The sequence below is a fragment of the Sphingomonas sp. SORGH_AS_0879 genome, from assembly GCF_030819175.1.
In the GTDB taxonomy this organism is placed as follows: Bacteria; Pseudomonadota; Alphaproteobacteria; order Sphingomonadales; family Sphingomonadaceae; genus Sphingomonas.
On record NZ_JAUTBJ010000002.1, the window covers coordinates 2,512,403 to 2,743,088 of the forward strand.

At 66.3% G+C, this 230,686-nt stretch carries 172 protein-coding genes, 1 tRNA gene, 12 pseudogenes and 1 riboswitch (2 of these 186 cut by a window edge); of the genes and pseudogenes, 71 read left to right on the forward strand and 114 right to left on the reverse strand.

All coding sequences use genetic code 11. The annotated features are described in order from the left end of the window. The 3 genes in view from QE379_RS12500 to QE379_RS12510 are tightly spaced (at most 31 nt apart) and all read right to left on the reverse strand, a layout consistent with a single transcriptional unit that may run on beyond the window. A protein-coding gene (locus tag QE379_RS12500; RefSeq protein WP_307000924.1) for a D-alanyl-D-alanine carboxypeptidase family protein crosses the window boundary here: on the reverse strand, window positions 1–554 show its beginning. 619 nt of this gene lie to the left of the window's left edge; 554 of the gene's 1,173 nt are visible here — the first part of the coding sequence; its start codon is at window positions 552–554; its stop codon lies off the left edge, out of view. 31 nt (window positions 555–585) lie between these two features. Beyond that, complete coding sequence (locus QE379_RS12505; protein ID WP_307000925.1) at window positions 586–1,269, reverse strand: septal ring lytic transglycosylase RlpA family protein; 684 nt, start codon at window positions 1,267–1,269, stop codon at window positions 586–588. Continuing rightward, window positions 1,253–2,305, reverse strand: coding sequence for a lytic transglycosylase domain-containing protein (locus tag QE379_RS12510; RefSeq protein WP_307000926.1), 1,053 nt, complete (start codon window positions 2,303–2,305; stop codon window positions 1,253–1,255). The genes QE379_RS12505 and QE379_RS12510 overlap by 17 nt, the downstream gene beginning before the upstream one ends. A 175-nt stretch (window positions 2,306–2,480) precedes the next feature. Here QE379_RS12510 and QE379_RS12515 point away from each other — a divergent pair. Continuing rightward, window positions 2,481–2,570: transfer RNA gene (locus tag QE379_RS12515), tRNA-Ser, on the forward strand. A 57-nt stretch (window positions 2,571–2,627) separates the two neighbouring features. Here QE379_RS12515 and QE379_RS12520 read toward each other — a convergent pair. Continuing rightward, window positions 2,628–4,029, reverse strand: a pseudogene (locus tag QE379_RS12520) (L,D-transpeptidase family protein). Between the two features lie 275 nt (window positions 4,030–4,304). On the opposite strand from QE379_RS12520, the gene QE379_RS12530 reads away from it, so the two are divergent. The 3 genes from QE379_RS12530 (at window position 4,305) to QE379_RS12540 (ending at window position 5,983) form a co-directional block, all read left to right on the forward strand. Continuing rightward, window positions 4,305–4,793: a DUF882 domain-containing protein gene (locus QE379_RS12530; protein WP_307003205.1), complete on the forward strand. Its 489-nt coding sequence runs from the start codon at window positions 4,305–4,307 to the stop codon at window positions 4,791–4,793. Window positions 4,794–4,870: 77 nt separating this feature from the next. After that, complete coding sequence (locus tag QE379_RS12535) at window positions 4,871–5,659, forward strand: DUF1206 domain-containing protein (protein WP_307000930.1); 789 nt, start codon at window positions 4,871–4,873, stop codon at window positions 5,657–5,659. A 54-nt stretch (window positions 5,660–5,713) separates the two neighbouring features. After that, a complete protein-coding gene (locus QE379_RS12540) occupies window positions 5,714–5,983 on the forward strand; it encodes a hypothetical protein (protein WP_267433221.1) in 270 nt (89 codons plus the stop codon). Between the two features lie 33 nt (window positions 5,984–6,016). Here the strand turns inward: QE379_RS12540 and QE379_RS12545 are convergent, their stop codons facing one another. Then, window positions 6,017–8,482 carry a TonB-dependent siderophore receptor gene (locus QE379_RS12545; RefSeq protein WP_307000931.1) on the reverse strand — a complete coding sequence of 822 codons (2,466 nt, stop codon included), beginning with the start codon at window positions 8,480–8,482 and terminating at the stop codon, window positions 6,017–6,019. Between the two features lie 226 nt (window positions 8,483–8,708). Then, window positions 8,709–10,940: a catalase/peroxidase HPI gene (gene katG / locus QE379_RS12550; protein WP_307000932.1), complete on the reverse strand. Its 2,232-nt coding sequence runs from the start codon at window positions 10,938–10,940 to the stop codon at window positions 8,709–8,711. A gap of 212 nt (window positions 10,941–11,152) precedes the next feature. Here katG and QE379_RS12555 point away from each other — a divergent pair, with 212 nt between their 5' ends. Together QE379_RS12555 and QE379_RS12560 are read left to right on the forward strand one after the other, a co-directional pair. Beyond that, window positions 11,153–11,398, forward strand: coding sequence for a hypothetical protein (locus QE379_RS12555; RefSeq protein ID WP_307000933.1), 246 nt, complete (start codon window positions 11,153–11,155; stop codon window positions 11,396–11,398). A 68-nt stretch (window positions 11,399–11,466) separates the two neighbouring features. Then, entirely contained in the window at window positions 11,467–13,869 is a 2,403-nt protein-coding gene (locus QE379_RS12560) for a prolyl oligopeptidase family serine peptidase (protein WP_307000934.1), read from the forward strand. Between the two features lie 24 nt (window positions 13,870–13,893). On the opposite strand, the gene QE379_RS12565 is transcribed toward QE379_RS12560, so the two are convergent. Continuing rightward, the gene (locus QE379_RS12565) at window positions 13,894–14,487 is read right to left on the reverse strand and encodes an exopolysaccharide biosynthesis protein (protein WP_307000935.1); all 594 of its coding nucleotides are present in this window, start codon (window positions 14,485–14,487) and stop codon (window positions 13,894–13,896) included. 144 nt (window positions 14,488–14,631) lie between these two features. Here QE379_RS12565 and QE379_RS12570 point away from each other — a divergent pair, with 144 nt between their 5' ends. Both QE379_RS12570 and QE379_RS12575 read left to right on the forward strand, forming a co-directional pair. Beyond that, window positions 14,632–15,066: a pyridoxamine 5'-phosphate oxidase family protein gene (locus QE379_RS12570; RefSeq protein ID WP_307000936.1), complete on the forward strand. Its 435-nt coding sequence runs from the start codon at window positions 14,632–14,634 to the stop codon at window positions 15,064–15,066. A 29-nt stretch (window positions 15,067–15,095) separates the two neighbouring features. Next, window positions 15,096–16,097 carry an SDR family oxidoreductase gene (locus QE379_RS12575; RefSeq protein WP_307000937.1) on the forward strand — a complete coding sequence of 334 codons (1,002 nt, stop codon included), beginning with the start codon at window positions 15,096–15,098 and terminating at the stop codon, window positions 16,095–16,097. 18 nt (window positions 16,098–16,115) lie between these two features. Here the strand turns inward: QE379_RS12575 and QE379_RS12580 are convergent, their stop codons facing one another. The 4 genes from QE379_RS12580 to QE379_RS12595 are packed head-to-tail and all read right to left on the reverse strand — an operon-like array spanning window position 16,116 to window position 19,236. After that, a complete protein-coding gene (locus QE379_RS12580; RefSeq protein WP_307000938.1) occupies window positions 16,116–17,102 on the reverse strand; it encodes a DUF2891 domain-containing protein in 987 nt (328 codons plus the stop codon). After that, window positions 17,099–18,049: a DUF979 domain-containing protein gene (locus QE379_RS12585; RefSeq protein WP_307000939.1), complete on the reverse strand. Its 951-nt coding sequence runs from the start codon at window positions 18,047–18,049 to the stop codon at window positions 17,099–17,101. Before QE379_RS12585 ends, QE379_RS12580 begins: the two co-directional genes overlap by 4 nt. After that, the gene (locus tag QE379_RS12590; RefSeq protein WP_307000941.1) at window positions 18,046–18,714 is read right to left on the reverse strand and encodes a DUF969 domain-containing protein; all 669 of its coding nucleotides are present in this window, start codon (window positions 18,712–18,714) and stop codon (window positions 18,046–18,048) included. Before QE379_RS12590 ends, QE379_RS12585 begins: the two co-directional genes overlap by 4 nt. A gap of 12 nt (window positions 18,715–18,726) precedes the next feature. Beyond that, entirely contained in the window at window positions 18,727–19,236 is a 510-nt protein-coding gene (locus QE379_RS12595; RefSeq protein WP_307000942.1) for a winged helix DNA-binding protein, read from the reverse strand. A gap of 95 nt (window positions 19,237–19,331) precedes the next feature. Here QE379_RS12595 and QE379_RS12600 point away from each other — a divergent pair, with 95 nt between their 5' ends. Beyond that, window positions 19,332–22,877 (forward strand): hydantoinase B/oxoprolinase family protein, encoded by a 3,546-nt coding sequence (locus QE379_RS12600; protein ID WP_307000943.1) that lies wholly within the window; start codon window positions 19,332–19,334, stop codon window positions 22,875–22,877. Here the strand turns inward: QE379_RS12600 and QE379_RS12605 are convergent. Further along, the gene (locus QE379_RS12605; RefSeq protein ID WP_307000944.1) at window positions 22,874–25,300 is read right to left on the reverse strand and encodes an ABC transporter permease; all 2,427 of its coding nucleotides are present in this window, start codon (window positions 25,298–25,300) and stop codon (window positions 22,874–22,876) included. The genes QE379_RS12600 and QE379_RS12605 overlap by 4 nt on opposite strands. A gap of 337 nt (window positions 25,301–25,637) precedes the next feature. Between QE379_RS12605 and QE379_RS12610 the strand changes: the two genes are divergently transcribed. Further along, a complete protein-coding gene (locus QE379_RS12610) occupies window positions 25,638–26,879 on the forward strand; it encodes a sigma-54 dependent transcriptional regulator (RefSeq protein ID WP_307000945.1) in 1,242 nt (413 codons plus the stop codon). Beyond that, complete coding sequence (locus QE379_RS12615) at window positions 26,869–28,050, forward strand: PAS domain-containing sensor histidine kinase (protein WP_307000946.1); 1,182 nt, start codon at window positions 26,869–26,871, stop codon at window positions 28,048–28,050. The genes QE379_RS12610 and QE379_RS12615 overlap by 11 nt, the downstream gene beginning before the upstream one ends. On the opposite strand, the gene QE379_RS12620 is transcribed toward QE379_RS12615, so the two are convergent. Continuing rightward, window positions 28,021–28,638 carry a TetR/AcrR family transcriptional regulator gene (locus QE379_RS12620; protein WP_307000948.1) on the reverse strand — a complete coding sequence of 206 codons (618 nt, stop codon included), beginning with the start codon at window positions 28,636–28,638 and terminating at the stop codon, window positions 28,021–28,023. The two genes, QE379_RS12615 and QE379_RS12620, sit on opposite strands and share 30 nt — an antisense overlap. A gap of 113 nt (window positions 28,639–28,751) precedes the next feature. On the opposite strand from QE379_RS12620, the gene QE379_RS12625 reads away from it, so the two are divergent. Genes QE379_RS12625 through QE379_RS12635 form a run of 3 tightly spaced genes read left to right on the forward strand, consistent with a single transcriptional unit; the run spans window position 28,752 to window position 33,330 of the window. Continuing rightward, window positions 28,752–31,124 (forward strand): TonB-dependent receptor, encoded by a 2,373-nt coding sequence (locus tag QE379_RS12625; protein WP_307000950.1) that lies wholly within the window; start codon window positions 28,752–28,754, stop codon window positions 31,122–31,124. 59 nt (window positions 31,125–31,183) lie between these two features. Continuing rightward, entirely contained in the window at window positions 31,184–32,062 is an 879-nt protein-coding gene (locus tag QE379_RS12630; protein WP_307000951.1) for an alpha/beta fold hydrolase, read from the forward strand. Continuing rightward, a complete protein-coding gene (locus QE379_RS12635; RefSeq protein WP_307000952.1) occupies window positions 32,059–33,330 on the forward strand; it encodes an MFS transporter in 1,272 nt (423 codons plus the stop codon). The genes QE379_RS12630 and QE379_RS12635 overlap by 4 nt, the downstream gene beginning before the upstream one ends. A gap of 6 nt (window positions 33,331–33,336) precedes the next feature. Here the strand turns inward: QE379_RS12635 and QE379_RS12640 are convergent, their stop codons facing one another. From QE379_RS12640 to QE379_RS12660, 5 genes and pseudogenes are all read right to left on the reverse strand, one after another. After that, window positions 33,337–34,761, reverse strand: a complete 1,425-nt coding sequence (locus tag QE379_RS12640; protein ID WP_307000953.1) for an efflux transporter outer membrane subunit — start codon at window positions 34,759–34,761, stop codon at window positions 33,337–33,339. After that, a pseudogene (locus tag QE379_RS12645) lies at window positions 34,758–35,649 on the reverse strand (efflux RND transporter periplasmic adaptor subunit). The gene QE379_RS12640 and the pseudogene QE379_RS12645 overlap by 4 nt, the downstream one beginning before the upstream one ends. A 7-nt stretch (window positions 35,650–35,656) precedes the next feature. Further along, the gene (locus tag QE379_RS12650) at window positions 35,657–35,884 is read right to left on the reverse strand and encodes a DUF1656 domain-containing protein (RefSeq protein WP_307000954.1); all 228 of its coding nucleotides are present in this window, start codon (window positions 35,882–35,884) and stop codon (window positions 35,657–35,659) included. Then, window positions 35,881–37,821 carry an FUSC family protein gene (locus QE379_RS12655; RefSeq protein WP_307000955.1) on the reverse strand — a complete coding sequence of 647 codons (1,941 nt, stop codon included), beginning with the start codon at window positions 37,819–37,821 and terminating at the stop codon, window positions 35,881–35,883. Before QE379_RS12655 ends, QE379_RS12650 begins: the two co-directional genes overlap by 4 nt. Beyond that, the gene (locus QE379_RS12660; RefSeq protein ID WP_307000956.1) at window positions 37,818–38,264 is read right to left on the reverse strand and encodes a MarR family winged helix-turn-helix transcriptional regulator; all 447 of its coding nucleotides are present in this window, start codon (window positions 38,262–38,264) and stop codon (window positions 37,818–37,820) included. The genes QE379_RS12655 and QE379_RS12660 overlap by 4 nt, the downstream gene beginning before the upstream one ends. A gap of 217 nt (window positions 38,265–38,481) precedes the next feature. Here QE379_RS12660 and QE379_RS12665 point away from each other — a divergent pair, with 217 nt between their 5' ends. Next, window positions 38,482–41,013, forward strand: coding sequence for an ATP-binding protein (locus QE379_RS12665; protein ID WP_307000957.1), 2,532 nt, complete (start codon window positions 38,482–38,484; stop codon window positions 41,011–41,013). On the opposite strand, the gene pnuC is transcribed toward QE379_RS12665, so the two are convergent. From pnuC to QE379_RS12705, 8 genes are all read right to left on the reverse strand, one after another. After that, the gene (gene pnuC, locus QE379_RS12670) at window positions 41,008–41,580 is read right to left on the reverse strand and encodes a nicotinamide riboside transporter PnuC (protein WP_307000958.1); all 573 of its coding nucleotides are present in this window, start codon (window positions 41,578–41,580) and stop codon (window positions 41,008–41,010) included. The two genes, QE379_RS12665 and pnuC, sit on opposite strands and share 6 nt — an antisense overlap. Next, window positions 41,577–42,731 (reverse strand): phosphotransferase enzyme family protein, encoded by a 1,155-nt coding sequence (locus QE379_RS12675; protein ID WP_307000959.1) that lies wholly within the window; start codon window positions 42,729–42,731, stop codon window positions 41,577–41,579. Before QE379_RS12675 ends, pnuC begins: the two co-directional genes overlap by 4 nt. Window positions 42,732–42,733: 2 nt before the next feature. Beyond that, window positions 42,734–45,013 carry a TonB-dependent receptor gene (locus QE379_RS12680; protein WP_373461781.1) on the reverse strand — a complete coding sequence of 760 codons (2,280 nt, stop codon included), beginning with the start codon at window positions 45,011–45,013 and terminating at the stop codon, window positions 42,734–42,736. A gap of 63 nt (window positions 45,014–45,076) precedes the next feature. Then, window positions 45,077–45,186: riboswitch (TPP riboswitch) on the reverse strand. Between the two features lie 71 nt (window positions 45,187–45,257). After that, complete coding sequence (locus QE379_RS12685) at window positions 45,258–45,851, reverse strand: class I SAM-dependent methyltransferase (protein WP_307000960.1); 594 nt, start codon at window positions 45,849–45,851, stop codon at window positions 45,258–45,260. Next, window positions 45,848–46,501 (reverse strand): PIG-L deacetylase family protein, encoded by a 654-nt coding sequence (locus QE379_RS12690; RefSeq protein ID WP_307000961.1) that lies wholly within the window; start codon window positions 46,499–46,501, stop codon window positions 45,848–45,850. Before QE379_RS12690 ends, QE379_RS12685 begins: the two co-directional genes overlap by 4 nt. Further along, window positions 46,498–47,481 (reverse strand): acyl-CoA dehydrogenase, encoded by a 984-nt coding sequence (locus QE379_RS12695; RefSeq protein ID WP_307000962.1) that lies wholly within the window; start codon window positions 47,479–47,481, stop codon window positions 46,498–46,500. Before QE379_RS12695 ends, QE379_RS12690 begins: the two co-directional genes overlap by 4 nt. Before the next feature lie 5 nt (window positions 47,482–47,486). Next, window positions 47,487–48,497, reverse strand: a complete 1,011-nt coding sequence (locus QE379_RS12700; protein WP_307000963.1) for a glycosyltransferase family 2 protein — start codon at window positions 48,495–48,497, stop codon at window positions 47,487–47,489. A gap of 220 nt (window positions 48,498–48,717) precedes the next feature. After that, window positions 48,718–49,299, reverse strand: a complete 582-nt coding sequence (locus tag QE379_RS12705) for a cysteine hydrolase family protein (RefSeq protein ID WP_307000964.1) — start codon at window positions 49,297–49,299, stop codon at window positions 48,718–48,720. Window positions 49,300–49,377: 78 nt separating this feature from the next. Here QE379_RS12705 and QE379_RS12710 point away from each other — a divergent pair, with 78 nt between their 5' ends. Then, window positions 49,378–50,076: an NUDIX domain-containing protein gene (locus QE379_RS12710; RefSeq protein ID WP_307000965.1), complete on the forward strand. Its 699-nt coding sequence runs from the start codon at window positions 49,378–49,380 to the stop codon at window positions 50,074–50,076. A 180-nt stretch (window positions 50,077–50,256) separates the two neighbouring features. After that, window positions 50,257–51,495, forward strand: a pseudogene (locus QE379_RS12715) (MFS transporter); the annotation flags it as partial. A gap of 53 nt (window positions 51,496–51,548) precedes the next feature. Here QE379_RS12715 and QE379_RS12720 read toward each other — a convergent pair. Genes QE379_RS12720 through QE379_RS12730 form a run of 3 tightly spaced genes read right to left on the reverse strand, consistent with a single transcriptional unit; the run spans window position 51,549 to window position 56,235 of the window. Further along, a complete protein-coding gene (locus QE379_RS12720) occupies window positions 51,549–52,526 on the reverse strand; it encodes a nuclease (protein WP_307000966.1) in 978 nt (325 codons plus the stop codon). An 11-nt stretch (window positions 52,527–52,537) separates the two neighbouring features. Next, the gene (locus QE379_RS12725) at window positions 52,538–53,686 is read right to left on the reverse strand and encodes a YdcF family protein (protein ID WP_307000967.1); all 1,149 of its coding nucleotides are present in this window, start codon (window positions 53,684–53,686) and stop codon (window positions 52,538–52,540) included. An 8-nt stretch (window positions 53,687–53,694) separates the two neighbouring features. Beyond that, a complete protein-coding gene (locus QE379_RS12730; RefSeq protein ID WP_307000968.1) occupies window positions 53,695–56,235 on the reverse strand; it encodes a TonB-dependent receptor in 2,541 nt (846 codons plus the stop codon). 123 nt (window positions 56,236–56,358) lie between these two features. Here QE379_RS12730 and QE379_RS12735 point away from each other — a divergent pair, with 123 nt between their 5' ends. From QE379_RS12735 to QE379_RS12765, 7 genes are all read left to right on the forward strand, one after another. Then, the gene (locus QE379_RS12735; RefSeq protein WP_307000969.1) at window positions 56,359–57,492 is read left to right on the forward strand and encodes an ROK family transcriptional regulator; all 1,134 of its coding nucleotides are present in this window, start codon (window positions 56,359–56,361) and stop codon (window positions 57,490–57,492) included. 142 nt (window positions 57,493–57,634) lie between these two features. Continuing rightward, the gene (locus tag QE379_RS12740; protein ID WP_307000970.1) at window positions 57,635–57,973 is read left to right on the forward strand and encodes a hypothetical protein; all 339 of its coding nucleotides are present in this window, start codon (window positions 57,635–57,637) and stop codon (window positions 57,971–57,973) included. Window positions 57,974–58,030: 57 nt separating this feature from the next. Beyond that, entirely contained in the window at window positions 58,031–59,290 is a 1,260-nt protein-coding gene (locus QE379_RS12745) for a TolC family protein (protein WP_307000971.1), read from the forward strand. Continuing rightward, on the forward strand, window positions 59,287–60,447 hold the full coding sequence (locus QE379_RS12750) for an efflux RND transporter periplasmic adaptor subunit (protein ID WP_307000973.1): 1,161 nt from the start codon (window positions 59,287–59,289) through the stop codon (window positions 60,445–60,447). The genes QE379_RS12745 and QE379_RS12750 overlap by 4 nt, the downstream gene beginning before the upstream one ends. Continuing rightward, window positions 60,444–63,668: an efflux RND transporter permease subunit gene (locus tag QE379_RS12755; protein WP_307000975.1), complete on the forward strand. Its 3,225-nt coding sequence runs from the start codon at window positions 60,444–60,446 to the stop codon at window positions 63,666–63,668. Before QE379_RS12750 ends, QE379_RS12755 begins: the two co-directional genes overlap by 4 nt. Before the next feature lie 253 nt (window positions 63,669–63,921). After that, entirely contained in the window at window positions 63,922–64,221 is a 300-nt protein-coding gene (locus tag QE379_RS12760) for a hypothetical protein (protein WP_307000977.1), read from the forward strand. Continuing rightward, the gene (locus QE379_RS12765; protein WP_307000978.1) at window positions 64,221–64,490 is read left to right on the forward strand and encodes an FAD-dependent oxidoreductase; all 270 of its coding nucleotides are present in this window, start codon (window positions 64,221–64,223) and stop codon (window positions 64,488–64,490) included. The genes QE379_RS12760 and QE379_RS12765 overlap by 1 nt, the downstream gene beginning before the upstream one ends. Window positions 64,491–64,658: 168 nt before the next feature. Here QE379_RS12765 and QE379_RS12770 read toward each other — a convergent pair whose 3' ends face one another. The 3 genes from QE379_RS12770 to QE379_RS12780 all read right to left on the reverse strand — a co-directional run bounded on the left by QE379_RS12770 (window position 64,659) and on the right by QE379_RS12780 (window position 66,388). Next, complete coding sequence (locus QE379_RS12770) at window positions 64,659–65,654, reverse strand: IS5 family transposase (RefSeq protein WP_307000981.1); 996 nt, start codon at window positions 65,652–65,654, stop codon at window positions 64,659–64,661. An 83-nt stretch (window positions 65,655–65,737) separates the two neighbouring features. Next, window positions 65,738–65,959, reverse strand: a complete 222-nt coding sequence (locus QE379_RS12775) for a hypothetical protein (RefSeq protein WP_307000983.1) — start codon at window positions 65,957–65,959, stop codon at window positions 65,738–65,740. Window positions 65,960–66,067: 108 nt separating this feature from the next. Then, window positions 66,068–66,388: a hypothetical protein gene (locus tag QE379_RS12780; protein ID WP_307000985.1), complete on the reverse strand. Its 321-nt coding sequence runs from the start codon at window positions 66,386–66,388 to the stop codon at window positions 66,068–66,070. Between the two features lie 118 nt (window positions 66,389–66,506). Between QE379_RS12780 and QE379_RS12785 the strand changes: the two genes are divergently transcribed. Both QE379_RS12785 and QE379_RS12790 read left to right on the forward strand, forming a co-directional pair. Then, the gene (locus QE379_RS12785; RefSeq protein ID WP_307000986.1) at window positions 66,507–66,905 is read left to right on the forward strand and encodes a VOC family protein; all 399 of its coding nucleotides are present in this window, start codon (window positions 66,507–66,509) and stop codon (window positions 66,903–66,905) included. Between the two features lie 128 nt (window positions 66,906–67,033). Next, window positions 67,034–67,246, forward strand: a complete 213-nt coding sequence (locus QE379_RS12790) for a hypothetical protein (RefSeq protein WP_307000987.1) — start codon at window positions 67,034–67,036, stop codon at window positions 67,244–67,246. On the opposite strand, the gene QE379_RS12795 is transcribed toward QE379_RS12790, so the two are convergent. Continuing rightward, window positions 67,247–67,558 carry a helix-turn-helix transcriptional regulator gene (locus QE379_RS12795; protein WP_307000988.1) on the reverse strand — a complete coding sequence of 104 codons (312 nt, stop codon included), beginning with the start codon at window positions 67,556–67,558 and terminating at the stop codon, window positions 67,247–67,249. It lies immediately after the preceding gene. Window positions 67,559–67,688: 130 nt separating this feature from the next. On the opposite strand from QE379_RS12795, the gene QE379_RS12800 reads away from it, so the two are divergent. The 4 genes and pseudogenes from QE379_RS12800 to QE379_RS12810 all read left to right on the forward strand — a co-directional run bounded on the left by QE379_RS12800 (window position 67,689) and on the right by QE379_RS12810 (window position 70,479). After that, the gene (locus tag QE379_RS12800) at window positions 67,689–68,423 is read left to right on the forward strand and encodes a 3-oxoacyl-ACP reductase family protein (protein ID WP_307003209.1); all 735 of its coding nucleotides are present in this window, start codon (window positions 67,689–67,691) and stop codon (window positions 68,421–68,423) included. 312 nt (window positions 68,424–68,735) lie between these two features. Next, window positions 68,736–69,863, forward strand: coding sequence for a metallophosphoesterase (locus QE379_RS12805; RefSeq protein WP_307000989.1), 1,128 nt, complete (start codon window positions 68,736–68,738; stop codon window positions 69,861–69,863). Window positions 69,864–69,964: 101 nt separating this feature from the next. Continuing rightward, window positions 69,965–70,231 carry a hypothetical protein gene (locus QE379_RS19610; protein ID WP_373461782.1) on the forward strand — a complete coding sequence of 89 codons (267 nt, stop codon included), beginning with the start codon at window positions 69,965–69,967 and terminating at the stop codon, window positions 70,229–70,231. Next, window positions 70,150–70,479, forward strand: a pseudogene (locus QE379_RS12810) (winged helix-turn-helix transcriptional regulator). Before QE379_RS19610 ends, QE379_RS12810 begins: the two are co-directional and overlap by 82 nt. A 258-nt stretch (window positions 70,480–70,737) precedes the next feature. Here QE379_RS12810 and QE379_RS12815 read toward each other — a convergent pair. Genes QE379_RS12815 through QE379_RS12825 form a run of 3 tightly spaced genes read right to left on the reverse strand, consistent with a single transcriptional unit; the run spans window position 70,738 to window position 74,158 of the window. Beyond that, the gene (locus QE379_RS12815; RefSeq protein ID WP_307000990.1) at window positions 70,738–71,979 is read right to left on the reverse strand and encodes a DUF3526 domain-containing protein; all 1,242 of its coding nucleotides are present in this window, start codon (window positions 71,977–71,979) and stop codon (window positions 70,738–70,740) included. Next, a complete protein-coding gene (locus QE379_RS12820) occupies window positions 71,979–73,415 on the reverse strand; it encodes a DUF3526 domain-containing protein (RefSeq protein ID WP_307000991.1) in 1,437 nt (478 codons plus the stop codon). Before QE379_RS12820 ends, QE379_RS12815 begins: the two co-directional genes overlap by 1 nt. Continuing rightward, window positions 73,412–74,158 carry an ABC transporter ATP-binding protein gene (locus QE379_RS12825; protein WP_307000992.1) on the reverse strand — a complete coding sequence of 249 codons (747 nt, stop codon included), beginning with the start codon at window positions 74,156–74,158 and terminating at the stop codon, window positions 73,412–73,414. Before QE379_RS12825 ends, QE379_RS12820 begins: the two co-directional genes overlap by 4 nt. A 122-nt stretch (window positions 74,159–74,280) precedes the next feature. Between QE379_RS12825 and QE379_RS12830 the strand changes: the two genes are divergently transcribed. Together QE379_RS12830 and QE379_RS12835 are read left to right on the forward strand one after the other, a co-directional pair. Next, entirely contained in the window at window positions 74,281–76,386 is a 2,106-nt protein-coding gene (locus tag QE379_RS12830) for a TonB-dependent siderophore receptor (protein WP_307000993.1), read from the forward strand. A 5-nt stretch (window positions 76,387–76,391) separates the two neighbouring features. Next, on the forward strand, window positions 76,392–78,299 hold the full coding sequence (locus tag QE379_RS12835; RefSeq protein WP_307000994.1) for a TonB-dependent receptor domain-containing protein: 1,908 nt from the start codon (window positions 76,392–76,394) through the stop codon (window positions 78,297–78,299). Window positions 78,300–78,363: 64 nt separating this feature from the next. Here the strand turns inward: QE379_RS12835 and QE379_RS12840 are convergent, their stop codons facing one another. The 7 genes and pseudogenes from QE379_RS12840 to QE379_RS12870 form a co-directional block, all read right to left on the reverse strand. Further along, the gene (locus QE379_RS12840; RefSeq protein WP_307000995.1) at window positions 78,364–79,092 is read right to left on the reverse strand and encodes a GntR family transcriptional regulator; all 729 of its coding nucleotides are present in this window, start codon (window positions 79,090–79,092) and stop codon (window positions 78,364–78,366) included. Between the two features lie 2 nt (window positions 79,093–79,094). Beyond that, window positions 79,095–79,988 carry an N-acetylmuramic acid 6-phosphate etherase gene (locus QE379_RS12845; RefSeq protein WP_307003211.1) on the reverse strand — a complete coding sequence of 298 codons (894 nt, stop codon included), beginning with the start codon at window positions 79,986–79,988 and terminating at the stop codon, window positions 79,095–79,097. After that, on the reverse strand, window positions 79,988–81,544 hold the full coding sequence (locus tag QE379_RS12850; RefSeq protein ID WP_307000996.1) for a sodium:solute symporter: 1,557 nt from the start codon (window positions 81,542–81,544) through the stop codon (window positions 79,988–79,990). Before QE379_RS12850 ends, QE379_RS12845 begins: the two co-directional genes overlap by 1 nt. Before the next feature lie 117 nt (window positions 81,545–81,661). Then, the gene (locus QE379_RS12855; RefSeq protein ID WP_307000997.1) at window positions 81,662–82,543 is read right to left on the reverse strand and encodes a TonB-dependent receptor; all 882 of its coding nucleotides are present in this window, start codon (window positions 82,541–82,543) and stop codon (window positions 81,662–81,664) included. A 1,411-nt stretch (window positions 82,544–83,954) separates the two neighbouring features. Next, a pseudogene (locus QE379_RS12860) lies at window positions 83,955–84,413 on the reverse strand (TonB-dependent receptor plug domain-containing protein); the annotation flags it as partial. A 121-nt stretch (window positions 84,414–84,534) separates the two neighbouring features. Continuing rightward, window positions 84,535–85,632, reverse strand: coding sequence for an anhydro-N-acetylmuramic acid kinase (locus tag QE379_RS12865; RefSeq protein WP_307000998.1), 1,098 nt, complete (start codon window positions 85,630–85,632; stop codon window positions 84,535–84,537). Further along, on the reverse strand, window positions 85,632–86,489 hold the full coding sequence (locus QE379_RS12870) for a protein phosphatase 2C domain-containing protein (protein WP_307000999.1): 858 nt from the start codon (window positions 86,487–86,489) through the stop codon (window positions 85,632–85,634). Before QE379_RS12870 ends, QE379_RS12865 begins: the two co-directional genes overlap by 1 nt. A gap of 136 nt (window positions 86,490–86,625) precedes the next feature. Here QE379_RS12870 and dld point away from each other — a divergent pair. From dld to QE379_RS12895, 5 genes and pseudogenes are all read left to right on the forward strand, one after another. Further along, a pseudogene (gene dld / locus QE379_RS12875) lies at window positions 86,626–88,336 on the forward strand (D-lactate dehydrogenase). Between the two features lie 100 nt (window positions 88,337–88,436). Then, entirely contained in the window at window positions 88,437–89,753 is a 1,317-nt protein-coding gene (locus QE379_RS12880; protein ID WP_307001000.1) for a serine hydrolase, read from the forward strand. Continuing rightward, a complete protein-coding gene (locus tag QE379_RS12885; RefSeq protein WP_307001001.1) occupies window positions 89,744–90,808 on the forward strand; it encodes a beta-N-acetylglucosaminidase domain-containing protein in 1,065 nt (354 codons plus the stop codon). Before QE379_RS12880 ends, QE379_RS12885 begins: the two co-directional genes overlap by 10 nt. 15 nt (window positions 90,809–90,823) lie before the next feature. After that, window positions 90,824–91,708: a BadF/BadG/BcrA/BcrD ATPase family protein gene (locus QE379_RS12890; RefSeq protein WP_307001002.1), complete on the forward strand. Its 885-nt coding sequence runs from the start codon at window positions 90,824–90,826 to the stop codon at window positions 91,706–91,708. Next, window positions 91,705–91,848, forward strand: coding sequence for a hypothetical protein (locus tag QE379_RS12895; protein WP_307001003.1), 144 nt, complete (start codon window positions 91,705–91,707; stop codon window positions 91,846–91,848). The genes QE379_RS12890 and QE379_RS12895 overlap by 4 nt, the downstream gene beginning before the upstream one ends. An 11-nt stretch (window positions 91,849–91,859) precedes the next feature. On the opposite strand, the gene dacB is transcribed toward QE379_RS12895, so the two are convergent. The 9 genes from dacB to QE379_RS12940 form a co-directional block, all read right to left on the reverse strand. After that, window positions 91,860–93,284 (reverse strand): D-alanyl-D-alanine carboxypeptidase/D-alanyl-D-alanine-endopeptidase, encoded by a 1,425-nt coding sequence (dacB, locus tag QE379_RS12900; protein ID WP_307001004.1) that lies wholly within the window; start codon window positions 93,282–93,284, stop codon window positions 91,860–91,862. Continuing rightward, complete coding sequence (locus QE379_RS12905; RefSeq protein WP_307001005.1) at window positions 93,281–94,165, reverse strand: LysR family transcriptional regulator; 885 nt, start codon at window positions 94,163–94,165, stop codon at window positions 93,281–93,283. Before QE379_RS12905 ends, dacB begins: the two co-directional genes overlap by 4 nt. 24 nt (window positions 94,166–94,189) lie before the next feature. Next, window positions 94,190–95,104, reverse strand: coding sequence for a dicarboxylate/amino acid:cation symporter (locus tag QE379_RS12910; protein WP_307001006.1), 915 nt, complete (start codon window positions 95,102–95,104; stop codon window positions 94,190–94,192). 84 nt (window positions 95,105–95,188) lie between these two features. Beyond that, on the reverse strand, window positions 95,189–96,493 hold the full coding sequence (locus QE379_RS12915) for an IS701 family transposase (protein ID WP_307000416.1): 1,305 nt from the start codon (window positions 96,491–96,493) through the stop codon (window positions 95,189–95,191). Then, window positions 96,477–96,875 (reverse strand): cation:dicarboxylate symporter family transporter, encoded by a 399-nt coding sequence (locus QE379_RS12920; RefSeq protein WP_307001007.1) that lies wholly within the window; start codon window positions 96,873–96,875, stop codon window positions 96,477–96,479. The genes QE379_RS12915 and QE379_RS12920 overlap by 17 nt, the downstream gene beginning before the upstream one ends. After that, window positions 96,866–97,864, reverse strand: a complete 999-nt coding sequence (dgcA, locus tag QE379_RS12925) for an N-acetyl-D-Glu racemase DgcA (protein WP_307001008.1) — start codon at window positions 97,862–97,864, stop codon at window positions 96,866–96,868. The genes QE379_RS12920 and dgcA overlap by 10 nt, the downstream gene beginning before the upstream one ends. Next, window positions 97,822–98,868 carry an N-acetyltransferase DgcN gene (gene dgcN / locus QE379_RS12930; RefSeq protein ID WP_307001009.1) on the reverse strand — a complete coding sequence of 349 codons (1,047 nt, stop codon included), beginning with the start codon at window positions 98,866–98,868 and terminating at the stop codon, window positions 97,822–97,824. Before dgcN ends, dgcA begins: the two co-directional genes overlap by 43 nt. A 71-nt stretch (window positions 98,869–98,939) precedes the next feature. Further along, the gene (locus QE379_RS12935; protein WP_307001011.1) at window positions 98,940–100,526 is read right to left on the reverse strand and encodes an amidohydrolase family protein; all 1,587 of its coding nucleotides are present in this window, start codon (window positions 100,524–100,526) and stop codon (window positions 98,940–98,942) included. Continuing rightward, complete coding sequence (locus QE379_RS12940) at window positions 100,523–102,859, reverse strand: penicillin acylase family protein (protein WP_307001012.1); 2,337 nt, start codon at window positions 102,857–102,859, stop codon at window positions 100,523–100,525. The genes QE379_RS12935 and QE379_RS12940 overlap by 4 nt, the downstream gene beginning before the upstream one ends. Window positions 102,860–103,134: 275 nt before the next feature. Between QE379_RS12940 and QE379_RS12945 the strand changes: the two genes are divergently transcribed. The 3 genes from QE379_RS12945 to QE379_RS12955 all read left to right on the forward strand — a co-directional run bounded on the left by QE379_RS12945 (window position 103,135) and on the right by QE379_RS12955 (window position 109,630). Beyond that, a complete protein-coding gene (locus tag QE379_RS12945; RefSeq protein WP_307001013.1) occupies window positions 103,135–106,086 on the forward strand; it encodes a TonB-dependent siderophore receptor in 2,952 nt (983 codons plus the stop codon). Between the two features lie 92 nt (window positions 106,087–106,178). Further along, entirely contained in the window at window positions 106,179–108,443 is a 2,265-nt protein-coding gene (locus QE379_RS12950; RefSeq protein ID WP_307001014.1) for a penicillin acylase family protein, read from the forward strand. Next, on the forward strand, window positions 108,440–109,630 hold the full coding sequence (locus tag QE379_RS12955; protein ID WP_307001015.1) for a serine hydrolase: 1,191 nt from the start codon (window positions 108,440–108,442) through the stop codon (window positions 109,628–109,630). Before QE379_RS12950 ends, QE379_RS12955 begins: the two co-directional genes overlap by 4 nt. Before the next feature lie 726 nt (window positions 109,631–110,356). Here QE379_RS12955 and ligD read toward each other — a convergent pair. Then, window positions 110,357–112,819: a DNA ligase D gene (gene ligD, locus QE379_RS12960; RefSeq protein ID WP_373461784.1), complete on the reverse strand. Its 2,463-nt coding sequence runs from the start codon at window positions 112,817–112,819 to the stop codon at window positions 110,357–110,359. Next, entirely contained in the window at window positions 112,797–113,687 is an 891-nt protein-coding gene (locus QE379_RS12965; protein WP_307001018.1) for a Ku protein, read from the reverse strand. The genes ligD and QE379_RS12965 overlap by 23 nt, the downstream gene beginning before the upstream one ends. Window positions 113,688–113,755: 68 nt before the next feature. Here QE379_RS12965 and QE379_RS12970 point away from each other — a divergent pair, with 68 nt between their 5' ends. Next, entirely contained in the window at window positions 113,756–114,292 is a 537-nt protein-coding gene (locus QE379_RS12970) for a hypothetical protein (RefSeq protein ID WP_307001019.1), read from the forward strand. Window positions 114,293–114,305: 13 nt separating this feature from the next. Continuing rightward, window positions 114,306–114,787: pseudogene (locus QE379_RS12975) on the forward strand (integrase core domain-containing protein); the annotation flags it as partial. Here the strand turns inward: QE379_RS12975 and QE379_RS12980 are convergent. Then, window positions 114,765–116,069 (reverse strand): IS701 family transposase, encoded by a 1,305-nt coding sequence (locus QE379_RS12980; protein ID WP_307000416.1) that lies wholly within the window; start codon window positions 116,067–116,069, stop codon window positions 114,765–114,767. The pseudogene QE379_RS12975 and the gene QE379_RS12980 sit on opposite strands and share 23 nt — an antisense overlap. A gap of 593 nt (window positions 116,070–116,662) precedes the next feature. Between QE379_RS12980 and QE379_RS12985 the strand changes: the two genes are divergently transcribed. From QE379_RS12985 to QE379_RS12995, 3 genes are all read left to right on the forward strand, one after another. Then, complete coding sequence (locus QE379_RS12985; RefSeq protein WP_307001020.1) at window positions 116,663–119,503, forward strand: TonB-dependent receptor; 2,841 nt, start codon at window positions 116,663–116,665, stop codon at window positions 119,501–119,503. Window positions 119,504–119,574: 71 nt separating this feature from the next. After that, on the forward strand, window positions 119,575–120,291 hold the full coding sequence (locus tag QE379_RS12990) for a DUF6445 family protein (protein ID WP_307001022.1): 717 nt from the start codon (window positions 119,575–119,577) through the stop codon (window positions 120,289–120,291). Beyond that, a complete protein-coding gene (locus QE379_RS12995) occupies window positions 120,288–121,796 on the forward strand; it encodes a tryptophan halogenase family protein (RefSeq protein WP_307001023.1) in 1,509 nt (502 codons plus the stop codon). The genes QE379_RS12990 and QE379_RS12995 overlap by 4 nt, the downstream gene beginning before the upstream one ends. 45 nt (window positions 121,797–121,841) lie before the next feature. Here the strand turns inward: QE379_RS12995 and QE379_RS13000 are convergent, their stop codons facing one another. From QE379_RS13000 to ptsP, 4 genes are read right to left on the reverse strand one after another with little or no spacing between them, the layout of a single operon-like run. Further along, entirely contained in the window at window positions 121,842–123,245 is a 1,404-nt protein-coding gene (locus QE379_RS13000; protein ID WP_307001024.1) for a carbohydrate porin, read from the reverse strand. 50 nt (window positions 123,246–123,295) lie between these two features. Next, window positions 123,296–124,969: a fructose-specific PTS transporter subunit EIIC gene (locus QE379_RS13005; RefSeq protein ID WP_307001027.1), complete on the reverse strand. Its 1,674-nt coding sequence runs from the start codon at window positions 124,967–124,969 to the stop codon at window positions 123,296–123,298. Beyond that, window positions 124,966–125,934, reverse strand: coding sequence for a 1-phosphofructokinase (gene pfkB, locus QE379_RS13010; RefSeq protein ID WP_307001029.1), 969 nt, complete (start codon window positions 125,932–125,934; stop codon window positions 124,966–124,968). Before pfkB ends, QE379_RS13005 begins: the two co-directional genes overlap by 4 nt. Then, window positions 125,934–128,480, reverse strand: a complete 2,547-nt coding sequence (ptsP, locus tag QE379_RS13015) for a phosphoenolpyruvate--protein phosphotransferase (RefSeq protein ID WP_307001031.1) — start codon at window positions 128,478–128,480, stop codon at window positions 125,934–125,936. Before ptsP ends, pfkB begins: the two co-directional genes overlap by 1 nt. Window positions 128,481–128,641: 161 nt before the next feature. On the opposite strand from ptsP, the gene QE379_RS13020 reads away from it, so the two are divergent. Continuing rightward, entirely contained in the window at window positions 128,642–129,658 is a 1,017-nt protein-coding gene (locus tag QE379_RS13020; protein ID WP_307001033.1) for a LacI family DNA-binding transcriptional regulator, read from the forward strand. Window positions 129,659–129,663: 5 nt separating this feature from the next. Then, window positions 129,664–130,662 (forward strand): class 1 fructose-bisphosphatase, encoded by a 999-nt coding sequence (locus QE379_RS13025; protein WP_307003212.1) that lies wholly within the window; start codon window positions 129,664–129,666, stop codon window positions 130,660–130,662. A 124-nt stretch (window positions 130,663–130,786) separates the two neighbouring features. Here QE379_RS13025 and QE379_RS13030 read toward each other — a convergent pair whose 3' ends face one another. From QE379_RS13030 to QE379_RS13060, 7 genes are all read right to left on the reverse strand, one after another. Next, entirely contained in the window at window positions 130,787–131,428 is a 642-nt protein-coding gene (locus tag QE379_RS13030; protein ID WP_307001035.1) for a TonB-dependent receptor, read from the reverse strand. A gap of 493 nt (window positions 131,429–131,921) precedes the next feature. Continuing rightward, window positions 131,922–133,379: an amidohydrolase gene (locus tag QE379_RS13035; protein WP_373461785.1), complete on the reverse strand. Its 1,458-nt coding sequence runs from the start codon at window positions 133,377–133,379 to the stop codon at window positions 131,922–131,924. 27 nt (window positions 133,380–133,406) lie between these two features. Next, a complete protein-coding gene (locus QE379_RS13040) occupies window positions 133,407–136,433 on the reverse strand; it encodes a TonB-dependent receptor domain-containing protein (protein WP_307001037.1) in 3,027 nt (1,008 codons plus the stop codon). 167 nt (window positions 136,434–136,600) lie between these two features. Beyond that, entirely contained in the window at window positions 136,601–139,390 is a 2,790-nt protein-coding gene (locus QE379_RS13045) for a M14 metallopeptidase family protein (protein WP_307001038.1), read from the reverse strand. 92 nt (window positions 139,391–139,482) lie between these two features. Next, the gene (locus tag QE379_RS13050) at window positions 139,483–140,856 is read right to left on the reverse strand and encodes a putative 2OG-Fe(II) oxygenase (protein ID WP_307001040.1); all 1,374 of its coding nucleotides are present in this window, start codon (window positions 140,854–140,856) and stop codon (window positions 139,483–139,485) included. Next, window positions 140,853–142,181: an amidohydrolase gene (locus QE379_RS13055; protein WP_307001043.1), complete on the reverse strand. Its 1,329-nt coding sequence runs from the start codon at window positions 142,179–142,181 to the stop codon at window positions 140,853–140,855. The genes QE379_RS13050 and QE379_RS13055 overlap by 4 nt, the downstream gene beginning before the upstream one ends. Window positions 142,182–142,275: 94 nt before the next feature. After that, window positions 142,276–144,729: a TonB-dependent receptor gene (locus QE379_RS13060; protein WP_307001045.1), complete on the reverse strand. Its 2,454-nt coding sequence runs from the start codon at window positions 144,727–144,729 to the stop codon at window positions 142,276–142,278. A 259-nt stretch (window positions 144,730–144,988) separates the two neighbouring features. On the opposite strand from QE379_RS13060, the gene QE379_RS13065 reads away from it, so the two are divergent. Next, window positions 144,989–145,504 (forward strand): RNA polymerase sigma factor, encoded by a 516-nt coding sequence (locus QE379_RS13065; protein WP_307001047.1) that lies wholly within the window; start codon window positions 144,989–144,991, stop codon window positions 145,502–145,504. Beyond that, window positions 145,504–146,490, forward strand: a complete 987-nt coding sequence (locus tag QE379_RS13070) for a FecR domain-containing protein (protein ID WP_307001049.1) — start codon at window positions 145,504–145,506, stop codon at window positions 146,488–146,490. Before QE379_RS13065 ends, QE379_RS13070 begins: the two co-directional genes overlap by 1 nt. A gap of 226 nt (window positions 146,491–146,716) precedes the next feature. Here the strand turns inward: QE379_RS13070 and QE379_RS13075 are convergent, their stop codons facing one another. Continuing rightward, complete coding sequence (locus QE379_RS13075; protein ID WP_307001053.1) at window positions 146,717–147,754, reverse strand: sigma-54-dependent Fis family transcriptional regulator; 1,038 nt, start codon at window positions 147,752–147,754, stop codon at window positions 146,717–146,719. Window positions 147,755–147,941: 187 nt separating this feature from the next. Between QE379_RS13075 and adh the strand changes: the two genes are divergently transcribed. Together adh and QE379_RS13085 are read left to right on the forward strand one after the other, a co-directional pair. Beyond that, window positions 147,942–149,453, forward strand: coding sequence for an aldehyde dehydrogenase (gene adh / locus QE379_RS13080; protein WP_307001055.1), 1,512 nt, complete (start codon window positions 147,942–147,944; stop codon window positions 149,451–149,453). Window positions 149,454–149,523: 70 nt separating this feature from the next. Beyond that, window positions 149,524–150,558, forward strand: coding sequence for a zinc-dependent alcohol dehydrogenase (locus QE379_RS13085; RefSeq protein ID WP_307001057.1), 1,035 nt, complete (start codon window positions 149,524–149,526; stop codon window positions 150,556–150,558). 231 nt (window positions 150,559–150,789) lie between these two features. Here QE379_RS13085 and QE379_RS13090 read toward each other — a convergent pair. Beyond that, a pseudogene (locus tag QE379_RS13090) lies at window positions 150,790–151,996 on the reverse strand (IS3 family transposase). Between the two features lie 271 nt (window positions 151,997–152,267). Here QE379_RS13090 and QE379_RS13095 point away from each other — a divergent pair. After that, window positions 152,268–153,572: an IS701 family transposase gene (locus QE379_RS13095; protein WP_307000416.1), complete on the forward strand. Its 1,305-nt coding sequence runs from the start codon at window positions 152,268–152,270 to the stop codon at window positions 153,570–153,572. A gap of 62 nt (window positions 153,573–153,634) precedes the next feature. On the opposite strand, the gene QE379_RS13100 is transcribed toward QE379_RS13095, so the two are convergent. Together QE379_RS13100 and QE379_RS13105 are read right to left on the reverse strand one after the other, a co-directional pair. Further along, window positions 153,635–154,048 carry an IS5 family transposase gene (locus tag QE379_RS13100; RefSeq protein WP_307001060.1) on the reverse strand — a complete coding sequence of 138 codons (414 nt, stop codon included), beginning with the start codon at window positions 154,046–154,048 and terminating at the stop codon, window positions 153,635–153,637. Beyond that, window positions 154,045–155,242: pseudogene (locus QE379_RS13105) on the reverse strand (IS3 family transposase). Before QE379_RS13105 ends, QE379_RS13100 begins: the two are co-directional and overlap by 4 nt. Window positions 155,243–155,436: 194 nt before the next feature. Here QE379_RS13105 and QE379_RS13110 point away from each other — a divergent pair. Further along, window positions 155,437–156,102 carry a PEP-CTERM sorting domain-containing protein gene (locus QE379_RS13110; protein WP_307001061.1) on the forward strand — a complete coding sequence of 222 codons (666 nt, stop codon included), beginning with the start codon at window positions 155,437–155,439 and terminating at the stop codon, window positions 156,100–156,102. A 460-nt stretch (window positions 156,103–156,562) separates the two neighbouring features. Here QE379_RS13110 and QE379_RS13115 read toward each other — a convergent pair whose 3' ends face one another. Next, window positions 156,563–157,003, reverse strand: coding sequence for a helix-turn-helix domain-containing protein (locus QE379_RS13115; protein WP_307001063.1), 441 nt, complete (start codon window positions 157,001–157,003; stop codon window positions 156,563–156,565). Between the two features lie 70 nt (window positions 157,004–157,073). Here QE379_RS13115 and QE379_RS13120 point away from each other — a divergent pair, with 70 nt between their 5' ends. The 3 genes from QE379_RS13120 (at window position 157,074) to QE379_RS13130 (ending at window position 159,576) form a co-directional block, all read left to right on the forward strand. After that, entirely contained in the window at window positions 157,074–158,030 is a 957-nt protein-coding gene (locus QE379_RS13120) for an aromatic alcohol reductase (RefSeq protein ID WP_307001065.1), read from the forward strand. 110 nt (window positions 158,031–158,140) lie between these two features. Continuing rightward, window positions 158,141–158,989, forward strand: a complete 849-nt coding sequence (locus tag QE379_RS13125) for an aldo/keto reductase (protein WP_307001068.1) — start codon at window positions 158,141–158,143, stop codon at window positions 158,987–158,989. A gap of 26 nt (window positions 158,990–159,015) precedes the next feature. Further along, complete coding sequence (locus QE379_RS13130; protein ID WP_307001070.1) at window positions 159,016–159,576, forward strand: NADPH-dependent FMN reductase; 561 nt, start codon at window positions 159,016–159,018, stop codon at window positions 159,574–159,576. Between the two features lie 136 nt (window positions 159,577–159,712). Here QE379_RS13130 and QE379_RS13135 read toward each other — a convergent pair whose 3' ends face one another. Then, complete coding sequence (locus QE379_RS13135; protein WP_307001073.1) at window positions 159,713–160,171, reverse strand: glycosyl hydrolase family 28 protein; 459 nt, start codon at window positions 160,169–160,171, stop codon at window positions 159,713–159,715. Window positions 160,172–160,639: 468 nt separating this feature from the next. Here QE379_RS13135 and QE379_RS13140 point away from each other — a divergent pair. After that, window positions 160,640–161,805, forward strand: a protein-coding gene (locus QE379_RS13140) for an IS3 family transposase (RefSeq protein ID WP_373461696.1) whose coding sequence is annotated in 2 segments (ribosomal slippage) — window positions 160,640–160,901 and window positions 160,901–161,805 — 1,167 coding nt in all. Because the reading frame shifts where the segments join, the coding sequence is not laid out codon by codon here. A 100-nt stretch (window positions 161,806–161,905) separates the two neighbouring features. Here the strand turns inward: QE379_RS13140 and QE379_RS13145 are convergent. The 11 genes from QE379_RS13145 to QE379_RS13195 form a co-directional block, all read right to left on the reverse strand. Beyond that, entirely contained in the window at window positions 161,906–162,709 is an 804-nt protein-coding gene (locus QE379_RS13145) for an AAA family ATPase (protein ID WP_307001074.1), read from the reverse strand. Beyond that, on the reverse strand, window positions 162,699–163,673 hold the full coding sequence (locus QE379_RS13150; protein WP_307001076.1) for a D-glycerate dehydrogenase: 975 nt from the start codon (window positions 163,671–163,673) through the stop codon (window positions 162,699–162,701). Before QE379_RS13150 ends, QE379_RS13145 begins: the two co-directional genes overlap by 11 nt. Next, the gene (locus QE379_RS13155) at window positions 163,670–164,725 is read right to left on the reverse strand and encodes an aldo/keto reductase (RefSeq protein WP_307001078.1); all 1,056 of its coding nucleotides are present in this window, start codon (window positions 164,723–164,725) and stop codon (window positions 163,670–163,672) included. The genes QE379_RS13150 and QE379_RS13155 overlap by 4 nt, the downstream gene beginning before the upstream one ends. Window positions 164,726–164,787: 62 nt before the next feature. After that, window positions 164,788–165,645 carry a fumarylacetoacetate hydrolase family protein gene (locus tag QE379_RS13160; protein ID WP_307001079.1) on the reverse strand — a complete coding sequence of 286 codons (858 nt, stop codon included), beginning with the start codon at window positions 165,643–165,645 and terminating at the stop codon, window positions 164,788–164,790. A 15-nt stretch (window positions 165,646–165,660) separates the two neighbouring features. Next, window positions 165,661–166,815, reverse strand: a complete 1,155-nt coding sequence (lldD, locus tag QE379_RS13165) for an FMN-dependent L-lactate dehydrogenase LldD (protein ID WP_307001080.1) — start codon at window positions 166,813–166,815, stop codon at window positions 165,661–165,663. 4 nt (window positions 166,816–166,819) lie between these two features. Next, a complete protein-coding gene (locus tag QE379_RS13170) occupies window positions 166,820–167,551 on the reverse strand; it encodes an SDR family oxidoreductase (RefSeq protein ID WP_307001081.1) in 732 nt (243 codons plus the stop codon). Next, window positions 167,548–167,934: an L-rhamnose mutarotase gene (locus QE379_RS13175; protein ID WP_307001083.1), complete on the reverse strand. Its 387-nt coding sequence runs from the start codon at window positions 167,932–167,934 to the stop codon at window positions 167,548–167,550. The genes QE379_RS13170 and QE379_RS13175 overlap by 4 nt, the downstream gene beginning before the upstream one ends. Then, window positions 167,931–170,018 (reverse strand): right-handed parallel beta-helix repeat-containing protein, encoded by a 2,088-nt coding sequence (locus tag QE379_RS13180; RefSeq protein ID WP_307001084.1) that lies wholly within the window; start codon window positions 170,016–170,018, stop codon window positions 167,931–167,933. Before QE379_RS13180 ends, QE379_RS13175 begins: the two co-directional genes overlap by 4 nt. 177 nt (window positions 170,019–170,195) lie before the next feature. Beyond that, the gene (locus QE379_RS13185; protein ID WP_307001086.1) at window positions 170,196–170,903 is read right to left on the reverse strand and encodes a GntR family transcriptional regulator; all 708 of its coding nucleotides are present in this window, start codon (window positions 170,901–170,903) and stop codon (window positions 170,196–170,198) included. Between the two features lie 75 nt (window positions 170,904–170,978). Then, window positions 170,979–172,256 carry an MFS transporter gene (locus tag QE379_RS13190; RefSeq protein ID WP_307001088.1) on the reverse strand — a complete coding sequence of 426 codons (1,278 nt, stop codon included), beginning with the start codon at window positions 172,254–172,256 and terminating at the stop codon, window positions 170,979–170,981. After that, window positions 172,253–173,374, reverse strand: coding sequence for a mandelate racemase/muconate lactonizing enzyme family protein (locus QE379_RS13195; protein WP_307001090.1), 1,122 nt, complete (start codon window positions 173,372–173,374; stop codon window positions 172,253–172,255). Before QE379_RS13195 ends, QE379_RS13190 begins: the two co-directional genes overlap by 4 nt. A gap of 299 nt (window positions 173,375–173,673) precedes the next feature. Here QE379_RS13195 and QE379_RS13200 point away from each other — a divergent pair, with 299 nt between their 5' ends. The 3 genes from QE379_RS13200 to QE379_RS13210 all read left to right on the forward strand — a co-directional run bounded on the left by QE379_RS13200 (window position 173,674) and on the right by QE379_RS13210 (window position 179,123). Continuing rightward, a complete protein-coding gene (locus QE379_RS13200; protein WP_307001092.1) occupies window positions 173,674–176,340 on the forward strand; it encodes a TonB-dependent receptor in 2,667 nt (888 codons plus the stop codon). Window positions 176,341–176,498: 158 nt separating this feature from the next. Further along, window positions 176,499–177,596: a hypothetical protein gene (locus tag QE379_RS13205; protein ID WP_307001093.1), complete on the forward strand. Its 1,098-nt coding sequence runs from the start codon at window positions 176,499–176,501 to the stop codon at window positions 177,594–177,596. A gap of 12 nt (window positions 177,597–177,608) precedes the next feature. Further along, a complete protein-coding gene (locus tag QE379_RS13210) occupies window positions 177,609–179,123 on the forward strand; it encodes a TIM-barrel domain-containing protein (protein ID WP_307003216.1) in 1,515 nt (504 codons plus the stop codon). A gap of 96 nt (window positions 179,124–179,219) precedes the next feature. Here the strand turns inward: QE379_RS13210 and QE379_RS13215 are convergent, their stop codons facing one another. The 10 genes and pseudogenes from QE379_RS13215 to QE379_RS13260 all read right to left on the reverse strand — a co-directional run bounded on the left by QE379_RS13215 (window position 179,220) and on the right by QE379_RS13260 (window position 191,655). Continuing rightward, on the reverse strand, window positions 179,220–180,191 hold the full coding sequence (locus tag QE379_RS13215) for a DUF4880 domain-containing protein (protein ID WP_307001095.1): 972 nt from the start codon (window positions 180,189–180,191) through the stop codon (window positions 179,220–179,222). Beyond that, window positions 180,181–180,690 carry a sigma-70 family RNA polymerase sigma factor gene (locus QE379_RS13220; protein ID WP_307001097.1) on the reverse strand — a complete coding sequence of 170 codons (510 nt, stop codon included), beginning with the start codon at window positions 180,688–180,690 and terminating at the stop codon, window positions 180,181–180,183. Before QE379_RS13220 ends, QE379_RS13215 begins: the two co-directional genes overlap by 11 nt. 160 nt (window positions 180,691–180,850) lie before the next feature. Beyond that, window positions 180,851–181,531 (reverse strand): energy transducer TonB, encoded by a 681-nt coding sequence (locus QE379_RS13225; RefSeq protein ID WP_307001099.1) that lies wholly within the window; start codon window positions 181,529–181,531, stop codon window positions 180,851–180,853. A gap of 50 nt (window positions 181,532–181,581) precedes the next feature. Continuing rightward, the gene (locus QE379_RS13230) at window positions 181,582–181,989 is read right to left on the reverse strand and encodes a biopolymer transporter ExbD (protein ID WP_307001101.1); all 408 of its coding nucleotides are present in this window, start codon (window positions 181,987–181,989) and stop codon (window positions 181,582–181,584) included. A 3-nt stretch (window positions 181,990–181,992) separates the two neighbouring features. Next, entirely contained in the window at window positions 181,993–182,802 is an 810-nt protein-coding gene (locus tag QE379_RS13235; RefSeq protein ID WP_307001103.1) for a MotA/TolQ/ExbB proton channel family protein, read from the reverse strand. After that, entirely contained in the window at window positions 182,799–184,601 is a 1,803-nt protein-coding gene (locus QE379_RS13240; RefSeq protein WP_307001105.1) for an ABC transporter ATP-binding protein/permease, read from the reverse strand. The genes QE379_RS13235 and QE379_RS13240 overlap by 4 nt, the downstream gene beginning before the upstream one ends. A gap of 26 nt (window positions 184,602–184,627) precedes the next feature. Continuing rightward, window positions 184,628–187,372 carry a pitrilysin family protein gene (locus tag QE379_RS13245; protein ID WP_307001107.1) on the reverse strand — a complete coding sequence of 915 codons (2,745 nt, stop codon included), beginning with the start codon at window positions 187,370–187,372 and terminating at the stop codon, window positions 184,628–184,630. A 2-nt stretch (window positions 187,373–187,374) separates the two neighbouring features. Then, entirely contained in the window at window positions 187,375–188,160 is a 786-nt protein-coding gene (locus tag QE379_RS13250) for a TonB-dependent receptor domain-containing protein (RefSeq protein WP_307001108.1), read from the reverse strand. Further along, on the reverse strand, window positions 188,111–189,934 hold the full coding sequence (locus QE379_RS13255) for a TonB-dependent receptor (RefSeq protein WP_307001110.1): 1,824 nt from the start codon (window positions 189,932–189,934) through the stop codon (window positions 188,111–188,113). Before QE379_RS13255 ends, QE379_RS13250 begins: the two co-directional genes overlap by 50 nt. Before the next feature lie 593 nt (window positions 189,935–190,527). Continuing rightward, window positions 190,528–191,655 (reverse strand): annotated as a pseudogene (locus QE379_RS13260) (IS3 family transposase). 137 nt (window positions 191,656–191,792) lie between these two features. Between QE379_RS13260 and QE379_RS13265 the strand changes: the two are divergent. After that, a protein-coding gene (locus QE379_RS13265) for an IS3 family transposase (protein ID WP_307000024.1) occupies window positions 191,793–193,000 on the forward strand; the annotation gives its coding sequence in 2 pieces (ribosomal slippage) (window positions 191,793–192,117 and window positions 192,117–193,000; 1,209 coding nt in all). Window positions 193,001–193,377: 377 nt separating this feature from the next. Here QE379_RS13265 and QE379_RS13270 read toward each other — a convergent pair. From QE379_RS13270 to QE379_RS13345, 16 genes are all read right to left on the reverse strand, one after another. Beyond that, complete coding sequence (locus tag QE379_RS13270; protein WP_307001112.1) at window positions 193,378–194,250, reverse strand: glycosyltransferase family 2 protein; 873 nt, start codon at window positions 194,248–194,250, stop codon at window positions 193,378–193,380. A 4-nt stretch (window positions 194,251–194,254) separates the two neighbouring features. Continuing rightward, window positions 194,255–195,493, reverse strand: a complete 1,239-nt coding sequence (locus QE379_RS13275) for a lipopolysaccharide biosynthesis protein (protein ID WP_307001115.1) — start codon at window positions 195,491–195,493, stop codon at window positions 194,255–194,257. After that, window positions 195,490–195,861: a hypothetical protein gene (locus QE379_RS13280; protein ID WP_307001117.1), complete on the reverse strand. Its 372-nt coding sequence runs from the start codon at window positions 195,859–195,861 to the stop codon at window positions 195,490–195,492. Before QE379_RS13280 ends, QE379_RS13275 begins: the two co-directional genes overlap by 4 nt. After that, window positions 195,858–197,453: a heparinase II/III family protein gene (locus QE379_RS13285; RefSeq protein WP_307001120.1), complete on the reverse strand. Its 1,596-nt coding sequence runs from the start codon at window positions 197,451–197,453 to the stop codon at window positions 195,858–195,860. Before QE379_RS13285 ends, QE379_RS13280 begins: the two co-directional genes overlap by 4 nt. A 188-nt stretch (window positions 197,454–197,641) precedes the next feature. Next, on the reverse strand, window positions 197,642–199,009 hold the full coding sequence (locus QE379_RS13290; RefSeq protein WP_307001122.1) for an O-antigen ligase: 1,368 nt from the start codon (window positions 199,007–199,009) through the stop codon (window positions 197,642–197,644). Continuing rightward, a complete protein-coding gene (locus tag QE379_RS13295) occupies window positions 199,006–200,130 on the reverse strand; it encodes a hypothetical protein (RefSeq protein WP_307001124.1) in 1,125 nt (374 codons plus the stop codon). The genes QE379_RS13290 and QE379_RS13295 overlap by 4 nt, the downstream gene beginning before the upstream one ends. Next, entirely contained in the window at window positions 200,127–202,286 is a 2,160-nt protein-coding gene (locus QE379_RS13300) for a polysaccharide biosynthesis tyrosine autokinase (protein ID WP_307001126.1), read from the reverse strand. Before QE379_RS13300 ends, QE379_RS13295 begins: the two co-directional genes overlap by 4 nt. A gap of 108 nt (window positions 202,287–202,394) precedes the next feature. After that, window positions 202,395–203,045 (reverse strand): polysaccharide biosynthesis/export family protein, encoded by a 651-nt coding sequence (locus tag QE379_RS13305; RefSeq protein WP_307001128.1) that lies wholly within the window; start codon window positions 203,043–203,045, stop codon window positions 202,395–202,397. Between the two features lie 79 nt (window positions 203,046–203,124). Then, complete coding sequence (locus QE379_RS13310) at window positions 203,125–204,204, reverse strand: acyltransferase (RefSeq protein ID WP_307001130.1); 1,080 nt, start codon at window positions 204,202–204,204, stop codon at window positions 203,125–203,127. Continuing rightward, window positions 204,201–205,520 carry a hypothetical protein gene (locus tag QE379_RS13315; RefSeq protein WP_307001133.1) on the reverse strand — a complete coding sequence of 440 codons (1,320 nt, stop codon included), beginning with the start codon at window positions 205,518–205,520 and terminating at the stop codon, window positions 204,201–204,203. The genes QE379_RS13310 and QE379_RS13315 overlap by 4 nt, the downstream gene beginning before the upstream one ends. After that, window positions 205,520–206,836: a glycosyltransferase gene (locus tag QE379_RS13320; protein ID WP_307001135.1), complete on the reverse strand. Its 1,317-nt coding sequence runs from the start codon at window positions 206,834–206,836 to the stop codon at window positions 205,520–205,522. Before QE379_RS13320 ends, QE379_RS13315 begins: the two co-directional genes overlap by 1 nt. A gap of 23 nt (window positions 206,837–206,859) precedes the next feature. Then, window positions 206,860–208,125, reverse strand: coding sequence for a nucleotide sugar dehydrogenase (locus tag QE379_RS13325; RefSeq protein ID WP_307001138.1), 1,266 nt, complete (start codon window positions 208,123–208,125; stop codon window positions 206,860–206,862). A gap of 73 nt (window positions 208,126–208,198) precedes the next feature. After that, window positions 208,199–209,536, reverse strand: a complete 1,338-nt coding sequence (locus tag QE379_RS13330) for a sugar transferase (RefSeq protein ID WP_307001140.1) — start codon at window positions 209,534–209,536, stop codon at window positions 208,199–208,201. A gap of 160 nt (window positions 209,537–209,696) precedes the next feature. Then, on the reverse strand, window positions 209,697–209,984 hold the full coding sequence (locus QE379_RS13335; RefSeq protein ID WP_307001141.1) for a hypothetical protein: 288 nt from the start codon (window positions 209,982–209,984) through the stop codon (window positions 209,697–209,699). 73 nt (window positions 209,985–210,057) lie between these two features. Then, window positions 210,058–210,228, reverse strand: coding sequence for a hypothetical protein (locus QE379_RS13340; RefSeq protein WP_307001143.1), 171 nt, complete (start codon window positions 210,226–210,228; stop codon window positions 210,058–210,060). Between the two features lie 100 nt (window positions 210,229–210,328). Then, entirely contained in the window at window positions 210,329–211,651 is a 1,323-nt protein-coding gene (locus QE379_RS13345) for an EAL domain-containing protein (RefSeq protein ID WP_307001145.1), read from the reverse strand. A gap of 153 nt (window positions 211,652–211,804) precedes the next feature. Between QE379_RS13345 and QE379_RS13350 the strand changes: the two genes are divergently transcribed. The 3 genes from QE379_RS13350 to QE379_RS13360 all read left to right on the forward strand — a co-directional run bounded on the left by QE379_RS13350 (window position 211,805) and on the right by QE379_RS13360 (window position 215,065). Further along, the gene (locus QE379_RS13350) at window positions 211,805–212,680 is read left to right on the forward strand and encodes a site-specific integrase (protein ID WP_307001148.1); all 876 of its coding nucleotides are present in this window, start codon (window positions 211,805–211,807) and stop codon (window positions 212,678–212,680) included. Between the two features lie 417 nt (window positions 212,681–213,097). Next, window positions 213,098–214,263, forward strand: a protein-coding gene (locus QE379_RS13355) for an IS3 family transposase (protein WP_373461696.1) whose coding sequence is annotated in 2 segments (ribosomal slippage) — window positions 213,098–213,359 and window positions 213,359–214,263 — 1,167 coding nt in all. Because the reading frame shifts where the segments join, the coding sequence is not laid out codon by codon here. Window positions 214,264–214,333: 70 nt separating this feature from the next. Continuing rightward, entirely contained in the window at window positions 214,334–215,065 is a 732-nt protein-coding gene (locus QE379_RS13360) for a metallophosphoesterase (protein WP_307001151.1), read from the forward strand. Between the two features lie 376 nt (window positions 215,066–215,441). On the opposite strand, the pseudogene QE379_RS13365 reads toward QE379_RS13360, so the two are convergent. Further along, a pseudogene (locus QE379_RS13365) lies at window positions 215,442–215,708 on the reverse strand (transposase); the annotation flags it as partial. A 47-nt stretch (window positions 215,709–215,755) separates the two neighbouring features. Between QE379_RS13365 and QE379_RS13370 the strand changes: the two are divergent. Further along, the gene (locus tag QE379_RS13370; RefSeq protein WP_307001154.1) at window positions 215,756–217,399 is read left to right on the forward strand and encodes an inorganic phosphate transporter; all 1,644 of its coding nucleotides are present in this window, start codon (window positions 215,756–215,758) and stop codon (window positions 217,397–217,399) included. Window positions 217,400–217,893: 494 nt separating this feature from the next. Here QE379_RS13370 and QE379_RS13375 read toward each other — a convergent pair whose 3' ends face one another. Then, window positions 217,894–219,468: an alkaline phosphatase gene (locus tag QE379_RS13375; RefSeq protein WP_307001156.1), complete on the reverse strand. Its 1,575-nt coding sequence runs from the start codon at window positions 219,466–219,468 to the stop codon at window positions 217,894–217,896. 270 nt (window positions 219,469–219,738) lie between these two features. Between QE379_RS13375 and QE379_RS13380 the strand changes: the two genes are divergently transcribed. The 3 genes and pseudogenes from QE379_RS13380 (at window position 219,739) to QE379_RS13390 (ending at window position 223,871) form a co-directional block, all read left to right on the forward strand. Further along, entirely contained in the window at window positions 219,739–222,141 is a 2,403-nt protein-coding gene (locus tag QE379_RS13380) for a TonB-dependent receptor (RefSeq protein ID WP_307001158.1), read from the forward strand. A 6-nt stretch (window positions 222,142–222,147) separates the two neighbouring features. After that, window positions 222,148–222,573, forward strand: a pseudogene (locus QE379_RS13385) (recombinase family protein); the annotation flags it as partial. Next, window positions 222,573–223,871, forward strand: coding sequence for a glycosyltransferase (locus QE379_RS13390; protein WP_307001160.1), 1,299 nt, complete (start codon window positions 222,573–222,575; stop codon window positions 223,869–223,871). The pseudogene QE379_RS13385 and the gene QE379_RS13390, both read left to right, overlap by 1 nt. 126 nt (window positions 223,872–223,997) lie before the next feature. On the opposite strand, the gene QE379_RS13395 is transcribed toward QE379_RS13390, so the two are convergent. After that, the gene (locus QE379_RS13395) at window positions 223,998–224,453 is read right to left on the reverse strand and encodes a phosphatase PAP2 family protein (RefSeq protein WP_307001161.1); all 456 of its coding nucleotides are present in this window, start codon (window positions 224,451–224,453) and stop codon (window positions 223,998–224,000) included. A gap of 43 nt (window positions 224,454–224,496) precedes the next feature. Continuing rightward, window positions 224,497–227,178, reverse strand: coding sequence for a TonB-dependent receptor (locus QE379_RS13400; protein WP_307001164.1), 2,682 nt, complete (start codon window positions 227,176–227,178; stop codon window positions 224,497–224,499). 124 nt (window positions 227,179–227,302) lie between these two features. Between QE379_RS13400 and QE379_RS13405 the strand changes: the two genes are divergently transcribed. The 3 genes from QE379_RS13405 to QE379_RS13415 are packed head-to-tail and all read left to right on the forward strand — an operon-like array spanning window position 227,303 to window position 230,513. Continuing rightward, window positions 227,303–228,169 (forward strand): DUF6528 family protein, encoded by an 867-nt coding sequence (locus tag QE379_RS13405; protein ID WP_307001166.1) that lies wholly within the window; start codon window positions 227,303–227,305, stop codon window positions 228,167–228,169. Then, window positions 228,166–229,335 (forward strand): hypothetical protein, encoded by a 1,170-nt coding sequence (locus QE379_RS13410; RefSeq protein ID WP_307001168.1) that lies wholly within the window; start codon window positions 228,166–228,168, stop codon window positions 229,333–229,335. Before QE379_RS13405 ends, QE379_RS13410 begins: the two co-directional genes overlap by 4 nt. Beyond that, window positions 229,332–230,513, forward strand: a complete 1,182-nt coding sequence (locus QE379_RS13415) for an ROK family transcriptional regulator (RefSeq protein ID WP_307001170.1) — start codon at window positions 229,332–229,334, stop codon at window positions 230,511–230,513. Before QE379_RS13410 ends, QE379_RS13415 begins: the two co-directional genes overlap by 4 nt. Before the next feature lie 167 nt (window positions 230,514–230,680). Here QE379_RS13415 and QE379_RS13420 read toward each other — a convergent pair whose 3' ends face one another. Further along, a protein-coding gene (locus QE379_RS13420; RefSeq protein WP_307001173.1) for a hypothetical protein crosses the window boundary here: on the reverse strand, window positions 230,681–230,686 show its final stretch. It continues 1,113 nt past the right edge of the window; the window shows 6 of its 1,119 coding nt (coding positions 1,114–1,119); its start codon lies off the right edge, out of view — the gene reads right to left on this strand; it ends in the stop codon at window positions 230,681–230,683.

Genomic DNA, 230,686 nt, shown 5'->3' on the forward strand with positions numbered 1-230,686 from the left:
TCGGCCAGATCGGCCAGATCACGCGCGGTGACATAGGTCACGCCGCCGTCCGGCCAGCCATTGGCGGTGCCGAAATGGCTGTTGTTCAGGCCGATCTGCCTGGCGGTGCGGTTCATCCGCTCGACGAAATTCTGCTCGGTGCCCGCGATATGCTCGGCCAGCACGACGCAGGCGTCGTTGCCCGACAGGGTGACGATACCGTAGAGCAGGTTGGCGACGCTGACCTGCTCGTTCGGCGACAGGAACATGGTCGACCCCGCCTGCGGGCCGTGCCACTTGGCCCAGGTTTCCGGCTGCACCGTGACCATGTCGTTCAGCTTCAACTGGCCCTTCTTGACCAGATCAAAGGCGACATAGACCGTCATCATCTTCGCCATCGACGCCGGGGGCATGCGACGGTCGGCGTCGCGCTGAAACAGGACCGCGCCCGAGGACAGGTCCTTCATGAAGGCGACCGGCGCGGTCGTCTGAAACTCCGGCGCGGCGGCGACCGAGGGATTGGCGAGCGCGACCAGGGCGAGCGGAGCGGCAAAAGATGCGTACAGGGTCTTCATGGGTGTTCCGTGACCAAAGGGAGCCGAGAGGTCAATCCTGATGGATCAGGATGCGGGCGTCGTCATAACCGGCTTGCGCCGCCGCGTCACGCAACGCTTTGGCGGAATCGGCCGTCATCCCTGTCTGTTCGACGCGCCAGAGACGTCCGACATGGCTGACCCTCGCGGCAAAGCGATGCGCCATGGCGTCCGCCCGCTGGCGGCTGGAAAAACTGCCGAGTTGAACGCGGTAGCGGCTATGGCCGTCGAGCAGGATGGGCCGGGCGACGGCGGGTGCGGCGTTGGCGCCCGCCAGCACCAGCCCCGGACCATCGTCGCCCGACACCAGTGCACGCAGGCGGATGGTGGCGACCGCCCGACGGCTGGTGCCCAACAGGCGCGCCGCGCCCAGCGACAGGTCCGCCAGGCGATCGCGCCGCCCCGGCCCCCGGTCCCCGACCCGCGCGACGATCGTTCGCCCGGTATCGACATCGGTCACCTCGACCATCGAATTGAGCGGCAGGCTGCGATGCGCGATCATCACCTCGTCCGGGTCCAAGCGCCGCCCGGTCGCGGTCCGTCGACCGGCCAGTTCCTGTCCATACCAACTCGCGCGCCCCGTCGCCTGATAGGGGCCATAGCGCGGGGCCGCCCCATCCTCGGCATGCGCCATGGCGGAGGTCATGGCGACCAGCGCCATGCCGATCAGCGCGATCGCGTCAGCCCGCGATCGCATCGGCCAGCAATCCCACCGAGAGCGCGTAGAAATTGGAGCAGTTATAATCCAGGATGACCCGGTAATTGCCGGTCAGCAGATAAGCGGTCTGCCCCGGCCCGTCGGGCTCCATCAGCGTCGCCAGCACCTGATCGCCCGGCCAGGCCACGCCCTGCGGAACGATGCCCAGCGCGCGCCATTCGGCCATGGTCCGCCATCCGCTGTGCCGCTCGAACACGCGCGGGCAGCGCGGGCTGACCAACCGGTTGCGGACCATCGATTGGTCGAACCCGGCGGGCACCGTCACCGCGAAGCCCCAGGGCTGTCCGGCGCGCCATCCGGCGTTGACGAAGTAATTGCCGATCGAGGCCAGCGTATCGGCCTCACTGTTCCAGATATCGGCGCGTCCGTCGCCATCGCCGTCGCGAGCCAGCCGCAGATAGATGGAGGGCAGGAATTGCGGATTGCCCGTCGCTCCGGCCCAACTGCCCTTGAGCTGATCACGGGTCACGCCCCGGTCCATCATCTTCAGGGCGGCAATGAACTCACCCTCGAACAGCGGACGGCGACGCCCTTCATAGGCCAGGCTGGCCAATGATCGGATCAGGTCGAAATTGCCGGTATAAGAGCCGTAATTGGTCTCATGCCCCCAAATGGCGACCATGATCGATTCGGGGACCCCCGTCTCGCGTTCGATCCGCGACAGGCGCGGGCGCTGCGCCAGATATTTGGTCCGCCCCCGACCGATCCGGGCGGCATCGACATGCGCCGCCTTATAAGGCGCGAAGGGGCTGAACCCGCTATTGGCGGGGCCGCCCGGCTGCCGCCGGTCCAACTCGATCACCCGCGAATTGAGCGTCAGGGTCGGCAGAACCGAATCCAGCGTCGCGCGGCTGACGCCCTGGTTCAGCGCCGTACCGCGAAACTGTTGAAGATAGCTTTGAAATCCGGCCTCATCCTGCGCCTGCGCCTGCGCCTGCGCCTGCGCCGCACCGCCGCTCAGCGACAGCAGCGCCAGACCCGAGAAAAAGCCGAGGCGCTTCACACGCCGGATCATCGTCCCCCACATGCCCTCTGTTTGCCATAGCGCGGGCTCCGCCGGAACCTCGCGTCACCGCAACGACGGCACGCTCAACCGCGCCCGACATGGGCAGCACGTGCGAAAATGATCGCGCAATCCATAGTGGATTTGCCCGCTCGCTTGGGGTAAACGCACCTCCCGCGCCGATCCCGGAAGAGTGGCCGAGCGGTTTAAGGCACCGGTCTTGAAAACCGGCGATGGTGCAAGCCATCCGTGGGTTCGAATCCCACCTCTTCCGCCATCCATGCCAAGCCGCGACGCGGTGAACGTCGCGGCCGATCAGACCGCCCTCGACGCCTTACGGTCCGACATCCGCCGCGCCGGTCTGGACGCGCAACGCCTTGCCCGCCTTGAAGCCCAGTGCCGAGCCGATGCGATCGTCCCAGCCATAGGGGTCGTTGCGGACGATCGGCTCACCGTCGTCGTCGAACAGCACGGTCTGGTAGAGCAGCCGGACCGGAATCTGGCGCGGCAGTTTGACGAAGCTCTCCTTGCCCGTCTGCCGCGCCTGGTGCCACTGATCGAGCACGTCCTCGTCCCTGGCGAGCATCTCCGCGAATCCCAGTGCGTCGTCGACGCGAACGCAGCCATGGCTGCGCTGGCGCTGAACCATGCCGAACATCACCTTGGCGGGGGTGTCGTGCAGATAGATGGCGTGGTCGTTCTGCATGTCGAACTTGACCAGGCCCAGCGAGTTCTTGGGGCCGGGCTGCTGGACGATCCAGCCGTCCTTCCAGACCATGTTGTTCGCCTTGAGATACCCCGCGCCCTTCTTGGCGATCTCCTTCTCCTGGATGGAACGGGGCACCGTCCAGGTCGGGTTGGCGACGAGGCGGAAGATGGGCGAGCTAAGCTGCGGCGTCTCGGTGTCGGGTTCGCCGACCACCACCTTGCGGCTGTCGACGATCTTGCCGTCGCGCCAATAGGTCAGCCGCGCCGCCGCGATGTTGACGTCGATCCGGGTCGCGGGCGGCGTGCGTTCCAGCCAGCGGAGCCGCTCCATCGCGATCGCCACCGCGCGCGCGCGGTCGGCGTCCGACATGTTGAGGATCGCCAGCGCCTCGTCACCGATGACGCCGTCGGGCTTCATGCCGTAATCCGCCTGCATCTGCCGAACGGCGGCAACCATCTGGGGGGTGTAGGTGGCGCCCGGCGCGATATTGCGGGGCAGATAGTCCAGAATGACCAGTTCGCGCGCGATGGCGGGAAGTCGGGGATCCGTGGCACCGGGCTTGATCGCCTCGCCGCTGTCGACGATCGGGGTCGCGCTATCCTGTGGCTGGGGCTGGGCGCACCAGCTTGAGATAGGCGGCGGAGAGCTTCTTGTAATTGGCGTCCTGCGGTGCAAGGCCGTTCAGCCAACCGGTCAGGTCCCCGGCCTTGAGCGCCGCCGCCAGACCCGCCTTCAGGTCGGGCGACGGGCGGGGGACCGTATAGACGTCATAGAGCTTGGTCGGATCGGTCGCTCCGCGCGCCAGCGCCGCCGCATAGCGCAGCGCCTGGGTGGTCAGGGCGGCGTCATGGCTGACATCGGCATCGAAGGGCATATGGTCGAGCCCGTGCGCGGCGCGCGCATCGATCGCCTCGCGCAGCTGCGATCTGGTCTTGTCGCTCCATTGGGCGGGTCCGGCCTGCTCCTTGGCGGGGGCGGTCACATTCCGATCCGCGGTGCCCTGCCCGCTACATCCTGCCAGCATCATGGCCAGCACCAACGACGTCCCCATCCGCTTCTGCACAGGTCACTCCCTTATCCGGAAAGCAGCAACGCACCGAAACGGCGTCGGCTCCCGATCAACCGAAGCGGCCCCAATCGGGCGAGCGGTGGGCATGGTGCGACGAGAGGGCGGAACGGGATCAAGTGTCGTCAACCATCCTGTTGTAATAAGGGGCTTCCCTCCTCGACCGGAAAACGCATTTGTCTCAATCCCCTTATTCCCGCCGCGACCTGATTGGCGGTGGCGCGGCCGCGCTGGTGATGGCGGCGCTGTCGGAACGCGTGTCGGCACGCACGCCCGAACGCCGTCTCGCCTTCGTCAACGCCAACACTCGCGAGCGATGCGACGTGTGCTTCTTCGCCGATGGCCGCTACCGCGCCGATGGCCTCGCCGAGTTGAACCATGCGATGCGCGACTGGCGCACCGGCGCGACGCGGACGATGGACCCGAAGCTGCTCGACCTGCTGGTCCGCCTGCGTGATCGTCTGGACATCGCGCCGACCAAGCCGTTGCGGCTGGTGTCGGCCTATCGCAGCCCGAAGACCAACGGCGCGATGCACGCCCGCTCGCACGGGGTCGCCAGCAAGAGCCAGCATATGCTGGGCAAGGCGACCGACATCGCCATTCCGGGCGTACCACTGAACCGGCTGCGCGACGCGGCACTGTCGCTGCGTGCCGGGGGTGTCGGCTATTATCCGCATGACGGCTTCGTCCATGTCGATACGGGTCCGGTTCGCCACTGGAGCTGAGCCCCGCATCCGGTCCGTTTCCCGGGCGGAACGGACCGCCCCTCCCTCTGTTGTCTCCTGCAAATCAAGGAGATGCCATGAACGCGAGCGCACGCCTGACCAACCTGACGCGGATCGGCTTCGCCACGCGGGGGCTGCTCTACATCGTCATCGCCGTGCTGATCCTGCGCACGGGACGCGCGGAGGACCCTAGCGGCGCGTTGGAGTATCTGGGCAAGGGCGGCGGCCAGTTCCTGCTGGGCGTCATGGCGGCGGGGCTGGTCGCCTATGGCATCTGGCGGCTGGCGGACGCGGCGCTCGACATCGAGCGGCATGGATCGGATCGCAAGGGGATCGCCGAACGCGCAGGGGCCGGGGTCAGCGGGATCGTCCATCTGTTCCTGGCCTGGCAGGCCGTTCAGCTGATGCGCGGAGCCGCGCTTTCGGGTGACGGGACTCGGCAAGGGACCGAAACCGCCCTGGAGCTTCCCGGCGGCTGGGCGCTGGTGCTGGTCGGCGCGGCGGTGCTGGCCCTGCTTGGGGTCATTCAGTTGGTGAAGGCGGCGAAGGGCTCCTTCCTCCGCTATCTGGAGCCGGACATGGCCCGCCGGGCCTGGGTGATGTGGAGCGGTCGCGCGGGTTATGCGGCGCGGGGCCTCGTCTTCCTCATCAGCGGCTTCCTGCTGGTGAAGGCGGGCCTGGAGGAACAGGCGCGCGAAGCCGGGGGCATGGCGCATGTCCTGTCCTGGCTGACCAACCCCTTCGACCTGATCGTCGGGGCCGGACTGCTGGGCTTCGGCCTGTTCAGCCTGGTCGAGGCGCGGTACCGGGTGCTGCACGATGTGCCGGTCGACGCCATGGTCCGCCGCGCGACCAGCTTTCGTTGAGCGTCGCCGCATCGGGCCCCTTGGGAGCGGGCCTAGCTTCGGCTATCAGGCGGCATGGATTTCGATCAGTTGCTCGTCCGCTTCTTCGGCACCGAAGAGATTGCCGACCTCACGCCCGAACAGCTTACCGCCGGTATCGAGCGGTTGCGGCTGCAATTCGGGCTGGAGCGCGATAGCGGGCGTCGCTTCGCCCTGTGGTGCCTCGCCTATATGCTGGGCGCCGCGCCCGATCTGGAAGACGCGTTCGAGGACGAGGCCGACCGCGAGGCCGCACGCGACTTCATGGATGAGATCGACCGTGAGATGGAGGAAGGGGACGACTGACGGGTCGCCCCCCTTCCCCGGCTCAGGCCCGCCTTACCAGTTCAGGCCGGCCCGCGCATAGACGTAGCGCCCGCTGAACCCGAAGGGCGAGAAATAGGGAAAGCCCAGCACGCCGGTCGAGTTGTTCGCGATCGGCGTCGCACGCGGATAGACGTCGAACAGGTTGCTGACGCCCAGCCCGATCTGCGCGCCCTTCCGCGCGGTATAGCGCAGTTCCAGGTCGGTGATCGCGCGATTGCCGGTCAGCACGTCGGCGGCGGGCGTCGTGCCCGGCTGGTTGACGTTGCCATAATAGGTCACGCGGGCCAGCGCGCCCAGCTGGTCCAGCGACCAGTCGATCGTGCCGGTGACCTTCTCGCCCGGCGTTCCTTCCTCCAGCGTCAGGATGCGGCTGCGCGCGAACAGCGTCGGCGCGGGGTTCAGCGTCGCGGTCGAGGTGGGCACGCGCGTCACCTCGATCGTGTTGACGTTACCCGCCAGCGTGAAGTCGAAGCTCCCTACGCTTTCGGTGCGGAGGCGATAATGCGCGACCACGTCGATGCCCTTGGTGGTGCTGGCCAGACCATTGATGAAGAAGCGCGCCGCCGTCGCGCCGGTGTTGGTCTGGGCCAGCAGGCGCGCGATCTCGGCATTGACCGCCGCCGACTGGCTGTTCGACGTCGTGATATTCTCCGACAGGCCGATCTGGTTGCGGATATGGATACGATAGGCATCGATCGTCAGGTCGAAGCCCCCCGCCCGGATCACCGTGCCCACCGACAGGTTGGTCGACTTTTCCGGCTCCAGCGGCAGGCCGCCCAGCGCCGTGCCGACCACGCTGACCGAAGGGAAAGTGCCGGTCAGGATCGGCACGCCATTGGTCACGACCGAGGCGATCTGGGTGAAATATTGCTGTTGCAGCGACGGCGCGCGGAAGCCGGTCGAGGCGGTGCCGCGTAGCGCGAACCAGTCGGCCACGTCATAGCGCGCCGAGACCTTGCCCGTCGCGGTCGATCCGAAGTCCGAATAATCCTCGCCTCGCCCAGCCAGGCCGATCAGCAGCTTGTCGGTGACCTGCGCCTCGACATCCAGATAGATGCTGCCGCTGTGACGGTCGCGCTTGGTGGCGTTGGCCGGGCTGAACCCGCCAAAGCCCTGCGCGCCCGGCGATGCGCCCGCCACCGCGCCGGTTGTCGGATAACCGTAGGAGGCCTGCTCGCCCGGCGAGATCTTGTACCCCTCGCGCCGTCCTTCGACGCCGAAGGCGACGTTGAGCGACTGGAACACGTCGAACTTGCGCGTGACGTCCAGTCCGGCGACATATTGGTCATAGGCGACCTGGCCGTCATAGAAATTTGTCGGAGTCGCCGCGCCATAGGCATAATTGGCCGAATTGAGCGTGCGGAAGTCCACTGTGTTGCGGCCATAGCTGAACGACAGATCGACATTATAGCCGCCGAAATCACCCCGCAGCCCGACCGCGGAATTGATATCCTTGGTCTTGGTGTTGATGATCGGCAGGAAGCCGTCGGGATAGCCCGCCAGCGTGGTCGAGGCATTGGCGTTGCGCGGGAAGGCCGCGCCGCGCGTGTCGCGGTCCTGATAGCCGCCAAAGGCATAGAGGCTGAGATTGTCGGTCAGCGAGGTGCCCGCATTGACGAAGCCGGTGAACTGCTCGACCTCGGGATCGCCATAGCGGCCGGTGACGCGGTTGGGGGTGACGCGGCGATCGATATCGGCGCGGTTGGTCGGCTGGCGCTTGGTATATTCGCCCGAGACGGTGATGAAGCCGTCGCTACCGAAACCGATGCCCTGCCAGGCCGATGCGGTGACGACCGGCTCGCCATTGACGTGACGGCTGTTGGCGGCGGTATCCACCTGGGTGTTGTAGAAGCCATAGGTCACCGACGCGCCGCCGCCCGAGCGGGCTTCGCGCAGACGCAGGTTGACGACACCCGCGATCGCGTCCGACCCATATTGCGCCGAAGCGCCGTCGCGCAGCACCTCGATCCGGTCGAGCGCGACGGTGGGCACGGTGTTGAGATCGACCGCCGCCGAACCGCGCCCGACCGTGCCGTTGGTGTTGAGATTGGCCGAGCTGTGGCCGCGAATGCCGTTGATCAGGACCAGCGTCTGGTCGGGTGACAAGCCACGCAGCGTCGCGGGGCGGATCGCGTCGGTCGCGTCGTTCGCCGAAGGGCGCGGGAAGTCGATCGAGGGAGCGACCGCCGCCAGCGCGGAGGCGAGTTCGGTGGTCCCCTGTCGCTGAAGGCTGGCACCGCTCAGCACGTCGACCGGCGACACGCTGTCCAGCCGGGTGCGGCCTTCCGTGCGCGTGCCGGTGACGATGATGTCGTTGCCCTCGTCACCCGTCGTCGCGGCCCCGGCAGTCGGCGCGGTCTGATCCTCCGCCTGGCCCTGCTGCGTGGGCGAAGAGGTGGCGGTCTGCGCATAGGCGGTCTGCGCGACCAGCGAGAGGAGCGAAACCCCGAGAAGGGCGATGGTGCGGCCCTGTATCATTCCCTGAAATCCTTGTTCTGACCCGCTTATTGCCGAGCAGCGGGCTTGTCCGGCCTTAACGCGCGATCGGTCGCCTTCGGACCAACAATTTCTATCTGCCCGATAGGGATTTGGTTTTAACCGTTTAGGAACAAGGTCTTGGGCATAGCGTCTCGGCAAGAGGGCATGAAAAAGGGGCCGTACCATGTCGGCACGCCCCCCTCTTCCGTCACGCAGGTAGGATGGATCAGATGTCCATGCGACCGGCGTTCATCACCTTGTCCCACGCCTTCACGAAATCGCGCACGAACGGTCCGTTCGAGTCGGAGCAGGCATAGGCCTCGGCCAGTGCGCGCAGTTCCGAATGCGATCCGAAGATCAGGTCGACGCGGGTCGCCGACTTGGTGTGCTCCTTGGTCCGACGGTCGCGTCCCGCGAAGCGATTGTCGTTGTCGGTCGGCTCCCACTCGGTGTTCATGTCGAGCAGGTTGACGAAGAAGTCGTTCGACAAGGTGCCCACCCGATCAGTGAAGACGCCATCCGCCACGCCGACCGCATTGGCGCCCAGCACGCGCAAGCCACCGACCAGCACCGTCATCTCGGGCCCGCTGAGTCCCAGAAGCTGGGCACGATCGACCAGCGCTTCCTCCGGCACCATGAATTGCGGCCCCTGGCGATAGTTGCGGAAGCCGTCCGCCAACGGCTCCAGCACCGCGAAGGACTCGACATCCGTCTGCTCCTCACGCGCGTCCATCCGGCCCGGCGTGAAGGGCACGGTCACCTCGACCCCGCCATCCTTCGCCGCCTTCTCGACCGCCGCGCAACCGCCCAGCACGATCAGGTCGGCCATCGACACCTTCTTGCCGCCGGTCGCCGAGGCGTTGAACTCACCCTGGATCGCTTCCAGTTTCGCCAGCACCTCCGCCAGCTGAGCCGGGTTGTTGACCTCCCAGTCCTTCTGGGGAGCAAGCCGCACGCGGCCACCGTTCGAGCCACCGCGCTTGTCCGACCGGCGATAGGTCGAGGCCGAAGCCCAGGCCGCACCGACCAGCGCGGGAACCGACAGGCCCGAATCCAGGATCTTCGCCTTCAGCGACGCGATATCGGCCTCATCGACCACCGGATGATCCAGCGGGTCGACGCGGTCCTGCCAAAGCAACGGCTCCTGCGGCACGAGCGGCCCGAGATAGCCCTCGACCGGACCCATGTCGCGGTGCGTCAGCTTGAACCAGGCGCGCGCGAAGGTCTCGGCGAAATAGTCCGGGTCCTTGTAGAAGCGCTCGGAAATCTTGCGATATTCCGGGTCCTTGATCATCGCGAGGTCGGAGGTCAGCATGCGCGGATGCTGCTTCTTCGACGGGTCGTGCGGATGCGGTACGTCGGCGGGGGCGGACTTGGCCTCCCACTGCCAGGCGCCCGCCGGGCTCTTCACCAGCTCGAACTGGTCCTCATATTCGAACAGGTTGCGGAAATAGTTGTTCGACCAGCGCGTCGGCGTCTGGCTCCACGTCACTTCCAGGCCCGAGGTGATGGCGTCGCCGCCCGAACCGCTGGCATGTTTGGACCGCCAGCCCAGGCCCTGATCCTCGATCACCGCGCCTTCCGGCTCGGGACCGATGAAGGACGGATCGCCCGCGCCATGCGTCTTGCCGAAGGTGTGACCACCGGCGTTGAGCGCGACCGTCTCCTCATCGTTCATCGCCATCCGCGCGAAGGTCATGCGGATGTCGTGCGCCGAGGCCACCGGATCGGGATTGCTGTTCGGCCCCTCCGGATTGACATAGATGAGGCCCATCTGGACCGCACCCAGCGCCGGGTGAAGCTGACGCTCGCCCGAATAGCGCTCGTCGCCCAGCCAGCTTCCCTCGGGGCCCCAATAGAGTTCTTCCGGCTCCCAGGTGTCGGCGCGGCCGCCCGCGAAACCGAAGGTCTTGAGGCCCATGGATTCCAGCGCGACATTGCCGGTCAGGACGTAAAGGTCCGCCCAACTGATCCTTGCGCCATATTTCTGCTTGATCGGCCACAACAGCCGCCGCGCCTTGTCGAGATTGGCGTTATCCGGCCAGCTATTGAGCGGGGCGAAACGCTGCTGCCCGCCGCCGGCCCCACCGCGCCCGTCGGTGGTGCGATAGGTGCCGGCCGAGTGCCACGCCATGCGGATGAACAGGCCGCCATAATGGCCGAAGTCCGCTGGCCACCAATCCTGGCTGTCGGTCATCAGCGCGTGCAGATCGGCGATCAGCGCGTCGAGGTCGAGCTTCGCGAATTCCTCGGCATAGTTGAAATTCTCGCCCAGCGGGTTGGAGCGCGGGTTATGCTGGTTCAGCCCCTCCAGACGGAGCCGTTCCGGCCACCAGTCCTTGTTGCCATGGCCGCCGCGACCACCGCGCTTACCGGCCCCGCCGCCGCCACCGCCGCCATGTGCGACCGGGCATTCCCCGGCGTTCGGGCCTTGCCGTTCTTCGATCTCGGAAGCCATTCGTTCCACTCCTTGAATTCGGTCCAGGCAGCGACATTCGCCGTCAGCCGCCCGGTACCCGCGCATAAGGCCGGATAAGGCCCGACCTGTAAAGCCGACTATCTTCGTCAGACTTATCGAGCCGACCGAACAGACGAGCCGTGCCCACCAGGCGTTCCCGATTTTGCGACGATCGCGCCGCCCAAGGCGTTGAAGGGCTTTGGAGAATGGATATGACCGAACCAAGCTCGACCGGGATCGGCATTCGCCGCGCAGCCGAAATGGCCGCCGTCTTCATGATCGGCGACGGGATGCTGGGCCTCTTGCAGCCGACGCGGCATGTCGACCTCTGGCGCTCTGACGTCGGGGCGGTGGACGCGCTGGTCCGCCCCTTTTCCGGTCACCCCTTGCGCCGACGCGCCTATGGGCTGTTGCAACTGACGGCAGGGCTGACGCTGGCGGCGGCCTTGCGGCGATAGGGCCTGACGTGCCACACCCCTTCGCATAGTAAAACAAGGGGTTCCCAATGCGCGTCGGAGTTTGTCTGGTGGCCGTCCTTCTGGCCACCACCGCCCATGCCCAGACGCCGGGCACGGGCTATCACCGCGCGCCGGATGCGATCGCGAAGGCGCTGGAAACGCCCCCTACCCCCGCCGTCGCGGTCAGCCCCGATCACCGCACGCTGGCGATATTGGGGCGCGAGAGCCTGCCCTCCATCGCCAATCTGTCCAAGCCCATCCTGCGCCTCGCCGGCTATCGCATCGATCCCGCGACCAACGGCCTGGCCGAGGTCCGCGTCCAATGGCTGAACGCGCTGAGCTTCAAGGACGTGGGCACCGGGCGAACGGTGGAGGTCAAGTTGCCCGCAGGCACCCGCTTCGCCGCGCCGGACTGGTCGCCGGACGGAAGTCGTCTGGCTTTCTACGCGCAAGCGCCCGATGGTCTGTCGCTCTGGATCGCCGAACGCGACGGTCGCGCCCGCGCCATCGCCACGGGGCTCAACGGCACGTTCGGCACGCCCTTTGTCTGGACGCCGGACAGCCGGTCGCTGATCGCCTATACCGTGGTCGCGAACCGGGGCGCGCCGCCGGTCGCCGGTACCACGCCGACCGGCCCGATCGTGCAGGAGAGCAGCGGTCGCCGCTCCGCCGCGCGGACCTACGAGGATCTGCTGGGCAATGCGCATGACGAGGCGCTGTTCGACTATTACTTCACCGGCCAGCTCGTCCGGATCGATCTGGACGGCACCGCCCGCCCGATCGGCACGCCCGGCCTGATCACCGACTTCAGCGTGTCGCCCGATGGCCGCTATCTGCTGACCGAGCGGCTCAAGCGACCCTATTCCTATCTGCTGCCCGCGCGCTTCTTCCCGACCGAGATCGCGGTATCCACCATCGACGGACAGGCGGTGAAGACGCTGGTCGACCGGCCGCTCGCCGATGACCTGCCGGTCGATTTCGACGCGACGGTCAAGGGTCCGCGCGAGGCCGAATGGCGCGCCGACGCGCCTGCGACCCTAGTTTGGGCGGAGGCGCTGGACGGTGGCAATCCCCGCGTCAAGATCGCCTATCACGACCGGCTGATGATGCAGGCCGCGCCCTTCACCGCCGAGCCGGTCGAACTGGCGCGGACGCCCGCCCGCTATGCCGCGACCTGGTGGGGCGATGACGGCTTCGCCCTGGTGGTCGACCGCGAATGGCGCTCACGCACCGAGCATCGGCTGGCGATCGCGCCGGGCCGACCGGGCGAGGCGCGCCTCGTGCTGACCCGCAATTATCAGGACCGATATGGCGATCCGGGCCGCCCGATGCTGGAGGAGAATGGGGCGGGCAAGCGGGTGATGCGCTTCACCCCGAAGCATGACGGCGTCTATGTCACCGGCGAAGGCGCGACCAAAGCGGGCGCCTTCCCCTTCCTTGCCACCCTGCCCTTGATCGGCGGCGAACAGACGCGGCTGTGGAGCGCCAAACCGCCCTATTACGAAAACGTGGTCGCGCTGCTCGACGACAAAGCGGGCCGCATCCTGACCCGCCGGGAAAGCGCCAAGCTGCCCCCCAATTACATGATCCGCAGCATCAAGGGCGGCGGCGCCAAGCCGGTCACGAATTTCGCCGATCCCGCCCCGGTGTTCGCAGGCGTGACGCAGCGGACCATCACCTATAACCGCGCCGATGGCCTGCCGTTGTCGGGATCGCTTTATCTGCCTGCGGGCTATGATGCGAAGCGGGACGGGCCGCTGCCGACGCTGCTCTGGGCCTATCCGGCGGAATATACCGACGCGAAGGTCGCGGGCCAGACGGTGGATCAGGGCAACCGCTTCGTCCGTCCGCGCGGGATCAGCCATTTGTTCCTGCTGACCCAGGGCTATGCCGTGCTCGACGACCCGGCGATGCCGATCATCGGCGAAGGCGGGGCGGAGGCGAACGACACCTATGTCAAACAGCTTCAGGAGGATGCGCAGGCCGCCGTCGACGCGGTGGTCAAGCTGGGCGTCGCCGACCGGAGCCGCATCGCGGTGGGCGGTCATAGTTACGGCGCGTTCACGACCGCCAATCTGCTGGCGCATACCGACCTGTTCCGGGCGGGGATCGCGCGGTCGGGGGCCTATAACCGCACCCTTACCCCCTTCGGCTTCCAGGCGGAGCAGCGCACCTATTGGCAGGCGACCGACACCTATACGAAGATGAGCCCCTTCACCTATGCCGACCGGATCAAGGCGCCCATTCTGCTGATCCATGGCGGGGCCGACGACAATAGCGGCACCTTCCCCATCCAGTCGGAGCGCATGTATGCCGCGTTGAAGGGCAATGGCGCGACGGTGCGCTATGTCGTCCTGCCCAACGAACCGCACGGCTATCGCGCGCTGGAATCGACCGAAGAGACGTTGTGGCAGATGACCGACTGGCTCGACCGGTATGTCAAGCCAAAGCAGGTCGCTCCGTCCCCGTGATCGCCTGATCCCGTGAAGGGCCGCCTATAATTTGCTGACGGCCAACCCGATCCCGACCGCCACCGCGCCGACCGCCAGGGCAAGCGCGACGATCATCACCAGTCCGTCGCGCACCATCAACGCCAGGCCGAAGGTCGCAATCGCCGCCATCGGCGCGGTGGTAGCGAGCGGCAGCAGCTCCAGCGGCGGCACGGTCAGCGCCAGGATGATGCAGGCGACCGCCGCGATGCGCGGGAACGGCCCATGGGTCAGCGCCGGAAGCCGACCGTGAAACCAGCGGTCGGCCCAGGCGACGGGCTTGTGCGCCTTCTTCACCGCCTTGCGCACCTTGTCGCTGGCGACGGAGCGCCGCTTCAGGAACTCGGGCAACCACAAATGCCGCCGCCCGAACGCCAGTTGCACCGCGACCAGGATGATGACGACCGCCAATAGGGACGGCAAACCGGGGATCGAACCGACCGGCGAGATGTCGATCAGTGCGGGCAGCAACAGGAACGGCCCGAACGATCGGTTCCCGAACGCTTCTATGACATCGCCGAGCGAGACGCGGTCATGATCGTCCGCCAGATCGTCCAGCGTGGACAGGATATCACTGATGCTACTTGGCCCATCCATCATGACGGGCAAACGGCATGACAGTCGCGCGGTTCCTCCGACCGATCGCAAATGAACTATCGCCGCATCCGCCCGTTGCAGTTCCATCGGAGATTCATGGGGTTGGCACTTCGCCATGCTCGACATCACCGACAGGAGAACAAGCGTATGGCGCAATGGACGCTATCGGACCTGTCCAAGAAGATGGCGAAGCTCGACTTCGCGATGCTCGGCACCCACTCCGCGACCGGCGGGATCACGGCCCGCCCCATGAGCAACAATGGCGATGTCGACTTTGACGGCGACAGCTATTTCTTCGCCTATGAACAGTCGCGCAAGATCGCCGAGATCCGGGCACATCCCGAAGTGATGCTCAGCTATACCGGCGCGGTCGGGATGCTGGGCGGCCCGCCGCTGTTCATCGCGATCGAGGGGCGCGCCGCGCTGATCCAGGACCGGGCGCGGTTCGAGGAGCATTGGACCAAGGACCTGGACCGCTACTTTCCCGACGGGATCGATACGCCGGGCGTGATGATGATCCAGGTCCATGCCGAGCGCATCCGCTATTGGGATGGCGGCGAAGAGGGCGAAGTCGCCGCCTGACCTCCATTTTTCCGAACAGGGGACATGACATGAGCGACCTCGATACCTCCCGCCGCAGCGTGCTCGGCGGTGCCGCCCTCGGGCTTGCCGCAGCCGCCAGCCCAGGCACCGCGATCGCGCAAGCCGGTGGCGCGGCCCAAGGGACCGCCCCCAGCCTTCGCGATCCCCGCAACGCCTATAGCCGCACGCCTTTCCCCGAACAGCGCCAGCCCTGGCCCGCCCTGGTCAGCAAGATGACGCCCCGGCCCGACCATGGCGAAACCAGCTATCGCGGATCGGGCAAGCTGACCGGTCGCAAGGCGCTGCTGACCGGCGGCGACAGCGGCATCGGCCGCGCCGCCGCCATCGCCTTCGCCCGCGAAGGCGCGGACGTCGCGATCAACTACCACCCCAGCGAAGAGCCCGACGCGCGCGAGGTCGCAGACCTGATCCGTCAGGCGGGGCGCAAGGCGGTGCTGCTGCCCGCCGACATCCGGACGCAGAAGGCGTGTGAAGACACGGTGCGCAAGGCGATCTCGCAGCTCGGCGGGCTCGACCTGCTGGTCAACAATGCCGCCTATCAACAGTCCAAGGCGGATATCCTGGAGATCAGCGACGAGCAGTTCGTCCGCACCTACGAAACCAACGTGTTCCATGTGTTCCGCTTTTCCAAGGCGGCGATCCCGTCGATGCCGCCGGGGTCGGTCATCATCAACACCATCTCGCAGAATTCCTATGATCCGGGCGAGGATCTGATCGACTATGCCTCGACCAAGGCGGCGATCCAGAACCTGACGCGCGGCATGGCCAAGCAACTCGCGAAGAAGGGCATAAGGGTGAACGCCGTCTCCCCCGGCCCGATCTGGACCCCGCTTCAGGTCGCGGGCGGGCAGCTTCCCGGCAAGATGCACGAATTCGGGCAGGACACCCCGCTAGGCCGTGCCGGACAGCCCGCCGAACTGGCCGCATTGTTCGTCACGCTGGCATCGGGCGAAACCACCTATTCGACCGGCACCGCCGTCGGCGCGCATGGCGGCGCGGGGTTCCCATAAGGGTCGACCGCTACGTCGTCAGTCCAATCCGGTCATCGCGAGCGTGGCGAAGCTCGCCAGCCAATGCTCGCCCATATAATCCCCCGCCACCGCATCCAGCGCGGCGTCGATATGGCGGGCGGCGCCATCTTCGAGCAGCGTCGCGACAGGCCCCGATAGGGCAGGCCCAAGGGTCCGCATCGCCCAGGCGCGGCTGAGGTTCAGGCCGTCGAGATGGGCGATCTGCCCGTCGCTCCGGTCGCTGACCCGCGCGGGGGTGAACAGCGTTTCGGGTTGTCCATCGGTCAGACCGGGCAGGAAATCGGCGAACCAGGTGGCGAAGTCCTCCGGCGGCAACAAGCGCTGCATCGCCATCGCCTCGATCAGGACCGGGGAAAGAAAGTCCTGCCCGCTCGGCTCCCAGGCCTGGGCGGCGCGGTCTTCCCCAAACCAGGTCTTGGCGCGCGCGGTCATCAGGCTTCGCAGGCCCTCATCCCCCATCACCCGAGCATAGCGGTCGATCAGCACCAGCGCGAAGGCGGTATTGGCATGGGTGCCGACCCGCACCGGATAGGTCAGCACCGGCAGATAGTCGCGCCACCGCGCGGCGAAGGCCTCCGCCAAGGGGCGAAGCGTCGCCGCATGGGGGCTGTCCGCCACGGCCAGTTCGCTGGCCAGCATCAGCAGCCAGGCCCAGCCATAGGGCCGCTCGAACCCCCGTGAGTCCGGTCGATCCAGATAGGCGCGTTCGGCCTCGACCTTCTCCGGCGTCAGGGCATCGGCGAACAGCGCGTCGATCGCACCGACTTCGGCGATATCGGGATAGAGGCGGCGTATCCGCGTGAGCAGCCAATAGCCATGGACACAGCTATGCCAGTCATAGCTGCCATAGAAGATCGGATGGACGCGACGCGGGCTATAGAGATCGTCGTCGCCGACATAGACATGGTCCGCCTTGTGCGGATATTCGCGCGTCACATGGCCCAGCGCGATGCGCGCGAAACGGGCGGCGAGTTCGGGGGTCATGATATCCTTCCGGAAAAGCCGCAGGCGGCCAGCACCGCGATGTTGAAGACGAGGAGCAGCAGGGCAGTCGGCCATTGCACGCGGATCACCCCGAACCGGTCGCGAAGCTCCAGGATCGCGGCTGGCACGATGTTGAAATTCGCCGCCATCGGCGTCATCAGCGTTCCGCAAAATCCCGATAACATGCCGAGCGCCGCGACGGCGGCGGGGTCGCCCCCGAAACGGTGGATGACGATCGGCAAACCGATCCCCGCCGTCATGATCGGGAATGCGGCGAAGGCATTGCCCATCACCATGGTGAACAGCGCCATGCCGACGCAATAGGCGATGGTCGCGGTCAACGGCGTGTCGAGCGCGATGACGCTGGTCACGCCATCCGCGACCACCTTGCCGACCCCCGCCATCGCGAACACCCCGCCCAGCGCCGCCAGCATCTGGGGCAGGATCATCGCCCAGCCCACCGCATCCGACAGCCGCCGGGACTCCGCCGCGGGGGCGGTCGCGGGCGGCCTGGTCAACCGGACGGCGAGCAGCAGGGCGATCAATGCCCCGAGCGCCAACGCGACCAAAGACACCTGCTTGGGATCGATCAGCGCCACCCCGGCGATCCGGCCATCCGGCACCAGCAACGTCCCCGCCAGCGTCACGGCGGGCAAGGCGAGCGCGGGTACGAAAAGCCATGGACCTCCGCGAACGGACGAAGGTCGATCGCTGCTCACCACCGGCGACGGGCGCAGGCCCCATGTCGCCAGTCCGACCATTGCCAGCACCAGACACCCGTTCAACAGATCGGGCAGCCAGGGCCCCGCGCCGAGCAGGATCGCGAACACGCCCCAGAAGCCGACATTACGCCACCGCGTCGCCTCTCTGCGATCCAGCGCATGATGGATCGCCACCGTCGCGGGCAGCGCCGCCGCTGCGATCCCCAGCGCGTCGAGCCCGATCACCCGCGACGCGCCTTCAGCCGCCGGTCGAGCATCAGCAAGCGCGCGCCATGGATCAGCAGCGCGGCCATCGCGGTCGGGATCGCCCAGAGCGCGACATGCAGGGGCGCGACGATGATCCCCTCCTGCTCCAATATGGCGCGGATCAGCAGGATCGATCCGATCGCGATGAACACATCCTCACCGAAGAACACCCCGATATTGTCGACGGCGGCGGCATGAGCGCGGATATGGTCGCGCGTCTCTGGGTCGAGGGGAGTCGCCTCATCCCGCTCCTCCGCGCCTTCGGCCATCGGGGCTATGATCGGGCGGACCATCTGGACATGCCCGCCCAGCGAGGTCAGCCCCAGCGCGGCGGTGATCTGACGCAGCATCATATAGCCCAGCAACACCCGCCCCGTCGTCGCCCCGCGCAGACGCCGCACGACATCGCGCGCCCGCTCCCGCAACCCGGCCCGCTCCAGCAGTCCGATCGTCGGCAGCGCGAGCCAGGCGACCGCCATGAACCGGCTCGATACGAAGGCCTTGCCGATCATCGCGATCACCTCGACCGGCCCGAAGCCCGCCGCCGCCGCACTGGCGAAGGCCGCGACCGTCACGACCAGCAAGGGGTTCACCCCCAGCGCGAAGCCGATGATGATGATCGCGATGCCCGACAGGACCAGCATGGCCGCCCCGCCCTACAGCGTCGCGGCGGCACGCGCCGCCTGGTTATACTGGCCCGACAGGCGGCGCAGCAGGTCGGCGGCCTCCGACAAAGCGGCCGCGTCGGGCCCGTCGGCCTCGACCGCCCTGGACAGGATACGCTCGCGAATGTCGCGATAGCCCGCGCAGAAATCACGCCCCGCCTCGGTCGCGACGAGCAGCTTTTCCTTGCCCTCGCGCCGGGTCGCGATCAGCCCGGCCTTTTCCAGCTTGCGCACGGCATAGGTGACGAGGTGCGTGTCCTCGATATCCAGGACCAGCGCGATATCGGCGATCCGCTTGGGCCGGTCGCGGTGGCGGACGGTGTGGAGGATCAACACCTCGATCGGCGTCAGCGACAGTCCGGTCGCGGCGGCACAGCGGGTCATCCAGCGCTGATAGGCCGCCGCCGCGAGGGTCAGGCTGAACTCCAGCTCCGACAAAGCGGGCGCAGAGCCATCGGCCAGATGCGCCGAGGAAACGATTGCCCGCCTGCCAGTCGTCATACAGCCTCCCACATGCGGCGAGGATCGCTCTGGCCAATCACGCTGTCAACATGATAGCGACGATTCATCGATAATTTACAGGCAAGGTGTTGGCGATGGCGCGCTGGTCATTCTGGGTCGATCGTGGCGGGACCTTTACCGACATCGTCGCGCGAGCCCCGGACGGCACGCTGGCCACCACCAAATTGCTGAGCGAAAACCCGGAACGCTATGCCGATGCGGCGGTGGCGGGCATCCGCCAATTGCTGGGCCTGTCCGACGGCGACCTACTACCGAGCGACGTCATCGCCGAGGTCAAGATGGGCACCACCGTCGCAACTAACGCCCTGCTGGAGCGCAAGGGCACCCGCACGCTGCTGGTGGTCGATCGCGGCTTTGCCGACCTGCTCACCATCGGCAACCAGGCGCGTCCCCGTCTCTTCGACCTCGCCATCCGCCTGCCCGAACCGCTCCATGACGGCGTGGTCGAGATCGATGGCCGGATCGACCGGGACGGTGGCGAGGTGACGCCGCTGAACGAGGCGGAGGTCGCCGCGATGTTCGCGGCCAAGCGCGCGGAGGGCTATGAGGCGGTCGCCATCGCGCTCACCCATGCCTGGGCGCATCCCGCCGTCGAAGAGCGTGTCGCCGCCCTCGCACGGGCCGCCGGCTTCGTACAGGTTTCGGCCAGCCATGCGGTCAGCCCGCTGATCGGACTGGTCGCGCGCGGGCGGACGAGCGTGGTCGATGCCTATCTGTCCCCCGTCCTGCGTCGCTATGTCGATCGCGTCGCCGGCGCGCTGGACGGCGTACCGCTCCATTTCATGCAGTCGAACGGCGGGCTGGCGGAGGCCTCGGTCTTTCAAGGCAAGGACGCGATCCTGTCCGGCCCGGCGGGGGGCGTCGTGGCGGCGGCGCGGACGGCGGAGGCGGCGGGGATCGGCCGGGTGATCGGCTTCGACATGGGCGGCACCTCGACCGACGTCGCCCTCTATGCCGGACGGTTCGAGCGGGTACTGGACGCCGAGATCGCCGGGGTCGAGATGCGCGTGCCGATGATGGCGATCGACACGGTCGCGGCGGGCGGCGGATCGATCCTGCACTATGACGGCGCGCGCTTCCGGGTCGGGCCGGACAGCGCCGGGGCCAATCCCGGCCCCGCTTGCTATCGACGCGGCGGCCCCCTGACCGTGACCGATGCCAATGTCCTGGTCGGCAAGATCCAGCCCGCCCATTTCCCCGCCGTGTTCGGTCCGAATGGCGATCAGCCGCTGGACGCCGAGGCTTCGGCGCGCGGGTTCGCCGAACTGGCCGCGACGACCGGCATGGACGATCCCCGCCGGGTCGCCGAAGGCTTTCTGGAGGTCGCGGTCGCGCATATGGCGGCGGCGATCAAGCGCGTCGCGCTGGAGCGGGGTGAGGATGTCACTGACTTCGCGCTTCAGTGTTTCGGCGGCGCGGGCGGCCAGCATGCCTGCCGCATCGCCGAGATGCTGGGGATGAGCCGGGTGCTGATCCATCCGCTGGCGGGCGTGCTGTCGGCTTATGGCATGGGGCTGGCGGATCGGGTCGCGATCCGGCAACGCTCGGTCGAGCAGCCATTGGGCGCGCCGCTCGATGACTTGGCGGCGGAACTGGGCGATGCGGCGGCGGCGGAGGTCGGCGGGGACGCCAGCCGGGTCGTGACCGTCAATCTGCGCTATGCGGGTACCGATACGGCATTGGGCGTCACGCTGGCCGATGCCGCGACGATGCGCGCCGCGTTCGAGCAGGCCCATCGCGCCCGCTTCGGCTTCGTCAGTCCCGAGCGAGACATCGTGATCGAAACGCTGGTCGTGGAGGCGATCCTGTCCGGCGAGCCGGTGGCTCCCCCGCCCCTGCCCCCGCGTGACGGCCCGTTGCCGCCGCCGCTGGCCACCGTCGCCGTCTGGACCGGCGGCGCGGAGCACCGGACGCCGATCCATGACCGCGATCATCTGCGCCCCGGCGACCGCATCACCGGGCCCGCCCTGATCCGCGAGGCGATCGCGACGACCATGGTCGAGCCCGGCTGGACGCTGGAGGTCGGCCAGGGCGGCGAATTGCTGCTGACCCATGACGGCGCGATCCGGCGCGCCGCGCCCGATCCGGCGGTGGTCGATCCCGTCCGGCTGGAGCTGTTCAACACCCAGTTCATGGGCATCGCCGAGCGGATGGGCGTAGTGCTGCGCAACACCTCGGTCAGCATCAACATGAAGGAGCGGCTGGACTTTTCCTGCGCGCTGTTCGACGCATCGGGGCATCTGATCGCCAATGCGCCGCACGTGCCCGTGCATCTTGGCGCAATGGGAGAGAGCGTGCGCGCGGTGCTGTCGAGCCGGGGCGGGAGCATGAAGCCCGGCGATGTCGTGGCACTCAACAATCCCTTCAACGGCGGCACCCACCTGCCCGATGTCACGGTCATTGCGCCGGTCTTCGGCGAGGACGGAGCCATTCGCTTCTTCGTCGCCAATCGCGGCCATCATGCCGATATCGGCGGGCTGACGCCGGGATCGACGCCACCCAACTCCCGGACGCTGGAGGACGAAGGCGTCGTGATCGACGATTTCCTGCTGGTCGACGGCGGCGAATTTCGCGAGGAAGCGTTCCGCCGTCTGCTGGGCGAGGCCCGCCATCCGGCACGCAGTCCGGACACCAATGTCGCCGATATCAGGGCGCAGCTCGCCGCCAATGCGACCGGCATCGCCGAACTGAATGAGATGGTCGCGGCCCAGGGCTGGCCGATGGTCAGCGCCTATATGGGCCATGTCATGGCACATGCGGAGGAAAGCATCCGCCGCGTGCTCAGCGACCTGTCGGACGGCGGGTTCGACTATGAGATGGACGACGGCACGCCGTTGAAGGTCGAGGTCACGATCGACCGGGCCGCGCGGGCCGCGACGATCGACTTCACCGGCACCGGCCCGGCCAGCGCAGGCAATTTCAACGCGCCCCCCGCCGTCACACGCGCGGTGGTGCTCTATGCCTTTCGCTGTCTGGTGGGCGAAGACCTGCCGCTCAACGAGGGCTGCCTGGCCCCCCTTACCATCGTCATTCCGGAGGGGTCGTTCCTCTCTCCCCCACCCGGCAGCGCGGTGGTGGCCGGGAATACCGAGGTCAGCCAGGCGGTGTGCAACGCCTTGCTGGGGGCACTGGGTGCGTCCGCCGCCGCGCAGGGCACGATGAACAACTTCCTGTTCGGCAATTCCCGGCATCAATATTACGAGACGATCTGCGGCGGCGCGGGTGCCGGGCCCGGTTTCGACGGCGCCTCGGCGGTGCACACCCATATGACGAACACCCGGATCACCGATCCCGAGATATTGGAACGCCGCTACCCCGTCCGCCTCGACCGCTTCGCCATCCGCCGGGGCTCGGGCGGCGAAGGACGGTATCGCGGTGGTGACGGCGCGATCCGGGCGATCACCGCGCTGGAGCCGATGACCGCCACGCTGGTCGCCTCACGCCGGACCATCGCCCCCTTCGGCCTGGCGGGCGGCGGGGACGGCATGGCGGGCGCTCAGCATGTCGAGCGCGCCGATGGCCGGATCGAGGCGATGCGCGGCACCGACCAGGTCGAACTGAAACCCGGCGACCGGATCGTGATTAAGACGCCGGGCGGTGGCGGCTACGGTCGGCCCTAGTCCTGGCGAAGCGCCGATGCCGGGGTCGCCCGGCTGGCGGTCAGGGCCTGGCCCAGGACGGTCAGCACCGCGATGCCGATGGCCAGCAGGCTCGCTCCTGCGAAATAGAATGGCGACAGTGCGATGCGATCGTCGAAGCCGGACAGCCATGTCCGCATCGCGACGAATGCCAACGGCCAGGCGATCACGTTCGCGATCAGCACGGGGCGCAGGAACTGCCCGACCAGCAGCCGCACGATATCGGCGGACGATGCGCCCAGCGTCTTGCGAATGCCGATCTCGCGCACGCGCCGCGCCGTGTTGAACGACGCCAGCCCCCACAACCCGACACAGCCGATCAGCACCGCCAACCCCGCCCCGATCCCGAACAGACGGGTGGCATGATCGTCGGCCTTATAGAATTCCGACAGGCGCTGGTCCGCCGTCTCCACGACCAGCGGCACTTGCGGCGACAGGCGTCGCCATACCGTCCGAATCCGGCCCAGCATCGCAGCCGAACTACCCGTGTACCGGATCGCGGCGACGGCGGGGTACGGAACGTCGCGGACATATTGGTAGAATGTCGCCGTCTCCGCGGTGCGCGGCGAAGCGAAGCGGAGTTGGTCGATCACGCCGATGATGGTTCGGGGCGCGAGGCGGCCGACGGTCTTGCCGATCGCATCCTGGGGCGTTCGGAAGCCGAGTTGCTCGACCGCCTTCCGGTTGATGACGACGTTGCGCCCGCTCTTCCATTTGGTCCAATCGCTGGCATCGTCGGCACCGTGCGCATCATCGAACACGCGCCCTGCCAGCAGCCTGGGGCCGTAGGTGCGAAAGAAGTCGGGTCCCACGATGACGTTGCCGATCGTCAGGGGCGGACGACCCGGCAGGTCGATCGAGTCCACGCCATAATTGACCATCCCCGGCGCCGATCCGCTGGTTCCTACCGCTAAGACCCCGGGCACGCGACGGAGCGCCGCCACGATCGGGCGGGCCTGATCCGGGAAGATGCGTTTGTCGGCCAGCGACGCCACGATCATCAGGCCGTCGCGCCTGAAACCCAGATCCGACCGCCGGACATGCGCCGTCTGCGCGACCAGCACGACGGTGCCGATCAGGAAGGCGATGGCGAGGCTGAACTGGATCACGACCAGCGCCTCGCGAGCGCGGGTGCCACGACGCCCGCCGCCCGGCGCCTGCGCCGACGCAAGGACAGCGGCGGCGGAGAAGCGCGACAGCCGCACCGCCGGATAGGCTCCCGCCGCCAGGGCAATGATCAGCACCAACGCCACCAGCAGGGGCAGCGCCAGGGTATAGGGAAAGCGGAGCGACAGGCCGCCGGCGGCATTGATGACGGGCAGGCTCACTTCGGTCAGGATCATGCCGAGCAGGCTGGCCATCGCGGCCGTTGCAGCCGCTTCCCCCAGAAACTGGCGGATCAGGGCCGCCCTGCTGGCCCCCAGTACCTTGCGCACCGCCACCTCTCTCGCGCGCAGGCCGGATTGCGCCGTCGCCAGGTTCACATAGTTGATGATCGCGATCAGCAGCGTCAGCACGCCGACCATCCCCAGCGTCGCCACGGTCAGCCTACGTCCATTGCTCTCCGCCCCGCCCGGCGGCTCCAGGTGCAGTCGAGCGATCGGCAGCAGCGAAAGCGAGATGATCCTGGTGGGATCGGGCCCTAGATCCTGTCCGGCGTGCCGACGGATGAAGGCGGGCATCTTGGCGGCGAACGCCCGTGCCGCGGCCGCATTGGGGAAGCGAAGATAGGTGGCCCCGTCGACCATGCCCCATCGGTACCACGACCACTGCACCGCGGGCGGCGGCGTGCGCGGCATCGGGATCAGGATCGAGGCCTGAAGCTCGGTCGTCTTCGGCAGATCCTCGAAGATTCCGGCGATACGATAGACCTGCGGCGCGTCGACCGCGATGGTGATGGTTTGCCCCATGGGGTCCGCATCGCCGAACAATCGCTGAGCCTCGCTTCGGCTCACCAACGCCCCCGACGGCTCGGAGAGCGCGCGGCGCCCGTCTCCGCGCACCATCGGAATGTCGAACACGTCGAAGAAGGACGGATCGACCTGGACGACGTCGGCCGCGATCGCATCATCCTCGCGGATCACACTGCCCCCCAGCTTGCCGCCGCGAAGGCGCGTGCCGACCAGGCCGGGAAACTCCTGCCGCATCTGCTCGAACAGCCCGGCCATGGTCACCGGATAGGCGCCGTTGAACGGGCTGCCCGGCAGATGGAGTTCGGTCCGCACGACATGGATTTCGTCATGATGCGGCAGCCATCGCTCGAAACTCGTCTCGAACCGGACATAGAGGCCGAGGATCAGGAACACCGCGATCCCCACCGCCAGTCCGCCGATGTTGAGCGCCGCGTAAAGCTTGTGGCGGGTAAGCGAGCGGTAGAGCGAGGTGAGCGCGAAGCCGTTCATCATGACATCCCCCCGGATCGGATCACGCGCATCGCACTGGCGACGATACGCCCATCGAGCATGTCGATGCGACACCTGGCAATATCGGCATGGCTGGGTGAGTGGGCGACCATCACGATCGTCGCCCCCTCGGCATTCGTCTCGACCTCGTCCGACTGAACGCCCGGATCAAGACGAGCGAAAAGCCATGCTTGTCGCCATGTCGAGCGCCCCTTGCGCGTATTGGCTGTTCGGTCATCATGGCGACACTGTCACTGTCCAGCACCGGAAACGCCAAATCGCTATGAACAAAGACTTATCTTCGACAATGGCTTTCGGCGATCCGACAGGATGGGACAAGATGTCCGCGCACGGACAGTCGCCGGACCTGTCAAGCGCCTGGCGGATATTGTTGGTCGAGGACGATCCGGTCGTGGCGCGGACGACCGACATCCTGTTCCGCCTGGCCGGACACAAGGTCGAAGTCGCCACCGATCCGCATTCCGCCTATTCGATGCTGTCCGGGCGCCGCTACGACCTGATCCTGCTCGACATGAATTTCGGGGCGGGGCGTAGCAGCGGAGAAGAAGGGCTGGCCTGTATCGCCCGGATCATGGCGGACGATCCGGCCGCGCGGATCATCGTCATCACCGCGCATAGCGGCATCCGCATCGCCGTCGCCGCGATGCAGGCGGGCGCGCGGGATTTTCTGATGAAGCCGTGGCGCAAGGACGATCTGCTCGCCAAATGCGCCGCCGTGATCGGGCAGCGGGAGGGCGGCGCGGCCCCCGCCCCGCGCCCGGTCGGCGGTGGCGCGATGTTGCTGGGCGATTCCCCCGCCATGGCCGAGATGCGGGCGATGATCCAGCGGGTCGGACCGACCGTCGCCAATATCTGCGTCACCGGGCGATCGGGATCGGGGCGGACCCTGACCGCGATGGCGGTTCATGCCGCATCGGGCGACGCCGCGACGCCGCCGCCCCGGATCGACCTGCGCGATACCGATCAGTGGCGGTCGCTCGACGAGGCACGGGGGACCGTAGTGTTGCGCTATCCCGACCAGCTGGATGCGGTGGCGCAGGCGCGGCTGCTCGACCGGCTGTTGCCGGGGCTGCGGTGCATCAGCGTGGCGGACGGGGTCGCGGCGCTGTCGCCCGCTTTGTACCGCCGCCTCTGCACGCTGGAGATCGCGGTCCCGCCTCTGTCGGCACGGCGCGAGGATGGGGTGATCCTGGCCCGGCATTTCGCGCGGGTCGCCGGGGAAAGCTATGGCCATGCCGCCGCCCGGCTGACTCCCGCTGCCGAGGCGATCGTGACCGCGACCGACTGGCCCGATGAAGTGCGCGGACTGGCGGCGGCGGTGGAGCGGGCGGTGCTGCTGTCCGACGACGGCGTGGTGGATGCCGCTGCGATCCGCCCGGCCATGACCGCATCGGTCGTGCCCGAACAGGATACCAGCACGCCCTTTCGTCTCGACGATGCCGAAAAGCTGATGATCGTCGCCGCGCTGAAGGAACACCGGCACAATATCTCACGCGCCGCGAGCGCGCTGGGGATCAGCCGAGGGACATTGTACCGACGCATGGCGCAGCATGGCCTCTAGCGTCCAGCGGTCCGCGATCACCATCGGCCTGTCGCTCGCTGCCGCCGGGGGCGTGGTCGGCGTGGCCGCGACGCATGGCCTGTGGCTGGCGATGACGGGTGGCGTCCTGGCCATCGGATGGCTGCTGCTGCTCAACCTGCTGGCGGCGCGGCGTCCGGCCGTGCTTCCCCCCGCGCCGGTGGTGGCCGAGGAGCGCGAGACGATCCTGCACCGGATGCTGCTCGACGCTTCCCCCACCCCCTTGTTGTCGGTCGACGGCGCGGCGGTGCGGGCGCTCAACCGCGCCGCGCGCCAAATGTTCGACACCGACGATCGCGTCCTGCCCGCGCCGCCGCCGTTGCTGGACAGCCGGAGTTCGCATGTCCGCCATGCCGGTCGTAACTGGCGTGCCGACCGAGTCGATGTGGGCGCGCGCTCGGTCGTAGCGCTGATCGATGTGGAGAGCGAGGAACGCACCGCCGAGGCGCGCGCCAGTGCCGAGATGATCCAAGTGCTGGGCCATGAGATGCTCAACGGCCTGGTCCCCATCGTCTCGCTCGCCGAGTGCGGGATCGCGGCCATCGAAACGCAGGACGACGACCCCACGCTGTTGCCCGAAATCCTGACGACGCTGGCCCGCCGCGCCGAGGGATTGCAGCGTTTCACCCAGGCCTATCGCTCGCTCGCTCGTCTGCCTCCGCCGATGAAGCAGCCCGTCCACCTGGCCGAATTGATCGACGATCTGGCACGCCTCTTCGCGAGCCGCTGGCCGGAGGCGGTGCTGACCGTGACGGTGCCGCCGGCCCTCCGCGCGGCCATCGACCGCGACCAGCTCAATCAGGCGATCTGGGCCCTGCTGCAAAACGGCGTGGAGGCGGCAGGCGGGACGAAACCGGAGATCGCTCTGGTGGTCGGCTGCCGCGAAGGGGCGCTGACCATCGATATCAGCGACAACGGCCCCGGCATTCCGGCGGAACAGGCGACCGCGATCTTCCGCCCCTTCGCGACCACCAAAGCGACCGGGACCGGCATCGGCCTGACCCTCGCCCGCCAGATCGCGCGAGGACATGGCGGCACGCTCGACCTGCTGGTGGCGGTCCCTGCGACCTTCCGGTTGCGCCTGCCCGGTGGAGAAAGGTCCGGGGCGACGGGTCACACGGGCCTAGCCCTTCGCCCCGATACCCTGGCGTAGCAGCGCATTGGCGACTTCCGCGATCGACTCGACCGATCGCTCCTCGTTCCAGATGCTGTACCGCAGCCCCAGGAACACGTTCATGCCCATGATCGCCCAGGCATGTTCCTCACCCAGCCCTTCGCGAAAGACGCCGCTGTCCATACCCCGTTTCAGGCGGTCCAGGATTCGCGCGGCGGTGGTTTCGTAATGGCGGCGATGGCTGGCGGGATCGACGAACTCCGCCTCATCAATGATGCGATAGACCTCCTTATGCTCGCGCGCGAACCCCAGAAAGGCGGCGAGCGCGCGTCGTTCGGTCTCGAAGGGCGGCGTCTCCTCCGCCTGGGCACGCCCCGCCGTCACCCGTACCCGGTCGCTCAAATCCTGGACCAGCGCGCGGAAGATCGCGTCCTTCGAGTCGAAATAGGTATAGAAGGTGCCGAGCGCGGTCCCGGCGCGGGCGGTGATGCCGGTGATCGAGGCGTCGTGAAACCCCTTCTGCCCGAATTCGATCTCCGCCGCGTCGAGCAGACGACGAAGCGTCCGGCGCCCTCGCTCGGTACGCGGGGTCTTGTCCGTCTCGGGATGCGGATCGGTTCCGGTCATGGGCATCGCTCTCGCTATCCTGTCGGGCGGCACCATGCAAATGGGAAGTTGAAAGTCGGTTCAACTATCAATATGCTCCCCCTCATAACATAAAAGTCAGGGAGGGATGGAAGATGGGCAAGGCTCGTTTGCTGGGCGGCGTGGCGTGCGTGATGCTGGGCGTAGCGGGGCTTTCCGCCCCCGGTGCGGCACAGGACGCAACGCGAACCACCACTACCGATGCACACGCGGAAACGGACAGCGGCACCAATGACGGCGACGTCGTCGTCACCGCCCGCCGCCGCGAGGAACGGCTGGTCGATGTGCCGATCGCCGTCACCAGCTTCAGCGGCGCGCAACTGGCCCAGGCGGGCGCCATCGACATCACCGATATCGGCGCGACCACCCCCAACATCACGGTCGAGGTGTCGCGCGGGACCAACTCCACCCTTTCCGCCTTCATTCGCGGCGTCGGACAACAGGACCCGGTGTCGGGGTTCGAGCAGGGCGTCGGCATCTATCTGGACGATGTCTATCTCAACCGGCCGCAGGGCGCGGTCCTCGACATTTATGATGTCGACCGGATCGAGGTGCTGCGCGGGCCGCAAGGGACGCTCTATGGCCGCAACACCATCGGCGGCGCGGTGAAGTATGTCACCAAGTCGCTGCCCCAGGAATTCTCGCTGAAGGTGCGCGGCACCTATGGCAGCTATGATCAGGCGGATGGGGTCATCACCGTGTCGACGCCCATCACCGACATCGTGCGGGTCGGGGCGTCGGCGGCGCGGCTGTCGCGCGGCGGGTTCGGGACTAACCTGACCACGGGGCAGGACAATTACAACAAGGACATATGGGCGGGCCGCGCGACGCTGGAGATGGGCGGTTATGGACAGCCGGTGCTGATCCGCATCTCGGGCGACTATACCAAGGACGACAGCAACCCGCGCGGTGGCCATCGCCTGATCCCCGGCCAGGTGTCGGGTGCGCCGGTGCTGTCGGACGTGTTCGACACGCGCGGCGGCCTCAACGACCCGCGCCAGTTCGTCGAAGCCTATGGCCTCGCCGCCAATGCCACAGCGGAACTGGGCGGCGGGTTCAGCGTCCGCTCGATCACCGGCTGGCGGCGCGACGATAGCGCCTCGCCGATCGACTTCGATGCGCTGCCCTCGGTCGATGTCGACGTGCCCGCCTATTACCGCAACCAGCAGTTCAGCCAGGAATTCCAGCTGCTCTACGACAATGAAGGGCCGCTGACCGGCTTGCTGGGCGGCTATTATCTCGGGGCCAAGGCGGACACGCAGTTCGACGTGCGGCTGTTCACGACCCTCAGCGGCCTGACCGCCTTCACCCAGGCCAATGTCGATACCGACACCTTCGCGGTGTTCGGCGACTTCACCTACAAGCTGTCCGAACAGTTCAGCGTATCGGTCGGCGGGCGCTATACCTGGGACAAGCGGACGGCGAGCATCCTGCGGCAGAATTATCTGGGCGGCGGCTCGCCCGTGTTCGGCGGTGCGGGCGTCGCATCGGGGGCGCCCAGCACCAATTTCCGGGGATCGCGCGACTTCAACAAATTCACCCCGCGCATCTCGGTCAGCTACCAGCCCAATCGCGACCACAATCTCTACGCAAGCTTCTCGCAGGGCTTCAAGGGCGGCGGCTTCGATCCGCGCGGCGTAGGCGTCAACGCGCCCGCCGCCATTCCCGGTCGTCCGACCGATACCGAGGTGGCCAACTATCTGAGCTTCCGTCCCGAGACGGTCGACAGCTACGAGATCGGGCACAAGGCCAATTGGATGGGCGGCGCGCTTTATACCGCGCTGGCGCTGTTCCGGATGGATTATCGCGACGTGCAGATTCCGGGCTCGGCGGGCTGCGTCGTGGGCGGTATCCCGACCTTTTGCGGGATCATCACCAATGCGGGCAAGGCGCGCTTCCAAGGTGTCGAGCTGGAAGCCAATGCCAGGTTGGGCCGCGATCTGGCGGCGGCGGGGGACCGGGTGAACCTGTCGGGCTCGCTGGGCTATATCGATGCCAAGTACCGCGAATATATCACCCAGATCGCCGGACGCGGGCCGGTGGACGTGGCGCAATATCGCAAGGTCCAGAATACCCCCGCCTGGACCGCCAGCGGCACGCTCGCCTATCATCTGCCGGTCGGCGAGGGCGAGGTGGATGCCAGCACCACCGCCTCCTATCGCAGCCGGACCTATCAGTTCGAGATCCCCAACCCCTATATCGACCAGGCGGGCTATACGCTGCTCGACGCCAATCTGGTCTATACCGCGCCGGGCGGGCGCTGGACGCTGGGGCTGCACGGCAAGAACCTGACCAACAAGCTCTACAAGACTTCGGGCTATACCTTCATCCAGGCCGATGCGGTGACGGGGGCGCTGATCCCCAATGCCAACGGCACGCTGCGCCCGACGCTGGGCCGCGAGGGGACGTTGACCGCTTTTTACGGCAACCCGCGACAGGTGTTCGTGACCGCCTCGTTCAAATATTGAACGCCCGGTCCTGACCGGGCCGGGTGACCGGCCCGGTTTTTCCCGTAAAGGAGCATGGGATGAACGCATCCACTACCGCCCCCCTGCCCTATCGCTATCGCAGCGCGGACGATGCGATCGATCTGTTCGCGCATATCCATCCCGCCGATGGGCCGCCCCTGTTGTTGATGCACGGGCTGACGCGCAATGGCGACGATTTCGACCCACTGGTGCCGCGTCTGGCCGGGCGATACCGGCTGATCGTGCCCGACCAGCGTGGGCGCGGACGATCGGGTCACGATCCCGATCCGAGCCGCTACCGCCCGGACGTCTATGCCGCCGACATGTTTCGCTTGCTCGACAATCTGGGGATCGATCGGGTCGCGCTGATCGGCACCTCGATGGGTGGGCTGATGGCGATGCTGATGGCGTTCCAGGCACCCGAGCGGGTGGCGGCGATCGTGCTGAACGATATCGGTCCCGAACTCGATCCGGTCGGGCTGCGCCGTATCCAGGGCTATGTCGGACCGGCGAAGAGTTTCGCGGATTGGGATGAGGCGGCGGACGCTTGCGCCGCGATCAACGCGACCGCCTTTCCCGACTTCGGTCCCGCCGACTGGCTGGCCTTTGCCAGGCGGACGTGCCGGATGGAGAGGGACGGCCGCATCGCCTTCGCCTATGATCCCGCCATTGCCGACAGCATCGGCGGCGACACGCCCGGCACGGTGCCGCCCGATCTCTGGCCGCTATGGGATGCCTTGTCGGCGACGCCGACGCTGGTCGTGCGCGGTGCCCTGTCGGACCTGCTTTCCCCTGCAACCGTGGCCGAGATGGCGCGCCGTCACGACGGGCCTTTCGTCGCGCAGGACGTGCCCCGGCGCGGCCACGCCCCGCTGCTCGACGAGCCGGAGGCACTGGCGGCGATCACCCCCTTCCTGTCCCGCTGGTGGCCCGCATGAGCGCCACGGAGCAGGGCGACCGCCGCGCCGGGCTGGTCCTGGCGATGCTGTTGCTCGTCTATATCTTCAACTTCGTCGACCGACAGATATTGGCGATCCTCGCCGCGCCCATCCAGCAGGAACTCCACCTCAGCGACCGGCAGCTCGGACTGCTGGGCGGTATCGCCTTCGCGCTCCTCTACTCGACGCTGGGCGTGCCGCTGGCCTGGCTGGCCGATCGGACCAGCCGAAGCTGGGTCATCACGGGGTCGCTGGTCTTGTGGAGCGGCTTCACCTCGCTTTGCGGGCTGGCCGGTGGGTTCTGGCATATCTTCCTCGCGCGGCTGGGCGTGGGCATCGGCGAGGCGGGCGGCGTCGCGCCCTCCTATGCGATCATCAGCGAATATTTCCCGCCGCGCAGGCGCGCCTTCGCGCTGTCCGTCTATTCGCTGGGCATTCCGCTCGGGTCTGCGGCGGGAGTGCTGGCCGGGGGCTATATCGCCGCGCGGGTCGATTGGCGCGCGGCGTTCGTCGCGGTCGGGCTGGCGGGCGTCCTGATCGCACCGCTGGTCCGTCGCGTCGTCCGCGACCGTCCGCGTGTCGCACCGGCGGACCGGGCGATGACGGACAGGGCGGACGAGGCCCCCCGCTTTGCCGACGTCGCCCGTACCCTGGCCGCCAAGCCGTCCTTCTGGCTGCTCTCCTTCGGTGCGGCGAGCAGTTCGATGCTGGGCTATGGCCTCGCCTTCTGGTTGCCCAGCCTGTTGCGGCGCAGCTTCGGGCTGAACCTGATCGGCACGTCGCATTTCCTGGCGGCGATCCTGCTGATCGGCGGGACCAGCGGGATATTGGGCGGCGGCTGGCTGGCCGACAAGCTGGGTGCCCGGGACCGGGCGTGGTTCGGCTATGTCCCCGCCATCGCCTATATGGTCAGCATCCCGTTCTTCGCGGGCGGGATCTATAGTGGCGACGTGCGGGTCGCCTTCGCGCTGTTCCTGCTGCCCCAGGCGCTCGCCTATGTCTGGCTGGGGCCGGTGCTGTCGGCGGTGCAGAATCTCGTCCCGGCGAATGCGCGGGCGACGGCGGCGGCACTATTCCTGCTGATCAACAACCTGATCGGACTGGGCGGCGGCATCTATGCGATGGGGGCGCTGTCGGATGCGTTGACGCCGATCTATGGCACCGATGCGCTGCGCTATTCGATGCTCTATGCGCTGGTCCTCTACGCGCTCGCCGCGCTGCTGATCGGGCTGGCCGGGCCCCGTCTGCGCCGCGACTGGGTGGGGTGAGCGCCCTTAGCCCTGCCACCCGCCGCCGAGCGCCAGGAACAGCCTGACCTGATCGGTCGACAACCGCGTCTCGGCGGCGGCGAGCGTCTGTTCGGCGGCGATCGCGGTGCGCTGGGCATCGAGGACCGAGAGGAAGCCGGTACGCCCTGCGCGGAACAGCGTCTCCGCGTCGCGCGCCGCCTTGGCCGCCTGGGCGTTCGCATCGCGCAGCGCGGCGGTGCGGTCCAGGTCGCGGGCATAGACGGTCAGCGCACTCTCCGTCTCTCGCAGAGCGCCCAGCACCGTGCCGTCGAAGTGGGCAAAGGCCGCATCGCGTTCCGCCTCGGTCGCGGCGATGCGCGCCCGGACTCGCCCGCGATTGGGGAATTGCCAACTGATCAGCGGCCCCAGCGAGAATTTATAGGTGTCGCTCGACAGCGCCCGCTCGGCCAGACCGACCGAGCCGACCGACGCCCCCAGCGAAACCTGCGGATAGAGCGCGGCGGTGGCCACGCCGATCCGTGCGGTGGCGGCGCGCAGTTCCAACTCGGCCCGGCGCACATCGGGCCGTCGCCGGAGCAGCGCGGCCCCGTCGCCGATCGGGATCGGCTGGCTCAATCGCGGCTCGGCGCTGCACATGGCGACATCGCGGTCGAACTCCGCCGGAGGACGCCCGGTCAGGGTCGCCAGCCGATAGAGCGCCAGACGCCGCGCCGCCTGCAACCCCGGCATGGTCGCGCGCACCTGCGCCTCCTGCGCCGAGGATCGCGTGGCATCCAGCGAGATACCCCGTCCGCCCCGCACCAGCCGCCGGGTCAAGGCCGTGGTCCGCGATTGCAGCGCCAGCGCCCGCTCCGCCACGCCGATCTCGCGCCCCGCCGAACAGGCGTCGAGATAAGCCTGGGTCGTGTCGGCGACCACCGTGACCCGCACCGCATCATAGGCGGCATGGGTCGCGGCCAGATCGGCATTGGCCGCCTCGACCGCGCGCCGGACCTGCCCGACCAGATCGACCTGATAGGAAATGCCCGCCGTCGCCGAATAGACGAAGTTGCTGGGCAAGGCCGCACCCGGCAGCAATTCCTCCTCCGCCGATCGCTGGGCATAGCCGGGGGCGGCCTGGAGGCTCGCCTGGGGGCGGCGATCCTGCTCGACCAGATCGACCGAAGCCTGCGCCCGCGCGATGTTCGCGGCGGCGACGCGAAGGTCGGTGTTCGCGGCCAGCGCCTGTTGCACCAGACGGTCGAGCGTCGGGTCCCGATAAAGCTGCCACCAACGATCGGGCACGGGCTGGAGCGCGGCGAAGGCCGCCTCGTTCCCACCAACGAAGGGCGCGGCGGCGCTGGGTTTGTCGATCACCGCCGACGTTGGACGATGATAATCGGGACCGACCGTCGAACATGCGGAAAGCAGCGTACCGGTCAGAAGCGCGGCGGTGCGACGCAGCGTCATGCGGCGGCCCCCGCCTTGCGCGGCAGGACCTCGACGGTCGCTGTTCGCCCGACCACCAGCGTCTCGCCCGCAGGCAGGCGATCGATCGCGACGCGCACCGGAATGCGCTGCGCCAGGCGAACCCAGCTGAAGGTCGGATTGACATTGGCGAGCAGGTCCGCGCCCGCGCTGCGGTCCCGGTCCTCGATCCCCCCGGCGATGCTCTGGACATGCCCCATGATGTCGTGATCGTCGCCCATCAGGCGGACGCGGACGGGATCGCCGACATGGACGCGCGGCAGTTTGGTTTCCTCGAAATAGCCGATGATGTGCAGCGAGCCGCGATCGATGATCGCGAATTCGGGATGCCCCGCGCTGCGCATAGTCGCCCGGTCGCAGATCGAGATTGCTGACCGTTCCGGCGACGCTGGCCTTCACTTCAGTCCGCGCCAGATTGAGACGCGCGGTGGCCAGCGCGACGCGCGCCTGGTCGAGCGCGGCGGCGAGTTGCACGACCCTGGCATTGCCCTGTTCGCGCACCTCGCCCGCGACCAGGTCGCCCAGCGTCCGATTGCGCTGCGCCTCGCGTCGGGCCTGCGCCAGTTGCGCCGCCTGGGACGCGACGGCGGCTTCGGCCTGCGACACCGCCAGCCGGTAGCGGGGCGTGTCGACGCGGAACAGGGGCGTGCCGACGACCACCTGCTGATTGTCCCGCACCAGCACGTCGGTGACCAGGCCCGAGACGTCGGGGGCGACCTGCACGATATCGGCGCGCACCCGGCCGTCGCGGGTCCAGGGCTCGGTCTCGTAATGCGCCCAGAGGCGGCGCCCTGCCAGCAGCGCCAGCGCCACCACGATCAGGGTCACGACGATGCGCGCCGCGACGCGCAGGGAGGGATGGAATGTCATAGCGTGTTCAACCGAAAAATGCCGAAGCGGGCGTGCCGCCGGTGATGAGGCCGGCGATCCCGGCCCAGAGGATGATGGTGAGCGCCACATCGAACAGGCCGCGATGCCAGACGAAGCGGTAGAGCCGCACCTTCGCTAGCGCCCAGCCGATGATCTCGGCCGCGATGAAGGCCAGGATGGCGGCGATCAGCAGCGGGTGGACGAACACGCCCGCCAGATCCAGGTCGCCCGTCATGCCGCCAGCCTTTCCTCAGTCCAGCCCGGCGCGGCGGGAAAGACGTTGCGGCGCAGGCCGACCAGCGCCGCCAGCCGATCCGGCTCCGGGCTTTGGGCGATCGCCCCGTCGATCGCATCGAGCAGATCGGGCGGCGGCGCGGGGTCGCGCCCGTCGACCAGTTGCCGGAACCAGCCCGCCAGCGACGCGCGCAGCGCCTGATGTTCGGGACCGGGCGAGAGCTGGACCAGATTATAGCCGATCCGCAATTCGCGCAGAGCGGCGACGGCATCGTCGCGGTCCTCGTCCTCCACCTCGCCGACACGCCCGGCGAGCAGGCCGACCCGGTCGAGCATCCGGCTGCGCCAGACGGGCAGCAGCGCCGGACGCTCGGCCAGGGCGGCCAGGTCCCGCCAGCCCGCATGGCGGAGGCGGCGGATCGCCGTGCCCGCGCCGATGCTCCGCACCAACCGGGTCATGGTCATCGCAGCGACGATCCCGACGACCTGGGCGATGTTGCCGTTGAAGAAGCCCGCCGCATCGACGCTGTACATATTGGTCAGCGCCAGCCCGCCCGCGAAGCTGATCAGCATGGGCATCATCCGTCCGTACCAGGACGGAACCGCCATCGCCGCCCCCATGGCGAGCAGCGAAGGGGCGAGCGCAAGGCAGAGCATGACGAACCCGTCGATCGCCGGGAGAATGGCAAAGAGATAGACGGCGATCAGCGGCACCGACACCAGCGTCCAGATCAGAAAGCCGCGCTGTGCCGGTACAGGGTCGTCCAGCGTGGCGAAGAAGCAGCAGACCACCGCCGCGATCATCGCCGCCACCGCGCCCTCGGGCCAGGCGGTGACGATCCAGACCGCGCAGCAGCCGATGATGGTCAGGAAGGTCGCCGTCGCGGACAACAGGGCAAGCCCATAATCGCGGTGTAGCGGCCTGCCCCCGCCCTCGGCGACCACCGGGCGCGGCGCCTCCGGATCGGCCACCGCCGCGACCAGCACGCGGGTCGTGCCGAGCGCCTCGACCAGTTCGGCCAGGCGCATGGTGAGGTTGAGCGTCACCAGCCCGCGCCAGTCCGACGCGGCCGGGGGCGGTGGAATGACGGGCGTGTCGAGCGTCGGATCGAGAACCCAGTCGCGTACCCCGGCCACCCACTCCGCCACGCCTGCGGGCAGCGGACCTTCGGCGGTCAGGCTGCGCAACCGGTCCTCCAGCGCGGACACCAGCGGGATCAACTGCACCAGCCTGTCCTGCAAGCCGGTCAGCAAGGCGCGGGTCGGGCGAATGCGTGCGGTGTCGAAGGGGATATGGGTCGCGGTGACGTGAAGGTCGGTCACGTCGGCGGCCAGCCGTCGCCGCTCAGGCGAAGTCCGCGCGCTCGCCTCGACCGCCAGGATATCGGCGATCCAGCTTTCGGCATGGGCGAGGACGGCCCTGGCCCGCGCGCCGTAAACCCCCGCGACGCTGCGCGGCCACACGACCGAATGGACGATCGCCGCGCACAGCACGCCGATACCGATCTCCTGCACGCGCAACACGGCGGTGTCGAAGATCGCCTCGGGATGCAGGACCGAGGGGAAGCCGATCAGCGCGGCGGTATAGCCCGCCAGCATGAAGACATAGGCTCGCGGTGTCCGGTCGAGCAGGGACACGAACTGACACCCCGCAACCCACAGCGCGAGCGCCAGGCTGAGCAGCACCGGCGCGTTGACCAGCGTCGGCACCAGCAACACGGTCACCAGCCCCCCGATCACCGTCCCGATCAGCCGGAACACCGCCTTCGACCGGACCGCGCCGCTCAGCGGCTGGCTGGTGATATAGACGGTCATCATCGCCCAGAAGGGCCGATCCAGCCCCAGCGAGAAGGACAGGAACAGGGCCAGCATCGCCGCCGCGAAGCAATTCAGCGAGAAGACCGTCTCGCGCAGGCCGATCCGGGGCATCGCGATCATTCCCGGTCGTCGCCGAATGCGGCATAAAGCTGGTCGAGCACGCGGCTGGCCGCCTTGAGGTCCACGTCATCGACATCGGCGAACAGCTCGGAGCGGATCTGTGCGGTCCGTTCTTCGACCTCGGCGGCGGCGGTCCGTCCCTCGTTCGTCAGGTGCAGCAGCCTTGCGCGCTTGTCCGTCGCATCGACCCGACGCTCCACCAAGCCGCTCCGCTCCAACTGGTCGATCAGGGGCACCACCGATGGCGCCTCCATCCCCAGCTGGTCCGCAAGGGCCCCCTGCCGCATCCCCTCCTCCGTCCGGCCGATCAGCATCACCGCCAGCGCCGCCGTGTGTGACAGCGACAGGCCGGCCAGCCCGCGATCGAGATAGCGCCGATACGCCCGCGCCATCGGCACGAGCCGCGCGGAGAAGTGGCGGCGAAGGGAAATGGAATCGGTCACATTTAATTAGATAGATGCCTATCTAATTAAATGCAATATAGTCTTTCCAGTGTTACAGATCGGCCCCCCACCGAAGCCGCGTGGAATCCGACTTACGTAATTGCACGGCATGGAGTAGTTGCGCACCATGGCAACCGTTCGCCCATCCGAAGCCATCGCGCCGTGCGGGCCTGCCGACCCTGATACCGGGAATGCATCGCCATCGACGTCGCGCTCGATGCCGCCCTTTCTGCGGGGTGGCGGATGTTGCGCGGCGTTGATCGATCGGCAGGACTGGTCGGCGACCGGCCTTGGGCCGATCGAAACATGGCCCGGCTGCCTGCGAACCACGCTCGCCATGCTGCTTCGCTCGCCCATCGCTATGACGATGCTGTGGGGTGCGGACCGCGTCCTGTTCTACAATGATGCCTATGCGACGATCGCGGGCGACTGGCACCCGCGACTTCTGGGGTCGCGGATGCGGGACGGCTGGCCCAACGACATATTGTTCGACGACCATGTCGTGGCCGAATGCCTGGCCGGGGGTACCGTTCGATATCGCGATCGCGAAGTGATGCTGAACCGCAACGGGCGCGCCGAGCCTGCCTGGTTCCATCTCGATTATTCGGCACTGATCGACGACACCGGCACCCCCGCCGGGGTGATCGGCGTCCTGACCGAGACCACGGAGGGGGTCATCGCCGCCAGGCGATCCTCCTTCCTGCTCAGGCTGGCCGACGACCTGCGCACGCTGGAAACCCCGACCGCGATCATGGAGGTCGCCGCCGAACGGCTCGGGCAGCAGATGGCGGCCAGCCGTGTCTTCTATGCCGAGATCACAACGCGCGGCTGGATGACGGTCGAGCGCGATTATGCGCGCGGCGTGTCCTCCATCGTCGGTCGGCATTCGCTGGAGAGTTTCGGTCCCGACCTGCTTGCCGCCTATCGTGACGGAGCGCCGGTCGTCGTCCGCGACGTCGGCGGCGACCCGAGGCTCAGCGATGGCGCGCGGACCGGGCTGCAGGCGCGCGAGGTCGGCGCGTTCATCGACGTGGTGCTGTTCCAGGAGGACGAATGGGTCGGCCTGCTCGCCGTCCAGAACGCCACCCCGCGCATATGGAGCGCCGCCGAGGAGGATCTGGTCCAGGAGGTCGGCGAGCGGGTGAAGGCCGCCGTCGAGCGTACCCGCGCCGAGGCCGCCCTGCGCGCCCTGAGGGGCACGCTGGAGCAGCAGGTGATCGAGCGGACCGCCGATCTTCGCCGCTATCATGACATTGTCGAGGCGACGTCCTCGCCCATCTGTGCCTTCGACACCGACTATCGCCTGATCGCCTTCAATCGCGCGCACCAGAGCGAGTTCCGGCGCGTCAACGGCTTTGAGACGCGGATCGGCGATGTCTTTCCCGATCAGTTCGAGGATGCACAGCGCGCGACCATGCGGGAATTGATGCACCGCGCGCTGACCGGCGAGAGCTTCACCGTGACCGAAGCCTTTGGTCGCGCCGAGTTCGGGACGCCGTCCTGGGAAATCTCCTACACGCCGCTACGGGACGATGCCGGGCATGTGATCGGCGCTTTCCATCAGGCCAACGACGTGTCGGTGGCGATGGCGGCGCGCGCCGAACTGGAGGTGGCGCAGGAAGCCTTGCGGCAGAGCCAGAAGGTCGAGGCGATGGGCAGCCTGACCGGCGGTGTCGCGCATGACTTCAACAATCTGCTGACCCCGATCATCGGTTCGCTCGACATGCTGATGCGCAAAGGGATCGGGACCGAGCGCGAACGCCGCCTGATCGATGGCGCGCTGCAATCGGCGGAGCGTGCCAAGACGCTGGTCCAGCGCCTGCTCGCCTTCGCCCGTCGCCAGCCGCTTCAGGCCATCGCGGTCGACATGGCAGAGTTGATCCACGGCATGACGGACCTGATCGAGTCGACCATCGGGCCGACCATCGCGGTGCGGATCGACCTGGAACCCGACCTGCCCCCTGCCCTGGCCGACGCCAACCAGCTGGAAATGGCGTTGCTCAACCTGGCGGTCAACGCGCGCGACGCGATGCCGGAGGGTGGCGAGCTGAACATCTCGGTCAAGACCTGCATGGTCGGGACGATGGAGGCCAGGGACATCGCCCCCGGCCGCTATGTCTGTCTGGGCGTCGCCGACACCGGGGTCGGCATGGACGAGGAGACGTTGCAGCACGCGATCGAGCCCTTCTTCTCGACCAAGGGCGTCGGCAAGGGCACCGGCCTGGGGCTGTCGATGGTGCATGGTCTGGCCGCGCAGCTTGGCGGCGGCCTGACCATCGAAAGTGCGGCCGGTGTCGGCACGCATATCGTCCTGTGGCTGCCGCCCAGCAACCTCAAGGTCGCCGCCGCTAATCCCGACGCAGGTGAGGCGCCGGGGGTGCAGAGCGGGGGCATTGTCCTGCTGGTGGACGATGAGGAACTGGTGCGGCTCAGCACCGCCGATATGCTCGCCGATCTGGGCTATGAGGTGGTCGAGGCCAGCTCCGCCGCAGAGGCGCTCGACCTTGTCCGCGCCGGGCTGCACCCCGATTTTCTGGTGACCGACCATTTGATGCCGGGGATCAGCGGCGCGCAGCTGGTCCGTGAACTGACCGACCGGGTTCCGGGCATGAAGGCGCTGATCGTATCGGGCTATGCCGAGACGCACGGGATCGACCCGAGCATGGCGCGGCTCAACAAGCCGTTCCGTAACGAGGAACTCGCCGCCAGCCTCTCCGCGCTCGACCTGCGGATGCAGACGAACCTATGACGACCGGGCGGCGACGCCTTGCGCCCGCCGCCAGTCCCGATAGCCGATGACCGCCAGACCGATCATCACCGCGTATAGTCCGGCGGTCAGCATCAGGTCCTTGAAGACGAACATCCCCACATAGACGACATCCACCGCGATCCAGAGCAACCAGCTCTCGCGGTGCCGACGCGCCGTCCAATATTGCGCGACCAGACTGAAGCTGCTGAGCGTCGCATCCAGCCAGGGCAATGTCGCATCGGTATGGTGACTGGTGAACCATCCGATTCCCAGCGCACCCAGCGCGCCGACCGCCAGACCGGCCAATGCCCCGAACCGGGGCAGCGGTACGACCGTAACCACCGCCGCATCGCGCCGGTCGCGGCTCCAGACGATCCAGCCATAGAGGATGCCGATACCGAACACGGCCTGAAGCACCATGTCCGCATAGAGGCGCACGTCGAGGAACAGCTTGAAGTACAAGGCGCAGGCAACGAGGTTCAGCGGCCAGCACAACATGTTGCGCCGCGCCGTCAGCCAGATCGCCAGAAAGCTGATCGCCACCGCCGCGATTTCGAGCGGCGTCATCGGGTTCTTCCGCCGTTGCGCAAAGCGGCGAGAAAGTCCCGTCCGGTCGCCGACATGAACCATTCCGCATGGCCGAGAAGATACCCGTCCCAAGCAAGCGATGCCGCCGCCGGGTCGCCGACAATCCCGGCAAAATAATCGATTTCGGACAGTGCGAATTCGATGTGGACGAGCGGCAGCAGCCGGAGGATCGCCTCCCTTCCCTCATCCCCCAACGGGGTTATCGTCTCATATCCCGCGATCAGGGATAGCGCCGCCGACGGATCGGCGATGGCGTCGTCCTTACCCGTGCCCAATTCCAGCCATGCAAAGGCAGTTCGCTCGATCGCGATCGCCAGATCATAGGCCGCGCAGGTCCGGTCGGCCAAGCCGAAGTCGAACACGGTCTCGACCGTGCCTTGCGCCGTCCAGAGGAGATTGGAGGGATGCCAGTCATTGTGCGTCCATAACGGCCTCTGCCCCGCAACTAGCGGCGCCAGTCCTTCGCCGAACGCCGCGAACAGCGCCGACAACCGGCTCCGCCATCGCCGTCTCGCCAGGAACGCGGCGAGCGCCGGGCGCGCTTTGACATAGGCCTCGGTCGCAGCCATCGGGTCGGTGGCGGACAGGATATGGAAGCTGGCGACCAGGGGCTGCACGATCCGCGCCGGTGCGTCGAACCCTTGCGACGCACCGTGCAGCCGCGCGAGCGCAACACCGGCGGCATGGGCATGCTGGGCGGATCGGAACGGCGTCCACGACTGCCGATCGCGATAAAGATCGTCCCCCGCCGCCCGCCGATGGAGTTCGTACGTCCAATCCCCCAGCGCAACCGCGCTCGCTCCATCCCGGATGAGCATGACCTCGGGCACCGGCATCCCCGCGCCCGACAGATGGGCGATGAAGGCATGCTCCTCCGCCAGTCCCGCGACCGTGCGCATCCGGCGATCATGCCGCTTCAACAGGAGCGTGTCGCCCGTCGTCTCGATCAGCGTCGCCGCCGAGAAGGGGCGCGGCGAATGCCAGCGCAACGCCTCGATCGGCGCGGCTCCCGGATAGCGGGCCAATACCTCCGTCGCCTCATGGGACGTGATGGCGGGCCAGACTGGCGCTTCCAGGGCCAGCCCCATGCCATGCACGAGATGATCGGTGGTCGAGGCGGCGGCGGTCATGGTCAGAAGGCGCGGGACAGGGTCGCCGTGACCGCCGCACCGCCGCCGATATAATAAGCGGGTGCCTGGCCGGCGATGACGGTGCCACCACGCCCTACCGCATCGCGGGCGTTGGTGCTGACCGACTGCACGCCCGCCAGGACATGGGGGTCGGTGACGTTGATCGCGTTGAGCCGCAGATCGGTCCGCTTGCCGTCGATCCAGTCCGCCAGATGGACGCCGATTGCCAGGTCGAGCGTCGCATAGCCCCCGATGCTCTCGTCGTTCATGAACGTCGCATATTGGCGTCCGACATATTTGCCAGCGATGCTGCCGAACAAATGCCCGTCGTCATAGGTGCCGCCCGCGCCGAACTGGAGCGTCGGGCTCGACACCGCGCGCTTGCCCCGGGTCGGCAGAAAGTCGTCGCCGACCGGCAGATCATCGTCGATCCGCGCCCGCAGATACTCGCCCGAGATATAGACGCTGACGCCCTTGACGGGGCGATAGTCGATCTCGGCATCGACGCCGTAGGATGTCTGCCCCCCGGCGTTCAGCGTGGAATTGACCAGGGCACCGCCATTGTCGACCACCGTCGCGAGCTGGCGGTTGCGGAACTTGTAATGGAAGCCCGTCACAGAGGCCGACAGGTTCGGGCCGATATAGCGATAGCCCAGCTCCTGCGACACCGAATATTCGTTCTTCACCGCATCGGTGCCGCGCGTCGAGACCAGGCCGCCATCGTAGCTGTTGTAGAGCGTGAACTCGTTGGGCGTGCGGAAGTTGGTCGTGACATTGGCGAACAACTGCTGCCGATCGTCGATCGCGTAATGGACGGCCGCGCGGGGCAAGGCGACGAAGCTGTCTCGGCGCACGCGGCTTTGCGGCCCGGGCAGATAGTTGTGGCCGTTGCGCAGCAGGTTGACGCCCTTGAACCCGATATCGACCGTCAGCCGCGGGGCGAGCGCGATGCTGTCCGCCAGGAAAAAGCTCTTCGTCACCGTCACCGTGCGCTGGTTTTCATAGGCGAGCAGACGGCCATCGGCGGTGCGGATCGCACGGCTGGGAAAGCCCCAGGGGTCGGCCGGAGAGCCATCCGCCCCGACCGCGCCATAGGTCTGGGTGACGCGGTCGGTGCCATAGTCGAACCACAGCCCCGCCGTCAGCCGGTGCATGCCCGCCTGGATGATCAGCTTGGCGACCTCCCCCGTCCGCATCTGATCGCCCGTATAATTGCCGAGCACCGTCGCGACGCCGTCCACCGCGCCGGGCAGCGCGATCGGCTCGGCCAGCGCCTCGTTGCCGAGGAAATTGCCGGTGGTCGCAAGCTGCGTGCCATAGGGCGAATTGCCATAGCCGAACTGGAGATAGGTGGTGCTGTCCAGCGTCAGGCGATCGTTCAGGACCAGATGCACCGGCGCCGAGGCGTAGAGGTTGCGGAACGGTGCCCGGTACAGCCGCCAGTAATCGGTGGTCCCCGGCCCATAGCGCGCGGCATAGTTGAACCCACGCCCCCGCGCCTGCCAGTCCGCCAGCGTCGGGCTGGGATAGCTGGAGGAATTGGCGTCGTTGTACGACAGCGCCAGGCTGGCACGGTTGCCGCCGCCCCATTCGCCGAGCAGCTTGGCATCGACATGCTGGCGCGTGTCATAGCCCGGCCCCCGCCAATTGTCGGCGCGAGTATTGGAATAGGAGACGAACGCCTTCAGGCCGCTGCCCCCGATCGTACCCGTATCGACGCGGACAAAGACCCGGCGCAGATCATAGGACCCCAGCGACAGATCGGCGAGTACCCCGCGCGTCGCCTTGGGATCGTCGAGCGTCAGCGACAACAGGCCGCCCGCCCCTCCGACCGTGGGGGAGTCGAGATCCACCGAACCTTGCGCCACCACCACCCGCCGAACATTCCCCGGATCGGCGAATTGCGACGGATAGGCGTAGTAATAGCCGATGTCGTTCTGCGGCGCCCCCTCCATCAGCACGCCGATCTGATCCTGGCCCAGCCCCCGCAGCGTCAGGCTGGAGCTGGTCGACAGGCCATAGGGATCGCTGGAGGCGACATTCGCGCCCGGCAGCAGGTTGACGAGCTGAAACGCGTTGAGCGTCGGCGCCTGTTTGACGATGAAGTCGCTCGAAATCTCGCTGACCGCCTTGGGCTCGGTCTGATCGGGCAGCAGGCCTTCGGGATCGCGGTGGCCGATCACGCGGATATCGCTCAGGGCGTCGCCCGCCTGTTGCGCCGATGCCACCATGGGCAGGGCCAGCCAGGCCGCCGACAGCAGCAGGGCGCCACGGCGGATCATCGGCTGATCGCGGGAAGTCACAACCGGCATCGTCTTTCGCGTCCACTTCACACGGAGGGACGACCGATAAGCCGCGCCCCTCCCTACGCCGGTATGACCCGGATCAGGTTCAGCGGGTCATGGGCTGCTGCCCACCTCTCAACCGCGCATCAGCGGCCCCCCGGGGATGGCGTCGTCTAGGCGCTTCTGGCGCACATGCAAATGCCTATCGCGGCGCGACCGCCACTTTACGGCCCTGGCGCGATCATTTGCCGCACGGGCCGTCACCTCGTCTCGCGACGACGACATGCCAGCGGGCGGTGCGCCGCACGGTCGCGACCCGCCACGAAACACCGGTCATGCGAAGGAAACGCAGCTGAATATCGGCGGCATGCTGGGCGAAATCATAATAGTCGATCCGGTGATGTGCCAGCACCAGCCGTCCGCCGGGACGGAGCGCTTGGGCGACATCAATCGCGACCTGTCGCATCGCGCGCGGCGACAGATAATAGAGAATCTCCGCGATCACGACCGCGTCATAGGCCGAGCGCGGCAAGCGTGCCGGCAAGGCCAGGGTGATTGCCCGACCGCGCGGCCAGGGCGCGAGGGCGCGCGCCGTCAGACGTGTACCCTCCGCCGTTCCCTCGGTCGCATCCAGGCGGAGCGTGCGCGGCGCGATCGCCCGGCTGTTCGACCCGTTGCCGCTGCCCAGCTCTAAGACCCGGCCCAGCGGCCCCTCCCCCAGCGCATGCAGTATCGCGGCGCGCTTCACCGCCTCATCCCGGTTCGAGAAGGTGCGCCAGGGGTCGTCGTCCGTCGCGAACTTCTCGGAAAAGCCGCCGAGATCGATCGCCTTCATCGCCGCTCCTCCACGAAGCGCTCGACCGGATGGGCGAAGACCGCCAGTTCATGCCGGGCGATCGCGAAGCCATGCGGGTCGTCGGCAATCGCACCGAGTTGGGTACGATGCGCCCTGATCAGCGACCGCTTCGCCGCTGCGCCACCGGGCAGAGACACGGTCCGGCAGCGGGCCACCGTCCGGCGCTGGGGCGGCCAGACCTGATAGGTCAGACGCCGTCCGCCGAACCGGAACTGCGCAAGCGCCAGCGCGACTGCCCGGTGATCGGTATGCGCGTCGGTCGCGGCGGGCCCGACCAGCACATCCGGCTTCCGATGCTTGCGAAGCGCCTGGTGCAGCGCCTCGCGGCACCGATCGCCATGCGTCGACAGACCGCCATCGGGCAGCCGGAGGAATGTCACGGCGTCGCGCCCTACTTTCAGTCGACGAAGGGCGTGCAGGCTCTCCTTCTCTCGCGCGGCGATCAGGCGATGGGCGGGCCATGTCGGGCTGTTCGGATGCGAGGCCGCGCCGTCGCTGACCACGATGACCGACACGTTCGCACCGCGTCGCCGCAACGCCTGGATGAGACCGGCCGCGCCAATCAGCTCGTCATCGGGATGCGGCGCGACGATGACCGCCCGGCGAACGCCTACAAGGCCGAGCTTCACAAGGAAGGCGCCAGCAAACCCCGTTGCACCGCCCGCCCGACCCTAAGGCGTTGGACATCGGGTACGGGCTGGCGCAGATAGACCGCCAGATCGCTGAGCAGGGCAGAAAGCGGATGCGACAGGAATTGTCCGGCGAGGCCGACCGCCTCCCGAGCGATCACGATCGCCCGCTCGGCCGCATCGGTGACGACCAGACGCGCGGAGGCGACCCGCGCCAGCCGCGCCTCATCCTCCGCTTCCTCGAACCAAAGCGTGGCCGTCCGCCGCACGATCGCCGCCGCCGTCCCCGCCAGCCCGAACAACTCGGCCAGCCGCGCGGACTGGAAGGGGTCGTCGGAGCGCCCCGTTTGCACCAGATGGTCGCGGGTCCGGTCGCATATTCCGGCGACACCCCCGGCATGGACCGCCACGAACCGCAATGCCCCGCCGCCGAAAAACGGTTCGCGCGCGTAGAGATCGGGCGCACCGATCCGATCCTCGTCCTCGATCACCGCGTCGTGCCAGCGGACCTGATGCGTCTCGGACCGCTGCATGCCGGTCACCCGCCACCAGTCGCGATCGATCACCGGGACAATTCGTGACAGGTCGAGCAGAAGGAGTTGCGGGCCGCCGGGCGTATCCGCCGTGACCAGCGCATGGCTCAACACGCCGGCCCCCGACGCATAGCTCTTCCCGCCCCTCAGTCGATCGCCCTCCAGCCGCAGGGGTTCGCCCGCGAGAGCGGCGTTCCATACCCCCAGCATCCCCCCCTGCCCGACCAGATGCCTCAACCGTTCCACCTGGCGAGCCGATCCGTAGCGCTGCACGATCTGACCCGCATCGACATGCCCTTCGAGCAATCGGGCGAGCGGCAGATCGCGACGACCGGATTCGTACAGACCTGTCAACAACGCGACATATCCTTCGGGCATCTGCGGATCGACGGGCGGCGTATCCGCCCAACCATGCGCCGCGATCGCCTTTTGTAACGCCTCGGCCATGGCGTTCATGCCGCCATCTCGCGCCATTCGGTTTCCAGTCCCGTCAGGATATCCTCCGCCTCGCATAACGATATCATGGCCTTGTGATCGGGCGACGCGGGAACGACGCGCATCGCGAACGCCTCGTCATTGGGGCAGTCCCGTGCGACACCCAAAATGTGATCCGCCGTCAGGCCCAATCGCTCGCCCAGGGTCAGTCGCACATCGACCCGGTCGATCATGGCGAAGCCCCGCCGAGCCTCCGCCTGGGCCCGCCACTGCCAGGCAGCGGCGCGTGGATCGGCCATGCGGGGCGGCTCGCCCCGATCCAGCGCGAGCAACAGTCCCGCGAGTCCGCCCGCAATCCGCCCCTCGCGGCGGGAAGATGTCTCCACCACCATCGCACCATCCCGGCGGACACGAAGCCCCGCGCGCGCCGCATCGTCGAGCAATCGCGCATCCTCTCCCGACGGAAGGGGCAGGAAACCACCCATCATCCGATAGGCCGAGGCCCGGATCGCGATATTGGCGCCGCCGCTGAAATGATGGGTATCGCGCGCCTCCCACGCCACCGGGTCGATGCTCCGGCGGTATCGATGCAGGCGATCATAATAATGTTCGATCCTGGAGGCTTGGGGATCGTTCCCACCATGGGTTCGGACGATGCGGCCAGCGGCGACCTCGGCCTCGATCAGGGCCTTGCGCCCCGCCATGATCCAGTCGCGACGCGGCTGACTGTCGGCATCCGTCGTGAATACCAGGCCTTCGCCGTCGACCAGAAGCGCCAGCCCCATCGCCACCGCCGCGCGTCTGGCGGCCCCCGCATTGGGCGGCCCGTCGCGGCCCCCCTGCGCCACGGTCAAACGAAATGGCAAGGTCGGCGCAAGTTGATCCAGCAGAGCCGCACTGCCGTCCCGACAATCATCGAGATGGATACAGACGTCCAACGCGCCCAGGTCGCCGGACAATTGGGCGATCGCCGCCAGCAGACCGGGCAACATCGCCGCCTCGTTCCGAGCAGGGACGCAGATGGCCACGGGTGCGTCGTCGAGCAGATATGTTCTCCCTCTACCGACCGCCGGGATCGCCGCGACAGCAAGTTGTCGAAATCATAGGGCTGATCCCGATCAATAGCACATGTAGGCGCGAGCGCGGGATTCCGCCTTGATGAATATCAAGCTGTTAGCGTTCGATCCGCGCGTCTGGCGATACGAGCCGAAGATGCCCAGATCCATGGCCGCTCGCGGCGTGCGATCGTCATGCAATCGCGAGGTTGCGGCCCGTCCATTCCTCCAGCGCGACCATATCGATCTGCCGGACGATGCCTCGTGTCAGCCCCACCGGAACAGTGACGCGGAAGCCCCGCGCCAGCAGCCCCTCGACCGCCCAGCGCACGCAATAATCCGCCGCGACGCCGACCACCTCGACATGCTCCACGCCTTGGGCCTGCAACCCGTTGAAGAATGCCTCCCGGTCGGTCGTGTCCGCCGTACCGATCCGCTCCACCACCAGGCCGGGCTCCGCCCACATGTCGAACACCCCCTTTTCCAGCCGGTAGGTGGGGATGGCCGCATCCACGACATTCGGATCGACCACCAGCGCCCAGCCCGGCGTTCCCACCTCGCAATGCGGCGGAAACTGCTTAGCCTCTTCCGACAGGGCGTAGACCTCGGGGACATGGGTGTCGGCGGTGAACAGCACTCCGGCTACCTCCGCAGGCTGGAGCGACGCCAGCCAGGCGTTCATCGGGGCGACCATCTCTTCCGCGCCCGCCACCAGCAAGGCGCCGTCCGAGGCGACGAAATCCCGCTGCATGTCCACGACGACCACGAAACGCATCCGACGTCTCCTCTCATCCATTGACATAGGCGTACGTTACGCATAGGTAAAGTGCATAATGCATATAAGGTCCGGTTGATGGACGAATCTCCGTTCCTCGACCGCTATGATCCGGGGACGTTCGAGCGGCCCTCGGTCGCCGTCGATCTGATCCTGACCAGCGTTGTGGATGGCGCTCCCGCGGTATTGCTTCACCGGCGCACCGCGCATCCCCATAAGGGAGCATGGGCCCTGCCTGGCGGGTTCGTCGGCATCCGAGAAAGCCTGGACGATGCGGCGCGGCGGGTGCTGGGTGCCAAGGCGCAGATGGACCAAGCCTATCTCGAACAGCTCTATAGCTTCGGCGCGGTGGACCGCGACCCGCGCATGCGGATCATCAGCGTCGCCTATTTTGCGCTGCTTCCCGCCGAACGCTTCACCGCAGCACCGGGCCTGACGCTCGCCCGTGTCTCCGCGTCCGAGGATGGTCCCATAACGGCATCGGTCGATGGTGCGGCGGTCCCCTTGGCCTTCGACCATGACGCGATGATCGACCTTGCGATCCGGCGGCTGCGGGGCAAGCTCGACTGGTCGCCGGTCGCCTTCGCGCTGCTGCCCGAACGCTTCACGCTCCGCGCGCTTCAGGACGTGCATGAGGCGATACTGGGTCGTCCGCTCAACAAACCCGCCTTCCGCCGCCGCCTGATCGACAGCGGCCGGATCGCCGCGACCGGCGAGCGCGAGACCGGCGCATCCTTCCGCCCCGCCGAACTCTATCGCTACACCGGAAAGCCGTGATGGCCCCTATCCTGCCGGGCCACCATCCTCCAGCGCGTCCATCGACGTCACCGATCACTGTCGCCGGGATGACATGATCGCGGAATAACGCTCGGCGGCGGACGCGACAACAGGATGTAATTTCCCATTTTCCTCGCCAGAACGACATCGCCGACCACGACCATCGGCAGCGAAATACGGATGATCGCCTATTCGTCCGGCAACTTCGGCAAGGCGCTGGTGTTCGGTGGCGCCGACCTGACGATCCTCTATCTCCTGACGGACGTGCTCGGGCTGGGCGGCGCGCGGGCGGCGGGGATGCTGTTGATCGCGGCGGTGGGCGATCTGGTGTTCGACCTGCTCGCGGCGCGGCTGGTTCTCCGCTGTCGCGCGGCGGGGCGAGGCTATCGCTGGACCATCGCCATGGCGGCGCTGCCATGCGGGGCCGCGTTCGCGCTGATCTATGCCATGCCGGGACTGGGCGTGCACCGGATCTGGGTGGTGGCGGCCACGATCCTCATCTTCCGCAGCGCCTATGCAGTCGTCGATGTGCCGCACAATGCCCTGATGGCGCAGGTCAGCCGCGACAGCCGCGCGCGTGGGCGAGTTTCGGGATACCGGCTGTTCTTCAGCACCGCCAGCGCGCTGGTCATCGCGACCGTCTTGACGCCGATGGTGCAGCAGGCCGGTCGGACGCGGCATTTCACCGCCCTGGCGGGCACGGGGATCGCGGTCGGCCTCGCCTTCGCGCTGACTATGGCGCTGTGCGTGTGGGCGTCGGGCGGGCGTGACGGGCCCACCGCGACGAAGGATTTGAAGGGCGACGGGATCAGGGTGCCGCTGCGCGATTCCATGGTGCTGGGCATGGCGGCACTGGCGCTGGTCACCGGGTTCGCGATGCCGTGCTTCGGCCGGATGCTGATCTATGTCGGCAGCTATGTCGTCGCGCGGCCGGGCGCCGTCTCCCTGCTGTTGACGGCGATGACAGCGGGGCAATTTTGCGGCGTACTCGCCTGGACCGCGCTGGCGCATCGCTTCGGCAAGGCGCGGCTGCTCGCTGCGGGCCATGCGGCGAGCGCGCTCGGGCTGATCCTGTTCGGGTTTTGCATGACATGGCCAATGGGACAGGTCGCGTGCGCGGCAGTGATCGGCTTCGGTTTCGCCAGCGTCTTCATGCTGCCCTGGGGCCTGTTGGCCGATGCGGTCGACGTCGTCGAGTGGCGGCACGGGCGGCGGTTCGAGACGGGGCTGTTCGCCTTCTATCTGGTGCTGGTGAAGGCCAGTGGCGCGGCCTCGACCGCGATGATCGGCGGGGCGCTGAACCTGCTCGGCTATGTGCCCGGCGCGGTCCAGCCCGAGGCGGTGCGGCTGGGCATGGTCGCGCTCGGGCTGGGGGTGCCGCTGGTCGGTGCGGTGCTGGCGATGTTGTTGCTGCGGCGCTTCACACTGGATCATGCGCGCCATGCCAGCCTCATGCGCGCGCTGGGGCGGCGTCAGGGCACGGCGGAGCCCGTCTCCGGGTTGAAGCGGGGATTGTCGAAGTCCAGCGGCGACGGCGACACCTTGGCCGGGGGCATCGCGCTTTCCGCCCAGGCGCGGCAGAGCATATCGCGCAGCATCGCCGCACCCGCCGCCGTCCGCTCATAGATCAGCGCGCGCACGTCCTTGTCGGCGGGGTTGCGGAATCCTTCGCGCTTTTCCAGCCGATAGACCGTCTCCATCCGGTCGCCCGACTGGTCGAGGAAGCGCAACACGGCCTCGAACATGTCGCCCTCCCGATGGCCCGGTGCCCCGATCCGGGGCAGAATGTCCCCCGCCTTGAGGCCGATGGCATCGACGAAGCTGCTCTCGAACCGCCCATGGATGCTGCGGTCGCGGGTATAGCCGTTCGGATTGGGACCCCGCCAGCCATCGGAGTTGACCGAGTCGTGCAGCGGCTGAGAGCCGTCGCCGATATAATGGCCCAGCCGGATCGCCTGGAACGCGCAATGCTGTTCCGGCACCGAGGCATCGCCGCCACTGGCCCGCGCCGCCCGGATGGCACGCATGCAAACGATCAGCCGATCATAGGCCTCCATGGCGGCATAGGGCAGCGTCCCGGTCCACCGGACATTGGTGCGCGCAGCAGTCGCGGGATCGCGGTCCTTGATGACCTGGTAGCGTTTGTAGAGCGCGAGGACGAATTCGTATCGCGAGCGGGGGATCGGCTTCAGAAAGGCGAATTGCTCGCGGAACCAGCCATGGTTCGGGTCCTCCTCGATCTTGGAGAAGCCCTCCGCATCGCCGCGCCAGCTGTCCGGCAGGGCGGCGGAGGCGGCGATGTAATCGACATGGCGGCGCAGGAAGACCGGGCCATCGTCCGGGATGGCCTCGATCGCCGCACGGTCGATCACGGCATGGGCCGTCCCGCCCCAGGCCTGGGCGGCGGCGGGGCACAGGATCAGGGCGGCGGCCAGGGCTAGGCGTCTCATGCCGATTCCTTTCAGGGGTCGAGGGGGTCGCGCGGATCGACACGCTGGGACAGGCGCGACGGGCGGAAGACCAGTTCGGTCGGCGAGACACGGCGGACGACCCGGCCGGGTTGATAGCCCAGTTCCGCCATGTTGCGCTCGGCGAACTTGGCGCTTTCGATATAGCCGCTCTGCGCCGGGTTGCAGACGATCAGCGTCTCTGCATCGGCGGGCATACCCAACCGCGCGAGCATGCGGCTGGCGTTGCGCAGATTGGTGGTGGTGTGGCGGGCATAGGGCTCGCTGATGATCGCCTCGGGCGGAATGCCGTAGCGTTCGATCAGCGCCCGGCGCATTTCGTCGGCCTCGGTGAAGGGCGTCGCGCGCGGATGGGCGCGACCGCCGCTGACCAGGATGAAGGCGACATCCCCTTGCGCGAACCGCCGCGCGGCCAGGCGGAGATGATATTTGCCGAACGGGCTGAGCGGCTCACCCTCGATCTCCGGTCCGACGCCCGTCACGATCATCGCGCCATAGCGATAGCGCCGCCAGTCCAGTCCCCTGGCACGCGCCGCCGCCGCCGCATTGGCGCCGTCCAGCAGCGGCTCATGGCCGATCGCGTCGGTCCGGTCGCTGACATCAAGCAGCGCCAGCGCATAGTCGATGCTGGGATCGAGGCTTTGTGCCGATCCGGCGCGGAGCGTATCCGATAGCCAGTCGGCCGCCTGGAGCCGGGACTGCCGATCCTGCGGCGACACCGTGCCGGGCCCGTCGATCGCGGTGGTGGGTACGGCCCCCAGCGCATAGCTGCGGACGATCATGTTGACGCCCGCGATCTCGCGATCCGCCTGCGCTCCCACGCCGTCATCGGCGGCGGGCAAAGTTTTTTCCCCCGCCACGGCGCGACGAAGCGCATCGGCATCCTGCGGACTCCAGAGCATCGCTTGCGCCCGACAGGTCAGATCGCTCCCGCAACCCGCGCGGCGATCGCGACGGGCCGTCAGGACGCGCTTCATCTCGGGCGTGCCGACGATCCGCCCAAGCGCAGCCGGATCCCGTCCGGCGGCGTCGAGCATCGGAAAGAGGCGCGCGGACAGGGCCGAGAGGACGCGGTCGCCCACCTCCTGCCCCTGCGCCGGGGCGGCGAGCGCCGTCAGGGCGAGCATGGCGGCGCTGGCCATGGTCCGCATCACCAGCTCCGGCTGACGATGAGGCGGAAGTTCCGCCCGAACAGCGGGCGACCATAGATCGCCGTCGACGAACCCTGGCCCGCAAACTGGTCGGTCCGGGTATTGCCCTCCGTCAGGCCATGGGCGTTGAACAGATTGTCGCCGACCACCTGAACGCGCCACGTCCCCCAGTCGAGCGAGGCACCCGCGCCAACCGTCTGGTATCCCGGCATCGCGGTACGGTTGAACAGATCGACATAGCGGCGGCCGACCCATTCGAACCGACCGAACACCGACAGCCGCTGCTCGCCCAGGTCGAAATCGACGCTGGGGCGAAGATTGCCGAAGAACTTGGCCTCGCGGATGATCTGGTTGCCGTTCACTGCGCTCGGGTCCGCTCCCGAGGTGTTCTGGAGATTGGCATATTCCGGATTCTGCCAGGTGACCGATCCGTCGAGCGAGAACCAGCGGACCGGCGCGACACGACCGTCGACCTCGACACCCTTCACCGATGCCTCGCCGATAAAGGGCAGCGTCTGGTCATTGCGACCGGTCACCGGGTTGAACGCGGCGAAGGAGGCGTTGAACGGGTTGAACTTGGTATAGAAACCGGTCGCATAGAGATAGTTGGGGCCGAAGCTCGCCTTCAGGCCGACTTCATATTGGCGCGCCTTGGTCTTCACAATCGCCGGATTGATGCTGGTCACCACCCCGAGTTGCGGCGGCACTTCGAGGTTCGAGATGCGGCCATAAGCGCCGAAATGGCGGGTGAGGTCGTAATTGATGCCGACCGTCCAGTTGGTCGCATTGGGCTTCAGCCGCTGGTCGAGCACCTGCCCGGTGAAGGCGCGGGTGGTGTCGTCGGCCAGCGTGGTCGCGTCGCCCAGATTGACCTGCGTCGTCGGCGAGGCGAAACCCTTGTAGCTATAGCGTTCTGTGCGGATACCCGCGTCGACGCGAAGCCCGCGCGTGATGTCCCAGGTATCGTTGGCGTAGAAGGCGATCATCTGCGCATCGCCCGCGCCCTGATTGAGCGTGGTGGTGTAGCGCAGCACACCGTTCTGGGTGACCGAGCCCAGCACCTGCCCGGTCGCCGAATAGGCGACGAGGTCGAGCGTGCGCGGCTGGCTGCGCACCTCGATCAACATGTCCTGATAGGCCTGGAGCAGGGTGTTGCCGTAGAAGGAGCTATACACGCCGACGCGCACGTCATGCTCGCCCAGGCCGGTCGCGAACTGGCGGGTAACGCTGAGGTCGCCCTGCACCGAGTAGAAGTCCGATTCCGACGCGCGATACTGCCCCGACATGACCAGTCCCGACGCGGCCGAGGGATCATAGACCGACGCGCCGTTCGTCCCCGCAAACGCATAGCCGAGCCGCGCGACATTGGCACCGAAGGCGGTGCGCGCCGCGTTCAGATAGCTGGCGGCGAAGCTGTTGGCGTCGGCGGGATTGGTGGTGGAGTAGAAGGCGTCGAAGCTCGACTTGCCCTTGGTCCCGCCCAGCTTGGCGGAGACCTTCCAGCCGTCGAAGTCCGCCTCATAGTCCAGTGCGGCGTTGAAGAACCGCATATGGCGGCCGTTGGACAGGTCGCGGTTCATGCTCTGCAAGGCGCCCGCCCCGTCGCGATATTTGATGTTGACGTTGCGCAGCGACGGCGAGTTCAACGTGCCCGTGAAATAGTCGATATAGGGATTGAGCGAGACGGTCGGATTGCGCGGATCATTGGTCGGGATCGGCAGGTAGAAGACATTGTGGTCGTTCACATATTCGGCCGAAAGCTTGACGAAACCGTTGCTCAGGTCGTGCTTCAGGTTGGCGCGGATCTGGCCGCCCTTGTCGCTGGGGAAACCGCCATAGCGATAGCCGTCATGCTGCCGCAGGAAGCCGCCGATCGCGAAATAGGTGTCGTCGCTGATCGGGCCGGACTGCATCGCGTCGAGCCGGTACAGGCCGGTGTCGCCCAGCGTCAGTTGCGCCTTGCCCCGCGCCACCGGGCCGCCCGATACGGTGATGTTGTTGGCGATAGCCGCCGCGCTGCTGGCATAGATCGGCGCCGGGCCGCCGCGCACGACCTCGACCCGCTCGGTCATCAGGTCGTAGCGGTTCATGCCTTCCCCGGAATTGAAGAAGACGCCGTCGATCTCGTGGTAAAGCGGCAGGCCGTCCTGCTGGAAGATCAGATAGCCGCGATCGGTGGGAATGCCGCGCACGCGGGTGACGTTCTGCACCTCGCCGCCGGTCGCCTCGACCTGGATGCCGGGAACCGTGCCGAGCAGATCGGCGAAGCTCTTCGGCGCGATCTTCTGCACATCGGCCTGCGACAGCGAGTTGACCGCATAGGAGACGTCGAAGCGACGCTGCGCGCGGGCCGATCCGGTGACGATGATGTCGCCATGCGCGCCGTTATCGACCTGCGCCGGATCGGCAGCGGTCGTCTCGGACGCGACCTGGTCCATCGCCTCGGTCGGGGTCGGGCTGGCCGTCTGCGCATGGACCGGAGCAGCCATCACGCACAGTGCGGCCATAGCGGAGCTGGCGAAGAGATTGTGGCGTTTCATCAGAATGTTCCCCCGAAATGCGGTGCGATTGAGCGCGCCGATGGGCGGTGCGTGTGACGGATTTATTTATTTCCGCGAAAATTAATCGCCTCCCCAACTTCAGGCGGTTATCAAGTCCAGGCCATGAGATACCCCTCACTCACTCTTCTGGACGAGGAAAAACGCCTGCTCTGGCAGTTGCGGACCCACGGCGCGCAGTCCCGCTCCACCCTCGCCGCGACGCTCCAGATCAGCAACAGTGCCGTGACCCGGTTGACCAAGGCGCTTGCCGCGCAAGGCCTGCTCGAGGAGATGCCGTCAGAGGCCTTGCCCGCACGCGGCCGCCCCACGGTGCCGCTTCGGATTTCCGCGGCAGGCGGTTATGCCTTCGGGCTCGCGCTCTATGCGGGGATATTGGAGATCGCGGTCGTGGACTATGCGGGCGGGGTCATCGCCCTGACGTCGGAGGCGATCGAGCTGACCGATCCGGCGGGCTTCGCGCGGCATGTCGATCGTCGCATCCACGAACTCACCCTCGAACATCGCCTGCTGGGGCGGCGGCTCTACGGCGTGGGCTTCAGCGCGCCCGGACCGGCCCTTTCGCGCGACGGAAATCGCTGGAGCATCGTCCGCAACCTGCCCGGATGGAAGGACGCGCCTCTGCGGGACATCTTCGCGGAGACGCTGCAACTGCCGATCTGGATCGAGAATGATGCGACCGCCGCCGCACTGGCGGAATATTATCTCGGCGGACTGATCGGACGCTGCACCACGGCCATCGTGATCCTGCTGGGGCACGGCGTCGGCGCCGGGATCATCCACGAAGGGCGATTGATGCGCGGCGAAGCGGGTGGTGCCGGGGAGATCGGAATGTTCTATCCGGGCGACCGGCCCCGCCCGACCACGCTCGACCTCATCGCGACGTTGCAGGCGGCGGGATGCGGCGTGGATTCGCTCGCCAACTTCGCCGACGCAATTCCGGGATATGAAGCCGTCATCGACCGCTGGCTGGAACGCGCCGCCGATCAACTGCTGCAAACCGTCAACTCGGCGATAGCCTGGCTCGAACCGGGTGCCATCCGTCTGATGAGCCCCCTGCCCACCCCCATCATGCAGGGCCTTGTCGAACGCCTGAACCGCCGCGACATCATCTGGGGCGACCATAGTGTCGAGAGCGATATCGGGCGATATACGGTCGAAATGTCCCTGCTCGGCGGCGCGGGCGCCGCGCTGGGCGCGGCCCTGTTGCCGATCCATGCAACAATTACGCGAAACTGACGATCGATGACCGGCTCTCTGAGCGAAACGCGCCGGCCAACGATATGATCTGCCGAACGACCAGCCCGCCACGACCGCTTCTGCGCGCCCGATGGCGGTCACGGGCTTGCCTCGGGGAGCGCTTGCCGCCATTCTTGCCGTCATGGCGACCCGTTACGCCCGATCCGCGTTTCTGAGCGCTACCTTGGCCCTGCTGGCGGTGTTGGGGCTGATCGGCTTGTCGGGCTGGCATGACGCCATGGTCCATGACGACGATCCCGTTCACGCCGTATCGGTCCTGCACAGCCACGCGGCATCGCAAAGCGATCCCGATGCGCCCATTCATGTCCTTGCCCATACGGTCAGCCAATGGGTCGTCTATGCGGGCGTGACGGCGCCCGCGCCCCTGATCGGCATGTCCGTCACCCGCTGGACGATCGCCATCGACGACCTGCCCGGCGGCATCACTCCCGCCGCCCTGCTGAGACCCCCTCGCCGCTGAGCCCGGTCCGGCGCTTCGGCGTCAACAGGCTCCCCATGTGGCAGGAACAGCAACGATATGAACGGTTTCATTCGCCGGGCGCGCGGTATGGCGCGGGCCGGTACGCTGGCGGCGCTATGCACCGCCGGTGCGGGCTTGGCGCAAACCGCGCCCCCCTTCTCGCAACTGCTGCGTCAAGCGCGCGATGCGCCGCGCGTCACCGCGCTCGACGCCGATGTGGCGCAGGCGCGCGGTCAGGCCGAACAGGCACGTGCCCGACCCAACCCTTCCATCAACCTGCTGGCCGAGAATTTCGCGGGCGACCTTCGCACCAATGCCCGCGACCAGCAGCAGACGACGCTCCAGATCGACCAGCCGATCGAACTGGGCGGCAAGCGCGCCGCCCGGATCGCCGCCAGAGAGGCCGGGGTCGCCCTGGCCGAGATACGCGGGATCGAGGGGCGCATCGCCTTCGCGACCGACCTCGCCCGCGCCTATGCCGGAGCCGAGGCCGCCGACCGCCGCATCGCGCTGGCCGAGGACGAGGTGGAGGAAGCGACCGACGTGCTCAAGGTCGCCCGCGCGCTGGTCGCGGCGGGCAAGGAGGCACGGCTACGCCAGATCCAGGCCGAGACCGAACTGCACACGATGGAGTCGGACCTGGAGGTCGCCCGTGCCCAGCGGGTCGGCGCGCTCGCCCGGCTGGCGGCGCTGGCCGGATCGCCGACACCCTATAGCGGCATCGCCGAATCGCTGATCGACCGGATGAACGCGCGTCCGGCGAGCGGCCCGGTCGACCCGATGCAGAGCGCGACGGTGAAGCTCGCCCATGCCGAGCGTGACGCCGCCGCCCGCGCGGTCACCGTGCAGCAACGCCGCGCCACGCCCGACATCACCGCGCAATTGGGTGTGCGACAGCTGCGCGTCGCGAACGGCCCGGCGGTCGTCGCGGGCGTCTCCGTCCCCCTGCCGGTCTTCGACCGCAACCGGGGCAATATCGCCGCCGCCCAGGCCGAGTTGCAGGGCATGGAAGCGCGCGCCGCCGCCGCGCTGTTAGAGGCCGAGGCGGGCACCCGCGCCGCCGTCGCGCTGATCGCCGCTGCCGACAAGCGGGGCGAGGCGGCGAGGCGGATGCTCGCCACCGCCGAGGAAGCCTATCGGCTGGCGCGCCTCGCCTATGAGGCGGGCAAGGCGCCGCTGATCGAGCTTCTGAGCGCGCGCCACAATCTGGGCGCCGCGCGCGGCGTCATCCTGGACGCCGACATCGCCCGTTTCGAGGCGCGCGCCACCCTGGCCCGCCTGGCGGGCCTCAGCATCACCGGAGAACCGGTCCAATGATCGCCAAACATCGTCTCTATGCGGGCGCCGCGCTGGGCCTTGTCGCCGCCGCTGCTTTGGGCTTCGGTGCGGCCCGGCTGACCCAGCCGACCGCATCCCCCGCCCCCACCACCCAGCCCGCTGCCGAAGAGGGACCACGCGACACGCTGGTCCTATCGCCGCAAGCCATCGCCGCGTCGCAGATCGCCGTCGCGGCGGCGGGTACGGGCGAACTGGACCGGGCGGTCATCGCCGCCGCAACCGTCCAGGCGACGCCCGATGCCGACGCCGTGCTGACCGCCCGCGCGCCCGGCACCGTCACCCGCATCCTCGTCCGCCTGGGCGATGCGGTGCGGGCCGGGCAGACGCTGGCGCTGATCGAAAGCCGTGACGCCTCGCAGATCACCGCCGACCGCGCCGCCGCCGCCGCGCGGGTCGGGCTGGCTCGGCGACAACTGGAGCGTGAGCGCGGGCTGTTGGCGCAGGGGGTTTCGCCGCGCGCCGACTATGATGCGGCCCAGGCCAATTTGGTAGTGGCGCAGGCCGATGCGCTCCGTGCGGGCGCGGCGGCAGGGGCCGCGCGCGTCACCGGCGACGGGCGCTCGGTGGCCGTCACCAGTCCCATCGCCGGGCGCGTGACCATGACCGAGGCGAAGCTGGGGCAATATGTCGCGGCAGAAACCGACCTGTTCCACGTCGCCGATCCCCGCCGCCTGGAAATCGCCGCCGCCGTTCCCCCGACCGAGGCCGCGCGCATCCGGGCTGGCGACCGGGTGGACCTCATCACCCGCGAGGGACAGATCCTAGCGGGCCGGGTCCGCGCCGCGACCGGCGTCGTCGATCCGCAGTCGCGCACCGCGACGGTTATCGTCACGCCGCTGGCCGCCGCCGCCACGCTCGCGCCGGGCCAGCTGGTCCAGGCGCGCATCTTCGCCAGCGGCGGCGCGGCGCATGACGGTATCTTGATCCCGCAGGACGCGGTCCAGACGCTGGGCGGGCGCGACATGGTGTTCGTCCGCACCCCGCGAGGCTTTCGCGCCCGGCCAGTGACGATCGCGGGCCGCTCCAACGGCATGGTCGCCATCGCGGGCGGCATCGCGGTGGGTACGAGGATCGCGACGACCAACGCCTTCCTGATCAAGGCCGAACTCGAAAAGGATATGGGGGGCGAAGAATGATCGCCGCCATCCTGTCCGGCTCGGTCCGGCTGCGCTGGCTGGTCGCGGTGCTGACGCTGGCCGTCGTCGCGTTCGGCGTGTGGCAGATCACGCTGCTGCCCATCGACGCGGTGCCCGACGTGACCAACCGTCAGGTGCAGGTCAGCAGCTTCGTCCCCGCGCTGGGGCCGGTCGATGTCGAGAAGCAGGTGACCTTCCCCATCGAGACCGCGCTGGCGGGCATTCCGGGGCTGGAGATGACCCGCTCGCTGTCGCGCAACGGCTTCAGCCAGGTGACGGCGGTGTTCACCGATGCGACCAGCATCTATTTCGCGCGCCAGCAGATCGCCGAGCGGCTGGCCCAGGCCAAGGACAGCCTGCCCGCCGGAGTCCAGCCCAGTCTCTCGCCGCTGAGCACCGGGCTGGGCGAGATCTTCTTCTATTCCATCGCCTTTCGCCATCCCGACGGGCGCGGCGCGCGCCGCATCGATGGCAAGCCCGGCTGGCAGAGCGACGGCAGCTACCTGACCCCCGAGGGCGAGCGACTGACCACCGAACTCGCCAAGGCGGCTTACTTACGCACAGTCCAGGACTGGATCATCCGGCCGCAGATGCGCACCGTTAAGGGTGTGGCGGGCGTCGATTCCAACGGCGGTTACGTCAAACAATATCTGATCGAGCCCAATTTGTCGGCGCTAGCCTCCTACGGCATATCGATGACCGAGCTGGCCGATGCGGTCGAGCGCGCCAATGTGTCGGCGGGGGCCAATTATGTCCGACGCGCAGGCGAAAGCTTCCTGGTGCGCGCGGATGCGCGGCTGAAGTCGATCGAGGATATCCAGGACGCGGTCGTCGCCACCCGCAACGCCGTGCCCGTCCGGGTCCGCGACGTCGGCCAGGTGACGATCGGCGGCGCGGTCCGCACCGGCTCGGGCAGCCGCATGGGATCGGAGGCGGTCATCTCCACCGTGCTGATGCTGGTCGGCGAGAACAGCCGCATCGTCTCGACCGCGGTCGCCGACAGACTGGTCCAGATCAACCGCACCCTGCCCCCGGACGTCTTTGCCGAGCCGGTCTATAACCGGTCGAAGCTGGTCAACGCGACCATCGCTACGGTCCGGAAGAACCTGGTCGAGGGCGCGCTGCTGGTCATCGTGGTGCTGTTCCTGCTGCTCGGCAATGTCCGCGCCGCCCTCATCACCGCCGCCGTCATTCCGATCACCATGGTGATGACCGCGACCGGCATGAACATGCTGGGCGTATCGGGCAATTTGATGAGCTTGGGCGCGCTCGACTTCGGGCTGATCGTCGACGGGGCGGTCATCATCGTCGAGAACGCCCTGCGCCACCTCGCCGAGCGGCAGCAGGTCGAGGGGCGGCTGCTGACCCGCGCGGAACGGCTGGAGACCACCGCCGCTTCGGCGCGCGAGATGATCCGGCCGACCGTCTATGGCCAGGCGATCATATTCCTGGCCTTCACGCCGCTCCTCACCTTCCAGGGGGTGGAGGGCAAGACCTTCGCGCCGATGGCGATCACGCTGATGATCGCGCTGGCCTGCGCCTTCCTCCTGTCGCTGACCTTCGTACCCGCGATGATCGCGATCCTGATCAAGGGCCGCGTCGAGGAGACCGAGGTGCGACCGATCCGCTGGTTCAAGGCGCGCTACGCCCCCGTGCTCGCCCGCGCCATCGCCCGGCCGCGCCCTTTCGTGATGGGCGGGGCGGCGGTGTTCGCGGCCGCGCTGCTGGGCTTCGGCCTGCTGGGCGAGGAATTCATGCCGCAGCTCGACGAGAAGGACATCACCGTCACCAACTTCCGCGTCCCCTCCGCCTCGATCGACCAGTCGACGCAGATGCAGATGCGGATCGAGAACGCGCTGAAGACGCTGCCCGAGGTGGCGCTGGTCTTTTCCAAGAACGGCAATGCCGATCTGGGCACCGACCCGATGCCGCCCAATGCGTCGGACACCTATATCATCCCCAAGCCCGAGAGCGAATGGCCCGCCGAGGTGCGGACCAAGGCCGACATCATCCGCCGCATCGAGGAACGGATGAAACAGGTGATCGGCAACCGCACCGAGATCCAGCAGCCGATCCAGATGCGCTTTAACGAACTGATCGCGGGTGTGCGCGCCGATGTCGCGATCAAGCTGTACGGCGACGATCTCGACGCGATGGGGGCCGAGGCGCAGAAGATCGCGGGGGCCGTGCGCACCATTCCGGGCGCGGCGGATGTCAGCGTCGAGCAGACCGACGGCGCGCCGACCTTCGACGTGCGGATCGACCGCCAGGCGGCGGGTCGCCTGGGCCTGTCGGTCGACGAGATCGCAGCGACGGTCGCGGCGGCGCTGGGCGGGCGCGAGGCGGGGCTGGTGTTCGAAGGGGATCGCCGCTTCGCCGTGGTCGTCCGCCTGCCCGACGTGCAGCGCGACGATATCGACACGCTGGGCGCGATCCCGGTGATGCTCCCCGCCGCCGAGGGGCAAACGGCGCGCTCGGTGCCCTTACGCGAGGTGGCGAGCTTCCATTATACCCAGGGGCTGAACCAGATCAGCCGCGAGAATGGCAAGCGGATGATCACCGTCCAGGCCAATGTCCGGGGCCGCGACCTGGGCGGCTTCGTCGAGGCGGCGGAGGCGCGGATCGCGCGCCTGTCGCTGCCGCCGGGCATGTATACCGACTGGGGCGGCACCTTCCAGAGCCTGCAATCGGCGCGGCTTCGCCTGATACTGGTAGTGCCGATCTGTTTCCTGGCCATCTATGCGCTGCTGTTCATGGCGCTGGGCGGCTTTGTCCCTGCGCTGATCGTGTTCTCGGCGGTGCCGATGGCACTGGCGGGAGGCGTCTTCGCGCTGCTGTTGCGCGGCATCCCCTTCTCGATCACCGCAGCGGTCGGCTTCATCGCGCTGTCGGGCGTGGCGGTGCTCAACGGCCTCGTCATGATGAGCGCCATCGCCCGGCACCGCGCGATGGGCGAGCAGGATGACCGGGCCATTGCCGAGGGCGCGATGGAGCGGGTCCGGCCCGTGCTGATGACCGCGCTGGTCGCCTCGCTGGGCTTCGTGCCGATGGCGCTGGCGACCGGCACGGGGGCGGAGGTGCAGCGGCCGCTGGCGACGGTGGTGATCGGCGGGCTGATCACCTCCACCGCGCTGACGCTGGTCGTGCTGCCCGCGATCACCGCCTGGGCGGCGCGCTGGGCGAAGGCCCGGAGGCGCATCGGGCCGCCGGTCGCGGCTTGAGCGCCTGCCCGCCCCCTGCCGTCGCCGGGGGCGGGCCCGAGCTTCACTACCGCTATCTGTTCGAAATCGACGCCGTTGCGCTGCTGGCACGACTGCATTCTGACGCTCGGGGAGGAGTCCTTCATTATGGCGAGCATCATGACGATAGGCATGGTCACGGCCCCATCCCCTGCCAAGGCACCCGGCACCACGGTTCGGGCGGGCACGGCTGGTCAGCACCGACGCGTGGGGTCCGGACATCTTCCCGGCGGCGATGCACAGCGATCATATCTCGATGACCCGGCGCGGCGATGGCGGCTATACCCTGTCAATCAGCAGCAGCGGCAAGGTCGATCCCGCGCCGCAGTTCCTGCACTTCTCGACCCAGTTCGTGCCGATGTTCCCGCGCCGCTGTCGCAAGCTGTCTCCCGGCGGGCTGGAGGGGGTGCGATCGGGATATGAGCGGATCGCCCGCTGGCGGCTCGACCGGCCGACCCCGATGGATCGGATGCGCATCCGATCCCACGCCCGATGCGGCGACCGTCAAGCGCACCCATGCCCGCGCTGGAGTTGATGCCGCGTCGGTCGGAACAGGCCGTGATCGGCGCCTGGGCGGGTTCTGCCGACAGCACCTCGGATGGCGTGTCCGGCATCGGCGAGGTGGACCAACTGCCCGGCTTGGTGCTGGCCGCAGGGTTCAGCGGGCACGGCTTCGGCATCGGGCCGGGCGCAGAGCATCTGATCGCCGACATTGTCAGCAGCGCGACGCCGATCGTCGATCCCCAACCCTATCACCCCAGCCGCTTCGCCAGTTCCGCCTGGGGCAAAATCGCGGAATTCTAGAGCGGGATGACATGGAGTCGACCCGAGCCGAGCCCCTCCCTTTCAGGATTCCTCTGCGAAACGGCTCATTTGTGACAGAGGATCTGGGCGAGGCTTTCGCTGCAGGGATCCGGTACGGGCCTTGGTCAGCTTTGGCTGGCCGGTTTGGAGGGGCAGGATCGCCCCGGCTCAGCCAGCGGCAAGGATGGCGGCGCGTCTGAGATTGTAGATGGTGGCAAAGGCGAGGAAGTCTGCGGCGTTCCGCTCGATCGACAGGCATCTGGTGCGCGCCTTGCCGTAGAGGCGCTTCATGGCGCTGAAGACCGCCTCGACAGGGGCGCGCCGTCTGGCGATGAGGTGGTTGCGCCGGGCCTGCCAGCGCGGCAGCTTTGGCATGTAGCGGTGCCGGCGATGCATGATGCGATCCTTGATCCCGGCCGCCTTCAGGGCCTTGCGACGCGCCTGGCCCTCATAGGCCCGGTCGGCATAGACCGCGCCTTCGTCGCCGCAGACCAGCGCGTCGGCCCGTTCGACATCCTGGACCCTGGCCGAGGTGAAGGCCAGCTTGCGGATCAGGCCCGAGCCCTCGTCCATGCCGATAGGGAAGCGGTAGCCGAACACCGGCTTGCCGTCCTTGCGCGTCCAGTCGGCACCCGGCTCCTGGGGGTGCGGATCACCCGGCGCGATCCCGTCCCCGCGTGGGGGCTTGCGGGTCGCCTTGACCACCGAGGCATCAAGGATCGTCCCCCGCCGCAGCACCAGCCCCTGCGCATCCAGCTGCCGGTTGATCTCGGCAAAGCAGCGCTCCAGCACGTCCCCCGCCGCCGCCGCCGCGCGAAACCGGCACAGCGTCGTCTCGTCCGGCGTGCCGCCATCCAGCGCAAAGCCGCAGAACCGCCGGAACGACAGCCGGTCGAGCAGCGCCTCCTCCAGCCCGGGGTCCGACGGATCATACAACGCCTGCAGATACAGCGCCTTGACCATCGCCAGCGGCGCATAGGGCGGTCGACCCGTCCGACCCTGCCGCAGCGGCGACACCAGCGGCTCCAGCCGGCTCCAGTCGATCAGCCGCTCGATCCCCGACAGCTTCGCATTCGATCCCAAGCGCGGATCCATCAACGCTTCCACCAGCGATCGCTGCTCGACCATCACCATGCCCTCCTGCCCGCACAGTGAATCACTCAACCATCCTCATTGCCAGCCGTTTCGCAGAGGAATCCCTTCAGGGGAGGGATGGATCAACCCGCTGTCATCCCGCACCAGCTGGCCTATAAGCCGGCTTGGTCGATCATTTGTGCGATCTCACTCGGCAAGGCCGTTTCCGACTTTGGCAACAGCCGATGAAGCGCCGTCTGGACGCGTTTGCGGGCCACCTGATACGCCTTGTGGCGGATGACCCGCATCGCGTTCGTTCGCCAGGACGGGCTCTCACCGAGCCGTACCTCCCACTTGGCCTCCTCCGCCTCGAGGATCGACAGCGCCAGGCGCAATCCATCGCGTCGTCCGCGTGCATATTCGTCGGAAACCGGGGAAGTCTTCATCTTCGGACGAGATTGGCCCGCCCTGCCGGCTGTGACAAGGCAAATCCCCGGTGCGGCTCAATTGCCCTCGGCGTCGACCATGACGACCACCGGCCTGCCACGCGACATCGGCTCCCACCCGGCCGATATCGCCGAGCGCACGCAGCGCGCCATCGTCGCATCGTCAAGCTGAAGCCGACCGCGCGGCAATCCCTTCAACAGCCGCTTGGGCGGCGGAAATTCGACCAGGGCTTCGCGCTTGGCATCCTGCTGAAGGAGCGAGATCGTCATGCCCTTCCACCCCTCGTCATCCGACTCATGGGGTTCGCTGTGCAGATGCCAATCATAGGCCACGCCATCGACAGTGACGGTTCCGGCGTTCGTTCGGGATTTCGACATGGCCGGGTCCCTAGCATAGCAAATCGGCGAAGGCACAAATTCGGGTATCGCTCGTAACCATGTGGCCCGGATGCGGTTCGGGCTCGTTTGGAAAATATCCTGACCAAGAGAGAATGGCATGCTGTTTCACACGATGGTCGGATCGAACGACATTGAGCGATCTAAGCGCTTTTACGACACGGTGCTGGGCACCCTGGGCGTGGGCGAAGCAACACGGAACATCGCCGACAGCGGCCATACCCGGCTCATCTACAATCATGGCAATGGGACCAACTTCATCGTCAGCCAGCCGATCAATGACGAACCGGCAACCGTCGCGAACGGCGGCGCCGTCGCCGTCGCATGCAACTCGCCGGAGCAGGTGAAGCAATTTCACGATGTCGCGGTCGCCAATGGCGGCACCTCGATCGAAGCACCGCCCGGACCGCGCCACACGGCGTCCATGGGCACGGTCGAACTCGCTTATTTCCGCGATCCCGACGGCAATAAGCTATGCGGGATCCACTTTCCCCGATAATCCAGCGAACCTGTGCTGCCTGTCCCTTTCGGGGATGGGCAGCGCTTGGTCGATCCGGTGCGACGAGGATCGCGCCTGAGGGTCGGCGAATATTGGCCCGATGCGCGGCGTGGGACGTTGACCGCCGCATGAAGACGATCCGCTTTCCCGACGGCACGACCGTCCCCGCGCTGGGCCAAGGCACGTGGATGATGGCGGAAGATCATGCCCGCCGATCGGACGAGATCGCCGCCCGCCGCCGCGACATCGACCAGCAGGCCCTCTGCGCCCAATGCAGCATTTTGTCGGTGGCTTACCTGCCCAAAGACGCCGTGGCCGAACTCGACGCGATCGGTCGGTAATCAGGCAGGCCGGTTGGCGAGCACCGCGTCGAGCAGACCGGGAAAGCGCTGGTCGAATTCGGAGCGGCGCAGTGTGTTGATCATCTCGCGCCCGGCCTGCGTCGTCTCGATCAGCCCCGCCGCGCGCAGCAGCTTCAGATGATTGGACAGCGTACTCTTCGGGATGGACTCGCACGGCGCGGCGTCGGTGCAGCGCAGCCGCTCGGTCGCGGCGAGCCGCGCCACCATGGCCAGCCGATTGGGATCGGCGAGCGCGTGAAGCGCCAGATCGAGCGGAACGTCCTCCAGCCGGGGATGGGTGAAGCGGGGCATGCCATCAGATATAGGGCAACGCAGTGAATTTAATAGTTCGGTATTATTGAACTATTAAGGCGTCACCCCATCTTCGGCCTGCCGACAGCGCACGATGCCGTGATCGCGGGCCAGATTTTGGAGAATGCACATGTCCATCCAGGGAAAGACAGCGCTCGTCACCGGCGGATCGCGCGGCATCGGCTCGGCCATCGCCAAGCGACTGGCCGCCGAGGGCGCGGCGGTGGCGATCACCTATGCCGGGAACAAGTCGGCAGCGTATGCCACCGTGGCGGCGATCGAGAGCGCGGGCGGCACCGCCTTCGCCTTCCAGGCCAATGCCGCCGATCCGGCCTCGCAGCGAGCGGGCGTCGAACAGGCCGCCGCTGCACTGGGCGGGATCGACATCCTGGTCCACAATGCCGGAGTGGCCGAATTCTCGACCGTCACCGAGGATACCGACGAAACCTATGACCGCCAGTTCGGCGTCAATGTGAAGGGCCTGCATGTCGGCACCCGTGCCGCCCTGCCGCATCTTCGCGACGGCGGGCGGATCATCCTGATCGGCAGCATCTCGGGCGAAATGGCTTTCCCCGCGACCACGGTCTACAGCGCGACGAAGGCGGCCGTCGCCGCGCTCGCGCGCGGCTGGGCCAAGGACCTCGCGCCGCGCAACATCTTGGTCAACACCGTGCAGCCGGGACCGATCGACACCGACATGAACCCCGCCGACAGCGACTTCGCGGGACAGCTGCTGCAAGCCATCCCGCTCGGCCGCTACGGCAAGGTCGAGGAGATCGCGGGTGCAGTGGCGTTCCTCGCCGGGCCGGATGCAAGCTACATCACCGGCACCACACTCAACATCGACGGCGGTGCGACGGCGTAAGGCAAGTGATCGCCTCCCTTTCCCTAGGACCCATCGACATTCACGTTACTCCCTCTTCCCTCTCCCTTGGATAGGGGAGAGAAAAGCAGGGCATATCTGAATGGCGATCCGGCTTGGTGGAAGGGGCCGACGAAGCTTGGGCGAGTATGACGCGGACCTCTGCCCCCGATACTCGTCCATCCGCCGCACTTGTCGGTTGCCAAGCCCCTGAAACAGGACGGGTGCCGTTGCCGTCACCACGGCACCCGTGCCTATGGTGGACACGTAGGGCGAGCGCTTCGTTCAGAACCGACATCGCATGCAACAGCCGGAGTGGGTTCGATCTTCAATCTCGTCTTTGCCGTACCGGCGCTGATCGTCCTGGCACGCTGGCTGTGGCCGTTGCCGCTGCCGCTTTGGGCCAAGATACCCGCCGGGTTCCTGATGATCGCGGCCTCGCAGTTCCACCTGTGGAGTCGCCTCTCCTCAGGCTCGGTATTCGCGCCCGAATTCCCGCGGCTGGTCGTCATCCTGTTCAACTGGGCATTCGGCGCGCTGCTCCTGCTGGCCGTGTTCCAACTGTTCCTCGACCTGGGAGCACTGCTGACCATGCTCGTTCGCCGGGAGGTGATCCGAGAGCCAGCCCTTCTCCGATATGCCATCGCCGGGGTGGCAGCGATGCTGGCCGGGATCGGGGTCGCCAACGCGCTGCGCGTTCCGCCTATCAAGGACGTGACGGTGGCGATCCGCGACCTGCCGCCGTCCTTCGACGGCTACCGGATCGTTCAGCTTACCGACCTGCATATCAGCCGCCTCTTCACTGCCCAATGGGCGCAGTCGGTCGTCGAGCGCGTCAACGCGTCCGGTGCCGACCTGATCGTCGTGACCGGCGACTTCATCGACGGGTCGGTCGAGATGCGGCGTGATGACGTGGCGCCATTGCGGCAGTTGCGTGCGCCCGACGGGGTTTATGCCATTCCGGGCAACCACGAATATTTCTTCGATTACGGCGCGTGGATACGGCGCCTGTCGAGCATGGGCTTCCGCATGCTGACCAATGCGCATGCCGTGATCCGACGCGGCGGCGACGGACTGGTTATCGCGGGAGTCACCGACCTGTCGGCGCCCAGCGTCGGCGAGGCGGGACCCGACCTCACCCTTGCGCTCCGAGGGGCACCCGCCGACGCGCCGATCATCCTGCTCGACCATCAACCCCGCAAGGCACGCGATGCCGCCGCGCGCGGGGTGGCGCTTCAACTGTCCGGGCACACCCATGGCGGCATGATCCGCGGGCTCGATCGGCTCGTCGCGCGAGGCAATGCCGGGTTCGTGTCGGGACGATACGCGGTCGGTGGCATGACGCTCTATGTCAGCAACGGCACCGGCTTGTGGCCGGGCTTCGCGCTGCGGCTGGGCGTGCCGTCCGAGATCACGCGGTTCACATTACGGCCGGTACCATAGGGCCGATATCACGATAGGGTAAGGCAGGGGTCCCAACCTGCTTTTATCGGCGGCTGATGGAACGATGAGGCGCAAAAAATGGGAGCACCCTCGTCGTCGGCTTGGGCGCGGGTTTCGGTCGGGCCCTGACCGATAGCGGCGCGTCCGCCGCGATCGTCGCGCTTGCCGGGCAGTGGCATGTTCCCATACTCCTCCTGGCATGGTTCATCGCCGCGCTGATCCGCACCGTGACGATGGTGCCCTTCATATTGACGTCGAAATATCCACCTTTTGGTAAGTGCTCAGAATGTCTGAAACGCCGCAAGCCGACGATCCCGTCACGACGCCGATCGCGCCCGCCTTTACCTGCGGGCTCGACGCTACGCTGAAGATCATCTCCGGCAAGTGGAAGCCCCTGATCCTCACCTTCCTGCTGCGCGGCCCGACCCGCTATGGGGAACTAAAGCGCGCCATTCGCGATGTCAGCGACAAGGTGCTGATCCAGCAACTCAAGGAGTTGGAGGCGGACGGCGTCCTGCGCCGGAACGACTAAAAGGAGGTTCCGCCACGGGTCGACTATACGCTGACCCCACTCGGCCAGAGCCTCGCCCAAGCGCTGGAACCTTTATGCCAATAAGGCACCGCGAACATGGCCGTGATGCAGAAACTTTTCGCCGAGCGCGATGGCTGGGGACGCGAGCGTCGTTGACCAGCCTCTGGCTGCCGCAGGGGGTATGTTGCTGACAGGTTCGAGGTGCCGGGGCCCCTGCTCACGCGCATCGAGGAAGAAGCCCGTGCGCAGCGGCTGGCGCCCCCGCTCACGATCCGGCACGCCTGGGCATCAATGACGAAGGCGACGTAGCATCATCGCCTATCGCATCCCCTTAGCTCGCGTTCAGTATCGCGGTGCTCTGGCGAAGTCCGCCTTGCCGAAGGGCCGGTCGTGGAACATGTAGTCGTAATAGAATGCGCGCAACCGCCGGTGAAAGGCGCGGATGCGGTCTTGATAGGCGAGTTGGGCGCTCAGATCGGTATGGGCGAGCCGCGTCAGCAACGCCTGGACTCCGACCGACGGGAGCAGCCAGCCCAGCGCATCGGCGGTCGCGGCACGGCGTTCCAGCCCTTGGCGATAGGCTTTCACTCGATCGGCGACGCTCTCGTCGCCATTCTGGTGGAAGGCGAAATACCATTTGTAGTGGAAAGCGTCGGGCAGCGGCGGCGAGTCCGCCCATTGGGGGTGGCTGGCGTAGAAGCGCCGCATCGTTTCCTCACGCGGGATTTCCCAGGCGTGGTGGACATTTTCACGTTGTGCCAAGGCGATCTTGGCGCCTTCGTCAACGGGAATGGCGCGGTTGATGATCACGTTGGCGAGCGTCGGGATCACAAGGACGAGCACCAGCCACGATCCGGCCAGCGTCGCGGCATTGGCGGTCGATCCATGACCCAGACGCGACACCAGCCCGGCCAGCCCGATCCAGAACAACAGATAGGCGCCCGCCACCGCCACCACGAGCAGAACGGTCCAGGCGGCGACCCCCGACAGGATCGCGCCGATCACGAACGGCACCGACAGGGCCGTCAACAGCAGCCCGAAACGGACCAGCCCGCGCCGCAGCCATAGTCGCCCCGCGCCCGGCAACGCGCCCAGCATTCGCGCCCGCCCGGCCTCGCGCTCGCCGGACTTCAGATCGTGAAACAGCGCGATGGCGAAGAGCGGCGCAAGGAAGACCAGCACGAAGGCGAAATCGAACCGCCCCGGCAGGGCCAGTTCGGGATTGAAGGTGTCGCCGTCATAGATCTGCGCCTCCAGACCCAGCGCCCGGACCCGCAGGATATAGGGCGCGACGTCGCGCATTCCGATCGCGGCGAAGGCGAGCGGTGCGGGCGCGTCCCAGGTCGGGTGGAAACTATAATAGGCGGCGCTTCCCGCATCCTTTTCCCGATCAATATAGGTGGCGATCGCCCCGATATCCTCCGCCTGTGCGGGCGCAATCGCATCGATGGCGGCGCGCTGCCGCGCCATTTCGGCCATGCCGGCGGCGACGGCGGCGATGCTGAGCATGGCCAGCAGGACCAGCGCGATGCTCGCCATGCGCGACCGCCATAGCAGCCGCAATTCATGCATCCAGATCGCCATCACTTCGCTCCCAGCCGACGGGTGGCGAGGGCCAGTGCGCCCCCGGCCACCAACAGCCACCCCAGCATGATCGCCAGCCCTGGCAGGCTCGCCCGCACCAGGGTCCGGGCATCGGGCTGGACGAAGGTGAATTCGGGGATACGGCGCCAGTTGTCCGCCCCGATCCGCTTGCGCCGGTCCGCCCCGGCGTCCTTGGCGGTATCGTCGGCATAGCGGACCGCCTCCGCCTGCAAGCGGTTCAGCCGCTGGACCAGGGCGTAGCGATAGGCCTCCGCCTGTTCGAGGAAGCGGCGGTGGCCGGCGAAGTCGGTGCCCGCCGCCGCCATCGACGCCTGGCGCAACGCGATGGTCGGGCTGAGCACGCCGACGCCGGTGACCAGCGCATTCTGCCGCGTCTGCGCCGCGAAACTGTCGGCGGCATAACGATCGAACAGCCTGCTGGTCATCGCCTCGCCTTCCAGCGCGAGCAGGCCCTTATAGTTGACCGGCAGATCCTCGACGCGGGTCACGCCATAGCGTTTCAGCACGTCCGCCTTGAACTTCGCGAAATGTGGGTCGTCGGGATTATGGCTGTCGCCCATCCGCCGCAGGTCGCGGGCGATGGCGACATCGGTCTGTAGTCGGTTGGCGAGCGGATAGGCCGCACTCGCCATATCAGGGGCGACGCGCGGCAACAGCACGACGGTCACCGCCCAGGCCGCCAGCAAGGCGAGCAGCGCATCGCGGCGACGACGGACCAGCATCGACACGAGGATGATCGCCACCACCCACAGCGCGAGATAGGCGGCATAGGCGAGCGCGATCGCCAGCATCGGCCCCGCAAACGCCCCCGGCTGGCTGGAGATCAGGACGAAACCGATCATCGCGGGAAGCCCGACCAGCAGCGCGACCCCGCCCAGCGCGGCGAGCTTGCCCAGCACGATCGCCCGTGCCGACGCCCCTTGCAGCATCAGCGGGCGCAGCGTTCCCCCCTCCGTCTCGCGCGCGACGGCCCCATAGCCCAGGAAGATCAGCAGCAGCGGCGCCACGGCCTGAAGGACGAAGGCGGGGGTCAGCTGTCCGAAGCGGACCAGCGCCGAGCTTTGCCGCACATCGCCGAAATTGCTCGTATTCTGCCGATGTCCTTCGAGGAACATGGTGTTGCCGGTAAAGGCGTCGACGCCCGGATCGAAGGCGGCGAGCGGGCCGAGCGGGCGGAAGATGAAATGGCCGTAATGGACGACGCGGTGCGGGTGGCGGTCGGGCTGCGCCTCGAACGCATGGTTCGCCTCCGCCTGGTTGCGCGCGCGGCTATCGGCGATGCCCTGTTGATGCGTCCAGGAGGTGACGACCGCGACCAGCGTCAGGAGCAGCAGCAGCAGGACGGCCGTCACCGCGACGCGGTTGCGCCGCATCAGCCGCCATTCGTCGCGCGCGATCAGCGAGATCGCGTTCATGCGCCCGCGACCCCGGCGAACCGGTCGTGCAGGGCGCGTACGTCGAACCGGGCCTCACCCTCCGCCGCGACCTCGGCCACGATGCGTCCGCCTTCGAGGAAGCCGATGCGGTCGGCGACATCGGCGGCGCCGAGCAGGTCGTGCGTCACCATCAGCACGGCGGTGCCCCGCGCACGGACCGCGTGGAGCAGCGCGTTGAAATCGGCTGTCGCGCGCGGATCAAGGCCGGAGGTCGGCTCGTCGAGCAGCAGCACCGGCACCTCGCGGAGCAGCGCCACCGCGATGGCGACCTTTTGCCGCATTCCCTTGGAGAAGCCGCCCAGCCGCTGATCGAACGCCCGCTCCTGCAACCCCGCCGCCGCCAGGGCCCCGGCAATCGCCGCCCGGTCGCGCGGCGTACCCGACAGCGCCAGCAGATAATCCGCATTCTCGACCGCGCTGAGATGTTCGTACAGCGCAACATTTTCCGGCAGATAGGCGATGCGCCGTCGCGCCGCGTCGGGGTCGGTCGCGGGGTCGATCCCACTGACCCGGACGCTGCCTTCATCGACCCGGACGAAGCCCAGCAATGTCGACAAGGTCGTCGACTTGCCCGCGCCGTTCCCGCCGAGCAGCGCATAGATTTCGCCTGCCGCGACCGACAGCGTCAGGCAGTCGAGTACCTGATGGGCGCCATAAGAGAGAGTGGCATCCGCTATGGCGATTTCGGACGAGGCAGCGGGGGTTGAAGGCGTGGTCGACATGTCCTGATCACTGCCCTCTCGGCCACACCACCGTCAACAGTCACGATGTATCATTTCATTGACAGGCGACAGACGATCGGTTTGTAGGCGCGTAACTGCGTATCATTTGCATCGAGGATTCCATGACGATCTGCCTGCGCCGGCTCGCCCCGGCCCTGATTCTCGTGCCGCTACTGACCGCTACCGGTGTTCGCGCCGAGGGATCGGGCGAGCGCGTGCCGACGGAGGAGGAAACGACCGACGAGGTCGTCGTCACCGGATCGCGTAAGGCCAATGCCAGCATCAACGGGCTCGACATCGACCCGCATCTGCTGCCCCAGAATGTCCGCCTGCTCGACGATATGCTGATCGACCGAGCGGGCTTTACCGACCTGTCGCAGCTGTTCGATCTTGCCGGGGGCATGTCGCGGCAGAACAGCTTCGGCGGGGCATGGGATGCCTATGCGATCCGGGGCTTTTCCGGCGACATCAACCAGGGGCCGGATCTGCTGGTCAATCGCTTCAGCGCCAATCGAGGCTTCAATGCGCGCCGCGATGTGGCGACGGTCGAAAGTTTCCAGGTGCTGAAGGGTCCCGCCTCGGCACTGTCGGGCAAGGGCGAGCCGGGCGGCTCGATCAACATCGTGACGAAGGCGCCGCTCGACCATTTTCATGCGAGCGGCGAGCTGGGCTATGCCAGTTTCGATACGTGGCGCGGCAGCTTCGACATTGGCGGGCCGGTCGAGGGTGGCCTGTCGACGCGGGTGATCGGCGTCTATCAGGACGGCGGCAGCTTCCGCGATTTCGTCCGCAACGACCGGTTGCTGTTCGCGCCGTCGATCGGCTGGCGGGTCAGCGACCGGGTGCGGCTGCTCTACCAGCTCGAATACAACCTCGTCCATTTCACCCATGATCGCGGCCTGGTCGCGGTGAACGGCAATGGCCGGGCGCTGCCGCGCAGCCGCTTCCTCGGCGAGCCCAATGACGGGCGGATGACCCAGCGCACGTCGCAGCATCAGGCGACGGCCTATGTCGACCTGGCCCCCGGCATCACGCTGGAGGGGGGTGTCCAGTATCGCGATGGCGCGTTGCTGGGCCAGTCGACGCACAATGCCACGCTGGTCGGCACGCGGTTGCGACGGCAATTGCGCATCCACGATTACAAGTGGCAGGATCTGTCGGGTCGGATCGAGATCAGCGCCAACCGGACGCTGCTCGGCATCGGCAACCAGTTGCGGGTCGGCGCGGACGCCTTCGACTTCGACCAGCGGCGCATCTTCTACCGTTTCAGCCCGACGGCGGCGCAGCCCTATGACATCGACATCTTCAACCCCGTCTATGGCCAGCCCAAGCCGGTCGCGCCGCTCAACCAGAATCTGCTCGAACGGCTGAGCGGACAGAGCGTCTATGCGCAGGATCTGCTGACGCTCGACGATCGCTTCTCGCTGCTGCTCGGCATCCGCCACGACTGGATACGGCAGGACAATGTGAACTATCGGAGCGGTCGCACCGATCGCCAGCGCCCGCAGGCGACCAGCCCCCGCGCCGCCTTCACCTTCGCGCCGAGCGAGCATGTCTCCACTTATGTCAGTTGGGGCCGGTCGTTCCGGTTCAATCAGGGCGTCGATGCCGCCGCCAGCCCCTTCGTGCCCGAACGCGGCGAGGCGTGGGAAGCCGGGGTGAAGGTCGCGGCGCTGGCCAAGCGCCTGACCGGCACCGTCTCGCTGTTCCAGATCACCAAGCGCAACATCCTGGTCAACGATCCCGCCAATGCCGGTTTCTCGATCGCGACCGGCGAAGCGCGCAGCCGTGGCGTGGAAGCGGACGTCAATTATCGTGCCGGGGACCGGCTGACCCTGACCGGCGTCTATGCCTATACCGATGCGAAGGTGACGCGCGACACGCGGCCCGGCCTGACCGGCAGCGGCCTGTCGAACATCCCGCATCACAGCGGCGCGGCCTATGCCTTCTGGCAGTCGCGGGGGACCGAGCCCGGATCGGTCGGCATCGGTGCCGGAGTGACCTATGTCGGCGAGCGGCCGGGCGACGATGTCGTCAGCGGCTTCCGCCTGCCGGGCTATGCCACCGCGCGCCTCAACCTGTCCTATCAGGTCGCCCAGGGACTGTCCGCACATCTCGACGGCGAGAATCTGTTCGACGCTTATTATCTGGAAAGCAGCTATTCGAACGTGTGGATCACACCCGGCGCGCCGCGCACGATCCGCGCCCGGATCGCCGTCGCGCTGTGAGGCGGATGGCATGGGGGCTGGCGCTGGTCGCCGGGGGCTGGGTCATGCCCGCCGCCGGGCAGCGCACGGCCGAGAATACGGTGCGCGAGGCGGAGGACGGCTTCGGCAAGAGCGTCGGCAGCGAGTCCATCGGCATCTATGCCAGCGGCGAGGTGCGCGGCTTCAGCGCGACCGAGGCAGGGAACAACCGGATCGAGGGCGTCTACTGGGACCGTGCCGCCATATTGAGCAGCGTCATCACGCGGGAAACGACGACCCACGTCGGCCTCAGTGCCTTTGGCTATCCCCTGCCCGCACCGACCGGGATCATCGACCATGAGATGCGGCGCGCGGGAACGAAGCCGGTGGTCAGCGTGCAGGTGAACAGCGGCGACTATCTGGGGACCGACCTGGTCGTCGATGCGGCCATCCCGATCGGCGACCGGATCGGCATCAACCTGGATGCGGCGCTGTACGACGATGAGTATGTCAGCGGCGCCGGGGGCTGGTTTGTCAGCTATGGCGGGATTGCGCGGGTGCGGCCCGCCGACGGCGTCGAGTTGACCGGCTTCTATGGCGGCTACAGCTTTGGCGACGAGGAACAGGCACCGACGATCTTCACCGCCGATGGTCGCGTTCCGGGACGCATTCCCCGCCGCCGCTTCTTCGGGCAGGACTGGGCCGACTGGGCGGGGCAGGCCTTCAACTATGGCGGGCTGGCCAAGGCGACGCTCGGCAAATGGCAGGTCATGGCAGGTGCCTTTCGCAGCCGTTTCGCCCGCGACGAATATCACACCGCCTTTTATCGCGGGGTCGATGCGAACGGGGTGGGACGGTCCTTCGTCCTGGCGGGCGAGGATCAGACGACCGCCTCCACCTCGGGCGAGCTGCGGGTCAGCCGCCTGATCGAGGACGGTCCGCGTCGCCACCGGCTGCTCGTGTCGGTACGCGCTCGCGACGTGGCGGCGCGTTATGGCGGGCTGGCCACCGCCGATTTCGGGCTGGCGACGATCGGCGTTCCCGATCCAAAGCCCCAACCGCGGCTGGTTCCCGGCGAGCGGACGCGCGACGATGTGCAGCAGACGAGCTATGCCATCGGTTATGAACTGCGCTGGGCGCGGCTGCTCGAACTCAATCTGGGCCTGACACGCACCGATTACCGCAAGACGGTCGCGGTGCCGGGAGCGCCGGCCGTGCTCCAACACGACCGGCCATGGTTGTGGAACGCCGCGCTGGCGCTGCTGCCGACCGAGCGACTGACGCTCTACGCCGCGACGACGCGCGGGCTGGAGGAAAGCGGGATCGCGCCGGGCAATGCGAGCAACCCCGGCGCGGCGCTGCCCGCGCTGCGCACCCGGCAATATGAGGCGGGCGCGCGCTATGCCTTTTCCGGCGGCTGGCGGGCGACGGCGGCGGTGTTCGACATCGCCAAGCCCTATTTCGATCTCGACCGGCGCGACGGCATGTTTCGCCAGCTGGGCACCGTCACCCATCGCGGAGCGGAGGCGTCGCTGTCGGGCAGTCCGCTGGAGGGCCTGAGCATGGTCGCCGGCATGGTCTGGCTACGGCCCCGCGTGACCGGCCAGGCGGTCGACGACGGGCGGATCGGCGCGCGCCCCATCGGCCGCACGCCGCTATTCATCGATGCCAGCGCCGATTATCGGATTCCGGGCCTTGCCGGTGTCTCGGTCGACGCCCATGCGACCTTCGAGGCGCGGCGGACCGCCAATGCCGCGAACACCGCCGCGCTCCCGGCCCGCGCGATCCTCGACCTCGGTGCCCGCTATCGCAGTCGCATCGGCCGCGTGCCGACGCTGCTGCGGCTACAGGTCCGAAACGTCGCCGACACATTCGGTTGGCGGGTGTCCGGCGGTGGCGGCTATACCCTGTTGCCGGGCCGCCGGGTGACGGCGAGCCTGACGGCGGATTTCTAGCACTGGGCCTTATCCCATGGCGTTCGCCGGAGAATCCGCGACCCGGCCGTAAAGTGGCATTGCGTCAGACGACATTCAGATCCGTCACGAACTCGTAGCGGTCTCCGCGATAGACCGAGCGGGTGAATTCGACGATCCGCCCATCGGGAATTCGGGTGCAGCGTTCGATCCGCAACACCTCGGAATTCTGTCGTACGTTGAGGATCCCGGCTTCGGTTTGCGTGGCGAGCGAGGCGCGGACGCGCTGCGTGCCCGATGTGGGTCGAAAGCCATGGACCTCAAGCGCCTGATAGAGCGAATCGCCCAGCGCATCGAGGTCGGGCATGAAGATCGCCGGAATCACCGCATGCTCGATCGCCAGCGGTTCATCGCCCGCCAGGCGGACACGGCCGAGCCGGGCGACGCGGGTATCGGGAGCCACTCCCACCGCCGCGGCTTCCTCTTCGGTCGCCAGGGCGTAGGATTTGTAGATCCATACCACGCCGGGGTCCTGCCCGCGCGACCGGGTGTCGTCGGTAAAGCTGTTCAGCTTCGCCCCCGGCGCTTCGATCCGTCGCGCGACGAAGGTCCCCGAACCCTGCCTGCTGATCAGCACGCCTTCGTCGATCAACTGCTTGATGCCCTTGCGGACGGTGACGCGCGACAGGCCCACCATTTCGCTGAGTTCCCGTTCGGAGGGCAGCGCACTTCCCGGATCGATCCCCCCGCCGTCGATATGCTCGCGCAGGCTCTGGGCGAGTTGCAGGTACAAGGGCGTCGCTTCGTCGCTCCGCGTCCAGGCGATATCGCGCATCGTCACGCCTCCCGCGCGTCCAGCGTTTGCAGGGCGTCGCGCAGGCTGCCTTGGTGCGCGTCGAGCAGCGCCCTCGCCTCGTCCAGGGGCAAGCCCATGGCGACCAGCACGCCACACCTTATGTCGTTCTCCGCAACGTCGAGCGCATGGATCGCCACCTCGGCATCCACGTCGGCCAGTTCCTGGACCATGCGGCGAGCGCGTCGAAGGAGCTTGGCATTGGATACGCGCATGGCCACCATCCGTCCGCGATAGACGAACCCCAGGCGCAGCATGAGGGCGGTGGACAACAGGTTCAGCACCGCCTTTTGCGCGGTTCCCGCCTTCATGCGGGTCGATCCCGCCAGAACTTCGCTGCCCGTATCGGCCAGCACATGATGCTCCGCCTGTTCGATCAGGGCCGTCCCCGGATTGTTGGCGATCCCGATCGTCAGCGCACCGAGCGCCCTGGCGTGCCGAACCGCGGCCACGGTGTAAGGCGTCTGTCCGCTCGCCGCGACACCGATGACGACATCGGACGGCGTGATCGCGCAGGCGTCGATATCGGCCCGCGCCGCCTCGACATTGTCCTCCGCCCCTTCATACGCCTCCGTCAGCGCGCCGAAGCCGCCCGCCATCAGGAAGACCAGGCGCTTCATCGGCCAGCAGAATGTGGGGTTCAGCTCGGTACCGTCCTGCACGGCGAGCCGCCCCGATGTGCCCGCGCCGACATAGATCAGGCGTCCGTCCTGGCCCAGCCGCGCCGCCGCCGCTTCGGCAGCCCGCGCGATCGCGGCCGTCTGCGACTGGATGGCGGCGATGGCGGCCATCTGCCCTTCCAGCATCGCTTCGACCGCCGATTCCGTCGGCCATTGGTCAAGGTCCAGATACCGGGCGTCGAGCGTTTCGGTATTCATCATAGCGTTGATCCCACTGGGAGCGTCGATGCAGAGCGGCCCGCTGGCGCGGCGCAGACCAGGAACGCCAAGGCCGTTCCTATGCAAAGCTGGAAAGGAAAGGATAGCCCGGTGAGCGCGAGCGGCAGGTCGATGGCCCGGGCAATCGCCGGTTGCAGCAGGATGATCGTCACGAAGCCGATCAACAGCGCCGCGATGGCCGAGCCGGTCGTGCCGCGCGTGGTGAACAACGCCGTGAAATACACGCCGAGCAGACCCGCATAGCTGAACACCATCACCTGCAACGCGAATTCGAGGAGGCCCATCGAACTGTGGCGCTGCCAGTAGAAGGAAAGGACGGCCATCAGGAACATCGCAAAGCCGATGATGCCCATGCCCGCACGCCCGGCCTGAACGAAATGATGCTCATCCACGGGCCCACGCCGGTCGCGCCAGGGGCGATAGAAGTCCTGCACCAGGACCGACGACATCGCGTTGAGCGCCGAATTGGTGGTCGCCACCGCCGCCGCGCAGATGCCGATCGTCACCAGGCCGCGCAGGCCGCCGGGCAATTGGGTCAGGATATAGTGCATGAAGATGCTGATCTTCTGCCCCTCGAACCTGCTGGCCGCGACGGCGCCCGAACCGCCCATAAGGTCGGGACGGTCATAGAAGACGTACAGCAACAGGCCGATGACCATGAACATGCCGACGGTCGGCACGGTCGCCAGTACGGACAAATAAAGGCTGCGCGCCCCCGTCCTCGCGTCCCGGCACGACAGCAGGCGCTGCGTGGTGTCCTGATCCATGCCCGCATTGGCGATGTACAGCAGCGCGAGGCCCGTGACGATCGCCAGCACCGAAAAGGGCCGCGACAGGTCGAGCGAGAAGTCGAACAGCCGCAGCTTGTCCACGCCCTGCGGCGTATGCGCCAGCGCCTCCAGTATCTGGCCATTCGAGGCCGGGATCGACAGGCGCAGGAACACCAGCACCGCGATCGCCGAGCCGACATAGACGACGAACTGGATCAGGTCGTTCCACAATACCGACTTCAGACCGCCAACGAAGGTGAACGCCACGCTCGCCACGACCAGCGCGGCGGCGGCGAAGATGATGCCCTGCACACCCACGCCCCCCGTGACGACCATCGCCAGCGCGATGGCGGCGAGATACACGCGCGCACCACCGGCAAAGACCCGTCCCACCAGGAACATTCCCCCCGCCCAGCGGGTCGCCCGCTCGCTGAAACGCAAGGTCAGCAACTCATAGGCGGTGGTGGCGCGGATCGCGTAGAAACGCGGGATCAGGACATGCGCCACGAAGATCGCGCCGATCAGGCCCCCGCAAATATTGCCGCTGAGATAGGTGAGGTTGCCGTGATAACCATAGTCCGGCCCTCCCAGGAAGGTCGCGGCCGACTGCGTCGCGGACAGCACCGAAAGCGCGGCGAGCCACGCCGGCACGGTGCCGCCCGCCAGGAAATATTCGCGCGCCGACGTGGTCTGGCGCGGCGTCAATATCCATCCGCCCACGACCAGCACCAGCAGATAGCCCGCGATCACCAGCCAGTCGGCCATGGAAAAGGGCAACGTCATCGAAGCATACTCCGATCGCCCGGAACCGAACGTCCACGGGCATGGGGCGAATGCGCCCGGCCCGCGGATCGGGCCGGACGCCATGGCAAGGCTATCCGATCACAGATGCGCGGTCAGCGAGAAGCCGATCGTCCGCCCCAATATGTCGTAGGTGTCGGGGAAGGTGTTGAAGACACCGCCGGTCGACACGCGCGGCGGGGTCTTGTCGAACAGGTTGTAGACGCCCGCGCTCATCGTGACGACATCGGTGAAATCGTACGATGCCGACAGGTCGAAGATATCCTGCGCCGGAAGCGTCTCGGTCGACCCGACCGTGCTCGACCGGACCTTGCCGATACGCTGCCAGTCGAACTGGATCACGCCCTTGTCGAGCAGCCAGCCGAGCCCGGCAGTGTGGCGATAATCCGGCTGGACCAAGGTCGTACCGTCGCTCGAACAGGTCGCACCGAACGTGCCCTTGCACTGCACCGCCGACACGGTCGGGTTCGCCTGGATCAGATAGGAGGTGACGATGTTGCCCTGATAGCTCGCACGCACCCCCTTGCCCGGCAGCCAGTCCGCCCGCAGCGTATAGGCCGCCGAGATGTCGAAGCCGCGTTGCAGCAGACGGCCCAGATTCTGGTTGTTGACGAACGCATCGGCGAAGGTGCCGTTCGCGTTGCGCGTGACCAGCGCGCACAGCGGATTGCTCGCGCTCGGATTGGTGATGTAGCAGCTCGTGATCGCCGCGATCGGCTGGATCACGCCGACCGCCCCGCGCAGGTCGAGGTTATAATAGTCGACCGTCACGTTCAGGCCCGGCAGGAAGGTCGGCGTGAACACCGCACCCGCCGTCGTCGTATAGCCCGTCTCCGGCTTGATGTCGGGATTGCCGCCATAATAATAGTTGCCGGTCAGATAGCCGGGGGCGGTGGAATTGGCCGAGCCGACCGCCGGAGCACCGAACCGCGCGCATTGCGCCGCATTGCCGGTACCGATCACGCAAGGATCGCCGCCATAGCGCGGCTTCAGGCGATCGACCGTGACCAGACTGTTGAGCGGCAGCGAGGAAGTTGCTGGCGGCGAACTCCCCGAAATTGGGCGTCCGCAACACCCGTTGATAGGTGCCGCGCAGCCGCAGGTTGCGGTCGACTTCCCAATTGCCTTCGACCTTCCACGTGCCGTGCGTGCCGAACAGGTTATAGTCCGACAGGCGATAGGCGCCCCCCACGTCCAACTTGCGGATCAGCGGCGTGTCGTGGATCAGCGGGACGAGGACTTCGCCATAGAGTTCGATGACGTCGAACGCCCCGCGATAGGCGGCCTGCACGCCCTGGCGATAGGTGTTGCCGGACAGCAGCGCGCTGTCCTGATTGATGCTCGCCGTTTCGCGCCGATACTCGACGCCGCCTGCAAAACCGATGGGACCTGCGGGCAGGGAAAACAGATCGGCCAGCGTGCCGCTCAGCGTCCCCGCCGTGACGAACTGGTCGCGCTTGCGAATGAAGCCGTCGATCGTGCTGCCCAGCGCGGCGGCGAGGCCGGGCCGGTTGGGGCCGAAGATGTTCACCGAATTGACGATCGACGCGAAATTGTTGGCGCCGGCCGCGTTGGCGACGAGGCCGTCGCCCGAGATCAGGGACGATTCGGTCGAACGGCCATATTGCGCATAGACGTTCCACCGCACCGCATCGGTCAACGGCCCACGCAGCCCCGACTGGACCTGCAAGGTGTTGCGCTCGGTCGCATAGGTGATCAGGCCCAGCTCGGCGAGAGAACGCGACACGTTCACCTGCGCGGTGCCGTTCACGAAGGTCAACTGGTTGCGGATCGCGTCGGTCAGAAACGGATTGGTCGCGCTGATCGCGACATTACGGTTGACCGAGGCGGGCGCCGCACCGGGAGTGCCCGTCTCCTCGGTCCGGGCATTGGTATACATGGCCCGGCCATAGAGCTCGACCTGCGGCGTAATCTCATACTTGTAGAGCGCCGCCACATTGATGCGCTTGAGCGGTGAGATCAGCGGATAGCTGGCCGAGATGTTCGATGTGGGCGAAGGACTGGTCGTGAACGCGCCATCGTCGGTGAAGCCGAAGCGGCGACCGCTCGCGACATCGGTAAAGACGCCGCCGATGCTCGGGATGGTCTGGTTGGGCGTCGCGGCCCAGTCGCGCTGTCCGGCGCGCACCCCGTCCCGCTGCGTATAGTCCGCCGCGATCACCAGGTTGCCACGATCACCGATGCCGGTGCCCAGCATCAGCGAGCCGCCATATTGCGCGCCGCCCTGGACCGACAACCGGCTGGTTGCGGTGCCGCGAATGCCCTCATACTCGTCGTTGAGGATGAAGTTCACGACGCCCGCCACGGCATCCGCGCCGTAAACCGCCGCCGCGCCGCCGGTCAGCACGTCGACACGCTTGATGAGCGAGGCGGGAATCGCATTGACGTCGACCGAGTTGCGGAAGCTGAACGGCGCCGCACGCGTGCCGTCGATCAGCACCAGCGAGCGGCTTTGGCCGAAATTGCGCAGTTCGAGGACCTGGGCGCCGAACGCATCGCTGCCCTGCGAGCCCTGACGCACGCCGCCCGACAATTGCGGAATGGCGGTGGAGAAATCCTCGATCGTCAGGGCGGAGCGAAGCTTGATCTGCTCCTCGCTGGTCGAGGCGACCGGGCTGCTGGAGGTCAGGCCGGGAACGGGAATGCGCGTGCCCGTCACCACGACCTCGTCACCGGTCGTCGAAGCGTCCTGGGGCGCGGGGGTAGCCGACGTCGCCGGACCGGTCTGCGCCAGCGCGACGCCGGGTGCCTGGATCAGGGCGACGGCCAGTGCGGCTGCGGCTACGCTCTGTCGGTATGACGTCATGATCATCAAAGTCCCTCCCTGATATGCCCCAACCTGGTCCGCCGATCATGGAACATGTCGCACGACGGGCCCGGAAACCCGCTCCGATCATGCATACCAGTCACCAACATGTAAAGATATGGTATCATCATTTGGTATTACTCACGGGATACCATAGCTGCCCGCCCGTCAGCGGCGCGGCAACGCCGGTCGTGCCCGGGAAGGTCAGCGGCAGGCCCTGCAGGCTGCGCGCGGCGAGGAACGCCATCGCCTCGGCCTCGATGAAATCGCTGCGCAAGCCGATGTCGTCCGCCGTCCGGCAGGTCCCGAGTCGATCGCGCAGCGCCGCCATCAGCGCCGGATTATGGCTGCCCCCGCCGCATATGATCCAGCATTCTGGCGGGGCGGGCAGCATGCGGGCCGTCAGGGCGACAGCCTCGGCCGTGAAAGCGGTGAGCGTCGCGGCGGCGTCTTCCAGCGAACAGGCCGCCGCCCAGTCGATCGGAAAGTCGTAGCGATCGAGCGATTTCGCCCCCTCCCCACGGAAATAGTCGTGTGCCAGAAGGCGGGCCAGAACCTCCGTATCGACGCTGCCCGCCGCCGCGAACCGGCCACCATCGTCGTAACGGCCCGCGCCATGTGCCTGGACGACCTGATCGATCAGGCCGTTGCCCGGCCCCGTATCGAACGCGACCAGCGTGCCGTCCGCACCGATCCAGGTCAGGTTCGCCACACCACCGACGTTGAGGAACGCGACCGGTCGCGTCAGCCCGAGATAGTCGGCGAGCGCGGCGTGATAGACCGGCACCAGCGGGGCCCCCTGCCCGCCCGCGCGCAAATCGTCCTGCCGCATCTGCGCCACCACCGGCAAGCCCAGGGCATCCGCCAGCATCCGGGGATCGCCGATCTGGACGGACAAGCCCCGCTCTGGCCGATGAAGCAACGTCTGGCCGTGAAAGCCGATCAATGCCGGGCGGCACCCGGCCTCGGCAATGACCCGTTCACCAACCTCGACATGCAGCCGCACGATGAGGTCGGATGCGGGATCGAACGACGACGGCACCGCGCCATAGCCGTTCCACGCCAGAGCATCGCGGGTCGCCTGCTCGATGATCGTGCGTTCGGCACTCGTAAACGGGATGATCGCCGTGGGGCCGAACGCCTTGACCCGCTCACCATCGGTTTCGATCATCGCGACATCGACACCGTCGAGCGACGTCCCGCTCATATAGCCCATCACCAGCATCAGCGCGACGGGTCCCAGGTGCAGACGATCAGGCTGGCATCGTCGTGCCGCTTCACACGGACATGACGCAGCAGCGAATCCGGCTCGCTCTCGATATCGCGCAATCGTGCAAGCCAGGCGGCCCCATCCTCCGACGTGGCGATCGCCAGCAGATCGGCAGGCGTCGCCGTCCCGAACAGCTCGACAAGCCGCAGGAACCCGTCACTGGCGATGGCGAAGCGCTGACCGGGACGGAGCGGCACCGTCGCCTGCCAGACATGGTCCGCCGCGGCGGGCTCGGTGCCGAGCACCCAATAGCCGCCCTCACGATTTTTGAGACGGCGATTGTCGCTCAGGCCCGGCAACAGGCGAAGCTTCAAGGCATCATTATCGATCGAGGGATCTTCCTCGCGGATCGCCTTGACCGCAGCAAGGGTCCGCGCCTCGACAGCATCGAGCGCATAGGTGCCGAACAATCGCGCAGTCCCCGCATCGTCCACCGTCACCACGCGACAGTCGGCGAGCGCCGTGATCTCGGCAACGTCGCCCTGCCGGCGGATCATGGCAAAGGCCGCCGAGGGTAGCTCATGCGTGCCGTCGGCGGCGCGGCGCTGGGCATCCGCGAGCGCGGCAGCACAGCGCGTCATGACCAGGCGCAACATCTCGATCGTGGATCGATCCGGATCTTCCGCCAGCGCTTCGGCGATCAGCCGGCTGGCGGTATGCGCGAACCAGGCCGCGTCACTCGGGGCGTCCAGCAGAGATGGACCGACGCCCGTAGCCCCGTCGATCACCCAGGCCGCGTCGCCATGATGGCCGACCGCATCCTCGTTCACCATGCTCCCGCCATCGGAGAGTGCGACATCGATCCTCAGCATTCCATGCTCCCGATCCGCTCTTCATGCGATGGGACATGCTACGCCGATGCTCGCAGACATGCAAACCAATAGCATGCCACTTGCGTCATTCGGCATAGTGGTATTTATTCGGGTTATGACGTTCCCTCGGCGCACCATGACCGACACCGCAACGTTGCTCGCCCGGCTGCGTGCCGCCGTCGGCCGCCGCCACGTCCTGACCACGGCGCGTGCCACCGCCCGTTTCCGCAAAGGCTATCGCACCGGCGGGGGACCGGCGATCGCTGTGGTACGACCGGGCAGTCTGGTCGAGATGTGGCGCGTCGCACAGGCCTGCGTCGCCGCCGATGTCTCGATCCTCCTGCAAGCGTCGAACACCGGGCTGACCGGCGGCTCCACGCCAGACGGCGATGATTATCCAGGCGGCCTCGTCATCATCAGCACCACGCGATTGTCGCGGCTGACCGTGATTCGAGAGGGCGAGCAGGTGGTGTGCCTGCCCGGCGCGACCCTGTACGAGCTCGAACAGGCCTTGCGACCTTATGGACGAGAGCCGCATTCGGTGATCGGGTCATCCTGTTTCGGGGCGTCGGTCGTCGGCGGCATCTGCAACAATTCGGGCGGTTCGCTGATCCGGCGCGGGCCCGCCTTATACCCAGTTGGCCCTGTTCGCCGCCGTCGAGCCCGATGGCACCCTGACCCTGGTCAATCATCTGGGCATCGCGCTGGGCGACGATCCGGAGACGATCCTGTCCCGCCTCGATCGCGGCGATTTCAGCGACGCCGATATTGAGGACGCGGGCGATCGATGGGCGCACGATCACCGCTATGCCGAACATGTCCGGGCGATCGACAGCCATGTCCCCGCCCGCTTCAATGCCGACCCGCGCTGTCTGTTCGAGGCGGCGGGAAGTGCGGGCAAGCTGATCGTCTTCGCGGTCCGCCTCGACACCTTCGCGCGCGAAGAGGGCACCGCCACCTTCTATATCGGCACCAATGAACCCGACCGCCTGACCGACCTGCGGCGGACGATGCTGCGCGATTTCGACAGTCTGCCGATCGCGGGCGAATATATGCACCGCACCGCCTTCGACGTGGCGGATCGCTATGGCCGCGACACCTTCTTCGCGATCGAGCGGCTCGGCACCGACCGGCTGCCTGCGCTTTTCGCCGCCAAGGCCTGCTTCGATGCCGTGGCCGATCATATGTCCCGGGGGTTGAGCGACCGCCTGCTGCAAACAGCGGGTCGGTTCATACCGGATCACCTGCCCGCCTGGATGCGGAGCTATCGCGATCGGTTCGCGCATCACCTGATGCTGAAGGTGTCGGGCGACCAGATCGACCAGACCCGCGCCCTGCTCACCCGGCTGTTTCCCGGCGACGACGCGGGCGACCATGTCGAATGCAGCGCAGCGGATAGCGCCAAGGCGTTCCTCCACCGGTTCGTCGCGGCGGGTGCCGCGGTCCGCTACCGCGCGGTCCATGCCGACGCCGTCGCCGATATCGTCGCGCTCGACGTCGCGCTGCCCCGCAATGCCGCGACATGGACCGAGACATTGCCGCCCGCGCTCGACGCCCAGGTCATTCATGCGCTCTATTACGGGCATTTCTTCTGCCACGTCTTTCATCAGGACTATATCGTCCGAAAAGGCAACGACCCCGTGGCGTTCGAGCATGCGCTATGGGCATTGCTCGACGCGCGCGGGGCGCAATATCCGGCCGAGCACAATGTCGGCCATCTCTATGTCGCACCACCCGCGCTGGCTGAATTCTACCGCCGGATCGATCCACGAAACCAGCTCAACCCCGGCATTGGCCAGACGCCCCGTGCGCGCCACTGGAGCAACGCATCGGACGGTCCGGCTTGAGCGTCCGTCGCCCCCGGGGCCATGGCCAGCCGTTATGGCCGTCCGCCATGGTGGAATGGGTGGCCATCCGTCGACATGCTATGGCGGAGCGATGGAGCGCATGAAGTTTCGAGCCGCGCGAACCCGCCGCGCCCGCATCGCCCCACTTCTCGCGTGGCTCGCCATCTGCGCCGCGCCTGCGTCCGCCGCGCCTGCCGCCTGCCCGATCCTGAGCGCCCCATCGACCCGCGCCAGCGATACGCGCTTCGCCCGGATCGACGCGGCGGTCCGCGGCGGCGTCGGTACGCTCTATCCGGGCGCGGTGCTGCTCGTGACCGATCGCGGGCGGATCGTCCATCGCGCGGCCTTCGGCCATGCCCAGACGCTGACCACGGCACCGGACGGCACGCCGCACCCACTCGCAACGCCGCGAGCAATGAGCGTCGATACGCTCTTCGACATGGCCTCCGTCACCAAGATCGAGGCGACGACCGCCGCAATCCTGCATCTCATGGGCACCCGCCGCCTGTCCCTCGACGACCGGCTGGGCGCGCTGCTGCCGGAGTTCCAAGGGACAGACAAGGCGGACATCACCGTCCGCCAGTTGCTGACCCACCGCGCAGGGCTATGGGAATGGCAGCCGACCTGGCTCCACCGCGACGCCTCGGGCGAGATACTGCCCTATCTGGCGGCCCTGCCGCTCCGCTATCCGGTGGGCTCGCGCTTCGCCTATTCCGATCTTGGCTTCATGCTGCTCGGAGCCATTGTCGAGCGGGTCGCGGGCATGAAGCTGGACCGCTATGTCCGCGAAGAGCTCTATCGCCCGCTTGGCATGACCGATACCGGCTTCGTGCCGTCATCGACCTTGCGCAGACGTGCCGCCGCGACATCGCAGGGTGACGCGTATCAGCGGCGCATGGCGGAGACCGGCAAGCCCTATCCCGCCGCGCCCTTCCCGCCCGCCCAGCCCTTTGCCGGTTATCGAAACCATATGCTGGTCGGCGAGGCGAACGATGCCAATGCGGCGCTTGGCTGGCGCGGGGTGGCGGGGCATGCTGGGCTGTTCTCGACCGCGACCGACCTTGCCCGCTATGCGCAGGCGCTGCTGAACGGCGGCTGCCATGGCCGCTGGCGGCTCGCACCCGCCTCGACGATCGCCGCATTCGAGCAGACGCCGTTCGACGCCGATCAGGCCCTGGGCTTCCACAAGACGCAGCTCCCCGGGATCGCCGCCCCCTTTTACGGCCATTCGGGCTTTACCGGCACCTGGTTCGCCTTCTCCCCACAACTGGACATGACCGTCGTGCTGCTCACCAACCGGGTCCACCGTCCGGACGGCGAGCCCTATCCCGCGCTCGACACCCTGCGCGAGACGGTGCTGCTGGATGCGGTGGCGACGGTGCTCGATAATCGCAATAAGGAGAAGACATGGCGCTGAACCTGGGCGTGATCGAGGGCTTTTTCGGCAAGCCTTGGAGCTGGGCGGACCGTACCACGGTGCTGCGCACGCTGGCGGGGGCGGGCTATCGTTTCTATCATTACGGGCCCAAGGCCGACCCGTTCCTGCGCCGCCGCTGGCGCGAGCCGCATCCGCCGGAACAATTCGCTCCGCTGGCCGCCTTCGCCGCCGAGTGCAGGAGGTTGGGCGTGCGCTTCGGCGTGGCGTTGACCCCGGCGGGCAGCACGCATCCTTTCAACGAGGAATCCCGTGCGGCGCTGACGCGGAAGCTGCGGCAACTCGACGCGCTGGGCATCGACGACCTCGCCATCCTGTTCGACGACCTGCCCGCCGACCTGCCCGATCTGGCGCGGAGTCAGGCCGAACTGGTCGACTTCTGCGCGAACAACAGCCGCGCGACCCAGGTCTTCTTCTGCCCGAGCTTCTATTCGGACGATCCGATCCTGGAACGCGCCTGGGGCAAGCGGCCGCCGGACTATCTGCAACGGTTGGGCCGCCATCTCGATCGCAAGGTGCGGGTCTATTGGACCGGCGAGGAAGTGGTCTCGCGTGAGATCGGCGTCGCCCATCTGGAGCGGGTGCAGCACGAACTCGGGCGCAAGGTGTGCCTGTGGGACAATTACCCCGTCAATGACGGCGTGCGCATGTCGCAGTATCTCCACCTGCGCGCCTTTACCGGCCGTCCCGCGGCGATCCGCCATCATGTCACCGGTCATGCGATCAACCCCGCGTCGCAACCGCTCCTGTCCTGCATCCCCGCGCTGACGCTCGCCGCCAGCTACCGCGAAGGGGAACGCTACGCCTATGGCCAGGCCTTTCTGACGGCGGCGACCAAGGTGCTGGGCGCCGATTTCGGGACCATGTTGCACCGCGACATCCTGCCGCTTCAGGATACCGGCCTCGACAATCTCGGCCCTCGTTTCGCCGAGTTGCGCGAGCGCTATGGGGCGATCGATCATCCGGCGGCGCGAGAAATCACCGACTGGCTGGACGGTCGCTTCCGCACGACGCTGGAAGAGGTGCAGACGCAGTAGAGGCAAGGATCGGACATGACGCAGTTCTTTCTCGGCGTGGACGCGGGTGGCAGCCATTGCCGTTGCCGCCTGGTCGACGGCACCGGTCAGGTGCTGGCCACCGCCCAGGCGGGCCCGGCCAATGCCGGACTGGGGCTGGACGCGCTCTATGCGACCCTGCGCCGGGTGACCGAGGACGCGGTCCGCGCGGCGGGGCTGGACGCGGCGCAGGTCGCGGGGGTCCGGGCGGCGATGGGTATCGCGGGCATCTCGCGGCCCGGCGTGCGGGCGGCGCTGGAGGGCTTCGCCTTTCCCTTCGCCTCGACGGTGTTCGACACCGATGCCGTCATCGCCAATCTGGGGGCCCATGGTGGCGGCGACGGGGCGATATTGATCATCGGCACCGGCAGCATCGCACAGGTGCGCGTGGGGGGGCAGAGCTTCCGGATCGGCGGCTATGGCTTTCCGATTTCGGACGAGGGCAGCGGCGCGGCCCTGGGCCTCAGCGCGATGCGCCATGCGCTGCGGGCGCTGGACGGGCGGACCCGCGCGACGCCGCTCAGCACCGCCGTCACCGAGCGGTTCGGCCATGATACGGCCCGCGCCATCGCCTGGATGGATCAGGCGACCCCGCGCGACTATGGCAGCTTCGCGCCGCTGGTGATGGACTATGCCGAGGCGGACGATGCGATCGCCCGCTCGATCGTCGAGGATGCCGCAGGCCATATCGAACGGTTCATCGAGACGATCTATGAACGCGGCGCGCCCCGCTGCGCGCTGCTCGGAGGCCTGTCGGCGAAGATGCGCCCCTGGTTGCGCGCACGAACCGTCGCCCGGCTCAGCGAACCGCTGGGCGATGCGTTGAGCGGAGCGCTGTATCTTGCGGGCCTGCCCACCCGGACGACGGAGATTTTGCCATGATCGCGCGCCGACGCTTCCTCGCCGCCACCGGGCTGGCCGCGCTCGGCCCGGTCGCCGCACCGTTGCTCAAGGCGTTGCCCGCCCCGCCGCCCGCCCCGGCCCTGCTCGCGTCCAACGCGCTCGCGCTGTTGCGGGGCTGACCGACCGCCGCTCAGTTCGCGGCGGCGATCGCCACCAGCGCCGCGTCGATCGCCGCCGTAGCGCTCGCGTCGTCGGCCATGTCGTTGGCATAGGCGGCGAAGGTCAGCATCCGCCCGCTCGCCGCGATCATCGTCCCCGCCAGCGCATTGGCGGCGTTGAGCGTGCCGGTCTTCGCCATCAACCGCCCCGCCAGCGGGGTGCCGACGAACCGCCGCGCGAGCGTGCCGTCGGTGGCGGCAACGGGAAACGTCGCCAGCCATGCCGCACCCCAGGGCTGGGTCTCCGCCCAGCGCAACAGCGCCACCGTCGCGCGCGGGGTGACGCGGTTATAGTTGGACATGCCCGCCCCATCGGCAAAGTCATAGGTCGCGCGGGGCACGCCAGCACGGGCCAGCACCGTGTCGACGACGGCATGCCCATCGGCGACCGACCCGCTCGGCCCCAGTCGGCGCAGCAGCAGTTCGGCGTGGAGATTCTGGCTCGTCTTGTTGGTCTCGCGCAGATCCTCGGCGAGCGGCGGTGGCGTCAGGCTCGCCAGCACCGGCACGGGCGCAACCACCGCAACGGGGCGGCCCCCGCGTCGCACGGGATCGTCGGCGTCCGTCAAGGACCGGTGCCGCACGGTGATCCGCCCCGTCACTGTCACGCCCGCCGCCCGCAGAAGTTGCGCGAACCGCCAGGCCGCCCGGTGCGCCGGATCATCGACTCCCAATCTCAGGACGACCGGCGCTGTCGCCAAGGCGAGACTGCCGGTCACACGCACAAGGTCGCTGCCCGGCATACGCTCGACCGAGAGCGTCCGCGCCCCGCCCGCCGCGCCCGTCGTCGCGGCATTGTCGATCCGGTAATAGCCGTCACCTACGACCCGTGGCGGCGCACCCGGCGCGGTGGGTGTCACGGTCAGCGTCGCGACATTGTCGTCCAGCGTCAGCGCCGAGATGCCGGTGCCATAGGCACCGCTCATGTTGTTCCAGCTCATGCCCTTTGGCCAGCGTTCGTCGGGGAATGCCGTGTCGTCGCCGACCACATCGCCCACCGCCCGCGTCCGGCGGGCGACCGCCGTCGCCAGTTCCGCCAGGCAATCGACCCGGCAATCGGGCGCGGAGGACAGGCGGGCATCGCCATGCCCCGCCAGGATCACCGTCGGCGTGCCCTGCCCCTCCAGCCGAACCGTCGCCCCACCCGACACATCGGGCGTCGCCACGTTCAGCGTCGCAAAGGCGGCGGCGGTAGTGAACAGCTTGGTGTTCGACGCGGGCACGAAGCGCTCGTCGGGGCGCAGCGCGACGATCTCGCCCCCCTCGGGATCGACGACCACCAGCCCGATGCGCGTGCCCGGCGGCGCCTTCGCCAGCGCCTCCATTGCGGCGGGCGGCAGCGGCGCCTCGACCGGCGCGCCCGCCAGCAACAGCGGCAGCAACAGGCTTCCCATCATCGGCGCTCAATCTCTTCGCTCAACAGGGTCAGGAACTCGGCCGCCAGCATCGAGGGCGGGCGATCGAGCAGATGGATGGCATGGACGTCGAAGGTGATGGACGGGCGAAGCGGCCGCATCGCGAGCCCCGGCGTCATCGATGCCGCCGCGGTGAAATTGTCGACGATCGCCAGCCCCACGCCTGCACGCACCAAAGCGGCGGCGATGTAGAAGGTCCGCGCCACCACGATCTCATCCAGCACCAGATCGTGCCGGTCGATCTCCTCAGACAGCAGCTTGCCGATCGGGCCGCTGCCCTTGAGCGAGATCAGCGGCCGCCCGACCAGTTGCGACAATTCCAGCCGGGGCGGCGCATCGGGCATGTCGCGTTCGCGGTAAAGAACGACCATCTCGCCCTCGCCCAGCCAGTCATGGGTGAGCGCCACGCCGCGCGGCGGCTCGCTGGCGATGGCGATGTCGCTTTCGCGTTCATAGAGTTTACGGAGCAGGTCGTCGTGATGGACCGTCTGCAAGTCGAAGCGGACATCGGGCCGCCGGGCAAGAAACCGCGACACCGCATCGGGCAGCACCCCCAGGCCCAGACTGGGCAGCGCGGAGATGCGCAATGTCGTCCCCGCGCCCATGCGCAGGTTGCGCCCCGCCTCGCGCAACGCGCGCACCCGCTCCTGGATATCGGCGACGTCGGCGAACAGCGCATGGGCGTCCTCGGTCGGCAACAGCCGCCCGTTCGAGCGCTGGAACAACTCGAACCCCAGCAGGCTCTCGGCATGGCGGAGCGTCTTGGACACCGAGGGTTGCGACACGTTGAGGGCACGGGCGGCGGCGGAGACCGAGCCGTTGACGTACACCGCGTGGAAAATCTCGATATGGCGAAGGTTCATCGATGCAGCCTAGCGCCCCCGCCCCTATTCCACCACCGACCCGCGAAAGCGCGCCGTATCCAGCTCGCCCTCGCCTCGCGCGACCAGCGTGGCGACCGCTAGATTGGCCGAGGCGGAGGGCACGGTGCGCGTCATGTCGAGCAATCGATCGAACGGCAGGACCAGCCCCACGACCAGCGCGGTCTGCTCCGCGCCCACACCGACCGCCGACAGCATCGCCGCCAGCATGAACAGCGAGGCGGAGGGGACCGGCGCCGTGCCGAACGCCGCCAGCGCGCCGGTCAGCAACATGGTGACGAGCATGGTCGCATCGGGCGCGATGCCCAGCGCCTGCAACGCGAACTGGCCGAGCAGTCCGACATACATGGCGGTGCCGTCCTTGCCGATCGACGCGCCCAGCGGCAACACGGTCGAGGCGACGCCGCGCGACACGCCCAGATTGTCCTGCGCCACCCGCAACGCGACCGGTAGCGTCGCCGAGGACGAGGCGGTCGAAAAGGCGACGACCAGCGCATCGACGATCCCCCGGAAGAAGCGCACCACCGGCAGTCGCGCGATCAACCCGACCAGCCCGGCATGCACCACCAGCATCTGCACCAGCGACCCGAGCACGACCGCCAGCGCCAGCCAGCCGACATGCACGAACACCGCCGCGCCGTTGACCGCCACCGCCTGGGCGATCAGCGCGCAAACGCCGAACGGCGTCACCTCCATCACGGCGCGCACGATATGCAGCAGGACCGAGGACAGACCCTGGAGCAGCGCGACGACCGGCCGCCCCGCCTCGCCCGCCATCACGCTGCCCGTGCCGAGCAGCACGGCGACGAAGATGATCGCCAGCATGTCGCCGCGCGCCAGCGCCTCGACGATGTTGGTCGGCACGATTGACAGCAGCTGGTCGGCGGGCGTCACCGGGGGGCCGAGCGGATGGGGTACCACGCCCCCCAGCGGCATCGCCACGCCGGGCCTCAGCACTAGCACTACTTTGGCAGAGTAGGTTTGTCGGCGGTTATCAGCTGCTTATTACAGTGCGGGCAGTGCATTGACGGTGGTCGTGCCAGCCAGTCGAGGATCGCCTGCCGGATGGCAGGCAGGGTTGGTTGCGGGGGCGGTCCTCCGACTCTTTTTTTTCCGTCCCGCAGCTTTGAGGCGGCGGGATTGCAGGAAGGCGTAGGCGAGCATCGTCATCAAGGCATGTCGATGCAACCCCGGCCATGATCGCCCTTCGAAATGGTCGAGCCCCAGTTCCTCCTTGAGCTGCTGGTGGGCCTGTTCGCAGACCCACCGCGCCTTGATGGCAGCGGCAAGCTGCCGCAGCGGCGTATCGGGCGGGAGATTGGATACGTAGTATTTGCGCTCGCCGCTCGACCGTCGTTCGCCAACCAGCCAGACTTCCTCACCGGGCATGGCCTGGACACGGTTGTCAGCCATGCGGTGCCGATGGCCCTCGGCGATCCGGACGCGTCGGGCAGCGAACAGGCAGGTGAGCCGCCCCTTCGTGCCGCGGCGCCAGGCGACCTTGCGCCACGGCTCGTCGGCAAGCATGTCGGCCACCGATACCGGCGCCCGGTCAGGAATATGATATTTGCGCGGACGTCCGCCTTGAGCCTGCGGAAAGGTCAGTTCAACATCGGGTGCATAGACGGTCTGCCGGGATGACAGGCCCACCGCCCATGACAATCCCCGCTCGCTCAGCGCCTGGCGGAACGCCGTTCCCGAGCCGTATCCCGCATCGGCCAGCACGCATCCGAACCGAACGCCCGCGGCCATCACCCGGTCGATCTCGGCGATGGCGATCTCGGGCTTGCTCATCGCGGCCTGTCGTCCGGCCGGCACCCGTGCACGCTTCATACGTGCCGGATCGCTCGTCCAGTTCTCCGGCAGGAACAGGCGCAGCCCCACCATCACCGGCACCTCGCGCGATGCCAGCGTCACTGACACCAGCGACTGGCAGTTCGCGGTCTTGCCCTGCGACGACGCATATTGCGGCGCCACGCCGACCGAGGCGCGTCCCTTCTTCGGCAGCGCGGTGTCATCGATGACGAGAAAGCCCTTCGCATCGCCGACCAGCAGGTCCGCCTCCGCCAGCAGCCGGCGCTCGAGCGGCGCTGCGTCCCATGTCCCGCTGGCGATGAAATGGTGCAGCTGGTCGTAGCCGGCATCCTCCGTTCGCGCCGCCAGCGGCTGGATGCTCTTGCGGTCGCCCGGGCCGATCAGGCCGGCGATGTAGGTCGGACACATCCGCCGCTGCGCCGGGTGCGTCAGCTCGGCGAGAAACGGCGCCAGCCACGTCTCCAGATCTTGCCGCCAGCTATCCCTCGCAACCATCACGCATCGTCCCGGTCAGCATCTTCATGCCACCGGAATCAACGACGATTCCACCAGTTCCCCTACTCTGCCAAAGTAGTGCTAGGCCCATCGCCATGCCGATCGACACCGCCACCAGCGTGGTCACGGCGAACAGCCCCACGGTGCGCAGGCCGATCGACCCCAGCCGTCGCGGATCGCCCAAGGTCGCGATTCCGCCTGCGATGGTGACCAGCACCACCGGCACCACCAGCATCTTGATCAGACGGACGAACAGCTCGCCCACCAGCCGGATCGCCCCGGCCGCCTCGGGCCGGAACAGCCCCAGCGCGATGCCCAGCAGCAACCCGCCGACCACCCGCTGCCACAGCGGAATGGCGAACCAGCCCCGGATCAGGCGCAAGCGGGCGTTCCCCAGAAGCCGGGTTGGGGCGGGCTCAGAATGCCGCCGTCATCGCGCACGCCGCCGGGGCGATCGGTCGCCAGCCAGAGCGGGCCGTCGAGATCGACGAAGTCCGCGCCCCCCGCGACCAGCATCGCGGGCGCGATGCCCAGCGACGAACACACCATGCACCCCACCATCACGCCGAACCCCCGCGCCCTCGCCTCCGTGGCCAGCGCCCATGCTTCGGTCAAGCCGCCGGTCTTGTCGAGCTTGACGTTGACATGGCTATAGCGCCCGGCCAGCCGATCGAGGTCGGCGCGGGTGTGCAACGCCTCGTCGGCGCAGATCGGGATCGCGCCCGCCAGGTCGGCCAGCCCCTCATCCTCACCGGCAGGCACCGGCTGTTCGAGCAGGTCGACACGCTGGGCCAGCAGCATCGGCAAGCGGTCGGCGATGTCCCCGACCCGCCAGCTTTCATTGGGATCGACGATCAGTCGCGGCGTCGGCGCGACGGCCCGTACCGCCGCGATTTGATCGGCCGCCCCCTCGCGATCGACCTTGATCTTGAGCAGCGGCACCCGCGCCACGCCACGCGCGACCTCGGCCATCGCCTGCGGCGTATCGATCCCGATGGTGATCGCCGACGCCAGCGCGGCCACGGGCGGGATACCCGCCAGCGTGGCGACACTCGTCCCGGCCAGCCGCGCCTCCAGGTCCCATAGGGCGCAATCCACCGCGTTGCGCGCGGCCCCCGCTGGCATCGCCCCGGCGATGTCCGCTCGGGTCGCGCCGTCCTCGATCAGCGCGCGCACGCCCTCGATGGCCGCGATCGCGCCGTCGATCGTCTCGCCATAGCGGGGATAGGGCACGCCCTCGCCCCATCCCTGCGCGTCGCCCTGGCGGATCGTTACCGTCACCACATCGGCGGCCGTCTTCACGCCGCGCGCGATGCGGAACGGCGCCCTTAGCGGGAAAGCGTCGTGACGAACGGTGAGGATGCGTCGCATGACGTCTCCAGCAAGAGGTCGATGATCGGCTCGGCACCGAAGCGATAGGGATCGGTACAGGGCAGGCCCAGCGCATCCTCGGTCTCGGCGCAGAGACGCCGGGCGGCGGTCTCGTCGAGCTTGGCGGTGTTCAGCGCCACCCCGACGGCGCGGACGTCGGGGCTGGTCAGCCGGGCGACCCGCAGATTGGCCTCCAGGCAATCGGCCAGCCCCGGCATCGGGAAATGCGGCAGGCCGCGCATATGCGGGCGCAGCGGATCGTGGCACATCACCAATGCAGTCGGCTGTGCCCCGTGGAGCAGGCCGGTCGAAACGCCTGCAAAGGCCGGGTGGAACAACGAACCCTGCCCCTCGACCAAGTCCCAGCCCTCATCCGTGCGGGCCGGGGCCAGCGTCTCGATCGCCCCTGCGATGAAGTCGGCCACCACCGCATCGAGCGGCACGCCCTCTCCTGCTATCAGGATGCCCGTCTGGCCGGTCGCCCGGAAGTCGGCGACGACACCCCGCGCGCGCATGGCATCCCGAAGGCAGAGCGTGGCGTACATCTTGCCGACCGAACAATCGGTGCCGACGGTCAGCAGCCGGTTGCCCGTGCGCCTGCGACCGTTGCCGACCGGCAGCGTCTCTGGCGCGTCACGCACGTCGAACAAGGTGACGCCGGCCTCCTTCGCCGCCGCGACCAGCACGGGCACGTCGCGCAGCCGCTGATGCAGCCCACAGGCGATGTTGAGCCCGGCACGGATCGCGGCCAGGGCGTCGCCGATCATCCAGTCGGGGAAACGCCCGCCCGGATTGGCGATGCCCAGCACCAGCGTCCGTGCGCCTGCCGTACGCCCGGCGGCGGCATCCATCCGGGGCAGGCCGAGCGTGAACGGACAATCGTCGTGCCGCCACTCGCCCACGCAATCGTCGCGGCGAAAGGCGGCCAGACCGCGCGATGTCTTGAGACCGATCTCGTCATCGGAATGGCCGAGATAGAGGAGGTAGGGAGCGGGAATGGTCATGATGCGAACATGATAGAAGCAACTCCCTATACGCCGCCAATCGCGCTCGCATCGCCGCCTATAACGTCCGGCTATTGGCCGCAGCCGCCGGGCCGGGGCCGCAGCAGCGCCCGGCCCGCTGCAACGCCCGTCGCCGCCCCATCGGACAGCGCCCGTCGCCCGTTGACGAACAGCGCGCTCACCCCGACGCTGGGCACCCGCGGATGCATATAGTCGGCGCGCGGCGCATATGTCTGGGGATCGAGCACCACGACGTCGGCATAATAGCCGGGCCGGAGATATCCGCGCTGCGCGATGCGGTACATGTCCGCCGTGGCGCCGGTCGACCGGCGGATAAATTGCGACAAGGTGATCACCTTCCGCTCTACGACATAGGTGCGATAGAGTTGCGGGAAGGTCGCATATTGGCGCGGATGGCCGTCCGATCCGTCCGACGAGGTCACCACCCAGGGCTGTTTCATGATGAGGTCGACGTCGCGATCCACCATGTTGAAGCTGGCCACGTCGCTGCCCGCCGGGCCGGTGCGCGCCGCATTGGGCACGCGCAGGTTACGGATCGCCGCATCGATCGGCGAGAGCCCCCACTGTGCCGCCATCGCGGCAAGCGTCTTGCCGCTCCAGGGCTGGCCCTGCGCGGTGAGCAGCAGCGAGTCCGCCCCGCCACGCCGACGCAGATTCTCCGCCATCTCGGTCTTCAGCCGCGCGAGTGCGGCCGGATCGTCGAACCGCGCGAGCAACCTGGCATAGCCGCCGTCCATCGCCCAACCCGGCACCAGCGCGGCATCGACGCTCGATCCCGAGGCGAGCCAGGGATATTGGTCGGCGGTCACGACCTGACCGGTGCGGCGGGCCGCCTCGATCGTGGCGATCAGCGCGGGCGCCTGGCCCTGCACATCGACGCCCAGCGCCTTCAGATGGGCGAAATGGACCGGCGTGCCCGCGATGCGCCCGATCTCGATCGCTTCCCGTGTCGAGGCGAGGAGGCCGATCGAATAATGGGCCTCGTCGCGCTGGTGCGTGTCGTACAGGCCGCCGCGCTTGCCCGCCTCGCTGGCGACCGCCGCCACCTCGTCCGTTTTGGCGAAGCTTTGCGGCGGATAGAACAGGCCGGTGGACAGGCCATAGGCGCCCTCGCACATCGCGCGGGCCGCAAGCCGCTTTTCCTCCGCCAGTTCGGCGGGCGTGGGCGCGCGGGCATCCTGGCCCAGCACATGCTCGCGGATCGCGCCGAAGCCGACGAACGGCACCACGTTGGTGCCGATCCCGCTCGCCTCCAGCGCCTTCGAGTCCTTCGCCACCTCGAACGTGCCATAGCCATCGACACCGATCACCACGGTCGAGACGCCCTGCGCCAGCCAGGGGAGATTGAGCCGCGCCTTCGGATCGACCGAGCGGATATAGCTGTCCGGATGGGTATGCGCGTCGATCAGGCCCGGCGCGACGATCTTCCCCCGCGCGTCGACCACCGTGCCAGCCCGCGTGCCCCGCGTGCGCCCGACATAGACGATGCGATCGCCCGACAGTTCGACATCGCCGATGAAGGGCGGCGTCTCCGCTCCCGTATAAATGGTGCCGCCCCGGATCACGACATCGACGCGCGGTGCGGTCGACGCCGTGGCGGCGCACCAGACCAGGGCCATCAGGGTGAGGCGCTTCATGAAATGCTCCTTTCGGGTTGCAGGCGAGTGATGGTGGTCGCGACGGCATCGACCGCCGATCGGCTGAACGGCATGGGCTGCATCGTGCCGACGCTCCAGGCCCCGACCTGATCCTGCCGGTGCGGCGAGCGCGGATCGTTCGACTGACCCGGCAGGTTGAGCATCAGCGACCGGTCCCAGTCGCCGACGTCGATCACCTCCAGATAGCTCGCCCCGCCGCCGACCCGCCAGTCCGGCCCGTCGCCCAGCCAGCGCGCCATCACCGTAAAGCCGTCGCCGCCCGAGCCCCCTGCATCGATCGCGGGAAAGGCTGCCGCGATCGCCGGAATCCGCGCAAGCGGATGGGTGATGCGGACACGGTGCAGCGCTTCCCACCGCCAACCTGTCGGATCGGGCCCCAGCAGCCTGGCGGCTTCCGTCCAGCCCATGGCGAGCGACTGGTCGATCAGGTCGGGCCGATCGGCGGCGACGCGCAACAGCTCGGGGGGCTCGATCGCGGGGATCAGGTCGCGCGCGCTTTCCGGGACGAGCGCGGCGACCATCCGCGCGTTCAGCTCGCGCAACACCACCTCGTACAGTGCCGCCGCACCGCTCGCCCCGTCGATCCGCGCATCCCAGCGCGACAGCATCGCGACCGCCGCCCTGGCTTCGGGTGAGGGCTGGCGCGGCAGCATCGCCTGGAAACGCCGGGCGAGCGACGACAGCGTATCGTGCTGGAGCGCCACGCTGTCGGCCAGGCTGTGCCGCGTCTGTTTCGAGAGTGTCTCGGCGATGCGGTCATAGCGGGCGGGATCGCGGAACGAGAAGGCCGGGCTCCGTTCGACCGGCCAGCCGGGCGGCAGGTTGTTCTGGTTGGCGGAGGCGAACCAGCCCTTGGCGGGATCGAACTCGCCGGGCAAGGCGCGGAAATCACGCATACCCACCCAGTCATAGCGGCCATCGCCCGGCACCGGCAGCAGCCCCTTGCCGCGCTTGCGCTCCGGCCAGAAGCCGATGGCCTGCCACGCATGATGGCCGCGCACATCGGCATAATGGAAATTGGTGGGCGACGGGTGCAGCCTGAACGCCTCGCGCAACCCCGCCCAGTCCTGCGCGAGGTTGATCGCCACCATGGAGAACGCTCCCGATCCGCCCGGCTGCATCCCGACCGAGGCGATCGCGGTCGCGCGCGAACGGGCCGGATCGTGCGACACCACCGGCCCCTGCACAGAATAACGAAGCATGGCGCGATACGGCGGCGCATCCTTCACGGGAATGTCGACCACCTGCTGCTCGAACCGCTTCCAGCCGCCGTCATGGCGGTAGCGCTCCGGGTCGTCCGGATGGAGGTCCAGCACGAACAGGTCTTCCTGGTCGATGTGGAAATTGGTGCGGCCGAAGGCGAAGCGATCGGTATGCCCCTGCATGATACCCGCCAGCCCCGGTGCCCCGCCGCCGATCACGTCGAGGCCCGGCGCGGTGAGATGGGCGACATGACGCGGGCCGAACCCGCCAATGCCCAGATGCGGATCATTCGCCAGGATCGGACGCCCGGTCGCGGTGCGGCTGCCCGCCACCGTCCAGGCGTTCGACCCGGCATTGGCGGCGCTCAACATCTCGTCCCGGTCGCGGGTCCGCGTCCCCGGCCCGAACGGCAAGGGCCCCAACTGCAAAACGCCCATATCCGCCTCGCTGACCTGCGCCGGATTCAACCCCTCCGGCACGGTCATGGCGGTCGCAGGGCGCAAAGGTGCCACCAGCCGGTCGAGATCGAGCCGCCCCATCGCCGCCAGCATGGCACGGCGGATCTCGTCATCGACATTGCCGACCGAGCCGCTGCGCGCCAGCACCAGATCACGCAGTTCCCAACGCAGCGGCAGCACGCCCAGGATGCGATATTCCAGCGGCAGCAGGGTCGGATCGCGCTCGACCTCGGCGATCCGGGCATTGATCCCCGCGACATAGCCGCGCACGCAGTCCAGCACCGGCGACGGCACGTGCGCCAGTTCGGCCTCAAGGTCGCCGCGATAATGGAACAGCCGCGCCTTGGCGTCGTGCACCGCGAACGCCGCGCCGAACGCCTCGGCCATCCGCCCCATTTCCCGTCGATGGGCGAAGTCGATCTGGAACAGCCGGTCGCGCGCGACGACATAGCCCTGACCGAAAAAGGCGTCCGCCTTGGTCAGCGCGCGGATATGTGGGACACCCCAGCGATCATCGACGATCTCGATCGGCCGCGACAGTCCGGGAACCGTCGTATGGGTGGTCGGCGTGATCGCCTGGGCGATCCCCCGCCACGGCGCGAGCGCGCCCAACGCCGTGGCGCCGAGCAGGAATGTACGGCGAGAGACCATGGTTTCCCCTTCTCGAACCACCCCGTGGCGCGCCGCCGCAACGTCGTTGGCGTCCAAGACGACAGGGCGGCCGGTCCCGAAGCATAGGGCTGCGAGGCAGGCGTGCAATGCCACCATAATCCAATGCTATGGCCCACCCAACGATCGGTAGTCGGTCGACCCTTGACCCGGGTTACGTCTCGCCTGCACCATCCCGGATGCACGGATCAGCGATAAGACCATGACCGTCCGCAGGGAGATCACGCTCCGAAGATCGTGAATATGGGGGATTGCAGATGACCGACGGATCTTGGCTCCGGCTGATCAGGGCCGGTACGGGCCTGACAGCCTTGTCGATGGCGCTCGCCGCCCCCGCCTGGGCCCAGACGACGCCCGCCGCCGATATGACCCCGCCTCCACCGGCGACGGGTGGCACGGACATCGACCCGGACGACGTCACCGTCACCGGCACCCGGATCATCCGCAACGGATTCCAGTCGCCGACGCCGCTGACCGTGGCGACGCAGGAGGACATCCTCAACACCTCCCCGACCAACAACATCGCCGACTTCGTCAACCAGTTGCCCGCGCTGGCGGGGTCCACCCGCCCCTCCAATTCGCGCCTGGCGATCAGTTCCGGCCTGGCGGGCATCAACGCACTCAACCTGCGCGGGCTGGGCGAGATTCGCACGCTGGTGCTGCTCGACGGACGGCGGACGGTTTCGTCGAGCGTCACCGGGCTGGTCGACGTCAACACCTTTCCCCAGGCCCTGGTGAAGAGCGTCGAGATCGTCACCGGCGGCGCCTCCGCCGCCTATGGATCGGACGCGGTCGCCGGTGTCGTCAACTTCGTGCTCGACAAGAAATATCAGGGCATCAAGATCCTGGCCGACAACGGCATCACCGAACGGGGTGACGGGGCCAATTACTCGTTCAGCGCCGCCGTCGGCACCGCCTTTGGCAGCGACGATCGCGGGCACCTGCTGCTGAGCGGCGAATGGGCGCATCGCGACGGCATCTTCCGGGTCGATCGCGACTGGAACGCGCGCGGCGTCGTCCGCATCACCAATCCCAACTACACCAACACCAATGGCCAGCCGCAATATCTGATCCGCCAGCCGGTCGGCGTCGCCAACACCACGCCGGGCGGCATCATCCTCAATTCCAGCGGTGGCGTCGCGAACCGGCTTCGCGGCATCTATTTCGGGCAGGGTGGCGCGGCGAGCCAGTTCCAATATGGCGCGCTCAGCTTCCCCGCGCCGGGCGGATCGACCGCCCCCTCGCTGACCCAGGGCGGCGACTGGCGCGTCAATGACCAGGGCCGCAATATCGGCCTGGATGCGGACGACGACCGCCGGGGCGCGTTCGGCCGGTTGAGCTACGAGGTCGCGACCGGCGTGACGCTGTTCGCCGAGGCATCCTATAACTGGCAAAAGACGCTGTTCAACGCCGGGCCGCAATCGACGACCGGCATCACGCTGACGGCGGCCAACCCGTATCTCCAGGCCGCGCTCGCCAATGCGGTGTCCGCCGGGCTCATCACCCCGGCGGAGCGCTCCGCCGTCACCTCGGTCACGGTCGGCAGCACCGCCGTCGACCTGCCCTATCGAAAGAACAACAGCAGCCGCGACGTGCAACGCTATGCCATCGGCGGCGAGGGCGAGTTCCAGGCATTCGGTCGCAAGGCCTTCTGGAACGTCTATGGCCAATATGGCGAGACGAACGCGCATGAGCAACTGCGCGACATCATGAACACCGCCAACATGGCCAATGCGACCGATGCGGTCGCGGCGCCAGCCGGCAATGCGCTGGGGGTGGCGGCGGGCACGATCGTGTGCCGATCCTCGCTAACCGCGCCAACCAATGGCTGCGTGCCGCTCAACCGGCTGGGCATCGGCGTCGCCAATGCGGCCGCGATCGACTATGTGCTGGGCGATCCTTACCGCGACCAGAAACTGAAGCAGACGGTCGCTGGGGCCAATCTGTCGATGACCCCCTTCGCCACGTGGGCGGGTGACGTCAGCGTCGCGGTGGGCGGCGAATATCGCCGCGAGTCGGTGTCGGGCTTCGTGCCCAGCCAGTTCCAGACCGGCTGGTCGGTGGGCAATTTCCTGCCCACCTTCGGCAGCTATCACGTCAAGGAGGCCTATCTCGAAACGGCGGTTCCGCTGGGCCTGGGCCTCGAATTCAACGGGGCGGTTCGCGGGACCGATTATTCGACCTCGGGCTACGTCACGACATGGAAGGTCGGCGCGACGTGGCAGCCCATCCCCGACATCCGCTTCCGCGCCACACGCTCACGCGACATCCGCGCGCCCAATCTCAGCGAGCTGTACGCGTCCGGTACGTCGCGGACCAACACGCTGACCGATCCGGCGACCGGACGGACGACCGTCACCTTCCGCGAGATCACGACCGGCAACCCCAATCTGCGCCCCGAAAAGGCCGATTCGATCTCGATCGGCGTCGTGCTCCAGCCCCGCTTCCTGCCCGGCTTCTCGGCATCCGTCGACGGCTTCGACATCAAGCTGAAGGACGCGATCGGGCAGTTCTTCGCCCAGGACATCATCAATCGCTGCTATGAGGGGCGCAGGGACTTCTGCGCCGCCTATGGCCCCGATCCAACGGGCGATCGCGAGCTATTCTTCCGCGCCAGCCCGTTCAACTTCGCCCGCCAATGGGTGCGTGGCATCGACTTCGACGCCAGCTACCGGGTGCCGCTCAGCGAAATCTTCGATCGAGCCCCCGGAGCGGTGACGCTGCACGGCCTCGCGACGCGCTATATCCACAACATCACCGACAGCGGCGTGCCCAATGTGGTGCCGATCGACATCGTCGGCCAGTTGAGCGGCACCAGCCCGCCCGAATGGATCTATCGCTTCAACCTGGGCTATGAGAACGACCGCGTCTCGGTCACCGGCACGGCGCGCGGAGTGAGCAGCGGCACCTATGGCAACAATTACATCGTCTGCGACGGCAATTGCCCGACCGGACGCCCCGCCGCGACCGTGTCGCAGTTCCCGACGATCGACAACAACGCCATCTCGGGCGTGATGTATCTCGACCTGAACCTGACCGCCAAGATCGAAACCCGTGGCGGCGGGCGGGCCGAGGTTTTCCTGAACGTCACCAATTTGCTGGATCGCGATCCCATCCTGCTGCCGGAAACCGGGCTTGCGGCCAACAGCACCTATTCGGACCTGCTCGGCCGCGCCTTCCGGGTCGGCGTCCGGTTCCAGACACGCTGAACCGGCGCGGCGGCGATGAGATATACGCGCGATCATCGCCGCCGCCTCTCGGCACCGTTCCACAGTCCCACGCCGCCAGGGAGGTAAGCGGCGTGGCACGCGGCCCGGTGACCATCGCAGACGACGAATGGGGCGTGCCACATATTCGCGCATCCTCCATTCCCGATGCCTATTTCGGTCAAGGTTATGTCGTCGCCCGCGACCGGTTGTTCCAGATCGATCTCCAGATGCGGCGCGACCTCGGCCGGCTGGCGGAGGCTTTCGGTGCCCGGTTCGTACCCCATGACCATGCCGCGCGCCTGCTCCTCTATCGCGGCGACGTCGCCGCCGAACTGGCGGGGCTTCCCGCCGATGTGGTCGCCTGCGCCCGGGCCTATGTCGATGGGATCAACGCCCGCATCGCAGAGCTGGAGGCCGATCCCTCGCTCTTGCCCCCCGAATATGGCGTATTGAAGCTGCGACCGCTGCGCTGGGACATCGCCGATCTGGTCCGCATCCGCAGCGGCGACATGGGCGGCGTCACCGACGAAATCCGTCGAGCCCGGCTCGCGGCGCTCGGCCTGCTCGACCTCGACGCGCTGGTCGCGCCGCTGGCCGGGGACTGGACGCCGCAGCTACCTGAAGGACTTGATCCGGCCGCCATCTCGCAGGCCGATCTGGGTATCCTCGGCGAGACCGAGGGGCCCCTACCCTGGACCGATGCGTCGTTCGCAGGTTACGATCCGGTCGAGGACCGTCTCGACCGCGAAGCCCATGGCAGCAACGCCTGGACGATCTCCGCCGCACGCTCGGCCACCGGTCGCCCGATCCTGGCGAACGACCCGCATCTCGGCATCGGCGGCTTCTCGCCGCGCCACCTCGCTCATCTCACCGCGCCCGGCTTCGACGTGATCGGCGCCGGAAGCCCTGGCATGCCCGGCATCATGCAGGGCCATACCGACTATTATGCGTTCGGGCGGACCAACTCTCATATCGACCAGGAGGATCTCTACGTTCTGGAACTCGATCCGAACGATCCCGAAACCTATCGCCATCAGGGGCAATGGAAACGGTTCGCGCGGACGTCCGAGGCGATCCGCGTGAAGGACGCCGACGATGTGGCGGTGACGCTCCGCCATGCCGAACACGGCCCCGTGCTGCTGCACGATCCGTCCCGCCTGCGTGCCACGGCGCTGGCGTCGGTCTCGCTGCGTCCCGGCGCCAACATGACCTTCGCCATCATCGCGCTCAACCTGGCGCGGAACTGGGACGAACTCGCCAAGGCGGCGCGGCTGCACGTCGCACCGACCAATCTCCATTATGCCGATGTCGACGGCAATATCGGCTGGCGGCTGCTCGGCCATGTTCCGGTCCGCCCACGGCATGACGGGCTGTTGCCGGTGCCGGGCGACGGAGGCTATGACTGGCAGGGCATCGTTCCGACCGAGCAGATGCCGATGCTTCTCAATCCGGAGCAAGGATGGTTCGCCTCGGCCAACCAGTTCAACCTTCCGCCGCAATGGTCGTCGGCCAAGGGGATGACGAGCTTCACCTGGAACGCGCCCTATCGCTACGATCGGATCGCGCAGGCACTGGGCGAAGCAGGCAGCCATAGCTTGTCCGACAGCGTGGCATTGCAGCATGACGATCTGTCCCTCCCCGCGCTGGCGCTTCTGCCGCTGCTCCCGAAGGGGCTCAACGGCATGGCGGCAAAGGCGGCGGCCATGCTGCGCGACTGGGATGCCCGGCTGGGCGCGGACAGCGCACCCGCCGCGCTGTTCGAGATGCTGTGGATCGAACTCGGCAAGGCCTGCCTCGCCGCCATCGTGCCCGACACGGCGCGCGATCTGGTGACGTCGATCGATCCACGGCCGATGCTTGCGCTCCTCACTCGCCCCGACGAGCGGCTCGGTGCCGAGCCGGAGGCCGCACGCGATGCCCTTCTCGCAAGCGCGCTCGATCGGGCCTGGGAGGCCGCAGTGGAGACGTTCGGCGCCGATCCGGCCCTCTGGCGCTGGGGCGATGCTCACCGCGTCGTCCTTCGCCATCCCCTGTCGGGCTGGCCGGGGATCGACGGCGGGCTGCCCGCAATCGAGGGCGGGCGATCCGGGGGCGATGCCTTCACGGTGATGGCGCGCGGCTATGTCGCGGCCCGAGACTATCATGTCAGCCACGGCGCGAGCTTCCTGATGGTCTGCGATGTCGGCGATTGGGACAAAAGCGTGGTCCTCTTCCTGCCCGGCCAGTCGATCGACCCGCGCTCCCCGCATTATCGCGACGGCTATGCGACATGGCTGGCGGGGCAGGCCCGCCCCTTTCCCTTTGGCAGAGAGGCGGTCGACGCGCATATTCGCCACATGACCGAGCTTCACCCATGACGATCGACCGGCGGCGCTTCGTACAGGGGATGACCGTGGCGGCGATGTTCGCCCCCTCGGCCGCTACCGGGGCGCCGACGCCACGCTTCGCCGTCGCCTTTGACGAGATACGATCCTGGGTCGGCAAGGCCTTTCCCGGCGCGGTCGTCGCGATCGGCACCCATGGCAGGCTGGTGGCACTGCGAAGCGTCGGACGGATGTCGTCCGCGCCCGATGCACCGCCGATGCCCCGCAACGCGATCTTCGATCTCGCCTCGCTCACCAAGGTCGTCGGCACGACGACTGCGGCCGAGTTGCTCTACGATCGGGGGTTGCTCGATCTCGATCGCCCGGTGATCGCCTATCTCCCGGCTTTCGCCGCCACGCCCGGGCATGAGCGGATCACCATACGGCACCTGCTCAGCCATAGTTCGGGCCTGTTCACCACCGATCTCCTCTGGCAGCACAGCCGCGACCGGCAGGAACTGCTCGCCCTGATCGACCATATGCCGGTCGCGTGGCCACCCGGCTCGCGCTACCAGTATCGCGACGAAAACATGATCGTGATGGGGGAAATCGTCGAGCGCCTGTCTGGCAAGCCGCTCGACCGGTTCTTGCACGACACTGCATTCGGGCCGCTGGGGATGAAGGATACCGGCTTCAACCCGCCCGCCAGCCGGTTGGAAAGGATTGCACCGACCGAGCAGGACGATGTGTTCCGCCACCGGCTGATCCGGGGCGTGGTGCATGACGAGAACGCCTATGTGCTGGGCGGTGTTGCCGGACATGCCGGGCTCTTTTCGACCGCGCGGGACCTGGCCAAGCTGGCGGAACTCTATCTTCGTGGCGGCAAAGGGTTGCTGAAGCCATCCAGCATCGCCGCCTTTACCACACGCCAGGCCGAACCGCCGGGCACGTCGCGCGCGCTCGGGTGGGACATGCCCGACGCATCCGGCAGCTTTGCCGGTCCACGCGCCTCCCCCGACGCGCTGATCCATACCGGCTTCACCGGCACGTCCCTCTATATCGACCGCCAGCGTGACGCCTTCATCGTCCTCCTGACCAATCGCGTAAATCCCACCCGCGACAACAAGCGCATCGGTGAAGCCCGGATCGCGATCCACACCGCGATATTGGCGGCGATCGACGGCCTTCCCTTGGACAGACAGCCGCGCCCGGACCGGATACGTTCGCAACGGCGGCGATAGAGCCCGTCGTGCAGGAAACGATAGACCACACGCTCGGGGATCAGCATGTTTGCCAGGCCCTGGGCGAGACGAAACACACGCAGCAGCCCCATGAAGCGCTCACCCGCGACGATGTAACCGACACCGATCTCCGGCGAGAGGGTCTGGGAAAAGCCGCCGATGTGGATCACATGTTCCAGTTGATCGAGCAGGATCAGCGGCACCGCAGGGCGACCAGCGGTCACTGGCGCCAGATCGGCGTAACTGGCGTCGTCGACCAGCCTAATATCGAACTCGGCCGCGATCTCCACCAGCTTCCGCGCCTTGTGCAACGAGATGCTGGTGCCCGTCGAGTTCTGAAGCATGGATGACAACAGGAACATCGTGGATCGGTGGCGCTCGCACATCAGGCGCGGCACCTCCAGGTTCGGACCGTCCGCCTCACGCGGGATGCGATAGATTTCCGCGCCTTGCGCCAGCAACACCGCAACACCGCAACATGGGCGAAGGACGACGGGTCCTCGATCAGGACCGGCGTCCGATACCGCACGAACGAGCGGACGAACAGGGTCAGGCCAGCGACGCAGCCGGGAGCCGTCATGATCGAATTGATCGGCGCATCGTCGGCCACTTCCTGACCCCGATGGGCGCAGACCGCCTCGCGGCGTCAGCCTATCCTAGCAGCACCACTCGATCGGACGGGGTCATGCATCGCTCCGCACGCAAGCCGTTTGATACACCCGGAACCTAGACATCCGGCAATGTCTGACGAGCCATTCCCCATCCGGCCAGCGCGGCGCTGGCGGCACGGCGCAGAAGCATGTCCGTATCGCGCAGCGTCCATACTCCGGCCGTCTCGATCTCTCGCAACTCGGTCCATGACACTGGTGCAGCGACCGGGGCATTGTCCCGCGCGCGTACAGAATAGGGCATGACCGCGGTGCTGCCGCGCTGGTTACGGAGCCAATCGATGAAGATGCGCCCGGATCGCTTCGACTTGGCCATGCTTGCCACGAAACGCTCGGGATCGGCCGCGGCGAGCGCCTTTGCGAACCGCTCGGCGAAGCTCTTCACCTCGGGCCATGTCGCCTTGGGCGTGAGCGGAACGATGACGTGGATGCCCTTGCCCCCGGACAGCATGGGAAAGCTGGTCAGGCCCAGCTCGGCCAGTTGCTCCTTAAGACGTTCCGCCGCGCGCCTGGTTTCGGTGAAAGCCAGTCCTTCGTCGGGGTCCAGATCGAACACCATGCGGTCCGGCGTCTCGACCTGCGACACCCTCGAACCCCAGCCGTGGAATTCGATCGCCCCCATCTGCACGCAGGCGATCACCCCATCGATATCGTCGACATAGAGATAATCGTCGGCGTCGCCGTCCTTGTCCTGGATCGACACGCGGCGGACATGGTCGCCGAAGCTGCCGGCGTCATGCTTCTGGAAGAAGCATTTCCGCCCCCGCCCCTGCGGGCAGCGGACCAGGCTGACGGGGCGGTCGCGCATGAACGGCAGCATCACGGGAGCGATCGTCGCATAATAGTCCGCGAGATCGCCCTTGCTGATGCCCGTTTCGGGAAAGACGACCCGGCCGCGATGCGTGATGGCCACGCCGGTCTCAGACGTGGGAGATGGGTCGGGGGCCGTCGCGCCCCGGCGGCCGGTCAGCCCGATGAAACTGGCATGGCGCAGTAATCCATCCGGGGTCATCTCCGCATAGGCGATGTCGGCCGATAGGCTGGGCGTCACCCAGTGAGCGCCCTTCACCGCCGCCCTGGGCGCGACCACGGTCGGCGTCTTCCGCTCGATACGCTCCAGTTTGAGGCGGAGCGCTTCCATCGTCGCCAGATCGAACCCGGTACCGACCTTGCCCGCAAAGACGTAGCCGTCCGGCCCCTCTCGCCCCAGCAGCAGCGATTTGAAGCCACGGCGCTTGTCCGATGGCAGCCAGCCCACGATCGCATAGGCATCCCGCTTGACGCATTTGACCTTGACCCAGGCACGCGTGCGGCCGGAGCGATAGGGCGCATCCGCGCGCTTCGACACCACGCCTTCCAACCCGTCGCGGCACATCTGATCCAACAGCGCCTCTCCCTGGCCGATCACATGTTCGGAAAAGCGGATGTCGGCGGGCGCATCGGCCAGCAGCGAGCGTAGCCGTTCCTTCCGCTCCAGCGTCGGAAGCGCGGTCAGATCCTCGCCATCCTGCTCCAGCAGGTCGAACGCGATCAGCACGGTCTCGCCACCCTCCCCGATCGCGTTCTTCAGCGTCGAGAAGTCGGGCCGACCGTCCTTGAACGCCACCGCCTCGCCATCGATCAGCGCGGTGCCGGTCAACCGGACTGCGGCATGGGCGATGTCGGGAAACTTGTCGGTCCAGTCGAGGCCCGTGCGGGTGAATATCCTCGCTCGGCCATCGGCAATTGCCACCAGCACGCGATAGCCGTCGAACTTGATCTCATGCAGCCATGCGGTGCCGGTGGGGACGGTGTCTTGTAGGGTGCATAGCTGGGGCTTGCGAAACGACGGCAATGTCGGCTTGCCCCGGCGCGTGCGCGGTGGCGAGGCGCGACCGGCCGCCGCGACCTTCCTTTTGGATGAGCGTGCGGGTCGTCCGTCTGCGATCTCCGCCATCGTTCGTCCGGTGGCGACACTGGTCAGCGCCTCTTCGACCAGCACGTCGGTGCCCCCGGCCTCCGCATCCCGCACCTTGCGCAACAACCAGTTCTCGCGCCGCTCCTTGCCGCGCGGCTTCAGGCGGATCAGCATCCATTCGCCCCGCATCCGCTCCCCATGCAGCACGAAGTGGAGGTGGCCAGCGTCGATGTCCGACGCGGACTTGCCCGCGACCGGCGACCAGGTGCCGCGATCCCATAACATCACCGTGCCGCCGCCATATTCGCCGGCGGGGATCGTACCCTCGAAGGTCGCATAGGACAGCGGATGATCCTCCGTGCGGACCGCCAGCCGCTTTTCGGCGGGATCGAGGCTGGGGCCGCGCGTCACCGCCCAACTCTTCAGCACGCCATCCATTTCCAGTCGCAAGTCCCAGTGCAACCGGGTGGCGTCATGCTTCTGGACCATGAAGAGGTTGCCATGCCCGGGCTCGAGCGTCCCGGCGGGCTCGGCGGTACGGGCGAAGTCCCGCTTGGCGTTGTAGGTCGCAAGCAGGGGCGACTCCGCCTTGGCCGCGCGCTTAGGCACGTTTCTTCGCCACATGTTTGCTCGACTTGCCGGACGCCGGCTTCTTCGCAACCGGTTTCTTCTGGGCCGGTTTCTTCGCCGATGACGCGCCGCCCTTGCCGCCCATCGACTGACGCAGAGCCGCCATCAGGTCGACGACATTGCTGCCCTTGGTCGCCTTGTCCTCCCCGTCATCCTCGATGATCTTCTTGCCCCTGGCCTTGCGCTTGCGTTCGATCAGGTCGCGAAGCGCATCGACATAGCGGTCATGATATTCCTGCGGGTGAAACGGCCCGCTCTTTCGATCGATCAGCGCCTCCGCCAGTTCCAACAACTCGCCTTCGGGCTCGTCATCGGGGATCTCCCGGAAATAGCCCTGAGCCTTCTCCATTTCGTCGGCGTAGCGCAACGTTTCCAGAACCATGCCCCGCCCCGATGGCTTCAGGCTTACCACATATTCACGACCCCTGAGCGCCAGTTGCCCCAGCCCGACCTTGCGGGTTCGCTTCAGGGCCTCGCGCAGCACGATGAACGCCTCGTTCGCCAGATCATCGGCTGGCACCACGAAGAAGGGCTTCTCATAATAGAGCACGTCGACCGCGTCCACGTCGACGAATTGCGTCAGCTCCAGCGTCTTCTTGCTCTCCAGCTTGACCGCATCGATCTCGTCCTGTTCCAACAGCACATATTCGCCTTTGGCTACCTCATAGCCCTTCATGATCTCGTCTTTGTCCACGGGTCCGATGCCGGTCACCACCTTCTCGTAATGGATCGGTTTGCCGCTGGGTTCGTGGATTTGCTTGAACGAGACGGTCGCACCCGAGCGGGTCGCGGAGTAGATTTCCACCGGGATCGAGACCAAGGCGAGCTTGATCTGTCCCTGCCAGTAAGCGCGTGCGGCCATGCCGGTTCTCCTTGCCCCCGTGCAACGCACGACAGGCTGTGGGAGTTCGCCCGGAAAAGGAGCGTTGGATGGCAAAGGCGCCGAAACTCAAGGTGTTCACCACGGCGATCGGCTTTCATGATGCCCTGGTGGCCGCCCCCAGCCGGGCGGCGGCATTGCGGGCCTGGGGGAGTGATCGCGATCTCTTCGCGCGGGGCGCGGCGTCCGAGGTCACCGATCCGGAGTTGATGAAGGAAGCGCTGGCCAGGCCCGGTGAAGTCGTTCGACGCCTGCGTGGTTCGGAGGCGGAGCAATTCGCCGCACTACCTCCCGACCGACCATCCAAGGGCAGGATACGGTCTGCAAAGGCTCGCACAGACAAGGCTGCACCTGAGAAACCCAAGCCATCAGCTAGTGAATTGGAAAAGGCCGAGAGGTCATTACAGGACGCGGTGAAACATCATCGCGAGGCGGATGCCGCCGCCAAGGCACGGGTCGAGGCCGCACAGCGCGCCCGCGCCGATCTCCAGCGACAACAACGCCGCGAGGAAGATAAACTCCGAGCGATACGCGACGAAGCACAAGCGGCATATGATCAGGCCATCGAACGATGGCGTAAGGGTTGAACGCGATTGTGCCTACCGTATCCACACTGTGCTGACGGACAATGGCATCCAATTCACCAATCGTGCCTGCGACAAATACGCCTTCCACCACATCTTCGACCGCGTCTGCGACGAGAACGGCATCGAACATCGCCTGACCAAGGTGGAGCATCCCTGGACCAACGAGCAGAGCCTGCCCCGGCGAAGGCCGGGGTGGAGCGGATGAACCGCACCATCAAGGAAGCGACCGTCAAGCGCTACCATTATGACAGCCGCGACCAGCTTCGACAGCATCTCGGCGACTTCGTCGCTGCCTACAACTTCGGACGCAGGCTCGAGACCCTCAAAGGCCTCATACCTCACGAAACCGTCTGCAAAGCAGGGCAAAGCGAAACCGCACGCTTTGCATCAAACCCGCAGCATCAAATGCCGGGATCATATACCTTAGCACTACTTTGGCAGAGTAGGTTTGTCGGCGGTTATCAGCTGCTTATTACAGTGCGGGCAGTGCATTGACGGTGGTCGTGCCAGCCAGTCGAGGATCGCCTGCCGGATGGCAGGCAGGGTTGGTTGCGGGGGCGGTCCTCCGACTCTTTTTTTTCCGTCCCGCAGCTTTGAGGCGGCGGGATTGCAGGAAGGCGTAGGCGAGCATCGTCATCAAGGCATGTCGATGCAACCCCGGCCATGATCGCCCTTCGAAATGGTCGAGCCCCAGTTCCTCCTTGAGCTGCTGGTGGGCCTGTTCGCAGACCCACCGCGCCTTGATGGCAGCGGCAAGCTGCCGCAGCGGCGTATCGGGCGGGAGATTGGATACGTAGTATTTGCGCTCGCCGCTCGACCGTCGTTCGCCAACCAGCCAGACTTCCTCACCGGGCATGGCCTGGACACGGTTGTCAGCCATGCGGTGCCGATGGCCCTCGGCGATCCGGACGCGTCGGGCAGCGAACAGGCAGGTGAGCCGCCCCTTCGTGCCGCGGCGCCAGGCGACCTTGCGCCACGGCTCGTCGGCAAGCATGTCGGCCACCGATACCGGCGCCCGGTCAGGAATATGATATTTGCGCGGACGTCCGCCTTGAGCCTGCGGAAAGGTCAGTTCAACATCGGGTGCATAGACGGTCTGCCGGGATGACAGGCCCACCGCCCATGACAATCCCCGCTCGCTCAGCGCCTGGCGGAACGCCGTTCCCGAGCCGTATCCCGCATCGGCCAGCACGCATCCGAACCGAACGCCCGCGGCCATCACCCGGTCGATCTCGGCGATGGCGATCTCGGGCTTGCTCATCGCGGCCTGTCGTCCGGCCGGCACCCGTGCACGCTTCATACGTGCCGGATCGCTCGTCCAGTTCTCCGGCAGGAACAGGCGCAGCCCCACCATCACCGGCACCTCGCGCGATGCCAGCGTCACTGACACCAGCGACTGGCAGTTCGCGGTCTTGCCCTGCGACGACGCATATTGCGGCGCCACGCCGACCGAGGCGCGTCCCTTCTTCGGCAGCGCGGTGTCATCGATGACGAGAAAGCCCTTCGCATCGCCGACCAGCAGGTCCGCCTCCGCCAGCAGCCGGCGCTCGAGCGGCGCTGCGTCCCATGTCCCGCTGGCGATGAAATGGTGCAGCTGGTCGTAGCCGGCATCCTCCGTTCGCGCCGCCAGCGGCTGGATGCTCTTGCGGTCGCCCGGGCCGATCAGGCCGGCGATGTAGGTCGGACACATCCGCCGCTGCGCCGGGTGCGTCAGCTCGGCGAGAAACGGCGCCAGCCACGTCTCCAGATCTTGCCGCCAGCTATCCCTCGCAACCATCACGCATCGTCCCGGTCAGCATCTTCATGCCACCGGAATCAACGACGATTCCACCAGTTCCCCTACTCTGCCAAAGTAGTGTTAGGGCGGACAAACTTATGTCCCTGGATGCGGCACGTCGTCAGACAGCGGAGCGATTGCGCTGGATGATCCGCCCTCACCCTGCCAACCTGAACACGGCCATCAGCATACAGCAATTGTCAGACTTCAGGCTTTTGCCCTCGTTGGAACCGGCGAGCCGTTGGGCTTCTCGGCTATAGTCGCTGGACGCCCCAAGGCGCTATTGGCACCAATCTGAGGCAGCCCTCTGAGTCACCGACAAGCAAACTACTGATAAATCTGCGAAATCCTACGCAGAACACCCCGATTTCACGACAATTAAAGCGAGTTCATTTGGTCCCCTGCCGCGTTATGGACTGACATTCGAAATCGACGACGCCGTGAGTTAATCAAAAATTCGGCAAATAAATCATTATGTTACGCCTGGAGCAAAAATGCTATCACTTTCATTCAATTTCATTTGTCAGGCATTTTCATTTATGCCAATGAGGACGCGAGCCGCAGGGTAGCGGACGGACATTGGGGGAGGATATATGCGAGATATTGCATCGCGCTGGCTGTTCGGCGCGTCCATCGTTGCGATCGCGACGGGTGGCATTCACAACATCGCCAACGCACAGGCCGCCGTCGCACCGCCAAAGCGCGGTGCCGAGCTTCGGGTCGAGCAGGGCCGCGACCCCAGCCAGCCGACCGGCGCGCTGAACGCGTCGCAGGTGGCCGAACAGGGCGTTTCGGATCAGGACATCGTCGTCACCGGCGTGCGCGAGTCGCTGCGCTCGGCCCAGGCTTTGAAGCGCAACGCCAATCAGATCATCGACTCGGTGCAGGCCCAGGATATCGGCAAGCTGCCCGACGCCAACACGACCGAGGCGCTGCAGCGCATCACGGGCGTCCAGATCCAGCGTCGGTACGGCGAAGGCGCGACCGACTTCGATCACCGCACATCGCCCGCCATCACCGTGCGCGGCCTGACCCAGGTGCAGAATTTCCTCGACGGTCGCGCCATCTATTCGGCATCGGGTGGCCGCGCCTTCGATCTGGAGGGGATTCCGCCCGAACTGCTGGGCGGTATCGACGTCTACAAGAACGCGCCCGCCAATATCATCGAGGGCGGCGTCGGCGCCGCAGTCAACCTGCGCACCCGCCTGCCCTTCGACCAGCCGGGCCAGACGATCAGCGGTACGCTGCGCGGCAACTATTATGACCGCGTCGACAAGTTCGGCTATTCGGCCTCGGGCCTGTACAGCAACCGCTTCGACACCGGCATCGGGGAGATCGGTTTCCTCTTCAACGCCGTCTATTCGACCAGCCATTACCGCCAGGACGGAATCCTCGCGAACCCGCAGCAGCCGATCCCGGCCGCCAGCATTTCAGGTGCGCCTGCCAATGCCAGGGCGCCGATGGGTATGCAGGTCTATGACGACCTGGGCGATCGCCGTCGCCTGGGTATCGCCAGCGCGGTGCAGTGGCAGGCCGCCGACAATCTGCTGATCACCGGCCAGTATCAGCTCGCGAAATACTGGTTCAACCGGCGCGGCGCCTATTATTACACGGTCAATGGCGGGAGCGAGTCCAACCCGCTGCCCGGCTCGACCTTCACCTTCAACAACGAAGGCTATGCGACCTCCGGCTCGCTGCGCGGGCAGAATTTCGAAACCGGCCGTTTCGATCAGGAATTGTGGAGCCAGAGCCAGAACTTCACCCTGGCCGCCGAGTGGCAGGCGACGGACCGGGCCAAGGTCCATTTCGATGCCCAGTATCTGAAGAGCTATTACAACGCCGACCGCAACGGCCATGTCCTGTCGCTGTTTACCGCTGCCGGGCAGAATACGCCCACCGGGTCGCCGCACCCGTCGATCATCGACTTCGACCTGCGCGGCAGCCGTCCGCAATGGGACGTGCGCGACAAGGCGCTGCTCAGCAATCCGGCCAATTACAGAACGCCGTTCATCGCCGACGCATTGCAGCGCAACGACGCCGACACGCTCGCCCTGGCCTATGACATCGAATATGATCTGGAGGGCGGCTTCCTGCAAAAATTGCGCGGGGGCGCACGCTATTCGGACAATTCGATCGATCTGCGTGGCACCTGGAACGGCGTCTGCCTCTATGCCACCGGGCCGGATCGGTCCTGTTCGGCGCCGGACGGAACCGCGCTGATCCCGCTCAGCCGCAATCCCCAGCTGGCGATGCCGGGTCCGTCCAAGAACTTCTTCGACGGACGCAGCGTGACCGGCGGCTTCCTCTACCCCGCCTTCCCCGCCGGCGACGGGGTCTGGGCGCAGACCAAGGCGCTCTATGCCCTCTTTGGAGCCCAGACGAAGGATGCCTTCGCACCGGGCGACCTGAATTCGCAGACCGAGAAGACCTACACCGCCTGGGGCGCGGTCGATTATGCCTTCGAAGGCGCGGGCCTGCGTTTCGATGGCGGCATCGGTGTCCGGCTGGTCAAGACCGACCTGACCTCGTTCGGCACCCAGTTCAATTCCGACGGGACCAGTTCGCCGCTCTCGATCCAGAACAGCTATACCCGCGCGCTGCCCAGCGTGAACCTGCGGGCGCGGATCACCGAAGAATTCCAGATGCGCTTCGCCTATTCCAAGGGGCTGGCGCGGCCGAATTTCGATCAATTGTCGACCAACCTGACGCTGAACAACCCCAATCAGATCAATCCGATCACCGGCCGTCCCAGCGCCAATTCGGGCAATCCGCGCCTGCGGCCGATCTCATCGAACAATTTCGACGTGACCGCGGAATGGTATTTCGCGCCGGCCGGATCGCTGACCGGCGGTCTCTTCTACAAGAAGGTCGACGGCTTCCTGGCCAGCGGCGTGATCGTCCAGAATTTTCAGGGGCGCGCCTATGACGTCAACACCGTTCTGAATTCAGGCAAGGGCACGGTCAAGGGGGCCGAGATCGGCTATCAGCAGTTCTTCGACTTCCTGCCCGGCCTGCTCAGCGGCTTCGGCGTGCAGGCGAATTACACCTATGTCGACTCCAACGTCACCAACCCGTTCGCCATCGCCGGATCGGGCAACACGCAATTGCCGCTGGAGAAGCTGTCCAAGCATAATTACAATCTGATCGGCCTATACGAAAAGGGGCCGTTGACCGCGCGCCTCGCCTATAACTGGCGGTCGAGCTATCTCGACCAGACGTTCGGCGCGGGCACGAACCAGCCGCAATATGCCAAGCCCTATGCGTCGCTCGATGCCTCGGTCAGCGTCAATCTGAACAGTCATATCGCGGTCTCCGCCGATGCGGTGAACCTGACCAACCGCATGAACGTCACGTACATCGGCACGATGGGCCAGCCGCTTCAGTATCAGCTGAACGATCGCCGCTTCGGCCTGTCGCTCCGCGCGACCTATTGATCCCCGCCTGCCGGCATGGTCTGGATGACGGACCATGCCGGTCTTTTTTCGCACAGGGGGTAGGAAGGATCATGGCCATGCCGCCCGTGTTGGAATTCGCCGCCGATGCCATCCCGACCGTCCGCCAGATCGGCCATGAGCGCGAGCCGGTCGTCATTCTGGACGGTGCGACCGGATGGGTCGAGCATCTGCGCGATTTCGCCGCCACGCGGTCCGCCTTTGCCCCTGCCGCCGGAGTGGGCAGCGCCTATCCTGGCCTGCTCGGTCCTGCGCCGGTCGCCTATGTCGATGCGATGGTGCGCCGGGTCCTGCCGCTGATCGAGACGTATTTCACCGGCACCGCCGTGCGCCCTGCCCGCGCGCGCGGCAATTTTTCGCTGGTCACCACCGATCCCGCCGCATTATCCGAGGATCAACGCGTGCCGCATGTCGACACCGCCGACCGGCTGCAATTTGCCACCGTCCACTTCCTCTCACCGGGCAACGTGGACGGCACCGCGTTTTTTCGCCATCGCGCCACCGGCTTCGAGACGCTGGATGCCGATCGCCTGTCTTCATATCACGCCGCCCGTGCCAGCGATCCGCCACCGCCCGCCGGTTACTGCTCCGATGGCGATGCCGCGTTCGAAATGATCGATGCCATTGCCGCCAGGCCCGACCGGCTGATCCTCTACCGCGCGAACCTGCTCCATTCGGGGCGCATCACCCGCATTCCCGACCGGGCTGCTGACCCCAGTGCGGGACGGCTGACCGGCAACCTGTTCCTGCAATGTCGGCTGGCGGCATGAGCGACGACGCGCCCATCGGCCGGATCGCGATCATCGGCGGAGGCACCGCCGGGTGGATGGCGGCCGCCGCGCTCGCCCGTGTGCTGGGACCTGGGGGACCGACGATCACCTTGGTCGAATCGGAGGAAATCGGCACCGTCGGCGTCGGCGAGGCGACCATCCCGCCGATCCAGGCCTTCAACGCGCTGCTCGGCATCGATGAGGACGATTTCGTCCGCGCGACGCAGGGCACGTTCAAGCTGGGTATCGAGTTCGTCGACTGGCGGCGACCCGGCCATCGCTATTTCCATCCCTTTGGCGTGTACGGCATCGACAAGGGCGCGGTGCCGTTCGAGGCGATGTGGCAGCGGCTGCGGCTGGCGGGGGAGGCCCTTCCGCTCGAAGCCTATTCGATCTGTGCGGCCGCCGCGCGCGCGGGCCGGTTCATGCGGCCCCAGTCGGGCAATACGCCGCTTGCGCATATCGGCTATGCCTTTCATTTCGACGCCGCGCTCTATGCCCGTTTCCTGCGCGGCCATGCCGAGGCCGCTGGCGTTCGCCGTGAGGAGGGCCGTGTCGTGTCGGTCGAGCGCGGGGCCCCACGCGATTTCATCGAAGCGGTCGTACTGGCCGATGGGCGCCGGGTCGCGGCCGATTTCTTTATCGACTGTTCGGGCTTTCACGGCCTGCTGATCGAGGGTGCTCTGGGCGCCGGGTTCGAGGATTGGGGGCATTGGCTGCCCAATGACCGTGCGGTCGCGGTGCCCACCGCCAATGTCGGACCGCCGACGCCCTTCACCCGCTCGACCGCGCATGGCGCAGGGTGGCAATGGCGCATCCCGCTTCAGCATCGCACCGGTAACGGCCTGGTCTATGCCAGCCGCCATCTGTCCGACGACGAGGCGGTCGCGACGCTGCTGGCCCATCTCGACGGTGCGCCGCTGGCCGATCCGCGCCCCTTGCGTTTTCGCACCGGACGGCGGGACCGGTTCTGGATCGGCAACTGCGTGGCGCTGGGCCTGGCCGGGGGCTTTCTGGAGCCATTGGAGTCGACCAGCATCCATCTGATCCAGGCGGGGATTGCGCGGCTGCTGGAAATGCTGCCCACCCAGGCGTTCGAGCCGGCGGACACGCGCCGCTACAACCGGCTGATGGCGGCGGAGTTCGACAGTGTCCGCGACTTTCTGATCCTGCATTTCCACGCGACCGAGCGGCGCGACACCGCCTATTGGCGCGAACTGGCGGGCATGGACATCCCCGAGACTCTGGTCGAACGGCTGGCCATCTACGCCCGCACGGGCCGCGTCTATCGCGAGGCGGACGAGCTGTTCACCAAGACCAGCTGGCTGGCGGTGATGGATGGACAGGGGCTGGTCGCCAGCGGCCATGACCCGCTGGCGCAAAGCGTGCCGATGGACGAGCTGCGCGCGCGATTGGGACGGATCGCGGCGGTGACCCGGGCTGCGACCGGGCATATGCCCGCGCATGGCGACTTCATAGCACGCCACTGTTCCGCGAAAGCCTGATCCCCCACGCGCCACCAGAGGGTCTTCAGCGGGCCATGGCACCCGTCACCGGCGGGCGGCGGCTATCAGGGTGGGCGCGTCGATGGTGAATTTGAACCCGAAGACCAGGGCATTGGGGATGCTCGTCCGGCGGAAGGGCATTCCGGTCTGGTCGGGATGGAGGATATACTGGATGTTGGGCGAGACGCGGACGGCGGGTCCGATCTGCGCGCCATAGGCCAGTTCCATCATATACTGGTTGCGCCGGATGTTGCCGTCACCACCCGCCGCCAGACGAGCCGCGCGCATTCGCTCCATGGCCAGATCGGAGAAGCTTTGCTGGTTGATGACGAAGCCGATCGTGTCCTGATCGCGACCCGCGAAGGTGCCGGTCTGAAGCAGACCCAGCTCCAGGAAATGCCGCTCCTCGACCCGGCCGGACAGGTTGGTCATGGCGACACCGAACACGCCCAACCCGCGATGCGAATTCATGTCCGGTCGCGTCAGCATCTGGTCGAACCGGACATAGAGGCCGCTGCGGCCTTTGAGCGTCGCGGCGGGCCGTCCGCTCAGGATCGCAATTCCGCCCCGGTCGTCGCGCAGCGGATCGGCATAGTCGCCACGGTCGATCCAGCCGCCCAGGATGTAATGACGCGGCAGCCGGTCGGTCTGATAGTCGGAGGCATAGCCCAGCTCATAGGGCACGACGAAGCCGGTGCCGCCCTTGAAGCTGAGGCTTAAACCGTTGTCGTCGGGCCGCTTGCGGTTGGGATTGACCTCGTAGATGCCGGCATGGGCGAACCATCGGTCGGCCACCGTCAGCTTGGCCTTGGCCATCCAACTCGACGCCGGGAAATAGGTGAAGTTGCTGTTCTTGAAGACGAAGGTCGGATTGCCGCAGGCCGAGTTGGTCTGGAAATGGCAATAATAGGGCGAGTTCAGGAAATGGATGTTCGCCTGGCTCTTGCCCGCCTCGATATCGAGCGCGCCGCCGAACAGCTTCTGCTCCCAGGTCAGAATGGCGAGATGGGTGTTCTGGGTGCCCCAGACTTCCTGGACCGAGGTGTTGTTGCCGATGGCGATCTGCGACAGGCTTTGGCCGTGGCGGTTGGTGATGGCCAGGTGCAGGCCACCGTCCTTGATCCCGGCGATCTTGTCGAAGTCGAAGTCCGCACCGACATAGATTTGCCCGGTATAGGCGGCCTTCTGCGCAAAGCCGCCGGTCGTGTTCGCCGCTGCCTCACCGGTATAGTTGAGCGCCAGGGTGATCCCGTCATCGGCCAGCGGCTGATAGGTCTCGACGCCTTTCTTCTTCTGGCCCAGCACCACCGGCACCGTCTTGGTCGCCTGACGCGATACCTGCGGTGCCGCAGGCCCCGTCGCGGGCGGCACGTCCTCCGCTCGCGCACCGGACGCAGCCATTCCCATGCCCAGCGCGGCGATCGCCGCGAGGCTCTTCACTCCAGCCATGACATTTTCCCCTCTTGGAAAACTCTTGTCCGACCCGAAGGCCGCAGATGTCAGACCTGCGCCACCGAGCGCTTGAGCAATCCGACCAGCACCGCGCTGACCACCACTCCGGCCGCCAGCGCCACGACATAGGCGGCAAGATGCGTGACCGCGCCGGGGATCGGCAGCACGAAGACGCCGCCATGCGGCACGCGCAGTTCGACGCCCGCGACCATCGAGATCGCCCCCGCCACCGCCGAACCCGCCATCAGCGACGGGATCACCCGAAGCGGATCGCGCGCCGCGAAGGGGATCGCACCCTCGCTGATAAAGGCCAGGCCGAGCACCGCCGCCGCCGCGCCCGCCTCCCGCTCGTCCGCCGTGAAGCGGTTGCCAAACAGCCGGGTGGCGAGCGCGATGGCGAGCGGCGGGGTCATGCCCGCCGCCATGGTCGCTGCCATCGGGGTATAGACCTGGCTGGCGACCAGTCCGACCGAGAAGGCATAGGCCGCCTTGTTGACCGGCCCGCCCATGTCGAACGCCATCATGCCGCCCAGGATCAGCCCCAGCAGCACCGCGTTCGACCCCTGCATTCCGCGCAGCCATTCGGTCAGGAAGGACAACACGGCGGCGACCGGCGTGCCGACCGCATAGATCATCAGCAGGCCGGTCAGCAGCGTGCCGAGCAGCGGCAGGATCAGGACCGGCTTCAACCCCTGGAGGTTCTTCGGCAGGCGGATGACGCGGTTGAGCGCATCGACGCCGTACCCCGCGATGAAGCCTGCGACGATGCCGCCCAGGAAGCCCGCACCCAGGCTGCTCGCCAGCATCCCCCCGATCATGCCCGGCGCGATGCCGGGCCGGTCGGCGACCGAATAGGCGATGTACCCCGCAAGCGCGGGCACCATCAGCGCGAAGCCGCCCTTGGCCCCGATGGTGAACAGGGCATAAGCGAGCGTGCCCGCATTCGCCTCGTCATTGGCGTGGATGCCGCCCAGCGCGAAGGCGAGCGCGATCAGCAGGCCGCCCGCCACCACGAAGGGCAGCATGAACGACACGCCGGTCATCAGATGCTTGTACGGCCCGGCACGCTCGGTTGCCTCAGGGGTGCTGGCGGCGGTCGTCGCGCCACCCTGCACCTTGGCCTCGGCCAGCGCCTTTTCGATCAGCGCCGCGCCGCCGGTGATGGCAGGCTTGGTATTGCTGGCCAGCACCCGCTTGCCCGCGAAACGCGCGCGGTCGACTTCGCGGTCGGCGGCGATGATCACGACATCGGCCTCGGCGATCTGTTCGGGCGTCAGCGGGTTGCCCGCGCCGACCGACCCCTGCGTCTCGACATGGATATCATAGCCCAGCTGCCGCGCGCCCTCCTGCAACCCCTCCGCCGCCATGAAGGTATGGGCGATACCGGTGGGGCAGGAGGTGATGGCGACGACCTTCTTCGTCGACGTGCCGGGCTTGTCGCCGACATCCAGCGCGGCGGCCGGATCGGCGAGCACCGCCTCCAGCGTCAGCAGCCGGTCGGCGCGCTCGCGGGTCGCCGCGTCGGCGCTGCCTTCCGTGCCGACGAACAGCAGCATGTCGTCACGCCCGGCCGAGACCGGATTGACCACACCCTGTGCGGTGCGCAGTTCGATCTCGATCGACCGGCCCGCATCGCGCGCCGCGCGGCGCAGTGCCTCACCCGCCAGGACGCCGGTGACGCCCGCGTCCCCGGCGTCGACGATCGCCAACAGCCTCTTCATGCGTCCTCTCCCACCATGGACGGGCCGGTGATCCCGGCTCCGCTGATCGTCACTTGCGCCGCCAGCGCGTCGATGGTTGCCAGATCGGGCAGATGCGGCCCCAGCCGCCCCAGCTTGGCGACGGCGAAGGCGGTCGACAGTCGCGCGATCCGCTCCAGCCCCGCGCCCTCGGCGATCCCGGCGGCCAGCCCCGCGACCATCGCGTCGCCCGCGCCCACCGTGCTGGCGAGCGCCCCGGCGGGCAGATGCGCGACGAGCGCGCCTTCCTCCGACACGAAAAGCGCGCCGTCCCCGCCCATCGACACGACCACCAAGGCCACGCCGCGCCGATGCAGCGCGATGGCGCACCCCACGACATCGGCCATGGTCTCCAGCGAGGTGTCGGCCCAGGCGGCCAGTTCGCGGCGATTGGGCTTGACGATCATCGGCAGCACATCGGCGCGCAGGGCCTGGGTGAGCGGCGCGCCGCTGGTGTCGAGCAGCACCCGCGCGCCGCGCGCGGTCAGCGTCGCGACCATCTCGGCATAGAGGATCGGGTCGCATCCGGGCGGCAGGCTGCCCGACAGGACGATCAGCGCGGCCTCGCCCGCGAACGCCGCCACGCCTTGCGTGACCTGGGCGACATCGGCCTCGCCGACCACCGGACCGCTCATGTTGATGTCGGTGGTGTCCGTATCGTCGACGATCTTCATGTTGACGCGGGTGTCGCCCGCGATGCGTATGAAACGGTCTTGGATCGCCTTCTGCTCGAACAGCATCTCGAACAGCGCGGCATTGCCTTCGCCGAGCAGGCCGAACGTGGTGACCGGCGCACCCCAATCGGCCAGGCAACTGGCGACATTGACGCCCTTTCCGCCTGCATCCTGCCGGATCGAGCGGGCGCGGTGCACTTCGCCCGGCACCAACCGGTCGAGCGTGATCGTCTGGTCAATCGCGGGATTGAAGGTGACGGTCGCGATACGCATCACGCGGCGCTCCTCTCGCGGATCTCGACGACCTGTGCGACGTCCAGCGCACGCACCTCGGCGGCGCTCTCCACGGTCAGCGCGTGGGCGGCGAGCGCCTGGAGCGAAGGCATCTCGCTGACCCGCAACCGCGCCTTGACGGCGGGCAGGTCCCGCGGGGTCATCGACAACTCGGTAACGCCCAGCCCGGTCAGCAGCGCCGCACCGAACGGATCGCCCGCCAGGCCGCCGCATACGCCGACCCAGCGATCATGTTTCCGCGCGCCCTCCACCGTCATCGCGATCAGCCGCAGCACGGCCGGGTGCATCGAGTCCGCCTCGCTCGCCAGTTCGGGATTCTGCCGGTCGATGGCGAGCGCATATTGGGTCAGGTCGTTGGTGCCGACCGAGAAGAAATCGGCGTGCTTCGCCAGCGCATGGGCCTGCACGGCGGCGGCGGGCACCTCGATCATGATGCCGACCGGCACCACCGGCGCGTCGAGCGCCACGCGCACCGCCTCGCACCGTTCGCGCAGGGTCAGCAGCTCGGCGACCGAGGTGATCATCGGGAACATGATCGACAGGTCGCCGCCCTCCCTGGCGGCGCGATAGAGCGCGCGCAGTTGCGGCTCCAGCAGGTCGGGGCGGCGCAGCAACAACCGCGCACCGCGCACACCCAGGAACGGGTTCTCCTCCTTCGGCAGGTGCAGATGCGGCACCTGCTTGTCGCCGCCGATATCGAGCGTACGGACGATCAGCGGGCGGCCGTCCAGCGCGTCGATCATCGCGCGATAGACTTCAAATTGTTCGTCCTCGCTGGGGCTGTCGCCGCGTTCTAGGAACAGGAACTCGGTGCGCATCAGGCCGACGCCCTCGCCACCCTGCGCCAGCGCTTCGGCGACCTGATCGGGGCGGTTCACATTGGCGGCGATGGCGACGCTGTGGCCGTCGCGGGTCACCGCCGGGCGGCTGCGCTCGGCCTCCTCGGCGGCGCGGCGTGCGGCGATGGCAGCGATCCACTCGCGCGCCGAGGCCAGGTCGGCCTCGGACGGGTCGAGCCAGACGCGGCCGGTATCGCCATCGACGATCGCGACAGCACCCGCCGCCTGCGACAACAGGTCCGCGCCCGCCGCCACGACCGAGGGCAGGCCGAGCGTCCGGGCGAGAATGGCGCTGTGCGAGGTGGGCCCGCCCAGCGCGGTGGCGATGCCCGCTACGCGGTTGGTGTCGAGCGCGGCGGTGTCGGACGGCGCCAGATCGCCCGCGACCAGAATGCACGGCGCATCGGGCAGGTCGTCCAGCGTGCCCAGACCGAGACCGGGGTCGATCTGCGCCAGCACGCGCCGCCCGATGTCGCGCAGATCGGCCGAGCGCGCGGCCAGCACCGGATTGCCCAGCGCCGACAGCTGACCCGCCATGCGCTCGATCGCCTGATGCCAGGCCCATGCGACACCATGTCCCTCGACCATCAGCTGGCAGGTGAGCGTGATCAGGTCGGTGTCGTCGAGCAGGCCCGCCTGCGCCTTGAAGATCGCCGCATCGCCCGCGCCCAGGCGGCGGGTGGTGTCGTCGATCAGCCGCTGCATCTGCGCGCGGGTACGGACCAGCGCCCCCTCCAGCAGCGCGCCGCCGGTCGCCAGGTCGACGGGATGGTCGACCACGTCCAGCTCGGCGGAGGCCAGGACATGGACCTCGCCGATCGCGAGGCCGGGACTGGCCGCGACACCCGCTATCATCGCGGGCGTGCCGACCGGCTTCCAGCCCTGGACCGGCACGGCGGCGGCGGCCTTTTCGGCAGCGCGGGCGGCATCGGCCTTTTCGCGCGTGGTCAGGCGCGCGATCGTGCCGTGGAAGCTGTCCAGCGCAGCCTTTGCACCAGAGCCCGACGCCGAGATGGTGATCGCGTCCCCCGCCTTCAGCCCGAGTTGCAGGAGAGCGACCAGGCTGCGCGGATCGGCGGTTTCTGCGTCGTGGCGGACGCGCAGGGCGACGGGCAGCGCCTTGGCGGCTTCGGCCCAGGCGGCGGCGGGGCGGGCGTGCAGGCCGGTCGGATAATCGACGGTCCAGGTCACCCGCTCGTCCAGATCCTCGGCCGGCAGGCGGGCCCGGTTTTGGTCGACGGCATCATCCTGCAACGCTGCGATGATCAGTGACGGGTCGGTCGTGGTCGCCAGCTGGTGAAGCCGCGCCTCGTCCTGGATCAGGCGGGTCAGGCGGCGCAGGATTGCGATATGGCTGTCCGAACTGGCGGCGATGCCGACGACCAGATGTGCGACTTGACCAGGATTCCATTCGATCCCGTCAACGAACTGGAGGACCGCGATTCCGTCGCGGCGGACCAACCCCTTGTCCTCGCCCAAGCCGTGCGGGATCGCCACGCCCGAGCCCAGATAGGTGTTCGCCACGCCTTCGCGCGCGATCATGCTGTCCTCATAGCGCGGCCCGACACAGCCCGCCGCGACGAGCATTTGCCCCGCCTGGCGGATCGCGTCCTGCTTGTCGGTCGCGATGGCCCCAAGCCGGATCAACTCCGGGCGGACGGCAGGGGGTGGGGCTTGGGTGGACATGTCTCTCGGGCCTCTCCGACGCGACTCTGATCATCGCTTGCTGCTCTAGAAAACGTTTTCTCCAATTTAAGTCAATAGCGCTTGCCACAAATCGGGTGAGCGGGCATGAAAAGGCAGAAAGCGACGTCAGATCACGCTGCGGAGAGGAGAGAACGTTTTCCATGACGGTAGGCATCAAGGATGTAGCGCGAGTCGCCAATGTCTCGACCGCGACCGTCTCGCGCGTGCTGGGCGGCCGCAACGTCGATGAGGCGATGCGCGACCGCGTGCTCGCGGCGGTGCGCTCGACGGGCTATCGGCCAAACCTTGCCGCGCGGCGGCTGCGCTCGCGGCATACCAACACCATCGGGCTGGTCGTCGCGGACATCCGCAACCCGTTCTTCACCGCCGTCTCGCGCGTCATCGAGAACCTGGCCTATGCGCGTGGCCTGCGGGTGATCCTGTGCAACACCGACGAGGATCCGGTCCGTGAGGCCATGTACCTGCAACTGATGCAGGACGAGCGCGTCACTGGCGTCATCCTGGCACCGACCCGGCAGGGGCTGGCCAAACTGGCCAAGACCAAGCCCGATTATCCCATGATCCTGATCGATCGCACCACGCCCGGCATCGCGCATGACTGCGTGGTGCTCGACAATGCGGCGATGGCGGCGATGCTGGTCGAGCATCTCCATGCGCGCGGCTTCCGCCGGATCGCTGGACTGTTCGGCGCTTCGAGCAGCACCGGCGAGGAACGCCGCACGGGCTTCGAGGCAGCGGCGCGGCGGCTGGGCCTCGAGGCCGAGGCGATCGCCGTGCCGCATGGCGATGGCGAGGTGGCGCGGATCGTCGCCGACCGGCTCGCCCGCCCGGACCGCCCCGAGGCGCTGGTGGCCAGCAACGGCCTGGCCCTGATGGCGGTGCTGCGCACGCTGCACGGGCTCGGCCTGTCGGTGCCGGGCGACATGGCGCTGGCCGGGTTCGACAATGAGGGGTGGATGGATCTGGTCGGCGGCGGCCTGTCGGTGATCGAGCAGCCGGTCGAGGAGATCGGCCGCACCGCCATGACGATGCTGATCGACCGACTCGACCATGCCGATGCGGCGGTCCGCAAGGTGGTGCTGGCCGGGCGCCTGATCGCCCGCGGCTCCAGCGAGCCCCTGACGCCTTCTCTCTCCTCCACCGTTCCCGGAGCCTGACCATGATGCCACGAATGTCGCTCACGCGCTTCCTGATCGAACAGCAGCGCGGCCCCGCACAACTGCCCGGCGAGTTGCGCCTGCTGATCGAGACGGTGGCGCGCGCCTGCAAGACGGTCGGCCATGCCGTGTCGAAGGGGGCGTTGGGTGAGGTCCTGGGGTCGCTGGGCAGCGAGAATGTGCAGGGCGAGGTCCAGAAGAAGCTGGACGTCATCGCCAACGACTTCCTGCTCGATGCCAATGAATGGGGCGGGCATCTGGCGGCGATGGCGTCCGAGGAGATGGAGACGATCCACCGCATCCCCAACCGCTATCCCAAGGGCGAATATCTGTTGCTGTTCGATCCCATCGACGGGTCGAGCAACATCGATGTCTGCCTGTCGGTCGGCACGATCTTCTCGGTGCTGAAGGCTCCGGCGGACGCGGCGGGTCGCGAGATCGGTGAGGACGATTTCCTCCAGCCCGGTTCGGAGCAGGTCGCGGCGGGCTATGCCATCTATGGCCCGCAGACGCTGCTGATCCTGTCGATCGGGACCGGTGTGTACGAGTTTACGCTGAACCGTGAAGTGGGGTCCTGGAACCTGACCGACGGCCCAATCCGGATGCCCGGCGGCACGCCCGAATTCGCGATCAACGCGGCGCGGCGGCGCCAATGGTCGGAGGCCGTCGCCCGTTTCGTCGACGACCGGGTCGCCGGAACCGAGGGGCCGTGCGGCCGGGACTATTCAATGCGCTGGACCGGATCGATGGTGGCCGACGTTCACCGCATCCTGAAGCGCGGTGGCACCTTCCTCTACCCCAGCGACGCGCGCACCGGACAAGCCCGGCTTCGCCTGATGTACGAGGCCAATCCGATGAGCTATCTGATCGAACAGGCGGGCGGCGCGGCGATCGATGGCGAAACACGAATCCTCGATATCCTGCCCACCGGACTGCATCAGCGCGTCGGATTGATGCTCGGCGACGCGGAGGAGATCACCGCGCTGCGTGGCTCGCCTTGTTGAACGGCATCGCGGCGCCACCCACATCATCTTTCCCGAAGAAATCGGCCCGCCTGCGGAGAGGCGGGCCGAAAGCACATCAAAACCGTGCCTTGACGCCGACATAGAAGGACCGGCCCAGAACGTCCTATGTGCCGGGCAGCGTATTGCCCGGAGTACCCGCGATCACCAGCGGTGCCTTGTCGAACAGATTGGTGACGCCGAACCGGAACTGATAGGCGTCGTTCACGCGAACCCGCGCGGTCAGGTCGAACAGATCACAGGCCGGCGCGCCGGACGCAGGGTTTGCCGGGCGGATCACCGCCGTGACGTCGCGCATCGCGTTCAGATGGCGCCAGCGGGGCAGCGGAAGCGCATTGGCCGCGTCGATCGTGCCCCGGAACTCCTGAAATGCATCCGTCGCGAAGTTCTTGATCTGATAGCTGCCCGGATAGCTGACGACCGAGTTGAGCGTGAAGCGCCCCTCGCCCAGGCTGCCCAGCGACGCGGCCCAGTCGAGCTGGAAGTCGACACCGCTGGTCTTCAACCCGCCCGGATTGAGATAGGGCAGCGAGACATTGGCGATGCCGCCGATATTGTCGCGCGAGATCAGCTGGCAGAAGGTGTCGGCCACGCTGTAGCTCGGGTTGCTGCCGTCCTGGTTATAGCATTTGGCGAGTGCGGTGTTGCCCGCCGCCGTCGAAATCACATCGCGGATCGAGATGTCGTAATAGTCGACCGAGAAGGACAGGCTGTTGAAGACCGGCGACGCGAATTCAGGCCGCAGCACCGTGCCCGGACCCGTGATCCGTTCGCGCCCATCGGCGAGCTGAGCAACTCGCCGATATTGGGCGCGCGCACCGCTCGCTGATAGCCGCCACGGATGAGCAGCGTGCGGACCGGCATGAGCCCCCGCACCTTTTGCGGAAGACGCGGGATGGCCCAGGCTGCGGAGCGCCATTCCGAACAGGCATAGGCCATGCCAATAGCGACGGTTTCAGGCGAAGCCGCAATCCGGTCTCCGGTCCGGATAGCGTCGATGAGCCCCCCATGTCATCGCACATCGACGCCTTCGCCACCGTCTCCCTGAGCGGCATGTTGCAGCACATTCTGCGCACGATCGCTAAGGCCGGGCGGCAATGCCCCGATTGCCGGTTCATCCATCGTCAGCATCGGCCCCCTGCCCCACCTGCCATGTTGGCGCGACGGAGCAGGGATCCGCTTTGGACACCGATGGACACACATGATGGTCGCGCGTTCCGGGAAGCGCCCGATCTTCGAGGCTATTCCGACGCGGTCTTTCGGTAATCCAGCGGCGGCTTGCGATTGCCCAGCATGGCCTCATAGGTGAAGTTCGGCCCCCGGCGCTTCTGGAGCTCCGCCTTGGCAGCAGCGATTTCGGCCGGGTTGCGGAAGAGTTCGGCCGCCGTCAGCGCGAGCGTCTTGGTGGCGACGATGGCGCCCTTCACGCCGATGCTCGATCCCGCCGCCGCGACGTTCTGCCAGCTATGCCCCGCCGATCCCGGCACGAAGGTCGCGGTCGACAGCCCCACCGTCGGCGTCACCCAACTGACGTCCGACACGTCCGTGGACCCGCCGATCGCCTTCGTCTCAAGCCGAGCGGGTTCGATCTGGCCGACGCTGGCGAGAGCGGGGGCGCCTGCCGGCATCGATTTCTGCAACTGGGTGGCGAAGGCGATCTCTTCGGGTGTCCAGGTGATCCCGCCCACGGCATGCAGCCCACGATCCATCGCCTTCATCAGCACTTCGTTCGGCAACAGGCTGTAGACGCCACCGATCTGTTCGAAGTCGACCGTCGTCTCGGTGCCCATCGCGGCGCCCTGCGCGGCCTTCTTGACCCGCTCCATCACCGATTTGACGATCTCCGGATCCTGGTCGCGGACATAATAATAGACTTCGGCCTCGTCGGGGACGACGTTGGGCGCCTTGCCCCCGTTGGTGATGACATAGTGGATCCGCGTATGGTCGGGAACATGCTCGCGCATCATGTTGACCATGGCGTCCATCGCCTCGACGCCGTCCAGCGCCGACCGCCCCTTTTCGGGCGCGCCCGAGGCGTGCGACGACTTGCCGTGGAAGCGGAACTTGCCGGAAATATTGGCGAGCGACGGCGCCTGCGATGCGGAGTTCACATTGCCCGGATGCCAGTGCAGCACGGTGTCGACGTCGTTGAACAGGCCTTCGCGGACCATGTAGACCTTGCCCGACCCACCTTCCTCGGCCGGCGTGCCATAGACGCGGATTTCGCCCTGCACGCCGTTCTTGACCATCCAGTCCTTGACGGCGATCGCGGCATAGGTGGACGCGGCCCCGAACAGATTGTGGCCGCAACCATGACCGGCATCCCCACCCAAGGGGGTGCGCACCGGCAAGGCGGCCTGCGACAGCCCTGGGAGAGCGTCATATTCGGCAAGCAGGCCGATGACCGGTCCTGTCCCGTTTCGGAAGCTCGCGACGAAGGCGGTCGGCTCGCCAGCCACCCCCGCCTTCACCGTGAACCCCGCAGCCTTCAGTCGGGCTTGCAGCAGCGCCGAGCTTTTCGTCTCCAGATAGCCCATCTCGGCATATTTCCAGATTTGCAGCGCGGTGTCCGAGATCGGCGTGGCATTGGCATCGACCGCGGCGATCAGCGCGGTACGATCGGTGGGGGCCAGTTCCTGCGCCGTTACGGGCATGGCGGCGGTCGTCATCAGCGCCGCCCAGAGCATCATGGTCTTCATCGTCTATCTCCCTCAAGTCCGCGCGGATCAGAACTTCTTGGTGATCCCCATGAAGAAGTAGCGACCGATCACGTCGTAGTTCTGCGCGTCGTAATTGCCCTGGGTGTCGCCGACCTGCGGCGGCTTCGCGTTGAACAGATTGGTGACGCCCATCCGGAATTCGGTGGTATCGCCCGCCTCAAACCGCGCGTTCAGGTCGTACACGCTGTATGCGGCGACGCCGCGCGTGCTGCTCGCGGGGTTCACGACCTTCGCCGAGGCGATCATGCCGTCGATATACCGCCACCGCAGCCCGAGGCTCGCCCCGCCCAGCGAGTAGGTGAACGACGTCACCGACTTCCATTCGGGATGCGCGAGACCCGCCGTCGTTTCGACGCCGGTCCCGATGCTGCCAGCATAATCATAGCTCGGCGCGCCTGGCAGTGCCTGGATCGTGAACGACGCCAGATAGCTGACCGCGGTATTCAGCGCGACCGTCCCCGCGTCGCTTCCCAGCCCGATATCCGAAAGATTGACCTTCCAGTCGAACTGGGCGTCGATACCCCGCACCTTGAAGGTGCCGAGGTTGAGCAGCGGTTGCAGCGGGTTCACCGGCACGCCGTTCGACGTATTGCGCGAAATCAGCGAGCAGTAATAATTGCTGGCGGCATATTGCGGGTTGTTGCCGCCCGCATTGAAGCAGAACTGGAATGCCTGAGCGATCGAAAGCGGGCCGACCGCCTGCTTGATGTCGATGCGGTAATAATCGACCGACAGCGACATGTTGCGGAAGAGCGGCGACGAGAAGGGTGACTGGATCACGCCGCCCGCCGAATAGGTGTCGGCGATTTCCTCCTGAAGGTCGGGGTTGCCGCCGGTCAGCGCGAACACCTGCGCCGTGCCGAGCTGATAGCTATCGATGATCGCGGTCGGCACACCCTGTTGCAGGCACAACGCACGGACCTGCGCGCCGTTCGCGCCGACGCGGTAGGACGATCGCACGTCGCACGGATCGCCGTTCGCGGTGGTCGCGGCGGGGCTGCCGATCGCGACGCTGCCCGTCGAGATCGGGGCGTAGAGTTCGCCCACGCTCGGGGCGCGGATCGCGCGATTATACCCGCCGCGCAACCGCAGCGCGTCGAACACCTGCCAGTTCGCATCGGCCTTGTAGGCGTGCACCCCGCCGACCGAATTATAGTTGGAATAGCGATAGCCGAGATCGAGATCGAATTGCTGGATCAATGGGATATCGTGCAGCAACGGCACGAGCAGCTCGCCATAGACCTCGCCCACCCTGACCGTTCCGCCGGCCGCGCGCAGGACGCTATAGCCCAGGATATCGCTGGTCCCGTCAGGCAGCGAGAGTTGCGCATCCGGCTGGAACGCATAGGAATTGCTGCGATAGTCGGCACCCAGCGCGAAGCGGAGGTTCCCCGCCGGCAACTCTGCCAGGCCGCCCTGGATATTTGCTTCAACGGTCTTTTGCTGGAGTTCGTTGGTGTTGAGCGTGCGCCGAGAGATATAGCTGACGCATTCCTGCGAAGGCGTCACGTTACCGAACGGGTTGAAGCCACCGGCGCACAATTCGGTGCCGCCGGTCGGGCTGTTGAGCAGGCGCGAGATGGCGCCCGCGCTGGCGCCGCCGGTTTGCGCGTTCTGGAACTTGGCCTTGCTGGTGTTCGCGTAGATGTCCCAGGTCCAGTCGCGGATGCCGAGCTTGCCCGACAGTCCGGCGGTCAACTGATATACGTCGTATTCATAGGACTGGACGCGTGGACCCAGGATGTTGAGCGCCTTGTAGAAGGTGACCGCCGCGTTGGGATTGGGCCGCGACGCCAGGATCGAGCGGAAGGCCGGCGAGATGAACGGGTTCGTCGTCGGCACCGTCAGGCCATAGACGTTCGAGGCCAGCGTCGGGTTGGTGATTCCGACCGAATTATAGGTGGTATAGCTGAACTGGCCGAACGCCTTGATGTTGTCGGTGACGTCGTAGTCGACCTTGCCGAACACCGAATAGCGATCGAGATCGGCCTGTAGCGATCCGCCATTATAGCCGAAATTGACCTGCTGGCTGTTGGTGCCGCTGTTGACAATATAGGCTTCGTCGGTCTGGGGATCGCGATAGTTGAGCACGGGAACGCCCGCCGTGCTGAACAGCGTCTGGTCGGTGTTGAAGCCGATCTGCCCGGTATAGCGCCCGGCCGCATTGCCGGTCAGCGCGGGCGTTCCATATTGTCCCACGAACACCGAATTGACCGCGGCGAGCGTCGGCAGGTTGGCACCGAACAGCGCGGTACCCTGCGGGATCGTGCTCAGCCCGGGCGTGGTGGTGCGGAAGGTATAATAGTCGCGCTTGATCTGCTGCGCAGGGTCGCGGCGGGTATAATCGAACGACAGCACGGCGCTGCCGCGATTATCGGCGAAGGTCGAACCGGCGGTGGCGGTGATGCGATAGGTGTTGCCGTCGCCATAGTCGCTAACGCCGGTCTGGCCGTTGAGGGTCACGCCCTTGAAATTGCGGCGCAGCCGGAAATTGACCACGCCGGCGGTCGCGTCCGACCCATAGGTGGTCGATGCCCCGCCGGTGATGACCTCGATATTCTCGATCAGGGCTTCCGGAATGGTGTTCAGATCGACCGAGCCATCGGGGTTGGAGGGCTGCATCCGGCGGCCGTCCAGCAGGATCAGCGTGCGCTTCGCCCCCAGGCCGCGCAGGCTGGCATTGGCCTGGCCGCCGTTCAGGCCGGTGCTGGTGCTGCCGGTATTGCCCTGGCCGAACGCGCCGGTGAACTGCGGCATCTGCGACAATGCGCTCTCGACGGTGACGCGACCGGTATTTTCCAGCGTATCGCTCGACAGGGAGACGATCGGACTGTTCGCGACATAGTCGGACCGGGCAATGCGCGATCCGGTGACGGTGACTTCCCCGAGCGACTCATCCTCGGGCTGTTCAGCCTGCACGCTGGCTGGCGGCGCGGTCGGCACGCTGCTCTGCGCATGCGCCGTGCCGGCGGCGAGTGCAATGGAAGCGCAGCTCCCGCCGAGAAACGCCCGCGTGATACCCCGTACAACCATGTCGAACTTCCCCCTTGAACCAACCGCATCGTTGGCGGCCTCAAGGATCATGACGCGGTCCGATCGCGGCACCTCACGTGCAAAACGAAAAAAGTTCCAAGAAAAAGGGAGCGATTGTTCCCAATCGCTCCCCAAACGCCATCCTCGCGTACTATTATATCATGAGGTCAACGCGTGGCGGTCACCGACGGACCGTATAGCAGGCCATTGAACAACAGCTTGAACGTCGCATAGGGCTGTGCGCGCTGGGTGATTTCAGGGCCCATCGCGAACAGCTTGCCCTTGCCCAGATCGGCATCGACGATCGCGACCGTACCGTCGAGGCGCTCTTGCCCCACCGCCCAGCCGCTGCGCAACGGCGCCGCCCCCTCGAACCACGCGACCTTCTTCGCCGCGGTGCCGGACAGCGTGAACGGCTGACTTTCGTCGAAGAAGATATCGACCGTCGGCGTCATGCCGTATGCCAGCGGCTGGCGGGTATCGACCCGGGCGGACAGCAGTGCGCCGGGAATATAGAATTGCTTCTTGTCGAGCGCGGCGAGCGACCCATCGGCCTTCTTCGTGACCAGCGCGGGCTGTATCTGCGGATCCAGCAGGGTCGCCAGCCGGTTCGCGCTGCCGACCGTCACCACCGTCCCCCCGGCCTTTGCGAACGCCGCGACCGCGGGTAGCGTCTTTTCGGGCGTGACCTCGCCCAGCCAGCCGCGATACTCGGCCGGGATGTTTTTCGCGGCGTGCATCGCGAAGCGATAGCCACCCGGATACGGCCCGCCCTGCGTCGTGGGCACGGTACCGTCCGCAAACAGCAGCACATCATATTTGGCGTTCAGGTTCCCGGCGTCGAGTTCTTGCGGATACACCACGCTGAACGGGAATTCATATTGTTCGAGCAGCCAGCGGGTCCAGCCAGCGGGAATCACCCCGCCATAGCGATCGACCAAGCCGACGCGCACCGGTTTCAACGCAAGCCTGGTGGCAGTGGGCGCACGATCCACGGCATAGGCGTCGATCCCGAGCTGCCTGGTCGACGACGCCATGATCGCCGCAGCGGCCGCCGACGCCGGGACCCAGATCGCACCGGCGGCCAGATCCTTGCCGCCCGCCCTGGTCGCGGCCCCGATCCAGGCCACCGGCACGCCCGCTTTCAATAGGCGATTGGTGAGAGTGAAGCTGTTGTTCGTCTCATGCCCGACGATCCAGCCCGCCTTGCCCGAACCGATCACGCGGCCGGGGCCCACCGTCAACAGGTCTGGCACGGGTTCGAAGCTGCCCGAAAAATCGTCGAGCACGCGATCGAAGCGGATGCCCATCTGATAGGCCAGCGTATAGCCGGTGACGTCATATGGCGCCTTGGGCGGGCCGCCGGGAAATTCGGGGTCGTGCGGATGATCCTGCGGTTCGAACATGTCGATCACGTGCGGGCGGTATGCCTGCGCGGTCTTCACCACATAGGTCCCCGCCGGATAGCGCTTGCCGCCGGCAGTGAACGGCGCGGTGGCGCGATCGACATCGACGCCGTTCTTGATCAGCGCGTTGAGAAACGCGATCGTGGTCGGCATGTCGCGCTGGTCGGGACCCAGCACATAGCCACGCGGGTCGCGCTTGGCCGGGTCCTGCAACACCGTGGCATAGAGCGAAGGCGCGACCATCCCCTCCCTGGCGCGGCTGTTATAGCCCACATAGCCTTCGTCGGCCTTGGCCCCCTTCCCCGCCTCCTTCAGCGCATCGACCCGTTTCGGCGTGGTGGTCCAGCTATCCTGGCTGCCGCGAACGATCGCCTGATCGCCCATCCGCCAGATGTTCATCAGCAGCCGCTCACGATTGCGCGATGCGTAATCCATGACCGCGCGGTTCAGCGACCATTGATATTCCAGGCTGTCCTTCAAATGCCAGTCGCCCGGTGCGATCGGCAACGGCTCATCGCTGCGCGCGAGTTGGGTGTCGGCGATCAGTGAAATCTTTTCCGGCGTCGGACCGCCGATGATCTCGGTCAGCAGCCCGATCGAATTGTGGAAATAGGCGACGGAGCGCTCCATGCCGTTATGCCAGGTGGAATAGGGCGCGGCGCTGCGCATCCCCGATCCGCCTTTCTGTTCCGACACCAGCCGACTGTGCATCGCGGAGCCGACCTCCTGCAATTCGGTCATCACGATCGGGTTGTAATTATAGTTGAACGGGTCGCGGAACGGCGGCACGAACACCACCATGCCGGCGGGTCCGGTCTGGTGCTGGTTGAAGATGATCTGCGGAAACCAGGTCCGGAACAGCATCCTGTTGACCGCCTCGGTCTCCGGCATCTGCACCATGAAGCTGTCGCGGTTGTTATCGTGGCCGATATATTTCTGGTAGAGACGCGGGATGGTCCGGAACTCGCGATCCTTGGGGTCGGGATTGCGCATATACCAGTCCGCGACCAGCTGAAGCCCGTCCGGATTGTCCTGCGCGAACAATATGATCTCGTCGTTCAGCACGCGCATCGTTTCCGCATCGGTCCCGGTCAGCATGCGGTAGAGCACATGGATCTGGCTTTGCGTCGTCACCGTCTCGGTCGCGTGCATCCCGGCGTCGATCCACACGATCGCCTTGCCCTCGTTCGCGAGCGCCTGCGCCTCGGCCTCGGTCTTTACTTCCGCCTTGGCGAGTTTGCGCGCGATGTCGCGGTAATGGTCGAGCTTCGCCAGGTTCGCCGGGGAGCTGACGATCGCGACCCACATCGTGCGTCCCTCCGCCGACTTGCCGATATCGACCAGCTTCATACGGTCCGATTGGCTCGCGAGCTTCTTCAGATAGGCTTCATAGGCGTCGTAATCGGCGAGGAAATAGTCGCTGCCCGGTTCCTGCGCAAAGGCTTCGAACGGTGCGGTAACGGCGCCGACCTTTGGGGTGATCGGTTCGGCGGAGGCCGCACTTGCCAGCGCGAACGCACCGACGCCCAGAAAAAGCATGACCTTCGACATATGATATCGCCCCTTTTCCGCCGGACGTGACCGTCCCCGTGTTCATCAAGACGTATGCTCGGGTCGGTCCCTCAGTCCACCGTGACGATAAATCAGCGCGGTATCAGATCGAACGCCACCGTCAGCCGGGGGACATCCCCGGAAAACGGCTCGGTCCCATGCCAGAGATAGGAGGGGAACAGCACCAACTGTCCGGGCACCGGCCGGATATGGCGCGTCGGCGGCAGTGCAGGTCGGGTCGGCACGCCGGGCCGTCCGAAGGCCAGCCAGCCCTGCGGTTCCTCCGCCACGGACGCCGGCAGATCGACATAGAAGGCGGATGACAGCCAGCCGCGCGGATGGACGTGATCGGTATGATAGCCACCGGGCCGCAGCAACACCGACCATGCCCCCGCGAAACGATATCCGCCGGTGTTGCGCCGCCGTACCGGATCGGCCCCCGTCCCCAACTGTGCCAGATGCGCGCGGATCGGTGTGTCGAGCGCCGCGAACAGCGCGCGTAGGACCGGATGATCGACCTTGCTCAAATCCTCCTGCGTCTGGCTGCCCTGGCGAAGCGACTGGCCGAGCGGATGGGTTCGCCAAGCGTGCCGCGCGCGCAGCGTCTCCGCGAGATCGTCGAGGAACGCGGCGAGCGAAGGCCATCCCGACGGCACGTCGATACTGCGCGCCGAAACCAATGCGGGATCATCACACAGCATGGCATAACGCGGATCGCCGAGCAGTCGCCACGCGGTTGCAAGCAATGCGATCACCCCCTGATCGTCCGGTGCGGCAGTGCCGATCCGCATCGCCAATGTCGCCGCCTCTGCGGGACGCCCGTCATGCAGCAAGGCCTCCACCACCGCCTTCGCCGCTTCGGCGGAGGACGGCGCAAGCCGCAAGGCCGCCGTCGCATGGGCAAGCTGGCCCTCGGCCTCGCCCAAAGCGGCCCGCGCATTCGCCGCGAGGAGATGCAGCCCGGCATCCGTCGTGCGCGCGATCGCCCGGTCGAGCACCGCCGCCGCGCGCTCCGGCTCGCCCGCACTCATCAGCACGACCGCTTCGACCGACGCGAGTGCGGGCATGCGGTCCGCGTCGACCGCCGCCAGCGCCGCGCCGACATCCGCCGTCCGCATCCAGCGCAGTTGCGCCAGGTCGCGATGCGCCGCCACATAGTCCGCGCGCAATTCGACCGCAGACAGGAACGCCGCCTCCGCCGCATCGAGGTCCCCCGTCCCCTGCAAAGCCCGCGCATGGACCAACCAGGTCTCGGGCGCGGTCGATCCCTTGGCAAGGGCGCGAGCGGATGCCTCCACCGCCCCGGCGAATTCGCCGAGATCACCGAGCGTCGAGGCGAGATTATGCTCCGCCACCGCGCTTTGGGGCCGTTCCGCGACGGCGCGGGCGTACAGGATGGCGGCGGTGCGCAGATCGCCCGCCGCCTTGGCCCGCCGCGCCTGCTCCATCGTCGCGGAAGCGGTCACTTCGGCGTCGTCACCATCAGCACCGCAAGCGTCAGGGTACGGATACCGGTCCGGATCGCCTTGTCATGATCGGGTGCGAAGAAGGGCGAATGGTTGCTCGGTACCGCTTCGCCCTTGGCCTTGAACGCGGCCAGGGTCGCGGCGTCATAGCCGCCGATCGTGAAATAGACCGACGGCACCCCGGCATCGACGAACGCCGACCAATCCTCGCTCGCCGACCAGCCGGGCGCGGTCGCGGGCACATAGGTGACGCGGTCGCCGCCTGCCGCCTTCAGTTCCGCCGCCGCGCGTTCGGCCAGCGCATGGTCGTTGAACACCGCGGCGGTGCCGTGCAGCCATTTCACGTCGGGCGCGGGCGCCATCGACATCGCCGCCGAAGCCTCGGCAGTCCGCTTCACGCCATCGAGCAGCAATTGCCGCACATCCTTGTCGAACGACCGCAGGCTCAGCTTCAGCGTGGCGGTGTCGGGGATGATGTTGCCGACGGTTCCCGCCTGGAATGCGCCGATGGTGACCACGCCGAACGCGTTGGCGTCCTTCTGGCGGCTGATCACCGTCTGGACGTCGGTGACGAAATGCGCGCCCATCACGATGGGGTCGATCGTCGCGCTCGGCATCGATCCATGCCCGCCGCGCCCCTTGAAGGTGATCTGCAAGCTGTCCGAATTGGAGCTGGTGACGCCGTCCTTGACCAGCACCGTCCCCGTCTCGCCCGACCCGACATGCGCGGCGAAACCGTAATCGGGCTTGGCGAACCTGGTGAACAGTCCGTCATCAAGCATCGCCTTGGCGCCTTTGAGCTGCTCCTCGGCGGGCTGGGCGATGAACATCAACGTGCCCTTCCACTGCGACTTCATCGCCAGCAGCGCCTGGGCCGTCCCGATCCACGCCGCCATGTGCACGTCATGGCCGCAGCTTTGCGCGACGAAGGTCGTCTTGCCTTCATATTCGGTCTGCGCGCGGCTCGCATAGGGAAGCCCGGTCTTCTCCTCCATCGGCAGGCCGTCGAGTTCGGTGCGCACCATCACGGTCGGCCCGGGACCATTACGATAGATTGCGACCACCCCCGTTCCGCCGACCTTCTCGGTCACGGTGAAACCCATGGCCTTCATCCTGCTCGCCAGGAGCGCGGCGGTGCGCACCTCCTGCATCCCGATTTCGGGATGGGCATGGATATCACGGTACAGCGCGTCGAGCGCGGGATAGCTCTTCTCGATCTGGGCATCGATCGCCGCCCTGTTGGCGGCAGGACCGGGCGCGGGATCGGCCCACGCCGCGCCGACACTCGCCATCATCGCACATCCGGCAAGCAGCATCATCTTCATAGAAAACCCCCATCGTTCGAGACCGGGGCGACGCCCCCTTGCTATGCGAGACGCGATTGCGTCCGATGTCCTCAACCCCATGACGCCGCGCCTGTCATAAATCGCGATCGAGCGACAGCATCACCGTGCGGGGCGCGCTGCTGTAGAGTTGCCGCTCGCCGAACGAACTCGACGTCAGCCGGTTCGCGCCGACCGCGTTCAGCACGTTGCGCACGCCGATCGCGGCACGCCACCGTGCCAGCCGGATATCGGCGTTGGCGTCGATCACGAACCGTGCCGGAGTGACTTCATAATAGGGACTGCGATCGTTGAAGGCGGTCGGGACGCGGGTCGCGCCGACCGCGTCGATGCCGAATGTGGCGACCTTCCCGCCCGCCACCGACATGCTGGTCTGCACCCCCACCGCATAGCCCAGCCGTGGCACGTTGGGTAGCGGATCGCCGCGTCGTCCCGCGCCATCCGTGGTACCGACCGGCTGGTCCTCGCCAAGTCGCGCATAGGTATAGTTGGCCGATCCGGTCAGCCGTACGGCACCGATCGCCAGGCTTGCCTTGGCCTCGACCCCATCGATCCGCACCGTACCGATATTGGTGTTGTATCCGAACGCGCCGTTCGCGCTCCATGCCGCATAGATCACGTCGGACCAGTCGATATGATAGACCGCGCCCTCGATCGCGAGCCGCCCGCCCGCGCCCCTGGTCCTGACGCCCAGTTCGTAGTTCCAGACATGGTCGGCGTCGTAGATGCGTTCCTGGTCGGTCAGGTCGGGCGTGATGTTGACCCCGCCGGGCCGGAACCCCTCCGATGCGATTCCATAGATCAGGGTCTCACCCGGCAGGCGATAGGCGAGTTCCGCCTTCAGGTTGACGCCGTCATCGGCACGGGCATAGCGGCCGTTGCCGATCGCGCCGGTCCCCGTGATGATATTGGGGATCGGGACCGACCCGTCGGCGCTACGCCGATAGTGGAAATAGCGCAGCCCCCATGTCGCCGACAGTCGCGGCGCGATGCCCCAGCGCGTCTCCGCGAACAACGCCTGTTGGTCGAGCGCGCTGTGCAGCAGCCGCAATCCTGTGATGTCGAGCGGTACCACCCGCTTCCCGGTCACGGCGTCGGCACGGACCGTATAGCTTTCGGCCGAATCACGCCGCCGCTCGACGAACGCCCCGATGGTCCAGGCGGGCGCCCCCGGCCGGTCGGAGGATACGCGAACCTCCGCGGTCGTGCTGTCGACGCGAAACGGCTGGTACAGCACGCCCGGCAATCGCGTTTGCAGATAGGCCTGGAACGCGCGGCGCCGCTCAGGGGTGCAGCCGGTTTCGCCGAGAAGCATCGCATATCGCCGGCAACTCGCATCGCTGGTCGCCTGCTGCGCCAGTACCGCCGTGAAGTCGCCTTCCTTGACGATCGTCCAGCGATAGTGCGAGCCCGTCGCGACGACCGCAACGGCGTCGGTCGTCCAGTGCGCGGTGACACTGGCGAGGTCGAGCCGCTCGCTATTGGGCGTGCGCACCGGCTGATCGTTGCGATAGCGGCCCAGGTCCGGGTACCAGAATCCCGCATCGTCGATCCGCGTATCCTGATGGAGCGCCAGCGCATCGACGCGCACCGCCTGCGACGGTGTCCAGGCAAGTCCCATCCGGACGCCCCGGCGTAGCACGGCGCCGGTGTCCTTCACCCCCAGCCGATCATTGTCGACATAGCCGCCGACGGTTCGACGATGCACGACGAACCGCGCCGCCAAAGTGTCGCGGATGATCGGCGCGTTGACGACCGCGGCGACGTTTGCGCCTGTCCCTCCCCCCTGCACCGCCGACACGCCCCCCTCGACATGGCCCGTCCAGTGCGTCGCGTCGGGCTGGTTGAACAGCACCCGCAGCGTGCCACCCATCGAACTCGCGCCGTAGAGCGTCCCCTGCGGCCCGCGCAGCAGCTCGATCCGGTCGATATCGACCAGATCGATATCGGGCGTACTCGCGGCGGGATCGAAAGTGGTCCCCGACGGCCCGCTGATCGGCGTTTCCCCATAATAGACCCCGACCATGGACTCGCCGGTTCCGGTGACGCCGCGAATGGCGATCCGCTGCTGCAACGGTGCCGTGGCGATCGGGACCAGCCCGGGCAACAGGGCGGCGGCGCTGCGCAGGTCGTACGCGCCCCGGGCCACCACCTGGCCGCCGCTGACCGCGTCCATGCTGATCTCGGTATCACCGAGAAAGGTGGGGCGTTTGAGGGCGGTGACGACGATCTCGGCGGACGGCACCGGGATTTCCGGCGTTCGCCCCGCCGGCCCCGCCGCCAAGGTCTTGGCGGCCGGTCGCGGCGGGGCCTCGCGAACGATGATGATGACGCCGGCGCGGACACGCTTTGCGACCAACCCGGTATCGGCGAGCAGGCTCCGAAGCGCGCGTTCCGGCTCGATCGGCCCGTGCAGCGCCGCGCTGGTACGACTGCCGATCACCGCAGGATCGAACAGGATCTGCTGCCCCGTCTGCGTCGCCAGTCGACGCAGCGCGACATCCAGCCGCCCGGCGGGGATGGCCAACACGACCCGTTCGTGCGGCGACGATGCCGCCTCGCCATTGGCAACGCAGGCCGCGGATATCGCAATCGTTCGTATAGCAAGATCACGGGCATGCATCAGGACGCGCGTTTCGACCCCCCGGAATACGCTGTTGCCCCTCCCCTCCGCTCTGATGACGGTTTTGCGACACTGTACGCTTGACGGCCTGCTGGCAACATGATCGATTGCGGCGAATATATAAAGGGGGATGCCAGAGGCTCGGGCGGGCAAGACGGGGCCGATCATGCGGAATTCCTATGCGCGCATTTCCGGCGGTGACGGGGATGCCATCGACCTATCGGGCCATCTCAACGCGGTCCGCCGGTTCCTGACGAAGCGTGCGCCGATCGGCGAGGTCGACGATCTGGTCCAGGAGGTTGCACTGCGCATGCAGACCCGCCGCGCGACCGACGCCATCGACAATATCGACGGCTATCTGTTCCAGGTCGCGCAAAGCGTGCTTGCCGATCGTGGCCGCCGTGACACCGTGCGCCACCGTTCCGCGCACGACAGCTTGGAAGAATTTCATCATCCCGTTGAGGACCGCTCGCCCGAGCGCGTCCTACAAGGCAAGGAGCATCTCGCGCAGCTCATCGCCGCGATGAACGACATGCCTGAGCGCATGCGCCAGGCGTTCGTCCTTCATCGCTTCGAGGAAATGAGCTACGCTGCGATCGCCCGACATATGGGAATATCGGTGAGCGCGGTCGAAAAGCATATCATGAAAGCCATCAAGCACCTTGCAGGCTCGCTACGCTGATGGGTTCCGTATCGAGGGATCCGGACGCCGCTGCCGCGTCCTGGTATGCGCGACTGCATGCCGATAACGCGACACCGGCGGATCGGGCCGCGTTCGGGCAATGGCTATCGGCCAACGATGCGCATGATCGCGCCTGGCACGAACTGGTATCCACGACCCGCATCCTGGATGACGCACGGAGCGATCCGGCCCTGCTCGCCATGGTCGCAGCGGCCCGCGACGATACGCGCCCCGCCCCCGCGCGTCGCTGGTGGCCGATGGCGGCCGCTGCGGCCGTGCTACTGTCCATCGGTGGCACCGCCGCCCTGGTCGTCGACCGATATGCGGCGGGGTCGGCGACCCAGGTCGCGGATACACGCTATGCGACGCCGACCGGGTTGGTGCGCCATATCACCCTGCCGGACGGAACGCTGATGACGCTCGATGCGGAATCCGCTGTCCGTGTCGCGGTGCCGGGTGCGACGCGCCGAGTGGCGATCGAGCGCGGCCAGGCGTTTTTCCAAGTCGCGCATGATGCGCGCCATCCGTTCATCGTGTCCGCGGACGGAAACCGCGTCACCGCGCTCGGCACGCAATTCGCGGTACGCGCCGCGGCCGACCGGGTCGTCGTCAGTTTGATCGAAGGGTCGGTTCGCGTCGACAGCCGCACCATGGGTCGCGCGATGACGCTGGTACCGGGCAATAGGCTGACGATCGATCGATCGGGTCTGCAACTCACCAGCGCGGGTGCCGATACCGCGACCGGATGGCGCAAGGGGGAACTGACGTTCGAGGCTACGCCACTGAGAGAGGTCGTGGCCGAACTCAACCGCTATTCCACGCAACGTATCGAACTGACCGACAAGCAGCTCGCGAACCGCGTGTTCAGCGGCGTCCTGAAGATCGAGGGCGGGGGTAATGCGCTCGCCGACGCGCTATCGGCTTACGGGATCGCACGCGTCATATATGCCGACAAAACGCGTTTGGCGCTCGCTTCCCAATCATGAAAAGCAAGTTGCGCAGGCAACCTCGTCAAGGCGGAGCAATTCCCTCGACCGTTAGGCCATTGCCGCGATCTGCTGGGTGCTGGCAGTCTGACGCGAACCGCTCTCCCCACGATGCATCTCGGTCTCTGAAGGCCTTCGCTTAGCCGGCCAGGCCGGATCAACATTCCGAATTTCCGATAAGTCTGGCGGACGATGAGGTGACGATCGAAGCGCCGGGCCGCCCCGGTCAGCGCTGCCGGGCCAGATGTCGGTGGATGGTGCTGCGATGGACGCCCAATTGCCGCGCCGTTGCCGAGACATTGCCGCCATGCGCCGCCAGCGCCGCGTCGATCGCCTCGGCCCGGTCGTCGGCCAGCGGGCGGGCGGCCAAGGGCAGTTCGACGCCGCCCCGCCCTTCGGCATCCCAGCCGCCGATCAGCGTCGCACCGTTGGTCAGGCGCAATCGCCCCCGCGCCCCCTGGTCCCGCATGTCCACCACTTCGCCCAGCGCCGTATCGTCCAGCGCCTCCCAACTGCGCCCGACCAGCGAAAGCCCGCGCCGGTTGGCGGCGACCAGCCTTTCGTCGCGGAACACCAATATCCCCTCGCGCGCGGTGCCCAGCATCGCCGCATCGTCATGCAGGCGCAGCACGCGACAATCGGCGAAGCCCGAGCGGAACAGCCGATGCTCGATCTGGTCCACCGCCAGCCGGATCAGCCCCAGCGCATGGCCATGCCCATTCACCGATGGACCCGACATATCCAGCGCGCCGACGATCACGCCGCGCGGGTCGAGGATCGGCGTCGCCGCGCAGCTCAATACCGCATGTTCGGCGAAGAAATGCTCCGGGCCATGGACGGCGATCGGGCGACGCTCGGCAATGGCGGTGCCGATCGCGTTGGTGCCGATGCTCGCCTCGGTCCATGACACGCCCGGCCGCAGCGCCACTTGCGCCGCGCGCGAGAGGAAGCCGGTATCGCCGATACTGTCCAGGATCATGCCGTCCGCATCGGCGAGGATGACCACGCTGCCCGTCTCGCGCGCCTCGCCCGCCAGCATTTCCAGTTCGGGGCGGCACAGGCGACGCAGCGACTCGCGACGCTGGCGCAGGACGGTCAGTTCGCTTTCGGTCAGCGGCCCGCCGTCCCGTCGCCTGCCCTGGGCCAGCCCCATGTCGGTACAGCGCAGCCAGGAGCGCAACACCGGCTGGCGCACGCTTTCCAGGGGCAGTTGCCCCTCGTCGAAATAGGCGCGTCGCCCCTGTTCTATCCCGGCGCCATCCATCGCCGCATCCTTCTCCAACTGTCGCAAATTGCGACACTGGCGCGCTTTTCACGTCGCGTCGTGCGACACATGCTACGCTTCGCGCGCAGAAAGTCCATCGCGACACGCGCGCTTCGTCGCGGACCCGCTTGCCCTCGCCCCGGCATGGGCGGAGCCTTTGTCCCATAATCGACAAAGGAGAGGTTCGATGACGATCCAGGAAGCCATCAAGGCGCGCAAAGCGCCGTTCAAGGAACGCTATGGCAATTTCATCGGCGGGCGATGGGTCGATCCGGTGGACGGACGCTGGTTCGACAACCGATCGCCGATCGACGGTCAGGTGATCTGCCAGGTCGCGCGCAGCCAGGCGGCCGATATCGAACTGGCGCTCGACGCCGCGCACAAGGCCAAGGACGGCTGGGGCCGCACCAGCGTCGCGGAGCGCGCGCTGATCCTCCACCGCATCGCCGATCGGATGGAGGAGAAGCTGTCTCTGCTCGCCACCGCCGAGACCTGGGACAATGGCAAGCCGATCCGCGAGACGACCGCCGCCGACCTGCCGCTGGCGATCGACCATTTCCGTTACTTCGCGGGCTGCATCCGCGCGCAGGAAGGCGGCATCTCGGAGATCGACCACGACACCGTTGCCTATCACTTCCACGAGCCGCTGGGCGTGGTGGGGCAGATCATCCCATGGAACTTCCCGCTGCTGATGGCCTGCTGGAAGCTCGCGCCTGCGCTGGCGGCGGGCAATTGCGTGGTGCTGAAACCCGCCGAGCAGACCCCCGCCTCGATCATGGTGCTGGCCGAACTGATCGCCGACCTGCTGCCCGAGGGCGTGCTGAACATCGTCAACGGCTATGGCGTGGAAGCGGGCAAGCCGCTGGCGCAGAACCCGCGCATCGCCAAGATCGCCTTTACCGGCGAGACGACGACCGGGCAGTTGATCATGTCCTATGCGTCCGAAAACCTGATCCCCGTCACGCTGGAACTGGGCGGCAAGAGCCCGAACATCTTCTTCGCCGATGTCGCGGCGGAGGATGACGACTATCTCGACAAGGCGATCGAGGGTTTCGCCATGTTCGCGCTTAACCAAGGCGAGGTCTGCACCTGCCCCAGCCGCGCGCTGGTCCACGAGTCCATCTATGACCGCTTCATGGAAAAGGCGGTCGCGCGGGTCGAGGCGATGATCCAGGGCGATCCGCTCGACCCCGCCACCATGGTCGGCGCCCAGGCATCGCAGGAGCAGATGGAGAAGATCCTCGGCTATCTCGATATCGGCCGCGACGAGGGCGCGAAGGTGCTGACCGGCGGCACGCGCAACCGGCCCGAGGGGCTGGAGGGCTATTACGTCAAGCCGACGGTGCTCAGCGGCAACAACAGGATGCGCGTATTCCAGGAGGAGATATTCGGCCCCGTCGTCTCGGTCGCGACCTTCAGGGACGATGAGGAGGCGCTGCGTATCGCCAACGACACGCTCTATGGGCTGGGCGCGGGCGTGTGGACCCGCGACGGCACCCGCGCCTATCGCATGGGCCGCGCGATCCAGGCGGGGCGCGTGTGGACCAACTGCTACCATGCCTATCCCGCCCATGCGGCGTTCGGCGGGTACAAGCGGTCCGGGATCGGGCGCGAGACGCATCGCATGATGCTCGATCACTATCAGCAGACGAAGAACCTGCTGGTCAGCTACTCGGCCAAGAAGCTCGGCTTCTTTTGACCCCGGTCAAGGCGGGGACGGCGGGTCACGCCCATCCCCGCTTCATCATCCCGACGATAGGAGAATATCCATGTCGAAGACCATGAAGGCGGCGGTCGTCCGCGAATTCGGTGCTCCCCTGACCATCGACGAAGTCCCCGTGCCGGAAGTCAGCGACGGCATGATCCAGGTCGCGATCCAGGCCTCGGGCGTGTGCCATACCGATCTGCACGCCGCCGAGGGCGACTGGCCGGTCAAGCCCAACCCGCCCTTCATTCCGGGGCATGAGGGCGTCGGCTATGTCTCGGCGGTCGGCAAGGGCGTGAAACACATCAAGGAAGGCGACCGGGTCGGCGTGCCCTGGCTCTACACCGCCTGCGGCCACTGCGTGCATTGTCTGGGCGGGTGGGAGACCTTGTGCGAGAGCCAGCTCAACACCGGCTATTCGGTCAATGGCGGCTTTGCCGATTATGTCATCGCCGACCCCAATTTCGTCGGCCACCTGCCCGCCAATATCGGCTTCACCGAGATCGCGCCCGTGCTCTGCGCCGGGGTGACGGTCTATAAGGGGCTGAAGATGACCGACACCAAGCCGGGCGACACCGTCGTCATCTCGGGCATCGGCGGGCTGGGCCATATGGCGGTGCAATATGCGGTCGCCATGGGCCTGAACGTCGCGGCGGTCGATGTCGACGACGCCAAGCTGGACCTCGCCCGGCGGTTGGGGGCGAAGGTCACGGTCAACGCCCGGACCGAAGCGGACCCGGCGGCGGCGATCAGGCGCGAGACCGGCGGCGGCGCACAAGGCGCGCTCGTGACCGCCGTCAGCGAAAGGGCGTTCGCCCAGGCCATCGGCATGATGGCGCGCGGCGGCACTGTCGCACTCAACGGCCTGCCGCCGGGCGACTTTCCGCTGAACATCTTCGGGCTGGTGCTGAACGGTGTCACGGTACGCGGGTCGATCGTAGGAACCCGGCTCGACCTTCAGGAATCGCTGGACTTCGCCGCCGACGGCAAGGTGAAGGCGACGGTCGCCAGCGCGCCGCTGGGCGAGGTCAACCAAGTCTTCGACCGGATGCGCCAAGGCCAGATCGAGGGCCGCATCGTCCTCGACCTGACGGCCTGAAATCGCGGCGGGCGGTGGCTCCGGCCCCGCCCGATCAGCGCATGGGATGTCCAGTAGGGATCAGACTTCGACGCTCTTGGTGCGAGATTCGGCCAGCCCACACCGTTAAGACAAATCTCTGTACACCGCAGATGCCCTACCGTGGACAGGGCGCAAAAACATCATAAGCGCCGCCATAACGCAGCCCTTTCCATTCGACTGGTGATCTGGCCCCCGTTTCACCGGACGGGTTCAAGCGGTTGCAGAAACCAGTGCGCGATGCTCGCGCGGCGAACGCATTTTGAGCCCTGAATGGGGGTGGTTGTCGTTGTAGTCCTCGATCCATCCGGCAAGCGATGTCAACGCGGTGAGTGCGTCCGGCAGCGGCGAGACGCGGACGTAATCCCGTTTGAGGGTATGGACGAAGGCCTCCGAGATGCCGTTGGACTGCGGGCTGCGGACGGGGGTGAAGCAGGGTTTGAGGCCCAGCTGCCGGGCAAAGGTCCGTGTTTCGCAGGCGGTATAGGCCGAACCGTTGTCCGACAGCATCTCGACCGGTGTCGTCGCGCGCATGGTGCCGAAGCGGGTTTCCACGGCTTCCAGCATGATGTCGCGCACGTCCGAGCCGCTGATGCCGGCATTGGCAACCGCGCGCCACGAGATGATCTCGCGGTCATGGGCGTCGATGATGAAGGCACCGCGCACGACCTCACCGTTCCAGCAGGTGAACTCGAAGCCGTCGGAGCACCAGCGCAGGTTCGAGCGGATCGTCACTACGACGCCGTCATGCCCATAGTCGGCTCGCTCGGCGTAGCGCCGCGCCAGCAGCAGGCGGTCCGCCGCCATGATGCGGTAGACGCGCTTGTGGTTGACCGGCGCAAGTCCTTCGGCGCGCCGCTGCCGATTGAGGACCGCCGCGATGCGGCGGTAGCCGTATGTTGGCCGTTGCGCGGCGATCTGGCGAATGCAGGGCAGCAGATCCGTGTCGTCGGCCTTGGCGTACGGCCCGCGCGTCCTGGTGGTTCCCGTCAGGCGGTCGTACACCGTCGAACGCCCGACCCCGAGCGTGCTGGCGACCAGGCTCACCGGATAGTCTCCGGCAGCGGCGAGTGCATGAGCAAGCTCGCTTTTTTTGGGCGCGAGCGCTCCAGCGCCTCCTTCAGTATCTCGACCTCCAGCGTCTTGCGCCCGAGCTGGCGCTCCAGTTCGCGGATGCGGGTTTCCATCTCGCGGACCTGCCGGTTGCTGGTCACGTCGTCGTCGCCGGCAACTGCAACGCTCCCGCCTTCCAGCATCAGCCGCCGCCAACGGTACAGCAGGTTCGGCGCCACGCCGTTGCGGCGCGCCACCACCGATATGCTCTCCCGACCATCGAGCGTCTCCTCGACGATCCTCAGCTTCTCGGCGTGCTCCAGTGACGGCGACGACCGCCGTCGGTGATGATCTCGGACACGGACATAAGCCTATGCTCAGGGGATAGCCCCAAGCCTCCTTCCTAGGCTCAAATCCGTCCGGTCGAAATGGGGGCCAGTTCAACTGTTAATCGAGCGCTCGCCGTCAGCCGTGCCCCCATAGCAGACGATAGGATACAAACGAACGAGCCGACCCAACTGAAAATTGGGCATAGCTGGCCGCTGTATAGGCCTTAGCACTACTTTGGCAGAGTAGGGGAACTGGTGGAATCGTCGTTGATTCCGGTGGCATGAAGATGCTGACCGGGACGATGCGTGATGGTTGCGAGGGATAGCTGGCGGCAAGATCTGGAGACGTGGCTGGCGCCGTTTCTCGCCGAGCTGACGCACCCGGCGCAGCGGCGGATGTGTCCGACCTACATCGCCGGCCTGATCGGCCCGGGCGACCGCAAGAGCATCCAGCCGCTGGCGGCGCGAACGGAGGATGCCGGCTACGACCAGCTGCACCATTTCATCGCCAGCGGGACATGGGACGCAGCGCCGCTCGAGCGCCGGCTGCTGGCGGAGGCGGACCTGCTGGTCGGCGATGCGAAGGGCTTTCTCGTCATCGATGACACCGCGCTGCCGAAGAAGGGACGCGCCTCGGTCGGCGTGGCGCCGCAATATGCGTCGTCGCAGGGCAAGACCGCGAACTGCCAGTCGCTGGTGTCAGTGACGCTGGCATCGCGCGAGGTGCCGGTGATGGTGGGGCTGCGCCTGTTCCTGCCGGAGAACTGGACGAGCGATCCGGCACGTATGAAGCGTGCACGGGTGCCGGCCGGACGACAGGCCGCGATGAGCAAGCCCGAGATCGCCATCGCCGAGATCGACCGGGTGATGGCCGCGGGCGTTCGGTTCGGATGCGTGCTGGCCGATGCGGGATACGGCTCGGGAACGGCGTTCCGCCAGGCGCTGAGCGAGCGGGGATTGTCATGGGCGGTGGGCCTGTCATCCCGGCAGACCGTCTATGCACCCGATGTTGAACTGACCTTTCCGCAGGCTCAAGGCGGACGTCCGCGCAAATATCATATTCCTGACCGGGCGCCGGTATCGGTGGCCGACATGCTTGCCGACGAGCCGTGGCGCAAGGTCGCCTGGCGCCGCGGCACGAAGGGGCGGCTCACCTGCCTGTTCGCTGCCCGACGCGTCCGGATCGCCGAGGGCCATCGGCACCGCATGGCTGACAACCGTGTCCAGGCCATGCCCGGTGAGGAAGTCTGGCTGGTTGGCGAACGACGGTCGAGCGGCGAGCGCAAATACTACGTATCCAATCTCCCGCCCGATACGCCGCTGCGGCAGCTTGCCGCTGCCATCAAGGCGCGGTGGGTCTGCGAACAGGCCCACCAGCAGCTCAAGGAGGAACTGGGGCTCGACCATTTCGAAGGGCGATCATGGCCGGGGTTGCATCGACATGCCTTGATGACGATGCTCGCCTACGCCTTCCTGCAATCCCGCCGCCTCAAAGCTGCGGGACGGAAAAAAAAGAGTCGGAGGACCGCCCCCGCAACCAACCCTGCCTGCCATCCGGCAGGCGATCCTCGACTGGCTGGCACGACCACCGTCAATGCACTGCCCGCACTGTAATAAGCAGCTGATAACCGCCGACAAACCTACTCTGCCAAAGTAGTGTTAGGGCCGAGACTCAATCAGAGCCAGAAGGCGATTGCAGTGGCGATAGCGACGCCTGAGAGGAAGTTGTCGGCGAGTTTGTCGTAGCGGGTCGCTACGCGGCGGAAATCCTTGAGGCGGCAGAAGGCGTTTTCGATCAGGTGGCGGCCGCGATACCTTTTCTTGTCGTAGCGGACTGTGCGTTTGCGGTTTCGCCGTCCGGGAATGACGGGAACGGATCCGGCGTCACGTAGCGAACGGCACAGCCGGTCGGCATCATAGCCTTTGTCAGCAAGGAGGTAACGCATTCGGCCCGCCCGTTCGAGAAGCGCAGGCGCTGCCTTCACGTCGCTGACATTGTCGGCTGTCAGGATCAGGGCATAGGGAGAGGTGGCTTGATTTGTCTGAACAGGCTCGCGGCTCGAATAAGTGGATTGCCGCTGGTTGATCACGCCGCTGCGAGTAACGGCTGGTCGAAGTATATCTGGTCGGGCGTGCGGCCGCCAAGCGCGGAGTGCGGCCGGACGGCATTGTAGAACGCGATGTAGCGGCCGATGCCGGCGCGGGCTTCGGGGACCGAGGCGTAGGCGTTGAGGTACACCTCCTCATATTTCACCGAGCGCCAGAGGCGCTCTACGAACACATTGTCGCGCCAGCAGCCTTTCCCGTCCATGCTGATGGCAATCTTCGCGCGCAGAAGGACGGCGGTGAACGCGGTGCTGGTGAACTGCGAGCCCTGGTCGCTGTTGAAAATGTCCGGCTTGCCGTAGCGGGCCAGCGCTTCCTCCAGCGTCTCGATGCAGAATTCGGCATCCAGCGAGGTTGACACCCGCCACGCCAGCACGCGCCGGGTGAACCAGTCGACGATCGCGACGAGATAGACGAGGCCGCGCGCCATCGGCACGTAGGTGATATCCGTCGCCCACACCCCGGCCTTCGCCGGGGCAGGCTCTGGTTCGGCCTCGTCACCGCCAGCTTGCGCAGCAGATACGGATAGACCTTGTGCCCCGGCACCGGTTTCGACGTGTTCGGGCGGCGGTAGAGCGCTTCCAACCCCATCCGCTTCATCAGCGTCGCGACATACAGCCGGCCGACGGACATGCCCTCCTGCCGAAGCAGATCGCGCAGCATCCGGCTGCCGGCAAACGGGTAGAGCAGGTGCAATTCGTCGATCCGCCGCATGATGGCCAGGTCGGCGTCCGGCATGGCCCGCGGCAGATAGTAGATGCTGCCGCGGCTGATCCCGAGTTGTCGCGCCTGAGCGATCAGCGGTAGCGCGTGCCCCCGGTCGATCATCGCCTTGCGCTCGGCAACAGACCGGCCTTCCCGAGCGCACCGGACAAAAAATCGTTCGCCAGCGTCAACTCGCCGGCCTCCATCGGCTATGCCGATGGCCGCTTTGCGGTCGGAGCTTCGCTCTTCGTGTGCAGCACTGTTACGTCGACAGCCGGCTCAACGCGTGACGGATCCGCCCCGAACACGTCCGCGGCCCCCTCCAGCAGCCGCGCCCGCCACTGGTTGATGAGGTTCGGATGCACGTCATATTGCTGCGCCAGCTCGGCTAGCGTCTTCTCGCCCTTCACGGCGGCCACGGCCACTTTCGCCTTGAATGCCGGGCTGTGGTTCCGACGGGGTCGCTTGCTCATCTTGCCTCCTGCTCGCGGCCACCATCGCCGCTGTCAGATCGGCAATCCACTTATCCCCGCTGTGCAGATTTCCCGGGCCACCTCTGTGGCACGTCTTTTTTTGAAACAAATCGCGCAGTTTTTTTAGATAGGAGAATCTTCTCAAATCGATTGCACAGATTAGAAGGTGCTAGGCAGTCTGGAGTTTGGATGAGATGAGAAAGACGATTTTAGGCGTTGTTGCATTCGCAGCGGTTTCCGCCACCCCGGCGTCTGCTGGCGTCACATCGACGTCGTACCTGACGCCGCCGTCTTATTCGCCCGACTCGACGCTGATCACGTTCGACGGCGCTCTCCCAACGGGCTTTTCGTTGAACGGTGGTCAAATCCTAAATACGTCTACCAGCACCGGCGCTTATCAGGGCTCCCTAGCACCCGCAGGCAGCAGCGGCAGCTATTTGGCAGTCGGCGCAACCTCGGGCACGCAGGCCGTGCTGAAGGGGACGGGTAACACGAGCTGGGGCAGCGTCAGCTTGCTCTGGGGTTCAATCGATTCGTTCAATAAGCTCGACGTACTGGACACGCTGGGTAACGTCATCAAGTCGCTCACTGGCAATGATGTGACATCCAATGTCACGGCGACCGGGACGGCAACCGATAATAACCGTTATGTTACCTACACGATTGATCCTAACTCGGGTACCAGAATCGGTGGGCTGCGCTTCAACTCGCCAACTGACGCATTCGAGATTGATAACGTAGCATTTTCGCAGCCCACCTCGGTTCCTGAGCCGAGCACTATTGCGCTGTTCGCACTCGGCCTGCTTGGTGTCTTCGCTCTTCGCCGGCGAACCGCATCAGCAAAGTCGTTCGCTCTTTAAATCTTACGGCGTTATTTTGAGGGCGGTGGGTTTATTCACCGCCCTCGGCCCGCATCACTTTTTAACTTATCTACCGTGTCTAAATCATCGCGCGACAAATCACATCAGCACAAACAGTCGATCGGGACTAAGCGGCAACACAGACCATATCGTCAATTTCGCTGCTCATTCACCTCTATGACATTCTGCCTAGAGACGAGGCTTATTGACGAGGCTAGGATAGCCGACGGCAGAATAAATCACGTTTAGAATAGCGAAAGCCATTGGTCAACGCCAACACGAGCACAGTCACAATTACAGTTTTAGCACTGCATCTAAAATATTATTCGAATATACGAATTTCCTTGATTGTGTGCAAGTCGACCTTCTGCTTACAGGCTGACAAAAAAACTGACAGCTAAGCCGCATCTTTGACCTCCCCAACAAGGATCGTATTTCAGGACAAAGCAGAAGCGGCGCCTCAGACAGATTCCTCCACTAAATGGTCCCGGTCGAACGCCTCGCGTGAGGCGCGGAAGCTATCGACGTTCCCGACTATCCAGGTCCACAGCGGAACCAGCCTGACCAAGAGTTCCAAGCCCGTGTCGGACAGCGAATATTCGACATGCGGCACGATCTCATCGAAGTCGTGACGTACCACCAGACCATCGCGCTCCAAGTGGCGCAGGGTGCGGGTCAGCATCCGCTGCGTGATCCCGTGCATGCGGCGCCCGATCTCCGCATGGCGAAGCTGGCCATAGACGCCGAGCGTGTGAATGACACCGAGCGACCATCTGCTGCCTGCATGGGCAAGCACCTCCCGGCGCACGCCATCGTCATCGTCGCGCAGGCCGTCACAGACCGTCTGCGAGTATCGGAGGATGTCCTCCTGGCTCAGGGAATTAATAGCAGTATCACGCATGTACCCATCTTTCGCGCTTGTCCGAGGCTTGCCAGATCACCGGCAACCAAGGTGAAAACGAGCAAGAACGATGAACGATACAACCTCTTCCGTGAAGTCACGCAACATCCTCGTACTGGGTGCAGGCGAGCTTGGCATGCCGGTGCTGCGCAACCTGGCGCGCCGCGCGAAGGACATCGACGGCGCGAAGATCAGCGTCCTGCTGCGCGAAAGTGCCGTCGAGTCCGGGGATCCGGCCAAGCAGCGCGACATCGCGGAGATTCGAGCAGCAGGGATCGAGATTGTCCTGGGCGATCTGGTCAACGATACGATCGACGAGCTGGCGGAGCTGTTTGCCCGGTACGACACGGTGATCGGCTGTGCGGGCTATGCGGCGGGGATCAATACGCCCATGAAGCTCGCCAAGGCGGCGCTGCAATCAGGCATCCCGCGCTACTTCCCGTGGCAGTTCGGTGTCGACTTTGAAGCGATCGGTCGCGGCGGTCCGCAGGACATTTTCGATGCGCAGCTCGACGTGCGCGAGTTGCTGCGCTCGCAGGACAAGACCGAGTGGGTCATCATCTCCACCGGCATGTTCATGAGCTATCTGTTCGAGCCGGACTTCGGCGTCGTCGATCTGGGAAACAGCGAGGTTCACGCGCTGGGTAGCCTCGACACCGCCGTGACGCTGACGACGCCTGACGACATCGGCGTGCTGACCGCCGAGATCGTCTTCTTCGAGCCGACGATCCGCAACGAGATCGTTTTCCTCGCTGGCGACACCGTCACTTACGGCGAGGTCGCGGACAAGCTGGAGGCAGCGTTCGGCCGTCCCTTCAAGCGGTCGGTCTGGACCGTACCCTTCCTGATGGAAGAGTTGGCGAACGATCCGAACAACATGATGCGCAAGTACCGCGCCGCCTTTGCGATCGGACGCGGCATGTCGTGGCCGAAGGCAGGCACGTTCAACGACCGCCAGGGTATTCCGGTCACCGACGTGGCTGCCCTTATCAAGACCGATTTGCTGGCGGCCCAGCAGGACAAGTGATGTGAGCCGGACGGCACCAACGCCGCCCTTACCAAAATCGATACGCGCAGGGCTTTGAGGCTGGTGTAATTACCAGTGCCATTCCCTACGCGCTGTATCCGGAGACTTTCATGGATCATATCGCACGGACGCTGCCGTTGCGCGACGGTGCCGCCATCCCGCAAATGGGCCTGGGCGTCATGTATGTGCCCGAAGGCACGTTGCCCGCGCTGATGCGTGAGGCGGCCAAGGTCGGCTATCGCCACTTCGATACCGCGACCGTCTATGGCAACGAGGGCGAAGTCGGCGAGGGCCTGCGCTCGCTCGGCATCGACCGCAGCGAGGTCTTCGTGACCACCAAGCTGCAGGACGGCATGCACGGCTATGACAATGCCCTGCGCGCCTTCGATGCTAGCGAGAAGCTGATAGGGTCGATCGACCTTTACCTCATCCATTGGCCACAGCCCGCCAAGGACCTGTACGCCGAAAGCTGGCGCGCGCTGGTGCGTTTGCAGGAAGAAGGTCGGGTCCGCTCGATCGGCGTTGCCAACTTCACGCCCGAGATGATCGATCGCATCACTGCCGGAACCGGCGTGGCGCCGGTCATCAACCAGGTCGAGCTGCACCCGCGCTGCCAGCAGCGCGAACTCCGTACCTACAATACCTCCAAGGGCATTTTGACGCAGGCGTGGAGCCCGCTGGAGCATGGCCTGATCCTGAAGCAGGAGGCGGTCATCGAGATCGCTCAGCGCCTCGGACGTTCGGCCGCGCAGGTGGTCCTTCGCTGGCACATCCAGAGTGGCCTCGTCGTAATCCCGAAGGCGGCGGATGCCAGGCATCTGGCCGATAATTTCGAAGCCTGGGACTTCGAGCTGTCCGAGGCGGACATGGCCCGCATCTCCGCGCTCGATCAGAACCAGAGCTCGTTCGGCCTCGACCCCAATGTCTACCAGAGCGACCGCGGGCGCATCGAAGCCTGATTCGCCATCATTTCGAAAGACTATCCATGACCTATCATATTGCCACCATCATCGGCAGCCTGCGCAAGGACTCGATCAACCGCCGCGTCGCGGACGCATTGATACGTCTCGCCCCGTCGAACTTCGATTTCGTCGACGTGTCGATCGGCGACCTTCCGCTTTACAATCAGGACGATGACGCAAATCAAAGCGCGGCAGTGCTCCGGATGAAGGCTGCCATCGAGGCTTCGGATGGCGTCCTCTTTGTCACGCCGGAGTACAACCGCTCCATACCCGGTGCGCTGAAAAACGCCCTCGATCATGGCTCACGCCCCTATGGCAACAACTCGTGGTCGGGTCGCCCTGCAGGGATCGTCGGCGTTTCCCCCGGCGGCACCGGCACAGCCATCGCGCAACAACATCTGCGCAGCGTCCTCACGTTTTTTGATATGCCGATGTTCGGGCAGCCTGAGACTTACATTCAATGGCAGGCCGATCTGGTAAACGAAGATGGCATCTTTGCCGACGGGAGCCAGGCTTTCTTTCAGAACTGGATGAGCACCTTCACCACCTTTGTGACGAGAAACCTCGTCCATCAGAAGGGATAAACCTAGGTCCGACCGATATTCATGTTTGCTTCTTGCTCGCGCTCACCCTTCGATAACGGGCGAGAGTAAACATCCTTGAATGTAAGCCCGACCTGATTTCCTGCAGGAAAGGGAATCCCGCGGGCGGCGCCATCAGTTATCGGGCCAGTTGCGGGAGCAAGGTCGAGCTCGGTCGGGGTCGGGGGACACCGCCGGGCCCGGCCGAAACCTCAGCGCTTTCGATCTGCCACCGGGCACGTGAGACGAAATGAAGACCGTCGAACTGCGCCCGAATCGGGTTGCTCGCGTCATGCCCCCGCAGCATGAGCGTACCGTCGGTCCCGGTAACATCGTGCAGCGTGATATCGCGATAGACCGGTATCGCTGTACCGCTCGCCCCGGCATCATAATGTGTGTCGAGGTCGATCGGCCGTCGATTGCCGCGCAGGCAGACACCCTCGTACCGCACCGGGGTCACGGGTCCGCCCCGGCTGGCGTCGCTCTTGATACGAAGGCCGGAGGGCGCGCCGTCCAGTATCACGTCGCGGACGAGAATGTCGCTGACGCCGGCATTGGTCTCGCGGCCGGCAGACTCAGCACCCGTCTCTGCCCACACGACATCTGCTTCCGGCAGGTAGCGCGCCAGCCGGGCACGGTCTGCTCTATCCGGGAGCAGCTCGTTCGATCAAACATCGCCTCGGCAGGAGCCAGATCGGCGGCCGGACGACATTCGTTCCGGCTGGCACATCTTGGCCTCGATCAAGGGACCGATGTACTCATCCTGTGGCGCATCCCAATAGTATCGACGGTTCGTCGTTCCATTGATGCCGCGCGCGACTTTCCCAGAAGCGCTCCAGGAATTTGCTCCTAACGCGCTCGCGCGAATGCCGCATGGAAAAGCATAGCCACTGGCATGGCCGCCTTGTACCCGCGGGCGATCACAAACATTGCAATTATATCACGTGGTTTTTGGCTGTCTCAAGCATCTTCCGGCGCTTCGCGGTCCGCTATGACCGTTGTGACGTGACCCCCGTTTCTTCATCCAACTGGAAGTAGAGACCGTCTCCTTAAAGGGACGGACGGAATGAAGCGGAAGCAGTTTTCGGAAGAGCAGATCATCGGCATCCTGAAGGAGGCCGAGGCGGGTGCGGTGGTGACGGAGCTGTGCCGCAAGCACGGGATGTCGAGCGCGACTTACTATGCGTGGAAGGCGAAGTTCGGCGGCCTGGAGGTGTCCGACGCAAAGCGCCTGCGGTCGCTCGAAGAGGAGAACGCCCGGCTCAAACGGCTACTGGCGGACACGATGCTGGACAATGCGGGGTTGAAAGACCTGCTGTCAAAAAAGTGGTGACGCCCGCCGCGAAGCGGCAAGCGGTCGCGCATCTCCAGGCGACGCTGGGGATGAGCGAGCGGCGGGCATGCACGGTCGTTGGGGCAGACCGCACGAGCATGCGGTATCGCTCGTGCCGGGCGGATGATGGCGACCTGCGGTCGCGGCTGCGCGAGCTGGCGCAGCAACGCCGACGGTTCGGCTATCGGCGTCTGCACATCCTGCTGCGCCGGGACGGCATCACGATCAACCGCAAGAAGACCCAGCGGCTCTATCGTGAGGAGGGTTTGACGGTCAGGCGCCGGAAGGGACGAAGGCGCGCCACAGGCAGCCGTGCGCCCGCGTCAGTGCTGGCGCTTCCCAACCAGCGCTGGAGTCTGGACTTCGTCCACGACCAGCTCGTGACCGGCCGTCGGTTCCGCGTGCTCAACATCGTCGATGACGTCACGCGCGAATGCCTTCGGGCGGTGGTGGACACGTCGATCTCGGGCCGGCGGGTCGTGCGCGAGCTGGCCGATCTGATCGCCGAGCGTGGCAGGCCGAAGATGATCGTCAGCGACAACGGGACCGAACTGACGTCGAACGCGGTGCTCGCCTGGTCCGGCGATGCCCGCATCGAGTGGCATTACATCGCGCCGGGCAAGCCCACGCAGAACGGGTTCGTCGAGAGCTTTAACGGTCGCATGCGCGACGAGCTGCTCAACGAGACGCTGTTCTTCACCATCGGTCAGGCCCGCTCGATTCTGGCCCGCTGGGTCGACGACTACAACAACGAGCGTCCGCACTCCTCGCTCGGCTACGCCACTCCGGCAGCCTTCGCTGCCGGGCTCGAACAGCAACGGGCGGGGTTAACCCCGCCCGTTGCTTCACCTGCGCTTATGCGCGAAAACCACGGTCGGTCTCTGGTTGCCGCTGGATGAAAGACCGGGGTCACGTCAGTTGAACCATCCCCTTCCGCGGCTTCATCCATCTCGGCGCCGCATTGATCCCGATACGGTGAATATCGATCGGGGCTGATGGTCATCGATCCGATATCATCAAAATTGGGATAGGACGCCGTCTGTCATCCAGCCGAAGGACAAGATCGGCCCGCCCCGGCATCTCTTCGAGGATGTGGCGGGTCAGACGTTCGTAATGGCTGATGAAGCGGAGCACCTGCGCATCGTCCATCACGCCGGGGCCGCTCGCCCCGGATTGCCGTAGCGCCTGTTCCTGCTGCATTCGCCAGGTGGCGACGACATCCCAGCCCGGCGCGGCGAGCAGGACCAGCATATCGATATGGCCGAACAAGGCCTGATAGGGCCCCGCCAGCGCCGCGTTGGCGAAGGATCGCCAACGGCCCGATGCGTCTTCGCTCGCCTCCAGCCTGTTGACGGGGCTTTCCAGGGCGGCTTCGGCTTCGGGTTTCGCGCCGACGCACCATCCCTCGAACAGTACGACCCGCGTATCGGCCGGGGCGACAGGCCATTCCTCGGCCGGGGCGCGGTCGTCGCGCGCCTTGTCGAAACGGGGAAGCGCCACCGCCTCCCCCGCTCGGATCGCGTCGAGCACGGCCAGGCCCAGCGGGATATCGTGCGTGCCGGGAACGCCGCGCGTCCGCAGCAAGGGGTGGACATCGCGCGCCAGCGCCTCGCGATCGCGACGCGTCAGATAGAGATCGTCGAGCGACAGCGTCACCGCCCGCTCCAGCCGTTCGCACAAGGCGGCGGCCAGCGTCGACTTGCCGCTGCCCTGCGCGCCGCAGAGGCCGACGACGATGGGGCGATCGGGTATCTCCGCCGCCCGCCGGGCGATGGCCTGCGCGACGGCTGCCTCAAGCGACACGGTTGGGCAGGTCCGTTCCGGCTAGGAAGGCGTCGATGTTCGCGATCGCCTGGAGCCCCATCGCGGTGCGCGCCTCGATGGTCGCACTGCCGAGATGCGGCAACAGCACCGCGCGCGCATGGCCGAGCAGGCCCGGATGCACCGCCGGTTCGCGCTCATAGACGTCGAGCGCCGCCGCCCCGATCCGGCCGCCGTCCAACGCCTCGACCAGCGCCGCCTCGTCGACGACCGACCCGCGCGCGGTGTTCACCAGGATCGCATCGCGCCGCATCGCCGACAGGAAGGCGGCATCGACCATGTGCCGCGTGGCATCGCCGCCGGGGACGTGCAGCGATACCACATCGGCCACCGCCGCCAGTTCGGCCAGCGTCTCGCAGCGTTCGGCCCCCAGCGCGGCGGCGGTCGCCGGATCGGCGGCGGTGCGGCTGAAATAGCGGATCGTCATGCCCAGCCCTTTGGCGCGGGCGGCGGTGGCCTGTGCGATCCGCCCGAACCCGACCAGTCCCAGGACCGCGCCGGTGAGCCCCCGGCCGACCAGATGGGTCGGCCGCCATCCGGTCCAGTCGCCCGCGCGCAACTCGCGCTCGCCCTCCCCCGCCCGGCGTGCAGCCATCAGCATCAGCAGGATGGCGAGTTCGGCGGTCGCGTCGGTCAGCGCATCCGGCGTGTTGGTCACCGCGATCCCCGCCGCGGCGGCGGCCGCCAGGTCGATATGATCCACGCCCGCGCCGAAATTGGCGATCAGCCTCACCCGGCGCCCCTCGGTGGCGATCAGGTCGGCGTCGATCCGGTCGGTGATGGTGGGCAGCAGGATGTCGCTATCGCGCATCGCCGCGACCAGTGCGGCCCGGTCGAGCGGGCGATCCTGCGTGTTCAGGCGGGCGTCGAAACGCTGCGTCAACACCGTCTCGACCGGCTCGGGGAGCCGCCGCGTCACGGTGATAATGGGATAGGTGGTGGTCATGCGATGGTCCTTGCATCTTCGGCGAAGGCGTCCGCCCGGATCAGCCCCTCCGCGATCAGCGTTTGCCAGAAAGCCGGGGGTATCGGCGTCCGGTACAGGTCGAGCGTCTGCGCCAGGCGGCGCGGGTTGGCGATGCCGGGCAACACGCTGGCGACGCAGGGATGGGTGAGCGGGAATTGCAGCGCCGCCGCCGCCAGCGGAATGCCCCAGGCCTCCGCCACCGCCTCGATCCGCCGCACACGGGCGACGATGTCGGCAGGCGCGGGGGCATAGTCGTAGAAGGGAGTCCCCGGCCCCTGCGTGCCGCTCGCCAGGATGCCGCTGTTATATGGCGCGCCCGCGATCACCGCGATGCCGCGCGCGGCACAGGCGGGGAACAGGGCATCGAGCGGCGTCTGCTCCAGCAGGGTATAACGGTTGGCCAGCAGCAGCACGTCGAGCGGGGCGGCCTCGATCGCCTCCAGGCACACCTCGACCTCATTGACGCCCAGGCCGAAGGCGCGGATCGCGCCCTGCTCGCGCAACGACACCAGCGCGTCGAAGCCCCCGCCGCGCGTCAGTTGCGCCCAGCCCGCGTCATGCGCCTCGCCACGGCTCCACCGACCGATATCGTGGACGAAGAGCATGTCGATCCGGTCGAGCCCCAGCCGGTGCAGGCTGGCCTCGAACGACCGGAATATCCCGTCGCGGCTATAGTCATAGGCGACACGGAACGGCATCGGCGAGACGAAGCCATCGACCTCCCCGCCCCGGCCCGACGCGGCATCGGGCACGAGCAGTCGGCCGACTTTGGTGGAGAGGACCAGCGCGCCATCGTCCTGCCCGCGAAGCGCATCGCCGAGGCGGCGCTCGCTCAGGCCGCGTCCGTAGAAGGGGGCGGTGTCGAAATAGCGGATACCCGCCGCCAGCGCCGCCGAGACGGCATCGCGGGCGGCATCGTCCGCGACCGCGCGATGGGCATTGCCGAGCGAGGCGGCCCCGAAGCCGAGTTCGGTGACGTGCAGCCCGGTGTCGCCGAGCGCGCGGACGGGCAGAGGAGGAGAGGCATTCATCGGTCGAACCTTTTCGCCAACGGGGACCGTGGCCCGTGCCGAGCCACGGTCCGGGGTCACGGTCAGCGCGCGGGCGAGGCCGCGACGAAACGCTGGCGCTGCTCGCCCAGCCCGGCGATGCCGAGCGCGACCTCGTCGCCGGGCTTCAGGAACCAGGGCGCTGGCTTCTGGCCCAGGCCGACGCCGGGGGGCGTGCCGGTGGTGATGATGTCCCCGGCCTCCAGCGCCATGAATTGCGAGCAATAGGACACGATCTGCGCCACCGTGAAGATCATGGTGGCGGTGTTGCCGTCCTGCATCCGCTTGCCATTGACGTCGAGCCACATCGACAGCGCCTGGGGATCGCCCACCTCGTCCGCCGTCACCAGCCAGGGGCCGACCGGGCCGAAGGTCGGAAAGCCCTTGCCCTTGTCCCAGGTCGCGCCGCGCTCGGCCTGCCACTGGCGTTCGGACACGTCGTTGATGACGCAATAGCCCGCGACATGGGCCAGCGCGTCCGCCTCGGCGATGTCATGCCCGCCGGTGCCGATCACCACGCCCAGTTCGACCTCCCAATCGGTCTTCACCGAGTCGCGCGGGATGGTGACGGGGTCATTGGGCCCCTGGATGCAGTTGACCCATTTGTTGAAGACCACCGGCTCCTCGGGGATCGGCAGGTTGGATTCGGCGGCATGGTCGGCATAGTTCAACCCGATCGCGATGAACTTGCGCGTGCCGCTGACCGGCGGGCCATAGCGCACCGGCCCTTCGACCAGCGGCAGGTCGTCGAGTGCGAGCGCGGACAGGCGGCGAAGCGCCTCCGGCCCGATCGCGTCGGGCCCGAAATCGGCGACATGCCCCGACACGTCGCGGATGCGACCGGCATCGTCGATCAGGCCCGGCTTTTCCTGGCCCGCTTCGCCGTAACGACAGAGTTTCATGATGATCCCTTCAAGCTATCGGATGGATGGAGATTGGACGAGAATGTCGTCGGTGATCGCACGCACCGAGGCCGCGCCGGTCAGCGTCATCGCCACGCGCATCTCCTGCGCGAGCATGGTCAGCATCCGGTCGACGCCCGCCTCGCCTTGCGCCGCGAGCGCCCAGAGCCAGGCCCGACCCAGGAGTACGCCTCGCGCGCCCAAAGCCAGCAAACGCACGACGTCGAGGCCCGAGCGGACGCCGGAATCGGCCAGCACGGTCAGGCGATCACCCACCGCCGCCGCGATTCCGGGCAGCGCCGCCGCCGTGGACAGCACCCCGTCGAGTTGCCGCCCGCCATGGTTGGAAACGATGATCGCCTCCGCGCCATAATCGGCGGCGGCGCGGGCATCCTCGACGTCGAGCACGCCCTTTATCAGCAGCGGGCCGTCCCATTCGGCGCGCAGCCATTCGAGATCGCGCCAGATGATGCCCGGATCGAAATTCGCGCCCAGCCAGCCCATATAATCGTTCATGCCGCTGTCACGGCCGAGCACGGGCTCCAGATTGCCCAGCCGGTGCGGCCGCCCGCGCAGGCCCACGTCCCAGGCCCAGCCGGGCTTGCCGAGCGCCTGCATGACGCGACGCGCCGGGCCGAACCGCCCCGACATGCCCGAATGCGCGTCGCGGTAGCGGATGCCGGGGATCGGCATGTCGACCGTGAACACCAGCGCTTCCGCCCGCGCCGCCCTGGCCCGCGCGATCAGTTCGCGCATGAAGCCCCGGTCGCGAATGACATAAAGCTGGAACCACAAGGGCCCCTCGGGCAGCGCGGTCCGCACCTCGTCCATCGCGCAGATGGCGACCGTCGACAGGGTGAAAGGCACGCCGTGCCGATGCGCCGCACGCGCCGCCTGCACCTCGCCGCGCCGCCGGAACATGCCACCGATGCCGACCGGGCCGAGCACGACCGGCAAGGGCATGTCACGGCCGAGGATCGTCGTGCCGAGGTCCACATTCGCGACATCGCGCAGCACCCGCTGGCGCAACGTCACCCCGCGCAAGTCCTCGACATTGCGACGAAGCGTCTCCTCCGCAAAGGCCCCGCCATCGGCATAGTCGAACAGGAAGCGCGGCAGCCTGCGCCGCGCCGCCGTCCGGAAATCCTCGACGGATGAGATCGTCGCCATGCGGTCAGGCCATGGTCCAGCCGCCATCGACCGCCATCAGGCAGCCGGTGGTATAGCCGCTTTCGTCACTCGCCAGGTGCAGCGCCAGCGCCGCGATCTCGCTCGCCGTACCGATCCGGCCCATCGGCTGGCGAGCGACGAAGGCGGCGCGCGCCGCTTCGGCATTCCCCGTGGCGGCAAGCCGCTCGTCGAGCGAGGGCGACTGCACCGTGCCCGGACAGATGGCGTTGCATCGTATGCCAAGGCCGACATAATCCACCGCGACCGACCGGGTCAGGCCCGCCAGCGCCCCCTTGGACGCGCAATAGGCCATGCGGTTGGGCACGCCGATCATCGCCCCCGCCACCGAGGCGATGTTGACGATCGACCCCCGACCCGCCGCCACCATCGCGGGCAGCACCGCGCGGATCACCCGCATCGTCGCATGGACGTTGAGATCGAACGACAGCGCATAGCCGCGCTCGTCGGTGTTCAGTATATCTCCCGCATCGACATAGCCCGCGCAGTTGACCAATATGTCGAGCGTCCCCACCCGCTCCGCCAGCGCATCGACCGCCGCCGCGTCGAGCAGGTCGGCGACGACCGGCGTGCATCCGGCCAGTCCCGCCAGCGCGTCCCCGTTCCGGTCGAGCGCAAAGACCGTCGCGCCCTCGCGAACGAACATCTCCGCCGTCGCCCGGCCTATCCCCTGCGCCGCGCCGGTGACCAGCGCACGCTTTCCTTCCAATCGCTTCATGCCTGTTCCGTTTCTTTGCTATGATCCGACTGCCGAAAGACGCGCACCGCCTCCGGCCATGCTTCGCCATCGGCGAAGGGCGGTCGTTGCAACGCTCCCATCCGCACATGCCATTGGTCGATCGCCGCCTGCACATGGCGCTCGGCATCGAGCGCCTCGGGATCGAAATCGGGCGTCACGTCCATCAACATCACCAGCCGACAGCCCGCCCGATAGATTTGCAGTTCGGCGATCCCATGGCGAAGCTGCGCCGCGATCACCTCCGGCGGCGTGTTGCCCGGCGCATGGGCCTGGTCATAGGCGGCGACCGTCGCCGGATCGTCGGCCAGGTCCATGATCCGAACGATACGGCGCGTCGCCATGCCAGCGGGCGCGTCGCTCACTTTTCGGGCTCCACACCGGCACGGTCCATGATCGCACGGGCGGCGGCGGGCCATGCGCCGCCCTTCACCAGCATATTGTCGACCGCGCGATTGTTCAGATAGTCGGTCCATGCGCCGGTCTGGCGGCCGGAATCATACCAGTTCTTCTCGGCGACATTGTCCATCGCGGTACGCAGCGGCAGCATGTCGCCCTGCGAATTCAGGTTCAGCCAGACACCGACATTGCTGACGACATTGTTCCGCATCGTGACGTAGCGCGATCCCTCGTCCAGATAGAGCGCGATCCCGCCCGGCACGTCATAGACGTAATTCTCCGCGATCAGCGCGCCGGGGTCCGCCGACAGGTGATAGATGGCACCGCCGTCCGGGAACCAGCTTTTCACATTGTGCACGCGATTGCCCAGGATGACCGTGTCGCGAAGGATGGTCGGCGTGTCGTAGACGCGATTGTCAGGGTGATCGTAATAGCCCCGGCTCGCCACCCGGTAAGCCGGGCTGCCGCCCGGATCGTTGGTGCCCCAGCCCCAGCCGACATCGATCCCGTCATAGGGCGCGTCCGACACGTCGTTGTGCACGATGACCGCGCCGGTCGCATAGGTGACCAGGATGCCCGCCTGTTCGTGGTAATCCTGCGACACGCCCTTGACGATATTGTTGCGGATCAGGATGTCGCGGACCCCCGCTTCCGGCACGGCGGGGTGATGCGCGTCGGGCGTGATCCCGCCGACCATGATCGCGCCGCCCGCCAGATCGAGGAAGCGGTTGCGCTCGATCGTGATCGCGGTCGTGCCCATGCCGATGCCGCGCTCATTGGCGTCGGCGTTGTTGCCGACCCCCAGCGCGATCTGGCCGAGATGGGTGAAATCATCGCGCTCGAACCGGATGCGGGTGGCCGCCGCGACCTGGACGGCGGCGGGCTGCTGATGCCAGCGGTTACGCGTCGTCTCGAAGGCGCGGCACCCCCAGCTACAATCGCGGATCGGCTGGTCGGGATAGTCGGGCACCCGTCCCGACAGGAACGCGCCGCTCTGCTGGCTGGCATAGCCGTCCGGGCCGGAAGGGGCGAGCCAACTGGTATGCTGGAACGACAGCCCGACAAAGGCCAAGTCGCGGACCGGAACGTCATAGGTGCCGCCGATCGCGACCAGCGATTGCAGCGTCGGCATCACCACCTCCGCCCTCGCCATGTCCTCGCCCGCGCGCGGCTTATAGTAAAGCTGCCCCTTGGCGGGGTCGGCATAGAATTCGCCGCCCTTCTTCAGAAAGGCGAGCGCGTTCACCAGGAAGAAGCGCGCCTTCTCCCCCGACAGCGGCTGGGCGATCGTGTCATAGCCGATGATGCTGTTCTGCCAGCCCGGCTGCTTCATCACGATGCGGTTGCCGTCGATATGGTCGACCACGGCGTGACGGTGCGTGAACCAGCTCGTCCCCTCCACCTCCATGCGGCCCTGGTCGGGCAGGTCGGCCAGGAACCGCCATGCCGGATCGACGATCTCGATCCCCCAGTCGTGGAAGGCGAAGGCGCGGCGCGACGCCTCGACGGTGGCGCGCTTGGCCATCCGCCCCTCGACCCAGATCTGGCGCGGGGCCGAGCCCATCGGGATCGACGCGACCCAGATGCCGCGCTGGGTGTCAGCCAGTCGCCAGCCCGTCACGCTGGTGCCGCCGGACAGGACGGGTCGGGCATTGGGGGCCGCTTCCCAGCGGACGACATGGCCGTTCTGCCCGCCGTCCGCCGCGCCGAACTGGAGCGGCGCGGGCAGGCGATAGACGCCGTCCATCAGCCGGACGGTGACGTCGCTCCCGCGATTGAGCTGCCGGACCGCCGCCTGCGCCCGCGTCAACGTCGCGAACGGACGCTCGGGCGAGCCGTCCCCGGCATCGTCGCCGCGCGGCGACACGGTGACGACCACCGGCACGCCGGCGGGTCGCCGCAGGATATGCGGGGTTTCGAGCATTTCCTCGGCGGTCGCGGGGATCGGTTCGGGGGGAATGGACGGCGCGGGCAGGGTCTGCGCCACCCCCGGCGCGGCCATGATCGCGGCGGTCATCCCGGTCGTGAGCAACCCAAGCAGCTTCCGCATCGCCTTCTCTCCTATTGTATGAAAGTCTTGCCCCGCATTCCGGACGCCGGTCGGCGGAGAATGCACGACGTCGGTCGCGACCGACGGGTCGGCCGACGCTATCGTCACGGGATCACCCCTCGATGCGCCGCGGTGTCGAGCGCCCCCTTATGGCGGGCGTCGATCACGCGCATGCCCTCACTCCATGCCGAGGATCCGCTGCAACGCCTGTTTGAAATGCATCGCCAGCGCCGCCTCCGCCGCATCGGCATCGCGCCGCGCGCAGGCCTCGAGGATTTCGAGATGCTCGCGTAGCGTTCGAAGCGCCAGCGGCGTGGTCACCAGCCGATCGAGCCGGACGAGCGTGACGTAATTCTTTAACCGCCGTGCGGTGATCTCGATCAGCGGATTGCGGAGCGCGGTGATCAGCGCGCCGTGCAGCCGCTCCTCCATCTCCTTCAGCCGCGCCTCCTGCTCGGCATGAAGGCCGTTCTCCTCCAAATCGGCGATCAGCGCGCGGTGATCGGCCAGCATTGCCTCGATATCGCTGGCCTCCCCCGTCTCGGCCAGCGCGCGGGCGCCCGGCCGCTCCAGCAGCGAGCGGAACTGATAGGTCGAGCGCGACAGTTCCAGATCGGCCTTGATGAAGCGGATGCAGGATCGCGAATGGATCGAGACCAGCCCCTCCGCCTCCATCGTGCGGAGCGCGTCGCGGAGCGGCTGCACCGTGATGCCCAGCCGCTTCATCAACAGGCTCTGCGACAGTTCCGCGCCCGACGGAATGGTCCGGTCGAACAGCCCCTGAAGGATGGCGCGATACGCCTGCTCGGCCAGCCCCTGGGTCTCCTTGGGCGGGGGCGAAGCCGCGGTTTCGGTTTCGGAATGCGATATCTTGGTGCGTGCCATGGCAACCTGAATAGGGTGGATCGGCACGACGGATCAACATCGCGCGCGCGCGAAGGGAAATTGATATGTCAGCCATCACCGCACACTGCGGATCGGCAGGACGAAACAGGCTCCGATCAGGACGAATGCACCCGCGACCATGAAGAGCAGCGGATAGTCGTTGCCCGTCATCCCCAGCAGCATCGCGGCGAGCACCGGGCTGAGGATCTGGGGCACGTTGACGGCGGTGGTCAGGATACCCAGATCCTTGCCGGTATCCTCCGCCGATCCGGTTCCGGCGGGCAGGACCTGCGTCATCAGCGCCAGGTCCACCGACATGAACGCGCCATAACCCAGCCCGATCAGCACGGCATAGGCGAACATGCCGCTGGCATTGGGCTGGATCAGCGGTGCGCTCACCGCCACCGCCATGATGATGCCCGCCGCGAAGACCAGCGGCTTGCGACGACGCAGGCGATCCGACAGCCAGCCCGAGACCAGCCCCGACAGGACCAGCGCGACGAAGGTGACCGAGGACAGCCGCGCGATCATCCCATTGGCATCCCCCTGCGACAGCCCGACATAATCCTGAAGGATATAGAGCAGGTAGGTGACGATCGCCTGATAGCCCATATAGATGGTGAAGCGGCCGAGGAACGCCCAGGCGAAATCCGGGTGCTGGCGCGGATCGATCCAGAAGGATTTCAGGAATGCGCCAAGATGGAAGGGCGGTGCCGGGGGCAGCGCCTCGCGCGGTTCCCGGTTGAGCGCGACGAAGCCCAGGCAGGCGACGATGATGGCGATCCCCAGGATCAGATAGGCGCGCGGCAGGTCGTGCGCGAGCAGGCCGCCGAAGATGGTGCCCGCCGACACGCCCGCCGTCATCGCCGCGCCGACCACGCCGGACACGAAGCCGCGCTGCTCCTCGACGAAGCGATCCGCGACGATGGTGGTGATCGCGGGCTGCATCGAATTGAGGCTGACCGTCGCCACGATCCAGAAGGCGGTCACCGACACGATGCCGGAGCCATGGGGAACCAGGATGATGGCCCCGCCCCCGATCACGCCGCCGATCACGATCCACGGCGTCCGCCGCCCGAAGCGGCTGCGCGTCCGGTCCGACAGCGCCCCGGCCAGCGGCGTCACCAGCGTGCTGAATACCGAAGTGATCGCGAAGACGATGCCCAATGTCCGGGTCTTGGTCGCGGGGTCGATATCCTGGATCTGGTTGGGCAGCAGGACGCCCAGCACGCTGGCATAGAGGGTCAGCAGCACGAAGAAGACGATGCCGAGGCTGACGATCAGCCGCCAATGCCGCGCCGGACGGGGCATCGCCCCTCCCGCCGCCGCCAATGAGGGACGCGACATCGTCATGCCGGGACCGACGGGCTGGTGCTGGACAGTTCGGGCCGGCTGTGGTGGCGCCGCGCCGCGTCGCTCAGCCGCAAGCCGTGGCCCGGCTGGTCGCTGCCGTAGATCTTGCCATCGCGGATACGGAAAGGCTGCTCGACCAGATGGTCGAAATTCTGGAAGCTATATTCCAGCCACCGCACGCCGGGCAGCGCCAGCGCCATGTTGACCCCGATCTCCAGGAAGCTGTTGCCCAGCGTCACCTCGACATTATGCTCCCCCGCCAGCCACGCGGCGCGCATCACGTCGCCGACCTGGCCATGGACGTTGAGCATGTCGCAGGCCTGCGCCTCCAGCAACCGCCGCTTGCCCGTCAGATCCAGATACTCGCCCGAATTGACATAGGTCACGCCCTGCTGGCGGATGAGCCGCAGCCCGTCGATATCGTCACGCGGAACCGGGTCTTCGACCCAGTATATCTCATGCCCCGCGCGACTGAAGCAGCGCAGCGCCTCGATCGTGCGCTGCGCGGTCCAGGCTTCGTTGGCGTCGACCATGACCTTGCGCCCCGCGCCCACCGCCTGGCGCAACAGGTCGAGACGGTGCAGGTCGCGCGCCAGATCGGGATGGCCGACCTTGATCTTGAACGCGTCATAGCCCTGCTCGGCCGCGTTGCCGAACAGCTCGGTAAAATCCGCGTCCGACAGGTGGAAGTCCAGCCCGCTGGCATAGACCGGCACCGATTCCCGATCGCCGCCCAACATGCGCCACAGCGGCATGTCCTGTTGTTGCGCGAGCAGATCCCAGACCGCGTGCTGGATCGCCTCCTCGAACGGTAGCGTCATCCGCCGGGCATTGCCGCCGCGTGCATGGCGCACCGCCATCGCCAGTTCGATCGGCCCCTTGCCCTCCAGATTCGGCCAGGCCTGTTCGGCGAAGATTCGCGCGATCTCGTCCGCGTCGGGCAGGACGGTGAACAGCGCCTGGACGAAGCCCAGGCCCACACGCCCCTCGCCGTCGATCAGTTCCAGCGTCGCGACATTGACCTCTTCGCTTCGCACCTGCGAGTCGCCGACGGGGCGGATGCGCGGATACTGAAATCGCGTGATACGGAATTCCGTCAGCGTCGATCGCTGCCCCATCACACCTCTCCTATTCTGATATATCAAAATACATATTCAATTGGATTCATCGTGCAAGCGATTTTTGGATGCGCGTGAAGACATTCCGGTCATTGTCTTCTGTCGCACCCCGCCCTCCTCTTTGTGAGCCATCCCCCAACACACCACTTGCACAAATCAAATTTCCCGATATTGATATATCAGAATCACGTAAAGATGATTTTCAAAAGGAGGGGCAAATGGCTGTAAAAATGGCTTTATTGTGTGGCGTGGGCTTGGTTGCGGTATCGGCACCGGCTTTCGCCCAAACTCAGGATGGTTTGTCGCCGAGCACCGCCTCTCCGGGGGCGCGTGGCACCGACCAATCGGCAACGCCCGCCGATGCGGATGCGCCGTCCTCCGCCGACATCATCGTCACGGGCCTGCGCGCCAGTCAGCAGGCCTCGATCGACCTCAAGCGTGCGGCGATCAATCAGGTCGACTCGATCACCACGCAGGACATCGGCAAATTGCCGGAGCAGAATGTCGCCGAGTCGCTCCAGCGCATCCCCGGCGTGACCATCACTCGCAACGGCGGCGACGGGCAGTTCGTCTCCGTTCGTGGCCTGGGTCCGCAGTTCAACGTCGTGACGCTGAACGGACGTACGCTGGCGACCGACAATATCGGTCGCGAGTTCAGCTTCGACATTCTGCCGTCCGAACTGATCGCGGGCGCGGACGTGTTCAAGAGCCCGATGGCCAGGCTGAACGGCGCCAGCATCGGCGCCACAGTCGACATCCGCACGCTTCGCCCGCTGACGCAAAAGTCGTTCGTCCTCGCCGGGTCGTTCGACATGCAGTATGACGACCTGTCCGCCAAGTGGAACCCGCGCGCGTCCGCCGTGGTGAGCTGGCACAATGCGGACGAGACGATCGGCGCATCGCTGGTGGCGTCCTATCAGAAGCGCAACGTCCGGGTCGACTCGTTCGACATCGGTGCAGGCTGGGTCCGCCACAGCAATAATGACGATTATTATAAAGGTCGCGTCGCGTCGTCGGTCGGCACCTTCAACAACGTCATCATGCCGTCCAACATCTCGCCCTCCATGTCCTTTTCGGACCGTGAGCGGATCGGCCTGAGCGGCACCATACAGGCCAAGGCGACCGAGGAACTGACCTTCACCGGCGATGCCTTCTACTCGCGCCTCGACCAGCTCGATACCGGGAGCGGCCTGGCCTATGACTTCAGCGGCGGCACCCTGTCGAAGATGGTGGTCGGGTCGAACAACCGCGCGGTTTACCAGCAGTTCACGGGTGGCACGATGGACCAGATCGTGACGCGGACGCCACGAAAGGCCGACACGCTGCTCATCGGCGGCAACCTGACATGGGATCACGGCCCGCTCAAGATCAGCGGCGATCTGTCGGCATCGCGTGCGACTCGACGCGGCAATGACGATCAGTATTTTTCGACGATCCGGCGCACGAATACGACGATGGAGTGGGATAGCCGAACCGGGTCGCCCATCTTCAACCTCGCCTTCAGCAATCCAGGCTATGCCAACGCGCCTACCGATCTATCGCACATCGGCGCCCATTACGAATTCGCGGGAGGAACGAACACCACCGACAAGACGCTGGAAGCCCATATCGATGGCGAGTGGAGTCCGACGGACGACGTCAAGATTTCGATCGGCGCCGCGCGGGAGAATCGCGACAAGCTCGCGAGCACAATCGCACAACCCGGTGCCTCGCAATGCGCCTTTTGCGGCGGCCAGGTCTATTACCCGCTGCCGTCGTCGCTCTTCTCGGTTACCCCGTCCAACTGGTTTCCGGGCTATGACGGCAACACGATCCGTCAGTGGGTGACCTATGACCCGCGCGAAATGGCGCGAACGCTGGCCGGCTTCAAGAGCACCGCACCGGGCTTCGTCGGCTATCAGCGGCCCGTCTACGATCCGGCGCAAAGCTCCGTGGTCAAGGAGCGGGTGTGGATCGGCTATCTGATGTTCGATGTGAAGACCGAACTCGGCACCATGCCGCTGGCGATCAACACCGGCGTCCGGTTCGAGGATACCAGCTTCAGTTCGGACGGCGCGGCCCAGACCATCATCAGCGCGGTGTCGAACGGCACCGGACAGAATACGATCGTGCTGTCGCCGGTCGTGCCGGTCGGCTTCAAGGGGCATTACACCGACCTGCTGCCGTCGTTCAACGCGCGCCTCGACCTGACCGACAAGCTGGTCATCCGCGCCGATGCGTCGCGCGTCATGAGCCGTCCGACCCTGACCGATCTGTCGCCCGCGCAGTCGATCCTGTCCAACCCCGGCAACGAACAGATCACGCGCGGCAATCCCAACCTGCTGCCGTTCCGGGCGTCGCAGGTCGGCGCGGCGGTCGAATGGTATATCGATCGCTACTCGCTGCTGTCGGGCGCGGTGTTCTACAAGAGCATCGACAGCTTCGTTTCGCGTTCGACCTCCCCGCAGAAGGTCGATCAGATCACCTTCCAGGTGAACACGCCCACCAATGGCAAGGGCGCGGTGGTCAAGGGCTTCGAGCTGAACTACCGGCAGGCGTTCCGCAACCTGCCCTCCCCGCTCGATGGCCTGGGCGTGCAGGCCAATTACACCTACACCGCAAGCGACGCGAATTATGAGAATCAGGTCACCGGAACCAGCTATGGTCTGGAGGGCCTGTCCAAGAACTCGTACAGCCTGGTCGGCTTCTACGAGAAATACGGCCTCCAGGCGCGCGTCGCCTATAGCTGGCGCGACAAATATCTCGCCCAAGCCAATGGGCGTAATGGTTTGCCGCTCTACTTCGCCAGCTATGGCCAGATCGACGCCAGCCTGATGTACGACATCAATTCGCACCTGACGCTGAGCGCCAACGCCCTGAACCTGAACAATGCCAAGGAGTTCACCTATTCCGAAGTTCCGGAGCAGGTCTTTGGCTACCGGTTGACCGGCCGACGCTACCTGATCGGTCTGCGGGCGAAGTTCTGACGCGCGATCCGTGATTCAAGGGGGCAGCCAGCCCTGATCTCCGGCTGCCCCCGAACATCATTGACTGCTTCGATAATAGCGTAAAGCTACATATCGAAATCACGGCTCCTCCGGCCTTGCCGAGAATGGGCTGACGACAGTTCGACTCGGGGAGTTCGATGGACCATTTCACCTTTTCCCGCCGCGCGATGCTCCAGAGCGCAACGGCCATGGGTGCCATCACGACCCTGCCATTTCGGGCCAAGGCGGCGGTCCCACGTGCGGATCTCTCGATCCCCGTCGATGGCGGAACGCTCGAACTGACGGCCTTGACCGAACGGGCCGTGCGGGTGCGTTTCACCCGCCGACCGCTGACCCCGATCCTGACGATGCCCGACATCCTGGCCGATCCCGGCCAGCATTTCCCGGCGGCGGTGGTTTCGAAGGGGGCGGCCCCTTCCCTCCGTCTGCCGGCGTTGCACTGCACCTTCGATCGGTCGTCGGGCGTGTTGAGCTTTCATGACGCGGGTGGCCGGTTGCTGCTGCGCGAGACGCCGGGCACGCGCTCGCTGGTCGATGCCAAGGTCCGCGACCATGCGACGATGGCCGCGACGCAAGGATTCGACTCCGCGCCGGACGAGCGCCTTTATGGCACCGGCTGCTTCCAGGATGGCGCGCTGAACCTGCGCGGACTGCCGCGACGGCTGACGCAGGTGAACACGCAGATCAGCCTGCCCTTCGTCCTGTCCAGCCGTGGCTATGGCCTGCTGTGGCACAATACGGGCCTCAGCGAACTCAACCCACCCGAGGGGCGCGTCGATCTGGCCCTGGTCGGTTATGACGGCGGGGCAAGCAATGTCGACGTCACCACGACCAACGGCAACGCGACCGTGGCGCGACGGCCCGCGATTTTCGAGGGCCGCTTCACGGTCACAACGGCGGGCGATCATGCGCTGCTGCTCGACCTGGGGCGCAAGATGACGTCGCGCTATCATATGGAGATCGACGGCAAGCCCCTGTTCGACTTCGCCAATCGCTGGCTGCCGCCGACGACCAGCACGATCACCCCGCTGAGCGCGGGCGAGCATCTTGTCCGGGTACGGGCGGAGAGCGACGAGGCGCCGGTCCTGCATTTCGGTCCCGTCCGCCCGATGACGCAGTGGCAGTCGCCGGTCGCCGAGGCGATCGATTATGTCGTGATCGCGGGGCCATCGGCGGACGAGGTGATGCGCGGCTATCGCGACCTGCTCGGCGCGGTCCCGATCATGCCGCGCTAGGCCTATGGCTTCATCCAGTGCCGCGAGCGTTACAACAGCCAGGCCGAACTGTTGGAGAATGCCCGCGAATTCCGCCGCCGACGCCTGCCCGTCGATGTCATGGTCCAGGACTGGCAATATTGGGGCAAATATGGCTGGAGCGCGATGCGCTTCGACGAGGTCAGTTATCCCGATCCGGCCGCGATGGTGAAGGACCTGCACGCCATGGACATGCGGTTCATGCTGTCGGTCTGGGCGGCGATCGGCCGGGATTCGGAACTGGGGAAACAGGTCGCTGGCCTGGGCTATTATATCGAGGAAACCAACTGGGTCGACATGTTCAACCCGGAGGCCGCGCAATTCTACGCCAGGAACCAGTCGCGTCGGCTTTCGACCCTCGGCATCGACGCATGGTGGCAGGATGCGACCGAGCCGGAGAATGACGATCTGGCGGGTCGTGAGATGTTCGGCGGGCCGGGCGAACGCGTCCGGCTCACCTATCCGCTCCAGGTATCTCGGACCGTCTACAACGGACAACGCTCCTTCGATCCGGGCAGGCGCGTCATGATCCTGACCCGATCGGCCTTTCTGGGGCAGCAGCGCTATGCCTCCGCGACATGGTCGGGCGATATCGGCAGCGACTGGGATACGCTGCGCCGCCAGGTGCCCGCGGGGCTCAACATGGCGGCGGCCGGTTATCCCTATTGGACGGTCGATGCGGGCGGCTTCTTCCGGCCGGGTAAGGGGCAATATACCGACCCGGCCTATCACGAATGCTTCCTGCGCTGGCTGCAATATGCCACCTTCCTGCCGCTCCAGCGCGTGCATGGCTATCAGACCGACACCGAACTCTGGCGCTTCGGCGAGACGGTCGAGCGGGTCGGACGGCAATATCTCGAACTCCGCTATCGCCTGATGCCCTATCTCTATTCGATGGGGGCGGATTGCTGGCGGACCGGCGCGCCGTTGATGCGGCCGCTGGTCTTCGACTTCCCGAACGACGCCAAAGCGCTCGACCAGACGCACAGCTATATGTTCGGCCGGGCGCTCCACGTCGCGCCGGTGCTGAAGGGCGGGGTCGAGCGGTGGCCTGTCTATCTGCCGTCGACGCCCGGCGGCTGGTATGATTACTGGACCGGCGAGCGACGCCAGGGCGGACAGGTCCATGACGTCCCGGCCCCGCTCGATCGCATCCCGGTCCATGTCCGCGCGGGCAGCATCGTCGCGCATGGCCCCGTGACCCAGTCGACCGCCGAGAGCATCCGCGACCGCATCGTGCTCCACGTCTATCCGGGTGCTGATGGGTCGTGCGAAGTCTATGAGGATGGCGGGCTCGACTATGCCTATGAACAGGGCGACCATGCCATCGTCACCTGCCGTTGGAACGACGCGACGCGTACCCTGACCCTTCGCCGCGCCGCAGGAAAGCCGGTCGGCGCCTATGCCTCAAGCCGTTTCAAGGCTGTCTTGCACGGACAGGGTGGCGACGTGGCGGAACCTGTTGAAATGACCTTCGGCGTGAAGGGAGCCTCCCATCGCTTCCGGTAGCAAATTCCGTGCTTAGGATTCAGGCCCCATGGCTGTCCGAATCATTCCATAACGCGAAAGGATGCGTGGCCAGCGAATAACAGGAAGAGTGATCCGTCAGCCCGGTTCGATACGCAGGAAGAAGCGTCCGAACCGGACGATGCGGATGGGGAACAACGAGGCGATCATCTCCAAAGTCTCTTCGGTCCTGTCGAGATCGAAGACACCGCTCACATGAATCCGTGCCGCCTGCTCGGTGATGGACAGGATGCCCATCTGATAGGGACGGACGGCGTCGATCAGCGCGCGCAAAGGGCGGTCGTGAAGGATCAGCTTGCCCTCCACCCAACTGGCGGAGTTCAGGACTTCGTTCGACGCCAGTTCGACGAAGCGGTCGCCGTCCCACTGGATTCCCCGGCCCGGCGCCAACATCCGCGAGGCCGAACCTGGCAGGTCGACGAAGAGGGGATGATCGACAGCGATCGCCTGGCGTACGCCCGCTCGATTGACGAACATCGCCCGGCCTTCCCGCCATTTCGCCCGCAACCCGCCGATCGCCACGCCGAAGGGCGTCTCGGCCGCCCTGGCGTCGACGAGCGCGATACCTTCGTCGATCGTCAGTCCATGCCTCCGCCCGCCAGGGGCCACCAGATCGGCCGCGCTGCGGGCGTCCAGCATCAGCACGCTCCCGTCCGGCAGGTCGAACCGGCGGCGCTGCCCGGTCGAGGTGCGATATTGCGCGAAGAGGTCCACCAGCGGGGTCACGCGATCGGCGAGCAACAACGCCAGCACGGATGCCGCCACCGCGCCGCCCCCCTTCCGCAGCGCGGCGCGGCGGGAGATCGCGTGACGGTCGATCGAGGCGGCAAGCGCGGCGCCACTGACGCTGGTCGACACGGAATGGAATGGCGCCAGGGCACCGTTGAGGCGGTCCCAGGCGCAACGATGCGTGACATCGTGGGCCAGCCACGCGTCGAATTCGGCGCGTTCGGCGGGTGTCAGCGCATCCTCGCGCACGGCCATCATCCAGCCGATCGCTTCGTTCACGACGTGCGGCGATGGCGTCACCGGCATGGCCCTATTCGTCATCCTGAAATTCATGATAACAGCGTTGCATCACCGCGGCGATGTGCTTGCGCGTCATGCTGACCGAAATGCCCAGCCGTTCCGCGATCTCCGCATGGCGAAGCCCATCGATCTGGCTGAGCAGAAAGGCCGTCCGCGCCTTGGCGGACACTGGTCGCAGGACGCGCTCGATCCGCCGGAGCGCCTCGAGGATGATGAGGCGGTCCTCCGCCGACGGTTCGAGCGCGGGCGGCAGATGGGCGACGGCGGCGGCATATTGAAGCCGGACGATGTCCTTGGCGCGGAGGTCGGACATCAGACGCCGCGCGATCACGGTCATGACCGCCCGCGGCTCCACGATCGTCTGACGCGCGGCGATCGTGATCAGCCGCAGCATCGTCTCGGCCGCGATATCCTCGGCCAGATGCGCATGGGTCATTTGCGGGCGAAGCCACCGGCGCAACCAGTCGTGATGCAGGCGGAAGATGCCATCCAGCGCGACGGAAGGCTCGGCCGCCGACATTAGAGGCGATCCCCCCGGAGGCACGGAAGCCCCAGCATGTTCGAGATATCCGACACGATTGCCCCCCATCCACCGCATGGTCCGCCGCCAGACATATCCTCTCGAATCACTTGTTTCGGAGGAGTGTATGCGCCCGCCGCTCCATGTCGAGGGGGCGTTTTCAACGGGCGGTGCTGATCGAGAATTCGATCGGCACGGTCAGCGCCAGATCCTGGTCGCCGATCGACGCCGGAGGCGGCGGCAGACGGACGCGATGCAGCAGGTCCAGCGTTTCCTCTTCCAGATCGACGAACGGGCTGCGACCGACGATCCGCACGTCGCGCACCTTGCCCGCGCGACTGACGGTGAAGCGGACGACGATGGTTGCTTCCTCATGGGCGAAGCGCGCCGACGCCGGATAGCGTTTGGCCGCCTCCAGACGCGCCAGGACCATCGACTCCCAGTTCGGCTTGGCGTTGGCGTCGCTGTTGATGGCGCTGGCGGTCCGATCGCGATCGGCCTGTTTGACGGCGGCCGCCTGAACCGGAACGTCGGGCGCGGCAGGAGCGGCGGGCGGTGGTGGCTTCGACACCGCCGGCGGGGGCAGCGTGACATCGTCATGCGCCAGCGCGGTGGGCAGCTTCAGCTTGTCCAGCGGTGAGGGCGGCGTCGGCGGCGCTGGGGTGGGCTGCGGCTGGTCGGGTTGCCGTTGCGGCCGCGGCGGTTGCGGTGCGGGCGATGGCGGCAGCGGCACCAGTTCCACAGCCAGGCTGGGCGGTGCCGCTATGACCTGGAGAGGCTGGCCGAATTTCAGCGCCAGGCCCAGGATGATGCCGCCGTGGAGCGCCGCTGCGACCAGCAAGCCGGGCGCAAGCCTGCGCCATTCCGATGGTGATCCCGGATCGCCCATCCCTACCGCTCTCGCGCGGCCAGGGCGACGCGGGTGTAGCCCACCGCGCGAAGATCGTCGAAAATGTCCATCAGCGCCTGATAGGTCTGGGTCTTGTCGGCGGCCAGCAACAGGCGATCATCGGCGCGGGCACCGGCGGCGGCCAGCGCGCGGCCGAGTTCGCGGCGAGACGTGGGGCGATCATTGACCGACAGCGTTCCGCGTGCGTCGATCGATACGACCACCGGGCGCGTCGCGGGCGGTGTCGCCTTCGCGTTCGATCCCGGCAGGTCCACAGACTGCGACACGTTGGACGCCTGTGCCGCGACCATGAAGATGATGAGCAGGACGAGGATCACGTCGATGAACGGCGTCAGGTTCAGGTCGGCGCATTCCTCCAGATCGTCGCCGAGCTTGTTCGATATCGCCATGGCTCAGGCGCTCCGCGCTTGTGGGATGAAGGCGGCTTGCTGCCGTCCCGCCGCCAGCGCCATATCCTCGATCTCACGCCCGGCAAGCCCGGCGACCAGCGTCGCGGTCATCTCCAGTGCGCCGCGATAGACGGCCAGGCGGCGAACCAGGTAGTTGTACATCACCGTCGCCGGGATCGCCGCGACCAGCCCGAGCGCGGTCGCGAGCAACGCCTCCGAAATGCCCGGCGCGACGACGGCGAGGCTGGTCGTCTTGGCCGCGGCGATCCCGGTGAAGCTGTGCATGATGCCCCACACCGTTCCGAACAGCCCGACGAACGGACCGACCGAACCGATCGACGCGAAGACCGGCAGCCCGCGTCGCATCGTCGCCACCGCATCCCCCTCGATCCGGGCGATCCGGTCCTCCGCCCGCTGACCGGCGCCCGCGATGCTCCCGGCCTGGATCAACGATGCCGATTGCGCGATCTCATCGACCGCCGCCTGCGCCATCCTCGCGGTCGCGGGGTCCAGCCCATCGACATCCGACAGCCTTTTGGCGCTGGCGAGCCTGACGGTCGCCGCCTTGACGGCCGGCAGCCCCGACCGGAACTCCCTCAGCTTGACGACACACAAGGTCCAACTGACGAACGAGGCCGCGAGCAGGATCAGCATGACCGCCTTCACCATCGGTTCCGCGTTCACGAACATGGCAAAGGCGTCGAAATCGACCCGAACCGTCGTCCCGCCGGAGGCCTGTGCCGCGGCGATCCCCGGAGCGGCCAGCGCCGCAGCTCCGATGCCGATGGCAATTTGCGTCAATTTACCTGTCATCTGTCGATCTCCGGCAACGCGGCGTTGGATTGATCCGCCATCACGCCCTCGGCGACCGGCGGTGACGGCATGGTGGCGGGGCGCAGCGACCAGCCGCCCTCGCGTAGTTCCAGCATGAGGTGGTGGAACGGAATGATGCTGGTGCGGTGCGCGACGCTGACCACGGTCGCGCCCGCTTCGACCAGCAGGCCGTACAGCAGCGCCTCGGTCGCGACGTCGACCGCACTGGTCGCTTCGTCGAGGAAAACATGGGCGGGCTTGCTGATGAGGAAGCGGGCGAAGCCGATCCGCTGCTGCTCCCCTAGCGACAGGATGCGCGACCAGTCCTGTTCGGCGTCGAGCCCGCCATGATAGGCGACCAGATCGCCCAGATTGACGCGCCGCAGCGCCGCCAGCAGCACCTCGTCCTCGACATCGCCAGCATCCTGCTTCGGGTAGATCAACTGGCTGCGGAGCGTGCCCAGCATCATATACGGCTTTTGCGGCATGAACAGCATCCGCTCCAGCGGTGGCAGATCCAGCCGTCCACTGCCCCGCGTCCACAAGCCGGCGAGGACGCGCAGGAACGAACTTTTGCCAACGCCCGTCTGGCCGACCACGATCATGCGCTGACCGGGCTCCAGGTCGAAGCTGATATCCCGCACCAGGCTGCGTTCGCCGCCCGGCGTCTGATAGGTCACATGATCGACCCGGATCGAATCGCCGCCACGAAACAGCGCGATGGAATGTTGACCGGGCTTCTCCGCGCGCGTCCGGTGCCGCTCTTCGATTTCCCGTGATTTTTCTAAAACTTGCGCAAGACGCACGGCATTGGGCGCGACATGGGACAAGGTCGGGATCAACCTTTCGAAATTGCCGATCGCGCTCTGGATGACCATGGTCGCCATTGCGGCCGAGGCGATCGCACCGAATTCGATCTTCCCCGACAGATAGAGCGGGATGACGAAGATCAACGGCAGGGCGAACTCCGCCAACTCGAACAGCCGTATGAAGAACTGGACCCGAACGTCGTTCACGATGTTGCGGACCGATTGGCGCACGGCGTGGCGCAGGCGGGTGTCGATCTGCTGGCATTCGGCCTCCTCACCGCCATAGAAGGCGATGGTTTCGGCATTGTCGCGAACGTGAAGGACGCCGTAGCGCAAGTCCGCCTCGGCGATCTTGACGTCCCACGCAATGCCGATTCCCGGCCGGTAGACATAGAAGAATGCCAGAATGCGGATACCGGAAAGCACGAAGATCGCCGGTGCGATCAGCGGCGATATCCGGGAAAGTAGCGCCATCTGGATCGTAATCGAAAAGCCGATCGAAAAGATCATCGGAGGGAAGGCAACCAGTGCCTTGCACAGCGGAGCGATCTCTTCCTGAATCCGCTGGTCGGGGTTGTCGATGTCCCTGTCGATATTGATGTCGTAATAGGCACGATTGGCCAGATAGCGGTCGACGAGCAAAGTGGTCAGAAAGCGGCGCCAGTGCACTTCGAGATAGCTGGTCACGAAGTCGCTAACCCAGGAAACAACTCCCTTGCCGACGAACAGGGCAGCGATCGTCAGGGTCAGCGGCCAATATGTATCCACGCTCTTCGCGACGAGGGCGTTGGTCTGCTCCCCGACAAGCTGGGTGTTGTAGCCGCTCGCCACCGCATTCAGCGCGTTGCAGGTGAAGGCCGCCGCCAATAGCGCCCATGGCGTCCACGCCCACCGCCGCAGCCAATAGGGCCATACCAGCAACGCCACGCGGCGGAAGAAGACGGCGTTGATCTTGCGATCGCGGGGATCGACCACGATACGCGATCGCATCGTCCCGGTCGTGCTGCCCGACGCCTTCATGCCAAGGGCTCCGCGACGACCAGATCGGACAGCCCCGCCTCCGCGACGGAAGCGGCAATGGCACGCGCCTCGCCTGTCATCATACAGACCAGCGCATCCGGCTCCGGCAATAGCGGGATCGCCGCCGCCGCCAGTTCATCCGGCGTCAGCGCCTCGACACGATCGCGATAGCGATACCAATCGTCCGGCCCCCGATAATCGTGATCATGACCCGATTGCAGCGCGTTGACCGTGTCGACGGCCTTTTCGTTGAGCCGCGCCAGACGCTGTCGCTCCGATCGCCTGAACGCCTCGATCTCCGATGCCCGCACGGGGTGACTGCCACGAAGACCGTCGACGATCGTGCGCAACTCGCGCAAGGCGGGCCCAGCCAGCGCAGGTTTCACTTCGGTATGGACGACACCATAGCCGGGCCCATGGCGGGGGACCAGTTCACCGACCTGCCCCTGGACGCCATAGGTCCATCCCAGTTCCTCCCGCAGCCGCAAACCCGCGCGCGCGCCGAAGTCACCGGCCAGCGCATGGCCCAGACAGGCGAAGCGAAGCAGTTCGTCCTCCTCCAGTCGATGGGGCGACCGCCAGTAGAGCGACACGCGCGCGGACTCGCGCCCCGGCGCGTCGATGATGCGGATACCCGACCGGACCGGCGCGAGATCGAGCCGTGTCGGCGGAGAGAATGATTCCGACCCGGCCCAGGACGCCAGTATCGCCTCCGCCAGCGCGGTTGCCTCCTCCATATCCATGTCCGCCGCGAGAAGCAGAAGCGTTTCCTCGGGCTGCCATGCAAAGCCATGGAAGTGCCGCATATCCGCCATCGTCAGCCGCTGGTCGATATCGGTGGCTGCGGGCATGGCACCCGCCAGTCGGTGGTCAGCGCCCAGGACGCACGCATTGGCAAGGGCATAGGCCAGCGCGGCGGGGGTGCCCGCGCGCCCGCGCGCATTGGCCGCCAGCGTGGCGACCATGGTCACCTGATCGTCCGATCCGAAGCGCGGCGCGCTCAGCAGGTCGGCGAGCAATGCCAGCGCACTCGGCAACGCTGGCCGCAACCCGCTGATGTCGATGGTCGACCGGTCGAGCATGGCGCGGGCGGCGACCTTCAGCCCCGCGCCCGACGCACGATCGGCCAGCGCGGCGGCATCGTCCCCGCCCGCACCGATCGCCATGCCCGACGCGATCACCTGCGCGATCCCCTCCAGTCCGTGCGGCTCGAAGGCCGTGCCGCCGCGCCCGATCGCGCGGAGATGGAAGCGCGGATCGCCGACGCGGCGCGCCAGCCGCAGGCGGGCTCCGCATCGCAGCCGCACCTCATGATAATCGGGCGCATGGATCATCGCCGCCGCCGGATCCGCGATGGCCGGTGCGGACAGGGGCACTTGCTCCGCCACGGTGCCCGGCCGCACCTGATCGACCATCAGAACGAAGCGATCGCGCCCCAGCCAGCGCCGGGCCGCGCCGCGAATATCCTCGTCTTCGAGCTCCCTGATCAGCCGCACTTCACGATGGAACCAGTCCGCGTCGCCGTGGAGCAGTTCGCCTTCCACCAGGGCGCCCGCGCGCCGTTCGAAGGATTCCATATCCCGCATCCGGTCGGACAGCATCCGCACGCGCAAGGCCTCCAGCCGATCGGCGGGCAGCGGGCTCGACACGAAGTCGGCGACGGCGCCGTCGAGCAAATCGGCAATATCCGCGACGGGTGCCGCGCGCAGTTCGGCGGATATCACGAACATGCCCGATGCGCGGCCTTTGACCACCGATATGTCGATGCTCGACGCGATCGGCGCATCACCCGTCGCGAAACGCTGGTGGAGCAGGCTGGAGCGGCCGTTGCCCAGCAATTCCCCCGCCATGGCCAGCGCGACATGGTCCCGCGCACTGGTGACGATGGAGGGCGTGGACCATGCCTGGTAGAACAGGCCGGGCCGCTGGATCCTGTCCGCCACGCGCAAGACGCTCTCGCGCGGCATGGCATCGAACCGGGCCAACCGCCTCGGGGCGGACGGCACCGGGGCGATCCCGGCAAAATAGCGCGTCACCATGTCCAGCGTTTCGGCACGGTCGATCGCCCCGGTGACCACGACCACCGCGTTCGCCGGACCATAATGGGTCCGGTGCCAGTCGCGGAGCGTCTGGGCGGTGACCGCTTCGATATCCGCGACATGGCCGATGACGGGATGCTTATAGGGGTGACCGGCGGGGAGCATCCCGTCCGCCAGCCACTCGAACACCTTGCCGAGCGGCCGGGCTTCGTTCTCGCGCTTTTCCTCCAGGATCACGCTCCGCTCCCGCTCGATGATGTCGGGATCGAGGCTGTCGGCGAAGTTCGCCATGCGATCCGCCTCGGCGAACAGCACATATTCCAGCAGATGCGCAGGGATCGTCTGGACGTAGCGCGTCTGGTCCGGCTCGGTCATGGCATTGACCGAGACGGCCCCCGCATCGAGCATTCGCGTGACATAGCTTCCCGGCAGCGCCCGCGTACCGCTGAACATCATATGTTCCAGGAAATGCGACAGCCCGGTCTGTCCCCTTCCCTCCTCCATCGCCCCGACGCGGTAGCCGACGCAGACATGGACCAGCGCGGTCGTGCGATCGGGTTGCAACAGGACGGTCAGGCCGTTGGGCAGGACGTGCCGCTCCGCCGTCATGGCGATCGCCGCCGCCAGCGATCGGCTGTCGAGACGCCAGCCCCGCGCTTCCGAAAGCGTCGGGACCGGCACTTCGGCAACGGACGCGAACATCTTCAGAACGATCCGCGCAGCGTCAACAGCGCGGTGCGCGGTTGACCGTAATAGCTGCCCATGCTCGCCATCACGGTCGAATAATATTTCCTGTCGAACAGGTTGGTCACATTCGCCTGAAGCGACAAGCGGGGCTGGATCATGAACTTCAGCATCGCGTCGACAGTCGCGTATCCGTCGCGCGGCGTGTAGACATAGGTCGTCTTGAACTTCCTCGTCGGCCGATCATAGGTCTGCAACCTCGCATAAGGAGCGACGCTGCTTTCGACATGGCCGCCAAGTCCGACGATCAGCCTGTTGTTCAGGACGGGAACGCGCCACGTCGCGAACGCCTTCAAGAGATGATCGGGCACCTGCTGCTGCAGCGGGACCAGGCTCGCCGTCGTCAGGACGGTGCCCGCCTTCTGGCTGGAATGCGTATAGGTATAGGACGCGTCGAGGTTCAGACTGCGGGTCAACGCGCCCTGCACCTGGAATTCGAAGCCCTTGCTCCGGTTTTCGGTGCCATCCGTCAGGTAGCAGCATTGGGATCCGGTCGTCGGATTCTGCGAATAACGGCCCGACGGATCGAAGACCGGCGTATTGCGGCTACGGATGTAGAAGATGGACTGCGACAGGTTCAGCGTGCCGTTCGCCAGCGCTTCCTTCATGCCGACCTCCGCATTGGCGCCGGTCAGCGGCTTCACCGGATTTCCGTCGGCCTGATAGTAATTGAAATGGTCGAAGATCGTGTTGTAATTACGCGTAGAAGGAGACGGTCTTGGTGACGTCCAGTACCAGCCCGACATTCGGGTAGGCCAGGTTGCTGGTGCTGGTCGTGTTCGTAGAGATATCGGGCGCGACGCCCTGGCCATAATAAGTAGCGGTCTTGACCGCCGTCCTGTAACCTGAATACCGCTCCGCGATCGTCAGATGTGCCCAGGACCAGGGTGAGATGCGCAGCGTGGCGTAGGCACCATATTGAATCTGCTGATCCTGCGGATAGGCGGTCTGGTAGTCCAGGCTGTAATCGGACGCCGCAGGCTGCGGAAACCGGGCCGCATCGAACGGGATGATGACATAGTTCCGATAGGCGAAGAAACCCGAGATGTCGGCCAGGCTCTGGCGGATCAACTGATAATTTGCGCCGGTCGTCAGGTCGAACGCCACCTGGCCGATCGAAAATGTGCCGTGCACATAGCCGTCGAGCAGATACTGGTCCGAGCGCCTCTTGGCCCGAAAGGCGGTCGCCGTTCCCTCGTTCACGACACCCGGCCTTACGCCGATCTTCCCGAAGGTCGGGGTGAAGGCGAACGTATTGAAGTTGATGTCCTGCCACGTGATCTGCCCGTTCAGGCGCAGATCCCACTTGTCGAACAGCTTTTGCCGCAATTGCGCGAACACTTCGCGCGTGTTCGTGTTGGTGCGGCTCCACGGCGTGCACAGGCAGGTGCCGCGCGGCAGGTCGAGCAGCTTGCCATCGGCGTTGGTCGGCAAGCCCCAGAAGGGCGTATCGCGGCTGGTGCTGATCTTGCCGCCCAGGTTGATCGTCGTCGCGGTCGACGGCGTGACCTCCACATTCACATAGCCTTGCAGGAACCGGCGCGAGGCATTGTCATAGAAATACTCGTTGCGTTCGCCCGTCACCACCGTCCGCGCCTTCACCAGACCACCCAGCCATTCCGGGGAGGAGGCGTCGACCACGGTGCGAAGCTGGTTGTACGAGCCGCCCTGCACGGTGATGTCCAACATGCGATGGTCGAGCGGCCGCTTGCGCTCCAGGCCGATCGAACCGCCGGGCGATCCGACCCCGGTGAACGTCCCCGCCGCGCCGCGCTGGATGGCGACGCTGTCGTAGATCGACAGATCGTCGAGTACGGAATAGTTGGATGTGAAGTTGCCGTTGCCGGTCGCCCCGATGAAGATCGGCGACCCGCCGTCGATCTGCACATTGTTGATCTGGAAGCCGCGCGAGAAGAAGTTCGGCCCCTGCGCGGTCTGTACGGACGACACGCCCGGCAAAGCATCGAGGCCATCGGTGAAGCTGTTGATGACGCGATCGTCGATCTGCGTACGCGTCAGCACCGAAACCGCCTGCGGCGTATCCTTCAGCGCCAGCGGCGTCTTGGAAGCGATGGTCGTGGCGTTGGTCGTATAGCTGCGCGTGCCCTCGGTCGCGATCGGATCGCTGCTTCCGTTGGCACCCGCCGGTGTCCCGCCCGCTGCGACACCGGCACCGGCGGCCGTGACCCGCACCGTCGAGAGCAGCTTGCCGCCACCGTCGGCTCCGGGGATCGGAACCACCAGCCATTCGCCGCCAGCCGTCGTCTTCAACATCAAACCGCTGCCATCCAGCGCCATGCGTGCCGCGCTATCCGGTGCCATGGAACCGTTGACGGCCGGTGCCGACTTGCCGCGGACGGTCGCCGGATCGAAGGTGATCCGGCGGCCCGCCTGTGCCGCGATCTCGGTCAGCACATTGTCGAGCGACCCCGCCGGCACATGGAACATCACCTGGCCCGCTGCCGCATGGGCTGGCGTCCCCATCGCCACCCCCGCCGTCGCCAGCCAAAAGGCCATCATGCTACGTTTGACGTTGAATGTGTCCTGCATCTTGCCCACCCCATGCCGCCGGACTGACGGCCTCCACTGGCTTTGACGGGCGTCGCAACAAAAGTGTCACCTCCGAAACGGATTTTTTGTGGTTTAGGCGGTCATCCCCCCACCACTGGCCCGTACGCGCCGGCTCGGGATGCAGGCGGCAGAACGGTGGATGGGTTCGCCACGCAGCCGCTGACCTGGCAACTGCCGAGGGAGTGATCGCCCAACGTCGCGGTGGGACAATAGAGACGGGCGGGTCAGGCCCGTCTCAGGCCCGGGCTCCGGTCAATGCGCTGAAGGCCTGCTCATGCTCGAGCGCCCAAATACAGTGCGCCTAGAACGGCACGCGTAGCGAATGGCCGAGTAGGGTGATCGCGTAGACGACGCCGATCGACGTACCGCAGATCAATGGGTCCTGCCCCTGGATCAGCGCGCTGTTCGTTCTGAGTGACGGACGATGGTTGCATCGCGACGTGCCGTTCTCAGTCATCCATGGCCCATCGTAGCACCCGCGCGTAGCCAGGTCGGGCGTCGTCAAGCGAGAGCATCTGACGTGCTCCCCAAAGCTCCTCCAGTCATAACTGGAGTCCGGGGTTGGTATGGTGCCCCTCGGGGCGATGTTGCACAACCCGCCTGGCAGCATCGGCGGGCGTCAGCCCACCAACACCGCTATGCGGCCGCACATGGTTGTAGTCGTCGCGCCAGAGCCGCAGCACCGAGCGGGCATGGCCTAGCGACACGAACAGCGTCTCGTTGAGGCATTCGTCGCGCAGACGACCGTTGAAGCTCTCGACGTAGCCGTTCTGTTGCGGCTTACCCGGCGCGATGTAGTGCCACTCGACCGGGCGCTCCTGCGTCCATCTCAGGATCGCTATGCTGGTCAGCTCGGTGCCGTTGTCGCTCACGATCATCAGCAGCGGCACGGCCCTGACGGCGATGATGGCGTCGAGCTCACGAGCGACACGCGCGCCTGACAGCGAGGTGTCGGCCACCAGCGCCAGGCATTCCCGCGTGAAGTCGTCGACCACCGCCAGGATACGGATGCGCCGGCCGCTGATCAGCGTGTCGCTGACGAAGTCGAGGCTCCACCGCTGGTTCGGACCTTACGGCAGCACCATGGGCGCTCGGGTGCCCATCGCTCGCTTGCGGCCACGCCGGCGTCTGACCCGCAGGTTCTCCTCGCGGTACGGCCGCAGCAGCTTCTTGTGGTTCATGACCAGCCCCTCGCGGGCCAGCATGATCCCCAGCCGACGGTAGCCGAAGCGGCGACGCTCCGCCGCGATCTCGCACAACCGCGACCGCAGGTCGCCATCATCACTACGCCGGGGCGTAGCGCACCGACGTTCGATCGACACCGAAGATGGTACAGGCCCGACGCTCGCTGATGCCGAACAGCTGCCGAGCATGCTCGACAGCCTTCCGCTGAGCGGCGGGCTTCACCAGTTTTTTCCCGCCACCTCCTTCAGCACGGCGTTGTCCAGCATGGCATCAGCCAGCAGTCGTTTGAGCCGGCCGTTCTCCTCCTCGAGCACCTTCAGCTTGCGTGCCTGCGACACATCCATGCCGCCATACTTCGCCTTCCACGCATACAGCGTCGCGCTGCTGATGCCGTGCTTGCGGCAAACGTCGGCGGTCTTCATCCCGGCCTCCTGCTCGCGCAGCACCGCGATGATCTGCTCCTCGCTGAACCTAGTCTTCTTCACGTCCGTCTCCTCACGAAGGCGGACTCTAGCTCAAACTGCCGGAGTTTCAGGGGAGCACGTCTGAACTGGCCCCCATTTCGACCGGACGGATTTGAGCCTAGGAAGGAGGCTTGGGGCTATCCCCTGAGCATAGGCTTATGTCCGTGTCCGAGATCATCACCGACGGCGGTCGTCGCCGTCACTGGAGCACGCCCGAGAAGCTGAGGATCGTCGAGGAGACGCTCGATGGTCGGGAGAGCATATCGGTGGTGGCGCGCCGCAACGGCGTGGCGCCGAACCTGCTGTACCGTTGGCGGCGGCTGATGCTGGAAGGCGGGAGCGTTGCAGTTGCCGGCGACGACGACGTGACCAGCAACCGGCAGGTCCGCGAGATGGAAACCCGCATCCGCGAACTGGAGCGCCAGCTCGGGCGCAAGACGCTGGAGGTCGAGATACTGAAGGAGGCGCTGGAGCGCTCGCGCCCAAAAAAAGCGAGCTTGCTCATGCACTCGCCGCTGCCGGAGACTATCCGGTGAGCCTGGTCGCCAGCACGCTCGGGGTCGGGCGTTCGACGGTGTACGACCGCCTGACGGGAACCACCAGGACGCGCGGGCCGTACGCCAAGGCCGACGACACGGATCTGCTGCCCTGCATTCGCCAGATCGCCGCGCAACGGCCAACATACGGCTACCGCCGCATCGCGGCGGTCCTCAATCGGCAGCGGCGCGCCGAAGGACTTGCGCCGGTCAACCACAAGCGCGTCTACCGCATCATGGCGGCGGACCGCCTGCTGCTGGCGCGGCGCTACGCCGAGCGAGCCGACTATGGGCATGACGGCGTCGTAGTGACGATCCGCTCGAACCTGCGCTGGTGCTCCGACGGCTTCGAGTTCACCTGCTGGAACGGTGAGGTCGTGCGCGGTGCCTTCATCATCGACGCCCATGACCGCGAGATCATCTCGTGGCGCGCGGTTGCCAATGCCGGCATCAGCGGCTCGGACGTGCGCGACATCATGCTGGAAGCCGTGGAAACCCGCTTCGGCACCATGCGCGCGACGACACCGGTCGAGATGCTGTCGGACAACGGTTCGGCCTATACCGCCTGCGAAACACGGACCTTTGCCCGGCAGCTGGGCCTCAAACCCTGCTTCACCCCCGTCCGCAGCCCGCAGTCCAACGGCATCTCGGAGGCCTTCGTCCATACCCTCAAACGGGATTACGTCCGCGTCTCGCCGCTGCCGGACGCACTCACCGCGTTGACATCGCTTGCCGGATGGATCGAGGACTACAACGACAACCACCCCCATTCAGGGCTCAAAATGCGTTCGCCGCGCGAGCATCGCGCACTGGTTTCTGCAACCGCTTGAACCCGTCCGGTGAAACGGGGGCCAGATCAACGTCACTGTTTTCTGTCCGTATGGGTCACCAGCGATTGTGAGCACTTAGACGCTTGATCGCAGGACTGACGGGGAATTTCCTGAATATATCGGTGCTAAACGAGCGGAAGCGCATGGCAACGCGTAAGTACGTTCGTCCGGACATGGCGGCCTGGAGCCCGATCCATCACCTTTGAACCCGAACGTCATCCCAGCCCAGGCTGGGATCTCCCGGTGGTAGTGCGCAGCAGGAGCCGCTTCAGGCCCGAGCCCGCGCTGGGGCGACGTTTCCAGCCCGATGGATCATCCCCGGGCCGGCCTGATCGGCCCTCCCGCTCCCTTGCCGCATCCCGCCCGGACGGGCATGGTCAACGCGCCCGCAGTTGACCTCGAGCCAGCCGACGATTCTCCAACTGCCGTCGAATTTGCGCGATGGCCCAGCCCGGTTCCATCGCCACCAGAAGTAACGTATTGCGCCAGTCCCGGCGGCGTTCGCGATTGGCGCTCAGGCGCTGGATCTGGACATGGGCCACTGCCGCCTCCCACCGCGTCAGGCCGACGTTACACCATTTTGCGATCGACTGCTCGACCAGTATCCGCGAGGCGCGCACCTTGTCGATGGCGATGGTGGAGATCAGTTGCCCCGGTGAACGCCTGTACCAATAATACACGCCCGTCTCGCGCCAGAAGACGCACCCCTGCCGCAACAGGTCGAGATAGAAGAGAATATCCTGGAAATAGATCGCGTCCTGGAAGCGGACGGCCTCGGTCACGGCATTGCGGCGATAACTGAACCCACTGGGCCCACCGATCGGATTCCATGCCATCGTCGTGCGGGGAATGATCCCGCTTGGCAGCGCGGGAATGGTCAGCCTTGGCCGTTCGATTGCCTCGCCGAAGCTCAGACCCGCAACCGAAACGCAATCGATCGCTGGATGAGCCGCATAGACCGCAACGACACGCCGGATATAGTCGACGGGCCATATGTCATCGGCGTCGAGGAAGAAGATGATCGAACCGGTCGCCTGATCCAGCCCGCTGTTCCGCGCGCCGCCGGGGCCCTTCCCCCGCCGATTGTGGAAGAAGCGGGTCACCAGCCGCCCCGTGATCTCGTCGGGGGGAAGCACGACATGGCGGTCGTCGACGGCAATCAGATGCTCGATCTCGCAATCGCTATCCTGCCGCGCGACCGATTGCCGGGCTTCGGTCAGGAAATCGTCCAGCGCGAGGGTCGGCGTCACGACGCTAATTTTCATGGCGGCACCTCCAGTAAAGCAAGGGGGGAAGGAGACCCGCTCGCAGGCAGATGATCGAATAGGTCAGCGCCACGCAGCCCTCGATAGCGGTCAGCGTGATCGCCGTGCCGATCAGGCCATAGTGTTGCGACATCACGAAATAGCCAGGAATGCCGATGCCGCCGCACACCAGCGTGACCGTTCGAACGATGTCATCGCGCTTGGCGGCCAGGACGGCATTGTTGACGAGGAAGGTCGATATTCCCAGCAACATGGGCAAGGGCGCCATGATGCGGATGCAGTCGAGAATACCGGCATAATGATCGAGTTGGATCAACCGCAACAGCGACGTACCGCCGATAGCGATCCCCAGGCTCATCGCCAGCGAGGACAGCAATGCGCCGCCGTTCAGCCGCAAAAGGCTGTTCGCCAGCCCCTTCTCTCCCGCGACATGGCGAATGCTTAACGGATAGGCCGACATGAACAATGGTGCCGACGCCTGCTGCAGCGCCGTCACCAGCCGCTGGCAAAGACCGAACGCGCCGACCATTTCGGGGGACTGGACGATCCCCAGGACCAGCACGCCGGCGCTGGTGTAGGAGAACACGCCCAGCTTCATCACGAAAACGTCGCGCCCGTCACGCAGCAACGCGATGGCGAGGCGAAGCGGCAATACACGCTCAAGATAGCCCTTGCGCCACAACAGCGTCAGCCCGGCGACATGGATTGCGAACATGGCGATGCATTGCGACAGGAACAGGCCGTCCAGACTATGGAAATGCCCCGCCGTCACCGCGGCGGCGAGGCCGATCAGCCGCACCGGCGCGGTGTAGACCAGAAACGCCTTCTGCAACGACAGTGCGATGAATATCCAGGTCGGGATGATGCCGTTCATGATCATGAACACCAGCACGCACATCGCCGGGCCAATGCCGATCGCCGGCACGGAAATGCTCATCGCCCCTCCGGCGACCAGCAGCGTGATCAGCAGCAGCACCGTCTGGATCAGCAGGATGGCGGCGATCAGTGCCGCGATGCGCGGGGGATTGCCCAGCGCCAGCGATATTTCGCGCGCGCCCGAATAGCGAAAGCCATATTCCAGCCCGACCAGGATCAGCGATCCCAGCCCGAGATAGAAGACGACTTCCGACCCGATCGCCTGACTGGCCATCGCAGCGGCCAGCCAGGTGATGAACGCCGGATATCCGATCTGGAACGCGTGCAGGATGAAGGTTGCGGCCAGCCTCATCGCGCATCCGCCGTGGCGGAGGGCAGCGGACGCTCCACCGGTTCGCGCAGACTGGCCCGCACCAGCAGCGGCCAAAGCAGCAACAGCACGCTCGGCAGGAACAGGGTGACGCACAGGTCGTGCAGGGACGCAGCCATATCGCTTTCCGTGGCTCCGGCCGGGCGAGACATGTCAAGCGCCTCGTTGATCAGTTCGAAGATCAGGACACCGAACCACGGCCAGCGCAGTGACGGGCGCCGCACCAGCAGATGGAACAGCACGAGCAGCAGCACGCCGACAAAGGCGTGAAGGGCATCCGGCGCAATCCCGACGGCGCGCTCGATCCACAGGTTGAGCGACGTCCATGCGAAAGCAGCGTTGATGGTCATAGCCCCTCGCGCACCCGCTCGCGTAGCAGTTGCAGTGTCTCGATCCGTTCTCCCACGGCAGACGGCGTGGTGCGGAGCCGCATGATGCCGAACCGCCAATCGTCATGGCCGACCGGCAGGATGTCCAGCACCTGCGCCCGCTCGAGCGCCATATAGTGGCGGGACCAATGATCCGGCGGCGCGAGTACGGCCGCCCCCTCCACAATATCCAGCCAGACCACGGTCGCGCCTTTGCGCAGACGAAGGAGCAGGGCGTTCTCCACCGTGATCTGCCAATCGGCCGGAATCAGGAACCGTGATCGGGCCGGGGCCGGTCCGGGCGACCAGCCATCCGCAATCAGCAGCGCCCCGTCCGGCAATGGCGTGACCAGCCGACGGACCTTGCCCGCCCCGGTCCGCAATACGCCGCCGATCGTGTGATCGGGCAGTCCCGCCAGCTCGCCCGGGTCGAGCGGCCGCGCGGCGGCGAGGCGACCGACCTTGAAACAGCCCAGATAGTCGACGGGTTCGGCTCCGTCGAAACAGGGACCATTATGGCTGGCGGCCGACCGCTCATGGGCACGCCGCGGACCGGTCGAATATTGCGACGTACCCGGATCGACGAACAGGCGCTCCCCAGCGACATCCAGTTCGAGCGCGAGGAAATCGGCATGACCATGCCCCGGATTCCACGCAGGCCCGATCGCCCCCGCGTCCATCCACACATCGATCATACCATGGGCAAGGTGCGCATAGCCCGCATCGGGTAACGACGAACTGCCGCCCGTTCGGGAAACGTCGCCCAGCACGCTGGCCACCGGCGGCACCTCGCCCATCCACGCGTCGTTGAACAACACGATCTCGCCGTCCCGATGCGAAAGCAACGCCCACGCGCGAGCCGCGGCGTCGCCACGAATCCGCGCTAAAGCCCTTGTTTCCGCTTGCAGGAAAGTCGTGGCCGCAAAAATGCGCAACGCCATCACGCTCAGCCCCTGATACATCGCCGATCGTTCGATCTGCATGCCATCGGGCAAAATGGTCTGGGCAATGATCGCCGCGACCTCACGATCCAGACGCCGGTTTGCCGCCCCGCCATAGCCGCCGCATGCCATGCCATAGAGACACAGCGCCGCCAGGTTACGCTCGGTATGGTTGTTGCGCAGGTCATGTTCGACATTGGCGCGGACGAATGCCGCGTCGCGGCGCAGCAGCCCGGCGACCCGGCCATGGAGCTGCGGATCGGCCTTGCCCCGCGCTTGTGCCAAGGCGACGCCGCTCAATAGGGCTAGAATGCGGTGCGATGCGCCATAGGGCGACCAGATCGTCTGGAACGGCGCAGGAAGATCGAACCCCGTCGCCCGTTCGAACATGTCAAGCAGGGCAAGCGCGGTCTGCGCATCGTCGGCATCACCCTCCGCCAGCAGAGAATGCATCACTTCGAGCTGGCACAGCTTCATGCGCCAGAGATGATGATCCTTCTCCTCGGGCAGGCAGTGCCGCCAGTCGATGTCGGCCATACCACCGAAATCGACCTGCCGCCCCATCAGACGGAAGACGCCGCGCGCCGCTTCGGCGCGGGCCGCTGCATCGACCCGATAGTAGCGACCGATCAAGTCGGCAAGGCCTGCATCCAGCACGCATGGTTGTGGCAATTCCGGCGTGGCATCGGTCCATCGCGCAAGCCGGCCGGCATAATGGCGGGGCGCCAGGGGCACGACATGATCGCGCAACTTTCGGCGCAGTTGGTGCGCCAGCACGGGCAAGGGAATACGACGCAGCGCATGCGCCATCGGTTGAGAGATCATCGGAAACCGGCCTTGTCGATCAATGGAAGGAAGCCCGCCCGAAACCGAGGGATGGACTGGCCCATCATGGGCAGTGACGGCGCAGGCTTGGTAAGGAAGCCGGCCAGCATCGCGGCCAGCAACTGGATCGCGAGAATCCGCGTCGGATAATCAACCAGCGAATGGAGCAGCAGGACCAGCAATCCGGCTGCCGACGCCCAGGCCAGCCGCCTGGCATCCCGGCCAAGCCGGGAAATGGCGATGCAGCGCCTGAGCGCCCAGACAACGGCAAGCAGCAGCAGCAGCATGGCTGGCAAACCGCCTTCGAGCATCAGTTCGAGATATTCATTATGCGCGTGATTGACGTAATGCAGCCCCACATGATCAAGCGGTTCGACCGACCGAAAGATGGTCTCGAATGTGCCGAAGCCGGACCCGACCGGCCAAGAGCGCGTGATCGCCGTCCAGCTATCGCCCCAGAAGCGGAAACGCTCGAGATTGCCGCTGTGCAACCGCTCGACCACCCGCGCGATGACCGTATTATGCCGTGCCAGCGATACCGCAGCGATCACCGCCACGCCCGACAACGGCACCATCCACCACCAGCGGACGAGCCACTGGCGCAGCAACACCGGCAACAGCGCGATCGGCAGCAATACCAACCCGGCGCGCGACGTGGTGGCGATCACTCCCGCCCCAAGCGCCACCGCCAGCGATAGCGGCAGAAACGCACCCATCGAACGCGATCGCGGCAAAGCGCCGGTCAGAGCGGTCGCGACCAGCAGGAACGCCGCCTGATGATTGCGATTGGCGAACAGGCCGGTGGCATAGCCGACATGGCCTTCGGGATAGATGGTCCCCCATGCTCCGGCCGCCACAAGCTGCACCACGGCCAGCATCAGACTGGCCAGCGCGCAACCGATCGCGATGCAGGCAAGCAGGGTCCGCTGCCGCAGGTCCATATGGATGACCAGCGTCAGCATCGCGGCGGCGGGCAGCAATGCGGCCAACGAGCGTCGCGTCGCCGCGGGATCGAGGCTGATCGGGTAGGCTCGATCACTCAATCCCACGCGATCGGCGATGACGGCGGCCAGCGACCGCCCCGGCAGAGCGCGCCAACAACCGGGATTCAAAGGCACGAGTTGCACGACGATCAGCACCGCGACGAGCATCAGCAGCACCAGAGGCAGGGCAGCCCCCGGCGAACGCGATGGCAATGGCCGCAGCACGAGCGATGCCAGTATCGTCAGTGCCACCGCCTCGATGGCCAGTTCCGCGACAGGGTGGCCGCTGCCCCCACCACCGAACAGCAGCGCGAAGACCAGGAGCACCGCCGCGCGCAGGACGAGTTGACTGCTACCGGTCGAACGGTCGTGGGACGTCAACGCCCAGCCCCCCCGACCGGCGTGATCGTGATACGGTCGAAGCGCGCCTCGCTGTATGACGGACCATCGGCACGCCGCGCTTCCAGCGCCACGATCTGCGTCGTGCAGCCGTCCGCCGGCACCGCGAAATCCTCGCGCCAGCCAAACGTCTCCGGTGCCCCCGCCATCGCCACCATGGTGCCGCCGGGCAGGCACCGCAGCGTCCAGCGGAGCACGCCAAGTCCCATCACCTGATGGGATGGGGTGACAGTGATCAAGCGATAGCGCCCCGGCCCAAGCACCAGTTGCTGAAACAGCAGCGCGCCGAAAGCCGATCGGTCGACACCGACAACGAGCGAACGGCCCCCTGCCCCCGAGACCAGGCGCATGTCCGCGCCCGGCTGGCGCCGCGTGGTCCATTCGAACGGCACGATCCGGTCCGCCGTCCTGTCCAGACGAAGCCGTTCGAAATCCGGATCGAGCACCGCCCCCTGCTCCGCCCCGGTCAACCGCAGCCAGAAGTTGCGCGCACGCGCCGCCTCCCCCGTCGCGGCCAGGGCCTGGACATAGGGTACCAGTTCGCCTGTCCGATCGAGCTGTCCCTGCCGTGCCAACACCTCGAGCAGGGCCTCGTGCGCATCGCGCAAAGCGGGCGGGATCGCGTCGATCCGCTGGAAGAAGGCGGTGCGCCATGCCGGCCGGGCCTTCAGATGCAGCAGCAGGGCGGTTCGCCCGGTCCCGTCCACCGCGGCCGCGTGCAGCGCCGGAAGCAAGGCAGGTTCGAGCGCGGGCCTGCGCCGCAGCAGCGCATCGACGTGGCGCATCGCCGCTCCATCGTCGCCGCGTCGGATCGCGGCGTCGATCAACAGTCGCTGCGTCTCCCTGTCTCGCCAGCCCAGTCTGCCGCTCAATTCGGCCAGCGCGTCGGCCGAGTCCCCGTGCCCGGTCGCGCGTTCGGCGAGCGCAAGGTCCCGCAGCGCCGCCTGGTCATAGAGCGAGACCGCCAGCCGCTGCCGTGGGTCCGTGCGATCGGACAGCAAGCGCAAGGTCTGAACGAGGATCAGCACCGCCCCCGCCATCACCGTCAGCAAGATCGCAACGCGCAACGGATCGGCGCGAAAGGCGCGCAGCGATCGCATCATCGACGCCACCATCGCTTGCGAGGGGCGTCGTCATGGCTGTAATTATAATAGGCATAGCCATAGCCATAGCCGAACGCCTGCACCTCGACCCGGTTTAGGATGATGCCGCGCAGGGCCGCGCGGCTCAGGCGCAGGCGGCGGAGAGCAGCGCGGATGGTGCGGCGGTTGACCTTGCTGCTATCCACTACGAATAGCGTGGCATCGACATGGGCGGCGATGCTGGGCGCATCGGCCAGCCCCAGCACGGGGGGACCATCGAACAGCACAAGGTCGTATTGTTCCTCAAACTGTCCAACCAGCCAGGGCAGCGTGCCCATCGCCAGCAACTCGGCCGGGTTGGCCGCTGATCCGCCGGTCGCGATGAATGTCAGGTTGAGGATCGTCGTGGGGTGCACGACATCGGCGATCTCCGCCTCGCGCCGGAGCAGGTCGACCAGTCCGTTCCGGTTTTCCAGCCCGAAGAGCTTGTGCATCGAAGGGCGGCGCATATCGGCATCGATCAGCAGCACCCGGCGACCGGTCTGCGCGAAATCCCGTGCCAGGGCATAGGCGATGCTGGTTTTGCCCTCGCCCTTGCCGCAACTGGTGACGAAGGTCGTCCGTGGGGGCCCGGCACTGTCCGACAATTCGACGGTGGAGCGGATCGCGTGGATCGCTTCGCTCAAGGGCGAATGGGGCCTTTCCAGTTCCTCACGGAACACCAGCCCGGCCTCCAGTCGCGGTACCATGCCCAGACCGGTGATGCCGAGCTTGCGTTCTGTCTGTTCGACGGAACCCACGGCATCATCCAGATTCTCACGCAGATAGACAAAGCCGAGCGCGACGATCAGCGATCCCAGCAGCGCCAACCCGAGATTGACGCCCAGTTGCGGCGCGACCGGTCGGCCGGGCGTCGATGCAGCGTCGACGATCGCGATGTTGTTGGACGATACGCCCGCCGCCGTGCTCACCTGTCGGAACCGCTGGAGCAGGTCGTCATAGAGTTCGCGGTTGGTGCGAACCTCGCGCCGCAGGATCGTGTAGCGGATCGAGCGATCCTGTTCGGTCAGCGTCGCACCCTTCAGCCGATCCACCTCCGCCTGCATCTGCCGTTCCTGCAGTTCGGCGGTCAGGAAGCGGTTGCGGATCGAGTCGCGGATATTCGCCGCGAGCCCTGCCAATCGCTGGTCGAGCGCGGCGATCTGTCCGCGCAGGCGGATCAGGTCGGGATGATCGCTCTGCCGGCGCTGACTCTGCTCGGCATAGCTCGCATCCAGTTCGGCGCGCCGTTCCATCATGGTCTGCACGACAGGATTGGACAGCACGTCGGGCAGGTTCATCACCGGAGCCGCCTGGGCATTGCGCCAGAACTGTTCGGCATCGATCCGCCTTGCCCGTGCCTGCGACAAGGCGTCGTTGGCCTCGACCAGGCTCGCCCCGATGAGCGACGGGGTGCTGTTCGTCTGCTGGTTCGCCGATTTGATCGCGTCGGTATCGATGATGCCGGTCGAACGAGCATAGGCCACCATGCTCCGTTCGGATTCCTCCAGACGCTCCTTCGCCTGCTGAAGCTGCTCACGCAGGAATTGCCGGGCATAGCCTGACGTGTCGAACCGGCGGGACAGGTTGCTGGCGATCATCGCATCGGCAAAGGCGTTGGCGATCTTTGCGGCCAGGGCGGGATCGGGGCTGTCGAACGTCACCCTGGCGATGCGAGACCCATCTGGCAGCGTCACGTTCAAATGCTCGCGCAAGGTCGCCAGAACCCGTTCGCGCAGCGCAACTTCGGCATCCGCCTGCCCCGGCGCGCTGCCTTTCCACTTGACGCGCATGGCGTCTAGAAACGCCCTGTCCTTGAACAGGCCCAGCGTCTCGGCAACGCGGATCGCCAGCGTGCGGCTGCGCAGGATTTCGGTCTGGGTCTGAAGGAAGCGGTCCGCGTCCTGCACCGCCTGCACCGGCTCGACATCGGGCGCGTCGAGCACGCGCGACGCCTGCTGGTCGATCTGCAGGCTGGCTTCGGCACGATAGGTCGGCGTGGTGAGCAACGTCACGCTCAACCCCAGCAAAAGTCCTGCGCAGCAGATCGCCACGACGAACCAGCGGTTGCGCATCAGGGCCAGCCGCACGCCCTCCAGATCGATCTGCGTGCCGGAGAAGAGCCAGGACTCTTCCATGGCCGGATCGCTGCGGGCCGCAGTGGCCGGGGTAGCCTTTGAAAATGTGGGCATCAGTAACAGATCCGATCAGGGTCCGATCGGCACAGGCGCGTGGCCGTGCCGCGCTTATCGAAAGGGTCGAAAGACTGCGACCAGCGGCGCGGTGCTCAACACATCGCGCCATGCGGCCTTGAGTGCGGAAAACCCGACCACCACCGTGTCGCCGGGCTGCATTTCCGGATCAGGCATTTCGCCCCGGCGGATCTTGCCGACATCGAACACCGCGCCCATCGGCTGGCCGTCGATCGTCCGCAATATGACGACCTCTCCCAATGCCGATACGCGCGTCGTTCCCTCCGCCATGGCGATCGCGCCCAGCAGGCTGGTCTTGCCCTGCAACGGGTAGATGCCCGGCTTGTTGACGGCGCCCTCGACAACCAGCTTCAGCGACGCGGCGGTCGTCAGGTTGACCGCCACATCGGGATTGATGAGCATGTGCTGTCCCAGCCGGTCGGCGATCGCGCGAGCAAGTCCGTCGGTCGTCAGGCCACTTGCCTTTACCTGCCCGATCAGCGGCAACGAGATGTTGCCGCCACTGGTGATCTGCACCTCCTTCAGGCTCAGATCGGGTTCGTTAAGCACCGTCAGGCTGATGACATCGGCAGCGCCGAGCACATATTCCCGGTCGGCCTCCGGCGCGACCACCGGTATCACCCGATAGGCCGCACCGTCGCGGGGCATGTCGGGGCGGGCGCAGCCGCTCAACAGCGCCAACATCGCGCCGCATCCCAGCGGAAGCGCCGACGCGACAGCGCGAGCAAGGGCGATGATGCGGGGCGATTGCCGCCGCCCGGCATCAAACGGGGTGACTACCATAACGTTTCCTAAGAGGGCCCAGTCGCTGCGTCGTGACCGAATAGGCCAATGTCGAAACGGCTGCAGTGAGGACGAGGGACAGGAGCGCCCGTGGAAAGGGCGCGGGAAGGAAATGCCCCACGACGAAATAGATCGGGAAATGCCAGAGATAGAGTTCGTAGCTGATCCGGCCGAGGTAGCGGACGGTCGGCCACTCGGCGATCCGACGCGCCCATAGCGTTCGCTCAGGAAAGATCAGCCCGCAGAAAGCCACGCCGATCGCGATACTCTGCGGCGTATATTTGAACGCGACCTCATACCAATCGGCCCAGTGGACCAGCGACGCGATCATGGCGGCCGACCCGCCCCACAGCAGCCAATAGGCACGTCGTTCGAAGCACGAGACGCGCAGCACACCGGCATCGAGGAGCAGCGTCAAAAACACGCCCCAGCCGATCGCGTCGATCCGGGTCAGGGTGAAGTTGTAGTTGATGTTGTCGGCCTGCTGCGGTGCCATCCATGAGACGGCCATGCGCAACGCCAGCGCTCCACTCAGTATCGCAGCCAGCAGGATGATCCGGCTTGTCCCCCTTCGCACGAACAGCAACACCGGCGGCAGGAGCAGGTAGAAATGCTCCTCGACCGCCAGGCTCCAGAGCGGCTCCAGCGCGTCATAACCAGCATCCCATCCCAATAGTCGCGCACCGATCTTCTGGACATTGCCGAGATAGGCGAAGGACAGGAGCAGTTGTGACCAGGAAAAACCGGCAGGATCGATCCACACGAGCAGCGGAACGGCGACCACGCCCATCAAAAGCAGCGGCGGCAACAGCCGGATGAGCCGTCGGATATAGAACCGGCCGAGCGCGATCCGACCATGGGTCTTTTCCTCGGCCAACAGCAGGCGCGAGATCAGGAAACCGCTGATGAAGAAGAAGATCGAGACGCCAAATCCGCCCGGAACATTCGGCAGCAGACGGTAATGTGCGACGATGACGATCGCGACGGCGAGCAACCGGAGCCCATCCAGACCGGCGACATAACCGAAGCGCGCCGTCGCGCTGGTGGATACACCGCTCATGCCACACCGCCTTGCCGGGCCGGAGCGATCCAGAAACCGGGGTTCAGCGCCAGCCCGATCAGCAGCCAGAAGGGCGGATAGGCCGCCGGAAAGCTCTGCACCCACGTCATGAACATCATCGCGAGGCAGAGTGGCCGAAACGATATGCCCGACAGGGCGACCGTGCGGAACAGGAGCACCGCGAATGCCAGGCCGACCAGGCCGTACTCCAGGAACAGCACCGGAAAATAGGCCAGCGGCGATCCGTTGAAGCTCAGCGGAACGCTGGTCGCGTAATAACCGGTCAGCCCGAAGAAGGTGTCGAGGTCGTGCCGCGCATAGATCGCCCCCCCCAGCTTGAGGAATGCGCCCGCCCCATAGCCGAGCCCATGCGAGTCCATCATGCCGAGGATGCCGACGGCATTCTGAACGATGCGATAGGACAATGTCGTGTCCAACAAGCCCATTGGGGAGCGCAGCGTCAACAAGATCAGGTCAACGCCACGAATGCCCGTTTCGGGAATGGTACCGATCAGGAACAATGCGGCCAGGACCGTAAGCCCAACGACTAGATAGCGCGGCCACAGGCTCCCCCGCCCCGCCGTGCGCTGGGTGAGATACCATAGTCCGCCCAGCACCATCACCGCAAAGAAGCCCGAGCCGGATTGGGACAGCAGCACGTTCAACAGCGCAAGGCCCACAGGCCAGACCGGCACTACCGCTCCCTCGCGCGACAGCGCCTTGCGCGTTACCAACGTCAGCAACAGCATGAACGCCATGGTAAAGCCGAAATCGGTGGCTTCCGGTGCCAGGCTGGTGGCGCCGCGTCCTCCGAGGATGCCGCTAGCGGTCGGAACCAGCGGGCGCGTGACGGCCAGATAAGCCCCCTTGCTGACAAATCCCAGCAGCGCGAACATGGTCCACAACGGCAAGGTTAACGCCAGCACCCGCCACAACAAGGACGGCGACACATAGGTGGCGGCGACCAGGATCGCCCAGCAGATGACGAAACTGGCCGAGCGGCGGAGATAATAGTCGAGGCCAACCGAGCCGGGTTCGGAAACATAGAGCATGAACCACAAGGCGAAGCACAGCACGAGCAGGTGGAATCCGGTGACGCGCAACGTCGCGGTCAAAAGCCGGTGCACGAGGAACGCCCAGCACAGCAGCGCTGCCCAGGGCTGCACCTGCGATGGCGCGGCGATGGGCCCAAAGACGAGATAGGGCAGGCAGCACAGCACCAGCGCCGCCGCGAGCGTCATCCGCGCCAGCATATCGGGCGCCGCCACCGACATGACCGCACGTCCGTCCCAGGCCGCCCCCATGGCTTGCGACATCAACCCGCGATCCCCGCACCGGACAGGGTCGGCGCTACCGCCGTCACTTCCTGGCGCAGGCTGTCGTAAAATGCCTCTTCGAGCTTGAGGAAATGGGCTTCCCACGTCCAGTGCCTCGCGACGAAGGCGCGCGCGGCGGCCCCCAGCGCCATCGCCTGGTCCGGATCGGACAGCAGCGCGATTACGGCTGCGGCAAAGCCATCGGCATCGTCGGCGATGCGCAGCGTATCGTCCGGCGCCATGATGCCCTCGTTCGCGATCGAGGTGGCCACCGTCGCCTTGGCACAGGCCATATATTCGATCAGCTTGTTCTGCATGCCGCCGGCTGCACGCATCGGATTGATGCAGACCGTTGCCGAACGGATGAAATGCCCCACGTCCTGCACCGTACCGGTGACGGTGATCCCATTGCGACCGTCGAGATCGCGAATGGCCGCGGTCGGATCGCGCCCCTGGATGATCAGCGTGGCGCCAGGAACAGCAGTGCGCACGATCGGCCAGCACTGATCGACGAACCACAGCACCGCCTGAACATTGGGCTGATAGAGCATGGACCCGGAGAAGACGATCCGACCGGCAACCACCTCCGCGGCCATCGCCGGGCGATACCGGGTCAGGTCGGTGCCGTGTGCGCCATAAACCCAATTGTCGATCGGGCGCTGCTTCTGCGCTATACAAACAGCCTCGACCGTGGCGACGTCGGCGGGGCCGATCAGCACCGCTCGATTGAAGCGCTGCCAAATGCGCGCCTCATAGCGTTCGCACAGCGCCGTTTCGATGCGATACAGGAGTCGCTTGATGGCATGACGCTCATTCTCGAATATGCGTCGGGAATTGAGCGACTGCGACAATTGCATCGCCAAGAACGAGACGGGCGCACGCGCATCCTCCGGGCGACCGACACGGGTCAGCGCATGGGGCACCGCATGCGCACTCCGGATATAATAGCAGTAGACGACGTCATACTCGCCCGCCTGCACCCTCGCCTTCACTTCCCGCGTCAGTGAGCGGTTGCGAAACATGGCGACCTGCACCGGCTCGCGGCGGAACAGCCCCTCGATCAGCCCGCGCGCCATCTGACCGATCCCGTGCGAATGAATGCGGACATGGCGGCACGCGCGGTTCAGCCAGTCCCGCTGGACCCGCGAGACCTCGCCATGCTTCGCCAGCGTGTAGAAATCGACCTGATGCCCCCTTGCAGCAAGGAAACTGAGGAGATGCGCGACGGTCAGTTGATCGCCGCGCATCATGGGAAAGGGCAACCGGCTATAGACGACCGCCACGCGCAACGGCCGGTCGCTCGGCAGACAGTCCATGACCTTTGGAAGTGCGTCGACCATCACGGCAGCCGGTTGGTGCTAACATGCTTGCGCGCATTGACCTTCAGGTCGGCGATCAGCCCGACCGTATCGATGGCGAGATCCCAATCCTCTGTTTCCGCGACGTCGCGGGGAACGAACAGGCTGTTGAGCGCAGGGATCTGGCTATAGGCATAGCCCAGATTCTGCCCGATCAGCTTCGCGGGGACCACCACGGGGTCATAGACCGAAAGCTGGTAGCCAGCCTCCAGCAGCTTGCGTGCAAGGTCGACATTGGCGCTCTCGCGCAGATCGTCGCTTTCCGCCTTGAACGACAGCCCGGCGAGCAGAACCTTGCCGCCTGGACGGACATGTTCCTGCACATATTCGAACAGGAAATATTTGTGGCTTTCGTTCGACCGGATGATGGAATCGATCATCGCGGTATGCGATCCGACATCCGCCGCGATATATTGCAGTGCGCGCACATCCTTGGGGAGGCAGGAACCGCCGAACGCGCCGCCGGGTCGGGTATAATAGGGCGAGATGTTCAGCTTGGTGTCCGACACGAAGATTTCGTGGACCTTGCGCGCGCTGATGCCGAGTTTGACGGCGGTGCGACCGACTTCGTTGGCGAAGGTCACCTTGACCGCGTGCCAGGTATTATCGACGAACTTGGTGAATTCGGCTTCCCGGAACCGCGTCACGAACAGGGGCGCGTCGATCCCCTGGTACAACGCCGTCATATTGGCCGAGGGCTTCCCGTCGACGGTACCGATGACGATCTTGGGCGGGTGGAAATAATCCTCGATCGCGGTCGCTTCGCGCAGGAATTCGGGATTGTAGACCAGCTCGACGGCGTCGTTCAGCCGGTCGCCCAGTTCGGCCTCGAAGATGGGGCTGATCAACGTATCGAGCGTTCCGGGGCGGATCGTCGAGCGATACACGACGGTCAGCGGACTCGGGCGGTTCGACGTGACGGCGCTGGCGATCTGGCGGCTGACCTCGCTGATATAGGTCATATTGTGCGATCCGTCGGGGCCGCTCGGCGTACCGACGCAGACGATGGCCATGTCGCATTCGTTGATGACGCCGGCCGCGCTTTGGGAATAGCTGAGAAGGCCGTCTTCCCGCCCCTTGCGGAGCAGTTCATGCAGTCCCGGTTCGGTGATCGGGCATCCGCCCGCATTGAGTTCGGCAACCTTGGCCTCGTTGACCTCGATACCGCTCACCTTGTGGCCATCCCTGGCGAGACAAGCCGTCGCCGTGAGGCCGACATAGCCCAGACCGAAAACAGCAATGTGCATTACAAGAAACCCCTGCTCGTGATTGGCGCGCGAAAGCTTGCCCGGTGCGCCGGGCGGGCGTTGAAGGAGGCGGTCAGAAGACCGATCGGCCGGCTAGAGCCATGACGGTGCGGAAGACGATCTTGATGTCTTTCCCCAGCGACCAGTCGCGAAGATATTCGAGGTCTGCGTCGAGCCGGTTCTGGAGATCCGCGTCGACGAAGGTGGTGCCTCGGAAGCCGCGGACTTGCGCCAGTCCGGTCATGCCGGGTTTGACGGCATGGCGGTGCCAATAAGCGGTGTCGACTTCCCAATAGAGCTTGTCGCCAGCCTTCGCGCCCAGCGCATGAGGCCGGGGTCCGACGATACTCATGTCCCCGCGCAGCACGTCGATCAGCTGCGGCAGTTCGTCGATGCTGGTGGATCGGATGATCCGGCCAATCCGCGTCACGCGATCGTCGCTGCGCCCCTGGGTCAGCCGGCTGCCGGAAAGATCCTGCGTATCGACACGCATGCTGCGAAACTTGTGCATCCGAAACTGTCGGTTACCCCGACCGATGCGCGGCTGACGGAACAACGCCGGGCCGGGACTGTCGAGCCGGATCGCCAGCGCTGTGAACAGCAGGAACGGGGTCAGCAGAAGCAGGCCGGTCCCAGCCACCACGATGTCGAACAGCCGCTTGGTGATGCGGTCGCTGAACGACAGCGGTTCGCCCGCCACCTTCAGCGTCGCCTGTCCATGGAAGCTGCCCGCGCCGATGGGAGCCAGCGACGCGACTTCCTCGACCAGCAGTTCCACCGGGACATTGGCGCCGCGCAATGCAGCCGCCCAGGCGGCGCGACGATCCTGCGGGCAGGAAACGACCAGCCGGTCGGCCCTGCCTGCCAGCGCGCCGAGCCGCTCCAGAACGTCGGGATCATGAACATCGGCGCGCAGACCGTGCCGGACGGCGTCGATCACCAAACCGTCCATCGGGGTGAACGGGCTTGCATCGCCATCGACGAGCAGGATCGTGCGGTGCCGCCCCGATCGTTCACTCCACCAGGCAGACCCTAACATCAGCGCCAGCGCGGTACGCGCCACGCCCAAAGTGCAGGCTAGGCCGGTCAGGGAGGGGAGCAAAGCCGAGGACACGTGGTCGATCGACCGCCCCTCCAGCATTGCGAAGGTCCCCACGGCGCAGAAGGTGATGAGCAGCGCAAGCCACGCCCGCTGCGTGCTACGTACTGCGTCGGCGGCGATCGCGGGCGAATAAGCGGCTCCATAGACCGCGACGGCGAAGTAGATGGCGCCCAGTATCCACAGTAGATGCGGATGGACCGCCCCGCCAATCGTTGCGGACAGGCTGAAAACCGCAAGGAAGGCGATGGCATCCGCCAGGCACAACTTTCCACCCAGAAACACGAAGCGAATGGGCTTGGCGGATAACATGGCGCCGCCCCATCCCGGCGCGTCGACAATCGCCGGTTCCTCTATATAGCCCATTGAACGTTGAGCCGAATTTAGCACGTGCGTTCCCCTCCCCAGAACCGGCGCTACGGATCTGGGCCTACTTCAATGGAAGTGGTCTATGTTCGCCGTTAGGCGCGGATCACGATGCCGGGCTGACCGGCCGATCATCGTCTCCGGCAGCAACCGCGATGATCGCGCCTGTCGCTGCCACACCCCCCAGGGCGGCAAGGAACAGCGTGTTGGTCAGCAGGCCACCGCCCGCCACACCGCTTGCCCCTGCAGCACTGCCTGCCCCCGCCGTGCCAGTCGCCCCGCCCGACTGCGCACCGACCTTGGCACCAACGCGCGCCGCTTTCCTTGCCGTGGGCGGCGCGGCGGCTGCCAGCGAGATGATGGCGGACGCCGCGATCAACGATTTAGTGGCCAATACCAACATACCTATTCCTTTCGATGCGTCTTGGACAAATGGCCACTGTCACCGCAGCCATGGACGTTGTTATTCATGCCAACCAAAATACGACGGCAACCCAGAACGGGACCGACAAAGATACCGCGAAAAGCACTCCACGGAAAAATGACAAGGCATCTTGGAGATCATCACCAATCCGGAACGATTCTTCACCCAAAACTCGATCTTGTTCTATCATGAACCGATGCTTGACATCCGTCATGGCCGCCCCCTTGCATCAACTACTTTCCCATATGACGATGATACGACCTCGGTCGACCGAAGCCATCGCACCGCCCAGCGATCCGGAACCTGCGCGGCCCTCATTGCCCGACCGCAAAACACAGGCTTGCCGGACGGCACCGGCTGGTCGGCCGGTCGAGGACTGCCAGCGAATGACGCCATGTTTGTCGCCAGGGCCGACAATAGGATGGCCGCCCCCAAAAATAGCCCTGCTGCCACAGCGCACCGGCATCCCGGGCAATTCGACTCTGCTCAGGCGTTTCCACGCCTTTCGCCACCACGATGGAACCCAGCGATGCCGCCAGCGCGGAGAGCCGCGCAAAGAGCAACTGGTCGCGTGAAGACGTGCCTGCCCGCCATAGGAAGATGCGATGCACCTTCACGATATTCGGTGCGAAGGCGAGCACCTGAGGGATCGAAGCGTGACCGGCCCCGAAATCGTCCATCACGATCCGGCATCCCAGTCGGCGGAGCTGGTCGACCAACGCAATCGCACGCGAAATGTCTGGCACGGCAGCGGTCTCGGTAATCTCGATCAACAGTCGCCGGGTGACATTCGGTCGGGCGCACAGCCGCGCCATCACATCCGCCCACCAGGGATCGACACATAGGCTCAGCGCGGACAGCTTGACCGCCAGGCTCACCTCGTCCGGCGCCTGCTCCAGATCGGTCAGGACTTGTCGCACCATATGGCGGTCCAACAGACGCACCATCCCGGTCCGTTCGAGCGCCAATATCCAGTCATCGGCCGCAGAAAGTGCACCATCCCGGTCGAGCAGCCGCGCCAATGTCTCGAAATAGGCGACGCGCCCGTCTTCCACGTTAGACACTACTCGCCAGCACAACTGCAAATCGCCATCCGGATCATTGATGCCGGACGGTTCGAGCGTTGCCAGAACGCGCGACGCCAGCGCCATGTCCCTACGATACCGGGCACCCCAATCGCCTTGGCCGGGGGACGCACCGACAAAGGGAAAGCACCATTCTCCGAACTCTGCTCCGTCGCTTGCCAGACGCCAGCGCCCGGACAGCCAGAGATGGACGGGACCAGCGGCGGCTTCGAACGGAACGGTCGGCAAGGTTTCGCACACATCGCCGACCCATGCCTCACAGGCCGATCCATCGGGTTCGGCGCCAAGGGTGGGCAGCGAAAGGAGGCGGATTTCTATCAAATCGGCCGCGACCCGTTCGATCGAACCATCATTTCGCACGACCTGCGCCAGCCGATCGCATACCGCCGACACCACGGCATCAGCCGTCGCGCTGCCATAAGCGGACAAAAGGTGCGGATAATTTCCGATACGGAACTGAAAATGCGCGGCGTAACGATCCGGCTGGATCGGCGAGCATAGCGTGCCACAGGTGGTTGCCGACTGCCTCCCACTTTTTGCACGCAAAGACATCGGCAACCCCCAGCTTGGCAGCGGTCGGGATCGAACCACTGAATCTGTTACCGTATATCCAAAAGTGTATCAGCCGCCCGGGAGAGACGTTATGGTAACGCAATGACTTTAACCTGTTCCTCGGAAAGCAGTCCTGCACAGGGAACGGAGACCATGCCCGCGGCGATCTACAACCACTATGGCCAACGTAAGTATCTCACTTCTCAGGAAATAGATGCGTTCGTCCATACTGCCGGATCATGCAGCACCGACATCAAGACATTCTGTTGCATGATGGCCTTTACCGGCTGCCGCATATCGGAAGCCTTGGCCATGACGAAGGACAGTATCGACTTCGAAGCGAAGCACGTCGTCATCCGTTGCCTGAAGAAACGGGGGAAACGTGTATATCGAGCCGTACCGCTTCCCGCTTCCTATCTGAAAGCCCTAAAGCGTTGGTTTAAAACGCTTGAGGGGACGAATGATCGTCTGTGGCCTTGGTCGCGCATGACCGGATATCGCCGGATCTGCGAAGTCATGAGCGATGCGATGGTCCGGGGAAGCTATGCCAGTCCCAAGGGATTGCGCCACGGCTTTGGCGTGCGGGCGATCCAGGCAAGCGTACCGCTGACGTTGGTTCAGCGGTGGCTGGGACATGCGGACATCAAGACGACAGCCATCTATACCAGCGCTGTCGGTCCGGAGGAGCGGGAAATCGCGTCCCGCATGTGGCGCGAAGAGCGAGTTGCTCCGCCTTCCCCGCCCAGCAACTGCGAAGAGAGGCCCGATGGGTGGCAGGGCCTATTATCCCGCGCACGATCAATGCCGATCGTATTCACTTCAGATACCCCCCCGCAAACGCTTGATCCGACCGTATCTGCCGATACTCCGTCCCATAGTCACAAATGCCGGCACGCTCACAGCGGCGACGCTGAGGTCAATCCTGAGTCAGGTAACCAGGAAAGGTGGCCGAAACGATTAACAGCTTGCCTCCTGATACACTTTTGGATAAAGTGTAACCGATATTATCACTGTCAATCATTTACTTAGCCTCGATCGTTCTTCGTCGGCCTGTAGAATGAACTGACCGACGCTCAGCAACGACCCTACGCGTCCCGGGTTCCATCCATCGGGAAGGAGAACAGACGATTGTGGCGGGGCAGACATGGGCTTGCCCCACATGATCGGGCAGCCATTTGGTCGGTGTGAAGCGTTTTTGTTCGAACGGTTACCCATTCGACCTGGGACACAAGCGACGTGCCTCGTCCAAAGCACGGGTGCTGGGATTCCCATATCGCAGGTTCAGGCATCAGCCATTCGGATGATTGAGGTGGTCCCGCCTTCCTGGACAGGTTCGCGGCGAAGTTAAGCTTAAACCGATGTTGTCATGCCGCGAGTTTGGTGACGTGACCCCCGTTTCTTCATCCAACTGGAAGTAGAGACCGTCTCCTTAAAGGGACGGACGGAATGAAGCGGAAGCAGTTTTCGGAAGAGCAGATCATCGGCATCCTGAAGGAGGCCGAGGCGGGTGCGGTGGTGACGGAGCTGTGCCGCAAGCACGGGATGTCGAGCGCGACTTACTATGCGTGGAAGGCGAAGTTCGGCGGCCTGGAGGTGTCCGACGCAAAGCGCCTGCGGTCGCTCGAAGAGGAGAACGCCCGGCTCAAACGGCTACTGGCGGACACGATGCTGGACAATGCGGGGTTGAAAGACCTGCTGTCAAAAAAGTGGTGACGCCCGCCGCGAAGCGGCAAGCGGTCGCGCATCTCCAGGCGACGCTGGGGATGAGCGAGCGGCGGGCATGCACGGTCGTTGGGGCAGACCGCACGAGCATGCGGTATCGCTCGTGCCGGGCGGATGATGGCGACCTGCGGTCGCGGCTGCGCGAGCTGGCGCAGCAACGCCGACGGTTCGGCTATCGGCGTCTGCACATCCTGCTGCGCCGGGACGGCATCACGATCAACCGCAAGAAGACCCAGCGGCTCTATCGTGAGGAGGGTTTGACGGTCAGGCGCCGGAAGGGACGAAGGCGCGCCACAGGCAGCCGTGCGCCCGCGTCAGTGCTGGCGCTTCCCAACCAGCGCTGGAGTCTGGACTTCGTCCACGACCAGCTCGTGACCGGCCGTCGGTTCCGCGTGCTCAACATCGTCGATGACGTCACGCGCGAATGCCTTCGGGCGGTGGTGGACACGTCGATCTCGGGCCGGCGGGTCGTGCGCGAGCTGGCCGATCTGATCGCCGAGCGTGGCAGGCCGAAGATGATCGTCAGCGACAACGGGACCGAACTGACGTCGAACGCGGTGCTCGCCTGGTCCGGCGATGCCCGCATCGAGTGGCATTACATCGCGCCGGGCAAGCCCACGCAGAACGGGTTCGTCGAGAGCTTTAACGGTCGCATGCGCGACGAGCTGCTCAACGAGACGCTGTTCTTCACCATCGGTCAGGCCCGCTCGATTCTGGCCCGCTGGGTCGACGACTACAACAACGAGCGTCCGCACTCCTCGCTCGGCTACGCCACTCCGGCAGCCTTCGCTGCCGGGCTCGAACAGCAACGGGCGGGGTTAACCCCGCCCGTTGCTTCACCTGCGCTTATGCGCGAAAACCACGGTCGGTCTCTGGTTGCCGCTGGATGAAAGACCGGGGTCACGTCACGGGCTCCACAACTCCCGATCTATGCCGATCGTCCGTCGGGTTACGCTTCATGTGCCTGGCCTAGCCCGCGATACTGATCCCATCAGGGTCGCGCTTCTTGCCGACATTCATTTGGGTAACAGCGGGATGACAGCGACACGGCTGGCCAAGATCGTGGAGCAAGTGGAAGCTACTCGGCCTGACATGATCCTTTTGGCTGGCGACTTTGTAACGGGCCATGATGCGCAGGGTGCGACAGAGCGTGCCGAAGGCCTGACCGTGCCGCTCGCTCGTTTGAGCGCGCCGCTTGGCGTTGTCGCAGTTCTTGGAAATCACGATTATTGGACCGCTGCCTTGACGGTACGCACGGCATTGATGCGGGCCGGCGTCACCGTTCTTGAGAACAAGGCGGTCAGGCTTGGACCTTTCGCCGTCGTCGGGATAGGTGATCGCTTTTCGGGTCACGATGACATCAGGGCTTCTCTTACGCAGATGCGGCGGGCGGGAGGGATGCCAATAATCTTGACCCACTCACCCGATCTGGTTCCTGACTTGCCGAATAACCTGCCGCTTGTGCTCACTGGCCACACCCATTGCGGACAAGTCGTGTTGCCTCTGATTGGACCGCTGGTGATGCATGCGCCCAAGGACCATTGGCGACGGCTCTATAATCCTCGCTATCGGTGCGGGATCGTTCGCGACGGCAAGCGTACAACCATCATTACTGCGGGGGTGGGCTCTGGCACTTCCACCATCCGTATTGGAGCAATGCCGGATTGGTGGCTGATCTCCTTGGCACCATGATCGATCAGCTTCCCGATTGGGAAGGTCGGCCGGCACGATGGCACGCCGACGAGTGCGCTGTGGGCCGCTCAGGTGGCGCGTTTTCCCGAAATATGTTCCCAATTGCCTTTTCCCGAAATGCGCCATCGGACATGGAGTTTTGGGAAAGGCCGGGCCGCCTGAAACCGGGTTGACCGAGCCCGCTCCTGGCGCAGCGGGTCCGGGTTGAGGAGCCGAGGGGTATCGCATCAGCGGGGGCGTCAACCCAATCTGGCGACGACTATGTCTTTTCTAAATTGCGGAAACACGAACTGTAAGCGCTAAAAACAAATGACATTACTCCTCTAGATAGAAACGGCACTGATGGTGCTGTCGGCGCGTCCCCGATGTCATAGCCTTCCGCGCGGATCCGTCTGGCATCGACCGCAAACCCTTCGCCGCCAACCGGCCCCTCGGCCATGCAGCGCGCGACCGTCATCTCGAACAGCCGGCGCAGCAGGTCGCTGTCGGGGAAGCGCCGGTGACGGTTCTTCAAAAAGGTCGATTGGGCGGGCACGTCGCCGTCCAGCCCCAACCCGCAGAGCCAGCGATAGGCCAGGTTCAGATGCACCTCATCGCATCGCCGACGCTGGGACCGGATGCCCATGTAATAGCCGATGATGAGTGACGTGCTGTCACGAAACTGTCGCAGCGGGCGGGGATAGCGCGGTCATGATAGCGCTCACGCCCCCCGCCCTGCCCCCGGGCGAGACGGACACACCCCATCGTCTGGACGGCAACCTGCATCCAGCGGGACGCTGGGTCTTCGCCGCCCTCCTCGCTGGCGGCCTCGCCTACGCCGGTGTCAGTATTCTGACCGACACCCAACAGGTCGGCGAGCAACTCGCGCTCGGTGCCTTCGCCTTCCTCGCGCTGGCGCTCGTCATCGCGTTGGGTTTCGAGTTCGTGAACGGCTTCCACGACACCGCCAACGCAGTGGCGACGGTGATCTATACCAACGCCATGCCCGCCCCGCTGGCGGTCGTCTGGTCCGGGGTCTTCAACTTCCTCGGTGTGATGCTGTCGTCCGGTGCGGTCGCCTACGCGATCGTCACGCTATTGCCGGTGGACCTGGTCCTGCACGTCGGCAGTACCGCTGGCTACGCGATGATCTTTGCGCTGCTTTTCGCCGCGATCGGCTGGAACCTCGCCACCTGGTATGTGGGCCTGCCCAACTCCTCCAGTCACGCGCTGATCGGATCGATCCTCGGCGTGGGGTTCGCCAACCAACTGCTGTCGGGTGGCCCCGGCGGCACGTCGGGCGTCGATTGGGGTCAGGCGCAGAAGGTGCTGGCAGCGCTACTGTTTAGCCCGCTGCTCGGCTTCGTCGCGGCGTTCATCCTGCTGCTCGTCTTGAAGCGGCTCGCGCCCGACCCGGCGCTGTACCGCGAACCGGCTGCAGACCGGCCACCGCCGCGCGGCATCCGTGCGCTACTGATCTTCACCTGCACCGCAGTCAGCTTCGCGCACGGCGGCAACGACGGGCAGAAGGGCATGGGGCTCATCATGCTCATCCTGATCGGTATCGCGCCCACGGCCTATGCGCTGAACCGCACGGTTCCGGAAAGCGCGACGCCGGCCTTCGTCCAGGCATCCGACAACGCGGAACAGGCGTTCCGGCGCCCGGCGCGAGGGACGACGATATCGGTCGATGGCGCTCGCGCCACGCTTACGCAGACACTGCGCGACCGACGCATTGCAGCGCCCACGACCTATGCCGCACTGGCGACGCTGTCCGACGACGTCTCGCAGCGGATCGCGGCCTATGGCTCGCTCGGCAAGGTTCCCGCCGCGGCGACACCCAATTTGCGCAACGACATGTATCTCGTTCTCGACAGCGCCACGCTGGTGAAGAAGGACGAAGGCGCGCGACGCGCCATGAGCGCGGCCGAGGTCGACGCCGTCGGCACCTACGCCGATCGGTTGCAGCAAGGCACGCGGTACATCCCGTTCTGGGTTAAGGTCGCGGTCGCGCTGGCGCTCGGCCTCGGCACGATGGTCGGCTGGCGGCGCATCGTCGTGACCGTCGGCGAGCGCATCGGCAAGACCCACCTGACCTATGGCATGGGCGCCTCTGCGGAACTCGTCGCGGCATCGACTATCCTGCTTGCGGAACGCTTCGGCCTGCCCGTCTCGACCACGCACATCCTGTCGTCGGGCGTCGCCGGAGCGTCGGTCGCAAACGGGGCCGGCCTGCAGACACGAACGGTGCGAAACATGGCTCTGGCTTGGGTTATGACGCTGCCTGCGGCGATGACGCTGTCCGGCTTGCTCTATTGGGGCCTGCTGCGCATGGGCGCGCTGATCAGCGGATAGCCGCATATCCGTGGATCCGGGTCGGCTATCGGCACGGGCTTGGCGCGATGGTTCGCAAGTACCCATTGGCGGGATAGAAGAAGCTTGCTCGCTCAACCAAGCCGCCGGCCGTGGCTCCGCCTCGCCTGCCACCGCCGGGATGGCTGGCCGGTCAAATTCTGGCGATATATTCTCAGGCTGTGAGGCCGCTGAACATCTTGATGCGGCGGCAAAGTTGTATGCGGCTATGAAGATTGGCAAGATGCGTCCGCAGTTGATCGTGACCCTTGGCGCAAGCTAATCGACGCGCTGGCGGTTGCTGTCCTGAGCCTGTTTAATAGCCGTCCTTCGATGCGCCCGCTAAACGTTGGCGGCGACCTTGGGCGGCAGCCCGACGCCGTGGCACCAATCCTGTGCCGATGATGCATCATCAAACGCCGGGATCCAATTAAAGAACCACCCCTTCATCTCACCCGCGACACAACCTACCGGGCCATCAGGCTCCCCCCATTGGCTTACGCCTTGGTCAAACCGGGGCGCCCCGCCTCGACCGAAAAGCGTGCCAGATCGAGGGCCGTCGATCGCGGGTCGCGCGGATTGTCGAGGCCGCGGAAGGTTACGTCGCATCGCGCGGGCGTCAGGTCTATCCGGCCGTAACCGCGTACGAAATTCTCTGCGAAGTGAAAGCCCGGGGTCCGCGCGGCGGTCGATTTGAACAGCGGGTCCTCGTTCAATGAGGTGATCGAGCCGCCGACGAACTCCGAGGCGATTGGCTGCCCGTCCGGACGGGCGGGATCGTGCAGGTTGGAAGCGGCGAAGGCGTGGATGTCGCCGCTCAGCACGATCGGGTTCGGCGTCCCCGCCTGAACCCAGCGACGGAAGATACGGTCACGGGCGGCCGGGAACCCCTCCCAGCGGTCGACCGAGTGAAACGCCGCTCCCTTGTCGGGCTGCTTGGGGTCGATCGTCCGAAAGGGCGTCATCAGCGTCTGCTGGGCCAACAGGTTCCAGCGCGCACGCCGTCCGGTCAATTCGCCGTCCAGCCAATGTTCCTGCCGTTTGCCCAACATGCTGAGCTTCGGGTCGTGGCGCGCGGGACAGTCAGCGACCAGATAGTCATAGTCGCGCCTGCCGTTCGCGTCCGGCGCGGGCTGGCATGGGCGGTCGTCGCGATACTGCCGGTCATCCAGCAGGGCGATGCGCGCCAAGCGCCCCCAGTCGAGACGACGATACAGCCGCGCCCAAGGGCCATCGGGGCGCGAGGCGCGTCGCAGCGGCATGAATTCCCAATAGGCCTGATAGGCCGCCTCCCGGCGGGCAAGGAATGTCGCCGGATCGCCATAGCGCTGGTCCCAGCGACCGGCATAGTCGTTGGCAACCTCGTGATCGTCCCAGATCGACATCCAGGGCGCGGCGGCATGCGCTGCCTGGAGCAGCGGGTCGAGCCTGTAGCTGGCATAGCGCGCCCGGTAGCCGGGCAGGTCGAACGGCTCGGGATTGACGTGCGGGCGCAAGGCCTTGGGGTTCGGCGCCCCCTCGTAGATATAATCGCCCAGAAACAGGATCAGGTCGGGATCGTCCGCCACCGCATGGGTCCACGCGGCGTAATGGCCGACCTCGTATTTCTGGCAGGATCCGAAGCAGATGCGCATCCGATCGACGGCGGCGTCCGGGGCGGGTGCGGTACGCGTGCGGCCGACCGCACTGACCTGGCCCAGTGCCTGGAAGCGATAATAATAGTCGCGGCCCGGACGCAGGCCACCGACCTCGACATGAAGGCTATGCCCGTCCTCGGGTCCGCTCCGTACCTCGCCTGCGCGCACGATGCGGCGGAAGTGCGCATCCTCGGCCACTTCCCAGCGCGCCGGCACCCGTGCGCGGCCCATGCCGCCCAGCGGATCGAGGGGCTGCGGGGCGAGGCGGGTCCACAGTACGACCCCATCTGGCCGGGGCTCTCCCGATGCCACGCCGAACGAGAAGATCGCCTCCGCCGGCCCGCGCATCAGCGCCATGCTGCCGGGGGCGATGACGAAGGGCGCGACCACGAGGGGCGCCCCGATGATCTGTCGACGCGTGACGCGAGATGCCATGGAACTGCAACCCCCGAACGAAGAATGGCGACCGCATAGGTCCGATTTCGACGCCCCGCCAGAAGCTTTCGTCGCGTTGCGCTGCGCAAGTTGGGAAATCTCGGCGATCCGGCGGTAGTGTCATGAAACCGACCGGGTAAATGTCATGAAAGTGACTTTGCCCCTGCTTATCGCCGCCGGAATTGCGAGCAGATCATCTGCCCGGGGGGATCGTAAATGATATCGAACACTTTGCGCGGCCGCGGCCGCACAAGCCGGATGGTTGCGTCCATGCTGCTGACGGGTGGAGCCTTCTGGGCTTTGCCGCTTCATGCGCAGGTCGCCGCCGCAGCCGATACTGCCGCCGCCCAAACCGGCGAGCAGGCCGATGCCCAGGCGACGGAGACTGGCCAAAGCGATGTCGTCGTCGTCGCGCGCCGTCGGGACGAGCATGTCCAGTCGGTGCCGATTCCGGTGACCGTCATCACACCGCAGGAACTGGCGCGGCAAAATCTGGTCAACTTCACCAATTTCCAGACCAAGTTTCCGTCCTTCTCGGTCTATCTGACCAACCCGAAGCAGCTGAACCTCGGCGTTCGCGGCATCGGCAACAACGGTTTCAACACCGATGGCATCGATGCCTCGGTCGGTGTGTTCGTCGATGGCGTCTACAATGCCCGGCTGGGCATGGTGTCCAACGACTTCAACGACATCGCCGATGTCGAGTTGCTGCGAGGGCCGCAGGGGACGTTGTTCGGCAAGAACACCACGGCGGGCGCGGTCCTGATCAACACGCTCAAGCCCAGCTACCAGTTCGGTGCCGCGACCGAATTCACCATCGGCAACCAGGGCTTCCGCCAGATCAAGGGCAGCGTGACGGGCCCCTTGGTCGACGGCAAGCTGGCGCTGCGCATCTCGGCCTTTGCCAGTGGGACCGATGGCTATTACCACAACATCTACAATGGTGGCTGGCAGAATGCTCGGGCTGGCGAGGGCGTGCGCGCGCAGGTGCTCGCGAACCCGACCGAGGATTGGACGATCCGCCTGATCGGCACCCATGCGACCCAGGATTTCCCATCCATGGGGCCGATCACGCTCGGCATATACAACCCTGCGGCATTACAGGCGCGCATGGCGGCGGGGGGCTATACGCTGCTCGTCAGTTCCAAGGAAAAGCGGGAGATGAATATCGATTCCCCGCTCAACGCCCAGACCAGGACCGACGCACTCAGCCTGCAACAGGATCTGGACCTTCACGCGCTGGGCACGATTACGTCGATCGGCGCGTGGAGCCGCTGGTCCTGCTTCACCAACAACGACAACGACTATACGCAGTTGGATGCGATCCGCGACTATGGCTCGTGCAACCGGGTGCAGCAATGGTCGCAGGAAGTGCGCTGGGCCTCGACCACCGGCCATCCGCTGGAGGGGCTGATCGGCGGCTTCTTCTCGCGCCAGCAATTGGACGTGGATTCGCGCATCCGGTTCGGGTCGCAATATCATCTCTGGGCCGGCAATCCGAACGCGACGCTGTTCGGGACCAACTCCGCCAACGGCCTGATGTGGGGCAAGGGCGGATGGGCCACGGCGCTGACCGGGGCCGGGTTCGACAGCCATGCGGTGTTCAATACGAAGACCAGCGCGGTGTTCGGCCATGCGACCTGGCATCCCGATGACGCGCGCCGCCTGGCCTTCGACCTGGGCCTGCGCCAGACCTGGGAGCGAAAGCGGATGCGCTATGACGGCGTCATCGCCAATCGTGGCGGCCTGAACACGGACCAGCTTCTCGCCCTGTCGCCCAGCGGCGCGAACGCCCAGCTCGGCTCGGCGGCCGACGCCATCACCGACACGTCGCTGTCGGGCGAGGTCGGCGTCAACTTCAAGCCGGTGCCGACCGTCATGTTCTACGTCACCGCCGCGCGCGGCTACAAGTCCAAGGGGTTCAACCTCCTCCCCTATAATGCGACCAACCCCGACAAGGGCATCGCCACCGCGATCGCGCTGGGCGCGGGCCAGCATATCAACGGCGAACAGGCTGACAATATCGAGGCGGGGATCAAGACCGAGTGGTTCGATCGCCGGCTGATCTTCAACCTGACGGCCTTCCATACCTATGTGAAGAACTATCAGGCGAACCAGTCGATCGGCGTCGGCAACACCGCGACCAAGTTCCTGGCCAATGTCGGTGCACTGGTGTCCGAGGGTGTCGAGGGCGAAGGTGAAGCGTTTATGGGCCCGCTGCATCTGAAGGGCTTTCTGGCCTACAATCGCGCAGTCTACGCTTCTTTCGCCAATTCGGTCTGCCCGGCGCAGTCGAGCGCGACGACGTGTGACCTGACCGGGCGCCAGGTGGCCTGGGCACCTAAATGGACCGCCAACTTGACGGCCGACTATACCCATCGGGTCTCCGACCGCACGGCCGTCTATGGTCTGGTCGACGTCAATTGGCGGACGCGACAGAACACGACGATCACGCTCGACCCGGCGGCGGAAATTCCCGGCTACGCGTTGACCTCCGCTCGGGTTGGCCTGTTGCTGGACGACAAGCGGCTGGACGTTCAGCTCTGGGTCGAGAACCTGCTCGACAAGGCCTATTATGTGAACCTGCTCGGCGTGACCAAGTCGACGGGCATTTTGCAGGGCTATCCCGGTGCGCCGCGAACCTTCGGTGTGACGATCCGCGGACGACTCTGAGATGCTGGAGACACGTTCTGCGTCGTGCGCCTCGATCGGCTCGGCCGTTCGCTGAAGGAACTGCTGGAGACGAGCGACATGTTCAAGGCCCGCGGTCTGGCGTTCCGATCGCTGGAGGTGCGCCTGGATACGTTGTCGGCCGCTGGCGAGTTGGTGTTCCACGTCTTCGGTGCCATCGCGCATTTTGAACGCCGGCTGATCTTGGAGCGCACGCGCGAAGGCATCGCCGCTGCCTGCGCAGGCGGCGAGGTGCCGGGACGGCCGACGCTGGATACCGACAAACTCGCCTCCGCCCTGAAACTGGTCGAAGCGGCTGTCCGTCCCGCGCAGGCTGCGAAGCAACTCGGGCTTGGACGATCAACCCTCTATCGGGAACTGGCGCTTCTACTGGATACGATGCCGGTTACGCCTGCGCTGGAGGAAATGTCCTGATGGCTCGCGTTGTTCTGGTCACGATCGGCTCACTCGGAGACCTGCACCCGTTCATAGCGATCGGTCGAGCTTTGATCGCGCAGGGTCACCGCGTCCTTTTGGCGGTGCCCGAAGACGGCGTCGCCAAGGTCCGTGCCGCCGGCCTCGATGCCGCGCCGATCCTGCCAGGCTACGCCGACATCTGCGCACGTCTGGGCATGAGTCCGGAAGAGGCGGCGGGCAGGGTTCTCGAAGACACGAATTTCGTCGTCGACCAGATCCTCATCCCGTCTCTTCGATCGAGCACGGCAGCGCTGGACGAATTATCGGCGGATGCCGACGTGATCGCCGGTTCGGTCTTCGCGCTTGCCTCCGAGATTGTCGCGGAAAAGCGTAGCCTGCCTCTGGCGTCTGTCGTGCTTCAACCCATGACGTTGTTCTCGGCGTGGCAGCCTCCCGTGGCGCCACGGTTCGAGATCATGCGGCATCGGCCGCGCACCGCCATCGGTCGGGGCTGGAACCGGACATTCTACGCCCTCGCGCGCATCGCCCTGCGTCGGCGTCACGCCCGGCAGATCGATGATGTCCGTGCCGCACACGGTCTTCCTCCCAGCCAAGGTGCCCCCATGCTGGATCATGGGCCGGTCACAGCTGCTTTCATATGCTGCTGGTCGCAGGCGTTGGGCAAGCTTCCACCTGATGCCCCCCGTCACGCGATCCTGACGGGCTTTCCCTTCTTCGACAGCGAGAGCGGCGCCGATGACGAACTGGCCGTCGAAATTCAAACCTTCCTCGACGATGGTCCTCCGCCGCTCGTCTTCACCCTGGGATCGTTCGCGGTCGCTTCGGCCGGCCGGTTCTATGATGAGGCGGCTGCGCTCAGCCGTGCCCTCGGCAGACGAGCGGTGCTGCTGACCGGGCAACCGGGACCACCGCGTCGCGATGGCGACTGCCTCATCATGAATTATGCGCCACACTCGGCTGTTTTCCCCCGTGCATCTGCCATCGTTCATCATGGCGGCATCGGGACGACTGGACAGGCATTGCGTGCGGGACGCCCACAGATCGCCGTTCCCCACTTCGGCGATCAATTCGACAATGCTGCACGATTAAAGGGGGGTGATGTGGGTGCCACGATCCATCGCGACAGGTTCAAAGTCGGACAAGCCACAAACATCGTGTCGCACATATTGACTGATCCGGCGATAGCGGATGCAGCACGCCGGGCGGCAACGATCATTGCCAGAGAAGACGGCGCGGCAGAAGCCGCACGACACATCGCCGGCTTGGCGCTGACATCGCCACGGGCAATCCGCTGACATCGACTTCGAAAACTGACATTCGGTGAAATGAGCGCCAATCACCTTCCCAAATACCATCCTTGTGAAGAACGGGCCGGCCTTCCCGTCGGCCGTTTCCAAACAGGAAGCGTTCGCCCTCCCCCTTCACTCCGGTTCGCGAGCGAGTTCCTGGCGCGCGATGTCGAGATCGTGGCGGAAGGCCGCGTCACCATGTAATCGCGCAATTACAGCGGCGGCGGCCTGCCGGCCTGCCGCGACCGCGCTGGCATTGTGCGCGCCGCAGATCACGCGGCTGTCGCCATAGTCGCGGGCCTGCGCCAGCAAGGCCGTGGCCCGCGTGGGGATCAGTTCGGCCAGGATGAGCGAAACCGAGGTGCCCCAACCCGTATGCCCCGAGAGATGGTCGAAGCTGGGTTCCAGCGCCGCACGCGGCTGGCACACCGGATCATCATCGACCAGGAAAGGACGCCGCCGGGCATAGACCGGCTTCACCGTATTGACTGCCGCGGCGACGTCTCCGCGCATCTTTGCGAGCAGCTTCGCCAGCGCGGGCGTTGCCGCGGCCGACAGGGTGCGGCCGGCCGCCGGGCTTGCCAGCAACAGGGTTGATGCAACAAGATCGGCAGCAGGAAGGCCCGTCGCATCAGTATCGCACCAGCGCGCCGATATAGAAGGCGCGGCCGTTCTCGATCTCTTCCCGCAACAAGCCGAAATTCGGGCCGAACATGCGTTGCGGGCGGAAGTCGGTCAGGTTCTTGCCCTGCGCGACGATCGTCCAGTGACGGCTGAGCGTCAGGCGGAGCTGCGCGTCGAACAGGTCGCTGGCGGCATAGCGCCGGTCGCCGAGCGGATCGGTCGTCGATACCGAATAGAGGATCGGCGACAGATGGTTCCACGCCCCCTGTATCGTGATTGGCCCGGCGGTGTAGAACAGCTTGACGTTGGCGACCGTGTTCGCGCTTTCGAACAAGCCGGACAGGCGGCGGCGGGTCACATTGTCGGACAATGTCACCTGCGGCGGTGTCGTGTCGAGCAGCGTGACATTGGCCGACGCGCCCAGTCCCGCCAGCGGACCCGGCAGGAACGGCATCCGCGCCACGACCGCGTTCAGTTCGATACCCTGCACCTTGGCGCTGCTGGCATTGACCGGGCGAATGCGGGTGACGAGTTGCTGCGTGCCGTCGAACAGCTCGGTCGCCTGGTTGCGGACGGTGATGATCTCATCCTTGATGTCCTTGCGGTACAGCGCGGCGGAGAACAGTACGTCGCGATTGACGTAATATTCCAGGCTCAGGTCGTAATTGTCCGAGCGGCGCGGCTTCAGGTCGGGATTGCCCGAGGTGATGCTGATCGCACCGGTCGAGCTGTTGACGTTGACGCTCTCGCGCGCGGCGAGGTCGTCGTAATTGGGGCGGCCGAGCGTCCGGCTATAGGCGGCGCGGAACCGCAGCCGGTCGGTCAGGTCCCAGTCGAACTGCGCGGAGGGCAGCCAGTCCTGATAATGCTGACCCTGCTGTCCCCAGCTATAGGTCGCACCGCGCAGGCGATAGGAGCCAGTGGTCAGCGTCGTATCCTCGAACCGCACGCCCGCCGTGAGCCGCGCCGTGTCGAGCGCGTAGCGCGCCATCAGATAGCCCGCGACGATATTCTCCGTTAGGTTGTAATCGGATTGCAGGCTGTTGCCCGTATTGGCCGAATTGGCGGTGAAGCCGCTGCGATTGGCCGTGAAAAAGGATCGCGCCGCGCCCGGATCGACGAACAGCATCGTCTGTCCGCCGCCATTGTACGGCCTATAGGTCTCGGGCGCGATCACCCCCGAAAGCAGATAGTTGGAGGTGGCGTTGGTCCGGTAATTGTCGAGCACATAGTCGTAGCGGCGGTCGAGGAAGCGCGCGAAAGCGCCCGTCCCGATCCCGAAGCCGCGATCCTCCGCCGCGAGGTTGAAGCCCAGATTGGCGCGGGCGGTCAGCGCATTCTCGCGCTGGTCCTCGGCGGTCGTGCCATATTCGAACTGCTTGTAGTTGGCGGCATTCGCGACATAGGCCGGATCGGTGAAGTTGAACTGCGCGAACTGGCCCGGCGTTATCGTATAGCCATAGGCCAGGCTGTTGGTGTTCGCGACGCGATAGGTCGCGAGGCGAGCGTCCTGGCTATAGGTCGCCACCGCGTAGTTGACGCCGAAATCGGCAAGGATGCGGTCGCCCGGCGTCAGTTCGCCGTGGAAATCGGCATAGCGCATCCGGCGGGTCTGGTAATATTGGACCAGATCGACCTGCGCATTGGCGTTGGCGACATTGCCGCCGGTCGCGATGACGCCGCTGAAATTGGTGTAGCGATTGGTCGCGCTCGTCACCGCCGTGTTCGCAGCGACCAGGTTGGACTGGCGTTCCTCGTCATTGGTATGACGGAAATCGGCCAGCGTCACCGCCGCCTTGAACATTTGATGATCGTCGAACTCCAGCTTGCCGAACATGCCATAGCGCTGACGGATATTGTCGTAATGCAGCCAGCGACGGCGATCCGGCGCGACAAAGGCGCTGGATACGTCGTTAGCGGGCGAGGTCAGCCGCGTGCCGGTGGACGGATCGAAGTATAGATAATTGTCGCTGGCCGAATTCACCGAGGCGGAGTCGCGCCGGAAGAAACTGCCCGCCACGACGACACCGAATTTGCGATCCGGCCCGAAGGTCGTCGAGGCGACCAGCTCCGCCTGGCCCGAGGGGCCGGCCTTGCCGCGCGTCCGCTCGAAATCCCATTTGCCGATGTCGAAGCGCCCGCCGACAAAGGGCTTGCCGCCGCCATCGAAGGCGCTGCGGGTGCGCAGATTGGCGATGCCGCCGATCGCGTTGCCGTTCATCGCGGCATTGACCGATTTATAGACCTCCACCCGCGACGCGAGCGACGAGGGGATCACGTCGAGCGAGACGTTGCGCCGCCCGACCTCGTTGGCGGGCAGCGACACGCCGTCGATCTGGACGAGGTTATAGTCGGCGTTGAGGCCGCGGATCGACAGAAATTGCGCCTCGCCACGCGCATTGTTCTGGATGGTCGAGACGCCGGGCACGCGGGTCAGCGCCTCGCCCAGCCCGAAATCGGGCAGTGTGCCGATCTCGTCCGAACTGATGCTGTCGGAGATCACGGCAATCCCGCGCTTCGCCTCGATCTCGCGCACCGCCTGAAGCCGGGCGCCCGTCACGATGATCTCGTCATTTGCATCCTGAGGGTCGGACGGCGTGGTGGTCGGTGCGGTCGTCTGGGCCTGGATCGGCGCGGCCAACGCGGACGAGAGCAACAGCAGGCTGCGCAAGGCCAGTGACGTCTTCATGATATTCCCCTCTTTCCCCGAATAGGTCGATCGCCTATTACTCACTATAGGTGACATATCTATGACGAAGCGGCCTGTGACGCAATCGTCATCAAGCGAGGGCAAAATCATGCGTGGATTGAGGATGTTGAGCGCGCTGATCGGGCTGTTGGCGAGCACCGGGGCGGCGGCCGCCGATCGCCTCTATGCCTGTGGCGACGACCAGATTCGCGAATATGTCGTAACGGGCGACGCCGCGACGGAGACATGGAGGTGGAGCGCCGGCGCTGCCCAAGACCTGCCTTCAGCCTATCGGACCCGATTGCTCGCCCATATCGATGACTGCAAAGCCGTCGATGGGAACAAGGCGATCCTCGTCACCGCCTCGACCGGGGGCGTCGTGCTGATCGATCGGGCGAGCGGGAAAGTGCGGTTCCGCGCGACCGCGCCCATGGCGCATTCGGCGGACCTGCTGCCCGGCGGCTATGCGGCGGTGGCCTTGTCGATCAACCCGGCGGGCGACCGACTGGAACTCTACAAGCTGTCGCGGAGCGAGCCTCCGCTCGCCAGCCTGCCGCTGCCCTCGGGCCATGGTGCGGTCTGGGACGCGCGGCGGCAAAGGCTGTTCGCGCTATCGCATGATCTGATCCAGGCCTTTTCGTTCGATCCCGAAGCGGCCGCGCCCCGCCTGACCGAGGCCGCCCGCTGGACGCTGCCGGGGCGACGCGACGGGCACGATCTGTCGCCGACGCCCGGAGGCGGCTATGTCGTCACCACCGATGACGGGGCATGGACCTTCGATCCCGACCGTGGCGATTTCACGCCGATCCCGGCGCTGAATCCGAAGCTGCGGGTCAAGGCGGTCAGCGTGACGAAGGAAGCGATGGCGTGGGTGCAGGCGGAGGAAAGCTGGTGGGCGCATGGCTTCACGGTCGCCGATCGCGATACGGGCCGTCAGCATCGGTTCGAGACGCCGGGGATGAAGCTCTACAAGGTCCGCTGGATTCCGTGACATGGCGCCGGGCCTGCGCGACCTATGGCACGGCCCATTTCGGCAAGAGCCTGTTGTGGAGCGGCAGCGATCTGCTGACCCTCTATCTGCTCGTCTCGGTCTACAGGCTGGACCCGATGACGGCGGGGACGCTGTTCTTGATCGGATTGGCGGCCAATGCACTGGCCGATTTCGCCGTGGGCAACCACCTTGCGCGCCGTCCCCGTCATGCGGCGCCGATCGCGGCGATCGCGCTGCTGGTGTCGGGGATCAGTTTCCCGGCGACGGTGCTGCTTGCCCCCTATGGCGCGGCCGCGCTGCTGGCGGCGACCCTGATATTCCGCATCGCCTACGCCGGGATCGACGTGCCGCACAATGCGCTGCTCACCCGGTTGGGCGACACGCCCGCCCGCGCGATCGGACTCGCGCGCGGGCGGACTGTGGGGACTGCGCTCGCCTCGCTGGTGGCGGCCGGAGCTGCCAGCGGCGGCAAGGACATGGACACCGCCGCGCTGTTGTGGGCGATCGCGGCTGGTGGCGTCCTGATCGGGGCGATGATGGTGCCGCTGCTGATCGCTTTCACGCCCCGATCGTCGGCGATCGGGGCAGAGCGGTCGGTCACGCCATCCCTGCCAGTGCCCTTTATGGCGGCCAGCGTGATCGGCATCGTCGCGCTGGGGGCGCTGGCCAAGGCGGTGCTGCACCTGCCTGGTGCCTGGCATCGTGGCGATGACGGTACGGCGATCCTGACCATGCTGATCCTGGGCCGAACCGCCTCCGCCCTACTGCCCATCCGCCTGCGCGACGCGCGCCATGGACTGACGCTGCTGGCCATGATCTATGCCATGGCCGCGTTCGTTGCGATCGGGTTCGCGTGGAATGCGGGGCTGGCGATGCTGGCCCTGCTGGGCCTGACTTTGGGAACGACGAACCTGATCGGCTGGGCGATCCTGCCGGTGCTGGGAGCGGACCCGCGCGGTTACGGCCTCTATACCATGGTATCGAAGCTGGCGCTGGGCGCGGCGGGGCTGGCGCTGGCCGGAGGACTGGGGCGAGTGCCAAGCTTCACCACGGACAGCTATATCGCCTTCGTCCTCCTGGTCGGCGCGGGCTGCGTCGTTACGGCCTTGTTGCTGCTCATACCCAGCTTGACACGATCGCCCGCGCAAGGCTTGCCAGCCGCATGAACGCGATAACCGCAGGCGATTATCCGACGCATTTCCTCCGGGAAGACGGGCGCCGCACCGCAACCGCCAATGAGCGTGTCGTGATGGATCTGCTGTCGCGTCACGGCCCGTCGAGTCGCGCCGACCTTGCCCGGATGACCGGCTTGGCCCCGCATTCGATCACCCGTCTGGTCGAGCCGCTGATCGCGCGCGGTCTGCTGCGCGAGGCGCTGCCCGTCGCAGCGGGACGCGGCAAGCCGGCCGCTAAGCTGGCCCTGGAAGGTGACGCCGCGTTCGCGGTCGGTCTGTCGGTGATGACCGACGCCGTGTCACTGGTGCTGCTCGACCTGGCCGGCCGGGTGCAGAGCGGTCGCAGCGAACGGCTGTCCGACACCGAGATCCAGCCCGCCTGCCACCAGATTCGCCGGATGATCGACACCGCGATCACCGATGCCGGGCGCGATCGATCGACGCTGATCGGGATCGGGGTCGGCGTCACCGGCTACTTTATCGGCGACGGCGCCAGGCTGAACCCGCCCCGGCTGCTCGATCCCTGGGCACTGGTGCCGCTCGACACGATCCTGGCCGAGACGTTGGCCGAAAAGGTCTGGATCGACAATGACGGCAATGTCGCGGCCATCGGCGAGGCGATGCTGGGCCATGGGCGCGTGTCGCGCGACTTCGCCTATCTCTATTTCTCCGCCGGTTTCGGTGGCGGTATCATTTCGCAGGGGCTGCCGCTGCGCGGGAGGCATGGCAATGCGGGCGAGTTCGCCTCGATCCTGCCGGCGGATTGGCCACAGCCCAATCTCGAGGCGCTGCGCATGACCTTCGACGCGCATGGCAAGACATTTCCCGATCTGCACGCGATGCTGGCCGACTTCGATGCTGGCCACCCCGCGGTCGATACGTGGCTGGACCGCTGCCTGCCGTCGCTCAACCTGGTCGCATCGGCGATTTCGGCGACGATCGACCCCGGAGCGATCGTATTGGGCGGACGCCTGCCCGCGTCGCTGGCATCGCGGATCGCCGAGCGGATACGTATCACCAATCCCGAGCGGCGCGGTTTCCACCGCCCCTCCGCCCGGATCGTTCCATCGACGATCGATGGCGATGCGGCGGCCGTCGGCGCGGCGACCCTTCCCCTGCGGGCCGCCTTCTTCGATCCGGAAGCGGGGCACGTGCTCACGGGAGACTGAGGCGTATTCTCATTACTCCATCTCACCTGGGCATCCTCCGCCCGTCTCGCGTGCCGCTCCCAATAGGAATTAGTGCGCGCGTCCGCCGAAAAATCGTCCGATCGGCGTGCTAGCGTGGATCGCCCGGTACGGGCGCTGACGGCACACGCCTCGTCTGTCCAGCATCGTTAAGC

Bases quoted from the DNA above. Each gene is read 5' to 3' on its own strand.
- QE379_RS12505 (WP_307000925.1), bottom strand. From the start codon at position 1,269: ATGCGATCGCGGGCTGACGCGATCGCGCTGATCGGCATGGCGCTGGTC.
- QE379_RS12510 (WP_307000926.1), bottom strand. From the start codon at position 2,305: ATGATCCGGCGTGTGAAGCGCCTCGGCTTTTTCTCGGGTCTGGCGCTG.
- QE379_RS12530 (WP_307003205.1), top strand. From the start codon at position 4,305: ATGGCGGCGCTGTCGGAACGCGTGTCGGCACGCACGCCCGAACGCCGT.
- QE379_RS12535 (WP_307000930.1), top strand. From the start codon at position 4,871: ATGAACGCGAGCGCACGCCTGACCAACCTGACGCGGATCGGCTTCGCC.
- QE379_RS12540 (WP_267433221.1), top strand. From the start codon at position 5,714: ATGGATTTCGATCAGTTGCTCGTCCGCTTCTTCGGCACCGAAGAGATT.
- QE379_RS12545 (WP_307000931.1), bottom strand. From the start codon at position 8,482: ATGATACAGGGCCGCACCATCGCCCTTCTCGGGGTTTCGCTCCTCTCG.
- katG (WP_307000932.1), bottom strand. From the start codon at position 10,940: ATGGCTTCCGAGATCGAAGAACGGCAAGGCCCGAACGCCGGGGAATGC.
- QE379_RS12555 (WP_307000933.1), top strand. From the start codon at position 11,153: ATGACCGAACCAAGCTCGACCGGGATCGGCATTCGCCGCGCAGCCGAA.
- QE379_RS12565 (WP_307000935.1), bottom strand. From the start codon at position 14,487: ATGATGGATGGGCCAAGTAGCATCAGTGATATCCTGTCCACGCTGGAC.
- QE379_RS12570 (WP_307000936.1), top strand. From the start codon at position 14,632: ATGGCGCAATGGACGCTATCGGACCTGTCCAAGAAGATGGCGAAGCTC.
- QE379_RS12575 (WP_307000937.1), top strand. From the start codon at position 15,096: ATGAGCGACCTCGATACCTCCCGCCGCAGCGTGCTCGGCGGTGCCGCC.
- QE379_RS12580 (WP_307000938.1), bottom strand. From the start codon at position 17,102: ATGACCCCCGAACTCGCCGCCCGTTTCGCGCGCATCGCGCTGGGCCAT.
- QE379_RS12590 (WP_307000941.1), bottom strand. From the start codon at position 18,714: ATGCTGGTCCTGTCGGGCATCGCGATCATCATCATCGGCTTCGCGCTG.
- QE379_RS12595 (WP_307000942.1), bottom strand. From the start codon at position 19,236: ATGACGACTGGCAGGCGGGCAATCGTTTCCTCGGCGCATCTGGCCGAT.
- QE379_RS12600 (WP_307000943.1), top strand. From the start codon at position 19,332: ATGGCGCGCTGGTCATTCTGGGTCGATCGTGGCGGGACCTTTACCGAC.
- QE379_RS12605 (WP_307000944.1), bottom strand. From the start codon at position 25,300: ATGATGAACGGCTTCGCGCTCACCTCGCTCTACCGCTCGCTTACCCGC.
- QE379_RS12610 (WP_307000945.1), top strand. From the start codon at position 25,638: ATGTCCGCGCACGGACAGTCGCCGGACCTGTCAAGCGCCTGGCGGATA.
- QE379_RS12615 (WP_307000946.1), top strand. From the start codon at position 26,869: ATGGCCTCTAGCGTCCAGCGGTCCGCGATCACCATCGGCCTGTCGCTC.
- QE379_RS12620 (WP_307000948.1), bottom strand. From the start codon at position 28,638: ATGACCGGAACCGATCCGCATCCCGAGACGGACAAGACCCCGCGTACC.
- QE379_RS12625 (WP_307000950.1), top strand. From the start codon at position 28,752: ATGGGCAAGGCTCGTTTGCTGGGCGGCGTGGCGTGCGTGATGCTGGGC.
- QE379_RS12630 (WP_307000951.1), top strand. From the start codon at position 31,184: ATGAACGCATCCACTACCGCCCCCCTGCCCTATCGCTATCGCAGCGCG.
- QE379_RS12635 (WP_307000952.1), top strand. From the start codon at position 32,059: ATGAGCGCCACGGAGCAGGGCGACCGCCGCGCCGGGCTGGTCCTGGCG.
- QE379_RS12640 (WP_307000953.1), bottom strand. From the start codon at position 34,761: ATGACGCTGCGTCGCACCGCCGCGCTTCTGACCGGTACGCTGCTTTCC.
- QE379_RS12650 (WP_307000954.1), bottom strand. From the start codon at position 35,884: ATGACGGGCGACCTGGATCTGGCGGGCGTGTTCGTCCACCCGCTGCTG.
- QE379_RS12655 (WP_307000955.1), bottom strand. From the start codon at position 37,821: ATGATCGCGATGCCCCGGATCGGCCTGCGCGAGACGGTCTTCTCGCTG.
- QE379_RS12665 (WP_307000957.1), top strand. From the start codon at position 38,482: ATGCCGCCCTTTCTGCGGGGTGGCGGATGTTGCGCGGCGTTGATCGAT.
- pnuC (WP_307000958.1), bottom strand. From the start codon at position 41,580: ATGACGCCGCTCGAAATCGCGGCGGTGGCGATCAGCTTTCTGGCGATC.
- QE379_RS12675 (WP_307000959.1), bottom strand. From the start codon at position 42,731: ATGACCGCCGCCGCCTCGACCACCGATCATCTCGTGCATGGCATGGGG.
- QE379_RS12680 (WP_373461781.1), bottom strand. From the start codon at position 45,013: ATGATCCGCCGTGGCGCCCTGCTGCTGTCGGCGGCCTGGCTGGCCCTG.
- QE379_RS12685 (WP_307000960.1), bottom strand. From the start codon at position 45,851: ATGAAGGCGATCGATCTCGGCGGCTTTTCCGAGAAGTTCGCGACGGAC.
- QE379_RS12695 (WP_307000962.1), bottom strand. From the start codon at position 47,481: ATGGCCGAGGCGTTACAAAAGGCGATCGCGGCGCATGGTTGGGCGGAT.
- QE379_RS12705 (WP_307000964.1), bottom strand. From the start codon at position 49,299: ATGCGTTTCGTGGTCGTCGTGGACATGCAGCGGGATTTCGTCGCCTCG.
- QE379_RS12710 (WP_307000965.1), top strand. From the start codon at position 49,378: ATGGACGAATCTCCGTTCCTCGACCGCTATGATCCGGGGACGTTCGAG.
- QE379_RS12720 (WP_307000966.1), bottom strand. From the start codon at position 52,526: ATGAGACGCCTAGCCCTGGCCGCCGCCCTGATCCTGTGCCCCGCCGCC.
- QE379_RS12725 (WP_307000967.1), bottom strand. From the start codon at position 53,686: ATGGCCAGCGCCGCCATGCTCGCCCTGACGGCGCTCGCCGCCCCGGCG.
- QE379_RS12730 (WP_307000968.1), bottom strand. From the start codon at position 56,235: ATGAAACGCCACAATCTCTTCGCCAGCTCCGCTATGGCCGCACTGTGC.
- QE379_RS12735 (WP_307000969.1), top strand. From the start codon at position 56,359: ATGAGATACCCCTCACTCACTCTTCTGGACGAGGAAAAACGCCTGCTC.
- QE379_RS12740 (WP_307000970.1), top strand. From the start codon at position 57,635: ATGGCGACCCGTTACGCCCGATCCGCGTTTCTGAGCGCTACCTTGGCC.
- QE379_RS12745 (WP_307000971.1), top strand. From the start codon at position 58,031: ATGAACGGTTTCATTCGCCGGGCGCGCGGTATGGCGCGGGCCGGTACG.
- QE379_RS12750 (WP_307000973.1), top strand. From the start codon at position 59,287: ATGATCGCCAAACATCGTCTCTATGCGGGCGCCGCGCTGGGCCTTGTC.
- QE379_RS12755 (WP_307000975.1), top strand. From the start codon at position 60,444: ATGATCGCCGCCATCCTGTCCGGCTCGGTCCGGCTGCGCTGGCTGGTC.
- QE379_RS12760 (WP_307000977.1), top strand. From the start codon at position 63,922: ATGCACAGCGATCATATCTCGATGACCCGGCGCGGCGATGGCGGCTAT.
- QE379_RS12765 (WP_307000978.1), top strand. From the start codon at position 64,221: ATGCCGCGTCGGTCGGAACAGGCCGTGATCGGCGCCTGGGCGGGTTCT.
- QE379_RS12780 (WP_307000985.1), bottom strand. From the start codon at position 66,388: ATGTCGAAATCCCGAACGAACGCCGGAACCGTCACTGTCGATGGCGTG.
- QE379_RS12785 (WP_307000986.1), top strand. From the start codon at position 66,507: ATGCTGTTTCACACGATGGTCGGATCGAACGACATTGAGCGATCTAAG.
- QE379_RS12790 (WP_307000987.1), top strand. From the start codon at position 67,034: ATGAAGACGATCCGCTTTCCCGACGGCACGACCGTCCCCGCGCTGGGC.
- QE379_RS12795 (WP_307000988.1), bottom strand. From the start codon at position 67,558: ATGCCCCGCTTCACCCATCCCCGGCTGGAGGACGTTCCGCTCGATCTG.
- QE379_RS12800 (WP_307003209.1), top strand. From the start codon at position 67,689: ATGTCCATCCAGGGAAAGACAGCGCTCGTCACCGGCGGATCGCGCGGC.
- QE379_RS12815 (WP_307000990.1), bottom strand. From the start codon at position 71,979: ATGGCGATCTGGATGCATGAATTGCGGCTGCTATGGCGGTCGCGCATG.
- QE379_RS12820 (WP_307000991.1), bottom strand. From the start codon at position 73,415: ATGAACGCGATCTCGCTGATCGCGCGCGACGAATGGCGGCTGATGCGG.
- QE379_RS12825 (WP_307000992.1), bottom strand. From the start codon at position 74,158: ATGTCGACCACGCCTTCAACCCCCGCTGCCTCGTCCGAAATCGCCATA.
- QE379_RS12830 (WP_307000993.1), top strand. From the start codon at position 74,281: ATGACGATCTGCCTGCGCCGGCTCGCCCCGGCCCTGATTCTCGTGCCG.
- QE379_RS12835 (WP_307000994.1), top strand. From the start codon at position 76,392: ATGGCATGGGGGCTGGCGCTGGTCGCCGGGGGCTGGGTCATGCCCGCC.
- QE379_RS12840 (WP_307000995.1), bottom strand. From the start codon at position 79,092: ATGCGCGATATCGCCTGGACGCGGAGCGACGAAGCGACGCCCTTGTAC.
- QE379_RS12845 (WP_307003211.1), bottom strand. From the start codon at position 79,988: ATGAATACCGAAACGCTCGACGCCCGGTATCTGGACCTTGACCAATGG.
- QE379_RS12850 (WP_307000996.1), bottom strand. From the start codon at position 81,544: ATGGCCGACTGGCTGGTGATCGCGGGCTATCTGCTGGTGCTGGTCGTG.
- QE379_RS12865 (WP_307000998.1), bottom strand. From the start codon at position 85,632: ATGCTGGTGATGGGCTATATGAGCGGGACGTCGCTCGACGGTGTCGAT.
- QE379_RS12870 (WP_307000999.1), bottom strand. From the start codon at position 86,489: ATGCTGAGGATCGATGTCGCACTCTCCGATGGCGGGAGCATGGTGAAC.
- QE379_RS12880 (WP_307001000.1), top strand. From the start codon at position 88,437: ATGAAGTTTCGAGCCGCGCGAACCCGCCGCGCCCGCATCGCCCCACTT.
- QE379_RS12885 (WP_307001001.1), top strand. From the start codon at position 89,744: ATGGCGCTGAACCTGGGCGTGATCGAGGGCTTTTTCGGCAAGCCTTGG.
- QE379_RS12890 (WP_307001002.1), top strand. From the start codon at position 90,824: ATGACGCAGTTCTTTCTCGGCGTGGACGCGGGTGGCAGCCATTGCCGT.
- QE379_RS12895 (WP_307001003.1), top strand. From the start codon at position 91,705: ATGATCGCGCGCCGACGCTTCCTCGCCGCCACCGGGCTGGCCGCGCTC.
- dacB (WP_307001004.1), bottom strand. From the start codon at position 93,284: ATGATGGGAAGCCTGTTGCTGCCGCTGTTGCTGGCGGGCGCGCCGGTC.
- QE379_RS12905 (WP_307001005.1), bottom strand. From the start codon at position 94,165: ATGAACCTTCGCCATATCGAGATTTTCCACGCGGTGTACGTCAACGGC.
- QE379_RS12915 (WP_307000416.1), bottom strand. From the start codon at position 96,493: ATGGTTGCGAGGGATAGCTGGCGGCAAGATCTGGAGACGTGGCTGGCG.
- dgcA (WP_307001008.1), bottom strand. From the start codon at position 97,864: ATGCGACGCATCCTCACCGTTCGTCACGACGCTTTCCCGCTAAGGGCG.
- dgcN (WP_307001009.1), bottom strand. From the start codon at position 98,868: ATGACCATTCCCGCTCCCTACCTCCTCTATCTCGGCCATTCCGATGAC.
- QE379_RS12935 (WP_307001011.1), bottom strand. From the start codon at position 100,526: ATGAAGCGCCTCACCCTGATGGCCCTGGTCTGGTGCGCCGCCACGGCG.
- QE379_RS12940 (WP_307001012.1), bottom strand. From the start codon at position 102,859: ATGGTCTCTCGCCGTACATTCCTGCTCGGCGCCACGGCGTTGGGCGCG.
- QE379_RS12945 (WP_307001013.1), top strand. From the start codon at position 103,135: ATGACCGACGGATCTTGGCTCCGGCTGATCAGGGCCGGTACGGGCCTG.
- QE379_RS12955 (WP_307001015.1), top strand. From the start codon at position 108,440: ATGACGATCGACCGGCGGCGCTTCGTACAGGGGATGACCGTGGCGGCG.
- ligD (WP_373461784.1), bottom strand. From the start codon at position 112,819: ATGTGGCGAAGAAACGTGCCTAAGCGCGCGGCCAAGGCGGAGTCGCCC.
- QE379_RS12965 (WP_307001018.1), bottom strand. From the start codon at position 113,687: ATGGCCGCACGCGCTTACTGGCAGGGACAGATCAAGCTCGCCTTGGTC.
- QE379_RS12970 (WP_307001019.1), top strand. From the start codon at position 113,756: ATGGCAAAGGCGCCGAAACTCAAGGTGTTCACCACGGCGATCGGCTTT.
- QE379_RS12980 (WP_307000416.1), bottom strand. From the start codon at position 116,069: ATGGTTGCGAGGGATAGCTGGCGGCAAGATCTGGAGACGTGGCTGGCG.
- QE379_RS12985 (WP_307001020.1), top strand. From the start codon at position 116,663: ATGCGAGATATTGCATCGCGCTGGCTGTTCGGCGCGTCCATCGTTGCG.
- QE379_RS12990 (WP_307001022.1), top strand. From the start codon at position 119,575: ATGGCCATGCCGCCCGTGTTGGAATTCGCCGCCGATGCCATCCCGACC.
- QE379_RS12995 (WP_307001023.1), top strand. From the start codon at position 120,288: ATGAGCGACGACGCGCCCATCGGCCGGATCGCGATCATCGGCGGAGGC.
- QE379_RS13000 (WP_307001024.1), bottom strand. From the start codon at position 123,245: ATGGCTGGAGTGAAGAGCCTCGCGGCGATCGCCGCGCTGGGCATGGGA.
- QE379_RS13005 (WP_307001027.1), bottom strand. From the start codon at position 124,969: ATGAAGAGGCTGTTGGCGATCGTCGACGCCGGGGACGCGGGCGTCACC.
- pfkB (WP_307001029.1), bottom strand. From the start codon at position 125,934: ATGCGTATCGCGACCGTCACCTTCAATCCCGCGATTGACCAGACGATC.
- ptsP (WP_307001031.1), bottom strand. From the start codon at position 128,480: ATGTCCACCCAAGCCCCACCCCCTGCCGTCCGCCCGGAGTTGATCCGG.
- QE379_RS13020 (WP_307001033.1), top strand. From the start codon at position 128,642: ATGACGGTAGGCATCAAGGATGTAGCGCGAGTCGCCAATGTCTCGACC.
- QE379_RS13025 (WP_307003212.1), top strand. From the start codon at position 129,664: ATGCCACGAATGTCGCTCACGCGCTTCCTGATCGAACAGCAGCGCGGC.
- QE379_RS13035 (WP_373461785.1), bottom strand. From the start codon at position 133,379: ATGAAGACCATGATGCTCTGGGCGGCGCTGATGACGACCGCCGCCATG.
- QE379_RS13040 (WP_307001037.1), bottom strand. From the start codon at position 136,433: ATGGTTGTACGGGGTATCACGCGGGCGTTTCTCGGCGGGAGCTGCGCT.
- QE379_RS13045 (WP_307001038.1), bottom strand. From the start codon at position 139,390: ATGTCGAAGGTCATGCTTTTTCTGGGCGTCGGTGCGTTCGCGCTGGCA.
- QE379_RS13055 (WP_307001043.1), bottom strand. From the start codon at position 142,181: ATGAAGATGATGCTGCTTGCCGGATGTGCGATGATGGCGAGTGTCGGC.
- QE379_RS13065 (WP_307001047.1), top strand. From the start codon at position 144,989: ATGCGGAATTCCTATGCGCGCATTTCCGGCGGTGACGGGGATGCCATC.
- QE379_RS13070 (WP_307001049.1), top strand. From the start codon at position 145,504: ATGGGTTCCGTATCGAGGGATCCGGACGCCGCTGCCGCGTCCTGGTAT.
- QE379_RS13075 (WP_307001053.1), bottom strand. From the start codon at position 147,754: ATGGATGGCGCCGGGATAGAACAGGGGCGACGCGCCTATTTCGACGAG.
- adh (WP_307001055.1), top strand. From the start codon at position 147,942: ATGACGATCCAGGAAGCCATCAAGGCGCGCAAAGCGCCGTTCAAGGAA.
- QE379_RS13085 (WP_307001057.1), top strand. From the start codon at position 149,524: ATGTCGAAGACCATGAAGGCGGCGGTCGTCCGCGAATTCGGTGCTCCC.
- QE379_RS13095 (WP_307000416.1), top strand. From the start codon at position 152,268: ATGGTTGCGAGGGATAGCTGGCGGCAAGATCTGGAGACGTGGCTGGCG.
- QE379_RS13110 (WP_307001061.1), top strand. From the start codon at position 155,437: ATGAGAAAGACGATTTTAGGCGTTGTTGCATTCGCAGCGGTTTCCGCC.
- QE379_RS13115 (WP_307001063.1), bottom strand. From the start codon at position 157,003: ATGCGTGATACTGCTATTAATTCCCTGAGCCAGGAGGACATCCTCCGA.
- QE379_RS13120 (WP_307001065.1), top strand. From the start codon at position 157,074: ATGAACGATACAACCTCTTCCGTGAAGTCACGCAACATCCTCGTACTG.
- QE379_RS13125 (WP_307001068.1), top strand. From the start codon at position 158,141: ATGGATCATATCGCACGGACGCTGCCGTTGCGCGACGGTGCCGCCATC.
- QE379_RS13130 (WP_307001070.1), top strand. From the start codon at position 159,016: ATGACCTATCATATTGCCACCATCATCGGCAGCCTGCGCAAGGACTCG.
- QE379_RS13150 (WP_307001076.1), bottom strand. From the start codon at position 163,673: ATGACCACCACCTATCCCATTATCACCGTGACGCGGCGGCTCCCCGAG.
- QE379_RS13155 (WP_307001078.1), bottom strand. From the start codon at position 164,725: ATGAATGCCTCTCCTCCTCTGCCCGTCCGCGCGCTCGGCGACACCGGG.
- QE379_RS13160 (WP_307001079.1), bottom strand. From the start codon at position 165,645: ATGAAACTCTGTCGTTACGGCGAAGCGGGCCAGGAAAAGCCGGGCCTG.
- lldD (WP_307001080.1), bottom strand. From the start codon at position 166,815: ATGGCGACGATCTCATCCGTCGAGGATTTCCGGACGGCGGCGCGGCGC.
- QE379_RS13170 (WP_307001081.1), bottom strand. From the start codon at position 167,551: ATGAAGCGATTGGAAGGAAAGCGTGCGCTGGTCACCGGCGCGGCGCAG.
- QE379_RS13180 (WP_307001084.1), bottom strand. From the start codon at position 170,018: ATGCGGAAGCTGCTTGGGTTGCTCACGACCGGGATGACCGCCGCGATC.
- QE379_RS13185 (WP_307001086.1), bottom strand. From the start codon at position 170,903: ATGGCACGCACCAAGATATCGCATTCCGAAACCGAAACCGCGGCTTCG.
- QE379_RS13190 (WP_307001088.1), bottom strand. From the start codon at position 172,256: ATGACGATGTCGCGTCCCTCATTGGCGGCGGCGGGAGGGGCGATGCCC.
- QE379_RS13195 (WP_307001090.1), bottom strand. From the start codon at position 173,374: ATGGGGCAGCGATCGACGCTGACGGAATTCCGTATCACGCGATTTCAG.
- QE379_RS13205 (WP_307001093.1), top strand. From the start codon at position 176,499: ATGGACCATTTCACCTTTTCCCGCCGCGCGATGCTCCAGAGCGCAACG.
- QE379_RS13215 (WP_307001095.1), bottom strand. From the start codon at position 180,191: ATGACGAATAGGGCCATGCCGGTGACGCCATCGCCGCACGTCGTGAAC.
- QE379_RS13220 (WP_307001097.1), bottom strand. From the start codon at position 180,690: ATGTCGGCGGCCGAGCCTTCCGTCGCGCTGGATGGCATCTTCCGCCTG.
- QE379_RS13230 (WP_307001101.1), bottom strand. From the start codon at position 181,989: ATGGCGATATCGAACAAGCTCGGCGACGATCTGGAGGAATGCGCCGAC.
- QE379_RS13235 (WP_307001103.1), bottom strand. From the start codon at position 182,802: ATGACAGGTAAATTGACGCAAATTGCCATCGGCATCGGAGCTGCGGCG.
- QE379_RS13240 (WP_307001105.1), bottom strand. From the start codon at position 184,601: ATGCGATCGCGTATCGTGGTCGATCCCCGCGATCGCAAGATCAACGCC.
- QE379_RS13245 (WP_307001107.1), bottom strand. From the start codon at position 187,372: ATGTTCGCGTCCGTTGCCGAAGTGCCGGTCCCGACGCTTTCGGAAGCG.
- QE379_RS13250 (WP_307001108.1), bottom strand. From the start codon at position 188,160: ATGTCGGGCTGGTACTGGACGTCACCAAGACCGTCTCCTTCTACGCGT.
- QE379_RS13255 (WP_307001110.1), bottom strand. From the start codon at position 189,934: ATGATGGCCTTTTGGCTGGCGACGGCGGGGGTGGCGATGGGGACGCCA.
- QE379_RS13275 (WP_307001115.1), bottom strand. From the start codon at position 195,493: ATGAGGCTGGCCGCAACCTTCATCCTGCACGCGTTCCAGATCGGATAT.
- QE379_RS13280 (WP_307001117.1), bottom strand. From the start codon at position 195,861: ATGACCATCAACGCTGCTTTCGCATGGACGTCGCTCAACCTGTGGATC.
- QE379_RS13295 (WP_307001124.1), bottom strand. From the start codon at position 200,130: ATGATGCGATCGCTGCGCGCCTTTCGCGCCGATCCGTTGCGCGTTGCG.
- QE379_RS13300 (WP_307001126.1), bottom strand. From the start codon at position 202,286: ATGGAAGAGTCCTGGCTCTTCTCCGGCACGCAGATCGATCTGGAGGGC.
- QE379_RS13305 (WP_307001128.1), bottom strand. From the start codon at position 203,045: ATGTTGGCGCTGTTGAGCGGCTGCGCCCGCCCCGACATGCCCCGCGAC.
- QE379_RS13310 (WP_307001130.1), bottom strand. From the start codon at position 204,204: ATGAGCGGTGTATCCACCAGCGCGACGGCGCGCTTCGGTTATGTCGCC.
- QE379_RS13315 (WP_307001133.1), bottom strand. From the start codon at position 205,520: ATGTCGCAAGCCATGGGGGCGGCCTGGGACGGACGTGCGGTCATGTCG.
- QE379_RS13320 (WP_307001135.1), bottom strand. From the start codon at position 206,836: ATGGACTGTCTGCCGAGCGACCGGCCGTTGCGCGTGGCGGTCGTCTAT.
- QE379_RS13325 (WP_307001138.1), bottom strand. From the start codon at position 208,125: ATGCACATTGCTGTTTTCGGTCTGGGCTATGTCGGCCTCACGGCGACG.
- QE379_RS13330 (WP_307001140.1), bottom strand. From the start codon at position 209,536: ATGTTATCCGCCAAGCCCATTCGCTTCGTGTTTCTGGGTGGAAAGTTG.
- QE379_RS13340 (WP_307001143.1), bottom strand. From the start codon at position 210,228: ATGACGGATGTCAAGCATCGGTTCATGATAGAACAAGATCGAGTTTTG.
- QE379_RS13345 (WP_307001145.1), bottom strand. From the start codon at position 211,651: ATGTCTTTGCGTGCAAAAAGTGGGAGGCAGTCGGCAACCACCTGTGGC.
- QE379_RS13350 (WP_307001148.1), top strand. From the start codon at position 211,805: ATGCCCGCGGCGATCTACAACCACTATGGCCAACGTAAGTATCTCACT.
- QE379_RS13370 (WP_307001154.1), top strand. From the start codon at position 215,756: ATGATAGCGCTCACGCCCCCCGCCCTGCCCCCGGGCGAGACGGACACA.
- QE379_RS13375 (WP_307001156.1), bottom strand. From the start codon at position 219,468: ATGGCATCTCGCGTCACGCGTCGACAGATCATCGGGGCGCCCCTCGTG.
- QE379_RS13380 (WP_307001158.1), top strand. From the start codon at position 219,739: ATGCTGCTGACGGGTGGAGCCTTCTGGGCTTTGCCGCTTCATGCGCAG.
- QE379_RS13390 (WP_307001160.1), top strand. From the start codon at position 222,573: ATGGCTCGCGTTGTTCTGGTCACGATCGGCTCACTCGGAGACCTGCAC.
- QE379_RS13400 (WP_307001164.1), bottom strand. From the start codon at position 227,178: ATGAAGACGTCACTGGCCTTGCGCAGCCTGCTGTTGCTCTCGTCCGCG.
- QE379_RS13405 (WP_307001166.1), top strand. From the start codon at position 227,303: ATGTTGAGCGCGCTGATCGGGCTGTTGGCGAGCACCGGGGCGGCGGCC.
- QE379_RS13415 (WP_307001170.1), top strand. From the start codon at position 229,332: ATGAACGCGATAACCGCAGGCGATTATCCGACGCATTTCCTCCGGGAA.